The 230,686-nt window shown below is 60.2% G+C and carries 223 protein-coding genes and 2 pseudogenes (1 of these 225 running past the window's edge); 122 read left to right on the forward strand and 103 right to left on the reverse strand.

Translation table 11 applies throughout. The features are described 5' to 3' along the window. From QD357_RS09590 to QD357_RS09605, 4 genes are all read left to right on the forward strand, one after another. Positions 1–888, forward strand: partial view of a D-ribose ABC transporter substrate-binding protein gene (locus QD357_RS09590; RefSeq protein ID WP_183937847.1) — the 3' portion only. 60 nt of this gene lie to the left of the window's left edge; only the last 888 of its 948 coding nucleotides appear in the window; its start codon lies off the left edge, out of view; it ends in the stop codon at positions 886–888. 172 nt (positions 889–1,060) lie between these two features. Next, a complete protein-coding gene (locus QD357_RS09595) occupies positions 1,061–1,903 on the forward strand; it encodes a DeoR/GlpR family DNA-binding transcription regulator (RefSeq protein ID WP_414124167.1) in 843 nt (280 codons plus the stop codon). A gap of 90 nt (positions 1,904–1,993) precedes the next feature. Next, on the forward strand, positions 1,994–3,523 hold the full coding sequence (locus QD357_RS09600; protein WP_183937851.1) for an FGGY-family carbohydrate kinase: 1,530 nt from the start codon (positions 1,994–1,996) through the stop codon (positions 3,521–3,523). Positions 3,524–3,546: 23 nt separating this feature from the next. After that, the gene (locus QD357_RS09605; protein ID WP_414124168.1) at positions 3,547–5,286 is read left to right on the forward strand and encodes a glycerol-3-phosphate dehydrogenase/oxidase; all 1,740 of its coding nucleotides are present in this window, start codon (positions 3,547–3,549) and stop codon (positions 5,284–5,286) included. A 44-nt stretch (positions 5,287–5,330) separates the two neighbouring features. Here the strand turns inward: QD357_RS09605 and QD357_RS09610 are convergent, their stop codons facing one another. Together QD357_RS09610 and QD357_RS09615 are read right to left on the reverse strand one after the other, a co-directional pair. Continuing rightward, positions 5,331–6,092, reverse strand: a complete 762-nt coding sequence (locus tag QD357_RS09610; protein ID WP_414124169.1) for a class II aldolase/adducin family protein — start codon at positions 6,090–6,092, stop codon at positions 5,331–5,333. After that, a complete protein-coding gene (locus tag QD357_RS09615) occupies positions 6,089–7,225 on the reverse strand; it encodes a TauD/TfdA family dioxygenase (protein ID WP_183937857.1) in 1,137 nt (378 codons plus the stop codon). The genes QD357_RS09610 and QD357_RS09615 overlap by 4 nt, the downstream gene beginning before the upstream one ends. A gap of 130 nt (positions 7,226–7,355) precedes the next feature. Between QD357_RS09615 and QD357_RS09620 the strand changes: the two genes are divergently transcribed. Continuing rightward, positions 7,356–8,258: a LysR substrate-binding domain-containing protein gene (locus tag QD357_RS09620; RefSeq protein ID WP_183937859.1), complete on the forward strand. Its 903-nt coding sequence runs from the start codon at positions 7,356–7,358 to the stop codon at positions 8,256–8,258. Between the two features lie 112 nt (positions 8,259–8,370). Here QD357_RS09620 and fba read toward each other — a convergent pair whose 3' ends face one another. Further along, entirely contained in the window at positions 8,371–9,435 is a 1,065-nt protein-coding gene (fba, locus tag QD357_RS09625) for a class II fructose-bisphosphate aldolase (RefSeq protein WP_414124170.1), read from the reverse strand. Positions 9,436–9,819: 384 nt separating this feature from the next. After that, positions 9,820–10,029 carry a hypothetical protein gene (locus QD357_RS09630; protein ID WP_183937863.1) on the reverse strand — a complete coding sequence of 70 codons (210 nt, stop codon included), beginning with the start codon at positions 10,027–10,029 and terminating at the stop codon, positions 9,820–9,822. Between the two features lie 124 nt (positions 10,030–10,153). Here QD357_RS09630 and QD357_RS09635 point away from each other — a divergent pair, with 124 nt between their 5' ends. The 3 genes from QD357_RS09635 to QD357_RS09645 all read left to right on the forward strand — a co-directional run bounded on the left by QD357_RS09635 (position 10,154) and on the right by QD357_RS09645 (position 11,942). Then, positions 10,154–10,897: a LuxR family transcriptional regulator gene (locus QD357_RS09635; RefSeq protein ID WP_183937865.1), complete on the forward strand. Its 744-nt coding sequence runs from the start codon at positions 10,154–10,156 to the stop codon at positions 10,895–10,897. A 78-nt stretch (positions 10,898–10,975) separates the two neighbouring features. After that, the gene (locus tag QD357_RS09640) at positions 10,976–11,641 is read left to right on the forward strand and encodes an acyl-homoserine-lactone synthase (protein WP_183937867.1); all 666 of its coding nucleotides are present in this window, start codon (positions 10,976–10,978) and stop codon (positions 11,639–11,641) included. Between the two features lie 37 nt (positions 11,642–11,678). After that, positions 11,679–11,942 carry a hypothetical protein gene (locus QD357_RS09645; RefSeq protein ID WP_183937869.1) on the forward strand — a complete coding sequence of 88 codons (264 nt, stop codon included), beginning with the start codon at positions 11,679–11,681 and terminating at the stop codon, positions 11,940–11,942. A 192-nt stretch (positions 11,943–12,134) separates the two neighbouring features. On the opposite strand, the gene QD357_RS09650 is transcribed toward QD357_RS09645, so the two are convergent. The 3 genes from QD357_RS09650 to QD357_RS09660 all read right to left on the reverse strand — a co-directional run bounded on the left by QD357_RS09650 (position 12,135) and on the right by QD357_RS09660 (position 13,746). Next, complete coding sequence (locus QD357_RS09650) at positions 12,135–12,341, reverse strand: CsbD family protein (protein WP_183937871.1); 207 nt, start codon at positions 12,339–12,341, stop codon at positions 12,135–12,137. A gap of 548 nt (positions 12,342–12,889) precedes the next feature. Beyond that, positions 12,890–13,054 carry a DUF1328 domain-containing protein gene (locus QD357_RS09655; RefSeq protein WP_183937873.1) on the reverse strand — a complete coding sequence of 55 codons (165 nt, stop codon included), beginning with the start codon at positions 13,052–13,054 and terminating at the stop codon, positions 12,890–12,892. Between the two features lie 167 nt (positions 13,055–13,221). After that, positions 13,222–13,746 carry a hypothetical protein gene (locus QD357_RS09660; RefSeq protein ID WP_183937875.1) on the reverse strand — a complete coding sequence of 175 codons (525 nt, stop codon included), beginning with the start codon at positions 13,744–13,746 and terminating at the stop codon, positions 13,222–13,224. Positions 13,747–13,989: 243 nt separating this feature from the next. Here QD357_RS09660 and QD357_RS09665 point away from each other — a divergent pair, with 243 nt between their 5' ends. After that, entirely contained in the window at positions 13,990–14,268 is a 279-nt protein-coding gene (locus tag QD357_RS09665; protein ID WP_183937877.1) for a hypothetical protein, read from the forward strand. 64 nt (positions 14,269–14,332) lie between these two features. Here the strand turns inward: QD357_RS09665 and QD357_RS09670 are convergent, their stop codons facing one another. After that, positions 14,333–14,674, reverse strand: coding sequence for a DUF2934 domain-containing protein (locus tag QD357_RS09670; RefSeq protein WP_414124171.1), 342 nt, complete (start codon positions 14,672–14,674; stop codon positions 14,333–14,335). A 126-nt stretch (positions 14,675–14,800) separates the two neighbouring features. Further along, positions 14,801–15,610 (reverse strand): mechanosensitive ion channel family protein, encoded by an 810-nt coding sequence (locus QD357_RS09675; RefSeq protein ID WP_183937881.1) that lies wholly within the window; start codon positions 15,608–15,610, stop codon positions 14,801–14,803. 691 nt (positions 15,611–16,301) lie between these two features. Here QD357_RS09675 and QD357_RS09680 point away from each other — a divergent pair. From QD357_RS09680 to QD357_RS09690, 3 genes are all read left to right on the forward strand, one after another. After that, positions 16,302–16,487, forward strand: a complete 186-nt coding sequence (locus QD357_RS09680; RefSeq protein WP_246451192.1) for a hypothetical protein — start codon at positions 16,302–16,304, stop codon at positions 16,485–16,487. A gap of 244 nt (positions 16,488–16,731) precedes the next feature. Continuing rightward, entirely contained in the window at positions 16,732–17,310 is a 579-nt protein-coding gene (locus QD357_RS09685; RefSeq protein ID WP_183937883.1) for an RBBP9/YdeN family alpha/beta hydrolase, read from the forward strand. 112 nt (positions 17,311–17,422) lie between these two features. Next, on the forward strand, positions 17,423–18,082 hold the full coding sequence (locus QD357_RS09690) for a peroxiredoxin (RefSeq protein WP_183937885.1): 660 nt from the start codon (positions 17,423–17,425) through the stop codon (positions 18,080–18,082). A 305-nt stretch (positions 18,083–18,387) separates the two neighbouring features. Here the strand turns inward: QD357_RS09690 and QD357_RS09695 are convergent, their stop codons facing one another. Beyond that, complete coding sequence (locus QD357_RS09695) at positions 18,388–19,140, reverse strand: YoaK family protein (RefSeq protein WP_183937887.1); 753 nt, start codon at positions 19,138–19,140, stop codon at positions 18,388–18,390. Between the two features lie 426 nt (positions 19,141–19,566). On the opposite strand from QD357_RS09695, the gene QD357_RS09700 reads away from it, so the two are divergent. Both QD357_RS09700 and QD357_RS09705 read left to right on the forward strand, forming a co-directional pair. After that, the gene (locus tag QD357_RS09700; protein WP_183937889.1) at positions 19,567–19,842 is read left to right on the forward strand and encodes a DUF982 domain-containing protein; all 276 of its coding nucleotides are present in this window, start codon (positions 19,567–19,569) and stop codon (positions 19,840–19,842) included. A gap of 173 nt (positions 19,843–20,015) precedes the next feature. Beyond that, entirely contained in the window at positions 20,016–20,246 is a 231-nt protein-coding gene (locus QD357_RS09705) for a hypothetical protein (RefSeq protein WP_183937891.1), read from the forward strand. A gap of 3 nt (positions 20,247–20,249) precedes the next feature. Here the strand turns inward: QD357_RS09705 and QD357_RS09710 are convergent, their stop codons facing one another. Then, positions 20,250–20,690, reverse strand: coding sequence for a MarR family winged helix-turn-helix transcriptional regulator (locus tag QD357_RS09710; RefSeq protein ID WP_183937893.1), 441 nt, complete (start codon positions 20,688–20,690; stop codon positions 20,250–20,252). Between the two features lie 285 nt (positions 20,691–20,975). On the opposite strand from QD357_RS09710, the gene QD357_RS09715 reads away from it, so the two are divergent. After that, positions 20,976–21,809: an alpha/beta fold hydrolase gene (locus tag QD357_RS09715; protein WP_210318845.1), complete on the forward strand. Its 834-nt coding sequence runs from the start codon at positions 20,976–20,978 to the stop codon at positions 21,807–21,809. A gap of 76 nt (positions 21,810–21,885) precedes the next feature. Here the strand turns inward: QD357_RS09715 and QD357_RS09720 are convergent, their stop codons facing one another. Continuing rightward, positions 21,886–22,917, reverse strand: a complete 1,032-nt coding sequence (locus QD357_RS09720; RefSeq protein ID WP_414124172.1) for an aldo/keto reductase — start codon at positions 22,915–22,917, stop codon at positions 21,886–21,888. A gap of 375 nt (positions 22,918–23,292) precedes the next feature. Between QD357_RS09720 and recX the strand changes: the two genes are divergently transcribed. Beyond that, positions 23,293–23,829 carry a recombination regulator RecX gene (gene recX, locus QD357_RS09725; protein ID WP_414124173.1) on the forward strand — a complete coding sequence of 179 codons (537 nt, stop codon included), beginning with the start codon at positions 23,293–23,295 and terminating at the stop codon, positions 23,827–23,829. Positions 23,830–23,926: 97 nt separating this feature from the next. After that, a complete protein-coding gene (locus QD357_RS09730; RefSeq protein ID WP_414124174.1) occupies positions 23,927–24,526 on the forward strand; it encodes a DUF922 domain-containing Zn-dependent protease in 600 nt (199 codons plus the stop codon). Positions 24,527–24,540: 14 nt separating this feature from the next. Here the strand turns inward: QD357_RS09730 and QD357_RS09735 are convergent, their stop codons facing one another. Continuing rightward, a complete protein-coding gene (locus QD357_RS09735; RefSeq protein WP_414124175.1) occupies positions 24,541–25,347 on the reverse strand; it encodes an IclR family transcriptional regulator in 807 nt (268 codons plus the stop codon). 152 nt (positions 25,348–25,499) lie between these two features. Between QD357_RS09735 and QD357_RS09740 the strand changes: the two genes are divergently transcribed. The 6 genes from QD357_RS09740 (at position 25,500) to QD357_RS09765 (ending at position 29,346) form a co-directional block, all read left to right on the forward strand. Continuing rightward, complete coding sequence (locus QD357_RS09740; protein WP_414124176.1) at positions 25,500–26,375, forward strand: transporter substrate-binding domain-containing protein; 876 nt, start codon at positions 25,500–25,502, stop codon at positions 26,373–26,375. Between the two features lie 80 nt (positions 26,376–26,455). Further along, positions 26,456–27,121 (forward strand): amino acid ABC transporter permease, encoded by a 666-nt coding sequence (locus tag QD357_RS09745; RefSeq protein WP_183937907.1) that lies wholly within the window; start codon positions 26,456–26,458, stop codon positions 27,119–27,121. 1 nt (position 27,122) lies between these two features. Then, the gene (locus QD357_RS09750; protein ID WP_183937909.1) at positions 27,123–27,770 is read left to right on the forward strand and encodes an amino acid ABC transporter permease; all 648 of its coding nucleotides are present in this window, start codon (positions 27,123–27,125) and stop codon (positions 27,768–27,770) included. A 5-nt stretch (positions 27,771–27,775) separates the two neighbouring features. Next, positions 27,776–28,570 carry an amino acid ABC transporter ATP-binding protein gene (locus tag QD357_RS09755; protein ID WP_183937911.1) on the forward strand — a complete coding sequence of 265 codons (795 nt, stop codon included), beginning with the start codon at positions 27,776–27,778 and terminating at the stop codon, positions 28,568–28,570. A gap of 20 nt (positions 28,571–28,590) precedes the next feature. After that, positions 28,591–29,052 carry a RidA family protein gene (locus QD357_RS09760; protein ID WP_183937913.1) on the forward strand — a complete coding sequence of 154 codons (462 nt, stop codon included), beginning with the start codon at positions 28,591–28,593 and terminating at the stop codon, positions 29,050–29,052. 6 nt (positions 29,053–29,058) lie between these two features. Beyond that, the gene (locus tag QD357_RS09765) at positions 29,059–29,346 is read left to right on the forward strand and encodes a hypothetical protein (protein WP_414124177.1); all 288 of its coding nucleotides are present in this window, start codon (positions 29,059–29,061) and stop codon (positions 29,344–29,346) included. Between the two features lie 13 nt (positions 29,347–29,359). Here the strand turns inward: QD357_RS09765 and QD357_RS09770 are convergent, their stop codons facing one another. The 6 genes from QD357_RS09770 to QD357_RS09795 all read right to left on the reverse strand — a co-directional run bounded on the left by QD357_RS09770 (position 29,360) and on the right by QD357_RS09795 (position 35,375). Further along, positions 29,360–29,779, reverse strand: coding sequence for a GlcG/HbpS family heme-binding protein (locus tag QD357_RS09770; RefSeq protein WP_183937917.1), 420 nt, complete (start codon positions 29,777–29,779; stop codon positions 29,360–29,362). Positions 29,780–30,100: 321 nt separating this feature from the next. Continuing rightward, positions 30,101–30,826 carry a ribonuclease activity regulator RraA gene (locus tag QD357_RS09775; protein ID WP_414124178.1) on the reverse strand — a complete coding sequence of 242 codons (726 nt, stop codon included), beginning with the start codon at positions 30,824–30,826 and terminating at the stop codon, positions 30,101–30,103. Between the two features lie 18 nt (positions 30,827–30,844). After that, positions 30,845–32,581 (reverse strand): L-arabinonate dehydratase, encoded by a 1,737-nt coding sequence (araD, locus tag QD357_RS09780; protein ID WP_414124179.1) that lies wholly within the window; start codon positions 32,579–32,581, stop codon positions 30,845–30,847. 53 nt (positions 32,582–32,634) lie between these two features. Beyond that, entirely contained in the window at positions 32,635–33,498 is an 864-nt protein-coding gene (locus QD357_RS09785; protein ID WP_183937923.1) for an ABC transporter permease, read from the reverse strand. Between the two features lie 3 nt (positions 33,499–33,501). After that, a complete protein-coding gene (locus QD357_RS09790; RefSeq protein ID WP_414124180.1) occupies positions 33,502–34,317 on the reverse strand; it encodes an ABC transporter ATP-binding protein in 816 nt (271 codons plus the stop codon). 53 nt (positions 34,318–34,370) lie between these two features. After that, positions 34,371–35,375, reverse strand: coding sequence for an ABC transporter substrate-binding protein (locus tag QD357_RS09795; RefSeq protein WP_414124181.1), 1,005 nt, complete (start codon positions 35,373–35,375; stop codon positions 34,371–34,373). 129 nt (positions 35,376–35,504) lie between these two features. On the opposite strand from QD357_RS09795, the gene QD357_RS09800 reads away from it, so the two are divergent. Continuing rightward, positions 35,505–36,197, forward strand: coding sequence for an FCD domain-containing protein (locus QD357_RS09800; RefSeq protein ID WP_183937929.1), 693 nt, complete (start codon positions 35,505–35,507; stop codon positions 36,195–36,197). Between the two features lie 17 nt (positions 36,198–36,214). On the opposite strand, the gene QD357_RS09805 is transcribed toward QD357_RS09800, so the two are convergent. Beyond that, a complete protein-coding gene (locus QD357_RS09805) occupies positions 36,215–36,943 on the reverse strand; it encodes an SMP-30/gluconolactonase/LRE family protein (RefSeq protein ID WP_414124182.1) in 729 nt (242 codons plus the stop codon). 386 nt (positions 36,944–37,329) lie between these two features. Here QD357_RS09805 and QD357_RS09810 point away from each other — a divergent pair, with 386 nt between their 5' ends. The 7 genes from QD357_RS09810 (at position 37,330) to QD357_RS09840 (ending at position 44,251) form a co-directional block, all read left to right on the forward strand. Further along, positions 37,330–38,232 (forward strand): NUDIX hydrolase, encoded by a 903-nt coding sequence (locus tag QD357_RS09810; RefSeq protein ID WP_183937932.1) that lies wholly within the window; start codon positions 37,330–37,332, stop codon positions 38,230–38,232. 69 nt (positions 38,233–38,301) lie between these two features. After that, the gene (gene nadA / locus QD357_RS09815) at positions 38,302–39,273 is read left to right on the forward strand and encodes a quinolinate synthase NadA (protein WP_183937934.1); all 972 of its coding nucleotides are present in this window, start codon (positions 38,302–38,304) and stop codon (positions 39,271–39,273) included. Then, the gene (locus QD357_RS09820; protein WP_414124183.1) at positions 39,270–40,811 is read left to right on the forward strand and encodes an L-aspartate oxidase; all 1,542 of its coding nucleotides are present in this window, start codon (positions 39,270–39,272) and stop codon (positions 40,809–40,811) included. The genes nadA and QD357_RS09820 overlap by 4 nt, the downstream gene beginning before the upstream one ends. A gap of 1 nt (position 40,812) precedes the next feature. Further along, positions 40,813–41,670 (forward strand): carboxylating nicotinate-nucleotide diphosphorylase, encoded by an 858-nt coding sequence (gene nadC / locus QD357_RS09825; protein ID WP_183937938.1) that lies wholly within the window; start codon positions 40,813–40,815, stop codon positions 41,668–41,670. Positions 41,671–41,837: 167 nt separating this feature from the next. Further along, entirely contained in the window at positions 41,838–42,434 is a 597-nt protein-coding gene (locus QD357_RS09830) for a 2-hydroxychromene-2-carboxylate isomerase (protein ID WP_414124184.1), read from the forward strand. Positions 42,435–42,511: 77 nt separating this feature from the next. After that, positions 42,512–43,774, forward strand: a complete 1,263-nt coding sequence (locus tag QD357_RS09835) for a flavin monoamine oxidase family protein (RefSeq protein ID WP_183937942.1) — start codon at positions 42,512–42,514, stop codon at positions 43,772–43,774. A gap of 66 nt (positions 43,775–43,840) precedes the next feature. After that, positions 43,841–44,251, forward strand: a complete 411-nt coding sequence (locus tag QD357_RS09840; RefSeq protein WP_414124185.1) for a hypothetical protein — start codon at positions 43,841–43,843, stop codon at positions 44,249–44,251. Positions 44,252–44,260: 9 nt separating this feature from the next. Here the strand turns inward: QD357_RS09840 and QD357_RS09845 are convergent, their stop codons facing one another. Continuing rightward, complete coding sequence (locus tag QD357_RS09845) at positions 44,261–45,121, reverse strand: MurR/RpiR family transcriptional regulator (protein ID WP_183937944.1); 861 nt, start codon at positions 45,119–45,121, stop codon at positions 44,261–44,263. Positions 45,122–45,360: 239 nt separating this feature from the next. On the opposite strand from QD357_RS09845, the gene murA reads away from it, so the two are divergent. From murA to QD357_RS09895, 10 genes are all read left to right on the forward strand, one after another. After that, positions 45,361–46,617, forward strand: a complete 1,257-nt coding sequence (gene murA / locus QD357_RS09850) for a UDP-N-acetylglucosamine 1-carboxyvinyltransferase (RefSeq protein ID WP_414124186.1) — start codon at positions 45,361–45,363, stop codon at positions 46,615–46,617. Continuing rightward, on the forward strand, positions 46,614–47,504 hold the full coding sequence (locus QD357_RS09855) for an N-acetylglucosamine kinase (RefSeq protein WP_183937948.1): 891 nt from the start codon (positions 46,614–46,616) through the stop codon (positions 47,502–47,504). Before murA ends, QD357_RS09855 begins: the two co-directional genes overlap by 4 nt. A 275-nt stretch (positions 47,505–47,779) precedes the next feature. Beyond that, positions 47,780–48,703: an N-acetylmuramic acid 6-phosphate etherase gene (murQ, locus tag QD357_RS09860; RefSeq protein WP_183937950.1), complete on the forward strand. Its 924-nt coding sequence runs from the start codon at positions 47,780–47,782 to the stop codon at positions 48,701–48,703. An 81-nt stretch (positions 48,704–48,784) separates the two neighbouring features. Beyond that, positions 48,785–50,305: an ABC transporter substrate-binding protein gene (locus QD357_RS09865; protein ID WP_414124187.1), complete on the forward strand. Its 1,521-nt coding sequence runs from the start codon at positions 48,785–48,787 to the stop codon at positions 50,303–50,305. A gap of 126 nt (positions 50,306–50,431) precedes the next feature. Continuing rightward, positions 50,432–51,391, forward strand: coding sequence for an ABC transporter permease (locus QD357_RS09870; RefSeq protein ID WP_183937954.1), 960 nt, complete (start codon positions 50,432–50,434; stop codon positions 51,389–51,391). After that, a complete protein-coding gene (locus QD357_RS09875) occupies positions 51,391–52,230 on the forward strand; it encodes an ABC transporter permease (protein WP_183937956.1) in 840 nt (279 codons plus the stop codon). Before QD357_RS09870 ends, QD357_RS09875 begins: the two co-directional genes overlap by 1 nt. Then, positions 52,227–53,969, forward strand: a complete 1,743-nt coding sequence (locus QD357_RS09880; RefSeq protein ID WP_414124188.1) for a dipeptide ABC transporter ATP-binding protein — start codon at positions 52,227–52,229, stop codon at positions 53,967–53,969. The genes QD357_RS09875 and QD357_RS09880 overlap by 4 nt, the downstream gene beginning before the upstream one ends. A 19-nt stretch (positions 53,970–53,988) precedes the next feature. Next, positions 53,989–55,008, forward strand: coding sequence for a serine hydrolase domain-containing protein (locus QD357_RS09885; RefSeq protein ID WP_414124189.1), 1,020 nt, complete (start codon positions 53,989–53,991; stop codon positions 55,006–55,008). A gap of 10 nt (positions 55,009–55,018) precedes the next feature. Then, on the forward strand, positions 55,019–56,134 hold the full coding sequence (locus QD357_RS09890; protein ID WP_183937962.1) for an anhydro-N-acetylmuramic acid kinase: 1,116 nt from the start codon (positions 55,019–55,021) through the stop codon (positions 56,132–56,134). A 106-nt stretch (positions 56,135–56,240) separates the two neighbouring features. Further along, the gene (locus QD357_RS09895; RefSeq protein WP_183937964.1) at positions 56,241–56,846 is read left to right on the forward strand and encodes a flavin reductase family protein; all 606 of its coding nucleotides are present in this window, start codon (positions 56,241–56,243) and stop codon (positions 56,844–56,846) included. Positions 56,847–56,904: 58 nt separating this feature from the next. Here the strand turns inward: QD357_RS09895 and QD357_RS09900 are convergent, their stop codons facing one another. Then, positions 56,905–58,206, reverse strand: coding sequence for an MFS transporter (locus QD357_RS09900; RefSeq protein WP_343069937.1), 1,302 nt, complete (start codon positions 58,204–58,206; stop codon positions 56,905–56,907). A gap of 189 nt (positions 58,207–58,395) precedes the next feature. On the opposite strand from QD357_RS09900, the gene QD357_RS09905 reads away from it, so the two are divergent. The 3 genes from QD357_RS09905 to QD357_RS09915 all read left to right on the forward strand — a co-directional run bounded on the left by QD357_RS09905 (position 58,396) and on the right by QD357_RS09915 (position 62,781). Further along, positions 58,396–59,289, forward strand: coding sequence for a LysR family transcriptional regulator (locus QD357_RS09905; RefSeq protein WP_414124190.1), 894 nt, complete (start codon positions 58,396–58,398; stop codon positions 59,287–59,289). 121 nt (positions 59,290–59,410) lie between these two features. Then, positions 59,411–60,364 (forward strand): lytic transglycosylase domain-containing protein, encoded by a 954-nt coding sequence (locus QD357_RS09910; protein WP_414124191.1) that lies wholly within the window; start codon positions 59,411–59,413, stop codon positions 60,362–60,364. 146 nt (positions 60,365–60,510) lie between these two features. Beyond that, positions 60,511–62,781, forward strand: a complete 2,271-nt coding sequence (locus QD357_RS09915; RefSeq protein WP_414124192.1) for an FdhF/YdeP family oxidoreductase — start codon at positions 60,511–60,513, stop codon at positions 62,779–62,781. Between the two features lie 11 nt (positions 62,782–62,792). Here the strand turns inward: QD357_RS09915 and guaD are convergent, their stop codons facing one another. Continuing rightward, positions 62,793–64,151, reverse strand: a complete 1,359-nt coding sequence (gene guaD, locus QD357_RS09920; RefSeq protein WP_414124193.1) for a guanine deaminase — start codon at positions 64,149–64,151, stop codon at positions 62,793–62,795. A gap of 335 nt (positions 64,152–64,486) precedes the next feature. On the opposite strand from guaD, the gene QD357_RS09925 reads away from it, so the two are divergent. Next, on the forward strand, positions 64,487–64,735 hold the full coding sequence (locus tag QD357_RS09925; RefSeq protein WP_414124194.1) for a plasmid stabilization protein: 249 nt from the start codon (positions 64,487–64,489) through the stop codon (positions 64,733–64,735). Continuing rightward, positions 64,732–65,145 carry a type II toxin-antitoxin system VapC family toxin gene (locus tag QD357_RS09930; protein WP_414124195.1) on the forward strand — a complete coding sequence of 138 codons (414 nt, stop codon included), beginning with the start codon at positions 64,732–64,734 and terminating at the stop codon, positions 65,143–65,145. The genes QD357_RS09925 and QD357_RS09930 overlap by 4 nt, the downstream gene beginning before the upstream one ends. A 14-nt stretch (positions 65,146–65,159) precedes the next feature. Here the strand turns inward: QD357_RS09930 and QD357_RS09935 are convergent, their stop codons facing one another. The 9 genes from QD357_RS09935 to QD357_RS09975 form a co-directional block, all read right to left on the reverse strand. Next, the gene (locus QD357_RS09935) at positions 65,160–66,776 is read right to left on the reverse strand and encodes a GMC family oxidoreductase (RefSeq protein ID WP_414124196.1); all 1,617 of its coding nucleotides are present in this window, start codon (positions 66,774–66,776) and stop codon (positions 65,160–65,162) included. Positions 66,777–66,819: 43 nt separating this feature from the next. After that, on the reverse strand, positions 66,820–67,752 hold the full coding sequence (locus QD357_RS09940; RefSeq protein WP_414124197.1) for a dihydrodipicolinate synthase family protein: 933 nt from the start codon (positions 67,750–67,752) through the stop codon (positions 66,820–66,822). A gap of 113 nt (positions 67,753–67,865) precedes the next feature. Beyond that, positions 67,866–68,939 (reverse strand): ABC transporter ATP-binding protein, encoded by a 1,074-nt coding sequence (locus QD357_RS09945; RefSeq protein WP_414124198.1) that lies wholly within the window; start codon positions 68,937–68,939, stop codon positions 67,866–67,868. Between the two features lies 1 nt (position 68,940). Then, positions 68,941–70,872, reverse strand: coding sequence for a glycoside hydrolase family 127 protein (locus QD357_RS09950; protein ID WP_414124199.1), 1,932 nt, complete (start codon positions 70,870–70,872; stop codon positions 68,941–68,943). Positions 70,873–70,897: 25 nt separating this feature from the next. Continuing rightward, the gene (locus QD357_RS09955; RefSeq protein ID WP_414124200.1) at positions 70,898–71,791 is read right to left on the reverse strand and encodes a carbohydrate ABC transporter permease; all 894 of its coding nucleotides are present in this window, start codon (positions 71,789–71,791) and stop codon (positions 70,898–70,900) included. Further along, positions 71,788–72,705 (reverse strand): carbohydrate ABC transporter permease, encoded by a 918-nt coding sequence (locus QD357_RS09960; protein WP_183937988.1) that lies wholly within the window; start codon positions 72,703–72,705, stop codon positions 71,788–71,790. Before QD357_RS09960 ends, QD357_RS09955 begins: the two co-directional genes overlap by 4 nt. A 65-nt stretch (positions 72,706–72,770) precedes the next feature. Continuing rightward, positions 72,771–74,012 carry an ABC transporter substrate-binding protein gene (locus QD357_RS09965; RefSeq protein ID WP_183937990.1) on the reverse strand — a complete coding sequence of 414 codons (1,242 nt, stop codon included), beginning with the start codon at positions 74,010–74,012 and terminating at the stop codon, positions 72,771–72,773. Positions 74,013–74,056: 44 nt separating this feature from the next. Further along, a complete protein-coding gene (locus QD357_RS09970; RefSeq protein WP_414124335.1) occupies positions 74,057–75,076 on the reverse strand; it encodes a LacI family DNA-binding transcriptional regulator in 1,020 nt (339 codons plus the stop codon). A gap of 144 nt (positions 75,077–75,220) precedes the next feature. After that, positions 75,221–76,051, reverse strand: coding sequence for an AraC family transcriptional regulator (locus QD357_RS09975; RefSeq protein WP_414124201.1), 831 nt, complete (start codon positions 76,049–76,051; stop codon positions 75,221–75,223). Between the two features lie 119 nt (positions 76,052–76,170). Between QD357_RS09975 and QD357_RS09980 the strand changes: the two genes are divergently transcribed. Then, the gene (locus tag QD357_RS09980) at positions 76,171–77,367 is read left to right on the forward strand and encodes an MFS transporter (RefSeq protein ID WP_414124202.1); all 1,197 of its coding nucleotides are present in this window, start codon (positions 76,171–76,173) and stop codon (positions 77,365–77,367) included. Between the two features lie 119 nt (positions 77,368–77,486). Here QD357_RS09980 and QD357_RS09985 read toward each other — a convergent pair whose 3' ends face one another. After that, a complete protein-coding gene (locus QD357_RS09985) occupies positions 77,487–77,705 on the reverse strand; it encodes a hypothetical protein (RefSeq protein ID WP_414124203.1) in 219 nt (72 codons plus the stop codon). A 3-nt stretch (positions 77,706–77,708) separates the two neighbouring features. Here QD357_RS09985 and QD357_RS09990 point away from each other — a divergent pair, with 3 nt between their 5' ends. Beyond that, the gene (locus QD357_RS09990) at positions 77,709–80,735 is read left to right on the forward strand and encodes an alpha-mannosidase (RefSeq protein WP_414124205.1); all 3,027 of its coding nucleotides are present in this window, start codon (positions 77,709–77,711) and stop codon (positions 80,733–80,735) included. 57 nt (positions 80,736–80,792) lie between these two features. Here QD357_RS09990 and QD357_RS09995 read toward each other — a convergent pair whose 3' ends face one another. Both QD357_RS09995 and QD357_RS10000 read right to left on the reverse strand, forming a co-directional pair. Continuing rightward, positions 80,793–81,977: a DUF1501 domain-containing protein gene (locus tag QD357_RS09995; RefSeq protein ID WP_183938000.1), complete on the reverse strand. Its 1,185-nt coding sequence runs from the start codon at positions 81,975–81,977 to the stop codon at positions 80,793–80,795. Positions 81,978–81,993: 16 nt separating this feature from the next. Further along, the gene (locus QD357_RS10000) at positions 81,994–83,523 is read right to left on the reverse strand and encodes a DUF1800 domain-containing protein (protein ID WP_183938002.1); all 1,530 of its coding nucleotides are present in this window, start codon (positions 83,521–83,523) and stop codon (positions 81,994–81,996) included. 261 nt (positions 83,524–83,784) lie between these two features. On the opposite strand from QD357_RS10000, the gene QD357_RS10005 reads away from it, so the two are divergent. Beyond that, on the forward strand, positions 83,785–83,997 hold the full coding sequence (locus QD357_RS10005; protein ID WP_183938005.1) for a hypothetical protein: 213 nt from the start codon (positions 83,785–83,787) through the stop codon (positions 83,995–83,997). A 189-nt stretch (positions 83,998–84,186) separates the two neighbouring features. Here QD357_RS10005 and QD357_RS10010 read toward each other — a convergent pair whose 3' ends face one another. After that, positions 84,187–85,089 (reverse strand): dihydrodipicolinate synthase family protein, encoded by a 903-nt coding sequence (locus QD357_RS10010; protein ID WP_414124206.1) that lies wholly within the window; start codon positions 85,087–85,089, stop codon positions 84,187–84,189. Between the two features lie 151 nt (positions 85,090–85,240). Between QD357_RS10010 and QD357_RS10015 the strand changes: the two genes are divergently transcribed. The 3 genes and pseudogenes from QD357_RS10015 to QD357_RS10025 form a co-directional block, all read left to right on the forward strand. After that, positions 85,241–85,945 (forward strand): GntR family transcriptional regulator, encoded by a 705-nt coding sequence (locus tag QD357_RS10015; RefSeq protein WP_183938009.1) that lies wholly within the window; start codon positions 85,241–85,243, stop codon positions 85,943–85,945. Between the two features lie 99 nt (positions 85,946–86,044). After that, positions 86,045–87,187: a M24 family metallopeptidase gene (locus QD357_RS10020; RefSeq protein WP_183938011.1), complete on the forward strand. Its 1,143-nt coding sequence runs from the start codon at positions 86,045–86,047 to the stop codon at positions 87,185–87,187. A 128-nt stretch (positions 87,188–87,315) separates the two neighbouring features. Next, positions 87,316–88,967, forward strand: a pseudogene (locus QD357_RS10025) (PAS domain S-box protein); the annotation flags it as partial. Between the two features lie 25 nt (positions 88,968–88,992). On the opposite strand, the gene QD357_RS10030 reads toward QD357_RS10025, so the two are convergent. Continuing rightward, positions 88,993–89,706: a DUF899 family protein gene (locus QD357_RS10030; RefSeq protein WP_183938015.1), complete on the reverse strand. Its 714-nt coding sequence runs from the start codon at positions 89,704–89,706 to the stop codon at positions 88,993–88,995. A gap of 132 nt (positions 89,707–89,838) precedes the next feature. Next, positions 89,839–90,474 carry a DnaJ domain-containing protein gene (locus QD357_RS10035; protein WP_183938017.1) on the reverse strand — a complete coding sequence of 212 codons (636 nt, stop codon included), beginning with the start codon at positions 90,472–90,474 and terminating at the stop codon, positions 89,839–89,841. On the opposite strand from QD357_RS10035, the gene QD357_RS10040 reads away from it, so the two are divergent. Then, positions 90,462–90,704: a hypothetical protein gene (locus tag QD357_RS10040; protein WP_183938019.1), complete on the forward strand. Its 243-nt coding sequence runs from the start codon at positions 90,462–90,464 to the stop codon at positions 90,702–90,704. The genes QD357_RS10035 and QD357_RS10040 overlap by 13 nt on opposite strands. 52 nt (positions 90,705–90,756) lie before the next feature. On the opposite strand, the gene QD357_RS10045 is transcribed toward QD357_RS10040, so the two are convergent. The 4 genes from QD357_RS10045 to QD357_RS10060 form a co-directional block, all read right to left on the reverse strand. Further along, positions 90,757–92,910, reverse strand: a complete 2,154-nt coding sequence (locus QD357_RS10045; RefSeq protein ID WP_183938020.1) for a putative bifunctional diguanylate cyclase/phosphodiesterase — start codon at positions 92,908–92,910, stop codon at positions 90,757–90,759. Positions 92,911–93,190: 280 nt separating this feature from the next. Then, the gene (locus QD357_RS10050; protein WP_414124207.1) at positions 93,191–94,693 is read right to left on the reverse strand and encodes a DegQ family serine endoprotease; all 1,503 of its coding nucleotides are present in this window, start codon (positions 94,691–94,693) and stop codon (positions 93,191–93,193) included. 276 nt (positions 94,694–94,969) lie between these two features. Continuing rightward, entirely contained in the window at positions 94,970–95,629 is a 660-nt protein-coding gene (locus QD357_RS10055; RefSeq protein WP_414124208.1) for a DUF2161 domain-containing phosphodiesterase, read from the reverse strand. Between the two features lie 33 nt (positions 95,630–95,662). Further along, on the reverse strand, positions 95,663–96,559 hold the full coding sequence (locus tag QD357_RS10060; protein ID WP_183938026.1) for a LysR substrate-binding domain-containing protein: 897 nt from the start codon (positions 96,557–96,559) through the stop codon (positions 95,663–95,665). A gap of 144 nt (positions 96,560–96,703) precedes the next feature. Here QD357_RS10060 and QD357_RS10065 point away from each other — a divergent pair, with 144 nt between their 5' ends. Both QD357_RS10065 and QD357_RS10070 read left to right on the forward strand, forming a co-directional pair. Next, positions 96,704–97,897 (forward strand): MFS transporter, encoded by a 1,194-nt coding sequence (locus QD357_RS10065; RefSeq protein WP_414124209.1) that lies wholly within the window; start codon positions 96,704–96,706, stop codon positions 97,895–97,897. A gap of 231 nt (positions 97,898–98,128) precedes the next feature. Next, positions 98,129–98,506 (forward strand): hypothetical protein, encoded by a 378-nt coding sequence (locus tag QD357_RS10070; protein ID WP_183938030.1) that lies wholly within the window; start codon positions 98,129–98,131, stop codon positions 98,504–98,506. 180 nt (positions 98,507–98,686) lie between these two features. Here the strand turns inward: QD357_RS10070 and QD357_RS10075 are convergent, their stop codons facing one another. The 3 genes from QD357_RS10075 to QD357_RS10085 all read right to left on the reverse strand — a co-directional run bounded on the left by QD357_RS10075 (position 98,687) and on the right by QD357_RS10085 (position 105,292). Further along, a complete protein-coding gene (locus tag QD357_RS10075; protein ID WP_183938032.1) occupies positions 98,687–101,947 on the reverse strand; it encodes a GH36-type glycosyl hydrolase domain-containing protein in 3,261 nt (1,086 codons plus the stop codon). Between the two features lie 130 nt (positions 101,948–102,077). Beyond that, positions 102,078–104,549: a glycoside hydrolase family 2 protein gene (locus tag QD357_RS10080; RefSeq protein WP_183938034.1), complete on the reverse strand. Its 2,472-nt coding sequence runs from the start codon at positions 104,547–104,549 to the stop codon at positions 102,078–102,080. A gap of 29 nt (positions 104,550–104,578) precedes the next feature. Beyond that, positions 104,579–105,292 carry a FadR/GntR family transcriptional regulator gene (locus QD357_RS10085; protein WP_414124210.1) on the reverse strand — a complete coding sequence of 238 codons (714 nt, stop codon included), beginning with the start codon at positions 105,290–105,292 and terminating at the stop codon, positions 104,579–104,581. A 115-nt stretch (positions 105,293–105,407) separates the two neighbouring features. On the opposite strand from QD357_RS10085, the gene uxuA reads away from it, so the two are divergent. Continuing rightward, entirely contained in the window at positions 105,408–106,610 is a 1,203-nt protein-coding gene (uxuA, locus tag QD357_RS10090) for a mannonate dehydratase (protein WP_414124211.1), read from the forward strand. 19 nt (positions 106,611–106,629) lie between these two features. Here uxuA and QD357_RS10095 read toward each other — a convergent pair whose 3' ends face one another. Then, positions 106,630–106,944 (reverse strand): hypothetical protein, encoded by a 315-nt coding sequence (locus QD357_RS10095; RefSeq protein WP_246451199.1) that lies wholly within the window; start codon positions 106,942–106,944, stop codon positions 106,630–106,632. Between the two features lie 219 nt (positions 106,945–107,163). Here QD357_RS10095 and QD357_RS10100 point away from each other — a divergent pair, with 219 nt between their 5' ends. Further along, positions 107,164–107,595: a VOC family protein gene (locus QD357_RS10100; RefSeq protein ID WP_183938039.1), complete on the forward strand. Its 432-nt coding sequence runs from the start codon at positions 107,164–107,166 to the stop codon at positions 107,593–107,595. A 173-nt stretch (positions 107,596–107,768) separates the two neighbouring features. Beyond that, positions 107,769–108,434 carry a YiiX/YebB-like N1pC/P60 family cysteine hydrolase gene (locus tag QD357_RS10105; protein WP_183938041.1) on the forward strand — a complete coding sequence of 222 codons (666 nt, stop codon included), beginning with the start codon at positions 107,769–107,771 and terminating at the stop codon, positions 108,432–108,434. A gap of 33 nt (positions 108,435–108,467) precedes the next feature. Here QD357_RS10105 and QD357_RS10110 read toward each other — a convergent pair whose 3' ends face one another. The 5 genes from QD357_RS10110 to QD357_RS10130 form a co-directional block, all read right to left on the reverse strand. Further along, positions 108,468–109,298 (reverse strand): alpha/beta hydrolase, encoded by an 831-nt coding sequence (locus tag QD357_RS10110; RefSeq protein WP_183938042.1) that lies wholly within the window; start codon positions 109,296–109,298, stop codon positions 108,468–108,470. A gap of 37 nt (positions 109,299–109,335) precedes the next feature. After that, on the reverse strand, positions 109,336–110,583 hold the full coding sequence (gene kynU / locus QD357_RS10115) for a kynureninase (protein WP_183938043.1): 1,248 nt from the start codon (positions 110,581–110,583) through the stop codon (positions 109,336–109,338). A 16-nt stretch (positions 110,584–110,599) separates the two neighbouring features. Further along, positions 110,600–111,523, reverse strand: a complete 924-nt coding sequence (locus tag QD357_RS10120; RefSeq protein WP_183938296.1) for an ABC transporter permease — start codon at positions 111,521–111,523, stop codon at positions 110,600–110,602. Between the two features lie 7 nt (positions 111,524–111,530). After that, complete coding sequence (locus QD357_RS10125) at positions 111,531–112,310, reverse strand: ABC transporter ATP-binding protein (protein ID WP_183938044.1); 780 nt, start codon at positions 112,308–112,310, stop codon at positions 111,531–111,533. 88 nt (positions 112,311–112,398) lie between these two features. Continuing rightward, positions 112,399–113,385 carry an ABC transporter substrate-binding protein gene (locus QD357_RS10130; protein ID WP_183938045.1) on the reverse strand — a complete coding sequence of 329 codons (987 nt, stop codon included), beginning with the start codon at positions 113,383–113,385 and terminating at the stop codon, positions 112,399–112,401. A gap of 181 nt (positions 113,386–113,566) precedes the next feature. On the opposite strand from QD357_RS10130, the gene QD357_RS10135 reads away from it, so the two are divergent. Both QD357_RS10135 and QD357_RS10140 read left to right on the forward strand, forming a co-directional pair. Then, a complete protein-coding gene (locus QD357_RS10135) occupies positions 113,567–114,328 on the forward strand; it encodes a GntR family transcriptional regulator (protein WP_183938046.1) in 762 nt (253 codons plus the stop codon). A 124-nt stretch (positions 114,329–114,452) separates the two neighbouring features. Beyond that, positions 114,453–115,406 carry an NAD-dependent epimerase/dehydratase family protein gene (locus QD357_RS10140; RefSeq protein WP_414124212.1) on the forward strand — a complete coding sequence of 318 codons (954 nt, stop codon included), beginning with the start codon at positions 114,453–114,455 and terminating at the stop codon, positions 115,404–115,406. Positions 115,407–115,440: 34 nt separating this feature from the next. On the opposite strand, the gene QD357_RS10145 is transcribed toward QD357_RS10140, so the two are convergent. Beyond that, positions 115,441–116,646, reverse strand: a complete 1,206-nt coding sequence (locus QD357_RS10145; RefSeq protein ID WP_183938048.1) for a TIGR03862 family flavoprotein — start codon at positions 116,644–116,646, stop codon at positions 115,441–115,443. A 239-nt stretch (positions 116,647–116,885) separates the two neighbouring features. Between QD357_RS10145 and QD357_RS10150 the strand changes: the two genes are divergently transcribed. The 5 genes from QD357_RS10150 to QD357_RS10170 all read left to right on the forward strand — a co-directional run bounded on the left by QD357_RS10150 (position 116,886) and on the right by QD357_RS10170 (position 121,810). Then, complete coding sequence (locus QD357_RS10150) at positions 116,886–117,515, forward strand: VOC family protein (protein WP_414124213.1); 630 nt, start codon at positions 116,886–116,888, stop codon at positions 117,513–117,515. A 252-nt stretch (positions 117,516–117,767) separates the two neighbouring features. Then, positions 117,768–118,487 carry a TetR/AcrR family transcriptional regulator gene (locus QD357_RS10155; protein WP_183938050.1) on the forward strand — a complete coding sequence of 240 codons (720 nt, stop codon included), beginning with the start codon at positions 117,768–117,770 and terminating at the stop codon, positions 118,485–118,487. Between the two features lie 121 nt (positions 118,488–118,608). Continuing rightward, positions 118,609–119,766: a Gfo/Idh/MocA family protein gene (locus QD357_RS10160; protein WP_183938051.1), complete on the forward strand. Its 1,158-nt coding sequence runs from the start codon at positions 118,609–118,611 to the stop codon at positions 119,764–119,766. A gap of 13 nt (positions 119,767–119,779) precedes the next feature. Continuing rightward, on the forward strand, positions 119,780–120,955 hold the full coding sequence (locus QD357_RS10165; RefSeq protein WP_183938052.1) for a dihydrodipicolinate synthase family protein: 1,176 nt from the start codon (positions 119,780–119,782) through the stop codon (positions 120,953–120,955). Between the two features lie 30 nt (positions 120,956–120,985). Further along, positions 120,986–121,810 carry a sugar phosphate isomerase/epimerase family protein gene (locus QD357_RS10170; RefSeq protein ID WP_183938053.1) on the forward strand — a complete coding sequence of 275 codons (825 nt, stop codon included), beginning with the start codon at positions 120,986–120,988 and terminating at the stop codon, positions 121,808–121,810. 86 nt (positions 121,811–121,896) lie between these two features. Here the strand turns inward: QD357_RS10170 and QD357_RS10175 are convergent, their stop codons facing one another. The 3 genes from QD357_RS10175 to QD357_RS10185 all read right to left on the reverse strand — a co-directional run bounded on the left by QD357_RS10175 (position 121,897) and on the right by QD357_RS10185 (position 124,927). Beyond that, positions 121,897–123,003 (reverse strand): branched-chain amino acid ABC transporter substrate-binding protein, encoded by a 1,107-nt coding sequence (locus QD357_RS10175; protein ID WP_414124214.1) that lies wholly within the window; start codon positions 123,001–123,003, stop codon positions 121,897–121,899. A 268-nt stretch (positions 123,004–123,271) separates the two neighbouring features. Beyond that, on the reverse strand, positions 123,272–124,288 hold the full coding sequence (locus QD357_RS10180) for a pyridoxamine 5'-phosphate oxidase family protein (protein WP_414124215.1): 1,017 nt from the start codon (positions 124,286–124,288) through the stop codon (positions 123,272–123,274). A gap of 21 nt (positions 124,289–124,309) precedes the next feature. Beyond that, positions 124,310–124,927: a glutathione S-transferase family protein gene (locus tag QD357_RS10185; protein WP_183938297.1), complete on the reverse strand. Its 618-nt coding sequence runs from the start codon at positions 124,925–124,927 to the stop codon at positions 124,310–124,312. Positions 124,928–125,049: 122 nt separating this feature from the next. Here QD357_RS10185 and QD357_RS10190 point away from each other — a divergent pair, with 122 nt between their 5' ends. Then, entirely contained in the window at positions 125,050–125,976 is a 927-nt protein-coding gene (locus QD357_RS10190; RefSeq protein WP_183938056.1) for a LysR family transcriptional regulator, read from the forward strand. A 27-nt stretch (positions 125,977–126,003) separates the two neighbouring features. On the opposite strand, the gene QD357_RS10195 is transcribed toward QD357_RS10190, so the two are convergent. The 7 genes from QD357_RS10195 to QD357_RS10225 form a co-directional block, all read right to left on the reverse strand. Continuing rightward, positions 126,004–127,386 carry an FGGY-family carbohydrate kinase gene (locus QD357_RS10195; protein ID WP_183938057.1) on the reverse strand — a complete coding sequence of 461 codons (1,383 nt, stop codon included), beginning with the start codon at positions 127,384–127,386 and terminating at the stop codon, positions 126,004–126,006. Next, positions 127,383–127,709, reverse strand: a complete 327-nt coding sequence (gene rhaM / locus QD357_RS10200; protein ID WP_183938058.1) for an L-rhamnose mutarotase — start codon at positions 127,707–127,709, stop codon at positions 127,383–127,385. The genes QD357_RS10195 and rhaM overlap by 4 nt, the downstream gene beginning before the upstream one ends. Then, on the reverse strand, positions 127,706–128,719 hold the full coding sequence (locus tag QD357_RS10205) for an ABC transporter permease (RefSeq protein WP_183938059.1): 1,014 nt from the start codon (positions 128,717–128,719) through the stop codon (positions 127,706–127,708). Before QD357_RS10205 ends, rhaM begins: the two co-directional genes overlap by 4 nt. Then, entirely contained in the window at positions 128,716–129,720 is a 1,005-nt protein-coding gene (locus QD357_RS10210; RefSeq protein ID WP_183938060.1) for an ABC transporter permease, read from the reverse strand. Before QD357_RS10210 ends, QD357_RS10205 begins: the two co-directional genes overlap by 4 nt. A 10-nt stretch (positions 129,721–129,730) precedes the next feature. After that, on the reverse strand, positions 129,731–131,266 hold the full coding sequence (locus tag QD357_RS10215) for a sugar ABC transporter ATP-binding protein (protein ID WP_183938061.1): 1,536 nt from the start codon (positions 131,264–131,266) through the stop codon (positions 129,731–129,733). Between the two features lie 72 nt (positions 131,267–131,338). After that, positions 131,339–132,334, reverse strand: coding sequence for a rhamnose ABC transporter substrate-binding protein (rhaS, locus tag QD357_RS10220; protein WP_414124216.1), 996 nt, complete (start codon positions 132,332–132,334; stop codon positions 131,339–131,341). Positions 132,335–132,388: 54 nt separating this feature from the next. Then, complete coding sequence (locus QD357_RS10225) at positions 132,389–133,201, reverse strand: DeoR/GlpR family DNA-binding transcription regulator (protein WP_414124217.1); 813 nt, start codon at positions 133,199–133,201, stop codon at positions 132,389–132,391. A 205-nt stretch (positions 133,202–133,406) separates the two neighbouring features. On the opposite strand from QD357_RS10225, the gene QD357_RS10230 reads away from it, so the two are divergent. Continuing rightward, positions 133,407–135,503: a bifunctional rhamnulose-1-phosphate aldolase/short-chain dehydrogenase gene (locus tag QD357_RS10230; protein WP_414124218.1), complete on the forward strand. Its 2,097-nt coding sequence runs from the start codon at positions 133,407–133,409 to the stop codon at positions 135,501–135,503. Positions 135,504–135,740: 237 nt separating this feature from the next. Further along, positions 135,741–137,033 carry an L-rhamnose catabolism isomerase gene (rhaI, locus tag QD357_RS10235; RefSeq protein ID WP_183938065.1) on the forward strand — a complete coding sequence of 431 codons (1,293 nt, stop codon included), beginning with the start codon at positions 135,741–135,743 and terminating at the stop codon, positions 137,031–137,033. 4 nt (positions 137,034–137,037) lie between these two features. Here the strand turns inward: rhaI and QD357_RS10240 are convergent, their stop codons facing one another. The 4 genes from QD357_RS10240 to QD357_RS10255 form a co-directional block, all read right to left on the reverse strand. Then, positions 137,038–137,484, reverse strand: a complete 447-nt coding sequence (locus QD357_RS10240; RefSeq protein ID WP_183938066.1) for a type II toxin-antitoxin system VapC family toxin — start codon at positions 137,482–137,484, stop codon at positions 137,038–137,040. Then, positions 137,484–137,729, reverse strand: a complete 246-nt coding sequence (locus tag QD357_RS10245; protein ID WP_183938067.1) for a type II toxin-antitoxin system Phd/YefM family antitoxin — start codon at positions 137,727–137,729, stop codon at positions 137,484–137,486. The genes QD357_RS10240 and QD357_RS10245 overlap by 1 nt, the downstream gene beginning before the upstream one ends. 150 nt (positions 137,730–137,879) lie before the next feature. Continuing rightward, on the reverse strand, positions 137,880–139,469 hold the full coding sequence (gene ggt / locus QD357_RS10250; protein WP_414124219.1) for a gamma-glutamyltransferase: 1,590 nt from the start codon (positions 139,467–139,469) through the stop codon (positions 137,880–137,882). A gap of 78 nt (positions 139,470–139,547) precedes the next feature. Then, on the reverse strand, positions 139,548–140,195 hold the full coding sequence (locus QD357_RS10255; protein ID WP_414124220.1) for a TetR/AcrR family transcriptional regulator: 648 nt from the start codon (positions 140,193–140,195) through the stop codon (positions 139,548–139,550). A gap of 201 nt (positions 140,196–140,396) precedes the next feature. On the opposite strand from QD357_RS10255, the gene QD357_RS10260 reads away from it, so the two are divergent. From QD357_RS10260 to QD357_RS10270, 3 genes are all read left to right on the forward strand, one after another. Further along, entirely contained in the window at positions 140,397–141,500 is a 1,104-nt protein-coding gene (locus QD357_RS10260) for an HlyD family secretion protein (protein WP_414124336.1), read from the forward strand. Positions 141,501–141,527: 27 nt separating this feature from the next. After that, positions 141,528–143,111 carry a DHA2 family efflux MFS transporter permease subunit gene (locus QD357_RS10265; RefSeq protein ID WP_414124221.1) on the forward strand — a complete coding sequence of 528 codons (1,584 nt, stop codon included), beginning with the start codon at positions 141,528–141,530 and terminating at the stop codon, positions 143,109–143,111. A 239-nt stretch (positions 143,112–143,350) separates the two neighbouring features. Next, the gene (locus tag QD357_RS10270; RefSeq protein ID WP_414124222.1) at positions 143,351–144,142 is read left to right on the forward strand and encodes an HpcH/HpaI aldolase family protein; all 792 of its coding nucleotides are present in this window, start codon (positions 143,351–143,353) and stop codon (positions 144,140–144,142) included. 472 nt (positions 144,143–144,614) lie between these two features. On the opposite strand, the gene QD357_RS10275 is transcribed toward QD357_RS10270, so the two are convergent. Beyond that, on the reverse strand, positions 144,615–145,808 hold the full coding sequence (locus tag QD357_RS10275) for a Gfo/Idh/MocA family protein (RefSeq protein WP_183938072.1): 1,194 nt from the start codon (positions 145,806–145,808) through the stop codon (positions 144,615–144,617). Positions 145,809–146,042: 234 nt separating this feature from the next. On the opposite strand from QD357_RS10275, the gene QD357_RS10280 reads away from it, so the two are divergent. The 7 genes from QD357_RS10280 (at position 146,043) to QD357_RS10310 (ending at position 153,857) form a co-directional block, all read left to right on the forward strand. Continuing rightward, positions 146,043–147,077 carry a LacI family transcriptional regulator gene (locus QD357_RS10280; RefSeq protein ID WP_414124223.1) on the forward strand — a complete coding sequence of 345 codons (1,035 nt, stop codon included), beginning with the start codon at positions 146,043–146,045 and terminating at the stop codon, positions 147,075–147,077. Between the two features lie 246 nt (positions 147,078–147,323). After that, positions 147,324–148,253: a sugar phosphate isomerase/epimerase family protein gene (locus tag QD357_RS10285; protein WP_414124224.1), complete on the forward strand. Its 930-nt coding sequence runs from the start codon at positions 147,324–147,326 to the stop codon at positions 148,251–148,253. 11 nt (positions 148,254–148,264) lie between these two features. Beyond that, a complete protein-coding gene (locus QD357_RS10290) occupies positions 148,265–149,386 on the forward strand; it encodes a Gfo/Idh/MocA family protein (RefSeq protein ID WP_183938075.1) in 1,122 nt (373 codons plus the stop codon). A gap of 214 nt (positions 149,387–149,600) precedes the next feature. After that, complete coding sequence (locus tag QD357_RS10295; protein WP_414124225.1) at positions 149,601–150,848, forward strand: ABC transporter substrate-binding protein; 1,248 nt, start codon at positions 149,601–149,603, stop codon at positions 150,846–150,848. 73 nt (positions 150,849–150,921) lie between these two features. Further along, positions 150,922–151,860: a carbohydrate ABC transporter permease gene (locus QD357_RS10300; RefSeq protein ID WP_414124226.1), complete on the forward strand. Its 939-nt coding sequence runs from the start codon at positions 150,922–150,924 to the stop codon at positions 151,858–151,860. Further along, positions 151,860–152,768, forward strand: a complete 909-nt coding sequence (locus QD357_RS10305; protein WP_183938078.1) for a carbohydrate ABC transporter permease — start codon at positions 151,860–151,862, stop codon at positions 152,766–152,768. Before QD357_RS10300 ends, QD357_RS10305 begins: the two co-directional genes overlap by 1 nt. A 3-nt stretch (positions 152,769–152,771) precedes the next feature. Next, complete coding sequence (locus tag QD357_RS10310) at positions 152,772–153,857, forward strand: ABC transporter ATP-binding protein (RefSeq protein ID WP_414124227.1); 1,086 nt, start codon at positions 152,772–152,774, stop codon at positions 153,855–153,857. Positions 153,858–153,900: 43 nt separating this feature from the next. Here the strand turns inward: QD357_RS10310 and QD357_RS10315 are convergent, their stop codons facing one another. The 4 genes from QD357_RS10315 to QD357_RS10330 form a co-directional block, all read right to left on the reverse strand. After that, on the reverse strand, positions 153,901–154,962 hold the full coding sequence (locus QD357_RS10315; protein WP_414124228.1) for a class I SAM-dependent methyltransferase: 1,062 nt from the start codon (positions 154,960–154,962) through the stop codon (positions 153,901–153,903). 182 nt (positions 154,963–155,144) lie between these two features. Continuing rightward, on the reverse strand, positions 155,145–155,696 hold the full coding sequence (locus QD357_RS10320; RefSeq protein WP_414124229.1) for a glutathione peroxidase: 552 nt from the start codon (positions 155,694–155,696) through the stop codon (positions 155,145–155,147). Positions 155,697–155,794: 98 nt separating this feature from the next. After that, entirely contained in the window at positions 155,795–157,240 is a 1,446-nt protein-coding gene (locus tag QD357_RS10325; RefSeq protein WP_414124230.1) for a M81 family metallopeptidase, read from the reverse strand. Between the two features lie 8 nt (positions 157,241–157,248). Beyond that, on the reverse strand, positions 157,249–158,382 hold the full coding sequence (locus QD357_RS10330; RefSeq protein WP_414124231.1) for an ROK family protein: 1,134 nt from the start codon (positions 158,380–158,382) through the stop codon (positions 157,249–157,251). Between the two features lie 365 nt (positions 158,383–158,747). Between QD357_RS10330 and QD357_RS10335 the strand changes: the two genes are divergently transcribed. Further along, positions 158,748–160,244, forward strand: coding sequence for an MDR family MFS transporter (locus tag QD357_RS10335; protein WP_414124232.1), 1,497 nt, complete (start codon positions 158,748–158,750; stop codon positions 160,242–160,244). Between the two features lie 19 nt (positions 160,245–160,263). Here the strand turns inward: QD357_RS10335 and QD357_RS10340 are convergent, their stop codons facing one another. Further along, on the reverse strand, positions 160,264–161,061 hold the full coding sequence (locus QD357_RS10340) for a FadR/GntR family transcriptional regulator (protein ID WP_414124233.1): 798 nt from the start codon (positions 161,059–161,061) through the stop codon (positions 160,264–160,266). Between the two features lie 453 nt (positions 161,062–161,514). On the opposite strand from QD357_RS10340, the gene QD357_RS10345 reads away from it, so the two are divergent. From QD357_RS10345 to QD357_RS10355, 3 genes are all read left to right on the forward strand, one after another. Next, a complete protein-coding gene (locus QD357_RS10345; RefSeq protein WP_414124234.1) occupies positions 161,515–162,978 on the forward strand; it encodes an MFS transporter in 1,464 nt (487 codons plus the stop codon). A 444-nt stretch (positions 162,979–163,422) separates the two neighbouring features. Then, a complete protein-coding gene (locus QD357_RS10350) occupies positions 163,423–164,469 on the forward strand; it encodes an NAD(P)-dependent alcohol dehydrogenase (protein WP_414124235.1) in 1,047 nt (348 codons plus the stop codon). A 194-nt stretch (positions 164,470–164,663) separates the two neighbouring features. After that, positions 164,664–166,406 (forward strand): cation:proton antiporter, encoded by a 1,743-nt coding sequence (locus QD357_RS10355; protein WP_414124236.1) that lies wholly within the window; start codon positions 164,664–164,666, stop codon positions 166,404–166,406. A 33-nt stretch (positions 166,407–166,439) separates the two neighbouring features. Here QD357_RS10355 and QD357_RS10360 read toward each other — a convergent pair whose 3' ends face one another. Further along, positions 166,440–167,348: an acetamidase/formamidase family protein gene (locus QD357_RS10360; RefSeq protein WP_414124237.1), complete on the reverse strand. Its 909-nt coding sequence runs from the start codon at positions 167,346–167,348 to the stop codon at positions 166,440–166,442. Positions 167,349–167,628: 280 nt separating this feature from the next. Between QD357_RS10360 and QD357_RS10365 the strand changes: the two genes are divergently transcribed. Beyond that, a complete protein-coding gene (locus tag QD357_RS10365; RefSeq protein ID WP_414124238.1) occupies positions 167,629–169,404 on the forward strand; it encodes an adenylate/guanylate cyclase domain-containing protein in 1,776 nt (591 codons plus the stop codon). 367 nt (positions 169,405–169,771) lie between these two features. Here QD357_RS10365 and QD357_RS10370 read toward each other — a convergent pair whose 3' ends face one another. The 4 genes and pseudogenes from QD357_RS10370 to QD357_RS10385 form a co-directional block, all read right to left on the reverse strand. Beyond that, on the reverse strand, positions 169,772–170,773 hold the full coding sequence (locus tag QD357_RS10370; protein WP_414124239.1) for an ABC transporter substrate-binding protein: 1,002 nt from the start codon (positions 170,771–170,773) through the stop codon (positions 169,772–169,774). A 69-nt stretch (positions 170,774–170,842) separates the two neighbouring features. Continuing rightward, positions 170,843–170,992, reverse strand: a pseudogene (locus QD357_RS10375) (aldehyde dehydrogenase family protein); the annotation flags it as partial. A 132-nt stretch (positions 170,993–171,124) separates the two neighbouring features. Next, positions 171,125–171,442, reverse strand: coding sequence for a hypothetical protein (locus tag QD357_RS10380; protein ID WP_414124240.1), 318 nt, complete (start codon positions 171,440–171,442; stop codon positions 171,125–171,127). After that, complete coding sequence (locus QD357_RS10385) at positions 171,420–173,108, reverse strand: choline dehydrogenase (RefSeq protein WP_414124241.1); 1,689 nt, start codon at positions 173,106–173,108, stop codon at positions 171,420–171,422. The genes QD357_RS10380 and QD357_RS10385 overlap by 23 nt, the downstream gene beginning before the upstream one ends. A 138-nt stretch (positions 173,109–173,246) precedes the next feature. Between QD357_RS10385 and QD357_RS10390 the strand changes: the two genes are divergently transcribed. Then, positions 173,247–174,107: a LysR family transcriptional regulator gene (locus tag QD357_RS10390; RefSeq protein WP_414124242.1), complete on the forward strand. Its 861-nt coding sequence runs from the start codon at positions 173,247–173,249 to the stop codon at positions 174,105–174,107. A 309-nt stretch (positions 174,108–174,416) separates the two neighbouring features. Here the strand turns inward: QD357_RS10390 and QD357_RS10395 are convergent, their stop codons facing one another. The 5 genes from QD357_RS10395 to QD357_RS10415 form a co-directional block, all read right to left on the reverse strand. Continuing rightward, a complete protein-coding gene (locus QD357_RS10395) occupies positions 174,417–175,316 on the reverse strand; it encodes a TniQ family protein (protein ID WP_414124243.1) in 900 nt (299 codons plus the stop codon). Next, positions 175,313–176,230 (reverse strand): AAA family ATPase, encoded by a 918-nt coding sequence (locus QD357_RS10400; protein WP_414124244.1) that lies wholly within the window; start codon positions 176,228–176,230, stop codon positions 175,313–175,315. The genes QD357_RS10395 and QD357_RS10400 overlap by 4 nt, the downstream gene beginning before the upstream one ends. Positions 176,231–176,259: 29 nt before the next feature. Beyond that, the gene (locus QD357_RS10405; protein WP_414124245.1) at positions 176,260–178,485 is read right to left on the reverse strand and encodes a hypothetical protein; all 2,226 of its coding nucleotides are present in this window, start codon (positions 178,483–178,485) and stop codon (positions 176,260–176,262) included. 57 nt (positions 178,486–178,542) lie between these two features. Further along, positions 178,543–179,349, reverse strand: a complete 807-nt coding sequence (locus QD357_RS10410; RefSeq protein WP_414124246.1) for a hypothetical protein — start codon at positions 179,347–179,349, stop codon at positions 178,543–178,545. Positions 179,350–180,213: 864 nt separating this feature from the next. Then, positions 180,214–180,723, reverse strand: coding sequence for a DUF6428 family protein (locus QD357_RS10415; protein ID WP_414124248.1), 510 nt, complete (start codon positions 180,721–180,723; stop codon positions 180,214–180,216). A gap of 42 nt (positions 180,724–180,765) precedes the next feature. On the opposite strand from QD357_RS10415, the gene QD357_RS10420 reads away from it, so the two are divergent. Together QD357_RS10420 and arsK are read left to right on the forward strand one after the other, a co-directional pair. After that, positions 180,766–181,128, forward strand: coding sequence for an ArsR/SmtB family transcription factor (locus QD357_RS10420; protein ID WP_414124249.1), 363 nt, complete (start codon positions 180,766–180,768; stop codon positions 181,126–181,128). After that, positions 181,121–182,332 carry an arsenite efflux MFS transporter ArsK gene (gene arsK / locus QD357_RS10425; RefSeq protein WP_414124250.1) on the forward strand — a complete coding sequence of 404 codons (1,212 nt, stop codon included), beginning with the start codon at positions 181,121–181,123 and terminating at the stop codon, positions 182,330–182,332. Before QD357_RS10420 ends, arsK begins: the two co-directional genes overlap by 8 nt. 9 nt (positions 182,333–182,341) lie before the next feature. Here arsK and arsH read toward each other — a convergent pair whose 3' ends face one another. Genes arsH through QD357_RS10455 form a run of 6 tightly spaced genes read right to left on the reverse strand, consistent with a single transcriptional unit; the run spans position 182,342 to position 185,859 of the window. Further along, on the reverse strand, positions 182,342–183,070 hold the full coding sequence (arsH, locus tag QD357_RS10430) for an arsenical resistance protein ArsH (protein ID WP_414124251.1): 729 nt from the start codon (positions 183,068–183,070) through the stop codon (positions 182,342–182,344). Further along, positions 183,045–183,467, reverse strand: a complete 423-nt coding sequence (gene arsC, locus QD357_RS10435; protein ID WP_414124252.1) for an arsenate reductase (glutaredoxin) — start codon at positions 183,465–183,467, stop codon at positions 183,045–183,047. The genes arsH and arsC overlap by 26 nt, the downstream gene beginning before the upstream one ends. 2 nt (positions 183,468–183,469) lie before the next feature. Beyond that, the gene (gene arsB / locus QD357_RS10440; RefSeq protein ID WP_414124253.1) at positions 183,470–184,528 is read right to left on the reverse strand and encodes an ACR3 family arsenite efflux transporter; all 1,059 of its coding nucleotides are present in this window, start codon (positions 184,526–184,528) and stop codon (positions 183,470–183,472) included. Position 184,529: 1 nt separating this feature from the next. Beyond that, positions 184,530–185,057, reverse strand: coding sequence for an arsenate reductase ArsC (locus QD357_RS10445; protein WP_414124254.1), 528 nt, complete (start codon positions 185,055–185,057; stop codon positions 184,530–184,532). A gap of 14 nt (positions 185,058–185,071) precedes the next feature. Beyond that, positions 185,072–185,512, reverse strand: coding sequence for a GNAT family N-acetyltransferase (locus QD357_RS10450; protein ID WP_414124255.1), 441 nt, complete (start codon positions 185,510–185,512; stop codon positions 185,072–185,074). After that, positions 185,500–185,859 (reverse strand): ArsR/SmtB family transcription factor, encoded by a 360-nt coding sequence (locus tag QD357_RS10455; protein ID WP_414124256.1) that lies wholly within the window; start codon positions 185,857–185,859, stop codon positions 185,500–185,502. Before QD357_RS10455 ends, QD357_RS10450 begins: the two co-directional genes overlap by 13 nt. 151 nt (positions 185,860–186,010) lie before the next feature. Here QD357_RS10455 and QD357_RS10460 point away from each other — a divergent pair, with 151 nt between their 5' ends. Both QD357_RS10460 and QD357_RS10465 read left to right on the forward strand, forming a co-directional pair. Then, positions 186,011–187,465, forward strand: coding sequence for a hypothetical protein (locus QD357_RS10460; RefSeq protein ID WP_414124257.1), 1,455 nt, complete (start codon positions 186,011–186,013; stop codon positions 187,463–187,465). Between the two features lie 185 nt (positions 187,466–187,650). Beyond that, positions 187,651–188,373 (forward strand): hypothetical protein, encoded by a 723-nt coding sequence (locus QD357_RS10465; RefSeq protein ID WP_414124258.1) that lies wholly within the window; start codon positions 187,651–187,653, stop codon positions 188,371–188,373. Between the two features lie 294 nt (positions 188,374–188,667). Here QD357_RS10465 and QD357_RS10470 read toward each other — a convergent pair whose 3' ends face one another. Further along, positions 188,668–188,949 carry a hypothetical protein gene (locus tag QD357_RS10470; RefSeq protein ID WP_414124259.1) on the reverse strand — a complete coding sequence of 94 codons (282 nt, stop codon included), beginning with the start codon at positions 188,947–188,949 and terminating at the stop codon, positions 188,668–188,670. A 164-nt stretch (positions 188,950–189,113) separates the two neighbouring features. Here QD357_RS10470 and QD357_RS10475 point away from each other — a divergent pair, with 164 nt between their 5' ends. Then, positions 189,114–189,284, forward strand: coding sequence for a hypothetical protein (locus tag QD357_RS10475; protein WP_414124340.1), 171 nt, complete (start codon positions 189,114–189,116; stop codon positions 189,282–189,284). Here QD357_RS10475 and QD357_RS10480 read toward each other — a convergent pair. Then, entirely contained in the window at positions 189,207–189,494 is a 288-nt protein-coding gene (locus QD357_RS10480; protein WP_414124260.1) for a helix-turn-helix domain-containing protein, read from the reverse strand. The genes QD357_RS10475 and QD357_RS10480 overlap by 78 nt on opposite strands. 26 nt (positions 189,495–189,520) lie before the next feature. Here QD357_RS10480 and QD357_RS10485 point away from each other — a divergent pair, with 26 nt between their 5' ends. Then, the gene (locus QD357_RS10485) at positions 189,521–189,970 is read left to right on the forward strand and encodes a hypothetical protein (RefSeq protein ID WP_414124261.1); all 450 of its coding nucleotides are present in this window, start codon (positions 189,521–189,523) and stop codon (positions 189,968–189,970) included. Between the two features lie 19 nt (positions 189,971–189,989). Here the strand turns inward: QD357_RS10485 and QD357_RS10490 are convergent, their stop codons facing one another. Beyond that, positions 189,990–190,388 (reverse strand): hypothetical protein, encoded by a 399-nt coding sequence (locus QD357_RS10490; protein WP_414124262.1) that lies wholly within the window; start codon positions 190,386–190,388, stop codon positions 189,990–189,992. Positions 190,389–190,601: 213 nt separating this feature from the next. Here QD357_RS10490 and QD357_RS10495 point away from each other — a divergent pair, with 213 nt between their 5' ends. The 6 genes from QD357_RS10495 (at position 190,602) to QD357_RS10520 (ending at position 196,219) form a co-directional block, all read left to right on the forward strand. Beyond that, positions 190,602–191,219 carry a hypothetical protein gene (locus QD357_RS10495; protein ID WP_414124263.1) on the forward strand — a complete coding sequence of 206 codons (618 nt, stop codon included), beginning with the start codon at positions 190,602–190,604 and terminating at the stop codon, positions 191,217–191,219. Between the two features lie 42 nt (positions 191,220–191,261). Beyond that, positions 191,262–193,190: an AAA family ATPase gene (locus tag QD357_RS10500; protein WP_414124264.1), complete on the forward strand. Its 1,929-nt coding sequence runs from the start codon at positions 191,262–191,264 to the stop codon at positions 193,188–193,190. Positions 193,191–193,202: 12 nt separating this feature from the next. Next, positions 193,203–193,709 carry a hypothetical protein gene (locus QD357_RS10505; protein WP_414124265.1) on the forward strand — a complete coding sequence of 169 codons (507 nt, stop codon included), beginning with the start codon at positions 193,203–193,205 and terminating at the stop codon, positions 193,707–193,709. 99 nt (positions 193,710–193,808) lie between these two features. After that, positions 193,809–194,450, forward strand: coding sequence for a hypothetical protein (locus QD357_RS10510; protein WP_414124266.1), 642 nt, complete (start codon positions 193,809–193,811; stop codon positions 194,448–194,450). Positions 194,451–194,544: 94 nt separating this feature from the next. Further along, positions 194,545–195,099, forward strand: coding sequence for a DUF4365 domain-containing protein (locus QD357_RS10515; RefSeq protein ID WP_414124267.1), 555 nt, complete (start codon positions 194,545–194,547; stop codon positions 195,097–195,099). A 4-nt stretch (positions 195,100–195,103) separates the two neighbouring features. Continuing rightward, entirely contained in the window at positions 195,104–196,219 is a 1,116-nt protein-coding gene (locus tag QD357_RS10520; protein ID WP_414124268.1) for a hypothetical protein, read from the forward strand. An 86-nt stretch (positions 196,220–196,305) separates the two neighbouring features. On the opposite strand, the gene QD357_RS10525 is transcribed toward QD357_RS10520, so the two are convergent. The 6 genes from QD357_RS10525 to QD357_RS10550 form a co-directional block, all read right to left on the reverse strand. Further along, positions 196,306–196,635, reverse strand: a complete 330-nt coding sequence (locus QD357_RS10525) for a hypothetical protein (protein WP_414124269.1) — start codon at positions 196,633–196,635, stop codon at positions 196,306–196,308. 511 nt (positions 196,636–197,146) lie between these two features. Continuing rightward, complete coding sequence (locus QD357_RS10530; RefSeq protein WP_183938089.1) at positions 197,147–197,635, reverse strand: ribonuclease H family protein; 489 nt, start codon at positions 197,633–197,635, stop codon at positions 197,147–197,149. A gap of 147 nt (positions 197,636–197,782) precedes the next feature. Beyond that, positions 197,783–198,205 carry a hypothetical protein gene (locus QD357_RS10535; protein WP_183938090.1) on the reverse strand — a complete coding sequence of 141 codons (423 nt, stop codon included), beginning with the start codon at positions 198,203–198,205 and terminating at the stop codon, positions 197,783–197,785. Positions 198,206–198,208: 3 nt separating this feature from the next. Then, on the reverse strand, positions 198,209–198,607 hold the full coding sequence (locus QD357_RS10540; protein ID WP_183938091.1) for a hypothetical protein: 399 nt from the start codon (positions 198,605–198,607) through the stop codon (positions 198,209–198,211). 218 nt (positions 198,608–198,825) lie between these two features. Beyond that, positions 198,826–199,041 (reverse strand): hypothetical protein, encoded by a 216-nt coding sequence (locus QD357_RS10545; protein WP_183938092.1) that lies wholly within the window; start codon positions 199,039–199,041, stop codon positions 198,826–198,828. After that, positions 199,038–199,250, reverse strand: a complete 213-nt coding sequence (locus QD357_RS10550) for a hypothetical protein (protein ID WP_183938093.1) — start codon at positions 199,248–199,250, stop codon at positions 199,038–199,040. Before QD357_RS10550 ends, QD357_RS10545 begins: the two co-directional genes overlap by 4 nt. An 84-nt stretch (positions 199,251–199,334) precedes the next feature. Between QD357_RS10550 and QD357_RS10555 the strand changes: the two genes are divergently transcribed. Continuing rightward, the gene (locus tag QD357_RS10555; RefSeq protein WP_414124337.1) at positions 199,335–199,973 is read left to right on the forward strand and encodes a hypothetical protein; all 639 of its coding nucleotides are present in this window, start codon (positions 199,335–199,337) and stop codon (positions 199,971–199,973) included. Positions 199,974–200,205: 232 nt separating this feature from the next. On the opposite strand, the gene cynR is transcribed toward QD357_RS10555, so the two are convergent. Then, on the reverse strand, positions 200,206–201,102 hold the full coding sequence (gene cynR / locus QD357_RS10560; RefSeq protein WP_183938094.1) for a transcriptional regulator CynR: 897 nt from the start codon (positions 201,100–201,102) through the stop codon (positions 200,206–200,208). Between the two features lie 111 nt (positions 201,103–201,213). On the opposite strand from cynR, the gene QD357_RS10565 reads away from it, so the two are divergent. From QD357_RS10565 to QD357_RS10580, 4 genes are all read left to right on the forward strand, one after another. Beyond that, positions 201,214–201,873, forward strand: a complete 660-nt coding sequence (locus QD357_RS10565) for a carbonic anhydrase (RefSeq protein WP_183938095.1) — start codon at positions 201,214–201,216, stop codon at positions 201,871–201,873. 31 nt (positions 201,874–201,904) lie between these two features. After that, entirely contained in the window at positions 201,905–202,375 is a 471-nt protein-coding gene (gene cynS, locus QD357_RS10570; protein ID WP_183938096.1) for a cyanase, read from the forward strand. 220 nt (positions 202,376–202,595) lie between these two features. Further along, on the forward strand, positions 202,596–203,060 hold the full coding sequence (locus QD357_RS10575; RefSeq protein ID WP_183938097.1) for a DUF1348 family protein: 465 nt from the start codon (positions 202,596–202,598) through the stop codon (positions 203,058–203,060). 865 nt (positions 203,061–203,925) lie between these two features. Next, positions 203,926–204,516 carry an IMPACT family protein gene (locus tag QD357_RS10580; protein WP_183938098.1) on the forward strand — a complete coding sequence of 197 codons (591 nt, stop codon included), beginning with the start codon at positions 203,926–203,928 and terminating at the stop codon, positions 204,514–204,516. 77 nt (positions 204,517–204,593) lie between these two features. On the opposite strand, the gene QD357_RS10585 is transcribed toward QD357_RS10580, so the two are convergent. Beyond that, positions 204,594–205,349: an SDR family NAD(P)-dependent oxidoreductase gene (locus QD357_RS10585; RefSeq protein ID WP_183938099.1), complete on the reverse strand. Its 756-nt coding sequence runs from the start codon at positions 205,347–205,349 to the stop codon at positions 204,594–204,596. Positions 205,350–205,660: 311 nt separating this feature from the next. On the opposite strand from QD357_RS10585, the gene QD357_RS10590 reads away from it, so the two are divergent. The 17 genes from QD357_RS10590 to QD357_RS10670 all read left to right on the forward strand — a co-directional run bounded on the left by QD357_RS10590 (position 205,661) and on the right by QD357_RS10670 (position 222,779). Then, positions 205,661–206,257, forward strand: coding sequence for a L,D-transpeptidase (locus tag QD357_RS10590; protein ID WP_183938302.1), 597 nt, complete (start codon positions 205,661–205,663; stop codon positions 206,255–206,257). Between the two features lie 182 nt (positions 206,258–206,439). Then, the gene (locus QD357_RS10595) at positions 206,440–206,559 is read left to right on the forward strand and encodes an ABC transporter (RefSeq protein ID WP_246451204.1); all 120 of its coding nucleotides are present in this window, start codon (positions 206,440–206,442) and stop codon (positions 206,557–206,559) included. 141 nt (positions 206,560–206,700) lie between these two features. Then, positions 206,701–207,279, forward strand: coding sequence for a hypothetical protein (locus QD357_RS10600; RefSeq protein WP_414124270.1), 579 nt, complete (start codon positions 206,701–206,703; stop codon positions 207,277–207,279). 142 nt (positions 207,280–207,421) lie between these two features. Further along, the gene (locus tag QD357_RS10605) at positions 207,422–208,015 is read left to right on the forward strand and encodes a protein-S-isoprenylcysteine O-methyltransferase (RefSeq protein WP_414124338.1); all 594 of its coding nucleotides are present in this window, start codon (positions 207,422–207,424) and stop codon (positions 208,013–208,015) included. 10 nt (positions 208,016–208,025) lie between these two features. Continuing rightward, entirely contained in the window at positions 208,026–208,817 is a 792-nt protein-coding gene (locus QD357_RS10610; RefSeq protein ID WP_183938101.1) for a hypothetical protein, read from the forward strand. Next, positions 208,814–209,689 carry an SDR family NAD(P)-dependent oxidoreductase gene (locus QD357_RS10615; RefSeq protein ID WP_183938102.1) on the forward strand — a complete coding sequence of 292 codons (876 nt, stop codon included), beginning with the start codon at positions 208,814–208,816 and terminating at the stop codon, positions 209,687–209,689. The genes QD357_RS10610 and QD357_RS10615 overlap by 4 nt, the downstream gene beginning before the upstream one ends. Before the next feature lie 350 nt (positions 209,690–210,039). Next, entirely contained in the window at positions 210,040–210,129 is a 90-nt protein-coding gene (gene kdpF, locus QD357_RS10620) for a K(+)-transporting ATPase subunit F (protein ID WP_034509905.1), read from the forward strand. Positions 210,130–210,161: 32 nt separating this feature from the next. Next, the gene (gene kdpA / locus QD357_RS10625) at positions 210,162–211,865 is read left to right on the forward strand and encodes a potassium-transporting ATPase subunit KdpA (protein ID WP_414124271.1); all 1,704 of its coding nucleotides are present in this window, start codon (positions 210,162–210,164) and stop codon (positions 211,863–211,865) included. A 223-nt stretch (positions 211,866–212,088) separates the two neighbouring features. Then, positions 212,089–214,179 (forward strand): potassium-transporting ATPase subunit KdpB, encoded by a 2,091-nt coding sequence (gene kdpB / locus QD357_RS10630; RefSeq protein ID WP_183938104.1) that lies wholly within the window; start codon positions 212,089–212,091, stop codon positions 214,177–214,179. Between the two features lie 12 nt (positions 214,180–214,191). Next, positions 214,192–214,797, forward strand: coding sequence for a K(+)-transporting ATPase subunit C (locus QD357_RS10635; RefSeq protein ID WP_414124272.1), 606 nt, complete (start codon positions 214,192–214,194; stop codon positions 214,795–214,797). Positions 214,798–214,856: 59 nt separating this feature from the next. After that, positions 214,857–217,568 carry a DUF4118 domain-containing protein gene (locus QD357_RS10640; RefSeq protein ID WP_414124273.1) on the forward strand — a complete coding sequence of 904 codons (2,712 nt, stop codon included), beginning with the start codon at positions 214,857–214,859 and terminating at the stop codon, positions 217,566–217,568. Further along, positions 217,565–218,257: a response regulator transcription factor gene (locus QD357_RS10645; RefSeq protein WP_183938107.1), complete on the forward strand. Its 693-nt coding sequence runs from the start codon at positions 217,565–217,567 to the stop codon at positions 218,255–218,257. Before QD357_RS10640 ends, QD357_RS10645 begins: the two co-directional genes overlap by 4 nt. Positions 218,258–218,353: 96 nt before the next feature. Continuing rightward, positions 218,354–218,809: a PTS sugar transporter subunit IIA gene (locus tag QD357_RS10650; protein ID WP_183938108.1), complete on the forward strand. Its 456-nt coding sequence runs from the start codon at positions 218,354–218,356 to the stop codon at positions 218,807–218,809. Between the two features lie 157 nt (positions 218,810–218,966). Beyond that, positions 218,967–219,995 carry a sulfate ABC transporter substrate-binding protein gene (locus QD357_RS10655; RefSeq protein ID WP_183938109.1) on the forward strand — a complete coding sequence of 343 codons (1,029 nt, stop codon included), beginning with the start codon at positions 218,967–218,969 and terminating at the stop codon, positions 219,993–219,995. Between the two features lie 6 nt (positions 219,996–220,001). After that, positions 220,002–220,859, forward strand: a complete 858-nt coding sequence (gene cysT, locus QD357_RS10660) for a sulfate ABC transporter permease subunit CysT (RefSeq protein WP_183938110.1) — start codon at positions 220,002–220,004, stop codon at positions 220,857–220,859. Beyond that, a complete protein-coding gene (gene cysW, locus QD357_RS10665) occupies positions 220,849–221,721 on the forward strand; it encodes a sulfate ABC transporter permease subunit CysW (RefSeq protein ID WP_414124274.1) in 873 nt (290 codons plus the stop codon). The genes cysT and cysW overlap by 11 nt, the downstream gene beginning before the upstream one ends. Positions 221,722–221,732: 11 nt before the next feature. Further along, entirely contained in the window at positions 221,733–222,779 is a 1,047-nt protein-coding gene (locus tag QD357_RS10670; protein ID WP_183938112.1) for a sulfate/molybdate ABC transporter ATP-binding protein, read from the forward strand. 49 nt (positions 222,780–222,828) lie between these two features. On the opposite strand, the gene QD357_RS10675 is transcribed toward QD357_RS10670, so the two are convergent. After that, positions 222,829–223,626: an NAD-dependent epimerase/dehydratase family protein gene (locus QD357_RS10675; protein ID WP_183938113.1), complete on the reverse strand. Its 798-nt coding sequence runs from the start codon at positions 223,624–223,626 to the stop codon at positions 222,829–222,831. A gap of 104 nt (positions 223,627–223,730) precedes the next feature. Between QD357_RS10675 and QD357_RS10680 the strand changes: the two genes are divergently transcribed. The 3 genes from QD357_RS10680 (at position 223,731) to QD357_RS10690 (ending at position 226,604) form a co-directional block, all read left to right on the forward strand. Next, the gene (locus QD357_RS10680) at positions 223,731–224,480 is read left to right on the forward strand and encodes a FadR/GntR family transcriptional regulator (RefSeq protein ID WP_183938114.1); all 750 of its coding nucleotides are present in this window, start codon (positions 223,731–223,733) and stop codon (positions 224,478–224,480) included. Positions 224,481–224,568: 88 nt separating this feature from the next. Then, entirely contained in the window at positions 224,569–225,474 is a 906-nt protein-coding gene (gene kdgD, locus QD357_RS10685; RefSeq protein WP_414124275.1) for a 5-dehydro-4-deoxyglucarate dehydratase, read from the forward strand. Continuing rightward, positions 225,471–226,604: a mandelate racemase/muconate lactonizing enzyme family protein gene (locus QD357_RS10690; RefSeq protein WP_414124276.1), complete on the forward strand. Its 1,134-nt coding sequence runs from the start codon at positions 225,471–225,473 to the stop codon at positions 226,602–226,604. The genes kdgD and QD357_RS10690 overlap by 4 nt, the downstream gene beginning before the upstream one ends. A gap of 101 nt (positions 226,605–226,705) precedes the next feature. Here the strand turns inward: QD357_RS10690 and QD357_RS10695 are convergent, their stop codons facing one another. The 3 genes from QD357_RS10695 to QD357_RS10705 form a co-directional block, all read right to left on the reverse strand. After that, complete coding sequence (locus QD357_RS10695) at positions 226,706–227,452, reverse strand: histidine phosphatase family protein (protein ID WP_183938117.1); 747 nt, start codon at positions 227,450–227,452, stop codon at positions 226,706–226,708. A 106-nt stretch (positions 227,453–227,558) separates the two neighbouring features. Continuing rightward, positions 227,559–228,398, reverse strand: coding sequence for an endonuclease/exonuclease/phosphatase family protein (locus tag QD357_RS10700; RefSeq protein WP_183938118.1), 840 nt, complete (start codon positions 228,396–228,398; stop codon positions 227,559–227,561). Between the two features lie 124 nt (positions 228,399–228,522). Continuing rightward, positions 228,523–229,986, reverse strand: coding sequence for a phospholipase D-like domain-containing protein (locus tag QD357_RS10705; protein WP_183938119.1), 1,464 nt, complete (start codon positions 229,984–229,986; stop codon positions 228,523–228,525). 332 nt (positions 229,987–230,318) lie between these two features. On the opposite strand from QD357_RS10705, the gene QD357_RS10710 reads away from it, so the two are divergent. Beyond that, positions 230,319–230,630: a DUF2934 domain-containing protein gene (locus QD357_RS10710; protein WP_183938120.1), complete on the forward strand. Its 312-nt coding sequence runs from the start codon at positions 230,319–230,321 to the stop codon at positions 230,628–230,630. The last annotated feature ends 56 nt before the right edge of the window (positions 230,631–230,686 follow it).

Genomic DNA, 230,686 nt, shown 5'->3' on the forward strand with positions numbered 1-230,686 from the left:
GGAGCGGCATGGGCCGCTGGTCAGATGACGATCATCGTCAACGATCCGGCCAACCCTTACTGGCTGACGGAAGGCAATGTCGCAAAAGCGACGGCCGAAAAGCTGGGCTATACGGCAACCGTCAGTGCCCACAAAGGCGACACCAATACTGAAAGCAATTTGATCGACACGGCAATCACCAACAAATCCGTCGCCATCATCCTCGACCCGGCCAATGCCGACGGCTCGGTCGGCGCGGTGAAGAAGGCTGTGGCTGCCGGCATTCCGGTCTTGCTGGTCAACGCTGAAATCAACCAGGAAGGTCTCGCCAAGGCTCAGCTCGTCTCCAACAATGCGCAGGGTGCAGCACTTGGCGCCCAGCAATGGGTCGAAAGCGTCGGTGACAAGGGCAAGTATGCCGAACTGCTCGGCGCTCCGTCTGACAACAATGCCGCAACCCGCTCCAATGGTTACGAAACGGTGCTGACGCAGTATCCGGACCTGCAGAAGGTCGCGAAGGAAGTCGCCAACTGGGATCGCACCCAGGGCCATGACAAGATGCAATCCATGCTGCAGGCCAATCCCGACATTGTCGGCGTCATTTCCGGTAACGACGAAATGGCGCTCGGCGCGATCGCCGCGCTGAAGGAAGCCGGCAAGCTTGCCAAGATCAAGGTCGGCGGTTTCGACGGTTCGCCGGATGCGGTGGCCGCGATCAAGGCTGGCGAACTGCAGTACACCGTGCTGCAGCCGGTTGCGACCTTCTCTGCGGAAGCTGTCAAGCAGGCTGACAGCGTCATCAAGACGGGTAAGACCGGCGCCAAGAGCGAGAAGCAGCTTTTCGATTGCATCCTGATCACCAAGGACAACGTCGACAAGTACACGGCTCCGTTCGTTCTGTCGCAGTGACGACGACAGGGGGACGCCGGCAGCGGCGTCTCCCTCATCCGGCCGCCGGCGGTTCGCCGGGGGCAGCCAAGACATGCGCAATGCAAAGGGTTGTTCCATCTCCTCTTTTTGCCTTCGCACTGCATTCGCTGTACGAAACCGACATCGACGAGATTCAGCGGCAGGGGCCAAAGTGACACAGAAGACAAGCCTGGGAGCATCCCTTTTGGACGAATTGCCAAGCGACAGCCGGCACACCCGCCAGCTCGTTCGCCGGCAGATGATTGCCGAGGCCGTGATGACGGAAGGTTCCATGCGTATCGAGGATCTCACCGAGAGATTCGGCATCAGCCTGATKACCGCTCATCGGGATGTCGACGAACTCGTAAGCCGCGGTCTTTTCCGCAAGACGCGCGGCATCGTCACTGCCGCCGCGACCAGTCTCATTGAATCGAGCGATGTCTATCGTTCAAACCGGCAGGCGGCTGAAAAGAAAGCGATTGCGGCCGCGGCGATGCAGTTTGTCGAGCCGGGTCAGGCGATTTTCTTCGATGACTCGACGACCGTGCTGCAGATGGCAACCCATCTCTCCGCCAAGGTCCCGCTGACGGCCATCACCAACTCGCTGACCTTGATGAATACGCTCAAGGGAATGCATGACGTGACGCTTCTGGCGCTTGGCGGCCAGTATTATAGTTGGTGCAATGCCTTCATGGGCCGCATGACGATCAACGAAATCACCCGGTTGCGGGCCGATATCGCTTTCATTTCGATGTCGGCAATCACCGACGACATCGCTTTCCACCAGTCGCCGGAAATAGTCGATACGAAACGGGCGATGTTTGACTGCGCCGTCAAGCGCATCCTGCTTGCCGATCACACGAAATTCGAGCGGCGTGCGTTGCACAGCTTCGCGGCACTGAGCGAGTTTGATGCCGTGGTCGTCGATGACAAGACGCCTGCCATCCACATCGACCGCATGCGGTCCAAAGATATCAATGTCGTCATCGCCAAGGGCGATGGGGGCCGGTCATGAGGGTGGCGATGGCAGAAAGGCCCAAAAGCGGCCCGTCTGTTCGTAGACCGGATCATGCGTGCGGCCTTTCCACCATCCGGAGTCATAAGCATGCCGAGTCTGCTCGGAATTGACAGCGGTCTGACGGTCACGAAAGCCGTCATCTTCGACATCGACGGAACGCCGATTGCCGTGGCGCGCCGGCGCGTCACACAGTTCATACCGAAGGCCCGGCATATCGAACGCGATATGGATGAGCTCTGGACGGCGACGGCGGATGCAATCGCCGAGGCGATCAGTCTCAGCAAACGTCCCGCCTCCGATATCCAGGCGATCGCGGCAACCGCTCATGGCGACGGCATCTATATGCTCGATCGCGCCTGCAAGCCGTTGGGGCATGCGATCCTGTCGCTCGACAGCCGGGCGGGAGCTGTCGTCGATCGCTGGCTGGAAAGTCCGATTGCTGATGAAGCGATAGAGCTTACCGGGCAGTTGCCGCATGTCTCGGCACCGTCGGCACTGCTTGCCTGGATCAAGGAGAAGGAGCCGGCCCGTTTTGCGGAGATCGGCCATATCATGAGCTGCAAAGACTGGCTGTGCTTCTGCCTGACCGAGGTGATCGGTACGGATAGGACGGAAGCAAGTACCTCCTTTACCAATGTCCGAAGCCAGGAATATTCGCTGGACGCACTCGGGCTTTTCGGACTGGAAGCGTTGGCCGATGCCTTGCCGCCAGCTTCGCGTTCGGACGAGATCGTCGGTCATGTAACGCGAGCCGCAGCGGCGCGCACGGGGCTTGCCGAGGGAACGCCTGTCGTCGCCGGTCTGCACGATGTCACCGCATCGGCGCTCGGCGCGGGCGGTTACGCCTCCGGCGTGGTTGCGGTGATCGCCGGCACATATTCGATCAACGAAACCCTTTCCTCCGAGCCACGCGTCGACAGGCGCTGGTTCTGCCGCAATGCCATTGCGCCCGGTCAATGGAACAACATGTCGATCTCCCCGGCTTCGACGGCGAATTACGACTGGTTTCTCGACCGGCTTTGCGCCAGCGAACGCGCAGGCTGCGAAGCGTCTGGCGGATCGATCCATGCATTGCTGGCACCCGAGATAGAGGCGGCGTTCGGCCGCTCCTCGACGGCGCTTTTCCACCCCTATCTGTTCGGCTCACCCTATGGCGCCTCGGCAAGCGCCGGCTTCTTCGGTCTCGGCGGCTGGCATGATCGCGGCGACATGCTCCGGGCCGTGCTGGAGGGAATCGCCTTCAACCACAAAATCCACGTCGATGCGCTGAGTGACCGTTTCGCCTTCGGGGAGGCAAGGCTTGCGGGCGGCATTTCCCGCAATCCGAGGGTCGTCCAGATGTTCGCCGATGTTCTTGGAATGCCGGTGACGGTGACGGAAACTGACGAGGCGGCAGCGTGGGGAGCGGCCCTCTGCGCCGGCGCGGGTGTCGGGCTTTATGACGGCCCGCAGAACGATCCGCGCAATGTCGGCGCGATTGCCAGGACTTGTTATCCCGATGCGGGCCGCAGCGCCGACTATCGCGTGCGCTACGATCTTTTCAAGGAGATCGCCGAGGCCATGGCGCCGCTCTGGCCGAAGATCGGCGGCCTCGTGCCGGCGGATGCCGCAAACTAGAGTTTCAGCAGGACCATGACGTCATGACCGATACCGCCGCCGATCTGGACCAACGCTTTTCGAGACTGCAGGATGGCGACATCGATGTCGTCATCCTCGGGGCGGGCGTGAACGGCGCCGGACTGTTTCGCGATCTTGCAATCCAGGGCATCGACTGCCTCATCGTCGACAAGTCCGATTTTGGTTCCGGCACCAGTGCCGCCCCGTCGCGGCTCATTCATGGCGGATTGAAATATCTGGAGACCGGCGAATTCGGATTGGTCGCGCAGTCGACGCTTGAACGCAATCTGCTCTTGAGGAATGCGCCGCATTGCGTCGAGGCGCTGCCGACCTTCGTTCCGATCTTTTCCTGGACCCGCGGCATATGGGCGGCGTTGCGCACGCTCACCGGCTCGACCACCGCGCCGAGGAGCCGCGGCGCGGTCCTCATCAAGATCGGGCTCGCGCTCTATGATTTCTTCGGGTCGCGCGGCCGCGTCATGCCCCGCCACAGGTTCGTCTTCAAGGGTCGGGCGCTGAAGGAGATGCCGCATGTCACGCCGAAAATCGTCGCCGGCGGCATTTATTACGACGCCAAGATCAGCAGGCCGGAGCGGCTCGTCTATGAGCTCGTGAAGGATGGGCTGGAGGCCAACGGTAATGCGCTCGCCGCCAATTCCACGACGCTGATCTCGTCACCGAACGGGACGCTCACCTTCCGCCGACCGGACGACAGCGCGTTCTCCGTCAGGCCGAAGCTTGTGATCAACGCTGCCGGCCCCTGGATCGATCGTGTCAACGAAACGCTCGGCGCGTCCTCGCATCTGATCGGCGGCACAAAAGGCTCGCACATCCTGCTCGACCATCCGGAGCTGGTGCGTAGCCTGAACGGCCATATGATCTATTTCGAAGCCGACGACGGCCGCATTTGCCTGGTCTATGGCTATCTCGGTCTTGCCCTTGTCGGCTCCACCGATATTCCAAGCGCCGATCCGGACAATGTGCGCTGCGAGGAGCCGGAGCTCGATTATTTCCTAGAAAGCTTGAGGTCGCTGCTGCCAGGGCTGCAGTTCGATGAGAAGCAGGTCGTCTATACCTATAGCGGCATCCGCCCGCTGCCAGCTTCGGATGCGTCGTCGCCTGGGCTGATCAGCCGTGACCATTCCGCCCCGGTGCTGGAGCCGCAGGCAGGACGCCCGTTCGCGATCATCTCGCTTGTGGGCGGAAAGTGGACCACCTTCCGCGGCTTTGCCGAAGAAGTCGCCGATACCGTGCTCAGCCGTTTCAAGCGGACACGACGCGTTTCCACCCAGCAGCTTGCAATCGGCGGCGGCAAGGATTTTCCTGCCAATCCCGGTGCAAGGAAGGAATGGGTGCGCACGGTTGCCGCCAGGACCGGTATCGATCCGAAGCGGGTCGGCGCGCTTCTGGCCCGCTACGGCACCACGGCCTCGGCAATCCTTGAGCATGGTTCTGCCTATAGCGACGCCGAGCGGCTTCCCGGCGCTTCGCATTACAGCTTTCTCGAAATCGACTGGATCGCGCGCCGCGAGCTTGTCGTGCATCTGTCTGACATTGTCTTCCGCCGCACCACGCTGGCCATCGAGGGCGCGCTGACGATGGAGGGGCTGCGCGCGGTCGGCACGATCGCCGCCGGCGCATTCGGATGGAGCGGGCAAAGATTGCAAGCCGAGATCGACGATGTGGTGAATTCGCTGGCGAAGTTCCATGGCCGCCGGCTGACCGATACGTCCGGCCAGCAGCCGGCGGAAGCACGGATATAAACCAATCCGGCCTCTTCGCGCGCGCCATGATGGAATTTCGCGCCCTACTCCCTGTAGGACGCATCCTTCCGGTCGAGCGTCKATTTGAGGTAATCGAAATGTGCGAATGCCATGCCCTTATAGGCATGCCAGCCTTCCGCGGTCTTGCGGGCGACATCGTCTGACAGGATGTTCAATGCCTGGCCGCTGGAATAGGCCAGCATCAGGGTTTTCGCAGCCTTTTCGAAGAAATAGAGATCCTCGAACGCTTCCGCGACGGTATCGCCGGTGCAGGTCACACCATGGTTGCCCATCATCAGGGTCTTGTTGCTGCCGAGAGACCGGGCCAGTCTTGCGCCTTCCTCGGCATCGTCGGCGATCCCTCCGAAACCGAGATCGATGCCAAGCGTGCCGAAAAAGCGCGCCGTATTGTTGTCGATCGGTTTCATTGACGGGTCCTTGAGCGTGGAAAGCGCCGTCGCATAGGGCGGATGGCAATGGAGCAGCACACGGACTTCGGGGCATTCTCGGTGGATTGTGCCATGAACAGTCCATGCAGATGGGTCTGGCGCATTATCACGATTCATAACCGTCCGATCATCCGCATCGAGCAACAAGAGATCGCTTGCCCGGATCGCCCCGAAGTGTTTCCATTTCGGGTTCATCAGGAACTGTTTGCCATCCGCCGATACGGCCGCGCTGAAGTGGTTGCCGACGGACTCGCTCCAGCCGAATTCGACGCAGAGACGAAAGGCGGCCGCCAGATCGATCCGCAATTGCGCGAGATCGTGACCGGCAATATCGGTGAGGGAGTTTCGTTCGTTCATTTGAACCGTCCTTCCGATGTCAGCGCGCGATAGGTGCTGCGCATCTCGCCGCGATCGGCGTAGCAGCCGCGCAGATAGCGGTCGCCGCTGGTTGCCGAATAGGCTGCCCGCCCATGCACGATGCGGTGATTGTCAAAGACGATGCATTCCGTGGCTTTGAGCGTGAAACGCATGAGATATTTGTCGGACTGCAGCATGCGGCCGAAACGGCAGAAGGCCGGATAATACCGATCCAGAAAAGTCTGCGGCAGGTCGAATATATCGGCCATGTGCTGGCTGATGGTGACTCCCGATACCTCGCCGTGCTCGTCCAGTTCGATGACCCTCTGCCGAGAGCGGACATCGTAGGTGTCATGTTCGCAATAATAGGGGATTTCCGTTTCCGTCAGGAGCTTGAAGTCCTCGGGAAACTCCGTCTTCAGATCGTTGGCGACGGCGGCGCCGTCGAGGAAGAGGTTCCTGCCACCTTCGACGCTATTGGCCCGGCAATGCAGGAATTGCATGCCCGGAGCCATTTCCTCCGCAGGCGTGTCGGTATGCAGTTCCAGAGCCTTTGCCGTATAGGCAAGGTTTGTCGGTTTGATATGCGTGCGGACGTCGAAATAATCGCCGAAGAATGTCGGGCGCATATGTCCCATCAGGCGCACCAGTTCTGTCAGTCCCTCGTTGCTGTCGGGCATGTCCGTCACGATCGCGACGCCCTCGACGATCAATGCCTCCAACCATTTGGCGACGGTCGACTGGTTGGCCAGAAGCTCCGGCTGCGAGAATCTGGCAATGGCGGCATAGTGATCCGAATACCATGGCCGTCGCGGAAGGTCCGCGGGATCGTGCCGGGGCTTGCCGCCGCTATATTGCTCCAGCAGACTCAGCGGATAACGGCTCTTGTGTCCGTCACCTTTCCAGACGATCTCCAGCGCATCGTCGACCACCGCGGCCTGCTCCGGTGCGGGCGCGCTGTCCAGATGGAAGATGTCGAACACGCGCTCGCGGGTCTGGCTGTCGAAGGATGTCGGGCAATTGTCCCGCAGCCAGTAATAGTTGAAGTAGCTTGCCGCCCCACCTGCCAGGCCGAGATGCAGGCCCTTATCGCCCAGTTTCACCGGTGACGTCTCCAAAAGGCCCGTGTCCATCTTACCCTCCTGCCTCCTTATGTTAATAATCGGCTTTCATCCCCAAAAGCCGTTGTTTATGGACAATAGAGCGGGTAGTCGCTAATCTGAAGATGGAAAAAAATGCAGATAACATAACTCAGAGATTATATTGGAAACTCGCCTGCCACCCCTCCGATTGCTGACGGTCTTCGAGATCGTGCTGCGGACAGGCGGCGCCCAGAAAGCTGCGTCGGAGCTGAATGTCACGCAACCGGCCGTGAGCCAGGCGCTCAAGGCCCTGGAAGATTATGTCGGCACACGCCTGCTTGATCGCAGCAAGCGCCCAGCAACGCTCACGGAAGCCGGAAGGATCCTGCAGGCAGGCGTTTCGGAGGGGCTTGGGCGCATTGCGGAGGCTTTCGTACAGATACGGTCGCTTCAGAATGCCGCCGAGCAATCCGTCACTGTTGCCTGCAGCGTCGGCACGGCGACTTACTGGCTCATGCCGCGGCTTGCAGATTTTTACAGTGAGCACCAGAACATTGCCGTGAACGTGCTGACAACAGCCGGCGCGCCGGAGTTCCAGCCTGGGGTGGATCTCGTCATCCGATACGGCACGGGCGATTGGAAGGACGGTCTAAGCGTCAAGCTCTTTGACGAAAGGGTCGTTCCCGTCTGCAGTCCGGTCGTTGCTGAACGGATCGAGGCCGAAGGTGGCCTGTCGGCCGCGACCTTGCTGCATGTTAGAAGCGACGATGATAGCTGGCTGACCTGGAAGGATTATCTCAGCCTCAACGGATTGCCGGAAAACCGCGCGCTCGGCCGTTATTTCACCAATTATGTCCAGGCGACGCAGGCGGCCTTGTCGGGGCAGGGCGTTCTGCTCGGATGGGAATCGAATGCGGGAGATCTCGTTCGCGAGGGGAGGCTCGTCGTGTTTGGCGCAACTGCCTATCATCCCAAGGAAGCCTTCTTCCTCGTTTCTCCCGCGGTGCCGCAGCGCAGGGCGGCGGTGCGGCTTCTGACGGAGTGGATCATCGGTCACGGAAACGGCGCGACCACTTTGAGCTGAGCGGCGGCCTTCCGCAGACGCACAAAAACACTGTCCGCAAAACCTCTGCGAAGGCGCTGCGGACAGATAGTTCGCGTTCTTGCCGAAGCCGGATTGTCGCCCGGCGTTGGCTTTACGAAAAGACCGGATCGAGCGCGCCGGACTTGTAGCGCTTTGCCATTTCCGAGACCGATAGCGGCTGGATGCGCGTCGCATGACCTGCCGTCCCAAACTGCTCGAACCGCTCCCTACAAAGCTTCGTMAGCGCGGCCATGGCGGGCTTCATGTACTTGCGCGGGTCGAATTCGCTCGGGTCTTCCTGCAACACGCGGCGAATCTGGCCGGTCATCGCCATGCGGCCATCGGTGTCGATGTTGATCTTGCGCACACCGTTCTTGATGCCGCGTTGGATTTCTTCGACCGGCACGCMCCAAGTGGGCTTCATCTGGCCGCCGTACTTGTTGATGATCTCCTGCAGTTCTTCCGGAACTGAAGAAGAGCCGTGCATCACCAGATGTGTATTTGGCAATTTGCGGTGGATCTCTTCGATCACATTCATCGCCAGCACTTTGCCGTCGGGCTTGCGGGAGAACTTGTAGGCGCCGTGCGAGGTGCCCATGGCGATCGCCAAGGCATCGACCCTCGTTTCCCGCACGAATTTGACCGCCTCGTCCGGGTTGGTGAGAAGCTGGTCATGCGAGAGCTTGCCTTCGGCGCCATGGCCGTCCTCTGCTTCGCCCATGCCGGTCTCCAGCGAGCCGAGCACGCCGAGCTCTCCTTCCACCGAGATGCCGCCAAGGTGGGCCATATCGGTGACGGTCTTCGTTACACCGACGTTATAGTCCCAATCGGCCGGCGTCTTGGCGTCGGCCTTCAGGGAGCCGTCCATCATCACCGACGTGAAACCGGCCTGAATGGCGGTCATGCAACTGGACGGATCGTTGCCATGATCCAGATGGACGCAAAGCGGGATGTGAGGATAGATCTCGGCGACGGCATCCATCATGTGTTTCAGCATGATGTCGTTGGCATAGGCTCTGGCACCGCGCGATGCCTGCATGATGACGGGTGCGTTGACGGCATCGGCCGCCTCCATGATGGCGAGCGCCTGTTCCATGTTGTTGATATTAAAAGCGGGGACGCCATAGCCATGTTCTGCTGCGTCATCGAGCAACTGTCTCAACGTGATGCGTGCCATTCAAGCTCTCTCCCTTTAGCATTGCGAGCGACTGCGATCATTTTGATACTTATGGGGATGTCATTTCGATTGCACCGGAGGGTGGCTACAGGTCGTAGCCGGATGCGTGGATCAAAGATGACAGAAACCTCCCGAAAACGTCATGGAAAGCCCATAACATCCCATCAAAATTCATAACAGCATAAACTAACAAGATCACATGGTTTGTGACGTTTTGCGTCGTGTTCGTGAGAAATCGCGGCGAATTCGGTCGTTTACATTGAAAGCGGACGGCGGAATGATGGAAAGCGCAAACTTGCGAGGGAGGGTGGATGTCGGAAAGGTTGCGCCAGCCCCTGGGCAGGCGGCGCTGCTGATCGCGCAGATCCCGGCGGGACAGCGGTTCTATCGGAAAAAAGAGGGGATGGGATCGATCGTCTCGGGGGATAGAGCACGATAGACCCGAACCCAAAACAGCGCTTCGCTTGTCCTTTGGTTTCGTTCGGCGATCAGAGCCCGTATCAACGCTTCCGAGCCGGCCATATCGTGCCAGCTCATTTTCAATCCACTGGCGGCTTGGCTCACCGCCTCCTCAGCTTCGTCGGCTTGGCCCATCTCGCTCTCCTAACGTGAGGATATACGGGCGCCTTTGCGAACGTCATTCCCCTCATATGTGGGGATGCCCTTGTTTGTGGAAGCAATCTCGCGGTAGGATGGTATCAAAGGTAGGTGATGCGTCATGCGGGGAACCTCCGACAACCCAAGATTCGAGCACGCCTTCAATGAGATCAAAGCGGCGCCCAATGTGGACACCGCCATTCGGTCTCTGCAGGCGGCATATCACGTCGACTACGTGACCTACCATCTCGCGCAGACAATTATGGATACGATCGACGCACCGTTTGTTCGTACCACCTATCCCGATGCCTGGGTTTCCCGATATCTCCTGCACGGTTATGTTAGGATTGATCCGGTCGTCAGGGAAGGTTTTCTCCGTCAACTTCCGTTCGACTGGAGCGAGGTCGAGCCGACGCCAGAGGCCTACGCGCTATTGGTCGACGCGCAGAAACATGGCCTTGGCGGCAACGGTTACTCCATTCCCGTCGTCGACAAGGCCAGGCGCCGGTCGTTGCTTTCCATCAATTCAGCTTTGCCGGCCGATGAATGGCAGGAACTGGTCACGAGTTCTCAAGAGGCGTGGACAGAACTTGCGCATCTCATCCATACCAAAGCTGTGCTGGAACTCTATGGCGAACATGATCCGGTGCCATCCTTGAGCCCGAGGGAAATCGAGTGCCTGCATTGGACAGCGCTTGGCAAGGACTACAAGGACATCGCGCTGATTCTCGACATTTCCGAGCATACGACGCGCGACTATCTGAAGACGGCGCGGTTCAAGCTGGGCTGCGCCACGCTCTCGGCCGCCACGACCAAAGCCGTCCAGCTTCGCATCATTACACCGCTCACAAATCCCCTCAAATGAGGGGCTCCATTTGCGGGATTTCCGACCCTGGCTTTCAGGCTCATTCTTGCCTTACGACAGCAACTGTTGGAGGCGAAAATGTTCATAGTTATTCAAGCTCATGAATATCATAAATACGCGAACATCCTCGATCAGATGTTCCGCCTTCGTAAGACGATCTTTGCGGATACGCTTGGCTGGGACGTAACCGTCATCGGCCCCTACGAACGCGATAGCTACGATGCTCTCGGCCCCGCCTATCTTGTTTGGTGCGATGAGCGGCGTGTGCGGTTCTACGGCGGGATAAGGCTCATGCCGACGACGGGACCGACACTTCTCTACGATGTCTTCAGAGAGACGTTTCCGGCCGCAACCGACCTCGTTGCGCCGGGGATCTGGGAAGGAACCCGCATGTGCATCGACGAGGCCGCGATCGCAAGCGAGTTTCCCGACATCGATGCCGGCCGGGCATTCAGTCTGTTGTTGCTCGCACTTTGCGAATGCGCCCTCGACCACGGCATCCACACGATGATTTCCAACTACGAACCCTATCTTAAGCGGGTGTACAAGCGGGCGGGTGCTGAAGTCGACGAACTTGGCCGCTGCGACGGATATGGGAAATATCCTGTTTGCTGTGGTGCTTTCGAGGTCTCGCAGCGTGTCCTGGCGAATATGCGGCGCATGCTGAACGTCTCGGCTCCGCTTTACGTTCGCCCCAAGCCAATACGATCCGTTACCACACGACTGTTGGAGATGGCGGCGTGAGCAACGTGACCTTCGTGTTTCGAATTAGGAGGCGCCCATGCCCAGCGACGATAGTCTGAGAGTGCGTGAATTTGTCAGAATGTTCAGACTGATTTCCTCGGCGAAGGATGCAGCCGAAGCACTGCAGCTTCGCAACCTAGTCCACCTGACGAATATGGCATTGCTGCAGGTGGCACTGGACTGGGATGGTCTGGACCCGGAACGAGATCCCGATATCGACCTGGGAGGGCTCGTTCGCGAGAAAGCGCGGATCGCGATGAGGAACGGCAGAGAGAACCTGCTTGTTCTACCCCATTCGTGAATAACCGAGCTAGAGCGTCCTCCGCTTTCAGGCGGGACTACCTGGAAGCGGATAAGATCCTCTAGCGCCGGGATATCCATGAACTTCCATTCGGTCGATCGGCGTCTGCGTCAACCCGATCCAGCATTCGAACTCGGTGTTTGAGATCGAAAGAAGCCCCGCAGAAGCGGGGCAATTGCTGAATGCGACCTGTTAGTGCCAGGTCTGTCGATTATACCAGGAGTCAATGTCGCGCCGTGCGCGATCTCTTTGCAAACCATAGCGTTCCTGGAGTTTGCCTTCGAGCTGATCCAGGCGACCGTCGATTTGATCGAGGTCGTCATCGGTGAGCTTACCCCACTGCTCCTTGACCTTGCCTTTAACCTGTTTCCAGTTTCCTTCGACTCTGTTCCAATCCATAATTTCCGCCTCGCTATCTTGGTTGCGTTATGGGAAGATAACGCAGCTTGGCTATCTTTGTTCGGTAGGGAGACCTGCTGTAAACGGCGAAAATGACCGGTTAGACAGACTTACGAAAATCCGACGAGTGTGCCGCACCCGATTGGTATGGGTCAAATAACGTATAGAAGTTGTCATAAAAATATGCTTTAAATCAACCGTCGGACGTGCCCGCGCCCGACTGCTGGACTATCTTTTGCCCTATCCCTGAGCGGATAGGGCTTTTTCTTTTTTGTGAGAGTGAACCTCTTCGCACGAAGCGATCATCGAATGGCTTCTCGTCCGCCAATCTTTAGGCCCGCCGCGGTGCTGGGCAAGCACGCGACGGGCCAGGGCATCGCTGCTTGGTTCATGCGACACCCGGTGGCGCCCCCCTGCCACCTGCGTCCAAACCGATATGATGTGGGGAAGTTCCAGTGAGTTTTAGAAAGCTCCGCTAAAGAACTACACCCTATACAAAAGGCGTAGTTCCCTAGCCGAGCCATGACGTGGCCGCTTCTTTCTTGGTCTTATGGTCTCCGCACGACCCGCATAACCAGCGAGACGATAAACAAGACCAAGAAGATGAAGAATAGAAACTGTGCTATCGAAGCAGAGGCGCCTGCGATGCCTCCGAATCCGAGAATGCCGGCAATCAGCGCCACAACAAAAAACACCAGAGCATAGTAAAGCATCGTGCTCTCCTTTCGATTGATGTAGGAGATAACGGAGCGCTTCGGTATTGGTTCCGAAACGTCATGCCCGGGCCAAGCTGACCTTTCGGCTTGGTCAAGGTATCGATCGTTCAGGTGACGCACATAGATGCCGGCGATGAACAGGGCCGACGGCAACCGTTCATTGGCTATCCAAAATTCAGCGCGTGCTGGAATGATCTGTCGCCCTCATTGGGCTCTGGTGGTTCCGCTGCCTGAAGGTAGAATTTGACAGGCGCGGTCAGAACGAACCAAATATTTGCTCCGAACAAGAAATACGCGCCCACGGAGTCGCCGGCGCCGGCGAAAAAGGGCAGACTGGCGGACATGAACAAGACGGTCATTCTCACCGACCATTCCGCTTCTCGTCTCGCGAAGGCATGTGTCCTAAGGCGCGCATATTCCCGCCGGCCATACGTATCGGTTTTTCTCATCGAAAAAAGGAGCTTCCAAAGGGAGGGAAGCGCCAGCATGATGAGAGCTGAAATGCTGAGGAGGAGCCCGGAGCCGTGAAGAAAATGTTCAGCGGCAATCAGAAGAAACAGGAGCACGGCAAGGTGCCAGGTCGGCTCGAGCCGCTCTGGAGGCTGACCAGAATAAACATGCCACGCTCGAAGCCAATTGGCTGCGCCATCGAGCAGCGGCTGATCGATGTAACGATTGATCCATTCCATTTGTAAGCGGTCCCATTGCCGGAGGAGAAGGGAACAACACGCAAATCGGTCATCATCGTGGCAATGCCATCGATAACCGGCGAATGGCTGCTGCGGCAGGAACTGCTGGTGGCCGGAACTACATGAATAGTCTATCGTTATAGCCATCTCTCATCGAAGGGAGATCATGCAATTCACCGACGGAGGCGTCGCGTTAAACGACGTCGTTGCTCCAGTGGAATTCATCGGCGAAGGAGTCGAACCTTGAACACTGCCAATCTCCAACTTGAAGGTCTTCTCACCGCAGTCGCTTCAATCAATGCCCTTCTCGTCGACAGCGGCATCGTTTCTCGCAGCGATATGCAGCAGGCGTTGGAACGTGCACAGCAAGGCGTCAACGGCGAGGCCCGCGGCCTATCGGAAGCCAATCGAAAGGCCATGCTCTTTCCCATTCGTCTGCTGCTGCTCGCCAACGAGGAGTCGAGCCTGGGGAGAGCCAGGACATTTGCCGAATATGCAGAAGCGGTCGGCAAATCATCCTGAAATGCTCGCGCTCAAAGAGCCATGAAGCTGCGGTCGAGCTAAAGATGATTGCGGCGGTGTCGCTTTAAGGCTGTTCCCGCGTACCTGGCGCAGCGGTCCGTTCGTTCGCGTCTTCAAGATCGCCTTTTACCAGAAATGCGTCCGTATGTTCGGCGGCTGCTTCCCTTGGCGCATCCAATTTTGGCACGTCGTCGCCCTCGATCTCGGTCTTATMGAGATGAAACTCACCATTGATCTGTTTTTCTGCACGTTCCCAATGCTCGAGGTGTCGACCTTCTGGTCTGCCTTCGTTTTCCCATATGGAGTAGGCCCGCTCTCTGATTTCCTTTTCGAGATCTCTTGTTGGTGCTTCCGCCGTTTGTGATTCATCGGCTGCTGGCGAATTGGTCGGTCTGTCATCTGCCATCGGTCATCTCCTTTTCGCCTATCAATCGACGTGGGGAGAGTATGTTCCTTGACCGGCCCGCCTTTTGTTCATTCGCCACAAAATTCCTAACACGGCACGTCGTCGGCTGATGCAACGCTCGGTGCTTTACTTGAGCATGATGCCCTTGTCTGCAAGGCCTCGTCTCAGCCGGTCGATCACGGCATGGCGCGTCTCCGACCATTCCCTCGTTTTCGCCCAGTATTCGATCATCAATACCGTCTTGTCGGCGGTGAGATCGTCCGAATAGACGCGGGAGGGTGGATCGTTTCGCACCCGTTCGTCCGATCTGACGAGCTCGAGTATCGCCTGCATCACCACGTCGATATCGACATCGTTGCCGACAGCGACCGACAATTGCTGGCGCCGGCTGACCTCGCGGCTGTGATTTTTGATCGGCGTATTCCACAGCGTTGAATTCGGAGCCATCAGGTAGAGGCCGTCGGCTGTCTTCATCACAGTCGCGAACAAGCCTATTTCGAGAATGCGTCCCTCGACATTGGTCGTCTCGATATATTCACCAACACGCAGCGGCCTGAGCACCAGAAGCATGATACCGGCTGCAATGTTTTGAAGCGTGCCTTGCAGCGCCAAGCCGATCGCCAAGCCTGCAGCGCCGAGAGCGGCAACGATCGACGCGGTCTGAATGCCGAATTGCGCCAGTACGGCGACAAAAACAAAGATGAGAATACTGTAATGCAGGACGTTTTCGAAAAAGCGGGCAAGCGTCTCGTCGATCCCATGGATTCTCGACAGACCTTGATAGGCCCACCGGCTGAAAACTCCGGACAGAATCCAGCCGACGATGAGAAGAATGACGGCGCCGGCGATGGAGAAGCTATATTGTACAGCCAGGGCCGCTGCTTGGCTGAAGGCGGCGCGCGCGGCAAGAATAAGGTTGACCGGCTGATTTTCCATTGAAAAAGCATCCTTCCAAGACGGTAGCAACGATGATTTGGTCTGAAATAGTCCGTTGAACCCGTTTTCAACCGCGCGGTTGCGGTTTCTGCCGAGAGGAAGTGGCGCCCGGATGGATATCGAGGGCGGCGATGTCCTGGTTGAGTTCTGATGAGATCTTCTTCGTCATCACGCCCCCTCTGGGTGGCGAGACAAGTGGCGGGCGTATCCGAAAAAAGCGCCGCCGTTCCAGCAACGCCTGCTCCACAACCAATGCAGAATATGAAAAAGAACTCGCTGCCCTCTGGCGGATAGCGGCGAGTTCTCTTCATTCAGTCCGCCGCAAAGCAATCATCTGTCCGCTTTGCCGCTGCGCGAAATTCTTCGACTCAGCACCGCCCCGAATTCCACTGAATACTTGCCACATGGCGGGGCATCCAAATAGTCGCTAATATGTATTAGCGCCTTCGGTTCGATCGGGTGATCCGGCGGATAGATCTAGTCTGCGCGGCGCGAACACCGAAGCCCTGCATCGCACACCCCCCGAATGTGACGCTGTTCGAGAACAGATTTCCCCTTTTCCTTGCAAGGAAAGATGGTCGTTCCTTTTTATCTACTATTTTTATGGGGAATATAGGCTGGCAGCTTCCGGATGGCCGGCAGGCGGAAGGCTTTGGCCGACGAGGCGTGGATCAACGAGATGGAGGATCGCATGAAATTCGATTTCATCAGCCGCCTGAAGGCAATCTTCAGCCGTCTTGCGCTTCATCGGATGGGCAAGCCGGGCGTTCAGAGAGCATCTGTCGAAAGACCGATCACGTTGGATGACGGCCGTTATCCATCGGCGAGCGATTACGAACTCTATTACTGGTGCTCCGCACCGGCGCCCTGGTATTGAGAGGAGGCACTTATGGCACTGGCCTTCGATCTGCGACGACCGGTCGTAAGACGGTTTCCGGACGACATTCGATCCCATCTCGTTTACGGCCTCGAAGTTTGCTCCGTTGCCTCGTCCTTCATATTTTTATTCGCGTTTGTGATGGGAGTATTCTGATGCTCTCTCCGCTGTATTTCAGACCCTTCGCGCGGGACAGTCAGTATGTCCTCCGCCGGTTTCCCCAAAGCACTTTGATGGGCATACGATGAGCAGAGTGTTGATCTTGCCGGGCTTGTTCGGATCGGGAGAGGGACATTGGCAGCACTATTGGCTACAGGATCAGCCGGACGGGCGCCTGGTGGATCAGGACGATTGGGATCATGCGAACCTTCGCGACTGGATGGCAAAGCTTGACGCAGCGCTGGAGGAGGCGGGAGAGGCCTACATCGTTGCCCACAGCCTCGGCTGCCTGCTGACCGCGCGGCTGGCGGATCGGCCGACGGCGCGCCGTGTCAAGGGAGCGCTGCTCGTCGCGCCCTGCGATCTTCCGGCGACCGAGGCGCTTCATGCGGGGCATATTTCTTTCGGAGCCATGCCCACCGCGACCTTGCCTTTTCCCAGCCTGACGATCGGCAGCCTGAACGACATATACATGACGCTTGACCGTCTTACGATGTTCGGGCACCTCTGGAATTCCGATATCCGGAATATCGGCCTTGCGGGACATATCAATGTTGCGAGCGGCTTCGGACGCTGGCCGAGTGGGTACGGGCTGCTGGAGATGCTGAAGGCGCGGGCTAGACACCGGAGACCGCGAAGGTCCATGTCTGTGGCTACCGCCTAAAGGAGGACTTTTCTTCGAATGCATTAGGCGGCATCCTGCGGTACATTTTTTAACTCGACGTTCGTCGCCAGCAATTTTGCCGGGACGACGAGCCACTATGGGGAGGACCACCATGAGCCTGCGTATCAACGATATCGCACCCGACTTTACCGCCGACACCACCCGCGGACCGATCCGGTTTCATGACTGGCTTGGCGACGGCTGGGCAGTCCTGTTCTCGCATCCCAAGAATTTCACGCCGGTCTGCACGACCGAGCTGGGGGCAATGGCAGGCCTTGAGCAGGATTTCGCCAAGCGCGGCGTCAAGATCATCGGCATTTCCGTCGATCCGGTCGAAAGCCACAGCAAGTGGAAGAGCGACATCAAGACGGCGACCGGCTTCGATGTCGAATATCCGCTGATCGGCGATAAGGATCTCAACGTCGCCAAGCTCTATGACATGCTGCCAGCCGGTGCCGGCGAAAGCTCGGAAGGCCGCACGCCTGCCGATAATGCCACCGTGCGCTCGGTCTTCATCATCGGACCAGACAAGAAGATCAAGCTGATCCTCACCTATCCGATGACGACGGGCCGCAACTTCAACGAAATCCTGCGCGCCATCGACTCCATTCAGTTGACGGCAAAGCATCAGGTCGCCACGCCGGCGAACTGGCAGCAGGGCGAAGATGTCATCATCACGGCCGCCGTATCCAACGAAGACGCCATCACGCGCTTCGGCTCGTTCGATACGGTTCTGCCCTACCTTCGCAAAACGAAACAGCCGTCGGCCTAAGTGGGCAGCATATGGGAACGTCGGCCGGGCTACGAGCCGCGTTCCCTTTCCGTCGGCTGATGGCCTGCCATCGGCTCATCTCCTGTTCAACGTGTTGACAGGCTGAAAACTGTCAGCGCGTTGATGCCATTTTATCCCTGTGAGTAGGAGAGCTTGTTAAACTCAATCTGCGCTTTCCTAAAGTTATTGTTTAAGATCAATAACTTTGCATATTGTATTGTTCTTAAAGATTTTTTTATACCAATATGGCTGGGTGCCAGTTTTGGCCGTCTCCCCGGACCACGGCATTGGAAGAGATTGCGGACTCACCGATGTATGTCAGACGGGAAGGTGCCCACAGCCGACGCAGCTCCTTTTGCCCGCCGAATTGCATCCAACGCGATCACCGTCAACAAGGTCGCGGCTAGAATGAGAAGGTAGCCGCCGACGGCGCGGTAGATGAGGACGCCCAGAATGCCGCCGATCAGGAAGGCGGCTATTGTGTAGAAATGCAGCCGGAGCTTGCTCAGATTGTGCCGCGCCTCGGCCTCGGGCTCGCGCCCACGCAGAATGTCGAAGGCGATCCCAAGTTCGATACCGAGATCGGTGGCCATGCCGGATACGTGCGTAGTGCGCACGCGCGCATCGGAGATGCGGGTGACAACGGCATTCTGCACGCCCATTAGGAATGCGAGACCGAGAACGAGAACCGGCACACGCCAGACAGCCAGCAGCCAGAGATCCGCGCAGCCGAGAAGGCCAAGCAGTGCAGCCTCCGTCAGGATGCTATAGGCGTAAATGGCATGGACGTTGCGGCGGCGGCCTTCGTTGATGATCAGCGTCGACACTGCTGCACCAACTATGAACGCCACCACGATCCCGGCATAGAACAGCGCCGAGAGCCAATGGCCAATGGCCAGATCATCCGAGAGCGCCGAGACATTGCCCGTCATGTTGGCGGAGAAGAAGCCGACGGCATAGAAAGCCGATGCGTTCAACGCGCCAGCGATGGCGGCAAGCGAGCCCGCAAGGCCGCGGTCGATCTTTTCGTTACGATGAGAACCTTGTCTTACGAGCATGTGGTGCGAACTATCGGTGTGACGGCGTTGGAATAGCCGTGAGGGATGAGGTTTAATTCAAGCGGTTTTTTCATCGTCGTGCTGAAATATCTTATTGGCTTAATGACGGCGAAGCATTCCCTTGCAGCCGCGCTTGGGCGGCCTCCTTCGTCATCCTCAGCGGTAGCGGCTGACTCCATATGATGGAGCTCGTCGGCCACGAATGGCTCCTTTGGTGCGTGAAACGATCGCAGCTTACTCCGAGGCTTTGAGTCTTTACAAGCGGGGGTTTCTATCCGTGCTGCAAAGTCTGCAGGACGCGCACTTACGAGGTCCTCGGAAGAGGTGGATCAGCCAAATGCCGCCAGTCTCCCTTGAACATGGGTGAGACCAGGCAATATTCACAGATCAGAGCGATGTGGGACGGCATTCGACGGGAGGAAGAAAATGTTGAACAACAATGTTCCCTGGATACGGCCTGTCATCATTCGATTGCAATGCGGTCTGGAGCGCAGTTTTTCCGGCGCATACGATGCCCTGGATTTCCTCGAACATGAGTGGCCGGTTCGGCACGGAAAGCAGTATGACCGCGCAGGCAAAACCTGCCGCGGGGCATTGAGTGGCGTAATCCCCTCGATCGTCGCGCGTGAAGCCTTTCTTGCTGCGTGCCTAGAGGCAGACATGCCGGCGCTCACTTTGCCTCGCAAGGCCATACCGCACTAAGCCTTCGGATTTTCGCGGACGACGCGCTGTAGTAGAATTTGAGCGGACGGCTCCGTCTGAGGGCGGAGCTACTGGCGGCGGTATAGGTGACACCGTCAAACGCCCAACGAGCGGAGCAAATCTCTCCGGTTGGCGGCGTCCGATATCATCAACGTTTCAGGTTGGAGAAGACAATGCCTCCCGAAGAGATGAACGACGTGCTGACGAAGCTGCCGCTCCGGATTGGTGCCTATGTGCCCGAAGACCTGCTTGAAGACTGGTTTGCGCCAGGGACCGGGATGAACCCGGTCAGCAAGGCAGCCCTCGACAATGCCGAGGCCTATGGCCGACGCTTCGAATGCGAATTCAAATATTATCCCGAACGCTATGAGGGCGTGTTTTGGAAGTTCGTACCGGCCATGTAGGGTTTATTGCTCTCCGCCGAGCATCTCGCGCAATTCCCGAACTTGCCGATTCAATGCATCCAACTGGGCGGGCGTCATGCCCGAGCGTTCCGTCAGGGTCTCGCCAAGACAGCGGCTCCGGGCAAACAGCGCGCGGCCGGCTTCCGTCAGCCAAACATGGACCTGACGTTCGTCGATTTTGCTGCGTCGGCGTTCGACATAACCAGCTTGTTCCAGCCGCTGCACCGGGGGCGTAATCGTGCTCGATTCCAGTGCGAGCCGATCGGCGATTGCGCCGACCGTCAGCCCATCATTCTCCCCCAACGTACATAAGACCAGATATTGCGGATAGGTGATGCCCATTGAATCCAGCATCGGTTTGTACGTGCGGTTGATAGCGATGCTGGCCGCATAGAGCGAAAAACAAAGCTGATTGTCCAAGGGGACGGGTTTGGGTTCCGACATGGGTATCTTCCAATTGTGCTCGTCATTCCTATATCACGAAAAAAGATATCGCGATAAATTTTTGTAGACAGCGGCTCGAAACGGCTCTAAGTAGATAGATATCGCAATAACAAATAGCGCGATATTAAATTAATGGAGATTGAAATGAGCCAGTCGATCAATCAAGCTACGCGCCGAGGTGTCATGACGGCCGGACTCGGCCTGGCCGCTACGGCGGCTATCATGCCCTTCGCTCAAACCGCACAAGCCTCTCCCGTAAAACAGTCTACGAAAGGTAAGGACACTATGAGCAGCAGCACGATTACGACCAAGGATGGAACGCAGATCTTCTACAAGGACTGGGGCACAGGTCAGCCGATCGTCTTTCATCACGGCTGGCCGCTGAGCGCCGACGACTGGGACGCGCAGATGCTGTTTTTCCTGAACCAGGGCTTCCGCGTTATCGCCCATGATCGCCGTGGTCATGGCCGCTCGAGCCAGACGGCAACCGGCAATGAAATGGACACCTATGCCGCCGATGTCGCAGCGCTGGCGGCTCACCTCGATCTGAAGGGCGCCATCCATGTCGGTCACTCGACTGGCGGCGGTGAAGTTGCTCGCTATGTGGCCCAATATGGCGGCAACGGCAGGGTCTCCAAAGCGGTGCTGATCGGTGCGGTTCCGCCGATCATGGTCAAGTCCGAGAAAAATCCCGGTGGCTTGCCGATCGAAGTGTTTGACGGCTTCCGCGCCGCGCTTGCCGCAAATCGCGCCCAGTTCTTCCATGATATTCCGGCCGGCCCGTTCTACGGTTTCAATCGTCCGGGTGCGACCGTCTCGGAAGGCGTCATCGATAACTGGTGGCGTCAGGGTATGATGGGCGGCGCCAAGGCTCACTATGATTGCATCAAGGCTTTCTCGGAAACTGATTTCACCGAGGACCTGAAGAAGATCGATGTGCCCGTACTGGTGATGCATGGCGACGACGACCAGATCGTGCCGATCGCGGATTCGGCGCTTCTGTCTTCCAAGCTGCTCAAGGACGCGACGTTGAAGGTCTACAAGGGCCTCCCGCATGGCATGGCCACCACCCATGCCGATGTCATCAACGCCGACCTGCTCGCCTTCTTCAAGGCGTAACGATCCCTACAAAAATAGAGCGCCCGCCGGAAGGCGGGCGCTTTGCGCGCAACGTCGTAAGCCCTCACACTAAATCTTACCGGCCACCTTCGATCTTGCGGTGACGCTGGTTGGTGCCGCCTTTGCCGTAGGGGTAATCCGCCGACTGCGGTGCGCTGACGTCGTTGAGCCTGTCCATCTCTTCTTTTGACAGCGTCAGTTCCGCAGCGCCGAGATTGTCGGCAAGCTGTGCGGGCGTGCGGGCGCCGAGGATGACGGAGGTCACGGCGGGGCGCGCCGCCGTCCAGGCGAGGGCTACCTGCGCCATGCTGACGCCGCGTGCCTTGGCGATCTCCTCAACGGTGGTGATGATCGCCCAGGTTCGCTCCAGTGCATTGCGTGCCGCATAGGATTCGCTGCCGCGATTGGGATTTTCGCCGAGACGGGTTGCGCCAGTCGGCATCTGGTCGCGCCTGTATTTGCCGGTCAGCCAGCCGCCGCCGAGCGGCGACCACGGCAGCAGGCCCATGCCCGCATCCTGGCAGGCCGCGACGATTTCAAGCTCGATATCGCGGGCAAGCAGGTTGTATTGCGGTTGAAGCGTAACCGGCCGCGTATAGCCGTGCGCCTTGGCGATTTCGACGGCCTTGGCGATATGCCAGCCGACATAGTTGGAGAAGCCATAATAGCCGATCTTGCCGGCAGAGACGGCGTCATCAAGGAAACGCAGCGTCTCTTCGATCGGCGTCAGCGCGTCCCAGGCGTGCATCTGGTAGAGGTCGATATGTTCGACATCGAGGCGCCGCAGGGAGTCATCCAGAGCCTGATTGAGATGCCGGCGTGACAGACCGATATCGTTCGGCCCGGTGCCCATGGGGAAGCGTCCCTTGGTGGCGATGATTGCCTGCCGCGCCTCGGTCGGCCGCACTTTCAGCCAGCGCCCGATGATCTCCTCCGACTTGCCGGCGCTGTAGACATCGGCGGTGTCGATGAAATTGCCGCCCCAGGCGAAATAATCGTCCAGCAAACTGTGAGATGCGGCTTCGTCGGCTTCCGCGCCGAAGGTCATGGTGCCAAGGCAATATGCAGTGACGACAGCCCCGCTGGGACCGAGCTTGCGATAATCCATTCCTGCCTCCTCTGGTGGAGCACCTGCACCCGATCCGCAAAGCGGCCAGCAGAGCGAGAGCCCCGTGATCTGTAGCGATGTTGTGCTTGAGACGGCCTCCGGCCATCGAATGACGTTCGGCGCTCCACGCTTCAGCATGGGGCCGCAATGCAACCATAGCCAATCACACCGCTGTGACCAAGTGGGTTTGCGAAATAAGCTGCACTGCTCCTGGTGAGATGGATTTAATTGGCTGGAGATGATCTTCCGTCAACACGAGGGGTTGGTCTGATGCGTCGTTACGGGGAAAGCGAATTCATTGCGAAAGCGGGGTGCGTGACGTAAAGACCCTTAACCCCGAATCTCCTTTTCGCCGATTCTGAACATCTTCCGCCCATGGACGAAACTCCCACGACCCGAATGCTGGCCTGGGCACGCAATTCGACGGTCTATCGTCTTGAACGCAAGATGATGACCGAGAAGCAGTTGTTCGATGCCATTGCGAGAAAAGCGAAACAGAAGTTCGAAGGCATCAGCGATGCGCAGATCAGGGCCGTCGCTGACTTCGCCATCAAATTCGCCTACGACCAGAACGCTCTTAACGACGTCGCCTATGCCGAGATCAGCACGCGGTCCGCGGTCCGCTCCGGCAAGTCAAGGAAGGCCATCGCCTACAAGCTCGCTTCGAAAGGCATAGAGAACGATACGGTGGCGGCGGCTTTGGATGCTACGAACGATTTGGTCGCGGCCGTCATCTTTGCCCGTAAACGCGCCTTCGGACCTTTTCGGAGAGGTGAACTCGATGAAAAGCGAAAGACGAAAGAATTATCAGCATTCGCCCGCAACGGATTCGGTTTCGAGATCGGCAAGGCGGTTTTTCATATGAGCCGGCAGGAGGCCGAAGAACTGCTGCATTCGTCCTTGGTTTTCTGAACGGTGCAAGTTGGTCTGAATTCTCATAGCCCGATTGAAAGCGGAACCTGCAGCCGGTAGTTTCACCCGCATTGAGGCGCGGTTCGCGAGGATTTGCATGAAGGCAGGCGTTCGATCTTGTGTGCTGGCGGTCTGTTTTGCGTCATTGCCGATCGTGGCGCATGCGCAATGGCAGGCCATCGAAACGGTGAAGACCTATGCCGTTGCCGGGAAATCGGGCGCGGAACTCTACGAATCGATCGGCGGGCGAGGCCCAGAGGTTGGAAGCAAAGTTCGCGCTATCGCATACACGGGTTTCAAACTGACGTGGACGAGGAAGTACGAGCCGCAGGGAGATGCCTGCGTCCTGGTTTCCGCACAACCGAAGCTGATCATCACCTACACGTTGCCCAAACCGGCAGAGCAATTGCCGGTCTCGACAAGAAAAAGTTGGGATACCTTCATCGCCGGCGTGCACAAGCATGAACTCGTGCATGGCGATATGATCAAGGACATGGTGAAGGAGATCGAGGCCATGAGCGTTGGCCTGACTGCCACCGATGATCCCGATTGCCGCAAGATCAGGAACGATCTGACGAAGCGCTTGTCCGAGATTTCGAACAAGCAACGGCAGCGAGCCCGGGATTTCGACAAAACCGAACTCAGCGACGGCGGCAATCTCCAGCAGCTCGTCCTCAAATTGGTGAGGGAGCAGTAGATCCCGCCGGGAGCCTATTGCGCGGCAGCCAAATGGCTGTTGCCGATCGAAAGAGCTTCGGCAGTACGAACAAGTTCTGCGCCCAAAGCCGTCTTGTGATCTCCGGAAACATCGATCGGCAGGACGAAACAGATCGTCGCTTCGACGATGCCGTTCGAGTTCCAGATCGGAGCGGCCATGCATTGCGTGAAGCTATTGATCAGTCCCGTCGTGACGATCAGTTTCTTTTTCCTGGCCTCGCTGCATTCGCGAGCGAAATCCTCAAGCTCGACTGCACGCCCGTCGGGAAGGGTCAAGTCGCCTTCCTCCAGCAACTTACCGATTTCGTCCTGGGACATATGTGACAGCAGCAATCGTCCCGATGCCGTCCAAGGGATCGGCACCTGCGATCCGATCTCCGAGCTGATGCGGAGGGGACGGGAACCTGGGGAGGCGTGGACGATCGCCTGCTTGTTCCTATGGCGCACGCAGAGCTCGCTCGTCTCGCCCGTCTGTTTCGACAGCCGCTCGACGGCTTCTCTGCCGCGAATGACGATGTCATTCTCCTGCAGGTAGCGCGTACCGTAGAGATAGAGCAGCTTGCCGAAATAGACCCTATTGTCGCTGCCGTTGGTCTCCAGAATACCCGCATCCGAGAGAATGCCGACGAGATCGTAGATGGTCGATCGCGGTGCGTCGATGGCCTTCGGCAGGTCGGCAAGCCGTACCGGTTGCCCGGCCTTGTTCAGATAAGCGAGCAATTTCAAGACCCTATCGATGCCGCGCTCACGAGGTCCGTGGGATTCCCGGGTCTTTCGCGCACCTTCGTCGTTCGAAACCATGGCAAAAATGCTCCATTGCTGCCGCTCTGGCATTGCGCCAGCGCCGAAATCGGTATATCGTCCTAAATATAAGAAACGAGTCTTATATATAAGACAAAAGCTTGAGAAACAAGCTTGCATGCGGGAACTCTATCTCAAACGCGGAGGCTAACATGAACGATATTTCGCAGCGTCGTGATTTTTTGAAGCTGGGCCTGGGTGGCCTGGCAGTCGGTACAGCCGTTGGCCTGATGGCCAGCAGCGAAGAGGCGGCGGCTCAGGCGGCCAGCGATAGTCTGCTGCGCACGGTCCTGGATCGCGGTCATCTGATTGTCGGCACGGGCAGCACCAATGCTCCCTGGCATTTCGAGAACGACGCCGGCGAACTGGTCGGCATGGATATCACCATGGGCCGTATTCTTGCCAAGGGCCTGTTCGACGATGAAACCAAGGTCGAATTCGTCAAGCAGGATGCGCAGCAGCGCATTCCGAACATCGTCACCGGCAAGGTCGACATTACCATCCAGTTCATGACGATGACGGCGCAGCGCGCGCAGCTCATCAACTTTTCCCGGCCTTACTATGTCGAAGGTGTTGCCCTACTGACCCGTCCGGACGCAGACAACAAGACCTTTGACAAGCTCCTGGCCGGCGGCAGTAACACGCGCATTTCCATCCTCCAGAACGTGGACGCGGAACAGACCGTTCACCTCGTTCTGCCGGATGCGCAGGTCATGCAGATCGACACGCAGGCTAACGTCATTCAGGCATTGGAGGCCAAGCGCGCAGATGCCGCCGCAGTCGATTTGTCGACGGTACGCTGGCTCGCATCGCGAACGCCCGATCGTTATTTCGACGCCGGCAAGCAGTGGAATGCCATGCTTTACGGCGCCGCCGTACGTCAGGGCGATCTCGACTGGTTGTATTTCGTCAACACGGCGTTCAACACCGCCATGTTCGGCCATGAATCGGCACTCTACGACGCTGCCTTCAAGCAGTATTTCGGCTTGGATGCGCCGGTGCGCAAGCCGGGTTTCCCGACCATCTGATCTGAACGGAGCCAGCGCGGCCTCGGCTGGCGCTGGCTCCGCAGCAGACATCGATCGCATAGCAAGAGACGGCGGCCGGTATGGGCTATCACCTGAATTTCAATCTTATCTGGCGACACATTGACAAGCTGTGGGGCGGGCTACTGCTCAGTCTTGAGCTTGCGATCATTTCCATCGCCATCGGCGCCCTGATAGGGCTGATCCTCGCCATTTGGTACGTGTCGGCGGGCAAAATCGCACGCAGATTTATCGCCGCCTATGTCGAGTTCATCCGCAATGTGCCGCTGATCCTGCTCGTCTATCTTGTCTTTTATGGCCTGCCGACAGCGGTGAATATCGCCTATAGCGCGACGACGTCGTTCATCATCACCCTGTCGGTCTATGCCGGTGCCTATCTTGTCGAGGTATTCCGATCCGGCCTGGAGGCCGTGCCGCGCGGACAGATCGATGCCGGCAAGGCGATCGGGCTCACGCCCTTGCAGCGTCTTCTCTATGTCCGTTTGCCGACGATGACGCGCATTACTTTGCCTGCGCTGTCCAACACCTTCATCTCCTTGTTCAAGGATACATCGGTCGCCTCGGTCATTGCCGTGCCTGAGCTGACATACGGAGCGCAATGGATCAATTTCAATACGTTCCGCATCGTCGAGGTCTACATCATCGCGACCCTGATGTATCTCGTCACGGGCTATCTCATCCTGTTCGGCCTGCGGCGGCTGGAAGGTCATTTCAGGGTGGAGCGCTAGAATGGCTGCGATCCTCTATGCTCTGCCGTTTCTGCTGAAAGGCCTGCTGATCACGCTTTGGGTCTCCGCGATCGTCGTCGCGCTGTCGCTTTGCATCGGCATCGTCTTTGGCGTCGGGCTGATCTATGGCCCCTGGCCAGTCAAGCTCGTCGTGCGCTTCTTCAGCGATTGCATCCGCGGCATTCCGATCCTCGTCCTCATCTTCATCGTCTACTATGGCTTCCCGGCGCTCGGTCTGCACATCGTCGCCTTTTGGGCCGGTGTTGTGGCGCTGACATTGTTCAAATCGGCGCAGGTGGTCGAATATGTGCGCGGCGCTGTCCTCTCCATTCCCAAGGGACAGATGGAAGCCGGCATGTCCATCGGCCTTACCTTTGTGCAGCGCCTGCGCTACGTGATCTTTCCGCAGGCCACCCGCCGCTTTCTGCCGCCGTGGATCAATGGCGTGACCGATGCGGTGAAAGGAAGTGCTCTGATCTCGCTGCTCGGCATCGTCGACCTCATGCAGTCGATCAATGAAGTGATCGGCCGAACCTATGAGGCCATGCCGCTCTATCTTCTCGGGGCCTTCATCTATTTCGCGATCAACTACAGTCTCTCCAGCCTGAGCCGGAGAATGGAGCGCCGATACTCCTACATCAGGGATTGACCGTCATGAACAATACGCAATCAACCACGCCGCTCCTTAGAATACGCAATGTCGCGAAGGCATTCGGACCCGTCAAGGTTCTGCATTCCATCGATATGGATGTTGCCAAAGGCGAGGTGGTCTCGGTCATCGGCCCTTCGGGCAGCGGCAAGACGACGCTCTTGCGCTGTGTGAATTTTCTCGAAAGCTACGACAGCGGCTCGATCCAGATTGATGGAGCCGAAGTCGGCTATCGGGACGGCACCAATCAGCAGCGCCGCGGTGAGAGAGATCTGGCACGCATGCGCGCCGAAACGGGCATGGTCTTTCAAGGCTTCAACCTCTTTCCGCATCTGACTGCCGCTGAAAATGTGATGCTGGGCCTTCAGAAGGTCCGGGGCAAGTCGAAGCAGGAGGCGCGGGAAATAGCCGAACATTGGCTCAATCGCGTTGGCCTCGGACACCGCATCAATAATCTCCCGTCGGAACTCTCTGGTGGTCAGCAGCAGCGCGTCGGCATCGCGCGCGCCGTGGCCATGGACCCCAAGATCCTGCTGCTCGACGAAATAACCTCGGCGCTCGATCCGGAGCTGGTGAACGAAGTTCTCGATGTGGTCAGGCAGTTGGCGGAGGAGGGGATGACGATGCTCATGGTCACCCACGAGATCGCCTTCGCCAGGGATGCCAGTGACCGCATCGTCTTCATGGCCGACGGAAAAGTGTCCGCCCAGGGCGCCCCGAAGGACCTTCCGGCCCTTGTGGCCGAGAATGAACGGTTGAAGGCTTTCCTATCCCGCTTCCATGCGGCCCCGGCCGTCTGAGATCGAACTGGAGCAAGGAGATGACGCCTCATGAACGGTTGAGGGCTCTCGGCCTGGAGCTCTTCACACCGCCGACCCCAATCGGCAATTTTCGCAATTTCGTCCGCTGTGGTTCGCTGCTGTTCATGTCGGGGCAGGGACCTCTGGATGCCGACGGTACGCTCCGCACGGGCAAGGTCGGACAGGATGTGGATGTCGCAACCGCTTACCAGCATGCGCGGCTGACGGGTCTCAATCTCCTATCGGCGTTGACGGCCAGCATCGGCGATCTCGGCCAGGTCAAGCAGATCGTGAAACTATTGGGATTCGTCAACGCGACGCCGGAATTCAGCGAACACCCGAAGGTCATCAACGGCTGTTCGGATCTATTCGTCGACGTCTTCGGCGATATCGGCATGCATGCACGCTCGGCGATCGGCGTCGGTTCGCTGCCGAACAATATCACTGTCGAAATCGAAGCGATTATCGAAATTCATAGCTAGAAGCCCATGGTTGCGACCGCCAAAGGCTCTGGACAGCCGATCAGGAAGCGCCTCAATCTCCGGCCGAACGGTGGCAGGGCTTGCCACCGCCCTGCCCGGGTGCAGATACCGATCATCGTCCGCAATCAGGAGGTCGAACGCGGACAACTCTTCCTTGACCCCTGCAATCTTCCGGGAGAGGCCGAGACTGTTGCCCGCGAATTTTCTTCGCTATTGTCGGCCAAGCAAAGGCCGGCCGACGAGATATTGGTGCCGGAGAAATCGACACGCACCGTTCGCAAGCGGCCGGACTGAGGGGAAGCTTATCTTAAACGGCATCGGCCCCAATGGCAGCAAGCGCGGCGCGAGCAACTTCGAAATCCTGATCACCCGTGCCCGATCCTATGCCGATCGCGCCGGCAAGCCGGCCGCCGAAGCGGATGGGCAGGCCGCCCGGCAGATGCGTGACGCCGCCCTGCGAGGCGATGCCGGCAGCCGTAGCGGATTCGAAGGAGATGGCGCCGGTCGGCGCGTTGATCGAGGCGGCCGTGCGGGCCTTCGCGCGAGCCGTGTGCATGCTCAGATATTTTGCGCCATCCATCCGGATGCTGGCGATGGTCTCACCGCTGGCATCGACGATGAATACGCATTGCGGAATACCCATCTTCTCGGCATGGGCGATCGCCGCCACAAGAGCCTGCATTGCGCCGGCATGGGACAGAACCAGGGTTTCGCGTGTCACGGACATGGGCTTATGGCTCCTGTAGAATCGAATTCTGATGGCAAAGACAGGCCGTGGAGTCTGAATAGACCGGCGTTCTCATAGTTGGCAACGTCAAGACTGAGGTTGATAAAGCACCGCCGATTTCCTTGTCGGCTTCGGGTCTGGAAAGGGCACGACCTACGGCGGCCAAAGCGCTGAATTTTTCAGCCGATGCCGATGAAAGCTGCCTCCGGAACCGGATGAGCTTGGCCGGATAAGCTATTACTATCCAATAATTTTATTGGAATACTATCCCGTCGCTGTAGGTGACGGGATTTCGGTTCGGCGTGTTGGCATAGACACCAATCAGCGGCCTCTCTGCTTTCGCCACTCGGCGAACTTGATCTTCGGCGCGTCGCTGGTTGCCGGATAAAGTCCGATGATGGTCGCGCCGTTCAAAACCTCATCGGTGACGAAGTCCTCGTAAGCGGTCATCTCGACAGTCTCATCAGCGATTTCATCGGCAAGGTGGGCGGGGATGACGATCACGCCCTCATTGTCGCCGACGAGAACATCACCGGGGAAAACCGCGACATCGCCGCAGCCGATCGGTCCATTTATTTCGATGGCCTGGTGTAGCGTCAGGTTTGTCGGCGCGGACGGGCGGTGATKATAGGCGGGAATATCGAGATTGGCGATTTCCGGGCTGTCGCGAAAACCGCCATCGGTCACGACGCCGGCGACGCCCCGCACCTGCAGCCGCGATATCAGGATCGAACCCGCCGAAGCCGCGCGTGCATCCTTGCGGCTATCCATGACGAGGACGGCGCCGGGTGGGCATTTTTCGACTGCCGCGCGCTGCGGATGCTCAGGGTTGCGGAAAACTTCGAGCGTGTTCAGGTCTTCACGCGCGGGGATGTAGCGTAGCGTGAAGGCCTGGCCGACCATGTTCGCCTTCTTCGGCGACAGTGGGCGGACATCCTGAATGAATTGATTGCGAAGGCCGCGCTTGAAGAGTGCCGTGGCGATCGTCGGCGTGGCAACGCCCATCAGCTTGTTGCGGGTCTCGCTGCTCAGCACGTAATTGCTCATGATAGATGTCCTTTGCGGTCAATAAATATCGGGTTCGCCCGGCGTGGGGCCGAAACCGGTTTCCAGGAAATCAAAATCGCAGCCCGTGTCGGCCTGTGCCACGTGGCGGGCGAACATCCAGCCGTAGCCGCGGCCGAATTTTTCGGCAGGCTTGACCCAGGCTTCGCGCCGGCGCTGCAATTCGTCCGCATCCACCAGCATGTCGATCCGCCTTGCTTCGAGATCGAGGCGAATAATGTCGCCGTTCTTCAGCAGCGCCAGCGGGCCGCCGACATGCGACTCCGGCGAGATGTGCAGGATGCAGGCTCCATAGCTAGTGCCGCTCATGCGGGCGTCGGACAGGCGCAGCATGTCGCGATGGCCTTGCTTCAGCAGTGCCTTCGGTATCGGCAGCATGCCCCATTCCGGCATGCCGGGGCCGCCCTGCGGCCCAGCACCACGCAGCACCATGACGTGGTCGGGCGTGATGGCGAGATTTTCGTCGTCCACCGCCGCTTTCATCTCCGGATAGCTGTCGAACACCAGGGCTGGTCCCTGATGCTTGTGGAAGCGCGGATCGCAGGCGGCCGGCTTGATGACGGCTCCCGTGGGTGCAAGATTACCTTTCACGACGGCGAGGGAGCCTTCGTGATAGACGGGATTGTCGAGCGAGCGGATGACGTCGTCATTGTAGCACTTCGCTCCCTCCAGGGTCTCGCCGAGGGTGACGCCGGAGACGGTCAGCGCAGAGAGATCGAGCTTGGAGGCGAGCTTTGCCATCAGCGCGCGCAGGCCGCCGGCGTAATAGAAATCCTCCATGAGATAGGTCTTGCCGGTCGGCCGGATATTGGCAAGCACCGGTGTCGTGCGGCCTGCCTTGTCGAGATCGTCCAGTGTAAGGTCGACGCCGGCGCGCCGGGCCATTGCGATCAGATGCACGACTGCGTTGGTGGAGCAGCCGGTCGCCATTGCCACGGTGACGGCGTTGCCGACGGCGGCGGCCGTGACGATCTTCGAGGGGATAAGGTCTTCCCAGACCATCTCGACAATGCGGCGGCCGACGGCGGAAGACATACGGATGTGATTGGAGTCGGCGGCCGGGATCGAACTCGCTCCCTGCAAGGTCAGACCCAGCGCCTCGGCTATCGCCGTCATCGTGCTCGCCGTGCCCATCGTCATGCAATGGCCGTAGGACCGGGCAATGCCGGCCTCGACTTCGACCCATTCTTTCTCCGAAATAGCGCCCACGCGGCGTTCGTCCCAGAATTTCCAGGCATCGGAGCCAGAGCCCAGATATTCGCCGCGAAAATTGCCGCGCAGCATCGGGCCGGCGGGCAGGTAGATCATCGGCAGGCCCATGCTGAGCGCGCCCATGACAAGACCGGGCGTGGTCTTGTCGCAGCCGCCCATGAGCACAGCACCATCGACCGGATGCGAGCGCAGCAGTTCTTCCGCCTCCATCGCCAGCATATTGCGATAGAGCATGGTCGTCGGTTTGACATAGCTTTCGGATAGCGATAGCGCCGGCAGTTCGAGAGGAAAGCCACCAGCCTGAAGGATGCCGCGTTTCACGTCTTCGACCCGGTGCTTGAAATGCGCGTGGCAGGGATTTGCGTCGGACCAGGTGTTGAGAATGGCGATGACAGGCTTGCCCGCCCATTCCTCCGGCGCATAGCCCATCTGCATGGTGCGCGAGCGATGTCCGGAACTTCTGAGGTCGTCGGGCGCGAACCATCTGGCGCTGCGCAATTCAGCCGATTTCCTTTTGGCATTCATTGTCTTATGACCTTATATTCAACTATTAGAAGAGATGAATTCGCGTGAGCGCATCATTCCTTCATGCCCCATTTCTGGAGGGTTCGACGCTCGATCGTTTGGAAAACCAGGTTCTCGACGATAAGGCCGATGACGATGACCGTCAGCAGGCCGGCGAAGACCGAGGGGATATCGAGGAGGTTGCGGTTTTCGAAGATGAACCATCCAAGCCCGCCTTGGCCGGAGGAAACGCCGAAGACCAATTCGGCGGCGATCAATGTACGCCAGGAGAAGGCCCAGCCGATCTTCAGGCCGGTCAGGATGGAGGGGAAGGCGGCGGGAATGAGGATGCGAAACACGTAGGAAAGTCCGGTCAGTCCGTAGTTTGCCCCCACCATGCGCAGCGTGCGCGAAACGCCGAGAAAGCCGGCATGCGTGTTGAGGGCAACTGCCCAGAGCACGGAATGCACGAGCACGAAGACGAGGCTTGCAGGTCCGAGACCGAACCAGATGAGCGCCAGCGGTAGCAGCGAGATCGCCGGCAGCGGATTGAACATCGCCGTCATCGTCTCGAGGAAATCGGTGCCGATGCGCGTGTTGATCGCAACGACGGTCAGGATGGCGGCGAGCACTGTCCCCGTCACATAGCCGGTGACCAAAATCTTCAAGGTGGTCCAGATGCGTTCGGGCAGCACGCCATCGGCAAAGCGATCGTAGAGCGCCGTCAGCGTGTCGCTGAGCGTCGGAAAAAGCAGCGGATTGTCGAGGTGCCGCGCATAGGTCTCCCAGATAATGGCCAAGATGACGATCAACAGCGATTTTCGGAAAAGGCTCGATTGCCAAAGAAGTTCGGCGGCGCCGAGCTTCTGCTCGACTGCAGCGATGTGGCCTGCCGGTTCGGCCCTTTCGGCCGCGAGGATGATCTGCGGTGCGCTCATGGCCTATTCCCTATGTCCTGCTTCGGCAAACAGCATGTGATGGATTTCCTGCTCCAGCTTGGCGGCGGCCGCGGTGTCGTGGCGGACTGCTTCGACATTGCGGATCTCGGCCTTGACACGGCCTGGATGCGGCGAAAGCAGCAGGATGCGGTTGGAGATCTTGATCGCCTCGGCGATCGAATGCGTGACGAAGATGACGGTGAAGCGCGTATCTTCCCAAAGCTGCAGAAGCTCGTCCTGCATCTGTCGGCGCGTCAGCGCATCGAGTGCCGCAAAGGGTTCGTCCATCAGCAGGATATCGGGCTGCATGGCCATGCCACGGGCGATCGCCACACGTTGCTTCATGCCGCCTGAAAGCATGTGCGGATAGGTGTCGACGGCGCGGGTGAGCTTGACCTTCTCGATATAGTCGCGCGCAATTGCTTCGGCTTCCGCGCGGGGTAGGCGCCGGGCTGTCGTTAGCGGAAACATGACGTTTTCAAGGACGGTCTTCCACGGCAGGAGCTGGTCGAACTCCTGGAAGACCATCATGCGATCGGCGCCCGGCTTCTTGACCGGTTGCCCCTTGATTTCGATGCGGCCGGCCGTCGGCGCCAGATAGCCGCCGATGGCCTTCAGCAATGTCGATTTGCCGCAGCCGGAGGGTCCGAGGAGCACGAAGCGATCGGACTGGGCGACCGAAAAGCTGACCTCTTCAGTGGCGGTGATCAAAAGGTTTGGCGTCTTGTAGCGCAGCGTTACCTTGTCGACGTTCAAGAGTGATTTGGCCGCGGCCGTTTCAGTTGGCAGGCCATCGGCTGCAATTTTTGCCTGAAGCATAAGACTCCTCCAAGAGAGATAGCTGAAAGCGGCATTGGCGCCGCCAACAGGCTTCAATTGCCGTTCAGATCCGCCGCTTCGGGCAGATAGTAGTCGGTCCAGGCCTTGGGCATCGTCTTCAAGGTCCCGATCTTGTAGAGGTGCGCCGCAAATTTCATGGTTCCCTGCGGGTCCATGCGGAACTCCATCATGTGCGGCTGATTGAGGATCGCCAGGAGATCGTCGACGCTGGTCTTGTCGCCGCTGACCGTCTTGTAAGCCTCTACCGCTGTCTTCGGGTCTTTCTTGATCACATCGATGGCGTCGGCCGTTGCTTCGCGTATGGCCTTAATGATCGTCGGGTTGGCGCTGGCGAATTGCGTCGTCGTGAAGAAGGTGCCCTGCGTCAGCTCACCGCCAATGATGTCGCGCGAATTGACGACTTCATGAACGTCCGGCTGCTTGAGTTCCAGATATTGGAAAGGCGGGGCCGAGAAATGGCTCTTCACCTCATGGTTCTGGTTGGCAAGCGCTGCCATGGCGTCGGGATGGCCAAGCTGCACTGTGTTGGCATCGAACTTATGGACCTGATCGTCACCATACATCTGAGCGGCGGCCATCTGCAGCAGGATCGCCTGCGTCGAAACGCCKACCGTCGGCACGGCGATCTTGTCGCCCGGCTGGATGTCCTTCAGCGATTTGATGCGCGGATCGCGCGAGACCATGAGAACCGGCTGCGCAGAATTGGTGACAATGCCCTTGACCTTGCCTTTGGTGCGATCCCAGAGCAGCAGCAGATTGCCGGTGCCGGTGTTGACGATGTCGACGCTGCCGGCAAGCAGCGCATCGGTTTGCGCGCCGCCGCCGCTAAAGGTGCGCCATTCGACCTTGACGCTCGGCAGGCCGTCAGCCTCGGCGCGTTTCTCGATAAGCTTCTGCGTCTCCATGACGTGGCTGACGAGATAAAGAATGCCTGGCTGGCGCGTGATCGAAATATCGGTTTTTTCGGCAGCGGCCGTCGAAAAAGCGCCGGCCAGCATCACCGCGACCGCGGTCATGCCGCGAAGAAATCCTCTCATTATGTCCTCCCAAACGACGCAAACCCGTGAAATCGCGTTTACACAAACCAACTAAAGCACTAATGTATCAGTGCATCAAGTCATAAATTGTGCTTTATGAACTGACGCTCTCGATCAGGAAGGTAGCCAGTGAAAGTAAACCCGAAAGAATTCGCCTTGGATCGGTCCCGCCAGGTCGCGCCGCAGATTCTGGAAATCCTGAGATCGCGTATTCTTTCAATGAGTTTGCCGCCGACCACGGTTTTGTCGCGTATCTCGCTTCAGAGCGAGTTCAATGTCAGCCAGACACCGGTTCGCGATGCCTTGATCAGGCTGGAAGAAGAGGGGCTCGTCGAGGTTTACCCGCAATACGCCACTGTCGTCGCGAGAATCGATATCGACAACGCCGTCGAGGCGCACTTCCTGCGTTTGTCGATTGAGCTGGAGGCCGTCCGCCGGCTGACGGCCGAATCTCCGGAGGAAACGGCGGCGGCCTTGCGGCAAGTTCTGGTCCGGCAGGAGCATGTGATGTCGCCGGAGACCTACGATCTCTTCGATGGTCTCGACAAGGATTTCCACCGTGTTCTCTTCGAGAGGGCCGGCATATTGGGGCTTTGGGCAACCGTCCGGCGCCAGAGTGTTCATCTCGATCGGCTGCGCATGCTGAACTTGCCAATGCCAGGCAAACAACAGCAGGTCATCGCCGATCATCATGCTATCGTCGATGCTGTTCAGTCAGGAAAGGCTGAAGAGGCGGTTGCAGCGCTTCGTAAGCATCTTTCCGGCACGCTGTCGATCATCGATCTCATTTGCGAGAAATACCCGGATTACGTCAGCCGGTAGGCAGCCTCCAGTCGCGGCTATAGCAAAGTCGCGCGCAGCACATGCCCGGAAGCGTGCGTTTCATCCTCTGGGACAGTCCGTCTTGTGGTTACGAAAACGGAGCGCGGATTGGCTCTGTCCATGATGATCTTGGTCGGGTGGGTCACGGGAAAGGGGATCGGTTGCAGCGCTTCGCCTGACGGTGCGAAGCGGAGGAGCTGCGATCCGCCGACGCCAGCAATCCAGTAGATGCCGTCCTCATCGATGAACGCGCCGTCAGGCCGGCCTGCGAAATCATGCGTCGTCGCAAAGACCCGGCGATCCCTCGGCGTTCCCGTCGCGCGATCATAGTCGCAGACCCAGATCGTTTGCACGGTGGGATGAGAATCCGAGAAATACATGCGGTGACGGACGGGATCGAAGGCGAGCCCGTTAGGTACCCAAAGGCCGTCGAAGATGCGGCGGTGGCTAAGATCGGCTTCGACACAGAAAATGGCTCCGGCGGGTTCGATCAGGTTGAGGTGCATGGTACCTGCCCAGAAGCGGCCCGCTGGATCGATGGCACCGTCGTTGAAGCGAACATCCCAGCGGCTTTCCGGCGAGCAGGCAAGCTCGAAACGCCCGTTTGCCGGATCGAAGAGAAAAACGCCGCTGGCGAGGCCTGCCAGCAGCATCCCGTCCGGCCGCATGGCGATACAGCCGACAGCCTCCGGCGCATCCCAGGCCTCGGTTCTGCCCGATGCCGCATCGGTTCGCAGCAGCGGCAACCTTCGGTATCGACCCACCACAGAGACTTGCCGTCCCCCGACCAGACCGGGCTTTCGCCGAGGAAGCCCCATCGGTCCGAGAATACGTCGAATTCTGATATCATCTTGCCTCTTGCTTATGCCTGATGTCGGGAGGCGTCCACACTATCGCCTGACGTCACGCTGTCCATCAGATATTCCCCCGTCGGAGGCGCGGCGGTCGATAAACTAAAGCACTAATACATCAATAAGCGCTTGCAATGTACTTGATGGATGCAAGTCCCGGTATGCCCAGAAGTTTGAGGGCATTTGCGACGTTGAGAAATGTGGAGGCGCCGAACGGCTGCATTGGCTTCGGCAAAGCTTCGTGCGAGAAAAGTAAAGCTCGAACAAGATAGGGAGTTTCCTTGACCATCGGACTTGCGCACGCCGAACTGATCGCGGTTCTGACAGCCGTCACCGGCAACGATCCACGGGTTATGACGGTGCGGTCCGGCGATGCCTTGCCGTCGGGACCATTCGAGCTCGGGCACCGCACTTTGCAAAGCGGTCTTCGCGAATGGGTGCGGGAGCAGACGGCGCATCCCGTCGGCTATCTTGAGCAGCTTTATACGTTTGCCGATCGTGACAGGAACAACGAGATCCTCGGCGGTCGGACGATTTCGATCAGCTATCTCGGCCTGGTGCGGGAGCAAGCGGCGCCCGGCGGCGGCCGTCCGGGCTGGCATGGTTGGTACGAATATTTCCCTTGGGAAGACCATCGCCACGGCCGTCCGTCCGTGCTGGACGACATTGTTGAGCGGCTGGATGTGTGGATCGCCGGCGATCCGGCCAGGCGTGATCAACGCCGGCGCCGCGCCGATTTCGCCTTTGGTTTGAATGATGCCTCGTGGAACGAAGATCTCGTTCTGCAGCGCTATGAGCTGCTTTACGAGGCCGGTCTTGTCTTGGAAGCGGGCTTTACTCAGCAGGGCAATTCCGGCCGGCCAATGTTTGCCGATCACAGGCGGATTCTTGCGACCGGTATGGCGCGGTTACGCGCGAAGATCAAATATCGCCCTGTCGTGTTCGAGCTGATGCCCGAGAGTTTTACGCTCCTTCAACTGCAGCGCACTGTCGAGGCCCTGGCGGGCCTGACGCTGCACAAGCAGAACTTCCGCCGCTTGATCGAGCAGCAGGAGCTGGTCGAGGAGACGGGCGCAACCGAAAGCGAGACGGGCGGCCGCCCGGCAAAGCTCTTCCGCTTCCGTCGCGCCATTCTCGAAGAACGCGAACTCGCCGGAACAAAATTACCGCTCTCCCGCAATTGACATATGCTCATAACGAGAATATCTATTTGCGCATAATATGCTCAAACTGAGTATAATAAGGAGCCGGTCATGAACTATCCCGTATCCGCATCCTCCCTCTATGATCGTGTCAGCCGCGTCATCCCCAAAGCCGAATGGATGATGTTTCAGGATGATGTCGAGGCGATCCTCGAGCTGAAACGCCGCCGCAACGCCGTCATCCTCGCGCACAACTATCAGACCCCGGAAATCTTCCACGGCGTCGCTGATATCGTTGGCGACAGCTTGGCGCTTGCTCGCAAGGCGATCGACGTGGACGCCGACATTATCGTGCTCGCCGGTGTGCATTTCATGGCCGAGACCGCCAAGCTGCTCAACCCAGAAAAGACCGTGCTGATCCCCGATACGGCCGCCGGTTGCTCTTTGGCGGAATCAATCACGCCGGAAGATATTGCCCTGCTGCGCCAAGCGCATCCCGGTGTTCCCGTTGTCACCTATGTCAATACGTCCGCGGCGGTGAAGGCGGCATCCGATATCTGCTGCACATCGGGCAATGCCAAGCAGGTGGTGGAATCGCTCGGCGTTCCCAAGGTGCTGATGATCCCCGACGAATATCTGGCGCAGAACGTCGCGCGCGAGACCAATGTCGAAATCATCTCCTGGCATGGGCATTGCGAGGTGCATGAGCTTTTCACCGCCGACGATGTACGCCAGCTTCGCGAAAACTACCCCGGCGTGACGGTGCTCGCGCATCCTGAGTGCCCGCCCGAGGTCGTCAGGGAAGCGGATTTTGCCGGCTCTACCGCCGTCATGTCCGATTATGTCGGCGAGAAGCGGCCGGCGCGCGTCGTGCTGCTGACCGAATGCTCGATGAGCGACAATGTCGCCGTTCATCATCCGGATGTCGATTTCATCCGGCCGTGCAATCTCTGCCCGCACATGAAGCGCATCACGCTTGGCAATATCCGCAGGGCGCTTGAGGAAAACCAGCATGAAGTGACCGTCGATCCCGCGATTGCCGTTGCCGCGCGTCGCGCGGTGGAAAGGATGCTGGCGATATGACCGAGGTTCTTCACGATCTTGCCGGCCATGTCGCGATCGTCGGCAGTGGTCTCGCCGGGCTGATGGCGGCATTGACGCTGGCGCCGCAGCCGACCGTCATCGTCACCCGCGCGGCACTCGGCGCCGAGACGTCGAGTGCCTGGGCACAAGGCGGCATCGCCGCCAGCATGGGTGCGGATGACAGCGCAGAACTGCATCTTGCCGACACGCTCGCTGCCGGCGATGGGCTCTGCGACCCGGTAGTCGCGGCCAGCATCATTGCCGAGGCGCCTGCAGCGATTGCCGCTCTGGAGCGCGCCGGCGTCCGCTTCGACCGAAATGGTGCCGGTGCCCTGTCGCTCGGCCTTGAAGCTGCCCATTCGCGGCGGCGCATCGTTCATGCCGAAGGCGATGGCTCCGGCGCGGCGATCGTCCGCGCGCTGGTGCAGGCCGTTGCCAATACGCTATCCATTACAGTGCTGGAAGGATATGAAGCGCGGCGGTTGCTCCTGGATGGCGAGCGGATCAGCGGCCTCCTATGTGCGACGCCGAAGGGAACGGCCGTTCTGCCTACCTCTCGCATCCTCCTTGCGACCGGCGGCATTGGTGGTCTCTTCGATGCGACGACCAATCCCATCGGCAATTTCGGCCAGGGAGTAGCACTCGCCGCGAGTGCTGGGGCGCTTCTTGCCGATATGGAGTTCGTGCAATTCCACCCGACAGCGCTCGATTCTCGCCGCCGGCCGCTAGCGCTGGTCAGCGAAGCTGTGCGCGGCGAAGGTGCCTTGCTTGTCAACGAGAGAGGCGAGCGTTTCATGGCTGAGGTTTCCGGCGCGGAACTCGCCCCGCGCGATGTCGTTGCGCGGGCKATCAGTGCGGAAATCGCACGCGGCGGCCGTGTCTTTCTCGATGCGCGCAAAGCGCTTGGCAATCGCTTTGCCGCGCGCTTCCCCGTCATCGATGCGCTCTGCCGGGAGGCCGGCATCGATCCGTCGAGCGAACTTATCCCGGTGCGTCCTGCCGTTCACTATCACATGGGCGGGGTTGCAACGGATGTATACAGCCGTAGCTCCGTCTCCGGCCTCTGGGTGGCCGGGGAGGTGGCATCATCAGGCCTTCACGGAGCAAATMGGCTCGCCAGCAACTCGTTGCTGGAGGCCGCAGTCATGGGCATGCGCGCCGCGCGGGATATTGCCGGCGTCTCCTGTAGCGCTGCGAACGTGCCGTCCACACTTGCACGCGCGATTGCCCCAGATGCTTCGCTTGTCCGGCCGATCGTCTCGCGCCATCTCGGCGTGCTTCGCAATGCCGGCGCCATTCATGGAGCGATCGCCGCGCTTCTGCCGCTCGTCGAAAGCGAAGGTCCGGCCGCCGATCCCGCCATCGTGGCGCTGTTGATTGCTGTTTTCGCCAGCCTGCGGACGGAGTCGCGCGGTGCTCACGCCCGCACGGATTTTCCGTTGAAACTAAAGAATACGCAGCGCCGGACGATGCGCCTGTCCGACGCATTGGACATCGCCAGATCCACCATCCCCTATTCCTTCGCCCGGAGCGCCTGACATGACCCTCGTCCCCCTTCCGCGCCTCATCGTCGAGCCGCTGGTGCGCAACGCCCTGTTGGAAGACCTTGGCCTTGCCGGCGATATCACGTCCGCCGCCGTCATCCCGGAGGATCATCGCTCCACTGTTGCCATGGTGGCCCGCCAGCCGGGCGTGGTCGCCGGGCTCGACGCTTCGGAACTCGCCTTCCAGCTTGTCGATCCCAGGACCACCATGACCCGCCATGTTCAGGATGGCGCAAAGGTTGGCCCCGGCGATGTGATCGCAATGATCGAAGGTCCCTCGCGTGGTTTGTTAACGGCAGAGCGGACTGCATTGAATTTCCTCGGTCATCTCTCCGGCATTGCGACCGTGACGGCCGGTATCGTTGAGGCAATCAGCGGCACGAAGGCCTCGATTGTCTGCACCCGCAAGACGACGCCGGGATTGCGGGCGCTGGAGAAATATGCGGTCCGGGCGGGCGGCGGCATGAACCATCGTTTTGCGCTCTATGACGCGGTACTGATCAAGGACAATCATGTCGCGATCGCCGGTGGAGTCGCTGAGGCGATCCGTCGCGCCAAGGCCGGCGTCGGCCACATGGTCAAGATCGAGGTCGAAGTCGATACGCTCGACCAGCTCCGCGAAGCCATGACGGAGGGCATCGACGCCGTGCTGCTCGACAATATGACGCCTGATCAGTTGCGCGAAGCCGTGGACATTGTCGCCGGCCGGGCAATCACCGAGGCATCAGGTCGTGTCCTGCCCTCGACTGCCGGGGCAATCGCCGCTTCGGGCGTCGATCTGATCTCCGTCGGCTGGGTGACACACAGCGCGCCGACGCTCGATGTCGGGCTCGATTGGAAAGCGGTCGCATAGAGCAGAGCTTGAGCGGCCGGTTTCAAGGCGTGGTCGGAATTGGCGCCCACCACGTCACGATATCGTTATGGAAATTGTGCCGCAGCATCCGGTTGGCGCTTGCGAACTTGCCATCTTGCTGATCAAACTCCGTGAGTTTTCATCATCATGCATGGATGCGGCAGGCAGTGACCAAGATCATAGATTACGTTTTTTCCATCGGCTCGCCCTGGTCCTATATCGGCTTGGCGCCGTTTCTCGATCTCGTCGAAAAGACGGGTGCGGAAATCCGGCCTTATCTCACCGTTGTCCTCGAGGAGAATGGCGGCATTTTCTCGCGCAATCGGCCGGAGGCTCGCAGGCAATATTGGCTGCGGGATCTCAAGCGTTGGGCCGGCCTTCGCGGCAAGACGCTACTTCTGGAAAACCGCCCGCCGCTCGCGGATCCGGCACCCGCCGCCTTTATGGTCATCGCCGCCTATCTCGACGGCAAGCCCTGGCTCGAACTGACGAAGATCCTGCAGGAAGCGTTCTGGGGTCGTGCCGAGGATATCGGCAATCCCGAGGTACGCAGGGCGATCGCCAATGCGGCCGGTTTCKACGGCGATGTGCTCTCGAAGCGGGAGGGCGATGCAGACGTGCAGGGCAAGTGGGCGGCCGATCGCGAGTTCGCCCTCAAGAACGGCGTCTTCGGTTTTCCGTCGTTCCTTTATGATGGCGAACTCTATTGGGGGCAGGATAATCTGCACTTCCTCGAAAGCCATCTGAACGGCGTGAAGCCATAAGTCGTCCATAGGCGGTTCACGAAAATCACGAGGCCGGATCCAGCGGGACGCCGGTCTACCAGAAAGGTGAGGGGCGTTTGAGCAATCCTTGGTCCGCGGGCCAGACAGTCGATGTCGCCATCATCGGCGCCGGTGCGGCAGGTGTCGCAGCGGCGAGGCGGCTGCAGTCTCTCCGTCCCGATGCTTCGGTGTTGATCCTTGAGGCGAAGGACCGCGTGGGAGGCCGCGCCTGGACCGTTCGGTTGCCGTCGTTTGAGAATGAGCCTGTCGATCTCGGCTGCGGATGGCTCCATGGCGCGAGGACGAATGGGTGGACCGATATCGCCCGCCAGATTGGGTTGACCGTGGAAACGACGCCTGCTCCCTGGAGCGAGGGCGGACGGACGGTCGAGGGAGCGCAAGGCAGAGCGGCCGTCAGCGCCTTTTTTGCGCGCGCGGAAGAACGGGGGGATTCCGGCGAGGATGGATCGCTTGCCGAACTGCTGGAGCCTGGAAATCCCCGGAATGGTCTCGTTGAAGCAATCGGGACATTTCTAAACGGGGTCGAACTCGCTGCCGCTTCCATTCATGATTATGTCCATTATGATCCGGGACCCGGCCCGGACTGGCGCGTCCGTGAGGGTTACGGGACGCTGATTTCGACCTACGCGCAGCCGGTCCCCGCGATGCTTTCGACGCCGGTCAAAACCATCGATCACCGTGGCGCCGGGGAAATCCTTTTGCAGACGGAACGCGGAACGCTGCGTGCGCGCATAGTCCTGGTAACGGTCGCGACAAATGTGATTGCGGAGGATCAGATCAAATTCGATCCGCCGCTGCCGAGAAAGCGGGAAGCGGCCGATCGTTTGCCGCTGGGGCTTGCCAACAAGCTGTTCCTCAGCGTGACATCGCCGGACGATCTGCCGATCGACACAAGGCTGACGGGCTCCCTGGATCAGGCGCGAACGGGTTCCTACCAGCTACGCCCCTTCGGCACCGCCTTGATCGAGGCCTATTACGGTGGCTCGTTGGCAAGGGATCTGGAGGCCGCCGGAGAGCAGGCGGCGCTCGCCTTCGCCAAAGAAGAGCTGGCCCAGCATTTCGGAAGCGCTTTCGGTCGTCGCATCGAGGCCGTGGCCATGTCGGCTTGGCACAGCGAGCCGCATATTGGCGGATCCTATTCCTATGCTGAGCCAGGTGCCTCTGCTGAACGCATCGTGCTTGGCGAAGCCGTCGACGGCAGGCTCTTCTTCGCCGGTGAAGCCTGTTCGCCAACGCGCTTTTCGACTGCCCATGGCGCTCTCGAAACCGGCTTTGCTGCCGCTGAAGCGATCGCCGTGGCTTTGAAGCCGAGGAGCTGATGAAAGACTGGTCGTCTTGATCATCCCGGGGCGATCTCTGTCGTGAGTGACGAATGATCGCCGCCCTTGTATTGCGTTTTGCACTACATTGACCTATCTTCCTTCCCGAAGTTTGCGCTCGATGACGATGTCGTCGTTGGCTATTATGGCCTTGCTCCGTCCGTCATCGAGCCTAATGCTACCCCACGTAAGATTCGCACCGGCCGTCCACCTGATCCCATTCCTTGCCTGCTGATCGGTCAGCTCGCGGTTGACCGTCGTTACCCCGGCATCGGCTCGGCTCTGGTGAAGGACGCGTTGACGCGCTGCGTCGCCGGCGCGGATATCGTGGCAGGACGTGCCCTGGTGGTTCGCGCTATAGACACCGAGGCGGAGACATTCTGGCAGAGCTGGGGTTTTATTCCGGCCCGCGACAATCCCTCGATCTTGATGCGCTCATTGGACGATATCAGGCATTGGGTTGCAGAATGTGCTTGATAGGCCCGGCTACGACAGTTGCTTCGCTTTCAGCACCGAGACAGCCGCTTCGCTGTTGTGAACATAGTCGTTCGCGTCTGGCTGCCTCTGCACAAGCAGGATGAACAGCAGGTCGGTGAGCATCAATTGCGCGTCGCGTGCGGTGATCGCCGAGGAGCGGACGCGGTCTTCGTCGCCGACGGTATAAAGGCGGATATCGGCGACATGGGCCAGCGGATTGTCCTGTAGGCCGGTTACGGCGATGACGATCGCATTTCGCTGGCTGGCGAGTTCGGCGATCCTGAGAGTCTCGATGCTGGTGCCGGAATAGGAGAGGGCGAACAGCAGGTCGTCGGGGCCGAGTGTGGAGGCGTTGGCCATCTGCACATGGCTGTCGCTGTCGTGCAGGACATTGCGCCCGAGCTTCATCAGCTTGTAGGAAAAGTCGCGGGCGACCAGCGAAGATGCGCCGACGCCGGCGAGATGAATGCGGCGGGCTTCGTAGAGCGCTTTCAGCGCCTTGCCGATATCCAGTTCGTTGTTGACGGCGATCGTCTGCTGCATCGCCTGCAGCTTGCTGCCGAGTAATTTCTGCAGGATGGTCAGGTAGCCGTCATCGACTTCGATCGTACCGTGGATCATGCCGGCCGGGGCCTGCCATTCCTGCGCCTTGGCCTCGCTGACGGCGAGTTTCAGTTCCTGATAGCCGGCGTAGCCGAGTTTCTGGCTGAACTTGACGACGCTCGATTGGCTGCGACCGGTCTCGGCGGCGAGGGCGGCGGATGAGAGCCGCAGCATCTGGTCGGGATTTTCGACGATGAATTGCCCGATCTGGCGATCGGCCGGCGCCATGCCTTCAAGCTTCGCGCTGATTTTCTTTAAGATAGACATCCGCCCCTTCAGGCCGTGGAGGCCGGTTCACGCGTCGACACAATCGAGCCACAAGATATCACCCGGCCGACGGCGGGCAACCACGCTTTCGGTCCGTCAGCCGCCGACCTTACCACAAAGAAACTGGAATAAAAAATTCCAACCCACATTGACAGGACGGAATGGACGAATAATCTTGAGGCAGAAGCAGAGGAAATGACGTCTGCTCTTTCGCCCCTCTCTTTGACGGGTTTCATATCATGGACAGACTGCGGATATCCGGCGGAAACAGGCTGCAGGGTGCTGTGACGATTTCCGGCGCCAAGAATGCCGCCTTGCCGCAGATCGCTGCGGCGCTGCTCAGCCCACATCCTTTGGAACTGACGAACGTGCCGGCCGTGACCGATGTCGAGAACATGCTCGGCGTCGTCGCCCTTCATGGAGCGATCGTCACCCGCGCGGCGCACGGAACCACCATCGATGCCAGCGCCATCGTCTCGACGGAAACCTCTTACGACACCGTGAGGCGGATGCGGGCGACGGTGTTGGTGCTTGCGCCACTGCTGGTGCGCTTCGGGCACGCCCGTGTCTCTCTGCCCGGCGGCTGCGCCATCGGCGCCCGGCCGGTCGACATGCACATCAAGGCGCTGGCGACGCTTGGAGCCGATATCGCGATCGAGAACGGTCTGATCGTCGCATCGGCCCCCGGCGGGCTGAAGGGCGCGCGTATTGTCCTGAGTTCCCCATCTGTCGGCGCGACCGAGACGGCGATGATGGCGGCATGTGCTGCCAAGGGCGAGACGGAGATATTGAACGCGGCGCGCGAGCCGGAGGTGGCCGATCTCGCCGCCTGTCTTAGTGTCATGGGCGCGCGGATTGAGGGTGCGGGTACGCATCGCATCCTGATAGAAGGCAACACGAATTGGCAGCCTGCCAGGCATCACGGCATATCCGACCGGATCGAGGCCGGCACCTACGCCGTCGCAGCCGCCATCACCGGCGGGCAGCTTGAGCTGATCCACGCCCGGCTGGAGAATCTCGCTTCCGTCGTGCAGGCATTGGAAGCCATGGGCGTCAGCGTTTGGCCGAGCGATCGGGGCTTGGTCGTTTCGAGGGACGGTTCACTCAAGGGCGCCGACATCACCACGGAACCCTATCCGGGCTTTCCGACGGACCTGCAGGCGCAGTTCATGGCGCTTGCCTGCTGTGCCGAAGGCGCCTCGCTGATCCGCGAGACGGTGTTCGAAAACCGCTTCATGCATCTACCGGAATTGATGCGCCTCGGCGCCAACATCACGCTGCAGGGCACCACGGCGCTGGTCCGCGGTGGCGCACCTCTTCGGGGCGCGCAGGTCATGGCGACCGATCTGCGCGCCTCAGTCTCGCTGGTGTTGGCGGCGCTGGTGTCGAAGGGCGAAACCATCGTCAACCGCGTCTACCATCTCGATCGCGGCTACGAGCAGTTGGATCGCAAGCTCCGCCTTTGCGGCGCTGATATCGAGCGGCTGACGTCATGAGCAGCGAAACAGAAGGTGAGCATTACTTTCTCGGCATTGACGGCGGAGGCACCGGTTGTCGCGCGAGGATCGAGGATGCCGCAGGCACCCTATTGGGCCAGGGATTATCCGGCCCCGCGACCACGCGGCTCGGCATTGACGAAGCCTGGGCTTCCATTGCGAGGGCATTCGGAGCCGCGATCGAAGAGGCGGGTCTCGGCCCATCCGAGATCGCGCGCGTCCATACCGGTGTCGGCCTTGCCGGGATCGGGCGGAAGGGCGCGCTTGAGGCCTTGCGTTCCATAAAGCATCCCTTCGCCAGCATCGATTTCGTCAGCGATGGCGAGGGCGCCTGCCTCGGCGCCCATTCGGGCCGCGACGGTGCGATCGTCATTGCGGGAACGGGATCGATCGGCCTTGGTTTCGTCGAGGGCCGCCATTTGCGGGTCGGAGGATACGGATTTCCGATCTCGGATGAAGGAAGCGGCGCGGATCTCGGACTGAAAGCTGTGCAGCTTGCACTGCGCGCGCAAGACGGCCGCTACGAGAAGACTGCGCTGCTCGCCGAGATTTTGCAGCGGTTTCAAAACGATGCCATGGAAGCGGTCGCCTGGATGGACCGCGCCTCCGCAACCGACTATGCCGCTCTTGCGCCGATGGTGATGCGCCATGCGGATCAGGGTGATGCCGCCGGGCGGCGTATTGTCCAGAGTGCGGCAGAGCATATCGACACGCTGATCCGCTCGCTGTTCGACAAGGGCGCTCCGCGTGTCTCCTTGCTCGGTGGCCTCTCCAGCCCGCTTGAGCCATGGCTGGCGCCGGATGTCCGCCGCCGCCTCAAACCCATCGACGGCGATGCCGTTTCGGGCGCCATCATTCTTGCCAGAAAGTCGGTCTGCGGGCGCTGAAAGGATGACTCGACCATCCCTGACTTTATGCTGCCCGTGATGGAATATTTTATTCCTAATGCGATTGACGAACGGAATAAATGGACATAATGTTAACGAAGGTAAACAGGGAAACGGCGGCGAACGAAGCCATAAAGGCCGGCCGCTTGTGCTGATGACCAGCTTTCTGTTGCGTTCAAAAATCTAAGGCTGCTGCGGCTGGCCCGATCCTTGTCGATCGAGCTCGCCATCCCTGATCTATTGATATCGAAGAGCATTCTTCCGAGAGCAGGCACATGACGGAGCAAAGATTGATATCCGAACTGGAGCAGTTGGTTTCCGAGGGTCGCAATCCGAACACGATGCATATCGATCTGTTGTCGACCTTCGATATCCTGCGCGAAATCAATTATGAGGACCAAACCGTCCCCACCGCGGTCGAGAAGGTCATTCCCGCGATCGCCGCTGCCGTGAACCAGATCGTTGCGGCCTTTCAGAAGGGCGGCCGGCTGATCTATATGGGCGCCGGCACCAGCGGCAGGCTTGGCGTTCTCGACGCCTCCGAATGCCCGCCGACGTTCAGCGTGCCGCGGAGCATGGTGATCGGCCTGATCGCCGGCGGCCCCGACGCACTGCAACGCTCGATCGAAGGCGCCGAGGACGATCCGGAAGAGGGTCGCCAAGCCTTGCAGGATGTCAAGCTGACGGCTGCAGACGTTGTCGTCGGTATAGCCGTCAGCGGCCGCACGCCCTACGTCATCGGCGGGCTGAACTATGCGAAGAGCGTCGGCGCGGCCACGGTTGCCCTGTCCTGCAATCCCAATTCCGTCATCGCGGGTATTGCCGATCTTGCGATTTCTCCCGTCGTCGGTCCGGAAATCCTGACGGGATCGACCCGGCTGAAGTCGGGAACGGCGCAGAAACTCATACTCAACATGCTGACGACGGCGAGCATGATCCGGATCGGCAAGAGCTATCAGAACCTGATGGTCGACGTGAATGCGAGCAACAAGAAGCTGGTCGCGCGTGCCTCCAGGATCGTCATGCAGGCGACCGGCTGCACGCAGGAAGAAGCACGCCGCGTGCTCGATCAGACGGGCAATGATGTCAAACTTGCCATTCTCATGGAAATTACCGGGATGGGCATTGAAGAAGCCCGAGCGGCGTTGCAAAACGCTGGTGGATTCCTGCGAAAGGCCATCAGCGCAAAGACAGTATGAACTGAGACCGCAGCAGCGATAGCTTTGATGAAAGGGCCAAAATCGGCTGGGGAAGCGCCAAAGCGCTCGAGGGAGAAAAGAATGAAAAGGCATTTTGCAAGGAAGCTGATTTCGTGCGTCGCGGTGGCGGCGGGTCTCGGCATGGCAGCCATTTCGACGGAAGCCTATGCGGCGACCCTGCGCATGGCATGGGCGCAGGATGCKACCGGCCTCGATCCGCACAAGCAGACAGCCTTTTCCTCGATCCGCCTGCTGGAGCTGATCTATGAGCCGCTCGTCCGGCTCGACAGCAATCTGCAGATCGTTCCCGCCATCGCCGAGAACTGGCAGTTTTCGTCCGACGGCAAGGAGCTGACGTTCAAGCTCAATCCGAATGCGAAATTCCAGAACGGTGCGGCCGTGACATCGGCCGACGTGAAGGCGTCGTTCCAGCGCATTCTCGATCAAGCAACCGGTGCGGCTGCTCGCGCCAATTTTCTGTCGATCGCCAGCATCGATACGCCCGATGCGACGACCGTCATCTTCCATCTGTCGCAGCCTGATGTTCCTATTCTGACCTCAATGACCAGCCTCAACGCCGCCATCGTTCCGGCGAGCGAAATCGCCGCCGGCTCGATCGGCACGAAGGCGATCGGTTCCGGTCCCTTCAAGCTCGACAATTGGGTCCCGAATTCCAAGGAAGTGCTGAGCGCCAACAAGGCATGGGCCGGCGGCACGGTCGGTGTCGATGGCATCGACGTCAGCGTCCTTCCGGACGAAACAGCGATCCTGGCATCGCTTCGCACGGGCCAGATCGATTTCGCGCTTCTGAACGACCCGCTCGTGGCGACACTGGTTCCCAAGGAGCCGAAGCTGCAACTGACCCGCACGCCGGTGCTTTCCTATAACGTCCTGCAGCTCAACCCCTCACATAAGCCGATGGACCAGCTTGCCGTGCGTCAGGCGATCTCCTGCGCGATTGACCGGAAGGATGTGCTGGATACGGCAGCGCTCGGCGAAGGTAAGGTGACGGGACCGTTGACCATGCCTCTCTACGCGACCGATCCGAGTCAGCTCTTCTGCTACACGCGCGATGTCGAGAAAGCGAAGAAGCTGATGGCCGACGCAGGCTTTGCCAACGGCTTTTCCGCAACCGTGATCGCCGCCACCGGCGAGCCGCCGACCGCGACTGCCGAAGCGCAAATCATCCAGTCGCAGCTCGCCGAAATTGGCATCAAGCTCGACATCAAGGTGATGGAACTCAACGTCTATGTCGGCGCCTGGCTGAAGGGCAATTTCGACATGGCGGTTGCGCTGAACGGCGGCAGTGCTGATCCCTATTCGATGTATAACCGCTACTGGACGAAGACCGGCAACCTGCAGAAGGTCGCAAACTATATCGACGACACGCTGGACAGCCAGATGCAAAAGGGGCGTGTCGAAACTGATCCGGCCAAACGCAAGGTGATTTTCGCCGACTTCGAGAAACACATTGCCGAGGTCTCGCCCTGGATCTGGCTCTATACGTCTTACGGCTACACGGCCGAGCAGAAGAACGTTGAGGGCTTCGTGCCGACGCCGACGGGCTCTCTCTTCGGTCTCAGCAAGGTATCTATCAAGTGATGGGTACCGGGTTTCAGAGCGGTTTAGCGTTTCACGGAATCGCTTTCCCGCTCTGTCCCTTTGTTTTACGCATTCCGGACGGAAACCGCTTCGCACTTTTCCTGGAAGTGCTCTAAAGGACGTTCCATGGGCTACCTGACGCGCCGGCTGATGACATTCCCGCTGATCATGTTGGGAGTGTCCATTCTCGTGTTCGTCGCCATCCGGCTGGTGCCGGGCGACGCGATCACGGCGATGCTCGGAACCAATGCCGGCCTGCTGACGCCGGAGCAGCGGCAGGCCTTGGCAGCCTATTTCGGCATCGACCAATCTTGGTTCGTGCAGTACTGGCATTGGCTGTTCGGCGTGCTGCAGGGCAATCTCGGCATTTCCGTCACCTACGGCAAACCGGTGCTCGACATCATCCTCGAGCGGTTTCCGCTGACGCTCGAGCTTGCACTGCTCTCCATGGCGATCGCGCTGCTGATCGGCCTGCCGGCGGGCGTCTTCGCGGCGACCCGGAACGAAAGATTGTCCGATCTCGCGGTCCGCATCGTCGCCATGGTCGGGCAGTCCACCCCGAATTTCGTTCTCGGCCTTCTCATCATCTACGCCCTTTCGGCAGGCTTCGGTGTCCTGCCGGCCATGGGCGCGTTCACGCCGTTCCTGCAGGATCCGCTCGGCAATCTCGGCCAGATGATCCTGCCAGCGCTGACGCTCGGCTTCGCCTTCGCCGCCTCTGTCACGCGCGTGGTGCGCTCGGCCATGCTCGATGTTCTAAGCGATGATTATGTCCGTACCGCCCGCAGCCGCGGCGTGCCGGCCCGCGGCGTCATTTGGCGCCATGCGCTGCCCAACGCGCTCATTCCGGTGGTGACGCTGAGCGGCGTGGAGTTCGGCTATCTCCTCGGGGGCGCCGTGCTGGTCGAGCAGATCTACGCGCTGCCCGGCCTCGGGCGACTGGTGCTCGATGCGATCCAGCAACGCGACTACGCGCTTGTGCAGGGCTGCGTCCTGTTCATTGCCTTCAACTTCATGATCGTCAATCTGCTTGTCGATCTCGCCTATGTCGCGCTCGACCCGCGCGTTCGCCTGGGGGAAGGCTGATGCGCATTGTMAAAGCCATTTTCGGGCACACGAGCGGCCGCATTGGCGGCGCCATTGTTTTCATCTATCTCATCCTTGCCGTTCTCGGCACGCTGGGGCTCACCCCCTATGATCCGGTGACGCGGAGCCCGTTGAACCGATTGCACGCCCCGAGTGGCGCCTTCTGGATGGGGACGGACCTGCTCGGTCGCGACGTGGCTAGCCGGCTAATGAACGGCATTGGCGAGTCCTTCACCGTCGCCTTCCTTTCGGTTGCTCTCGCAAGCCTGGTCGGCACCGTACTCGGTTTGACCGCTGCCTGGTTCGGCAAGCGCTGGGACGGTCTGATCATGCGCACGATGGATGTGCTGCTGGCATTCCCGGCCATCCTTCTCGCGCTGCTGATTATCGCTATCGTCGGCCCCGGCACTTGGACCAGCGTCGCCGCGATCGCCATCGTCTATACGCCGATCTTCACTCGCGTCGTGCGCGGGCCGGCCCTCTCGCTGAAAACGCGTGATTTCGTCGATGCCGCTCGCACCTTCGGCAGCAGCAAACCCTATATACTGACGCGGCATCTGCTCTTGAACCTCGTCGCGCCACTAACGGTGCAGATCACACTGGCGCTGGCATGGTCGCTGCTCACCGAAGCCGGCTTGAGCTTCCTTGGCCTCGGCACACAGCCGCCGGCCTCTTCGCTCGGCTTGATGCTGAGCGACAGCCGCAACTTGATGGAAACGGCGCCCTGGCTGCTGATCTTCCCCGGCGTCACCATCATGATCAGCATCCTCGGTTTCAATCTGCTCGGCGATGCCCTGCGTGATATCCTCGATCCGAAAATGCGGAGGTCCATTCCGTGAGCCCTCTGCTTTCCGTMTCCGATCTGCAAGTCGGCTTCGGCCGCACGCCCGAGGCCAACAAGATCGTTCGCGGCGTCAGCTTCGATCTCGCAGCCGGCGAGACGCTGGCGATCGTCGGCGAGAGCGGCTCGGGGAAATCCGTCACCGCGCTCTCGATCAATCGTCTCGTCGACTTCGGCGGCGGTCGCATCATCGGCGGCTCGATTAGGCTGAAGCGGCCCGATAACAGCATTCTCGACCTGACATCTGCGACGGAAGCTGAACTCACGAAAATCCGCGGCGCCGAGATCGGCATGATCTTCCAGGAGCCGATGACCTCGCTCAATCCGGTACTGACCATCGGCACGCAGATCGAAGAGTCTTTCCGCCTGCATCGCGGCTTGACCGGCCGTCAGGCAACCGCCGCCGCAAAGGATGCGCTGGATCGCGTCCGCATCCCGGATGCCGCGCGGCGGCTGAAATATTGCCCGAACCAACTCTCCGGCGGCATGCTGCAGCGTGTGATGATCGCGACGGCGCTCGCCTGCAACCCGCGCCTGCTGATCGCCGACGAGCCGACGACGGCGCTGGATGTGACGGTACAGGCGCAGATCATGGCGCTTCTCGCCGAGCTGAAGCGCGAGACTGGCATGGCGATGATCTTCATCACCCATGATATCGGCCTCGTCGCCGGCATCGCCGACAAGGTGATGGTGATGCAGGCTGGTCAGGCGGTTGAACAGGGCGAGTTGAACCAGATCCTCGACAAACCCAGCCATCCCTATACCCAGCATCTCCTTCATTCAGTGCCGCATTTTTCGGCCGGCCGCGCAACCCGGTCGGATTTCAGCCGCGACGACACCGCAAAAGCCGCGCCAGCGCTGAAGGTCGATGGGCTGACGGTGCGTTTCCCGGTGTCGGGCAGCTTCTTTCGCCGCCCGACCGGCGCCGTGCATGCGGTCGAAGGCGTCGGTTTCGATCTGCTGCCCGGCGAAACACTGGCGATCGTCGGTGAAAGCGGCTCGGGCAAATCCACCACCGCGCGGGCAATTCTCGGTCTGGTGAAGTCGACGCGGGGCACATTCACGGCGAATGCCGGCAAGGCTGCGAACCGGACGAGCGCGGTACAGATGGTGTTCCAAAATCCCTATGCCTCGCTCAACCCCAGGCTTCGCATCGACAGCATTCTGGCCGAACCCGTCATCGCCGCCGGCGGCCGTGCCTCAGGGGAAACACGCGACAGGATGGCGATGCTGCTGAAGCGTGTCGGCCTGCCCGAAAACAGTCTCGAACGCTATCCGCATGAATTTTCAGGCGGTCAGCGCCAGAGATTGTGTATCGCCCGGGCATTGATGTTGAACCCTTCGGTTCTCGTGCTGGACGAGGCCGTCTCGGCGCTGGATGTTTCCGTCCAGGCTCAGGTTCTGGATCTCTTGATCGAATTGCAGCGCGAGTACCGCCTTGCCTACCTTTTTATCTCGCATGACATGGCGGTGGTCGAGCGGATCGCACACAGGATCGCAGTGATCTATGCCGGCCAGATCATCGAGATCGGCGATGCCGTATCGGTACTGTCGCAGCCGAAGCATTCCTATACTAGGCGGCTCATATCGGCCGTTCCGGCCGTCGACCGTCGGCGGGAGAATTTTGCGCTGGATACGCGCCAGGTCCCCTCTCTGGTACGCCCGCTCGGTTTCGAGCCGGCCGCTCCCGAATGGCGACAGTTTGCTCCGGATCATATAGCACAGGCGGAAGCCTGACAGAAAGGCGCGGTGGAGCATGGCGGCGATAGGGAATACGGAATTCGCGCAACGCTTCGATCGGGCATTCCAGCCCGTTGATGCCGCCGTTGCGGCCGGGCGCATTCCCGGCGGCGTGCTCGGCATGATCGACCGCGATGGCAATCGGATGGTTCGTGCGGTCGGTTCCGCACAGAAGGTTCCGGTCACGCGGCCAATGCTTGCCGATACCTGGTTCGATCTGGCCTCGTTGACCAAGGTCATCTTCACCACGCCGCGCATCCTGGCCTTGGCGGAAGCCGGCACGATCGATCTCGATGCGCCGCTCATTATGTTGCTGCCGGACCTGCACCAATATGATGCGGCGGCCTGGGAGCGGAAGGTGACCTTCCGCCAATGCCTTGGCCATCAGACACCCTTTCCGGCTGTCGAGCCGCTTTATACCTACGGTCGCGACCCCGACCTGCTCCGCGCCTTCATTCTGCAGCGTGAGTGGCAGGCCGGTCCGCCTGTCTATTCCGACATCAACTTCATTTTGCTTGGGCTTGCGCTGGAACGCCTAACGGGTCAAACGATCCGCGACATGGATGCCGGGCCGGGCTTTGCCTTCTCCGCTGCACCCGATGAGGCTGCCGCGACGGAGGATTGCACCTGGCGTCATCGCGTTCTCTCAGGCGAAGTCCATGATGACAATTGCTCCGCCCTGCAGGGCGCCGGTCATGCCGGCTTGTTTGGAACAGCAGGCTCGGTCCTCGATTTTGCCTTGGGTCTGCTCACCGGTTCCGGCGCGTCCGAGCGCTCCATTGCGTTGATGCGCACGCCATTGTCCGCCACGCGTACGCATGGATGGGAGCGGCCCTATGACGGCTGGTCCGGCGGCGGCTTGTGCTCTCCGGACACGATCGGCCATACCGGCTTCACCGGCACCGGTCTCTGGATCGATTTCGACAAGGGCAGGGCGTGGACCTTGCTCACCAACCGTATTCACCCGACACGCCATTTCGACAGCGGCATCGTGGCGCTTCGCCAGTCCGTCGGCGATCTCGTCAATAGAGTTTAGGAGCTTGATCATGGAACCAATCTGGGCCGTCGGTCTGATGACCGGAACCGTTCTCGACGGCAATATCGATGTCGCTCTGCTMAAGACGGATGGTGAACGGATCGAGGAGTTCGGTCCCTATGTGCTGGCGCCCTATCCGGATTGGATCAGGACATTGCTGGAAGAGACGTTGGCGCAGGCCCGGGTCTGGAATTTCAACGGGCCGGAGCCGGAAATCTTTAAGCAAACCGAGGAAGCCTTGACACGGGCGCAGTCGTCCGCTGTCCGGGAACTCGTCGAAGGCTACGGGCTGACCATGGCCGATATCGGCGTCGTCGGTTTCCACGGCCAGACCGTATTGCATCGCGCACCGCAAAAGGAACGCCAAGGCGATACGCGCCAGCTCGGTGATGGCGAGCTGATGCGTTCCATCCTTGGTACTAGGGTCGCCTACGATTTCCGTTCCGCCGACGTGCGCGCCGGCGGTCAAGGCGCGCCCCTTGCGGCCGCCTATCATACCGCCCTGTTGCGGCGGGCCGGCGCCGGAGACGATACTGCCATCCTCAATCTCGGCGGCGTCGCCAACATTACCTGGTCGGACGGGGAGGGCAATTTCGTTGCCTTCGACACCGGGCCGGCCAACGCGCCGCTCAATGATTTCGTTAGATCTCATGGAGCCGGCGAGATGGACAGGGACGGCGCGCTCGGTCGGGCTGGCACGGTGGATGAAGGGCGGCTTGCGAAGCTGCTGGAACACCCCTATCTCAGCGCCCCCTATCCGAAATCACTGGATCGCTTCGACTTTGGTGCCTCCATGGCCGATGGGCTAGGCCTTAAGGACGGCGCAGCGACGCTGTCCGCCTTTACCGCAGCCGCCGTCGGCAAGGCCTTGGATCTGCTGCCACGCCGCCCGAAGAAGCTGGTGGTCAGCGGCGGCGGCCGCCGCAATCCGACGATCATGTCGATGCTCAGAACCCGTGCTGGCGTCGAGCCGATTTCAGCGGAAACACTCGGTTGGCGCGGTGACGCCGTCGAGGCCGAATGCTTCGCTTTTCTAGCCGTCCGCGTCTTGCGCGGACTGCCGATCAGCTTCCCCGGCACGACGGGCGTACCGACGCCGATGCGCGGTGGCCGCCTTGCGGAATAGGCGGGCTTGAGCATCCCGCATTCCACCACACTTCGATCATAACCGAAGCATCCTCGCTGAAATTCGTCTATTGATGATCTGAACCTATCCGGCTCAGGAGGATGAAATGAGAAACGTTGAGCCAAAGATCCTGTATTTCGGGACGCCGGTCGCATTGATCAGTAGCTTGAATGAGGATGGTTCGACAAATTTGTCGCCGATCTCATCATTTTGGGCGCTTGGTTGGACGATGGCGCTGGGTCTGCTGAATGATGCCAAGCTCGCGGAGAATCTCGCACGGCACCCGGAATGCGTCGTAAACCTTCCTTCTCCCTCCATGTGGCAGATGGTCGAGAAGCTTGCGCCGCTGACAGGCAAAGACCCTGTCCCCGAACTGAAATCCAAACAATTCAAGACAGAGAAAGACAAATTTGCAGCAGCCGGATTTTCCAGGCTCGACAGTGAGTTGGTTCGCCCGGTGTGCGCTGCAGAATGCCCGATCCAAATGGAAGCCCGTGTCTTGTCACGTCATGAAATGGGCGGAACGAAACTGGCTGAACTTGGCGGCGGCCTCGTGGCTGTCGTCGAGATTTTGCGCGTGCATGCCAGCGAAGAATTCTTGAAAGACGAGAGTGACCATATCGACCCGAAGAAGTGGTCTCCCTTGGTCTATAATTTTCGTCACTATTACGACCTGTCCGACACTGAACTCGGGAAAACATTCCGCGCGTGACATGCCGTTTGACGGCCTCAGGTGCCGTTTTGGGCACCGGAGGCTGTATCAAAGACCTCTATCCGACGGTCTCATAGCGCGCCCGGTTGAGGCTGACGCAGCTCGCGACTGCTGCGCAGATACCGGCCAAAACAAGCGCAAAGCCAGGCGCGCTTGCCTGCGGCACGATTTCGAAAATGATCGACATACAAATGGCACCGAAGGTTTGGCCGAGAAGGCGTGCCGTGCCTTGCATGGCTCCCGCCGCGCCGCTGCGTGCTTTCGGTGCCGAGAGAAGGAGAATGCGGTTGTTCGGAGTCTGGAAAAGACCGAACCCGATACCGGCAATCACCGTCCCGACCAGGAATCCAATTCCTCTCGGATCGACCGGGCAGAGGCCGGCTATGAAAAGACCTGCGGCCAGGAGCGCGCCTCCGGAGGTGCACAGCCACGCCGTCTTGATGCGACCGGCCAGCCGTCCCGAAATCGGGGCCACGATAATCGTCGCAGCGGGCCAGGGCATCATATAGAGCCCGGTCAGAACCGGCGGCATATGCAAGGTGTGCTGAAGGTAGAACGGCAGCGCGACATAGCTGAGCATCTGACCGGTAAAGCACGCGATTGACGCGATGACGGCAACCCGAAAAGCAGGTTCGGCCAGGAGGTCCGTCGGGACAATCGGCGCAGCGCTCTTGCGCTCAAGGCGCAGCAGCGCGACGAGGGCCAAAATAGAGCCGCCAATCAGGATGGAGCCGCTGATCGGCGCAGTGGCTATCCGGTCTGCGCCTGAGAAGAACAGAATGAACATCAGCGTATTGGCCAGTAGTGCTGCGACATTCAACGGTCGCTTCACGCCTGGCAAAGGACCGAGAAGCCCGCCGGACAAGAGGACGATTGCGCCAAGCGGTATGTTGACGGCAAACAGCCAAGGCCAACTGGCCACGGAGAGGATTGCCCCGGCAACACCTGGGCCAGCGGCCGAAGAAATTGCGATGACCATCGCATTGATGCCGATGATGGTTCCTAACAGCCGCTGCGGCACCGCAAAGCGCAGGTTCATTATTCCCAGTGCCATGATCGCGCCTGCGCCCAGCCCTTGAGCAAATCGCGCTGCGATCAGAACGGGAAGATTTTCGGCGAAGGCACATGCCGCCGAAGCAGCCGTGAAAAGAGCGACACCCATCAGGAAGACACGTCGCGGCCCGTGAATTTCACCCAACGCGCCGCAGGGCAGGAGAGCGACGAGCACGGCAAGCTGGTAGCTGGACACGACCCAGACGGTGTCGCTGGCATCGGCACCAAGCGAGGCTGCGATCGATGGCAGCGCAACATTCGCAATGGCGCCGTCCAACACGACGAGAACGAGCGTCACAAGAAGCACGCCGACGGCCAGGTATCGCCGCGGATAGGGTAGGCCGTCATAAGTAGGGGCAGCGAGTGATGTTACGGACATTGGGCTCACCTTGTACGTTTGTTTGAGCCATGGATATCCTGGAGCCATAGTTTGCACCAGACGCAACGTAGGAAACTGACCGTTGCATTCAACGCCTTGCGTTGTTAAGCTCAACCCATGCCCGATATAGACTTGAACCTGCTGCCAGCTTTGGACGTTTTGCTTCGTGAACGGAGCGTATCGGCCGCCGCCCGAAAGCTCGGGCTAAGTACCTCCGCCATGAGCCGGACTTTGTCGAGGCTGCGGATTGCGTTGCGCGATCCCATTCTGGTTCCGGCGGGTCGGGCGATGGTCGCGACACCGCATGCGGAGGCGATCGCCGATCAAGTGCGTTCGCTGACCGCGGCCGTGCAGACCGTGCTAAGCCCGCCGCCGGCGATCGATATTCGCGAGTTGCAGCGCGATTTCACGATCCGTGCCAACGAGGCATTCGTGCTTTTGCATGCTGCGCGTCTAAGCGTCGCCGCCACGAATGCTGCGCCTGGCGTGCGGCTGCGTTTTGCACCCAAGCCAAACAAGGAAATTCAGCCGCTAAGAGATGCAACGCTTGACCTGGACATCGGGGTTATCTCGGGGGATGGCGCGGAGTTGCGTGGCCAGACACTGTTTGAAGACTCTTTTGTCGGCGTCGCGCGGGCAGGGCATCCTCTTTTGAAGGCAGAGTCCATAACGCCCGAGTTATACGCAGCGTGCGGACATGTCATTTCCTCCAGGCGAGGACATATCAAGGGGCCGGTTGACGAAGCCCTTGCCGAACTCGGTCTCTCGCGAAAAGTCAACCTCGTGGTGCCGAGCTATCCGGCAGTGATGGCCGTTGCGGCAGCATCCGATCTTATCGGATTGCTACCGCGTTCATATTGCCAAGCGGGTGCCGCGAAGCAGATCGAGATGTTTGAGCTGCCCGTGGCCACACCCGGCTTCGTCATTGCGCAAACCTGGCATCCTCGCATGGATGCCGATCCTGCCCATCGATGGCTACGGGCATTGATCTTCGACGCATTCAGGTCATAGACCTTCAATCGAACGGAGGCTATCCGGAAGCCTCTTGCAGCTTCCCGGTTTTCGTCATCGCGCATCGATGCTATCAAGAAATAATCTAGCGATTTGACGGTTTCCAACGGGTTTCGCGGGGATGGCAGGCAACCAGAATCGGCCCGGCTTTGTCGGAAGGGCCATAGGTTTCTTTATTGCGTCCGGCTTGGTCGCGTCGGCCGCTTGCCCCGCGAAGGCCCAATCTGAATGGAGCGTCGCGCCGCCACCGGCCTGCATTTCAGGGCCTTTGATCACTGACACCGGCGAAACACTTTGCATCCGCAAGGAAAGCTACAATCACGACCTCTGCGACGCGATCGACTATTTTGCCCACGTCAATCATCTGCCGTCGGATTATCTGGCCAGGCTCATCTGGCGCGAAAGCACGTTCCGCCCCGATGCCGTCAGCCCGAAGGGTGCGCAAGGCATTGCGCAATTCATGCCGGGAACGGCAAGATTGCGCGGTGTTCAGGACAGCTACGACCTACTGGAGGCGCTGAGCAAGGCGGCGGCATATCTGGATGAATTGCGCAACCGTTTCGGCAATCTCGGCTTGGCGGCAGCGGCCTACAATGCCGGCGAAAACGGCCTCGCAAATTTTCTCAATTCCGGCAATTTGCCCAATGAGACGCGCAGCTACGTGATTGCGATTACGGCGCACACCGTCGAGCAATGGAAGGATGATCCGCCGGATACGGTCGCGCCGGAACTCGATAAGGGCAAGCCTTTCGCGCAGGCTTGCATGGCGCTTGCCGGCAGCCGCCGGCTAAAGCAGGTTGCTTTGGAGCAGGAGCGGCCCTGGGCGCCCTGGGGTGCTCAGCTCGCGGAGCATATCCAGCTCGATACCGTTCGGCGGCTTTTTTCCGAAGACGTCAGCAAGCTTCCATCGCCGTTGAATGAAGAAAAGCCGCTCATCGTGCGCCAGCGCAACGCCGACTTCGGCTTTCGCATCCGATATGCCGCCCGCATCGGTCGGCAGACGCGTGATGAGGCGGATGCGGTTTGCGCCCAGGTCCACCAAAAGGGCGGCGTTTGCTTCGTTTTCAAGAATTGAAGGTCTTGCCTCGATCAGGCCTCAACGCTTGCGGGATGCAGTGCGCAACGATTCCGTCACCCATTGCCGCTTAGTGAATGGAAAATATCCACCAATCGGCTAGCTTTACTCCGGGAGTGTGAGGAGACGAACCAAAGGAGCGTGCTATGGCGCAGAAGCGTGAAGTTCCGGGAATCCGTGCTTACAGCAATCCCGCCGGTGGCTGGGGCGCGTTGAGGGCGACCGCCAAGGCCGTGCGCGAGCAGATGGATGTCACCGAGGCGCCGCTGCTGCTTCTGCGCACCAACAAGCCCGATGGCTTCGATTGCCCCGGCTGCGCCTGGCCCGACAAGGAACACACATCGACCTTTCAGTTCTGCGAAAACGGCGCAAAAGCCGTCACCTGGGAAGCCACCAACAAGCGCGTGACGCCCGAGTTCTTCGCCAAGCATACCGTGACCGAGCTGCTGCAATGGAGCGATTACGAGTTGGAGAACGAAGGCCGGCTCACGCATCCGCTGGAGTATGATCGCACAACCGATACTTATCGACCGATCGAATGGGATGCGGCCTTTGCCCGTATCGGCGAGGTCATGCGCAGCCTGCCGGATCCAAACATGGCGGAGTTTTACACCTCCGGCCGCGCCTCCAACGAAGCGGCTTTTCTGTTCCAGATTTTCGCGCGGGAATACGGCACCAACAATTTCCCCGATTGCTCCAACATGTGCCATGAGGCGACCAGTGTCGGCCTGCCGCAATCGATCGGCATCGGCAAGGGCACGGTATCGCTGGACGATTTCGACCGTTGCGAACTGATCATCTCTATGGGTCATAACCCCGGCACCAATCACCCGCGCATGATGGGCACGCTGCATGAATGCTCGCGGCGCGGCGTACCGATCATCGTTTTCAATCCGCTGAAGGAACGGGCGCTTGAGCGTTTTGCCGATCCGCAGAACGCGATCGAGATGAGCACTTTCGGCTCGACGCGGATTGCTTCCTCCTACTATCAGGTCAAGATCGGCGGCGATGCGGCTGCCCTTAAGGGTATCATGAAGGCGGTATTGGAGGCGGCCGAAACGTCGGAAGACGTGTTCGACCGTGCCTTCATCGCCGAACACACCAACGGCTTCGATATCTTCGCCGCCGATCTCAGGCAAACCGCATGGGCCGATATCGAAAGAGCATCCGGCCTGATGCGGGCGGACTTGGAACGGGTCGCCGCGGCCTATGTCAAATCGAATGCCACGATCGTCACCTACGGCATGGGCATTACCCAGCACGCCAAGGGTACCGCGAATGTCCAGCAGATCGCCAACCTGTTGCTGCTGCGCGGCAATTTCGGCAAGCCTGGCGCCGGCATCTGTCCGTTGCGCGGCCATTCCAACGTGCAGGGCAATCGTACGGTCGGGATCAGCGAGAGGCCGAATCCGGCGATGTTTGCCGGCATCGAGCGCGCTTTTGGCTTCAAATCGCCCGAACATCACGGCCACGATGCGGTCGCGGCAATGCAGGCGATGGCGGAAGGACAGTCGAGGGTGCTGATCTGCCTGGGCGGCAATTTTTCGATCGCGCTGCCGGATCCGGAACTTTGCGCCGACGGCATGCGCAAACTCGAGCTCGCTGTCCACATGAATACCAAGCTCAACCGCTCGCAACTGCTGATCGGCAGGGAATCCATCATTCTGCCGGTGCTTGGGCGCACCGAGCAGGATATCCAGTCCTCCGGACCGCAATCGGTGACGATCGAAGATTCGATGTCGATGGTGCATGCCTCGCGCGGTAAGCTGAAGCCGGCCTCGGAACATCTGCGTTCGGAACCGGCKATCGTTGCCGGCATGGCGCAGGCGACGTTGCCGGACAGCAAGGTCGCCTGGATGGAGCTCGTTGCCGATTATGACCGCATCCGCGACAAGATCGAAATCGTCTTTCCCGATTTCGAAGGTTACAACCAGCGCATCCGCGTGCCAGGCGGCTTCCGTCTGCCTTTGGGGCCGACCGAACGCGTCTGGAAGACGCCGTCGGCAAAGGCGGAGTTCCTGCTGTTCCGGGGTCTCAACGAGGATATCGCGGTGGCCGAGGCCGGCATTCTCAAACTCGCAACGATCCGCAGCCACGACCAATACAACACGACGATTTATGGCCTCGACGATCGCTACCGCGGCGTCTTCGGCCGCCGCGACGTCTTGTTCATGAATGATCGTGATCTGGCGGCGAAGGGGCTGGAGCATGGCGATCTCGTGGAAATCGAGACCGCGCTGCCTTCGGGTGGCAAGCGGCTGTTGAAGCTGACAGCGATTTCCTACGACATCGCGCCGGGCTCCGTCGCCGCCTATTACCCGGAGGCAAACTGCCTGATCCCGATCGACTATCAGGACAAGGAAAGCGGCACGCCGTCTTACAAGTCGGTTCCGGTGCATATCAGCAAAGCGGCGTAGCGCTGCTGCTTCTAAACCTTGCGGCCGCTAACCCAGGTGGCCGCGATGTTTGGCCTCGACGCGGTGTAGATGATTTTCTGCAGGATGTGCTCGCCCTTGTCGCGGTCTTCGAACAGCCGCACCGTGCCTTTCTCGGCATCGGCGTGGATGAGCACTGCGTCGAACTGATAGCCGGGCGTGAATTGCCCGACGGGGAGATCGAGCGCGATGCCGCCGCCCGCCGTCGCGATATGGAAGGCATCGCGAAAATCGATCTGGGCTGGGCCAAACGTCGAGCGGGCTGATGGCGGCAAGTTCGGGTCGACGCCGCTTTGCAGCATCCGCGATGCCAGGATCGCGCCACGGGCATTCTCGAACATCGAAGCACTCGGGCCACCGGAAATGTCCGTGCCGAGACCGACATGCAGCCCCTTTTCGAGCGCGGCGCGCAATGGAAAGACGGCATTGGCGAAATAGGCATTCGAAAGCGGGCAATGAGCGACGGCGGCTTCCCGCGCGCGAACCGTCTCCATATCCTTCGCCGTCAGGAAATTCGCATGCGCCAGGACCGTATTGCGGCCAAGCAGGCCGAAGCGATCGAGGCTATCCGTATCCGTCATGCCATGTCTTGCAAGAACATAGCCATGGGCCCAATCGCTCTCCGAGCAATGTGTCTGCACATGGCAGCCGCATTCCCTAGCAATGGCGCCGAGGCCTTCGAGTGTCGCGTCTGTACAGGAGGGGATAAAGCGCGGCGTCACAACCGGCAAAACGCGTCCTTCGCGATTGTCGGGATGGCCACGCACGTAGTCGATCAATGCCCGCGTGCCGTCGAGTGCCTCTTGCGCAGAGAGGTCGCGATAATAGTCTGGACACTCGTCGGCATTGTCCATCGCCACCTTGCCGATCAGGGCGCGCTGACCCTTTTCCAGGCAGATATCCACCAGTGCCCGCGTCGCCTCCTGATGGATGGTGGCAAAATAGAGGGCTGTCGTGATGCCGTTGGTCAGCAGGTCATCGACTAGCAAACCGTAGATACGGCGCGCGAAGGCGGCGTCCTGATAGCGTGCCTCCAGCGGGAAAGTGTATTTCTGCAGCCAGACTTCCAATGGCACATCGAGCGCATCGCCGAGCTGCGGATATTGCGGTGCGTGCACATGCAGATCGACAAAGCCGGGCAAGATGTAAAAGCCGGCCGGCAGGGTCACGAGTTCGCCGGACGCATCGCGCGCGTCGCGAATGCTCCGGTAATTCGGATCACCGTGACGATGAACGGCGGTAATCGCACCATCGGCATCAATTTCGATCAGCGCATCGTCCAGAACGTCGATGATGCCGCGCTCCGGCGAATGAAATCCCGACGCGCTGAGCGTCTTGTTGCGCAAATTCATCTGTGTGCTCTTTTCAGGCKGCCATAACCGTCATGCCGTGGGTGATGCCCATCTCCTTCAGCCAGCAATTGAAGTGGCATCGGCAGCAGGACTAGTCTCTGATTCTCGAAAATGATGCGGTCTTGCTGGAAGATCAACTGTTGGAAATGCATAGGTTCTTTTGTCATCKAGCATGGCAATGGACAGCGTTACGAAAGAACGCTGAATTTCGCTATTTCGAGTGCCGGAGAGGCAATGCAAATTATCCCGAATATCTCATTTTTGCCAGCTAGCCATCATCTGCCATCTTGATGGCTTAGCGATGGAGGCTTATCTTTCATGCATAGGAGAACCAAATGGCTGAACCACAACTGTCCGTCCGCAGTGCTAAGGCGCGTGATCTMGCTTATCGACTTGCCCGACGCGAGAACCGAACCATTGCCGATATCGTTGAACGCGCGCTAGAATCCTATGAAATTCGCGAGGCCGGCCGCGAGCCTGCTGCGTCCTTCTATGCTCGAATGTCCATGACCGAGGACGAGGATATTGATCTGGAGGCCGTCATTCGAGAGAGGCGCCAAGTCAATCACGGAGTTGATCTGTGATATTTCTTGATACCAACGTCATATCTGAAACCCTGCGCAAGCAGCCCGAGCCAGCCGTCATTGCCTGGTTAGGCCGGCATGATGCAGAGATTGCACTGCCTACTATCACGATTGCCGAGATTGCTTTCGGTATCCATAAAATTATGCCGGACCAACGAGCAGCACGTTTGGAGCAACGATTATCTGAATGGCGGCGTCGATTTGCCGATCGGATTTTCGGCTTCACCGAAGAGGCGGCTCTCGCCTATGGTGAGATTATGGGCCTTGCGGAGCGACAAGGGCGGCCAATGTCGGCTCCTGATGGCATGATTGCTGCTATTACCCGCATCAATGGCGGCCGTCTGGCGACGCGCAATTTATCAGACTTTCGAAAAACGGGCCTCGATCTCATATCGCCCTGGGAATTCTAGCGGCAAGGTAGGCTTTAGTAACTCTTCCCAATCATTTCCGCCGCCTTTGAGCCGATCGCCATTGCCGGCGCATTGGTATTTCCTGAGGGGATGAAGGGGATGATGGAGCAGTCGATGACCCGAAGGCCGTCGATGCCGCGTACGCGCAGCTTTCCGTCGACCACCGACATTGGATCATTGTCCGGCCCCATGCGCAGGCTGCCGGAAGGGTGGTAGTTCGTCTTGACGGTCTGGCCGGCGAATTTGGCGAGGGCCTCATCGTCCTGCAGCGCCCGGCCTGGCAGAACCTCGTCCGCTATCTTCGATTTGAACGGTTCCGTCTCCAGCAGTTGCCGCGCGACCTTCAATGAGGCGAGCGTCAGGCGCAGGTCGTCTGGATCGCCAAAGAAGTTGCAGTCGACCAACGGCTGATCCGCAGGGTTGGCCGAGCGGAGCTTGACGCTGCCCCGTGCTTTCGGGCGTAGGAGACAGGAAGTGAAGGTGACGCCATAGGTTGGCTTGGTGGAGGAGACGTCACGGTCGAGATAGACGATCGGGGCGCAATAGAGCTGGATCGATGGGCGTTCGCTGCCATCCGGATCGTAGAACAGGCAGGATTCGATGCCGGTCGTGGTGACCGGACCCGAGTTGAAGAGCAGATATTGCAGCCCGTTGCGGAGCATGGGCCAACCCTTGTCCTCGCCGAAATAGCCGGATTTGGCTTTGGTCGTGGCGATGACCGGGACTTCATGATGGTCCTGCAGATTGGCACCGACGCCGGGAAGATCGAGAGTAACGGCAATATCATGTTCGCGCAGATGATCGGCCGGGCCGATGCCGGATAGCATCATCAGTTTGGCGCTGTTGTAGGTGCCCGCGGCGACAAGGATTTCTCGTTCGGCACGGACCGTGTGGTTTTCTCCATTGCGCGCGTAGGTGACACCGGTCGCGCGGCCATTTTCGATGATGATGCGGTCGACGCGGGCATCGGTGATGATCTCTAGCCTTTTGTCGCCGGCAAGCGGATCGAGAAAGGCCTTCTTGGCATCGGAGCGTTCCATCTTGCCGTTCCACTGGCCGAACGTGTGCTGCATGATGCCGACGCCGTTTTGCCTGACGCCGTTGAAGTCATGATTATAGGGATGGCCGAGCCCCTGCGCGGCTAAAAGGAAATCCTCTGTCGTCCCGGAAATATGCCCCGGCTCGGAGATGCGTAGGTTGCCGGATATGCCGTGATATCGGTTGTTGAAGCGCGTATTGGCTTCGATCCCTTTGAAGTGCGGCAGCATGTTGGCATAGGACCATTCGATCCCATGGCCGAGATGGGTGGCCCAGCCGTCATAATCTTCTTTCTGGCCGCGCATATAGACCATGGCATTGACGGCGCTGCCGCCGCCAAGCGCCTTGGCGACCGGAACGATCGGTCCGCGACCGCCGAGTTGCGGCTGCGGAACCGTATGGTGCATTTCAAGAAAATCGTCGCGGGCGAGGTATTTCATGTAGCCGGCGGGAAAGGCCATCAGCTTCGCGGTCTTGCGCGGCCCGCGCTCGATGACCAGCACGGAAAAGCCGAAATCCCGCACCAGCCGCATGGCGGCGACGCAAGCTGCCGAGCCACCGCCGGCAATGATGAAATCATAGGTCTTCGCCACCAAAGCCCCCCTGGCCGATATTCATTATCTTAAATTGATCGGATCATGCGCCAATCTCCTGAAGCCGCAGCGCCTGCCGAGCCAGCAGACGCTCCACGTCCTTCACATCGAGCGGTGAAAGCTTGGCGCCGGGCTTGCGCAGGGCGGCGGATTTGATGACGCCGCGTTTGGCGAGAACATATTTGCGGGCGGCAAGGCCAATGCCTTGTTGCTGTTCGTAGCGCGCCAGCGGCAGATAGGCGTCGAAGATGTCATGCGCCCGGTCGACATTTCCGGTCGTATAGGCTCGCACGACACCCACCATCATTTCCGGATAGCAGAAGCCGGTCATCGCGCCATCGGCGCCGCGGCCCATTTCTTCGGGAAGGAAAAGCCCACCATTGCCGCAGAGAATGGAGATACGCCGCGTTTCGCCCTTGTCGCCGGAGGCTCGCAACGCGGTAATCTTCGACAGGCCCGGCCAATCCTCATGCTTGAGCATGACGCAGTTCGGCACTTCCTTGATGATCCGGTCGATGACCTTGGGCGCGAGGGTGACATTGGTCGTCAGCGGATAGTCCTGCAGCACGAAGGGCGTATCGCCCAGCGCTTCGCCGACCGATTGATAGAAGGCAAAGGCCTGATCGTCGGTCCGGATTGTCCAGGGCGGCGCGACCATCACGCCCGCAGCACCCTGGTCCATAACAGCTTCGGCCAGTTCCTGTATCGGTGCAAGTCCAGGCGCCGAAACGCCAACKACAACAGGCAGGCGGCCATCGAGGCGCTGCAGCACGCGTTCGACGACGGCACGCGATTCCTCCGCCGTCAGTTTCGGCGCCTCGCCGAGTTGACCGAGAACCGTCAGCCCGGTCACCCCGACGCTCTCGTAGAAATCCACCATGCTGTCGATGCTGGCAAAATCGAGCGCGCCTTCGTCGGTGAAGGGTGTAACGGCGATCACATAGACGCCTTTGGCGTTCTCGGTCAGTCTTGCCATCCAGCCGCCTCCCAATTTATTCGCCGAACAGATGCTCCGGTGCTAGCCGCAAACATCGTCATAATTTTAGTTGTTCGTCAAATGATTAGGCAGTACCGCCTTGAGTTGATGCCTCAACGGAGCCGGTTTCCCTGTCCGTCGAAATAGCGGCGCCTTTCCGGCGCGCAGCGCAGATAGAGCGTATCGCCGCGCTGAATATCCGGACCTTCGCGATATTCGGCAATCAAGCTCTGACCGTCCTCTGTCTGGCAATAGAGATAGCGTGTGCCGCCGAGATATTCGTCGAAATCGACGGTGACGCGGATGGCATCATCGCTATCGGAGACGACGATCAGATGTTCCGGGCGCATGCCCAGCATCAGCTTGTCGCCCGACGTCATGCCGGCCGGCCCGATATCGGTTTTGATGGAGCCGCCGGGAGTTTTGGCGGAGCCATCGGCGGCCCATTCGGCTTCGATCATGTTCATGCGCGGCGAACCGATGAAGCCGGCGACGAAGATATTGGCCGGATCTTCATAGACCTCGCGGGGGCTGCCGGCCTGCTCGATCTTGCCGTCTCTCAGCACGACGATCTTGTCGGCAAGCGTCATCGCCTCGGTTTGGTCGTGCGTCACATAGATCATCGTGTTGCCAAGCTCACGGTGCAGCCTGGCGATTTCGATGCGCATGGAGACGCGCAGTTCCGCGTCGAGGTTGGACAGCGGCTCGTCGAAGAGAAAGACGTCCGGCTTTCGCACGATCGCCCGGCCGATGGCAACGCGCTGCCGCTGGCCGCCGGAAAGCTGGCCAGGACGGCGGTCCAGCAAATGGTCGATCTTGAGGATCGCCGAAGCGGCCTTGACGCGCGCTTCGATCTCGCCGGTATCGGTCCGGGCCATTTTCAGCCCGAAACCGAGATTTTCACGCACGCTCATATGCGGATAGAGCGCATAGGACTGGAAGACCATGGCGATGCCTCGCTCGGATGGGTCGAGATCGGTGACATCCCGGCCCTTGATGGCGATTTCGCCGTCGGTCACTTCCTCCAGTCCTGCGATCATCCGGAGCAGGGTCGACTTGCCGCAGCCGGACGGACCGACGAAGACGACGAATGCACCTTCCTGCACTTCAAGATCGATACCGTGAATGACCTCTAGTCCGCCGTAATTCTTGCGGACGCCGGTCAATCTCATGCTGTTCTTGCCCATGTCAGGCTCCGTGTTGCGTCTGGCCGGCGCGGACCCAGACCAGCATCTCACCCGGCTCGCGATTATCCCACAGATGATAGGGAACGAAACGGGCGGTGGCGGAACGGCTCTTTGGCGGTGCTGTTCGATAGAGGACCGATCCCCAATCTGCATCATCGCGGTTCACCGGGATATCGAGTGCGACTGCGCCCTCCAGTGCGGCAATTTCCGTCGTCTGCGCCGTAGCAGGGTTGCCGGCAAGCGAGATGCCGTTGAGGTCACGGCCATTATCGGTCGTCTCGACGCAATAGACCAGCGGCCCGCGCATCAGCGCCGCACGACCGGCGTCCTGGCGCACTTTGGGATTGGCGAACAGCGTGCGCGGGATCAGCGGAATATTGAGATCGACCTTATCGGCGCTCTGCCACTCCCGCTCGATGCGAGCATAGCCATCGACAGTGATCGAGGAAAGATCGACGGAGGCGCCGTTGATGGCAAGCGTCGCGCCTTCTGCCCATTCGGGGATGCGCAGCGACAGTGCGAAGCATGCGCCGCGGTCCGGATTGACTCCGAAATGGATCGCGCCGTCCCAAGGATAATTCGTTTCCTGAGACAGTTCGACTGTCACACCGCTTGCAAGCGGAACGCGGGCCTTGCTCTCGCCATAGAGATGGACGGCAATTTMGTTGTCGGCAGCCGCATACATGTAGGAACCGACCGAAGCGAGCAGGCGGGCGATATTCGGCGGGCAGCAGGGGCAATTGTGCCAGGTCCAGCGGTGGTGCTTGCCGGCGCTTTCCAGTGGGTTCTCGTAGAAGAAGGTCTTTCCGTCGAGCGACAGCCCGGCCATCGCACCATTATAAAGCGCTTGTTCCATGATATCGGCATAGCGCCGGTTCGGCCCGCGGCCGAGCATGCGGTTCGCCCAGAAGACGAGGCCGACCGAGGCGCAGGTTTCGGCATAGGCGCTTTCGTTCGGCAGGTCGTAATAGTCGGTGAAGCCTTCGTTGGAAGCGGCCGGTCCGATGCCGCCGGTGACATACATCTGCTTGGTGGTCAGATCGTCCCACAAGGTCTCCAGCGCCGACGTCAGGCTGTCGTCATTATATTCGGTCGCGATATCGGCCATGCCGGAATAGAGATACATGGCGCGCACGGCATGGCCGACCACCTTCTTCTGCTCCCGAACCGGCTGGTGGGCCTGATTGTATTCATAGGTCTTCTGCACGAATTTTGCCGGATCGCGACCATCACGCAGCGCTTCGTCCGTGAAGAAATGCGGCTCCTGGCCACGCTCGTCGATGAAATATTTGGCAAGGTCGAGATATTTCTTCTCGCCGGTGACGCGACCGAGCTTCACCAGCGCCAGCTCGACCTCTTCATGGCCGCAATAGCCGCGCAATTGTCCCTCGCCATGGCCGAAAACGGTGATCATGTAATCGGCAAAGCGGCTCATGATGTCGAGCAGTTTGCGTTTTCCCGTCGCCTGGTAATAGGCGACCGCAGCTTCGATCAGGTGTCCGGCGCAGTAAAGCTCGTGATGGTCGCGTAGGTTGGTCCAGCGGCGGCCCGGCTGAACGCGCTGGAACCAGGCGTTCAGATAGCCATCCTCCTGCTGCAACTTCTCATACATGTCGATGATCGCGTCGGCGCGGGCCTCGAGTTCCGGATTCGGGCGGCGATAGAGCGAATAGGCGATGGTCTCGATCGACTTGCCGAGATCGCTGTCCCAGAACATTTGCGTCGAACCTGACCAGGTCTGCAGCGGAAGGATAATGCCGGGGCTCGGCTTGTCGACGTCGATTGCCCTGACCATGCCGGCCTCGACGCAGCGGTCGAGCAGGGTGGCGGCCGTGGAGTTGCAGATCGCGTCCTGCCGTGCGCCGAAGAGGCCGTGAAGTTCGACATTCGGAACGGGCAGGGGGCGGAATTGGCGATTTTGCTTGTCTGACATGGCTTTCATCCGTTTCGTTTGAGGTTCATTTCACCGCGCCGGCCATCAGACCGCGCATGTAATAGCGTTGCAGAAGCAGGAAGACGATGACGCAGGGTATGGTCATGACGGCGATGCCGGCCTGAACCGCGCCCCAATTGACCGCGCCGAGCCGCCCGGTCCGAACTGCGATCATCAGTACGGGCAGCGTGAATTTTTCATTGCTCGAAAGCAGCACCAGTGCTGCCAGGAATTCGTTCCAGGCATTGAGGAAGGCGAAGATCGCAACGGTCGCCACACCCGGCAGCACCAGCGGCAGCAGCACCCGGAACAACAGCTTCAGGTCGCGTGCGCCATCGATACGAGCGGCTTCCTCGATCTCCTTCGGCACCGCGTCGAAGGCATTGCGCATCATGAACACCGAGAAGGGTAGCTGCAGTGTGACATAGACCAGTGTCAACCCGATCAGCGAGTTGTTGAGGCCGAGCCTTGCCAGGATGATGAAGAGCGGCGTCAGGATCGACTGGAACGGGATCATCAGCGTTGCGATGATCAGGATGAAGAAGGCGCCCTTGAACGGGAACTGGTAGCGCGAAAAGCCGTAGCCGGCGAGTAGGCTAACCATGACCGTCAAGATGACCGTCGTCACGGAAACGAAGAGCGAGTTCAGCGTATGCTGCACGACCCCGGCGCCGAAACCGTCGAGGGCACGATAGGCATCGAAGGTGAAGCCCGATGTCGGCCAGGGCGGCAGAGGTGGAAGACTCGCCTCCGTACCATGCCGGAACGATGACAGCAGCGCGATCGCAAAGGGCGCGAAGAAGAAGATGACGATGATGACGCCGACACCATGATAGCTGACGGCACTCCACATTTTCCGCCTGGCGCGGCGCTCTTTTACGGTTCTGACGTTCGTGGTGCTCATGTTGGTGATGCTCATGGGCGATCCTCCCCGACGCGCAGCAGCCAGAGCTGGACGATGCTGATCAATACGAGAATGACGAGAAGGGCGATCGATAGTGCCGCACCATAGCCGAGATTGAAGGACACGAAGGACTGGTTGAAGATGTAGTAGACCACGGAGATCATCTGGTTCTGAGGTCCGCCGCTGGTCATGATGTAGAACTGGTCAAAGGCAAGCACGGAGCCCGTGATGGAGATGATCAGGGCAAGCGCAATCGTCCGGCGCATCAGCGGCAGGGTCAGGAAGCGGAAGCGCTGCCAGCGCCTGGCGCCATCGATGCGAGCGGCCTCCGTCAGCTCCGAAGGGATCGCCTGCAGGCCGGTAAGTAGGATGATCATGGTGAAGCCGGCGATCTTCCAGACCACCATCACGACGATCGTGGCAAAGGCGGTGTCGAAATCGGCAAGCAGGTTCGGCCTGCGGCCGATGAGGCCAAGTGCCTGAGCTGCCGGTACAAAAAAGCCGCTGTCGACATTGACGAGCCAGACCCAGAGAAGCGAGGCTGTCGCCAGCCCGACGACGACCGGCAGGAAGATGATGGTGCGGTAAAAACCGACGAGGCGCCGCTGCTTTTCGACGTAGAGCGCCAGGGGGAAGGCAACAGCGAAGATGACGATGGTGACGATCACCGTATAGTAGGCGGTGAAACGCAAGGCCGACATGAAGCGAACGTCCGACACCATCCTTGTATAATTGCCGAAACCGATCCAGCGCGGATTGCCGAGCAACGGCCAGTTATGCAGGCTCATCCAGCCGGTAAAGAGCACGGGCAGGACAAAGAAGACCAGGACCAGCGCCATGGCCGGCGCGATGTAGAGAAATCCGTGCCAACCGGCATGTCGCCGCCGCTTTCGACGACGCAGTGCTCCGATAGCTTCGGGACCAGCCATGGAATGCTCCTGATGTTTTGGTGGGGAGGACCGGGAGGCCAGGCCTCCCGGTCTGTGATGGTTTATTACTGCTGTGCGTTGTCGATGATCGACTGCATTTCCGACTGCGCATTGGAGAAGGCCGAGTCGACGTTGTCTCCAAAGATTGCGGCGTTGGTGAAGCCGGCCCATGGGCCGTTGGCGCTGTTGATCAGGTCGTTGAACTGCAGCGTATAGGGCGTCTTGGCGATGGAGATGGCTTTCAGGCCCACCTGCATGCGCGGATCGAGACCTTGAAGCACTTGGTCGGCGATATCGCCGCGCGTCGGCAGGCTGCCATATTTCGCCATGATCTTCTGGCCGTCCAGCGAATAGGTATATTCGAGGAACTTCTTCACGGCATCGAGCTTCTTCGTGCCCTTGGAGATGACGAAGTTGTCGCCGCCGGCAAAGGAGGACGTCTTGCCGTCGACACTTGGGATCAGCGTTACACCGAAATGGATATCGGGATATTGCGTGATCAGCGTGCCGATCGAGAAGGCGCCGATGCTCTGCTGGCCGATCTTGCCGTTGCTGATGCTCAGGAAATTGGCGCCAGTGTCACTGGCAGCACCTGCCGGCACCAGATCCTTCTTGACCATGTTGCGGTAGATATCKACGGCCTTGCGCATCTGCGGCGTGTCGAGCGTCGCCTTCTTGCCGTCGGCCGAAAGAATGTCGGCGCCTGCACCCCAGGTGAGCGGAGTGAAGGTGAAGATCATGCAGCCGCCGCAGCCGCCGCCGGAGAAATAGAAGCCGTAGGTATCCCCGCCGAGCGCGCGGATCTTCTCGGCATTGCTGGTGATCTCGTCCCAGGTCGTCGGTGCTTTATCCGGGTCGAGACCTGCTTTCTTATAGAGGTCCTTGTTCCAGGCGAAGACGGAGGTCTCGACGGAGAGCGGCAGGCCATAGATATGGTCCTGATAGGTGCCGAGCTTCACATGCGACGGCGAGAGCGAGTTGAAATAGGGCAGGCTTTTGGCCCAGTCGGTCAGATCTTCCAACTGGCCGGCAGCGGCGAAGGCTGGCGTGTAGATCAGGTCCATCGACAGGGCATCGGGGGCCTGTCCGCCGGCGATCGCGGTTGCGTATTTCTGCACGAGTTCCGAGAAGGGCACCTCGGTCATGGTGACCTTGTCGTCGTGGCTGGCGTTATAAGCCTCGACGACCTTCTTGAAGGAATCACCGATGCCGGAGCGCACCCACATCGTGATGTTTTCGGCGGCAGACGCGCCGGACATAAGGCATAAGGATATGAGGCCAGTCGCGGCCAGAAGTCGCTTCATCATGTTTCTCCTCCCATGGGGCATTTCCTTCTGCCCCTCTTCCTCAACTAATGCTCGGGGTTTCCCCCACACGACTGCCGCACGACCAATTCGCACGGCAATGTCCTGATTCCCGGTTCGACGGCGCGGCCTTCCGCCAGTGCCAGCACCGTCAGCCCGGCCTCTCGACCGAGAGCCTTGAGATTCATATCGACCGTCGTCAGCGGCGGCCGTGTTTGAGCGGCGACGATCTCCCAATTGTCGAAACCAACCACGGAGACCTCCTCCGGCACGCGTACGTCGCGCTCACGCAAGGCGTCGACAACCGCACGGGCGATCTGGTCGTTGCCGCAGAAAATTCCGTCCGGCTTCGGTCCGGGCGCATCCCAGATTTTCGCGACGGCCTCATGTCCCCAGGCCTCGGACCATGTGCCGTACATCACTGGCAGCGCGTCGCCGACCAAGTCGTGGTAAGCCCTGGTGCGCTCACGCACCGAAACGAAGCTATCCGGGCCGGTAACATGGGCGATCCGGCGGCGGCCGAGACCCAGCAGCCATTCGACGGCAAGCGTGGCACCCTGAAAATCGTCGGCGCAGAAGGTAACACTATCGGATGTCCCCTCCGTGAAGGCGTAGACGACGGGCACGGGCAGGTTGGACAAATCCACCGGCAGCCGGCGGTCGATCCTCTTTCCCGAAGCGATGATGCCATCGACGCTCTTGTCCAGCATGGCGTCCACATGAACCTTTGCGAGCGCAGGATCGTCTTCGATCGTGCAGAGAAATACCGAGACGCCGTGGTCGACGAGCGCCTCGGTAATCCCGGCCATCACAGGGAGAGTGAAACGGCCGTAGGTATCGTTGGTCAAAAGACCGATGGTGAAACTCCGATTGCTGAGCAGGCCCTTGGCCAAGGCATTCGGCCGGAACCCGATCTCGGTCGCGACACGCTTGACCCGTTCCCGCGTATCGCCGCCCATTCGCCCGGTATTGTTCAGCGCTTTCGATGCGGTCGAAATGCTGACACCGGCGGCAGCGGCAACATCGTGAATCGTTACCCGACCGTTTCTGATCCGCTGGTTTTCCAGATGTCCTCTCCCAAACTTATTTGCGCTGAGAAAACCTTTTCTCAAAGCGAGAGTCAAGATGAGAAAAGCTTTTCTCAATTTTTTTTGATCATGCCCGCGGATGGATGTCTTTCGCGGTAAGCGGGCCGGATGTCTGTGCGATTTTTACGGTCGGTMGAAAGACCAGCGGTTCACCATATAGGTGCGCGGCGAGGTTCCKAGCATGCGGCGGAACATGGTGGTGAAAGCGGCGACGCTCTCATAGCCGGCCTCCAAAGCAACGTTGGTTACCGGCTGTCCTTCCTCAAGCTGGGGCAGGCATGCGAAGACGCTCGCCTGCTGGCGCCAGGTGGTAAAGCTGATGCCGGTCTCCTTGCGAAATTGCCGGGTAAAGGTCCGGCGGCTTGTCGCCAGTTTCTCGGCCCAATCGTCCAGCCGGGCATTCGGCGTCGGGTTTGCCAGATAGTCGCGGCAGAGCGCCGCCAGCCGCCGGTCGGACGGAAAGGGGAGGCCGAGCGGGCGTTCCTCGAGCGTCGAAATTTCCTCGATGAGAAGGGAGAGGACGAGTTCGGCCTTGCGATTGCCGAGGGGCGCCTCCCGCAGCCGAATGGCCTCAAGCAGCAGGCTGCGCGCGAGATCCGTCACCTCGACGACACGGGGCGCTTCTTCCGGCGGGGTCGGATCGTTCGGCATAACGTAGACCGATTTTATGCTGACATCGCTCAGCATCTCGACGGAATGTTCCAGGCCAACGGGGATGAACAAGGCATGCCCGGGCGGCACCATCCAACGGCCGCGGGTCGTCAGGATCAGGACGACGCCGGCGAAAACGCAGAGCAATTGTGTGCGGCGATGACGATGCCAGGGAACAGTGTAGCCCTGCGGCGGCTCCGAGCTGTGGACGAGTACGCCGGCGTTCGATCCCTCCATCCAGAGCATATTTTGCTCATGGTCCTTATCGAGGGTTGCCAGCAGCTTTTGAGAGAGCTTTTCCATTTTGGCCCGATCGCGAAAGAACTGGACCAAAACACGAAAGAAGGTCACCTGCAAGCCGTGTACAAGGCTGATCAATGGCATGGCTGAAAAGAATCGGCCGGCGCAGGAAGGAATCCTCAATGGTTGCGGCATTTTCGGGCCCGCAAGCCCGATTTGAGAAGACGACAATTTCAATCGTCGTGGCGGTCAGCGTCTGCCACCTTCTGAACGACATCATGCAATCACTGCTGACGTCGCTCTACCCGATGTTCCGGGAAAACTACGCGCTCGATTTCGTTCAGATCGGTCTTCTGACGATGACGTTTCAGATTACGGCGTCGCTGTTGCAGCCGGTGGTCGGCATCGTCACCGACAAATGGCCCATGCCTTATTCCCTGCCGGTCGGCATGGTCAGCACGTTTTCAGGGCTGGTGCTGCTCGGTTATGCCAACAGCTTCGCGATGCTGATGGTCGCAGCAAGCCTCATCGGTTTCGGGTCCGCCGTGTTCCATCCGGAAGCCTCGCGCGTTGCGCGGCTGGCCTCCGGCGGGCGTCATGGCCTGGCGCAATCGCTCTTCCAGCTCGGCGGCAATGCCGGCTCTGCTATCGGGCCGCTGATCGCCGCCTTCTTCGTGCTCCAGCACGGCCAATCGAGCGTCGCTTGGCTTGCGGTTCTGGCGGTGATCGGTTTCATCGTCCTGAGCTGGGTCGGCACCTGGTATGTCAGCCATCGCCGACAGCATGCCGCGCGTCCGGCTCCGAGCCGCGCCTTGCCGATAGCCCGAAACAAGGCCGTGTGGGCGCTTGCGATCCTCATTCTGCTGACGGCAACGAAGAACGTCTATATGGCAAGCATATCGAGCTATTTCACCTTCTACGTCATCGATAAGTTCCATCTCGACGTTCGCGATGCGCAATTGATGCTGTTTCTTTTTCTCGGTTCGGTCGCGGTCGGAACGATCATGGGTGGTCCGGTCGGCGACCGTTTCGGTGCACGCTTCGTGATATGGTTCTCGATCCTCGGCGTTATTCCCTTCGCGCTGATGATGCCCTATGCGAACCTGTTCTGGACCTGCGTACTCACGGTGGTGATCGGACTGGTGTTTGCCTCGGCCTTCCCGGCGATCGTGGTCTTCGCACAGGAATTGATCCCCGGCCGCGTCGGGCTGATCGGCGGCATCTTCTTCGGCTTCGCCTTCGGGGCAGGGGGACTTGGTGCGGCGTTCCTCGGCGATTTTGCCGATACGCACGGCATTTCGTTCGTCTACACGGTCTGCTCGTATCTGCCTCTGCTCGGTCTGTTCACGATCTTCTTGCCTCGTATACCGAGGCGTTGAGCAATGGCGGCGGGGTTGTTTACAGCCCCGCCTGCCCGTCTCGCCGGCTGCGCGGAGAGACAAGCCCTAAAAATAGCTGCCTTTTTGAGGCTGGTCATCGGCCTCTTCTTCGCCGTAGTCTATGTCTGCTTCACGCAGGAGGAGGAGACCGTCGAGTGAGCACCAGCATCAAAGTCCCGGCCGAGGAACCTTTCTCTGGCCGCCTTGCCTTCGAGCTTTTGCCGGTCGTGCTCGCCTGATCCCGTCAAACCGTCATCATCCTTCTTGCTTCGCAATGCCTCATTCTCGACGCCACGACCGCCATTCCGGTCCGGCCTGACATCAACCATGTAGGACATGCCATGCAGCTCACCATCGCCCAGCGCTTAGACCGCCTTAAGGTACGCACCGCAGAGCTCAGCCATTGGCGCGAGCGCGCTGTACTTGCGATCGACAACTGGACATTCGAAGGCGAGGATATCGCCATCGGTGAGGCTTGGCCGCATCGCAAAGGTGTGGTGCATTTTGCCTCGCAAGCGAAGGTGCCTGGCGATTGGCCGCTCGAAGAAACCCGCCTGCAGCTCGATCTTGGCGGTGAGAGCCTGATCACGCTCGCGTATGAAGGAGGCGAGAGCGAGAGCTTCGGCCTCGACCCCTTCCACCAGGAATTTCCGCTTAGGGATCGCAATCTCTCGATCGCCACGGACAGCGTTGCGCGCTTCCCGTTCGGCGAACCGAACCGCCAGCCGAAGCTAAACCGGGCGCGGCTCGCCTGGCTGGATATCCCCGTGCACCGGCTGCACCTTTTGTTGCGGCAGATAGTCGAGGCGATCGAAGCGCTTGATAGCCATGAGGTGGTGCCGCATCTCCTCGATGCCGCCGAGATGGCGCTGCGCAGTTTGGACTGGCCCTCCGCCACGGCTTCTTATGTCTCCCGTACGGCCAACGCCGAATGGCAGCAAAAGATCTGGGAATTGCCCGAGTTGGTCGAAAACCCGCCGGGCCTGTCCGAGGATGAGCGCGCGACTGTCGTTACGGCCTATGATGGCCTGATTGTCCGGCTGAGGACCCTGCAGGAGCGCTATCCGCAAAATGGCGAATTGCTGTTGACCGGCCATGCCCACATCGATCTCGCCTGGCTGTGGCCCTATGACGAAACGCGCCGCAAGATGCGCCGGACCTTTCATACGGCGCTGTCCTTGATGAACCGCTCGCCTGATTTCCGCTTCAACCAGTCGACGGCGCATTATTATGCGCAGATGGAGGCTGACGATCCGCAACTGCTTGCGCGCATCAAGGAAAAGGTGGCCGATGGCTCCTGGGAAGTGATCGGCGGCATGTGGGTGGAGCCGGATACGAACATGCCGACGGGCGAAAGCCTGGTGCGGCAGATCCTGTACGGCCAGCGCTATTTCGAAAAGACTTTCGGCGCCCGTCACACGGTCTGCTGGCTGCMGGATTGCTTCGGCTTTTCCGGCGCCTTGCCGCAATTGCTGCGTCAGGGGGGCATCGACAGCTTCTTCACCATCAAGGTCAATTGGAGCGAAACCAACCGCTTCCCCTATGATCTCTTCTGGTGGGAAGGTCTGGATGGCAGCCGGGTGCTGGCGCATACTTTCGACAATCCGATGCAGGGCTATAACGGCTTTGTTCAGCCGGATTGCCTCATGCCGACCTGGAAGAACTTCCGGGCGAAAACCTTGCGCGATACCTCGCTGCTTGCAGTCGGCTATGGTGATGGCGGCGGCGGCGTGACGCCGGAGATGGTCGAGCGGGAAGTGCAGCTACGCGATTTCCCTGCCATTCCGAAGGCCCGTTGGGGCAAGGTCGCCGATTTCTTTGCGAGCGCCCATCGAACCGCTAAGGAAAAGCGCTTTCCGACCTGGTCCGGCGAAATCTATCTCGAGCTGCATCGTGCAACGCTTACCAGCCAGAGCAGCGTCAAGCGACTGCACCGCAGGGCGGAGCGAGCGCTGATCACCGCCGAAACCCTGGCCTCGGTCGCCCATATGATCGGGGGACCCGCGCCGCAGAGCCTGGAAGCCGACTGGCGTGTCACCTTGAAGAACGAGTTTCACGATATCCTGCCGGGATCGAGTATCAACGAGGTCTATCAGGACGCCGAGCGCGAACTTTCCGGCGTCATCGATAACGCCAAGATCGCTCAAAAGGACGCTGTGGATGCCATCGTTTCGGCCCTGCCGAGGGGCGGCATTGCGGACGCCCTCGTTGTCGTCAATCCATCGCTGGATACCCGGCCGTTGCATGCGGTCCTCGCCGACGGCACGGTTCTTTCCACCAGCGATATAATCTCGCCGCTTGCCATCCATGTCTTCGACCGAGCCACATTGAAGCCGGTTAGTGGTTTGTGCGCCGAAGCGGGGCGGCTGGAGAATGAGCATCTCGCCGTCATCATCGGTGCGGATGGGGCGGTGCGGAGCCTTCTGCACAAGGCGACCGGCCGCGAGGCGCTGGCGGAACCCGCCAATCAGCTCTGGGTCTATCCGGTCGACAAGCCGCGCAATTGGGATGCTTGGGATATCGACGCCGATTATCCTGCAAAGGGTATCCGTCTCTCGCAGCCGGAAAGCATCGAGCTTGTCGAAAACGGTCCAGGTCGGGCCGCGATCAAGGTCGTGCATCGGTATCGCGACTCCCGCATCGTGCAGCACTACGTGCTGACGGCCAACGCGCGGCGGCTGGACATCGAGACCGAAATCGACTGGCATGATCGCCGCACCCTGCTGCGGTCATTGAGCCCGGTCGCGACGCGGGCACGCACCGCCACGTTCGAATGCGCTTATGGCGTCGTCAGCCGTCCGACGCACACCAATACGAGCTGGGATGCCGCGATGTTCGAGGCGGTCGCCCATCGCTTCATCGATCTCAGCGAGCCGGATTTCGGCGTTGCTTTGCTCAACGACGCGAAATACGGCCACAGCGCCCGCGGCAACGTGCTCGGCATCAGCCTCGTGCGTGGCCCCATCTATCCCGATCCGCTGGCGGATGAGGGAATGCAACGCTTCACCTACGCGTTGTTGCCGCACACCGGCGAATGGCATTCCGGTGGCGTGCGTGAGGAGGCCGATGACCTGAACCAGCCTTTGATCGTTGCGGCGGCCACCAATCTTGCGGAGGCGACGCTCACTCCGATTGCCGTAACAGGCACACCGGTCGCGCTTTCGGCCATCAAGCCGGCTGAGGATGGCGATGGTCTCGTGCTGCGCGTCTACGAACCGGCCGGCCGGCGCGGCGGACTTGCCGTCATGCCGACAAACGGCTGGGCGGTTAGCGAGGCTGTCAATCTGATGGAGGAACCAGCCCAACGCGATGCCGGTCCGGACATCCTGCCCTTCGAGGTCAGAAGCTGGAAGGTGAAACGGCCGTGACGGCTGCGCCGACCTGGATGGTCGAATGAAGTGCAGCCGGCGCTCCGCGACGACGAATTACACCTTCAGGAATTGCGAAGACTTATCGAAGCTCAGGCCTGGGAAGATCTTCGAGCTGAGGTCGTCGGCGCCGACATCGAACTGTCGATAGAGCATCGCGGCGGCGATCTCACGCACATCTGCGGTGGGCATCAGGTCGCGGTCCTCGAAGAGCTGTTCGTCTTTAATTCCCGGCCATTTGCCAAGCACGCGGCCGCCATTGATGGCCCCGCCCGCCAGCAGGCAGCAACCGCCCGTGCCATGATCCGTGCCGCCGGAGCCGTTCTGGCGGACGGTGCGGCCGAATTCGGTCATCGCCAGAACCACAGTCGTCTTCCATGCATCCGGGCCGAGCGTATTCTTCAATGTCAACACCGCTTGCGTCAGGTCACTGGCCGCTTTCCGAAACTGCGCTGCCTGCTGCACATGGGTGTCCCAACCGTTGATGGAGAAGCTGGCGATGCGGTATTCGCGCAGCAGCATCTTGGCGGCAAGCGCTGCAACATCGGCTATCTGCTCGCCGCGTTTGGTGCCCGGTGCCTCGCCCATCTTAGCCGATTGATCGGCACGTCTTGCCTCGTCCATCGCCTTGGCGAAAGCGGGATCGTTCGCATAAAGGCGTGTCAGGAACTGCATCTCATCCGCACCCATGGCCAGGCCGGAATCCGAGGCCCAGACGTCGACCATATTGGGGCCGGACAGGATTAATTCGGTCGAGGTGTTGATGTCGATCGCCTTGTGCGCCGTCGAGCGCGCGATGCTTCCGAGTGCGCGGTTCAACCATCCCGTCCTTTCCTCGGCGACGTGACCGCCGCCCGATTCCAGCATGTCCTGGCCGTCGAAATGGCTGCGGGCGTCGCGATAGGGCGTCGAAACGGCATGGACGAAGGCTAACTCCTTGGCCTTCCACAGCGGCAGCAGATCCGCGGCCGCCGGATGCAGACCGAAAAACCCGTCGAGATCGAGAAGCCCCTTGTCGGGAGCAAGAGCGATGTCCGGCCGCAAGCCGGCGAAGGATGCTTCCCCATAGGGCTGCACCAGATCGAGCCCATCCATGGCGCCACGCAAGACGATGGTCACGAAGCGGTTGTCTGCGGGCATGGCCGCGAAGGTCACCGGCGTAAAGATCGGCGCAGCCGCGAGACAACAGGCGGAAGCGAGGAAACCGCGGCGGGAAAGCGAGAAGGGCTTGTCGTCTGCCATGAGAATGCTCCTCGCTCTAGCGACGATTGAATTCGGGCGAAGCAAACGCGAGCGTCAGGCCCGTCATCTTGTTCGGCGCTTGCGACACAACCCGGATCGTGTCGTCGCGAGCCGCATCCGCCAGCGTCTCCTTGAGAAATTGCCTCGGATCATACTGCTTGCCATAACGACCGATCGCGCGCCGCGCCCAGGAAATCCGTTCGGAAAGTTCGCCGGCATTGATCCAGGCATCAAAACCCTCGGGAAAGCCGGCCGGGCTCGGTGGCCGCCAGACCGGCTGCCCCATGCGCTGCAACGCGTAGACGCCGAGACCGCGCGGCGCGTAGAAAGTCGCGTCGATTGCGGCCTGCCGACGCTTTGCTTCCTGCGGATCCGGCGGATCAGTTGTCTTGCCGGGTATGGCAGAGCTATTGCTCGGCATGGGCGGATTGTCGTCGGCCGTCGCCTGGCCGGCACCCTCGTCATCGGCGAGCGGATCGACGACTGCACCTGCCGCCGCATTCCTCGGAAGATCGAGTGCCCGCAGCCCGGCCACGACAAAGTCGAAAGGTTGCCGGGCCTTGCTTCCTTCATTCGTCCAGGCGGTCGGATGATCGAGCATCGCGCCATAGACCGCCATCAGGTCGCCATCCGTCTTGCGCCACGCCTGGGTCATCGCGTCGATCATCGCTTGCGGCGGCGTGTCGGAAATAAAATGGAGTGCAAGCTTGCGGCTGATATGCGCCGCCGTTTTCGGGTTCAGCGCCAGATCGTCCAGCATCTGCAGACAATCCCGCTCCGACCGCTGCGTTCGGCCATAATTGACACCCAGCACCTGATGGCTGCCGGGTTCGGCAACTGCCTTGCGGAAATCCACCTCGACCGACTGCCGATCAACAGTGATGCCCGTCAGTACCATCGCGGCGGATCGCACATCGTCCTGCGTATAGCCGCTGCCTGCGCCGAGGGTATGCAACTCCAGCAACTCGCGGGCGAGATTCTCGTTGAGTCCCTTGCCGCGTTTGATGCCGGCGGGAGAATTAGGTCCGAGCGATTGCGTCTGATCGAGATAGATCAGCATCGCCGGATGTTGGGTGGCGCTGCGCAGCAAATCCGGAAATGTCCCGCCGATACGGGGTCGGATCGCCTCTGCCTCGAAGAGGGGAACGATAAGCTTCATCGGCTGAGCCTTGTCGACGCTCACCGAGAAATGGTTCGTCCAGAAGACGGCCAGCCGCTCGTAAAAACCGTTCGGCGAGAAGACCGCCTGGGCAATCCGCGCATCGGCATCGCGCTGGTAGCTCTGCTGAAGTTCCTTGAAGATTGCCTTCTGTTCATCGCGCTTGGCGTCATCATCGATGTCGCTGCTGCGGATGTCGCGGAGACGGTCGGCGACGTTGCGGATCGCCTGGCGGCGCGCCTCGATGCCGCCCACCGGAAAGAGGCAATTGCCGTCGCCGATCCGCATCGGATCGAGCAACGCGTCCTTGTTGGCGGGCGGCGTTTCACCGGGGCGAAAACCGTAACCGAACCGTAGTGCCGCCATGGTCTGGAATGAAAGGCTCATCGCTTGTCACCGCATCACCGCTGAGGTGATACGCTCGCAGGCAATTGTGTCAGGAAAGTTCGGAAATTATGGCGTTTTTCTGACATGGACAATTTGTAATCCCCCTTGAAGGGAGCCTCGTCATAGGGCTATCGTCCAGGTGTCAACTGCTTCAACGGGCTGTCGGCGAGTGGGTTGGATCAGATTTGTCGCAGGCGTCCGATCTGTCCTAATTCCTCCCTAATTTCTCCTCTATGAGGCGAAGCGGAAAAGAGGTGAGCGATGGTCAAATTTATTCATCGGAACATGGCGCTTTTGCTGGCAACGGTCATGACCGCGCTCGCCATCGCCGTGTACAATACGATTTCCCTGCTGGTGAGACATCACCATGCAGCGCTACACGACATCCGTCATGCGATCTCCGTGCTTGTTATCTTTGGGATTTTTTATCTTGTCGTGCGCTATATCCAGGCAATACCGGAAGACGCTGACTAGAATTCCGCAGAAGCTTCAAAGGCCAAAACTGGCAATGCGACGCGTGTCCGGCGTCTAAGCTCTCGACCTCAATCGTCGCCCGCAGAACCCACGCGCCACGAAACTTCTCTTTGCGACGGGCCTGGAATGGCAAAGTCGGCAACCGCATCTCTGCGATTGCCGTCCATAACATGTTCGTGATCAGGCGGCTTAGCGAGCCTTCGAGGGACGCGTAGCGGCTGCCTTCTCGACCATGGCGGTGACTTCGGCGCGGCGGGCGCCGGACAAAGGCAGGCGCGGCATGCGGACGCGCTCGGAGCCACGGCCCATGATCTGCTCGGCGAGCTTGATCGACTGGACGAGATCATGCTCGGCATCCAGATGCAGGAGCGGCATGAACCAACGATAGATGCGGCGCGCTTCTTCCCAATMGCCACGCTMGGCAGCGGCAACGAGCTGTACGGATTCCTCCGGGAAGGCGCTGGTGAGGCCGGAAACCCAGCCCTTGGCACCGAGCATCAGCCCTTCGAGCGCAACGTCGTCAAGGCCGGCGAAAATGTCGAAGCGGTCGCCGAAGGCGTTGATGAGGTCGGTGAAGCGGCGCGGGTCCGGCGCGCTTTCCTTGACGGCCTTGATGTTCGGCACCTCGGCGAGGGCCTCTAACACGTCGGCGCCGATATTGACGCGATAGGCTGGCGGATTGTTGTAGAGCATGATCGGCAGCGAAGTCGCTTCCGCCACCGTGCGGAAATGCGCGATCAGCTCCTCCGGCTTCGGAACATAGACCATGGCGGGCAGGAGCATCAGGCCATCGGCGCCGAGCTTCTCGGCATCGCGCGCATAGGCGGCAGCGCGGCGCGTATCGAATTCTGAAACGCCGGTGACGACCGGAACGCGGCCGTTCACCACCTCAACCGCCGCCTTCAGGATCATGCGCTTCTCTTCCGGGTCCAGTGAATTGTTCTCGCCGCAGGTTCCCATGACGATCAGGCCGTTGACGCCGTCATTGACGAGCGCGTCCTGGACGCGCTGCGTCGCCGCGAGGTCCACGGAAAGATCTTCGTTGAATTGGGTCGTTACGGCGGGGAATACGCCCTTCCATCCTGTCGTCATTTTGGATCCTCGATTGAAAGTGCTTGCGTTATATACAAACTGTCGACAAGATTCAAGAATGACCAGACKACGAAGATGGGTCGATTGCCCGCTGTTGCTGAAAGCCGGCAAAACGAAATAGAAAAACCTTTCTTTCGAAGAAGGATATCGGATGCGGAACGAGGCGGAGAATGTGCGGGTACGGGGCTCGGGCACGCAGAGCGTCTATGCGGCCCTGCGCCGCGAAATCCTGTCGATGGCGCTGGAGCCGGGAAGCCCGCTCGACGAAGTCCGGCTTTCCGAACGCTTTAAGATGTCGAGAACGCCGATCCGCGAGGCGCTGCTTCGGCTTGCCGCAGAAGGGCTGGTGACGACGCTGCCCAACCGCAACACCATCGTTGCGACGATCGATTTTGCCAGCCTGCCCACCTATTTCGAGGCGTTGACGCTGATGTACCGCGTGACAGCGCGCGGGGCGGCGGGGCGGAAGGATGCCGAACTCATGCAGCGCGTGCGCGCCCGGCAGAAGGAATTCGCCGATGCGGTGACCGCCCGCGATGCTTTCGGCATGATCGAGGCGAACCGTGATTTTCATGTCGCCATCGCCGAACTTGCCGGCAATTCCTACTACACCACGTTCTTTGCGCGGCTGCTGGACGAGGGCCGGCGCATCCTGCGTCTCTACTATTCGACCTTCGACGATCGCCTGCCGCGTCAATATGTGGACGAACACGAGGAGATGATCGCCGCCATCGAGGCTGGCGATGTCGAGCGCGCCGACCGGCTGGCGATCGATCATGCGGCGCAGATCGTGCGCCAGATTCAGGAATACATCGCACGTGACCTCGAACGTCCCCTTGCGATTGAGATTTCGTGAGGCGGTTCGCTGTCAACGTATTGCCCACAACCGCATTAGTGTCGATTCAACAGGTATCAGCCGCATAAGAGCCCGGCGTAACAGGAACTGGCAAGCAAGATGACATGGTCCCATCCTATCCCCCGCATCACCGATGACGAGAGGCAGCTCCGGCTGAAACGCCTGAGAGAGGCGCTGGAGACGAACGGAATTGCCGGCATGCTGCTCGGCTCCACGGAGAGCCTGCGCTATTTTACCGGTCTCGTCTGGCATCCAAGCGAACGCTTCCTCGGCGCGCTCGTCACGCCAGCTACACTTTATTACGTCGTTCCGGGTTTCGAGCGCAGCCGCGTGGAAACGCTACCGCATCTGCCTGGCGAAATCCTGGTGTGGGAAGAGGAAGAGAACAGTGCCGGGCTCGTAGTGCGTCAACTGGGTCGAGCCGGTACGCTCGCACTCGACGACGAGCTGCCGCTTTTCTTCTACCATAGGCTCGTCGCCGAGTTCGGCTCCGAAAGATTGCAGGACGGTGGTCAAATCATCCGGAGCCTGCGGCGCATCAAATCTCCAGCCGAGATCGTGCTCATTCAATACGCCATGAACCTGACGCTCGACATTCAGAAGCAGGCGCATGCGATGATGAAGCCAGGTATCAAGGCTTCGGAGGTCGTCGATTTCATCGACCGAGGGCATCGCCAGGTCGGGGCAGACGGCGGCTCGACCTTCTGTATCGTTTCCTTCGGGACGGCAACCTCCCTGCCGCACGGCGCTGACGGCGATCAGACACTTGGCGCAGGCGACGTCGTGCTTGTCGATACCGGCTGCCAGATCGACGGCTATCATTCCGATCTCACCCGGACCTATGTGCTCGAAAGCGGCAACCGCGAATTCGAAGCGGCTTGGGCGATCGAGCGGGAAGCCCAGCAAGCGGTCTTCGACGCAGCGAAGCTCGACGCACCCTGTTCCAGCCTCGACGATGCCGCGCGCAAAGTGCTTTCAAAACACAGTCTTGGCCCCGACTACGGCCTGCCAGGCCTGCCCCACCGCGCCGGCCACGGCCTCGGTCTGCAGATCCACGAGGAGCCCTATATCGTGCGCGGCAACATCACGCCGCTTGCCGCCGGCATGTGCTTCTCCAACGAGCCTATGATCGTCTTTCCCGACAAATTCGGTATTCGGCTGGAGGATCATATCTACATGACGGCGGAAGGGCCGCGCTGGTTCACCAATCCAGCCAAAGGGCCGACCGAGCCGTTCTCGTAAGTGACGAACCGCACTCGCTGACAGGAAACAATGCGCCCCTCCGCGGAACCAAATCACGTTTCCGTAGTTTAACGGCGACTCGAAGACCAAAAGCAGACAGCGGAAGCATGCTTCCGCGATGTCGAATGCATTTGGTCATCGATGCAGTCAGAAATGCGGAGGCGACTTGTTGGGATTTGAGAAGATTGCGCGTGATTTTTCTGGGCGGAAAAAGGTGGAAACCGAGCTCAGGCGGAGTGAAGAGCAGTTTCGCATCCTCGTTCAAGGTGTCGCAGACTACGCCATCTATATGCTCAATCCCCAAGGTTACGTCTCCAGTTGGAACCTCGGCGCACAGCGCATCAAGGGCTACACCCAGCAAGAGATTCTAGGCCAGCATTTTTCCCGGTTCTATACGGAGGAAGACCGCGCGACGCAGCTTCCCTGGCGAGCGCTCGATATTGCCGCCAGAGAGGGCCGGTTCGAAAACGAAGGCTGGAGGGTCCGAAAGGATGGATCCCGGTTCTGGGCAAGCGTCGTCATCGATGCTCTTCGTGATGGCGATGGATCGCTTCTGGGATTTGCGAAGGTCACGCGCGATATCACCGAGAAGAGAGAGGCCCAGCGCAAGCTGGAAGAGGTGCGGGAAGAACTGTTCCAGGCACAAAAGATGGAAGCCGTCGGCCAATTGACGGGCGGAATGGCTCACGATTTCAACAATTTACTGATGGCCGTTCTCGGAAGTTTGGAAATTCTGCGCAAGCGGACCGCTGACAATCCCGATATCACTCCATTGATCGACAATGCCATGCAAGGCGCACAACGCGGTGCCGCGCTGACGCAGCGCATGCTTGCCTTCTCGCGGCGTCAGGAACTCAAGATCGAGCCGCTCGACGTAACCGCGCTGGTTCGCAATATGGCTGACCTGCTGCAGCGCACCATCAATCCGTCGATGACGATCGAGACACGTTTCCCCCTCGGCCTTCCGAGAGTGACCTCCGATCCGAACCAACTTGAGAACGCTCTCTTGAATTTGGTCGCGAATGCACGCGATGCGATGTCAAAGGGTGGACCGCTCGTCATTGCCGCGGAACCCCGGGAGATCGCGAGGGATGAACCCGACGGACCGAAAGCAGGAGCCTATGTGTGCCTCTCCGTCAAGGATGCGGGAGAGGGGATGGACAGCGCGACGCTTGCCAATGCGACCACGCCCTTCTTCACGACCAAGGGTGTCGGCAAGGGAACGGGTCTCGGGCTGCCTATGATAGAGGGATTGATGGCGCAGTCTGGTGGCAAGCTGATCCTGAAATCGCGGAAGGGCGAGGGAACCACGGCCGAGCTTTGGCTTCCTGTCGCAGCGAAAACGGAGGCGAGGAAGGAAGAGCCGGCGATGGAAGCCGCGCCCGCAGGCGGAGGCTTCTTCAATATCCTGGCGGTCGACGACGACGTACTCGTCCTGATGAACACGGCAATTATGCTGGAAGATCTCGGCCATACCGTGCTGCAGGCTCATTCCGCAGAGGAAGCGCTGAAGCTGCTGGACGATCACAATGACATCCATATCGTCATCACCGATCACGCCATGCCAAGGATGACGGGTTCTCAGCTCGCCGCGGCGCTCGCCGAGCGGCGGCCGGGTTTGCCGGTCATTCTCGCGACCGGCTATGCCGAGCTTCCGGCTGGCAGCAACAACGATCTACTCCGCCTGCCGAAACCATTCAATCAGGACCAGCTTGCCGCAGTAATTGCAAAAGCCGTGATGGAGGCGCCGCTTGCCGGCACTGCTGCTGGCGAGGCGTAGGCATCGCTGGGCAATGTTAGTCCGTTCAGGCATGTCCGTAGGTGAGCTTCGGATACCAGTCCCTTGCCCGTCCCTCGGGCGTCATGTCGAGGATTGTCCAGAGCGGCATAAGATCGGGTGCACCGCGCGGATCCTGGCCGGGATCGGCGGTCACGGGACCCATCTCCTCGCTCCAGAAATGCCGGATCGTCCCATCCCTGCGGGTAAAGACATTCACCGCGGCATTGTCGTTGCCATTGGCGCCAAGCGCGCGGTAGTCGCGGCTATATTCGCCCGTCGGGTCGGAATAGAGCGGCAAATTCTGCCAGTGGCGTTCCGTCTTGAAATCGAGCAGTTTTTCGATCGGTGATCGTGCCACGACGGCAATCGCCATTCGCTGTTCGATATCGAGCACTTCGCCCTCCAGCGCCGAAAGAAACGAGGTGCACATCGGGCAGGGCCGTGTCCGCTCCGGGCCGAACATATAGCTGTAGATCAGCAGGGTTTCCTTATCGTCGAACAAATTCTCGAAATCGACCGGACCGTCTGGGCTGATGAACTGATACCGCTTCTTCACAATGCCGCCCGGCGGCAGCGCACGCCGTTGCGCGGCGACGCGCTCTATATGGCGCCGAAGTTCGATCTCTTCCGCCAGCAGGGCGTTGCGTGCCTGCCGATATTCATTGGTCTCGTTGGGAAATCTGGCACCGTTTTTCTGCGCCAGTTCTGCCGCAGGTGTATATCCATCTTCGTTGATCATGATGTTCTCCCTTGCGATTCCATGGGCCGATACCTAGTCGTATGGCACTGTCGGAATTCGACCTGACGCCGGAGAAAACCCGATTGCCGATCGAAAGTTCCAGCATTCGACCGGGCATTGGACAGACGGGAATCACTGGGCGGCGGAGCGGACCCCGGCGGTGTCACCCCATTCGACTTCCGATGTCTGTTCCTCGTTCTCGAGCATCGGTGCGTCCATGACATAAAGATAGCCGTCGAGCATGTCGCACGCGCGCTCGGTGGCGTCGATCTTTGCCTCCGTTTCGCTGATTGCGGTCGCGATGGCCTTGATGCGGGCGCGCAGCATGTGGCCGACGACATCCTTGCCGGGGCGCTTTCCCAGGCGATCCAGATGAAGGCGAATGCGGTCGGAATGACGCTCCAGTTCGCTTTTGCTGAAGTGTGCCTTGCGGATTTCTTCCAAGAGGCTGGCGCGCATATGGGCGACCGGATCGAAGGTTCCAGGCTCGCGCTCGTCCAGAACCATATCGGTGATGAGCTTCTCGATGGCGACCAGCGCCTGCAGATCGACGGCGTCGGTCAGTTCGACGTCATAGCCAGTATCGTCGAACACCTTTCGGCGTACCGGGTCCAGAAGCAGCTCGTAGGCCTTCTGCAGCCGCCCGAACGCCTCGACGTCGCCGCCGGAATCCGGATGCGTCGACTTTGCCCGCTTGCGATAGGCGGTCTTGATCTGCTCTTCGCTCGCATCGCGTCCGATGCGGAGAATCTCGTATGGATCGGTCACTCCAACTCCTGCTGCCGCTCAGCACCGTCCAAAGTCCTGAAGCCCTGATGCCGTCGATGATCTCGGCAGGACGCGGTGCCTGCCGAGGGACGCTTCGTATCCGTCCCCGTTTCTTCTCTATCATCACCTGGGCAGAGTTTGGACAAAAACCGTCAGCACTGGGCGCAGAAACATTCCTTCTGTTGAAAGCCACAGGTCTTTTGAGGATTTTTGCATGGGGTTTCTCGTGACCCCAAACCATGCGTGTCGTTCCTGTCAGATTAGATCAGGCAGACAAAGACTTTAAGGCTGCTTGCGCATTATGCGCGTGACCTCTTCCGCCGGAATGGGTCTGCTGAACAGGTATCCCTGGATGGCATGGCATCCGGCCCGCGATAGAAAGCGGGCCTGTTCTTCCGTTTCCACGCCTTCAGCGATCACATCGAGTTCCAGCGATCGCGCCAGCGAGACGATCGCGGATGTGATCGCCATGTCGTCGGCATCGTCCGGAATATCGGCGATAAACGACCGGTCGATCTTGAGGCGCGACAACGGGAAGCGTTTCAGCGTGCTCAGGCTGGAATAACCCGTGCCGAAATCGTCGATCGCGAGACTGACGCCCAAGGCGTTGAGTTCGTGCATTTTCATGATCGCTCCCTGCACGTCACGCATCAGAAGGCTCTCGGTAACCTCGATTTCGAGCCACTGCGGTTCAAGACCACTCTCGGCGAGGGCCGCGGCCACCTGCCGGGTCATGCCATGTTCCTGGAACTGCCGGGCGGACATGTTGACGCCGATCTTCACAGGAGGGAGCCCCTGTTCCTGCCATTTTTTCGCCTGGCTGCAGGCTTTCCGCAGGACGGCCTCTCCGATCGGAACGATGAGGCCAGACTCCTCGGCGAGCGGAATGAAGTCTCCGGGGAAGACGAGCCCGTCGGTCGGATGGTTCCAGCGCACGAGCGCCTCTACGCCGATAATCTCGCCGGAGATCATATCTTTTTGCGGCTGGAAGTGCAGGACGAACTCATCCCGTTCCACTGCGCGCCTAAGCTCCTCGGAACGTCCGAGTTTCTGCCGTGCACTCTCCGCCATTGCCGGATCGAACACCTCGATGCTGTTCCGGCCGTTCTCCTTGGCGCGATACATTGCCATATCTGCGTTGGCGAACAGTTCCGTGGCCGTTTTGCCATGCATGTCAAAGCAGGCCATTCCAATGCTGCAGGTGAGCTGCAGGTTCATTCCCGCCAAAGTAAGTGGCCTTGCGACGGCTTCGCGAATCCGCGCCAGCCACGAGACGAAGTCTTCCTCGGTCTGCTCCAGCGCCAGAATGAACTCGTCGCCACCAATGCGCGATATCATATTGCCGTGTCCGATCTCCGCGGAGATCCGGTTCGCCACGATCTTGAGCAACTCGTCGCCGGCCGCATGGCCGAGGCTGTCGTTCACGAGTTTGAAATTGTCGATGTCGAGGAAGACGACCGCGACTTTCCGCGACGTTTTATTGGCCCGCCGCAGCATATCATCGAGCTTTCGGTCGAGCAGCGTACGGTTCGGCAATCCGGTCAGGGCATCGTGCTCCGCAAGGAAGGTGATGCGCTCGGCGTCATAGTGACGGTCGATCGCGATACCGACCGTCTGTGCGACGCCCGTCAGGAACTCCCACAGGCTTGCTTCATGGCAGGATATTCGGAGGGCGAGTACGCCGTGCTGTCCGCCGTCACCCGACGAGATTGCAAGGCGGCGCCATGATGCCGGATTGTCGAGGATGTCTGCCGGCAAGACCGAAGCGGTGCGTGCGGATGGGGAAGCCGCCGCGATATGGAGTTCCTGGGCGCCTTCATCGTGCAGGAGAATAACGGTGGCCGTACCGGGGATGACCTCTTCGAGCAGATCGGCGACGTCGCTGAGGAATGGGTCAAGGCGTACTCCCTTTGCKACCGCTTTGAGGAGCTGCGCCTGGGCCTTCATCAGGGCTTCCCCGCGTTTACGGGCCGAGATGTCCCGCGATGCGCCAACGACGCCGATCACTTTTCCGGTTTTATCCCTGAGCGGAACGCGCGACATCATCAGCCAGCCTTCGCCTCTCAGGCGGCGCTCCTCGAATCCAAGATCGGGTTCGCCGGTCTCCATGACGCGTCGCTCGATGACAGCTATGGCATCAGCCGCCGCCGAAGGATGGATATCGGATTCAGTCAGCCCGACCATATCCTCTATGCGCTCAAGTCCGTTGTTCAGGACAATGGCCCTATTGGCGAAGAGGAATCGGCCTTCCAGATCCTTTGCGTAGATGTAGTCGGGCACATGGTTGATCATGGCCTCGAGCCAGTCGTAACGCTCGGCAAGACTGGGCTCGCTGGACTGCGGAAGCTCATCCGCCAAGTGCGCGTGCGCAACCGGTTCTTCGGCATCCGCCGGTACCGTAGCCGCAACCTGTTGTCCACTTGCCGCCTTGTACATCTGTCCCTCACAATCCACGCTTTGCTACAGTGTGAGCAAATCGTTATGTATCAGTGAAAGTCCCGTTGCGGGACTGTGGTATCTCGGTCTTCTGTGGCGACATCGTAAATCAGTCGTTGACGACAATATTCCCGTTCAAAAATTCCCTCGCTGCGCCGTCGCTTAAAACGCGATGTCTGGAGAATTGCCGCCGCTATCACGCCAAATAAACACGCCGGCGCCCCGCCTCCGATGACGGAGACGAGGCGCGGGTCCTACAGCAGTTGTCCTTTAAAGGTGCTTATGCTGCTGCGAACGGCACAGCCACGAAGGTCTTGTTGCCGTCGCGCTGGATCAKGAGCAGGACGGATTTGCGGCCTGCCTTGCCGGCTTCAGCGACCGCGCTCTGGACTTCATGGGCATTATGGACCGCTTTGTCGTTGACCGAGACGATGATGTCGCCCTGCTGGATGCCGGCTGCTGCTGCCGGCTTGTCCGGATTGACGCTGGCGACAACGGCGCCCTCGACATTCTGCGGCAGGTTTAGCTGTTGCTTGACATCAGGGGTCAGGTTGGCGAGACCGACGCCGATGCTCGGCTGGTTGGACGGCTGAACTTTACCGTCACCCTTGTCGTTGGCCGCCTGCTTACTGTCGTCGTTGCCGCCGACAGTGACGTTCACATCGATGCTCTTGCCATTGCGCCACACAGTGAGCGACCGCTTGTCACCCGGAGAAAGATCGGCRACCAGGCGCGACAGATCCTTGGGCGTCTTGACGGTTTCGCTGCCGACGGCCGTGACGATGTCGCCGCTCTTGAGACCGGCATCAGCGGCCGGCGTTCCATCGCTGACATTCGCGACCAAGGCGCCCTGCGGCTGCGAAAGGCCAACGGCAGCGGCGACATCGGCCGTGACCGGCTGAATGGCGACGCCGAGATAGCCGTGATCGATCGAGCCGTTCTTTTCAAGCTTGGCGACGATCGCCTTGGCTTCATCCGAGGGAATGGCGAAGCCGACGCCGACGCTGCCGCCATTGGGCGAGTAGATGGCGGTGTTGATGCCGACGACATTGCCATCGCGGTCAACCAGCGGGCCGCCGGAATTGCCGTGATTGATCGGAGCGTCGATCTGGATGAAATCGTCATAGGGGCCGCTGTGCAGGTCGCGGCCGCGGGCCGAAACAATGCCGGCGGTGACGGTCGTACCGATACCGAAGGGATTGCCGATCGCCAGGATCTGGTCGCCGAGCTTCAACTTGTCGGAATCACCCCAGGCAACGGTGGCGAGTGGCTTCGGCGCCTTGATCTTCAATACAGCCAGATCGGACTTGGCGTCGGCGCCGAGGAGCTTGGCCGGCAGCTCGGTGCCGTCATCGAGCGTCACCTTGATGTCGGTGGCATTTTCAATGACGTGGTTGTTGGTGACGATGACGCCGTCCGCGCTGATGATGAAGCCGGAGCCGAGTGCCATGGGGCGCTGCGATGGACGATGTTGCGGCGCTTGTTGCTGCGGGAAGGGGATGCCCTGGTTCTCGAAGAACTGGCGGAATTGCTCATCCATCGGGGAGTCGCCGACATCCGCGCTGGTGTCGGTGGCCTTCATCGTCGTGGTGACGGTGACGACTGCCGGCTTGTCGGCGTCGACGATCGACGCGAAGGAACCGCTTGGCGCAATGATACCGCTGGGTTCGGCGGCGGCTATGGCAGCGGGTGTGCTGAAGGCGAAGGGCAGGGCGCCTGCGCCGACGATGATGGCCGCTCCGACGATGGCTGCGGCGCGATGCTTGCGAAGTAGATTTGACATGGCAAATGTCCCTTACGAGATCGTTGCGATATGGCGACTTGGGCCCATGCCGGGAACCAGGCGTCGAACGGAGTGCCGTTTCTAGTCCTTCTGGAGAACTGCGATTATTCGAAGTTACTGCGGAATTTGCAGTAGAAAGAAGAAATGGCGCTGGATGTTTATATGATCCGCCCGATGAGATTTACAAATTAAATATTGATCATGTTTATATTACAATTTTGCAAGACATTACTAGAATTTAATGTTGAAATGCCCGAATTTCTTCACGTTTATTGTTTATGCGCCGTCCGCCTGAGGCCAGCGCTTCAACGCTTCCGAACCGAGTTCGGTCAGAGCGTAAATGCCGCGGTCGACGCGTTCAAACCAGCCATAGACATTGTGCTGCAGGATCTTTGCGGCTTCGGGAGCGTTGGCGCGAATATCTCTAGGACGCTGTTGTCCGTTCTGGATTGCCATCGCACAGGCAAGCGCCTGCTGGCGATAGGCGGTCATGATCGGTGCGCGCGTGCTGCCGCCGAGCGCGGGGTCGCCCTTGCGCCGCTTATGTTCCTCGACAAGACGTGACCGCCGGCGGACATTCTTGCGCGGCATCGGCGAGACGGGGCTCACGATGACGTCAACCGTGCCGTTGTCGGAGACGGCCAGCATGCCGAAACCGAGGCGGCGGCAGAGATCGCGAAAACGGCGGTCGCTTTCTCGCCCCTTGCCCTTCGCCGAGACGCGAGCAGCAATCCACACTTCATCGCTTGCCGCCGCCCGATCGACCGCCTGCAGCACGAGTTCGAGATTAAAGACCAGCTTCAATTCGCAGATCACGACGACAGGCGGCTCGTCGCCACTTAGGCCGACAAGATCGCAACTGCCGATTTCGCCCTTTGCCGTGTAGCCGGCCGCTTCCAGGAAATTCTTGATCGGAAGATAAAGCGCCGTCTCCAAATCCTGCCCTCTGCATATCTTATAGTCAGCGTTCTACGTGATTCGCGATGCCAGAAAGTCAATAAAGGCGCGGATGCGGGCGGCAAGATAGTCATGGCCGGCATAAACGGCGTGGATCAGCTCGACATCTCCCGCATTGAAATCGTCCAGCACTGGCACCAGCACGCCGGCCTCGATATCCGGCTGCACATGAAAATATCCGACGCGGGCAAGGCCAAGACCGGCGAGACAGAGGCTGCGCACCGTCGGTCCATTGTTGGCTTGCAGATTGCCATAGACCGGTTTCACGAATTCCGATCCGGTGGCCGGATCGCGAAAGGGCCAGCCTTCGACGGTCGGGCGGAAATTAAAGGTCAGGCAATTGTGGTGGTCGAGATCGTCCGGTGTCGCCGGCATGCCGTGTTTTGCCACATAGGCCGGTGACGCAACGATGACGCGTCGTCTTTCAAGCAGCTTGCGGGCTTTCAGCGAACTGTCGCGCAATGGTCCGGAGCGAATGGCGACATCGGCCCGTTCGCCGACGATATCGATGATGTTGTCGCTGAGCGAAATATCGAGTTCGACCTCCGGGTAGAGCGCCAGGAAATCCGGGATGAGCGGCACGATGCAGCGCACCCCGATGGCAACGGAGGCGCTGACGCGCAGACGCCCGCGCGGGACCGCGGCACCTCCGGCAGTCACCATGCGCTCCGTCTCCTGTATTTCGGCGAGGATACGTTGAGCCCGCTCGAGATAGACCTCTCCCTCCGGCGTCAATTGCAGCGAGCGCGTGGTGCGTACGAGCAGGCGCGTCCCGAGCCGGTCCTCCAGGCGCGTGACGAGCTTGCTGACGGCAGACGGCGACAGGCGCAATTTCCGTCCCGCCGCCGAGAAGCTGCGAAGCTCGGCAACCTGCGCGAAGACGTCCATTTCACCGGCTCGATTATCCACGCTTCCCTCTATCTTTGAATTCAATTCACAAGTGTTGAGTTTATGTAGCTAATTATCGATCGAATGTCTTGGGGCCATATTCTGTCCGAACAAGAACCAGTGCCGCCGGATATTGCCGACTGCCTTTTTCGATCGGGTCATCCCATGCCATCAGCTCTCTTTGCCTTGACGATCGCGGCCTATGCGATCGGCACAACCGAATTCGTCATCGTCGGTCTGCTGCCGACGGTCGCGACCGATCTTCATATTACCCTGCCGCTTGCCGGCCTCATCGTCAGCGTCTACGCGCTTGGCGTCACCTTCKGCGCGCCGATCCTGACGGCGCTTACCGGCCGCATCGAGCGCAAGCCGCTGCTGCTCGGCCTGATGGCGCTGTTTGTCGCCGGCAACGGCATGGCGGCTTTGAGCCCCGGTTACGAGCCGCTGCTTGTCGCCCGCGTGCTTTCGGCCTTCGCACATGGCGTCTTCTTTTCCGTCGGATCGACCATCGCGGCCGATCTCGTGCCGGAAAACCGCCGAGCCTCGGCGATTGCCATGATGTTCATGGGGCTGACGGTCGCAATCGTCACCGGCGTGCCGCTCGGCACATTCATCGGCCAGACCTTCGGCTGGCGGGCTACCTTTGCCGCCGTCGCCGTCCTCGGCGTCATCGCTTTTGCCGGCATTGCCTTGCTGCTGCCGTCAAATCTGAAGAAGGCGCCGCCGGCCGGTATMGGCGAGCAGATCCGCGTTCTCGGAAGCGGCCGGCTGCTGATCGTCTTCGCCATGACGGCGCTGGGCTATGGCGGCACCTTCGTCGCCTTTACGTTCTTGGCCTCGATACTGCAGGAAGTGACAGGCTTTGCGGCCTCCGCCGTCAGCCTGATCCTGGTGCTCTACGGCGTTGCCATCGCGATCGGCAATGTCGTCGGCGGCCGCCTTGCCAACGGCAATCCGGTCAAGGCGCTGACGGGACTCTTCATCGCTCAGGCGATCGTACTCGTGCTTTTCAGCTTCACGGCCGTTTCGCCGTGGCTGACAATTCCGACACTGGCGGCTCTCGGCTTCCTGTCCTTCGCAAATGTGCCGGGCTTGCAGCTCTATGTCGTCCAGCTTGCCCGTCAGGTGCGTCCAGCCGCGGTCGATGTTGCCTCGGCGCTGAACATTGCCGCCTTCAATCTCGGTATCGCCGCCGGCGCCTGGATCGGCGGCCTGGTGGTGGAATCCTCGCTTGGCCTCGGCGCCACGCCCTGGGTCGGTGCGATCCTGGTCGCCGCTGCCCTTGGCCTCACCCTCTGGAGCGGCGCGCTCGACCGCCGCTCTGCCTCTGTGGCGCAGCCTATCTCCTGCGCCGCCTGATGGCTCAGTCACAGCGACCGTTAAATTTCGTAACAAATAAGAACACAACGCAAAATACCAGTGAGCATAGTGGGCGAGTTGGATGCAGCGCGCGAGCCGGAAGGCCATGTCTGCTGCCAAGCCAACTCCAAGCGCCTCATCGCAAGAGGCCTGCACATAAGCTGAAGGGACCAGTGCCGGGAGCGCGTTAGATCGCTCTCCTATTGGAAAGAAACGACAGAGGAAATGCCAATGAGGGTTACCTTCATCGCCTTGAGTGTGGCGGCTGCAATTACGATGGGCCTTGTCAGTCCCGCTATTGCTCAAGTTGTCGTTCACGAGGATCAATCGTCGAGCGACGACTACTCTGATCGGGACCAAACGGAGTCCGATTTTCTTCATGCCTGGAACCGACATCACGATGCAGCCAACAGATGGGGCGAGCGTCGCGACAATTTCGGTCCGGATGATGTTATACGCCTCCTGGAACGGCGCGGTTATCAAGTCAGAAATTTAAAGGACGTCGGGGTCCGTTATCTGGTTGAGGCGACGCGCGGCGACGATAATCTCCTCGTGAGCGTATCTCGAGGAGGCGAAATTATGGGCGTAGTGCACGATAGCGGCTATTGAGAGGTCGGTGGGGCTATCGCCTAGAGCAGTTCCGCGCTTCACGGAATCGCGGAACTGCTCTATCTCTTTGTTTTCACGCAATTCCGGACGGAAAACCGCTACGCACTTTTCCTGGAATTGCTCTAAGACTGCCCTACCGCAAAATTCGAAGGGAGCCGCAACAAGCGGCTCCTTTCGCGATTACGCTTCGAAATCTAGTTCGACCTTGGAAACGGCAATTGACGACGGCAATAGCGGCTGGCGGTTACGTTTGCCGAAGTGCCGTTTGAAGCCGAAGACATTGTTGATCAGGCTTTTCGTATAGAGACCGGGGCCGCTCGAATAGATGCGCCAGCCGCCATCGACGGCGATGTCGCCGGCCTTGACGCGACCCCAATCATCGGACGCGTGATAGCGATCAGCGAACGCGGCGTCGCTGCTGCTGAAATAGGTGTTGCGCTGGCGCAGCGATGCATGGTCGAGCCGGCCGCTGACCGCGATCGGATTGGCGAGTGCCAGCGCGTTCCAGACGCCTTCGGCATCCCCGTCGATAGCCAGCGCCTCGCAATAGCGCAGATGCGCATGCACATACATCAGCCCGATCTCGCGTCCGAAGAAGGACGAGGATTCGGCGCGGCGGAACAAAGTCTCGGGGCCGCCGGCATAGGTCGCCGGCTTTTCCATCAGTCTCACGCCATCCGGGAAAAGGAGATTGTCCTCGATCAGCTTCATGTGCGCATGCCGCTGTTCCGGCGTAAAGAGGCCACCCAGCATCGGCTGCGTCATTGCGATCAGCGAATAATGCAGGCCGGTGCGCGTATCCTGCGGATGCAGCAGCAGCTCGACGCCATCATGGCTCGGATCGAAGACGCCGTAGCCCGCGACGACGCCGTCGCGCATCAGGAGGCGGTTGAAATCGCTGCGCATGGCGGCGGCCGTTTCCTCGAGCGCCTCCGCTTCTCCGCTGCGGCTGCACAGCGTCAGGATCGCGGCGTACCGCACCACTTGCTCGTAAAGCAGAGAGACGGTCCAACTGCTGACCATCCAATCGCGCAAATGCGGATCAGCCGGTTGCAGGCTGTCGTTCCAATCGCCTTCGCCATAACGGATCAGGCTGGTGCCGGGCACGAAACGGCTGCGCACGGTGTCGAGCAGCTTATCGATATGCGCGGAAATCGTCGCTGTCTCTTCGGTCCGTTGCATCGTGTCGTCGGCGCGCCACGGCACGGTTTCGGCCAGGAAGGCAAGATCGCCGGTCGTCTCGATATAATCGCAGAGCGCCTTCAGCGGCCAGACGACGATATCGCCATGGCTCTCGCCGGCGCGGATATTGGCATAGGGCTCCAGCATGAACCATTGCGGCCAGTCGCCCCGGTCGCGATATTGCTCGGAAAAGACGGTGCTCAGAACCTGCTTCACCTCGACATCGTGTTCATAGGCGAGCAGGAATTCCACCGGTCCCTGGCAGACGTCGCGCGTCCCCCAGGCGGCACCCGTATATTGTTCGAGGCCGTGCGGCACGCTCAGATGTACGATCGCATCATGCGCAAGCCAGGGCAGCATCACCGCCTGCGCGGTAAGGTCCGGCCCATCGCCGTCGATGCGGGCGCCCCGCGTCACATGGTTCCAGAAGCGCTGTGCAGGAGCGAGCATCTCTTCACTGCTGACGCCAGCCTTATACCGTGCGGCAAGACGCTCACCCGCCGCCGTGTCGGTCATCGATCCGGTGACGGCAAAGCTGAAGCTTTGGGTCGGGCGCGACTTGAGCGCGATGAAGGGGCCATTACGAGACGTGCCGTCGCTGTAGAGAAGCTCATCCCCGCCGATCGCCTCGAAAACATCCGGCGTCGAGGTGACGAGGTGGTATGCGGCTTGCGGATAGCGATCCCAAAGCCAGGACGGCTGGGGCCGGAACGAGATCTGCTTGGCCGCAGCGTCGATCTCGATGTTTGCAACGGCTTCATAGTCGCGTTCGCCGAGCACGATATGGCCGAATACCAGGAAACGGCAGGCCGCGCCTTCGACCGCAACATTCCACTGCATGGACGGGTCGTCGCCGCAAGCAATTGCAGTCACCGTGATGGTCCGGCCGGCGAGCCGGTAGATCCAGCGGACATCACTCAACCCGATGTCGAAAGCAGCGGGAACGCTGAGGAGGCGCCAGCCTTCGCCGAAATCCACGAGGATACGCAGGCCGCTCGCCCGCGTCAGATTATAGGGGTCGCGGGAGACCGAGAAGAGCTTGTGGAAGGAGGTATTGCCGATCGTCAATTGAGCGGCAAAGATGCCCTGCATCCAGCAGGTCGCGGCCAGCGTCTGGTCATCCAGCAGCATGTTCTGGCCGCTGCGGACGATGGCGCCGTGACGGCGTGCGACGACACGCTCTTTCTCACGCAGTACGATATGGCGGTTCAGCGTGCCTTCCGGCACGAAGAAGGAATAAAGCTGGCCATCGATGCGTTCTTCCAGCATCCGCTTGGGATAAAGCCGCTCGATCGTCGCTTCGTCCAAAGGCTCGGTCACGAACAGCGGCGCGTCCTGCACGAGGCTGCGAACCGGCGTTTCGCCGGCAATATCGGTCTTTACCAGTTCGCTCGGGGCCTGCGGTAGGACATCAAGCCTTGCAAGGTCGGCATCGCTGGAAGCTGCGGGATGATCGGCAACGAACAGGCCGAAGAATGTTGTGGTTGCCGCAGTCTTTGGCGTGAGCGTGAGCGGCTTCGACTGGATTGCCGGGCACGCGACCTCGTGCTGTCGGCGCGTGCTCGGCAGGCTTTCACCAAAGCCTGGCACCATCTGCGCATCGCCGCTTGGGGCAGGCACCACCAACTGGATCGCGTCCGTGGCATAGGCGGCCGCGCCATCGAGGCAGCCTTGCGCCAGCCAAGGATTGCGCCCGCCGCCCTGCTTGAGATTTTGTCGGTTCATCACGACCGGGCCGAAGGCGGAATGCTCGGCAATATGATGGTCGATATATTGCGAAGCATAGGCCTCGCTGTTCATCAGGAAACCGCGATCGCCGAGGCCGACGTCCTGCACCAACACGAGATCGGCCGAAAGCGCGTCGCCGGTCGTATTTTCAAGCGAAACCTGCCAGAACCAGGCGCTTTCGTTGGAATGGAGCTGCAACCGCACCGTATGCCTGATGCCAGCGGTTTCGCCGCCCCAGCAAAAGCTCGCCTCGTCCTGGCCGAAACGCACCGCAGCTTTCGGACCAACGATTTCGGCGACCTCGGGCTGCGAGCCGCCGACGCGCAGATAGAGGCGCCCGATGCCGCCATAGACAGGCGACCCCAGCACCTGGTTGATCATCACGCCACCCTGCTTGTCAGCGAAGTCGATGGCAAACAGCGTGCCGTTCGGCAGCGCCGATACCGACAGGCCGGCAGTATTGGAAAGCGTGGAAAGACCGAGTTCTTCGCGCCGTGGCGTCTGAAAGCTGCGATTGGATTCCAAGGACATAACCGGTGTCTCGCTGATTCATGGGTCGGGTGAGCGACACTAGATCATAAGCCGCCGCTCGATCATAGGAGGCAATTTGCCGTTTCCGATCGCAATGTTTCGCAACGCCCTTTTCGGTCCGTGACCGGCATCATCGAGGCCGGGCTGTACCTGCAACCTGATTGGCCGTGCGAACAACAGAGGAAAGATCGGCATCGTCCCAAGCCTCTTTCGACACGCCCTTGATGCGAAACGTCTTACTCTCGCCGGGCATCAAGTTGACCAGCATATCGTCGACCTCGGCATTCGGACTGATGCGGTCGGCAAATAGGCAGAGATCGCGCAGGAAGGATTGCGCCGTGATCGTGACGGCGATGCCGTCGGCGATCTGTTCGGCCTGAAGCTCGAAGCGAGGCTCCGGATATTGCAGCTTCATATCCTTTTCGAAGAACCACCAGGCTTCAGTATCGCCGAGGCGGGCACGCAGGAACTCGCGCTCAGGATTGCCGGGCGTCGCAACATCCTTGGGAATCGGGATTTCGGCATTTTCGAAGCGGTCGCAGAGGATGCGCCAGACGGAGTGGCGGGCGAGAAGCGTGCCGTTGAAATCGAAGCGCTCGATGGCGAAGGGGACGCGCCAGAACAGGGTCGCATCATTGACGGCGATCGCGGCGAGACCATCGCCGCGCGGCTGGATCGTCAGGAGATGCGGCGCATAGCTGTTACGCAGGGCGTACCAGAGCGGCTTCTTGCGACCCGCACCGTCAATCGCCGCCCAGGAGGTCACCGGCCAGCAATCGTTGAGCTGCCAGACGATCGCTCCCATGCAGGCGGGGCGATGCGAACGCATATGGTCGACACCGACGCTGATGGCTCGCGCCTGGTTGAGCTGGGTGACGAAAAGCCAGTCGTCGAAGTTTCCCGGGGCAGGAAACCAACCTTCCAATCCCTTGATCAGCTTGTCGTTGCCGCTGGTCGCCTTCTGGTGATGCAGGACGCCGGGCGATGCGGGCGCTCGATTTTTCTCCCGCACGGATTCGGTAAGTGTCGCGTAGGTCGGCGGTGCCTGCCAGCCGAACTCTGAGCAGAAGCGCGGAATATAGTTGCGGTAGGTCTCGTATCCGACCTCGTTCCAGACATCCCAGATATGCTTGCAGCCATGCTCGTCGGCATTCGGCGCAATATCCATCGAGCCGGAATAGGGGCTCCCGGGCCAATAGGGCCGCGTCGGATCGATCTCAGCGACCAGTTTCGGCAGCAGGTCGAGATAGTAGCCGGCGCCCCAGGGGCGATTGGCGAGCACATCCTGCCAACCCCAGTCGAAATAGCCCCAGATGTTTTCGTTGTTGCCGTTCCAGAGCACCAGCGAGGGATACGGCATCAGCCGGGTGATCGCCTCGCGCGCCTCCGCCTCGATCTCGCCATAGACCGGTTCCTCCTCCGGATAGGCGGCGCAGGCGAAGAGGAAATCCTGCCAGACCATGATACCCGCGGCATCGCACTCTTCGTAGAAGATATCGGTCTCGTAAATGCCGCCGCCCCAGACGCGAAGAATATTCATATTGGCGTCGCGTGCCTGGGCGATCCGCACGCGATAGCGCTCGCGCGTCACGCGCGGCAGGAAGCAATCCTCCGGAATCCAATTGGCGCCACGGGCAAAGATCGGCACGTCGTTGATGACGAGGGTAAAGGCGGAGCCGATGTCATCAGGCGCGGTGTCGAGCCGCACGGAGCGAAAGCCGACGCGGCGTTGCCAGCGATCCAGCGTCGCTCCGTCGGAGCCCAGAAGCTGAAGATCGAGATCGTAAAGCGGCTGATCGCCGAGCCCATGCGGCCACCAGATTTCCGGATTGTCGATGCGGCATTCCACGAGGGCATGTGTCTCGCCCTGCGCTATTCGGACCTCGGATCGCTTGCCGCGGATCGACATCACGAGAGCGGCGCTATCCGTGCCTTCGGCGGCCCATTCGATCTCGATGCGCAGGCGCGCGACACCGTCACTGCCTTGCAAAGCGATTTCCGGACGGACAACGGCGAGACGCGCCTTCGACCAGCTCTCGATGGCGATCGGCTTCCATATGCCTGAGGTGACGACGCTCGGCCCCCAATCCCAGCCGAAATTGCAGGCCATCTTGCGAATGAGGTTGCCGGGTCCGGGATAGTTGGCCGGAATATCGGCGGCCGAACCGAGCGCGCTGCGGACTGCCTCGCCATGAGCATAGGCGGAATCGAAGTCGACGATCAGCTCGTTCCGGCCCTCTTTGAGATGCTCGAGAATATCGAACCGATAGCCGCGGTGCATATTGCTGGTCTCGCCGAGCAATGTGCCGTTCAGCTCCAGACGCGCCGCCGTATCGAGCCCGAGACAGGAGAGATCGACGCGATCCGCCTCTTCGTCGTCCCAGTCGAAAGCTACCCGATAGCGCCAGGCCGAGCGGCCGATCCAGTCCTGGGAGATCTCGTTGACATCCAGATAAGGGTCGGTGATGAGCCGGGCCGACAGCAAATCGAGATGTACATTTCCAGGCACGGCGGCCGGGATCGTCGCGGGCAGGGAGGGGGCCGTGGACGGTGCGCGAAGGCGGGAAACGGTCCAGCCCGTGTCGAGTGCCAGTTTCTTCATGCTTGCGGTCCGTCATGAAATGGATTGTGTCAAATCTGCCGTGGCTCTTTGGGAGGCTGGATGAACTGCAGCCCGGCATGAAGATGACGATTCATATGATAGGCATAGGCGATGCGATCCCGCTCTTTCAAGGCAGCGATGATATCGCAATGTTCGTCATGGGCGCTTTCCACAGCGGCGCGGGAGCGCTTGCCGGCCTCCATCAGTCGCTGCAGCAGCGGCTGCAGAATACCATAGACCTGTGACAGCGTGCGGTTGTCGGCAAAGCTGATCAGCTCGGCGTGGAACTTGAAATCGAATTCCGCCGCTTCCGACAGTTCCGGTGCAAGTCTCATGGCGTCGTTGATGGCTTCCAGCCGCGCAATGGCGGCTTCGTCGATGGTCTGAAACAGAAGATCGGAGAGATTGACCTCGATCAGCCGACGAAACCCCTGGATGTCCAAAAAGCTTTCGGCGGACATGTCGATGGCGAAGGAGAACAGTTCCATCAGCGCCTGTTGGCGGCGGTCGGTGATGACGGCGCCGACCTTCTGCCGGCTTTCGACGATGCCATAGGCCTTCAGGATGCGTATCGCTTCGCGCACGGTATTGCGGCTGCTGTTGAACATCGCCGCCAGCTCGATTTCCGAGGGCAGGGCGTCGCCGAGCCCGAGATTGCGCTCGCGCATCAGCCGCCGGATCGCGTCGACCACCTGGTCTACCGCCGATCCCTTATCCTCGATCTCAGCGGTTTCMATTGCCATGCGTCCTCCAACTGCCGAAAGGATATTGTTGGTCAATAAAGGATGTCAAGCACGGGAGATAATAGACTTTCGCGGGTTTATGGATATGTTGACCAACAAATAAGGGAGACATGGCATGGAGAGCTGTTGGCGTTGGTTCGGGCCGAAGGATTTCGTTCCACTCGTTCACGCGCGTCAGGCCGGCGCCACGGGTATTGTCACGGCACTCCACGAAATCTCCCATTCCCGCGTGTGGACGCCCGAGGAGATCGAGGCGCGCAAGACCCTCGTGGAGGCGGCAGGCATGCGGTGGAGCGTCTGCGAATCGATCCCTGTCCCGAGCGCCATCAAGCTCGGTGGTGCCGGCGCTACTCAGGCGATCGGCGTCTGGAAGGACACGCTGGTCAATCTCGCCCGAGCCGGCATCAAGACGATCTGCTACAACTTCATGCCGGTGGTTGATTGGACGCGCACGGACCTGCGCTTCGAGATGCCGACAACGGCGCTTGCCCTGCGTTTCGACATGGTGGAGTTCGTCGCTTATGACATTTTCGTCCTACGCAGAAAAGGTGCCGAGACGAGCTATGGGCCAGAGCTTTTGCAGCGTGCCGAAGAGCGGCTGAAGGGGCTTTCGGAGGAGGCGGTTCGCCGGCTGGAGAGCAATATCATTGCCGGACTTCCGGGCGGCGAGGACAGCTACGGGCGAGAGGCGATCCGTGCCGCCATCGAATCCTTTGAGGGACTGACGGCGGAGGATCTGCAGGCGAACCTCGACAATTTTCTGCGCGAGGTCGTGCCGGTCGCCGCCGAAGTTGGAGCGCGGCTCGCCATCCATCCCKACGATCCGCCGATTTCGCTCTTCGGCCTGCCACGGGTGGTTTCGACGGCGGCGGATCTCCGCCGTATCGTCAGCAGCGTCGATCATCCCGCCAACGGCCTGACGCTATGCGTCGGCTCCCTCGGTTCGCGCGCCGACAATGATGTGCTCGCCATCGCCCGCGAATTTGCGCCGCGCATCAATTTCGCCCATCTGCGCGATGTGGCGATTGAGCCGGACGGTTCCTTTGTCGAGGCCGCCCATCTGGAGGGGCGCAGCGATATGTACGCGATCCTTCGCACGCTTCTGGCGGAGGAGGCTCGTCGCCGCGCCGATGGCCGGCCGGACCAACTGATTCCGATGCGCCCGGACCACGGGCACCTGATCGGCGACGATGTCGATAAGCCGACCAATCCCGGCTATTCGCTCATCGGGCGGCTCAAAGGCCTGGCGGAACTGCATGGCGTCATCCACGCGATTGGCAAAACCGACGAATTATCAAAGCATTGGAAGAACTTTTAGAAGTTGGGTGAAGCGGCTTTCATCGCTTTGAACTGACGGGAACAAAGACATCCCAATGTCTTTCGGAACTGCCGTCGATCGTCCTGCTGCAGGTCACGGCGACATTCGGCGCGGACAGGCCGTAGGTTTTGGGAACCCATTTGGCCGTCAACGGGACGGCGCATCTCGGCACCTGAATCTTCAGATTCGGGTCAAGCACCTCCCAATGGGTGCCGCCAGACATATTTTCGCTGGCGATGAATTGCCTCGCTTTTTCCCTTATCTCGAAAAGACCGTGTTTCACGCCGTTCGTCCTGTCGTCTTCTATACCGTGATAGCTGGTGCCGGAAGCCAAACAATTCGGCGCGGCTCCAGCCAACAGGTATAGGAAGAGAAACGGTGTTCGCCATCGGTTCATGAGCCTCTTGTCCTTGTGAGAATGCCAGGTGCGTTTGCCACAAAATGATCTATCGAAAAATCCTCATATCGCATGTCGGAAAGTTGGATCGACGACCGTCCTTGGAACAGCCCGTCCTTTTGGGCCAACCCGCAAATCCGTTCCGAGGAGACGATCATGACCGATGCAGCAGAACAAACGCAATCACAGCAGCCCAAGGTGCCGGTACTCGGCGGCCTGGTGCCTTATTTGACCGTGGGCGGCGCCGTGAAGGCGGCCGAGTTCTACAAGCGCGCCTTCGGTGCCGAACAGGCCTTCATGTATCCGGCCGACGAGCAGGACCGGACGATGCATATCCATCTCTATATCAACGGCAGTTCCTTGATGCTCTGCGACGCCTATCCGGAACATGGTCACGCGCTGGAAAAACCGCAGGCTTTTACTCTGCAATTGCTTGTCGATGACATCGATGCCTGGTGGAAACGCGCCGCCGATGCTGGCGCCGAGGTCGTCATGCCGCTTGAGGTGATGTTCTGGGGCGACCGCTGGGGCCAGCTTCGCGATCCCTTTGGCGTCATCTGGTCCATGAACGCGCCGGTTAAGAAATAAACTCTGCAGAGCAAGGCCCGGGTTCGAAGAGCGCGAACCCTGGTCTTCTCGAAGACGTGCCGCGATAGCGACCGTGAGTTTTATGATCGGCCTTCTGGGTGCCATCTTTCAGCGCAAAAGACGTTTGATAAAGACAACTTGAACGAAGTTTTTCATACGGTTCTGGAGATGGCGTGAAGAAGCTGATGGCTATTGCGATCTTGTGCGTTTGTCTTGTCGTAGGAACGCTCTATGCCATTGCGGGCGGCGATTATCCGCCGCTCAAAGACGGCGATCTKATTTTTCAGACATCGACCAGCAAGCAATCAAGCGCGATCATATTCGCCACTGGCTCCGCCTTTTCACATATGGGCATCATCAAAAACGACAATGGCGTAGTCACGGTCATCGAGGCCGCGGCAAAGGTCAAGGAAACACCGCTGAAAACCTGGGTCAATCGCGGCTTGTTGGGACGGGTAGCGATCTATCGCGATCCACGCCTCACGCCCGAAACCGCACGGCAGCTTCTGTCCCACGCCCAGGCACTCTACGGCAAACCCTACGACCTCTTTTTCTCGTTCAATAACGATGCGATTTACTGCAGCGAACTGCCCTATCTCGCGTACAAAGCTATGGGCATTGAGATTGGCAAAGTGCAGAAAATATCTGAGCTACACATCGACAACATGCTTGTCAGAAACCTGGTGCAATCACGATGGCAGCGCGACAGCGAATGTACTGGGCGCGGTTACGATTTCGATCAGTGCTATCAATACATCCTCAATCAGAACCTCGTGACACCCGTGAGCATCGCCGATGATCCGAATCTCAGGATGATCTATTCGAACTACCCGCTGTGATGGCTATGTCCAGTCCGCGTTGTCGACGTCAGCCTAATCAGAGAGCAGGGTTCGCGTCAGCGGGTGTATGGGGTCGGTTAGGCCGTCCAATATTGTGAAGTGATTTTGATCCGGCTCGACGATAGCGGCGGTTGCAGCTCCGAGGCCGGTCCAGATATTGGCAAGCAGAGCATTCTGGCGGATGAATTCGGCGCGTTCGGCGCCGCCGACCCAGCAGGTGAGGCGGACATTTTCCGCGGGCTCCAGTAGGGCCGGGCTTTCCGCCATGGCTTCGGCGGCGTCGATGCGCAGATATTCGTTCATGGCCCTCTTCATGATCGGGCGCAGGTCGTGCAGCCCGGAGATGGAGACCACATGGCGAATGCGGGCCTGGATGGAGGCCGCGAGCGGAGAGGTCGCGGTGACCATGCGGGTTGCGAGCTGGCCGCCGGCCGAATGTCCGGCGAGCATCATGGGGCCATCGACCATATCGGCGGCAGCGCCGATCGCCGCCGCAACCTCCTTGGCGATGACCGTGAGGCGATTTTCAGGACACAGCGTGTAGGAGGGGATGGCGACCGCGTAACCATTAGTGATCGGGCCGGCGGCGAGATGCGACCAATAGCTCTTGTCGAGTTCCAGCCAATAGCCGCCATGGATGAAGACCACCAATCCCTTCGGGCTCCTAGCGGGCAGGAAGAGATCGAAGCGATTGCGCTCGCCAAGCCCATAGGCGAGGTCGAGTTTGGCGCGACCGGTCGTGGCCAGGCTATCGCGGAAGGCCTGTGCTGGCTCCACCCAGGCTGCCGGCCAGCGGTCACCGCCGACCACATAGGCGTCGCTGGTATAGGCACTTTCCCAGTCGGTAATGCTGAAATAGCTCATCGCCCCATCTCCCAGCTTTGCGAGCGCCAATCCGATATCAGGTCACAGTCGACCGCACAGCGAAACGCGCATCCTTCCATGAACCGCTGCGCAGAATATCCTCCAGCACCTCCACCGCCCGCCAGACATCGCGATAGCCGACATAAAGCGGCGTAAAGCCGAAACGCAGGGTGGCGGGCGCGCGGAAATCGCCGATCACGCCGCGTTCGATCAAGGCCTGCATCACTTCGTAGCTGTTGCTGTGCATGAAGGAGACCTGGCTTCCGCGTTTTTCGCTGTCGCGCGTGGTTTCCAAGACGACGCCATGTTGGCCGCATTTGGCCTCGACCAACTGGATGAAGAGATCGGTCAGCGCGATGCTCTTCTTGCGAAGCGCGCCCATGTCAACCTCATCCCAAACGCCGAGCACGCCCTTCAGCGCCCGCAGCGACAGGATCGGCTGCGTGCCGCAGAGAAAGCGTTTGATGCCCTCGCCACCGGCAAAATTCTGCTCAAAGGCGAAGGGGCGGGCATGACCCCACCAGCCGCTGAGCGGTTGGGTGATCGCATCATGGTGACGGCGGGCGGCGTAGATAAAGGCTGGCGAGCCGGGGCCGCCATTCAAGTATTTATAGGTGCAGCCGACGGCGAAATCGGCATTGGCGCCGTCGAGATCGACCGGCAATGCGCCGGCGCTGTGGCAGAGATCCCAGATCACTAGCGCACCCGCCTCGTGGATCCGGCGCGTCAGCGCTGCCATATCGCGCAGCTCGGCACTCTTGTAGTTGACATGATTGACCAGGACGACCGCGACCTGATCGTCGATCAGGTCTTCGATGGTGTCCGCATCCCGGCCTTCGAGGCGAAGGGTAACGCCTGGCCGCGTCGAGGCCACACCTTCGGCCATGTAGAGATCGGTCGGGAAGCTGTCGCCTTCCGCGACGATGACGCTGCGGCCCGGACGCATGGCGAGCGCGGCATGCAGGGTCTTGTAAATGTTGATCGAGGTCGAGTCGGTGACCACGGTCTGCCCGGGTGCGGCGCCGATCAGCCGGCCGATGCTGTCGCCGAGGTCGAGCGGCAGATGAAACCAGCCGGCGCTGTTCCAGCTACGGATCAGACCATTGCCCCATTCTTCCGTCGCCGCCTGCTGCAATTCGGCGAAAACGTCATGCGAGGCGGCGCCGAGCGAATTGCCATCGAGGTAGATGACACCTTCGGGCAGGGCGAAGCGGCTGCGGAAGGAACGCAGCGGATCGGCCGCATCCATGGCCTCGACAGCAGCGAGATCGGGAAGGCTGGTCATGACGTCGGCTCTCACTTTATTCGCGGATGGTTTCCCGGGCTGGCGCGCCGCCGCGGCTGCGCTTGATGCTTGGCAGGGCCAGCATCAGGAGGACGAACAGGCCGGTAGCGAGCTTCAGGTTCGGCGGCGGCATGCCGGCCGCGAGGCAGAGCGAGACGAGCTGGTAATAGATGATCGAGCCGACGAAGGGCGCGAGTAACTGCCTGAGCACGGTCTGCTTGCCGGTGAAGGCCTCGCCGATCATCAGCGCCGCGAGACCGTTGATCAAAATGCCGATGCCCATATTCACATCGGCAAAGCCTTGCGATTGCACCATTAGGGCGCCGCTGGAGGCGGAAAAGGCACTGGCCAGGCCGACACCGCCGATGGTCGCAGCCCAGACATTGATGCCCTGTGCTTCGGCCATATCCGGGTTGGAGCCGACGGCGCGCATGGCCGTGCCCTTTTCCGTCTTGAAATAGAGATTGAGGGCGATCAACACGATAACAGCGAGAATGCCGGCGATGACGATCTTGCTGGCCGGAAAGCCCGGCTGGGTCAGAGGCACCCAATCGAACACCGTCGGCGAGCCGAAGACCGAAAGGTTCGATTTGCCCATGATGCCGAGATTGATGCTGTAGAGCATCGTCGACATCAAGATGCCGGCGAGCAGCGTATGGATGCGGAAGCGCAGGTGGATGAAAGCCGTGCAGCAACCGGCGGCAAGACCAACGACGAAAGCCGAGATGATCGCCAGCGGCGGTGCGATGCCCGCGGCCAAGAGGATGCCGCAGACGCAGCCGCCCAGCGGAAATGCGCCTTCGCTGGTCAGGTCCGGAAAGCTCAGCATGCGGAAGGGGACCATGATCCCCAGCACGACGAAGCTCAGGATGAAGCTCTGCGCCAGGGTGACCGGGATGAGCGAGACGAAGCTCGAAACGGTTGTCTGAATGAAATCCATCATGATGTCAGCTCACCAGCAGCATGCGGTCGGTCTTGACGGCGAAGTGGCCGATCAGTTCGGGCACTGTGATGCGCCGCTTTCCGTCGCCGGTAATTTCAAGATGCACGCGGCCGGCATCAAGCATGATGATGCTGTCACCGAAATCGACGGCGTGCTGCATGTTATGCGTGACCATCAGGGTCGTCAGCTTCAGCGCCTCGACGGTCCGCACCGTCGCCTGCATCACGATGTCGGCCGTGCGCGGATCGAGGGCGGCGGTATGCTCATCGAGCAGCAGCACGTCGGGCGAACCGCCGACCGCCATGATAAGGGATAGCGATTGACGCTGGCCGCCCGAAAGAAGCTCCACCTTGGTATCCAGCCGGTTTTCGAGGCCGAGCCCGAGAACGGCGAGGCGTTCCTTATAGGCGGCGAGACGTGCGGCATTCAGGCCGGGGCGAAATCCACGGCTCTTGCCGCGCAGCTCCGCCAGGAGCATGTTTTCGCCGACGGTCATGCTGGCGGCGGTGCCCTTCATCGGATCCTGGAACACGCGGGCGAGGCGCGCGGCGCGTTTGTGGACCGGCATGTTCGTAACGTCATTGCCATTGATGAGGATCTGACCGGAATCGAGGCTGAGAGCACCGGAAATCGCATTCAGCATGCTGCTCTTGCCAGCGCCGTTCGAACCGATGACGACGCCGAATTCGCCGCTGTTGAGGGAGAGTGTCAGGCCGTTGAGCGCGATCTTTTCGTCGGGCTGGCCTCTATAGAAAACCTTGCGCGCGGATTTGATGTCCAGCATCCGTGCCTCCCCTGTACTGTAGGGTTATGAAATGGCGGCGCTTTGAACGCCGCCATGGATCAGATTGATCCTTCGAAGATGCCGCCTATTACTTCGTGAAGCAATTGCAATCGGCAAGCGAGGCCGGAACGTCGGCCCCGAAAGCCTTCAGGACCGTCTTGTTGATCAACGGAGCATGGTCCTCATAGGCAGGACGCGACGGCGCGATGGTCTTGGGATCGCCACCCTTGAGGATCTTTGCCGCGATCCTGCCTGCGTTTTCACCGACCTGCTCATAGTTGACCGCGAAGCTTGCCGGGACGACGCCGCTGCGAACGGCTGCATCGTCGGAATTGACGATCGGGATCTGAGCTTGACGAGCGGCCGCGGCAACGGCGGTGATTGCCGGCTGCAACAGGTTCGAAGCGGGCGTGTAGATCACGTCGGCCTTGCCGGCGAGCGATGCGATGCGCTGTTGGATATCGTTGACGTTGTCGACGCCGACGGGGACCACTTCGAATCCGGCGGCCGGAGCAGCCTGCTTGACCTTTTCGATCAGGGCGGCGTCGTTGGCCTCGCCCGGATTGTAGGGCACGCCGATGCGCTTGGCATTCGGCAGCAGCTTCTTGGTGAAGGTCAAGATGGCAGCGATGTCCTGCAGGTCGCTTGCACCGGTGATGCCCTCATCGCCGGCGTCCCAGGAAGGCACGAGCTTGGCGGCGACCGGATCGGTCACGGCCGAGAATACGATCGGAATGCCGGAGCCGGCGAGCGCCTTCTTGGCGATTTGCGAGACCGGCGTCGTGATGGTGTACATCAGTTTCGGATGGTCCGACTGCAGCTTGGCGATCATCTGCGGCACCAGCGACGCATCGAAGCTGGTGTTGCTCTCGGTATAGACCACATCCTTGCCTTCGACGAAGCCATTGTCGGCCAGCGCCTTCTTGAAGCCGGCGATCGAAGCATTGAGCTGCGGATGTTCGCCGAAATTGGCGATCGCGATCTTGATCGGCTCGGCGCTTGCCGTGACGACGCTCGCCATGAACGCGCCGGCGACAACCAGCCCCGACAACCATCTGGATGTGGACTTCCTCATGATTTCCTCCCGGATTTTATAGAGAGCCTAGCTCTCTCAGCTTTGTTACCAGGGATCATAGCGGCTACGGTGTCCCTGTCAATTTGCGATATATGATATGCCCCATCAACGCGTTTGATATATAATTTGGCGTAGAGCGCGATTTATATATAATCCTACCGCGGAGACCGGGAACGACGCGATGCAGGACAAGGAACCCCTTACGAAGACGGAAGCGGCCTATTGGCTGCTGCGGCGGGATATTCTCAACACGAAGCTCCGGCCGGGTGCCGCGTTGAAGCTCAGCGCCTTGCGGGATGCCTATGGGGTCGGCTGGACTCCGCTGCGCGAAGCCTTGTCGCGGCTGGAGGCCGAAAAGCTGGTAACGGCCATCAGCAATCGCGGCTTTGCCGTCGCGCCGGTTTCCCGCACGGAGTTGGAAGACCTGATGCGGGCGCGGATGGTTGTCGAGCTGCCGCTGCTGCTGGAATCGATCGAGAAAGGCGGACCGGTCTGGGAATCCGCTGTGGTMACCGCGCATTACCGCCTCTCCCGCTGCAAGATCGTACCCGATGCCGCCTCCGAGGAGATGGCGGACGAATGGGATGAAAAGCATGCGGCGTTTCATGCCGCTCTCTTGAGTGCTGCGACATCGAGCTGGCTCCTGCGCTTTCAGAGCACGATTTCCGACCAGCTCCGCCGTCATCACCGCTTTCTCGGTCTGGCGCCAACGCAGCGCGCCGCCGCCGGCCTGACCATCGGCTACGAGACGGCGGTCGCCGCCTTGCGCGACGCGATGGCGATCGAGCATCACACGGAGCTGATGGAAGCGGCCCTCGACCGCGATATCGAGCGTGCCAGAGCGCTGATGACCGAGCACATAGGCTATACGCTGCAGGTCTATATCAAGTCCGAGGATGAGGACGGCGAGCTTGAACCGTTAAGGCTGCGCAGCGGCGCCTAGCAGCGAGAAAGTTCCTTCCCGTAGGGATGACAAGGCGACGTATGCGCCTATTCTTTGGGGGATCATTCTCTTCGTTCCAGATTCCGACATCACCCGATTTTGAAAATATCCTTGGGAGGACATCATGACGCGCGTATTGGTMATAGGAGCAACCGGCCATGTCGGCACGTATCTCGTGCCGCGGCTGGTGGAGGCCGGGCATGAGGTGGTGACGGTGAGCCGCGGCCAGGCAAAACCCTATTCGCCGAACCGGACATGGGATGCCGTCGAGCAATTGACGATGGATCGCGCGGCGATGGAAAAGGACGGCGGTTTCGGGCCGGCGATCCGGGCGCTGAAAGTCGATATCGTCATCGACATGATCTGTTTCACCCTGGAAAGCGCCAGACATCTGACTGAGGCTCTCTCCGGCCATGTCGGCCACTTCCTGCATACGGGCACGATCTGGACGCATGGCTTTCCGACCGTCGTGCCGACGCTGGAGGCGGCGCCGAAGCGTCCGTTCKGCGAATACGGAACGCAGAAAGCCGCTATTGAAAGCTATCTGCTCGGAGAAGCGCGCACAAAAGGTTTCCCTGCGACATTGATCCACCCCGGCCATATCGTCGGCCCCGGTTGGGCGCCGCTCAATCCGGCCGGCCATTTCAACCTCGCTGCGTTTTCGACGTTGGCGCGGGGTGAAACGCTCGTACTGCCGAATTTCGGCCTGGAAACGGTCCATCATGTGCATGCGGACGATGTCGCCCAGATGTTCATGGGCGCAATTGCCAATTGGCGTGCCTCGACCGGCGAGAGTTTCCATGCCGTATCGAGCGGCGCACTGACGCTCAGAGGCTATGCCGAGGCAATGTCGCGCTGGTTCGGCCATGAGCCGAAACTGGAATTTCTTCCCTATGACAAATGGGCCGAAAGCCAGACGCCGGAGGATGCGGAGGCGACATGGGAGCATATCGCCCGCAGCCCGAATTGCTCGATCGCCAAGGCCGAACGGCTTCTCGGCTATGCACCGCGCTACACTTCGCTGCAGGCTGTGCAGGAGTCGGTGACCTGGCTGATGGCGAACGGGCGGATTGGGTGACCGGCCTTCACTTCAACAGAGGCCGAAATCCTCATCACTGCAGCCAAGCCTCCATTCCTCTCGCTGCCGCGCGTCCGGTGGCGAAGCAGGCGGAGAGAAGATAACCGCCGGTTGGCGCCTCCCAATCGATCATTTCTCCGGCGACGAACACGCCGGGGAGGGCTCTTAGCATATATCCATTGTCGATGCCGCTCCAGCGAATGCCGCCGGCCGACGAGATGGCCTCCGTGATCGGCCGAGGTCTCAGGAGCGGGATTGGCAAGGCCTTGATCAGCCGCGATAGTTGCTCCGGGTCTGCCAGATTGGCAGGCGACGCGAGTTCTCGCAGTAGCGCCGTCTTGACGCCATCGATCCCCGCGCCTTTGCGCAGGCGATTGGAAAAGCTGGCTTTGACATCTTGCCGCGCCAGATCGCGCGATAGCCGTTCTACTGTCCTGCCGGGAGCGAGGTCGACTGTGAGCGCGGCTTTGCCGTTGCTCGCAAGCCGGTCGCGCAGGCTGGCGGCATGGGCATAGACGAGGCTGCCTTCGATACCGTGCCGGGAGATGACGAATTCGCCGGGAAAGGTGCCGGCATCGGACGTCGCCGTCACCGCCTTCAGCGGCTCGCCGGCGAAGCGCTCTCTAAAAACCGCGCGCCAGGCAACGTCGAAGCCGCAATTGGCGGGCTCGAAGTCGCCGATATCGACGCCCTTATCGCGAAGCCGGGTAGTCCAGGCTGCGTCCGAGCCAAGCCGGGGGTAACTCGCACCGCCGAGCGCGAGCAGGGCGGCGTCGCATTGAACGATCGTCCGTCCCTCCGGCGTCTCGAAGGCAAAGCCGCCTTCGGCAAAACCGGACCAACGATGCCGTGTCAGAACTTTTACGCCTTGCGCCTCCAGCCTGCCGAGCCAAGCGCGCAACAGCGGCGAGGCCTTCATGACCTTTGGAAAGACGCGGCCCGAGGAGCCGGTGAATGTCTCCGTGCCAAGCCCAGAGGCCCACGTCCTGATATCGTCAGGGGTGAAAGCGTCGAGCGCCGAACGCAGCCGATTGGAGCTTTGGCCAAAGCGACCGGCGAAGCGGGTGTATTCTTCCGAATGCGTGATGTTGAGGCCGGATTTCCCTGCCAGCAGAAATTTGCGCGCGACCGTCGGCATGCTGTCGTAGACGGTGACCTGATGGCCGGAGAGCGATAGCACTTCGGCCGCCATCAGGCCCGTTGGGCCGCCACCGATGATCGCGATTTGCTTTCCTGTCATGAAGCTGCCCGGTGTTGAATTGTTTTCGTTCTCTTGAGCCGAGCCGGCGTTGAAAGCAAGGTGTCTGACGCGTGTCCGATCATCAACTATGGAGTGGCTGCCTCTCTAGCCAAGGCCGCCATGCCGCCTAGATCACTGATTGGCTATCTATCAGCCGAACGATTGTTCTAAGTCATCGCTACTCGTGCAGTTTCATAATCCCCGACCTCGTCTTAAACCTCTAAACTAGGGAGCCCAGCATGAGCAACATTCAGGCACAAAGCACAACGGCGAGGGAGGCCTCGACAACACCGACGGTCGCGCTGAAGCTTGAGGTCGCCGTCCTTCCCGTCGCGGACGTCGAGCGTGCCAAACGTTTTTATGGAGACCTCGGCTGGCGGCTGGATGCAGACTTTGTTCGAAAGGATGGATCTCGCGCCGTCCAATTCACGCCTCCCGGCTCGCCATGTTCGATCCATTTGGGAGAGAAACCGGCCCTTTTTCTCGTCGTATCCGATATCGAAATGGCCCATGCCGAGCTCGCCAGACACGGCGTCGAGGTCAGCKAGATATTCCATCGCGGCGAAGGGCCGGGCCGTGTGAGCGGGACGGATCCCGAGCGCCGCAGCTACGCTTCGCTCGCCGCATTCAACGATCCGGACGGCAACACCTGGCTGCTGCAGGAGGTGACCGCGCGATTGCCCGGCCGTGTGGACACGAATGTCACGTCATTCACCTCGCCAACGGAGCTTGCGGCTGCGCTCCGACGGGCGGCGGAGGCGCATGGCGAACACGAGAGGCGAACCGGGGGCCAACGCGATGAGAATTGGCCGGACTGGTACGCCGAGTACATGGTCCGGGAACAAGCCGGCGAGGCACTACCGATGTAAGTGCGGGCTGCGAGCGGAGCTGCCGAAAATCCGCCGCTCCGCTCGCCCATGTTCCACGAAAGCATGATCGGTGACCGTCGCGGCGCTTCAAGCTTGCGCGTTAAACTCGTATTGCCATTGTCGTGGTTTTATATAACCATATAGTTACTATCGCCTTCGATTTTCGAAGGACTGTCAACTTGTGCCATGATCGAGTAATTGTCGGCGGTTAAGAGGCCGCACAGGCCTTGCCAGATGCAATCGGGGGCGGCGATGAGCGAAGCCAAAATCACAAAGGGCCGATCAAAGAGCCCGGAGGCTGAAACTGTGGTCGAGCCCACCGGTCAGCCGGCATCGGGTTCACCCACTGAGCGACCGCGCCTCAGGGATGCGGAACGCACGAGCAAGGCGATTCTGGCTGCGGCGACTAAGGAATTTGCCGAGCGCGGTTATGGCGGAGCCCGCGTCGACGCCATAGCCGAGCGCGCCAAGATCAATAAGCGCATGCTCTATCACTATTTCGGTGGCAAGGACGCGCTCTATGTCGCTGTTCTGGAAGGCAGTTACGTTGCCATCCGCTCAGCGGAGGCAAGGCTTGATCTCTCGCACCGCAGCTCTAGCGAAGGGATGCGGGAGCTTGTTGTTTTTACATGGAAATATTTTCTGGATCACCCTGAGTTTCTCGGCATTCTCAACACGGAAAACCTGCATAAGGCCCGTTTTCTGAAGCGATCGGCGCGGATTTTCGAGCTGCACTCGCCCCTGGTTTCAGAGATTTCCGGTTTGCTCGATCGTGGCGCTGCGGCCGGTGATTTCCGCCCCGGCTGCGATCCGGTCAAGATCTATATGAGCATCGCGGCCCTCGGTTCCTTTTTCCTGACAAACCGATGGACGCTGTCGACGATCTTCCGGCGGAACCTCTCCGACAAGTCGGAGATCGATGCCTGGGGCGAGCATATCGTCGACGTGATCTTCGCCTACCTCCGTCCTTAGTACCTMGCAACTCCGCCGAATCCGCGCAATTGCCGCTGCGGCTGTCGATGATGGCCGTTGACAGTGTCGCTTCGTCGTGTCAGTCATGTAACTATATAGTTATTTACGGGAGGAGTGGGATATGGTGACGAAGCCGATCGGCATCATCATGCACGGCATCACTGGCCGTATGGGCTACAATCAGCATCTCGTGCGATCGATTCTGGCGATCCGCGAGCAGGGGGGCGTGCTGCTTGCCAATGGCGACAGGTTGATGCCGGACCCGATCCTGGTCGGCCGCAACGCCGAAAAGATCGCGGACGTCGCCCGCAAGCACGGTCTTACGAAAACGACCACCGATCTCGACAGCGCCCTCGCCGATCCCCACAACACGATCTTCTTCGACGCCGGCTCGACGCAGATGCGCGTCTCGCTGCTGGAGAGGGCCATTGCGGCCGGCAAGCACGTCTATTGCGAAAAGCCGATTTCCGAGACGCTGGACGAAGCGCTTTCGGTCGCAGACTCGGCGGAGCGCCGCGGCGTCAAGAATGGCGTCGTTCAAGACAAGCTTTATCTGCCGGGTCTGCGCAAGATCGCCATGCTCCGCGACAGCGGCTTTTTCGGCAAGATCCTCTCCGTTCGCGGCGAGTTCGGCTATTGGGTCTTCGAAGGCGATTGGGGTGTAAAGGCACAGCGTCCCTCCTGGAACTACCGCAAGGCCGAGGGTGGCGGGATGATCCTCGATATGCTGCCGCACTGGCGCTATGTGCTCGACAATCTCTTCGGCGAGGTCAAAGCCGTGAGCTGCTACGGCGCGACGCATATTCCGAGCCGCGTCGATGAGAACGGCAAGACCTATGTCGCTGACGCTGACGATGCGGCCTATGCCACGTTCGAACTCGACGGCGGCGTGGTCGCGCAGATCAATTCCTCCTGGGCCGTGCGCGTCCGCCGCGACGATCTCGTCACCTTCCAGGTGGACGGAACGCATGGGTCTGCGGTCTGCGGGCTGATGCGCTGCTGGACGCAACATCGCGTCAATACGCCGAAGCCGGTCTGGAATCCGGACCAGCCGCAGCCGATCAACTTCTTCGAGACCTGGGATGAGGTGCCGGACACGCAGGCCTTCGACAATGGTTTCAAGGCGCAGTGGGAAGATTTCCTGCGCCACGTCGTTGACGATACGCCGTGGAAATTCACCTTGCGCGAGGGCGCCAAGGGCGTTCAACTCGCCGAACTCGCCCAAAAGAGCTGGGCGGAGCGCCGCTGGGTCGACGTTCCCTCGCTTTCCGCTCGCTAGGAGATATAGGATCATGACAAAGACCCTTCGTTTGCCCGGCGCCGATGGCAAGCTTACCGAATTCACGGTCGTCAATTCGCCGCTTAGCCCTCCGGAGCGCCCGGCAGGTGGCCATCGCTTCAATCGCGTCGCCTATGCCGCGGCGCATGTCGTCGTCGATCCCCTGGCCGACAACGATCCATGGCTCGACCGCAACATCGATTGGGAGCGGACGATCGCTTTCCGCGAATATCTCTGGGATCTCGGCTTTGGCGTCGCGGAAGCCATGGACACGGCGCAGCGCGGCATGGGCCTCGACTGGACCGGCGCCAAGGAGCTGATCACGCATGCACAATCGGCCGCCCGCAATCGCTCGGACTCGCTGATCGCCTACGGTGCCGGCACCGATCAACTGGCACCCGGTCCCGACGTCACCATTGATGATGTCATCCGCGCCTATGAGGAGCAGGTTGCTTTCGTGGAAAGCCAGGGCGGGCGCATCATTTTGATGGCAAGCCGCGCACTTGCCGCCGCCGCCAAAGGCCCGGACGACTATATTCGCGTCTATAACCGCATCCTCGGGCAAGTCCGGCAACCGGTGATCATCCACTGGCTCGGCTCGATGTTCGATCCGGCGCTGGCTGGCTATTGGGGCTCGTCGGACGACATGCGCGCGATGGAGACGGCGGTTGCGATCATCAACGACAACGCCGCGAAGGTCGACGGCGTCAAGATCTCGCTGCTGTCGGCGGAAAAAGAGATCGTCATGCGCCGCCGCCTCGATCCAGTGGTGAAGATGTATACCGGCGACGATTTCAACTATGCCGAACTGATCGCCGGGGATAGCCAGGGCTATTCGCATGCGCTGCTCGGCATTTTCGACGCGATTGCGCCGGCGGCGAGCGCGGCTCTCGCGAAGCTTGCCGAAAACGATCTCGACGCCTTCCACCAGATGATGGCGCCGACCGTTCCGCTCTCGCGCCACATCTTCAAGGCGCCGACACGCTTCTATAAGACCGGCGTGGTTTTCCTCGCCTATCTCAACGGCTTCCAGGACCACTTCCAGATGCTCGGCGGCCAGCAAAGCACGCGATCCATCGTGCATCTGTCGGAGCTGTTCCGTCTGGCCGATACGGCGCGTGTGCTCAGAGACCCCGATCTTGCCGTGCAGCGGATGAAGACGATCCTTGCGACGGTCGGCGTCGCTTAATCGGAAACAGGGTCTGGGAGGATCATCAGAATGGCTGTGTCCGGCCTTTCCATCAATCTTGCGACCGTGCGCCAGCAATATGATATGCGCCAGGCGGTCGAGGCCTGCTTGAAGCAGGATATCGTCGCGATCGCGCCATGGCGTGATCAGGTGCATGCGATTGGCCTGGCGGAAGCGGCAAGGATCGTTGCCGATAACAGGTTGAAGGTCACGGGATTATGCCGTGGCGGCATGTTCCCGGCGGCGGATCCGGAGGGCTTGAGGGCGGCAATCGATGACAACAGACGGGCGATCGACGAAGCGGCGGCGCTGAATGCCGATTGTCTTGTTCTCGTCGTCGGCGGTCTGCCCAAGGGTTCCAAGGATATCGTTCGCGCTCGCGAAATGGTGGCGGATGGCATTGCGGCGATCCTGCCGCATGCGCGTAGCGCCGGCATCCCATTGGCGATCGAGCCGCTGCACCCGATGTATGCCGCCGACCGTGCCTGCGTGAATACGCTCGAACAGGCGCTCGATATCTGCGATCTACTAGGCGAGGGTATCGGCGTCGCCGTCGATGTCTATCATGTCTGGTGGGACCCGAAGCTTTACGAGCAGATCGCCCGTGCCGGCGCCAATGGCCAGATCCTCGCCCACCATATCTGCGATTGGCTGGTGCCGACCAAGGACCTGCTGCTCGATCGCGGCATGATGGGCGACGGCATCATCGATCTGAAGCGCATCCGCGCCGCGATCGAGAAGGCCGGCTTTCTCGGTCCGCAGGAAGTGGAGATCTTTTCAGAAGCGAATTGGTGGAAAAGGCCCGGTGACGAGGTGCTGTCCACCTGCGTCGAGCGCTTCCACACTGTTTGCTGATAGGTATCATGGGGCCAATCAAGCTAGGCATAAAAATGCCGGGCCACGAATGGCCCGGCGAAGTTTGAAGACGTGAACCAAGCGGCTTATTCGACCGGGACGATCTTGCCGGCATCCCACTTGTAGAGCGAGAAGCTCTGCGAGGTGAGGTCGCCGGTTTCGCCGTAGGTGACCTTGCCGATGGCGGTTTGGATCGGCTCGCCGCTCTTCAGTGCGGTTGCGACGGCTTGCGCGTCGTCGGCGCCGCCAGCCTTCTCAATGCCAGCCTTCAGAACCTGCACGGCAGCGTAGGCATTCAGCGTGAAGGCTTCAGCTGGGATGTTGCGCTCCTTCAGTGCGGCTGCGGCAGTCTGGGAATCCGGGTTCTTCAGAGCGTCGGAGGCGTTGGTGAAGATCGTGCCTGCGGCGGCTTCATTGCCGATTGCCCAATATTCGGTGTTCGACAGGCCGTCGCCGCCGATGAGCTGCGCCTTGACAGAGATGTCATGCAACTGACGAGCGAGAAGACCGCCTTCCGGGTGATAGCCGCCGAAATAGACGACATCGGCGCCGGCCGACTTGAGCTTCGCCGTCAGCGCGCTGTAATCCTTTTCACCAGGAGTCAGGGAGTCGTTCAGCACTTCAGTGACGCCGCCGGCATTGAGCGTCGCCTTGAAAGCATCGGCCAGGCCTTTGCCGTAGGCGGCCTTGTCGTTGAGAATGGCGATCTTCTTGTCTTTGAAGTTCTTCAGCACGTATTTCGCGGCGACATCGGCCTGCTGGTCGTCACGGCCGCAGGTGCGCAGGATATTGGTCAGGCCACGCTTGGTGAGATCCGGCGAAGTCGCGGTCGGCGTGACCATCAGGATGCCGTTTTCGGCGAGCGCATCCGATACCGGGATGGCAACGCCCGAGGTTACCGGACCAACGACGAAACGAATGCTCTGGCCGACGAAATCGTTGGCGACGGATACGCCCTGCTTCGGATCGCCAGCATCATCGCCAAGCTTCAGGACTACTTTCTGACCGAGAATACCGCCGCTCTTGTTGATCTCATCGATGGCGGTCTGGGCGCCGTTCTTGACCTGATCGCCGTAAGCGGCCACGGGGCCGGTTAGCGGTGCGATCAGCCCGATCACGATATCCGCATGCGCAAGCGGCGCGAAGGCCAGCGAGGCGACGAACGTCGCAGCCGTCAATGTCTTCAGACTCATTTTTTCTCTCCTTGGATGGGCGCGGCAGCGCCCTTTGAACCCGCCGCAATGGTCTGTCGTTAAGCGCGAACTGCCGTAAGGCGCCTTGAAATGGAGACAGGAAGTGACATCGAGGCCGATGATCGCTTTCGGACATTTTTGACCTCAAAAGCGCTCATAAGGGTAGTTTCTGTAGAAATACTACCGCGATTCCGCAAGAAAATAACCGTCGTGGAGACAATTTTGGCGATTTTTCGGAGATTTGCGCCCGTCGCTCGCCCCGCAGATTTCAGGGGTTATGATCGCTTCCGGCCTCGCCCACGCCGCCGCTGACATCGCCCCAGCGTCCGGTCGCCAGCAAATGGGGCGACCAGCCATCCTCGCGGAATTTCCAGCGCAGCGGCAGCGCGCCGGGGCGGCGCATGATCTTGCGCGGCGTGAAGCGCCACAGCCGCTCTGCTCCGTCGAAGGACGCAATCTCTGGCGATTCCAGAATGACTTCGGCATCGCCGGTCAGTTGCAGTAGCGCGCCGCTCTCGAAATCAGCAAAGACAAGCCCGGTCTTCGGATTGAGGACGAAGTTGCCGAGCGTATTGAAGAACAGATTGCCGGCGAAATCCGGAATGGTCAGCACGCCGTCTTCGCCAACGCGGACGAAACCTGGTCTGCCGCCACGATGCGACACGTCCACCTGTCTGCGTCCGTCTTCGCGGTCCTCCACATAGGAGGCAACGAAGAAGGTATCGGCACCAGCGATGACAGCCTGCGCCCGGTCATCCAGCGCAGCAAGAGGTTGCGTCGGCCGATCCGCTGGTGCTGCGGGATCGCGGGTAAATTCGAAATCTCGCAATTGGATATATTTCGGACAGTTGCCGAAGGATTGGTCGACGGCAACGTCGAACACTTTGTCCGAATGTCGGCGGATCGTGCCGTTTAGGCGGTTTCGGCGGCGGGTGTGAAGCTCGATGCCGAGCAAAGCGATGGCTTTGCCGTCCTCCATACCTGCGTCAGCGGGATCGGCCGGGTCGCGACCGAGTTCGACTCTGAGCGTATGGATATCGGGGCTGAGCAGAAAGCCAGGGCGGTTKGCGCGCAGCGTTGCCCAGGCATTACCATCCGCATCGACGCTGCCGAKGACGATGAAAGGCAGTTGCGGATAGAAGTTACGATGCTGCTCGATCAGGTGGTCGCGCAATACGCGCTGGCCGAGCTCGGCCATGCGATCCGCTACCCCGGCTTTCGTCTGCAGCGCAATTTCCCCGTCATGCCAGGCAGATACTTTCTTGATGTCAGTGGCGATGAACATGATACGACCTTTCGAAGGACTTCAAGCCACGTCTGCAAGTCCGACCGGCGTTTTCTGAAAGGGATGGAAGCCCGGAAGCGCCTCGATGCGGGCAAGCCATGCGGTGACGTTGCGGTACTGGAAGCGGTCGACATTGCCCTCTGGGGCGCGGGCGATATAGCCGTAGAGTGAGACATCGGCGATGGTCGGGCGATCCGCAGCGATCCATTGGCGGCCGACAAGTTCTGCATCGATCCGCGCCAGGATGATATGGGCGCGTGCAATGACTTCCGCGGCGTTGAATTTGGCGCCAAAGACGGTGATGAGGCGGGCGGCGCAGGGGCCGTAAGCGATTTCGCCAGATGTGACCGAGAGCCAGCGCTGTACGGCTGCGGCGCCGACCGCATCCTCGGGCAACCAGCTCTTTGGCGCATAGGTCTTGGCGAGATAGACGAGGATCGCAGTGGAATCGGCAATCACCGTGCCGCCATCATCCAGCACGGGAACCTGCCCGAAGGGATTGAGCGCCAGGAACTGGGGGGTCTTATGCTCTTTCTTGGCAAGGTCAACCTCGACGATATCGGCATCGAGGCCGATGAGGGAGATGAACAGTCGGGCGCGATGGGCATGACCGGACAGGGGATGGAAATAGAGTTTCATCATCAGGGTCTCCAGAGAGAAATCGAGCTGGACATAAATTGATTGTTTCCGCCCGAAGACGGAAGTGCGATAGATGGCAAGATACTATTCCGATATATGGAATAATTGCCTTTTAGGTGCCCATGGACAGACTGCAATGCATGAAAGTGCTGGTGAAGGTCGCCGATGCCGGCAGTTTTGCCGATGCCGCGCGAGCCCTGCATATGAGCCCGCCAGCCGTCACCCGAGCCGTGGCCTTCCTTGAGGAAGTCACTGGCGCACGCCTCTTTTTACGCTCGACGCGCTCCGTGAAACTCACCGCGCAGGGCCGCCACTATGTCGAGGACTGCCGGCGTATTCTCAGCGATATCGAAGAGGCGGAGGCTTCGGCCGGCGGCTCCTATGCAACGCCATCCGGCATGCTGACGGTTACCGCGCCGGTGCTGTTCGGGCAATATCACGTCATGCCGATCATGACAGAGTTTTTGGGCTTGCATCCGGCGGTTACCGGCCGAGTGCTGCTGTTCGACCGTAATGTCAATCTAGTGGAGGAGGGAATAGACGTCGCCATACGCATCGGGCATCTGCCGGATTCCAGCTACAATGCCATCAAGGTTGGCACTGTGCGTCGCGTCGTCTGCGCAGCGCCGGCCTATCTCGATCGCTATGGCCTGCCGCGAACGCCAACGGATCTTTCCCACTATACGCTCATCGCCAATACGGGATCATCCACGCCCCTGGAGTGGCGTTTCGGCGCGAATTCCAAGCCGCTTGCGGTTTTCGAGCCGCGCCTGTTCTGCAATACGGTCGCCGCCGCGATTTCGGCGGCGGTCAGCGGCTGGGGCCTCGTACGCGCGCTTTCCTACCAGATCGTCGAGCCGGTCGCCGACGGCCAACTGCGCGTCATTTTGGAGGATTACGAGGAAGCTCCGCTACCGGTTCACGTCATGCATCCCGAGGGCCGACATGTCTCCGCCAAGACGCGCGCTTTCGTCGATTTTGCCGTGGAACGATTGCGGCAAACCCCGATCCTTCATGCCGGTTCGGCCTTGGGCCTGAAAGGCGTTTGATCCCGCGATCGGCCTGGGCGATGGCTATCACTCCAGGGCGGTCCGCCAGGCCTGCCGGTAATCTTGCAGCGCGGGAAGGGAGACGCGAACGGGTAGACTTTCCGCTACAGCCGTCGGCCTAATTCCAGTCAGCAGCGCGGCGCCTTGACTGGTTCCGGTCGAGCCCGGCAGGGCGACAACGTTAGATTCCGTCAGCGAAGACAGGGCGGCAAGATAGGCGCGATTGAGCGCGAACGGGCCTTCGACGAAAATCGGACCTTTGGCGCCGATCAAGCCCAGGCAGGCATCCGTCATGAGTGCCAGATAGAGGCTGGCAGCGGCGAGGCGTTCCGCAGGGTTCGCGTCTGCCTGCCCGATCCAGCGCATCTTCCTGCCGGGGAAGGGGCCTGAGCCTTCGACCACGTTCGGCAGCAGCATAATGCCCTTTTCGATAACGGCCGCCAGCGTCTCCTCAGTCGTTTCTTGCGATATGGGTCCGATTTCACTCGCCAGGATTTCGAACTCCCGTCCGCCCATGAAACGCGACGAAGGCACGGCGCGGCCATAGGCGTCGACATTGGCGAGCGCATCGCGCGCCGGGTCGAGATGGTTGAGGTCGCCGCCGACGGCGAAATTGATCACCCAGGTTCCGGTCGAGACGACGGCGAAGGGCGCTTCATTCTCCACCAGATGCGGCAGCAGCGAGGCGTTGGAATCATGGATGCCGCAATAGACGGGAACGGGATTATCGAGACTGATCTCCGTTACGATCGCTGGCAACAGAGGGCCTAGCGCATCGAAGGCAGAGTGGATAGGGGCCATCAAGGCACGAATGCCGAGCGTGTCGACCAGCGAGGAATAAGCGCCGGTGGTCGGGTTCCAGAGATCGGTGTGGCAGCCAAGCGAGGTCACCTCGTTGGCGGCAACGCCGGTCAGCCGCAGGGCCCAATATTGCGGATAGGTCAGGATCGTGCTGACGCGTGCGAATTCGCCGGGAAATACGCTCTTCTGATAATGGATCTGCGCGCCGACATTCAGGCCGCCGGAAAGTCTCGGTGAAAAGGTCTCACTGAACGGCGGGCGCAGGCGTTCATAGGCTTCCTGCACGGCTTCGGGATAGCGATGCTCGTAATCGAGCACCGGCAAAGCGAGGCTGCCATCTTCAGCAAGAAGAACCGCAGAGGCGCCATGGGTGGTAATCGATATGGCGTCGAATCCGGGCGCGGCAGCAAAATCCTTCAGCGCGCCGATGGCGAAATCCCATAACCGCTCGATATCGTAGTGAGGATACGGGCCGGTCTTCAGCGTCGTATTGGACGTCCGCACGGCGGCAATCTCTGCGCCGCTCTGTGCGTCGAGCACCACGACTTTGGCATTGGTCTTGCCAATATCGAGGACGGCGATGCGGCGATAGGTCGTCACTATAGTCATGGCAGATGGAAGACCGTGACGAGATCGCTTTGAACCGGCGAATTGTCGGGATTGGTTGCCATGATATCGGCCATATGCGCCCACCATTTCTTCATGACGGGATGGTCGGGAAGGCTGGCCATCGTGTGATCCTTCGGTCGCGTCAGAACACCAAACAGCGTGTTCGTCTCGCGGTCGAGATGGATGGAATAGTCGCTGACCCCGGCCTGATGCAGCAGCTCCACCAGTTCCGGCCATATCTCGTCATGGCGCTTCCGGTATTCGGCCTCCTTACCGGGATTGAGCGTCATCTTGAAGGCGTGGCGTTCGAGAGGAGCGGTCATTTCGAGCTCATGGCTTTGATGCGCCGTGCGACGATCGGCAGCGCGATGGTGATGATCAGGAGCAGGCCGATGAAGATCGACATGACGATGCCCGGCACATTGAGAAGGCCAAGACCGAACGTGACCAGACCCATGACGAAGGCGGCAATGACGACGCCGCCGATCGTGCCGGAGCCGCCGAGGATCGACACGCCGCCGAGCACCACCATGGTCACCACTTCCAGCTCCCAGCCGAGCGCGATGGATGGACGGGTAGATCCGAGACGCGAGGTCAGGCAGACGGCGGCGATGCCGCTCATGACGCCTGTCAGAAGGAACAGGATGAATTTGACCCGTTCGACCGGGATGCCGGAGAAACGCGCCGCAAAGTCATTGTTGCCGATCGTATAGACCTGCCGGCCGAAATTCGTCGCATGCAGCAGGACGGCGAAGGCGATCGCCAGCACGACGAAGAGCACGAATTCGAAAGAGAAGACCCAGAAGACATAGCCCTGGCCGAAATAGGCGAAACTATCCGGATAGTTGCCATAGGCCTGGTCGCCGAGGACGATATAGGAAATGCCGCGGAACAGACTCATCGTGCCGATGGTCACGACGATCGATGGCAGTTTCAGCACCGAGACGAGGAAGCCGTTGAAAAGGCCGCAGACCAGCCCGACACCCAGCCCGATCGCCACCAGCCCAACCGTATCGACACCCACCTGCGCGGCGGCACCCATGGCGGTCGAGGCGAGCGCGATGATGGCGGCGACGGACAGATCGATTTCGCCGGCGATGACCAGCAGCGCCATCGCAAAGGCGATCATCGCCTTTTCGGTGAAATTGAAGGTCGCGTCCGAGAGGTTATATGGGTCGAGGAAATAAGGCGAAGCCAGTGAATTAAAAATGAAAATGGCAATCGCTACGGCGAGAAGCAGGACTTCCCAGCTCGCCATGACGCGCTTGAACGGCGTGCCGAGACGGTCTGGAATGCTGCGCTTTTCCGGCACGGTTTCGGATACGGTGCTCATGCAGTGACCTCCTTGCCCGAGGTTTCCTTCGCCGCCTGATCCCTGAGGATGATGCGGCCGCGGTTGCGCTCGCGCCGAGCGTTGAAGGCGACGGCGAGGATGATGACGGTGCCGGAGATCGCCATCTGCGTGAACGGCGAAATACCGATGACGGGCAGGGCATTCTTGATAACGCCGAGAAACAGCGCGCCGAGCAGGGTGCCGGCGACCGAGCCGACACCGCCGGCAATAGAAATGCCGCCGATGACGCAAGCCGCGACGCTGTCGAGTTCAAAACCATTCGCGATGTCGACATAGGCGACCGCATAGCGCGATACCCAGAGATAGCTGCTGAGGCCGGCGAGGGCACCCGACAACACGAAGGCGAGGAAGCGCGTCCAGCCGACATCGATGCCGGCATAAACCGCCGCAACCGGATTGCCGCCGCTGGCATAGGTGGAGCGGCCGAACCGCGTATAGCGCAGCACGAAATACATCATTAGCACGATGGCGATGGCAATCCAGGAGAGCACCGGCAGGCCGAGGAGCGGCGTGCGCGGCACATTGAGGAAGATCGGCGTGAACTGATGTGCATTCACCCAGGCACCGCCGGACAAGACGAAGGCCATGCCGCGATAGATGGTCAGCGTACCGAGAGTAACGACGATTGGTGGGATTTCCAGAGCCCAGACGAGATAACCGTTGATGGCGCCGAGCACCGCGCCCATGACGACAGCCGTGACGACGAGCACGATCAGCGGCAGATCGGGATAGGCGGCATTCAGCATGGCGATCGCCATGCCAGTGAAGGCGAGATTGGCGGCGACGGAAAGATCGATCGATTTCGTCAAGATCACCGTCATCTGCGCCAGCGCCAGGATGATCAGGATCGACGTATCGTTGAAGATATTGGCAAGATTGGCTGGCTCAGCAAAGCCGGCCGCACGCGTTGCGAAGCCGGCGATCATCACGGCGATGATGACGAAGAGCAGCGTCTCGCGTCTTTTGAGGATACGTAGCATCCGGCTCTCCCTATGCATTGCCCGTGGCGGCGCGCACCAGCGTTTCCGGCGTCAAGCCTTCACGGTCGAAGAGACCCGCTGAAAGTCCTTCCTTCATCACCAGCACCCGGTCCGACATGCCAAGAATTTCAGGCAGTTCGGAGGAGATCATGATGATGCTGAGGCCCTCTGCAGCCAGCTCGCTGATGAAGCCGTGGACGGCTGCCTTGGAGCCGATATCGATACCCTTGGTCGGCTCGTCGAGGATGATGATCTTCGGCTGCGTCGCCAGCCATTTGCCGATCACAACCTTCTGCTGGTTGCCACCCGACAGCGTGCCGACAGGCACGGAAAGGGCGGCAGCGCGCAGATCCAGCCGTTCGGCATATTTGCGGGCCAATGCGAATTCGTCGGCTGCCTTGAGAAAGCCCTTGCGCGAAGTCCGGCCCAGTGAAGGCAGCGACATGTTCTGGTAGATCGGCATTGGCAGCGCCAGCCCGTGGCGACCGCGCTCCTCCGGCACATAGACGATGCCGGCACGGATCGCGTCATGCGGCGAATGAATGTGGACCTCCTGGCCGTTCAGCGTCAGCCGGCCAGAGAGCGGCCTGGTGATACCGAACAGCGATTGGCAAAGTTCGGAACGGCCGGCGCCGATCAGGCCATAGACGCCAAGGATTTCGCCGCGCCGGAGCTTGAAGGAGATGTCGCGGAATTCGGTGCGGTGGCAATAGTTTTCGACCTCGAGCACGACGTTGCCGATCGTGACCGGCACTTTCGGGAAGGCATCCTTGACGTCGCGGCCGACCATCATGCGGACGATCTCGTCCTGCGGCGTTTCCTTCAGACGGCCGTGTCCAACGGCGCGCCCATCGCGGAAGACCACGAAATTATCGGCGATTTCATAGAGTTCGTCGAACTTGTGGCTGATGAACAAGATGGCCTTGCCCTTGGCCTTCAGACCTTCGACGATACGAAAGAGGTCATCGATTTCCTTGCGGGACAAGGCGGCGGTCGGCTCATCCATGATGACGATGCGGGCATCGATCGAGAGCGCGCGGGCAATCGCCACAAGATGGCGCTGCGCGATGGAGAGGTCCTTCAGGCGGATCGACGGATCGATGGTGCTTTCCAGCGATTCCAGCAGCAGCCTTGAGCGGCTGTTCATCGTCTTCCAGTCGATCGTGCGGAATTTCGTGCGCGGCGCATGGCCGAGAAAGATGTTTTCGGCAACCGTCAGCTCGTCGAAGAGCACGGTCTCCTGGTGAATGGCGGTGACGCCGGCGTCAATCGCGGCCTGGGCATTGTGGAACGTGGTCGGCTTGCCGTCGACGAGAATTTCGCCCTCGTTCGGACGATAGATGCCGGTCAGAATCTTGACGAGGGTCGATTTGCCAGCGCCGTTTTCACCAATGAGGGCGGTGACCTTGCCGGGATAAAGCGAGATACTGACGCCGTCGAGCGCCTTCACGCCGGGAAAGATCTGCGAAATGCCGCGCATTTCCAGAATGGCGGTATTGCCCAAGCTTGGCATGCCCGTGGCGGGTCGTTGAAGGACTGTGGTCATCAGCAATGCACCGGATGAGTTAACCAAGTCCGGCGGCCGAAGCCGCCGGAAAGCTGCGAATGGATCGGTCGATCAGAAGACCTTGGAGAACTGATCGATGTTCGAAGCATTGTAGACAAAGGGATCGGCCATGGCGGCTTCGCCATTGTCTCCGACCTTGATCTTGCCCATGCGGCCGGCATTGATTTCGCTACCCGGCTTGCCGTCGGTTTCACCCTTCACGAGACGGTAGGAGATCTGCGTTGCGGAATAGCCGAGGTCGATCGGGTTCCAGATTGCAAATTCCTTCGTCGCGCCCGACTTGATGGCGCCAGCCATTTCGGACGGCAGGCCGAGACCGGTCACATAGACCTGGCCGATCTTGCCGGCATCCTTGACGGCCTGCGAAGCGGCAAGCACGCCGACGGTCGTCGGAGCAACGATAACCTTGACTTCCGGATGCGAGGTCAGGAGGCCCTGGGCTTCGCGGTAGCTCTTGTCCGAAAGGTCGTCGCCATAGACGGTCGTGACCAGGTTGAGGCCTGGGAAGTCCTTGAGCTGCTTCTTCATCTCGCCGATCCAGATGTTCTGGTTCGTGGCGGTCGAAGTCGCCGACAGGATGGCGAAGTTGCCCTTACCGCCGTCAAGATGATCCTTGGCGAGCGTCAAGCACATCTTGCCGATGAGCTCGTTCGAAGACGGATTGAGCTGCAGGATGCKGCCGGCCGGAGCCACGCCGGAATCCCAGGAGATAACCTTGATGCCGCGCTGCGCTGCCTTCTTCAAGGCAGGTACCACAGCATCCTTGTCGTTGGCGGAGATAGCAATGGCGTCGACGCCCTGTGCGATCAGCGAGTTGATCACTTCGATCTGGGCTTCGGCGGTCGGCTGCGTCGGACCGGTGTAGATGACCTGGACGCCGCCAAGCTCCTTGGCGGCTTCCTGAGCGCCCTTGTTGGCCGCTTCGAAGAAGCCGTTGCCAAGCGACTTCACGACGAGGCCGATCTTGATGTCTTTCGCACTTGCCGTGCCGGCCATCATTGCGACGGCCAGCGCAACGCCGATCGCCAATTTCTTTGCAATATTCATGTCTCTTCCTCCCAAAGTTGATAGTCTATGCTCACCCCGCCTGAGCCGCGCATCTCATGCGACGGACGGGGAATCCTCCCTCTCGGCCTGCGCCGTGACGCTCGCGATAATCAGCGACACGCCGGCATCCTCGATCATGCGTACAGTCTCCGCCGAAACGCTGTCATCGGTGATGATGGTCGTCACCTGCTCCAGCGGGCAGAGGATCAGGCTGGAGCGCTGACGGAACTTGCTGGAATCGACCATCACGACCAATTCGTCGGCCTGGCGCATCAGCTTCTGCTCGCTCTGGATTACCAGTGCATCGGCTTCCATGATGCCGAGCGGACCGACGCCTTGCGCGCCGACGAACATGCGCCGCGCGTAGAAGTTCCGGGTCGTGTCGTTGTCGAAGGGCGACAGGATCAGGCTCTGCTCGCGATAGATCGCGCCGCCCGGAACCGTCACCGTGTTTTTGGAATGCTTGACCAGATGCTCGGCAATGGCGAAGGAATTGGTCATCACCTGCAGCCGATAGGCCGAGATATAATGCACGAGCTGGAAGGTCGTGGTGCCGCCATTGATGATGATGGCGTCGCCCGGGCCGCATAGTTCGGCCGCCTTGCGCGCAATTGCTCGTTTCTTATCGATATTGACGCCTTCCGAAACCCGGAAGGGACGTCCGGCCAAATTGCCGAGCTGCGGAGGGTGGATCGATTCCGCGCCGCCACGTACACGCCGGATCTTTCCCTGCACATGCAGGGCCGCGATATCACGGCGGATCGTCGCTTCGGAGGCCTCGGTMAATTCGGAAATATCCTGAATTGTCACCACAGGCTTTTCCTGTACGGCGCTCAAAATAATGCGATGGCGTTCACGTTCGTGCATCGGCTCCTCCTTCTCGGGTTATTTCGCAAATGTGACAAAGTGTCAATCATAAACGCTCAAAAACTTTCATATTGCATCGCAGCATTATCAAATTTGATCGTTTTCGATTGACAAAGCGACTATGCGTGAGCGATATCGTGATTAACAAGGGCGGTTTGAGCATGTTTCGGACCGTCCGCAAGACATGATCTTATGGGAGGATGACATGGCGGCTGGCGTTCAGCTTCTGGAAAACCGTTGGGATGATGCATATGCGGCCGGCCTCGATGAGCCGGGCAAGCTTCTCTACCGGTCGAATCTGCTCGGTGCTGACAAGCGTATCACCAATTACGGTGGCGGCAACACATCGGCCAAGGTCATGGAAACCGATCCGCTGAGCGGCGAAAAGGTTAAAGTGCTGTGGGTCAAGGGCTCCGGCGGCGATGTCGGCACCATCAAGCTCGACGGTTTCGCCACGCTTTATCAGGAAAAGCTCGAAAGCCTGAAGAGTATCTACAAGGGCGTTGCAGACGAGGACCGCATGGTCGGCTTCCTGCCGCATTGCACCTTCAACCTCAATGCCCGCGCCGCTTCCATCGACACGCCGTTGCACGGCTTCGTGCCCTTTACCCATGTCGACCACATGCATCCCGACGCGATCATCGCGATCGCGGCTTCGAAGAATTCCCGCGAGCTGACCCGCGAAATCTTCGGTGACGACATCGGCTGGCTGCCCTGGCGGCGCCCCGGTTTTCAGCTTGGCCTCGATCTCGAAGCCTTCGTCAAGGCGCATCCGAATGCCAAGGGCGTTGTTCTCGAAAGCCATGGCCTCTTCACCTGGGCCAATGACGCAAAGAGCTGCTACGAACTGACGCTTGCGATCATCAACAAGGCAATTCAATGGTTTGCGGCGAAGACTGAAGGTAAAACCATCTTCGGTGGAGCGTCGGTCCAGAGCCTGCCGCAGGCAGAACGCCGCGCGATTGCTGCCAAGCTGATGCCGGAAATCCGCGGCCGCATCGGCAAGGCCGAGCGCAAGCTTGGTCATTTCGATGATCAGGATGCAGTGCTCGAATTCGTCAATTCCAACGACCTCCGTCCGCTCGGCGCGCTCGGCACGAGTTGCCCGGACCATTTCCTGCGCACCAAGATCCGTCCGCTGATCGTCGATTTCGATCCCGCAAAGCCTGACGCCGATGCCGTCATTGCCGGTCTCGACCAGGCGCTGGAAGACTACCGCGCCGACTACGCCCGTTATTACAACGACTGCAAGCACGACAATTCACCGGCTATGCGCGATCCGAATCCGGTGATCTTCCTGGTTCCGGGCGTGGGCCTGCTCTCCTTTGCCCGCGACAAGGCGACGGCGCGCATTGCCGGCGAGTTCTACGTCAATGCCATCAACGTCATGCGCGGCGCCTCGACCGTTTCCGAATATCAGGGCCTGCCGGAGCAGGAAGCCTTCGACATCGAATATTGGCTGCTGGAAGAGGCGAAGCTGCAGCGCATGCCGAAGCCAAAGAGCCTTGCCGGCCGCGTTGCTTTCGTCACGGGCGGCGCCGGCGGCATCGGTCGCGCGACGGCGGCGCGTCTGGTGAGCGAGGGCGCCTGCGTGGTGCTGGCCGACATCGACCAGGCAGCACTAGAGAACACGCAAGAAGATTTTGCCAAGAAATTCGGTGCGGACTCGGTGCGCAGCGTCAAACTTGACGTGACCAAGGAAGACGGCGTGATCTCCTCCTTCGCGGAAGCCTGCGTCGAATTCGGCGGCATCGACATCCTCGTGTCCAACGCCGGTATTGCCTCTTCCGCGCCGATCGAAAGCACGGAGCTTTCGATGTGGAATCGCAATATCGATATTCTCGCTACCGGCTATTTCCTCGTCTCGCGCGAAGCCTTCCGGCTTTTCCGCCGCCAGAATCTCGGCGGCAACATCGTCTTCGTCGCCTCCAAGAATGGCCTTGCTTCGTCGCCGAATGCGGCCGCCTATTGCACGGCCAAGGCCGGCGAAATCCATCTGGCGCGTTGCCTGGCACTCGAGGGCGCGGATGCGGGCGTTCGCGTCAACACGGTCAATCCCGACGCCGTCCTGCGCGGTTCCAAGATCTGGAATGGCGAATGGCGAGAACAGCGCGCCGCCTCGTCGAAGATCGAGGTGGACGAGCTGGAGGAACATTACCGCAAGCGTTCGATGTTGAAGCTCAACGTTTTCCCGGAAGATATTGCCGAGGCTATCTATTTCCTCGCTTCCGACCTCTCCGCCAAGTCGACCGGCAACATCATCAATGTTGATGCCGGAAACGCGCAGAGCTTTACGCGCTAGTTGATAAGGAAGTGGCAGCCTCAGGGCCACCCTCGTGGTTCGAGGCCTTGCCGCACTCGCTTCGCTCCTGCGGCAGTGCACCTCACCACGAGGATGGAGTAGCGATTGCGCCAACTGACGGGAAGATCAGCCCTCACCCTGAGGTGGCCCCATAGGGCCCTCGAAGGGCGAGGGCGGGTGATGGCTTGCAGGGTGATCGCACCGTAATATTTCGAATGACATACCTGGGAGGAAAGAATGGCCGAGTTCAGAATTGCGCCGGATCTGGTCGCTGCGGAAAACGACAAGCGCGCCGATGCGCTGAAATCCGATTATGAGGCGCTCGGCGCGACACTTGCGCGCCGGGGCGTCGATATCGAGGCGGTGACGAAAAAGGTCTCCGAATTCTTCGTMGCCGTGCCCTCGTGGGGTGTCGGCACCGGCGGTACGCGCTTTGCCCGCTTTCCGGGCACCGGCGAGCCACGCGGCATTTTCGACAAGCTCGACGATTGCGCCGTCATTCATCAGTTGACGCGGGCGACACCGACCGTTTCGCTGCATATTCCTTGGGACAAGGCCGACGCAAAGGAATTGAAGGCTAAGGGCGATGCGCTCGGCCTCGGTTTCGATGCCATGAATTCCAACACCTTCTCCGACGCTCCCGGCCAGGCGCATTCCTATAAGTACGGCTCGCTCAGCCATGTTGACGCCGCAACCCGCGCCCAGGCAGTCGAGCACAATCTGGAATGCATCGAGATCGGCAAGGCGATCGGTTCGAAGGCGCTCACGGTCTGGATCGGCGACGGTTCCAACTTTCCCGGTCAGAGCAATTTCACCAAGGCATTCGAGCGTTACCTTGCCGCTATGGCGGAAATCTACAAGGCCTTGCCGGACGACTGGCGGCTATTTTCCGAGCACAAGATGTACGAGCCGGCCTTCTATTCGACCGTCGTGCAGGATTGGGGAACGAACTACCTGATAGCCCAAACCCTCGGGCCAAAGGCCTTCTGCCTCGTCGATCTCGGCCACCATGCCCCGAACACCAATATCGAGATGATCGTCGCCCGCCTCATCCAGTTCGGCAAGCTCGGCGGCTTCCACTTCAACGATTCGAAATATGGCGACGACGATCTTGATGCTGGCGCGATCGAGCCCTATCGCCTGTTCCTCGTCTTCAACGAATTGGTTGAGGCAGAGCATCGCGGCGTAAAAGGCTTCCATCCGGCCCACATGATCGACCAGTCGCACAATGTCACCGACCCGATCGAAAGCCTGATTTCCAGTGCTAACGAAATCCGCCGCGCCTATGCGCAGGCATTGATCGTCGACCGCAAGGCGCTGGCGGACTACCAAGACTCCAACGACGCCCTGATGGCCTCCGAAACCCTGAAGCGTGCCTACCGCGCCGACGTCGAACCCATACTCGCGGAAGCCCGCCGCAGCACCGGCGGGGCCATCGATCCGGTGGCAGCTTATCGGGCAAGCGGCTACCGCAGACAAGTTGCCGGCGAGCGTCCTGCCTCGGCAGCAGGCAGTGGCGGAATTATCTGAGGAGCTATAGTTCCGGTGGATTCGCGAACGGATCGAGCGAACGCGCATCCATCAGCCGGAAATGCCTTAGGTTTCGGGTGAGGACCGTGTAATCGTATCGCAGCGCCGTTGCGGCAATCGCAGCATCTTCGAAACCTGGATCTCCACCCCGTCCGACCGCTTGGTCGAATAGTCGCCCCGCGATGCGGGCAGTTGCGATATCGAGCGGCAGGATGCGGTCGCCATAAAGATGGAGAGTGAGTTCAAGCCACTCGCCAAGCAACTCAGCTTTCTTGGAGGCGCCTGTCCGATGGGCTTTCGCAATCCCGGTTTCTATTTCGGCAACAGTCACGGTGGAGACATAAAACTGATGGGCATGGGCTGCAATCCATGCCCGAACCGCCTGCGATAGCAGATCTTGCGCGCGCAGTGGCGATGTAGCCGAGATGATATTCGTATCCAGAAGATACATTAGATATCATCATCGCGTAGCAGTCGGCCCGGTTTGCGCGCTGGCAGGTCGTCATCTTCAAGCGGTGCATTGGTAAGCAACCAACCAAATGACGGAACCTGCTTCAATTTTTGATATTCGTCATAAGAAATGATGACAGCGGTCCGTTCGCCATGGCGAGTAATGATAGCTGCATTGCCGTTGAGAGCTTCATCTACAACGGCGGAAAGCGTTGCCTTCGCATCCTTGAGCTGAATTTCCTTCATGGGGTCACCTATATGACTACTATAGTCCTATAGTAGGGGTGACTGAAAGTTTCGTCAATGCGTCGCTGGATCTCCATTACGCACGCAGCAATCCCGCGCCTCGGATGCTGCGGGGCGTTGAGCAATTGCCTTTACTTTACAATGCTGAACTCAATACCCCAGCGCGATGCCGTCCTTGCGGTGGTCGGAGGCGCCGAGCAGGACGCCGCGCTCGTGATCGATCCAAATCGCCTGTGCGCCGCCGATCGGCGCATCTGCCCATTCGGTGACATGGCCGCGGCGCTCAAGGTCCCGCTTGATGTCTTCCGAAATCGTCGGTTCGAGCGAGAGCTTGCCGTCGTAGCAGAAGGTGCGGGGTTGATCGCTTGCCTGTTGCGGATCGAGATCGCGGTMAAGCATCTGGCTCAGCATATGGGCGTGGCCGGCAGCTTGGTATTGCCCGCCCATGACGCCGAAGCTCATGCGCGTCTTGCCGTTTTCCATCAGCATGGCCGGGATGATGGTGTGGAAAGGCAGCTTGCCCGGGCCGATGGCGTTCGGGTGGCCTTCCTTGACCACGAAACCCGCACCACGGTTCTGCAGCAGCACGCCGGCATGCGGCGCATAGATGCCGCTGCCGAAAGCGAAGAAGATCGAATTGATCAGCGAAATCGCATTGCCATCACGATCGACGACGGAGACATAAACCGTGTCCTTGTGCGTCGGCCCATCCCAGATCGAGACGTCAGCGGCGCGTTCGAGGCTGATTTGCGAGCGCATGGCGGCAATCGATCGATCGGACAATAGTTCGTCGATGCTGAATGTCAGGTGGTCCGGATCGCTGATAAGCTGATCGCGCTTGGCATAACCGGCCTTGGTTGCTTCGGCGAGCAGGTGGATGCGATCTGCTTCGGTGAGCTTGGGGTCGCGAAGGTCGAAACCGTCGAGAATGCGAGTGATCAGCAGCGCGGCGAGGCCCTGGCCATTCGGCGGGCACTCCAATAGATCGCGGCCGCGGTATTTGCCGGAGATCGGCACGGTCTCAAACGCCTTGTAGTCAGCGAAATCACTTTCTTCATGCAATCCGCCAAGCGATTGTAGAAGCTGCGTAATCTCTTCGGCGACCTTGCCGCGATAGAAGGCATCGCGGCCGTCCTTGACGATGGCTTTCAGCGTGGCGGCTAGGGCAGGGTTAGCTACGCGTTCGCCGATGCGCGGCGCGCGGCCATGCGGCAGGAAATAGGCGGCGGAAGCCGGGTACTTTGCGACCCGGTCGCTATAGCGGCTCCAGTCGAGTTCGACGCGCGGCGTAACGCAATAGCCGTCTTCGGCGGCTGCGATTGCCGGTGCAAGCACACGGCCCATATCGAAGCGGCCATAGGAGCCGATCAGCCGGCACCAGGCATCGACTGCGCCCGGAATGGTGACGGCATGCGGACTATCGTCAGGAATAGCGGTAAAGCCCTTCTCAAGGAAGTAATCGAGCTTCGCCTTTTGCGGAGCGCGGCCGGAGCCGTTAAGCGCGATCGGCGTGCCGCCAGCCGGGCTATAGAGAGCGAAGCAGTCGCCGCCGATACCCGTCATATGCGGATCGACGACCGACTGCAGCGCCACCGCCGCTACGGCCGCATCGACCGCGCTGCCGCCGGCCCGCAGGATATCGACAGCCGCGAGCGTCGCCCGCGGATGCGAGGTCGCCGCCATGCCTCTGTCGGAAACTGCGACCGAACGGCCCGGCTTGAAAAAATCGCGCTGCTGCATGTCTTTCAACGTCCTCTATTGCCAAATTGCTGTGTACCGCCTGGAGACGCGTTCGATCTGTGCCACGATTGATGCCAATCAAACCTGGCAGCCTTTCAGGAAGAGTTCGGTGCAGATTCGCGCCCGGCGGCTGATCTCCGCGATGTTCGGCGGTTGGAGCTGGCGCAGGATGGCGGCGCGCTGCGGCTCCATGATCATCATTCCGCGCAGCATGCCGGAGGCCATATGTGGGTCTTCCAGACGGATGAGCCCACGCTCGCATTGCGTCGTCAGCCATTTTTCCATGATGGCGTTCGAGCCGACGATMGCCGTCTCGTAGAAGGACGTGGCGATTTCCGGAAAGCGGTCCGATTCGGCGATGACGAGACGCATGATGTCGACGGTGTCATCCGACATCGCCAGCATGCCATAGGCTGTCAGCAGCCGCTCCAAGCCCTGCCGCAAATCCATCGTCGCCAGTGTCGATTGGTCCAGCGCCAGGAAAAACCGGCTTATGCGGTCGGAGACAATGCTTGAGAACAGGTCCGCCTTGGTCGGAAACAGCCGATAGAGCGTCTTGGTCGAGACACCAGCGGATTKGGCGATCGCATTGACGCTCGCGGCCGCATAGCCGCTTTCCCGAAATTGAGTGTCGGCAGCCTCGATGATCAGACTTTTCGTATCGTCGTCGCAGCGAAGTTGCGGTCGGCCGCGTGCGCGCTTCTCAATTAATTGATTTTCGACCATGGTAATTTTCCAAAATCCTGTTGACTTCCATTCTACAGTGCATATTTTGGAAAACAACACGTTTCCTAAATGCGCGGCCAAGAATTTTTAGCGGGCCTTCCGCCCTACCAAGACAATCGGCCATCAGGAGAGACGACAGTGGAAAATAAGGTTCATGTATTGAATGCCAGCAAGCAGGCGCCGGTCGCCGAGGCACCGGCCATGGACGCCGGCAAGCCGGATGTATCGGTCGAACTGGTACGTATTGCCGCCGAGGAAAAGCCGGCGGCGAAAAAGCGGGGCAAGTCGTTCCTGCTCGCCGTCATCGCTGCTGCTGCCTACTACGGTCATAACTACTGGACGGTTGGCCGCTTCCAGGTACCGACCGACGATGCCTATGTTCAGGCCGACAACAGCGCCATCGCACCGAAGATTTCCGGCTATATCACCGATGTCGTCGTCAACGACAATCAGACGGTCAGGGCAGGGCAGGTGCTTGCCCGCGTCGACGACCGCGACTTCAAGACGGCGCTCGATCAAGCCAAGGCCGACGTTGCCGCCGCCGAGGCCGATGTCGAGGCCAAACAGGCCTCTATCGACATGCAGCAATCGTTAATCGCGGCCGCCCGGGCGACCGTCGATGTCGACAAGGCCAATGAGACCTTCGCCGAGCAGAATGACAAGCGCTATGCAAGCCTCTCAGTCAACGGCTATGCGCCTGTGCAGACCGCACAGCAGGCCTCGCAGATCGCTGCCACCCGCGCGGCGATCGACCGCGATACCGCTTCGCTCGCCGGGACGATCAAGCAGGTCGATCTGTTGAAGGCGCAACTGGCGCAGGCCAGGGCGACGCTCGCTCACGACCAGGCCGTCCAGAGCCAGGCGGAGCTCAATCTGTCCTACACGGCGATCGTCGCGCCGCTCGATGGTGTCATCGGCAACCGCACGCTCCGCGTCGGCCAGTATGTGCAGGCAGGCACGCAGTTGATGTCGGTGGTGCCGACGTCGGCCGCCTATATCGTCGCGAACTATAAAGAGACGCAGTTGACCCATGTCCATGCTGGCCAGCCGGTCGACATCGAAGTCGATATGTTCCCCGGTCGCGTCTATCACGGCCATGTCGATAGCTTAGCACCCGCAAGCGGCCAGGAATTCGCGCTGCTGCCGCCGGACAACGCTACCGGCAATTTCACCAAGGTCGTACAGCGCATCCCGGTCAAGATCGTCCTTGATGGCGACACAGCCACATCGGGCGATCTGCGCCCCGGCATGTCGGTACAGCCGAGCATCGACATCAAGACGGCCAATCAGAGCCACGGCGCGTGAACGGTGAAGGATGAGGAGTATTGAGCCATGTCCACCATCACAACCACCGCCATCCAGCAGCCAAGCGTGAAGGCCAGCACAAGAGAATGGATCGCCGTACTCGCCGGCATGATCGGCGCCTTCATGGCGATCCTCAATATCCAGATTACCAATGCCTCGCTTCTTGATATCGAAGGCGGAATTGGCACGGGCGTCGACAACGGCGCCTGGATATCGACGTCCTATCTGATCGGCGAAATCGTCGTCATCCCGTTGACGGCCTTCTTCAGCAACGTCTTCTCGTTCCGCCGCTATATACTCGTAAATTCGATCCTGTTTCCGTTGTTCTCGATTGCCTGTGCCTTTGCGCATGACCTCGGGACAATGATCGTGCTGCGCGGGCTGCAGGGCTTTGCCGGCGGCGTGCTCATCCCGATGGCCTTCACGATGATCCTCACCAAGCTGCCCAAAGTGCAGCAGCCGACCGGGCTTGCGATCTTCGCGCTTTCGGTCACGGTCGCCCCTGCCATCGGCCCCACCATCGGCGGCTATCTGACCGAGAATTACGGCTGGCAGACGATCTTCTTCATCAATGCCCTGCCGAGCGCCATCATGGCGATCGCGCTTGCACTGACGCTCGAGAAGGGGCCGATGCGTCTTGGCCTCCTGAAGGAGGGCGATTGGGCCGGTATTGTGACGATGGCAATCGGGCTTTCAGCGCTTCAGACCGTGCTCGAGGAGGGCAATAAGGATGACTGGTTCTCCTCGCCCTTCATCTTGAAACTCAGCGCTATCGCCGTCGTTTCGCTGAGCGCCTTCATATGGATAGAGCTAACCGTTGAAAGCCCGCTGGTGAAACTGCGGCTTTTGAAGCAACGCAATTTCGGCATCGGCGTTCTCGTCAACGTGCTGGTCGGTTTCGCGCTCTTCGGCTCGGTCTATATCCTGCCGCAATATCTCGGCCAGGTGCAGCGCTACAATGCCGAGCAGATCGGCAACGTGCTGGCCTGGACCGGCCTGCCGCAACTCATCCTCATTCCGCTGGTTCCGATGATGATGAAGCGTTTTGACGTCCGTTATATCGGCTTCCTTGGTATCGGCATCTTTGCCATAAGCTGCTTCATGAACGTGACGCTGTCTGCCGACACCGCCGGTGATCAGTTCTGGATTCCGAATATCGTGCGCGCCATCGGCCAGGCCATGGTCATCACCCCGATCACCGCCATCACCACGGCCGGTATCGCACCCGCCGATGCCGCCGCCGCGTCCGGCCTGACCAACATGCTGCGAAATCTCGGCGGTGCAGTCGGCACGGCGACGCTCGGCACCGTGCTCACCAAGCGCGAGCAGTTCCACTCCAATATCATCGGCCAGTCGGTGACGCTGGCACGCGACGAGGTGAGGGAGCGGTTGACGCAGACGACCAACTATTTCCTGGCGCATGGCGTCTCGGATCACGCACTTGCCGCGCAGAAGGCAACGGTCGCTCTTGGCAGCGTCATCAAGCGGCAGGCCCTGATCATGGGCTTCAGCGACACCTTCGCTGTCATCGGCATCCTGCTGGCGACCGCGGCGATCGCTACCCTTTTTGCCCGCAAGCCGCAGGCCGGCGGCGGGGCAGGGGCTCATTGATACTGCATCTATCCTTCCTTCGAAGGCTTGAGTTGGACCGCGGCAAGCTCCCTCAGCTTGTCGCGGTCGCCGTCGTCGGATAGCCGATACCCATCGGCCGTATCTTTCGGGTAGCCGAGGCGCTGGAATTCGCTATTGTCGGCAGCGACGAAAATCTTATTTCCAGGGCCGTCGCCCCTTCGGCGGCATGAAGCAATTCGGCCTCCCCTTGGCGGGCTTGGCAATCGAGGAAAATCACTATGACCACTGATATCGACGGTTTCGCGGGCCGCCTGAAGCGCCGGGAAAATGGAGGCATGATCTCAGCCTGGATCGGCACGCCCGATCCGCTTCTGGTGAATCACCTGTCGCAGGAGGCTTTCGACGCGATCGTCCTCGATATGCAGCATGGCATGTGGGACATGGCCTCTGCGGCGAACGGCATTTCGCAGGTGCGCCTCGCCGGCAAGCCGGCCATCGCGCGCATCCCCGTCGGCGATTTCGCGTCGGCTTCGCGGCTGCTCGATGCCGGGGCCTCCGCCATTATCGCGCCAATKATCAATTCTGCCGATGACGCCCGCGCTTTGGTGAAAGCAACGAAATATCCGCCGCTCGGTGAACGCAGTTGGGGGCCGTCGCTCGCGCTCAATCATTTCGGCATCGCCGCTGACGAGTATCTGCAGGGTGCCAATGGACTGACCGTCACCATCGCCATGGTCGAGACCCGGGCCGCGCTCGATGCCATCGACGAAATCCTCGCGGTTGACGGCATTGACGGCATTTTCATCGGCCCATCCGATCTCTCCATCGCGCTCTCGAATGGTGCGCGTCTCGCGCCCGACAGCGCTGCGATCGATCAGACATTGGCACATGCCGTGGCGCGTTGCCGCGCCCATGGCAAGTTGATCTGCGCTTTCGGCACTGACGGCGAACGCGCCGGTCAATTCCTGAAGCTCGGCCTGGATCTCGTCATTGCCGGCGCCGAAACAGCTCAGCTCCGCGCCGGTGCTCGCACCGCAATCGCAGCCGCCCGGAAGGTTGCTGCTTCCTGACATATCGACGGAATTGAAGCCAAATCAGGCGCAGCCTCATTTGCGGTCGGGCACTGCACGACCTACGCGAATGGGCTGCCGGTCTTGGCTTCAATGCACTGTAGGTGCCGACTCTCTTTCCTGGTACTGAGGAAGACGCCAGACGGAAAAGACTGGCCGAGATTTCCGATGCCGGCGCCCCTTAAGGGGCGGTTTTGACATAGCAGGGATTATACATGTTGAAGCCGCAGCCATTTCCGACGGCTTGGGCGGGCGTAGTAAAATTCTGCAACGCGATGGCTACCAGTGCAGCCGCTATTACAGGCAAAATCGTCTTCGTATACTTATCCATGAAAGCCGCCAATATACAACCTATGCGGATATATCTAGTCCGATTCTTGTGCGGTTGCGAGAGGTGATATGGATGCGTATCGAAATCTGCGGTGTGCCGAGCTGACGAAGAAATTTGACGCCCAGACTTGCTGTCCGGAAATCAGAACCGATCGTGCTCGTAGACCACTTCAGCCCAGGTTCCTGTCGCCGTCGACTCCAGGCAAGCATCGATGAAGGCCAGACCGTCGACGCCGGTCCAGGCATTGGGCGTTAGGTGGGCCAGCGGATCGGGCTCGGCGCCGGCAATGCGGGCGGCTACCAGCTCGGCGAAATCTGTGTAGATATTGGCGAAGGCTTCGAAGAAGGCTTCAGGATGGCCGGTGGGGAGGCGGGTGCCTCGCTGGGCGTGCGGGTGCAGGCTCGGCAGGCCGCGTGTGCGTAGCTCGTCGGCGCGGTTCAGCCGCATGACACGCAGATCGTTGGCCTCGGCCTGGTTCCAGGAGATGCCGCCGTCTTCGCCATAAGCCTCGATGCTGACGACATTCTGCGCGCCGGTTGCCACCTTGCTCACCAGCATCTGGCCCCGCGTGCCGTCATCGAACTTCAGGATCACTTGCGCGGTGTCATGTGCCATGCGGCCGGGCAGCGATGGGCCGACATCCGCAAGAACAGCGGCAATGCGGCGCCCGCAAACAAAGCTCATCAATTGATGCGCATGCACGCCGATATCACCAAGCACATGGCTCTTGCCGCCTTTGGCCGCATCGAGCCGCCATTTGGTGCGTGGCGCCATCTTATCCGGCTCGGCCTCGACGGGTCGGCTAAGCGAGCCTTGCACGTAGCGGACATTGACGAGACGGAGAGCGCCGATTTCGCCACTGGTGACGGTGGCGCGCGCCTCGCGCACCATGGGATAGCCGGAGTAGTTATGGGTGAGCGACAGGATACGGCCGCGGTCATGCGCCTTGCGGGCGAGCGCCAGCGCGCTGTCGTAGTCGTTGGTCAGCGGCTTGTCGCAGATGACGTCAAGACCGGCGTCGAGCGCGGCCGCAGCGTATTCATAATGGCTGTCGTTCGGCGTCATGATGGCGACGGCGTCGATGCCGTCGGCCCGCACGGTTTCGGCTTCGATCATGCTTGCGACGTCTACATAACCGCGCTTGATGCCGAAGGCATGGGCGGAGTTGAGCGACCGCTCCGGATCGGAGGAAAAGACGCCGGCAACGAGATCGAAGCAATCGTCGAGGCGGGCGGCCGTGCGATGTACCGGACCAATAAGCGAGCCCTGTGCGCCGCCGATCAGGCCGAGCCGCACTCGCCTGCCGAGAAGTTTGAAAACCACAGCCTGCGACATGTAACCCGCCTTTCGTACTGACCGATGAGAGAAATGAAATAGCGCGATCCTAACACCAGCACAGCGCCACGCTCGACATTTCGCATATGGCGCGCAAAGGAAATGCATTGAGATTAGTGCCTAACCGACGACCCAAGAGTGCTTGCACGCGCATTCGGCAGCGGGCATTGTCGCGCGGACGATATAAAGCGAAGGGATTTGTCCAGCATGCAGGGATCGGCGATAGGGCGTGGCTTGCGGCGTGATGCAGGTCAGCGGGTGACGTTGCGCACGGTCGCAACCGCACTTGGCCTGTCGATCACCACGGTCAGCCGCGCCTTGAAGGAAGGCCCTGAAGTCAATCGCGAAACGATCGAGCTGGTGAAACGGGTCGCCGGCGAACTCGGCTATCGCCCAAATCTCGGCGGCCTCAATCTTCGGACCGGCAAGACCCATGCGATCGGCATCGTGCTGCCTTTTGAGCGCGAAGGCGAGATGAACATCGTCGTCGCATCGCTTGTGGAAGGCGTGTCGCGCCATATGAAGAGCTGCGGCTACCGGACCACCGTGGTGCCGCAGCTACAGGCGGATGACCCTTTGGCGACGGTTCGCGATCTCGTCGAAGAGGGCTCCGTCGACGGCATCATCATCACCCATACGAGACCGCAGGACGACCGCGTCAAATATTTGCTGGAGGTCAGCACGCCCTTCGTCACCTTTGGGCGCACCGAGCTCCTAAGCGTCCACCCGAGCGTCGACCTCGATCATGAGACGATCGGTGCGGAAGCGGCGCGGTTGCTTCTTGATGCCGGCCATCGCCGGCCCCTCTTGATCGCGCCGTCCAGCCAGTTCACCTACAGCCTGCAATTCGTCAAAGGCTGGAGCAAAACGTTTACGTCGCGCAATCTCCCCGTTCCTGATGAACTCATCCATTTTGCCGCAACGACGCCGGACAGCGGCGAGGAGCTGGCCAAAAATATCGCCGCCTGGCATCCGGAGGCGACCGGCGCCTTCGTCGCCAGTGAAGAAGCCGCTCTCGGTTTCCTCGCCGGGCTGCGCAAGGCCGGCCGGCATACGGGCAAGGATTTCGGATTGGTCACCTATGGCGGTACGCGATTGCACGATTTCTTCAATCCGCCGCTCAGTGCCTTTTTTTATTCCAATTATATCATCGGGGAGCGCCTGGCCTCCCTCTTGCTCCGCGCGATTGGCGGCGACGATCCTAGCGACCTGCGCGAACTCGTCCGTGCCGAATTCGTAGATCACGACAGTCAGGCGCTCTCTTCGTAATTTCAATTCGCTTCGCAACGTCAAGTTATCCGTCGAAGCTATTCGTAACGTTATTATTTCAGATAATGCCGCAAAATCCCAAGGTAATGCCTTGAAAGTGGCTGCTTGACAGGATTGCGCTTATCTATCATTCGTAACGTTACGTATTGCCGATCGGAGGGGTTTGAGGCTCTGTGCGGCAGGCAATGTCAGCAGAGAACGGGAGCCTCGTATCTCGCAGGCGACCGCATTCCATGGGAGGATGCCGTGGGCACAGGCTCGCTTTTCTTCGGATCACCAATCTGGACGTTCAACTGGAACCCGCCTTATGAGGCGCCGCTGAGGCGGCTGGCGCGGACCGGCTGCAAGGGTTTCGAGCTCACTTCCTGGTCGGTCGATATGCTGGACTATTATAGCCCGGCGACGATCCGGGGTCTGAAGGCGATCGCTGAGGGCGAGGGACTGACGCTCACCAATTTCTTCTTCAATCTGCCCTTTAGCCGTCAGGCGGGCGCCGCCTTTTCCACCGTCAATCTCGACGGCTACAAGCGCGGGGTCGAAGTCGTGGCCGAGATCGGCGCGCCGATCATGACCAGCATGACGCCCTATCCATTCCAATCCGACGTCAAGCCGATCCTGCAGCGGCCGATCTCGCAGGAGTGGACGGCCGCCGTCGAGCCGCAATGGAACTGGTCGGCGGAATATAACGTCGTCGTCGATGGTTTCGCCAAGGCATGCGAAATTGCGGGCTCGGCCGGGTTGCGCGTCGCCATCGAGCCCCATCCCTATCGCTGGGTCAGCTCCGGCCAGGGCATGCTCCGGCTGATCGAGCGCACCGGTGCTTCGAACCTGGGCCTGAACTTCGACCCCAGCCATCTCTTCCCGGCCGGCGATATGCCGCATTATGTCGTGCTGGCGCTTGGCGACCGCATCTTCAACACGCATTTCTCCGACAATGAAGGCCACACCAACGCCCACTGGCGTCCGGGCCGCGGCAAGATCGACTGGAAGGCGATCTTCTCCGCTCTGCGGGCGATCGGCTATTCCGGCCCGATCACGCTGGAGCTGGAAGATGCGCCAGGCGCGTCGCACTGGACGCACTTCCGCGAGGCGACGCCCGAATTCGATCAGGAGATGCGGCGTGGCATGAGCTATCTGCGCGACGCCGCTGCTGAACTCAACATCATCATCTCTTAGAGGCCATATTCATGAGCACCGCACCCATGAAAGTCGGCATCGTCGGCGCCGGCAATATCAGCGCCACCTATGTCGCTACCCTGCACATGTTCGATTTCATCCGCGTCAAGTCGATCTATGACCTCTATGAGGAGCCGGCAAAAAAGCTCGCCGCCCAATTCGGCATCGCGGTCGTCTCGCTGGATACCATGCTTGCCGACCCGGAAATCGGTTTGATCATCAACTTGACGACACCGGTTTCGCATTATTCGATCAGCAAGAAGGCGCTTCTCGCCGGCAAGCATGTCTATTCGGAAAAGCCGCTTGGCATCAGCATGGCGGAGGCCGAAGACCTGATGTCGGTCGCTCGTGCCGGCGACCTGCGTCTCGGCTGCGCGCCCGACACGTTCCTCGGCGGCGGGCATCAATTGGCGCGCCGGCTATATGATGAAGGCCGTATCGGCAAGGCGGTGTCGGCCACGGCCATGTTGCTTCTCCCCGGCCACGAGCACTGGCATCCGAACCCGGCCTTCTTTTATGGCCGTGGCGGCGGCCCCATGCTCGATGTTGGTCCCTATTACGTCACCAATCTCATCGCGTTGCTTGGTCCCGTGCGCGAAGTCTTCGGCACCGCCAAGATCACCCGCATCGAACGCACGGTGAAGACCGATCCGCGCCGAGGTGAGACGATCAAGGTGATGGTGCCGACGCATCTGACTGGCGTTATGGAGTTTCACAACGGTGCGACGATCACCATTGCCACGAGCTTCGATGTCATCAAGCATAAGCACAATCAGATCGAGATTTACGGCTCCGAAGGAAGCATGGTAACACCGGACCCGAACAACTTTGCCGGCAAAGTTGAAATATTCCGCGATGGCGGTGAGGATTGGGAAGAAATCCCGGTCGATCATCCCTACACGGAAGGTGTGCCGGGCCATCTGGGCCTGCGTGGTTTGGGCGCGGCCGAAATGGTAGATTCCCTTCGCGCAGGGCGCCAGCATCGCGTATCCTCGGAGCTCGCCTTCCACGCGCTGGAGGTGATGATGGCCTTCGAACGTTCGGCACAGTCGCGCAAGGCGGTTGCAATTCGCAGCAGTTGTGGCCGGCCAGATCCGATCCCGCGCACAATTAATGAGGGACGTTTCGCATAGGCTGCGTTATAGAGAGTTAGGAGAATTGGCAGTCCTTCCAGACTGCATGCTTGACGAAGGGGCGATGTCGAGGAAGCATTGCCCGTTCGCCGCAGGGAATGGAGGCCCGGCGGCGCAATCTTGGAGGACGACAGCATTCGGCAGCCGATGTCTTCGGACGGCGGCGGCTGAAATACAGGTGTTCAGAAGAACGCCATCAAAAGAGGAGGAGCATATGCGTGGATTGTTAATGGCATTGGTTGGCGCCACGGCGCTGATCGCAGTCGGCGTTACCGGCGCTCAGGCTGAGGGGAAGAGAGCCGAGGTCCTGCACTGGTGGACGTCCGGTGGCGAAGCTGCCGCCGTGCGCGAACTGGCCAATGCATTCAACGCCGCCGGTGGCCAATGGGTGGACACCGCGATCGCAGGGTCCGGCTCGACCGCACGTCCGATCGGCATCAATCGCATCATCGGCGGCAACCCGCCGACAGCTATGCAGTTCAACACCGGCACGCAAATGAACGATCTGGCTCAGCAGGGCCTGCTGCGTCCGCTCGACGATCTCGCCAAGGAACAGGACTGGAAATCGGCACTGACGCCGGCCTTCTACAATGCTATCCAGTATCAAGGTCATATTTACGGCGCACCGATCAACGACCATGGCCAGAACTGGATCTTCTATTCCAAGGCCGTCTTCCAGAAAGCCGGTGTGACCGAAGAGCCGAAAACCTGGGATGAGATGTTTGCCGCTCTCGACAAGATCAAAGCCGCTGGCCTGATCCCTGTCGCCGTCGGCGGTCAGCCCTGGCAGCTTCAGTCGATGTTCAACTCCATCCTGCTCGGGGAGGGCGGTAAGGAGCTTTACAGCAAGGTCTGGAAGGATCTCGATACCGACGCCGTCAAGTCCGACAAGTTCAAGCACGTAGCGGAAGTCTTCGCCAAGCTGCGCAACTATCAGGACCCGGGCAGCCCGAACCGCGACTGGAACGTGGCGACCGGCATGCTGATCGACGGCAAGGCCGGCATCCAGTTCATGGGCGACTGGGCGAAGGGTGAATTCATCCATGCCAACATGGTCGCCGACAAGGATTTCGGCTGCATCCTCGGACCGGGTGAATCCAACTTCATGATGGGCGGCGATATCTTCGTCTTCCCGGTCCTGAAGGACAAGACGGCGACCGATGCACAGACGCTGCTGGCAACGGTMATCATGTCCAAGGAAGGCCAGCTCGCCTTCAATTCCAAGAAGGGCTCCGTGCCGGTCCGCCTCGACGTTGATACGTCGAAGCTTGACGCCTGCGCCCAGAAGGGCCTGACCGCGCTCAAGGATCCGACCCGTCAGATCCTTGCGCCGGACGTGCTCACGGCTCAGGACATCGTTCAGACCGAACAGGACCTCGTTGCCCAGTATTGGACGACCCCGAGCATGACAGCCGACCAGTTCGCAACCCAGTTCGCACAGGTCATCGAGCAGGCGAAGTAAGCCTCATCCGACATCCATGCGGCGGCAGGGCCTACCTGCCGCCGGTTTCCATGAATGAGGAGGAGCTGACGCCATGAGTATCCCCGAAACTGCTGCCGGAGCCATTGCTGGGGCCGGCGCCGGGACGACTGCCACTAGGAAGAAGCGGCATCTTTCCGCCTATGTTGCCCTGTTTCCAGCCTTTATCATCGTCCTGCTCGCCTATGTCGTGACGGTTGTCTGGAACATCTGGATATCGTTCACCGACAGCAAGGTGCTGCCGGTCAACATCTTTGTCGGCACCAAGCAGTACKAACGACTGTTCACGACGGCGCGCTGGCTGCTATCCCTGCAGAACGTTGTCGTCTTCGGCGTACTCTTCATCGCCGGCTGCCTGATCCTTGGCTTTCTTCTGGCCGTCGCGCTCGATCAGAAAGTCCGGTTCGAAAATACGTTCCGAACGATCTTTCTCTATCCCTTCGCAATGTCCTTCATCGTTACCGGGCTTGTCTGGCAGTGGATCATGAACCCGACGCTCGGCCTGCAGAAGGTCGCCGACAGCATCGGGTTCACCTGGATTCGTTTCGACTGGATCGTCCAAAGCGATCTCGCGCTCTACGTCATCGTGCTTGCCGGCATTTGGCAGTCGTCCGGACTGGTGATGGCGATCATGCTGGCGGGATTGCGCGGCGTCGATCGCGAGCTCTGGAAGGCAACACGCATCGACGGCGTGCCGGCATGGCGCGTCTATCTCCACATCGTCATTCCGATCCTGAGGCCGACCATCATCACCGCCAGCGTGCTTCTGGCGATCGCCGTGGTCAGGGTCTACGAGCTGGTGCTGGCGACCACCGGCGGCGGGCCTGGGATATCGACCGAGGTGCCGGGAAAATTCATCATGGATTACCTCTTCGGCCGCGGCAATATCGGTCTCGCGACCGGGGCCTCGACCGTGATGTTCATCACCGTGGTCATCCTGGTCACGCCGTGGCTCTACTACGAATATTTCCGTGAAAAACCGAGGGGGAACTGATGACAATGCCTTCTTCCGTCGCAGTCGCTGCGGGTGGGCCGACCGGGCGTAAGCCGCAGCATCTATCTCCGGCGCGCATCGGCCTTTACGCTTTCCTCGTCATCGCGGCTCTGTTCTTCCTGCTGCCGCTTTATGTGATGATCGTCACCTCCCTGAAATCCATGCCGGAAATCCGCCAAGGCAATATCTTCGCCTTTCCGCAGGTCTGGACAGGCGAAGCCTGGGTGCAGGCGTGGAGCACGGCTTGCACCGGTCTCGAATGCGGCGGCATCAGCGTCGGTTTCTGGAATTCGGTGAAGATCCTGATCCCGAGCATGATACTCTCCATTTTCATCTCGTCGCTGACCGGCTATGCGCTGTCCTTCTGGCGGGTGAAGGGGGCCAATGTTCTCTTCGCCGTCCTGCTGCTCGGCGCCTTCATTCCCTATCAGGTGTTCATCTATCCGCTGGTGCTCATCTACCGCGGCGTCGGTATCTATTCGACGCTGCCCTGCATCATCATCACCCACACGGTCTTCGGCCTGCCGGTGCTGACGCTGCTGTTCCGCAATTATTATTCCAGCCTGCCGATGGAGTTGTTCAAGGCAGCACGCGTCGACGGCGCCGGATTGTGGCAGATCTTCTTCCGGCTGATGATCCCCATGTCGATCCCGATCCTGGTGGTGGCGGCCATCCTGCAGGTGACCGGCATCTGGAACGACTTCCTCTTCGGCGTGGTCTTCGCCGGGCGGGAAAACTTCCCGATGACGGTTCAGCTCAACAACATCGTCAACTCCACCCAAGGCGAGAAGCTCTACAACGTCAACATGGCGGCAACCATCCTTACGGCCCTGGTTCCGCTGATCGTCTATTTCGGTTCGGGTCGCTGGTTCGTGCGCGGCATTACCGCCGGCGCAGTCAAGGGATAATCCATGGCCAATGTTTCCATTCGCGAACTTGCAATCGATTTCGGCAGCGTCAGCGTTCTGAAATCGTTGAATCTTGAAATCCAGTCGGGCGAGTTCATCGTTCTCCTCGGGCCGTCCGGCTGCGGCAAGTCTACATTGCTCAACGCCATCGCCGGCCTTACCGACATCAGCGGCGGCCAGATCTGGATTGGCGACCGGAACGTCACCTGGGAGGAGCCAAAGGACCGCGGCATCGGCATGGTGTTCCAGTCCTATGCGCTCTATCCGACGATGACGGTCGAGGGGAATCTTTCCTTCGGGTTGCGCATCGCCGGCATGCCCAAGGACCAGATCGCCGAGCGCGTTAATCGCGCCGTGCAGATCCTGCAGATCGATCCGCTGCGCAAACGACGGCCGGGCGAACTTTCGGGCGGCCAACGCCAGCGCGTCGCCATCGGCCGCGCCCTGGTGCGCGATGTCGATGTTTTCCTGTTCGATGAACCGCTCTCCAACCTCGACGCCAAACTCCGCACCGAGCTGCGTGTCGAGCTGAAGCGTCTGCATGCTGGGCTCGGCTCGACCATGATCTACGTCACACACGACCAGATCGAAGCGCTGACGCTCGCCGATCGCATCGCTGTCATGAGCGGCGGCGTTATCCAGCAGTTTGCCGCGCCGAAGGAAATCTATCGTCGCCCGGTCAACCGTTTTGTCGCCGGTTTCGTCGGCTCGCCGTCCATGAACTTCCTGTCGGGGCAGGTGGCGAGTAATGGCGGGACACCCGCGTTCATATTGCCCGATGGACGCAAGATCGACCTGAATGGCTATGAATTCTCGGGCACCCCGGGCGACGGCCGGCCCGCAACGCTCGGTGTGCGGCCGGAACAGATTCAATTCACCGCTGCTAACGGTCGCATGTCCAGCTTGCCGGCAACCTTCAGCATCGTCGAACCCATGGGCTCGGACAATCTGGTCTGGGGTCAGATCGGCAAGGAAACCATGTCGGTACGCATCGATGCCGATGAGGAGGTTGCGCTGGAGAGCGAGCAGCCGGTTTACTTCCAGCCGGCGCTCGCGTCCCTGTTTGGCGAGGATGGTCAGCGTCTATGAGATCAAACCGCGCCGCGCGTTCGATGAAGGCGCAGCGCGGTTTTCATGCCCTGACTTCGAAGACCATGTTGAACGGCGTTTCGGTCGCCTTGCGGAAATGCGAATAGCCCGCATCCATGGCAACTTTGCGCAGCTTCAACTCGCCGGCTTGCGCCCCCAAACCCAGCCCGACTTCCTGCGACAATGAAGCCGGTGTGCAGATCATCGTCGAGGCGCCGTAGAAGACACGGCCGACCGGATTGAGATTGTCCTTCAGGCAATCATGCGCAAAAGGCTCGACGATCATCCAGGTGCCGTCGTCCGCAAGACTTTCCCTGACATGCTTGCCGGCGCCGACGGGATCGCCCATGTCGTGCAGGCAATCGAACATCGCCACGAGATCATAGCCGGCAGCCGGGAAATCCTTGGCTGACGCCTGCTCGAAGGTGATGCGGCCGGCAACGCCTGCCTCCTGCGCCGCAGCTTTCGCCCGCTCAATGGAGGGGAGGTGGTAGTCGAAGCCGAAGAAGGTCGAGTTTGGATAGGCCTGAGCCATCAGGATGGTCGAGGCGCCATGACCGCAACCGACGTCGGCAACAGCCGCACCGGCTTGAAGCTTTTCATGCATCCCCTCCAGCGCTGGTATCCATTCCGAAATGAGATGGCTGTTATAACCAGGGCGGAAGAACCGCTCCGTGCCGCGGAACAGACAGGCGCTGTGTTCATGCCAGCCCAGCCCGCCTCCTGTCTTGAAAGCATTGGCAATTTTCGGCTCGTCCATCCACATGGATTGCACGACATCGAAGGCACCGTTGAAGAAGGCGGGGCTGTTTTCTTCGGCAAACACCATGGCCTGCTCGGGCGTCAGGTAGAAGCGTTCGGTCTTGTCGTCATAGCTGACGTATTCGGCCGCGGCCTGTGCCGACAGCCATTCGCGCACATAACGCTCTTTTACGCCAACCTTGTCGGCCAGTTCCGTCGACGTCATCGGCGTCCCGTCCGCCATGGCCTTGAACAGACCCAAATGGTCTCCGAGCGTCACCAACACACCCGAGACCGCCGCGCCGACATCGCCGACAAGGCGTCCAACAAGGGCGTCGAGTTTTTGCATATCAGGTTCGCGCATGACATCTTCCTCCCATCGGAACCGATGCAGCGTTCCGTTCCGATATATTCGAAAGCCGGAAGATACTCCCGGCCGTAGGGGGAGGCAATGATACGACCGGGCTAAGCATGCTTCATGCTGCGCCCGGAAGAAAGCGTAACCTATTGAGATAAAGCTGTATTTTCTAGAATCTATGTCACGCCTCAGCCGGCGCTGGCGAGCTCTTTTTCCAGAACCGAGAGCAAGCGCGGATCGTCTGCCGTAACGTCAGGTGCGAAGCGGGCGGCAACCTTGCCATCCCGGCCGATCAGGAATTTTTCGAAGTTCCAGACGATGCCGCCACCCTGTCCGGTTTCGAGGCCGTGTTTTGCCAGGCGTTCCCGCATCGGCCCGTCACCGGTCGTCTCGACGCCGGAGGCGATCAGGCTGTTGTAGAGCGGATGCCGCTCTTCGCCGGTCACCGCAATCTTGGAGAACATCGGGAACTGCACGTCATAGGTCAAAGTGCAGAAGTTCAGGATTTCGTCATTCGTGCCCGGCTCCTGGCCCTTGAAATCATTGGCAGGAAAGCCGGCAATGACGAGACCGTCGTCGCGCTTGTCTTCGTAGAGCTTTTCCAGCCCTTCATATTGCACCGTCAGGCCGCATTTGGAGGCGACGTTGACGACCATGATGACCTTGCCGCGATAGTCGGCAAGCGTCGTCTCGCTGCCATCGATCCGCTTTACGGGAATATCGAGCACGGTGTCAGTCATCACAATCACTCCAAATCATCTTGAAAACAGGTCGCCGATATCAACGTGCGAAGCGGTTGAAGTCAACCGCACGATTGCGTGACGCGGCTTCGCGACAATCAGCAGCGGCGTACCGAACGGGCTGAAATCGCGACCTCGGGTGTGAAAGCAAAATCCTTATCGAAGGGATAGGTCGGCTTCTGTTTGCGCAGACGCGGTAGGCGCTCGACGAACTGGTCGACGACCCCCGGCGACAGCGCCATCAGGTTCGGATTGGCGATTGGAGCAAGTTCCGGAGAAAGATAGCCGGACTTCACGACAATGATCTTGGCGCGATGCGGATCGAGGCCGAGACGCGTGAAATCGGCGATGTTGTGATAAGGGCGGCGTTTTGCCGACAGCACGAGATCGATGCCGCCAATTGAGACGACCGCCTGTTTGTCCGTGACGTCGTCGGTCTGCAACAGGAACTTGACGGTGAAGGCAGCGGTCACGGGGTTGCTGCCTTTGGTGTCCAGCGATGCGCCGACGGTAAGGTCGAGTCTGGCGCCGACGCCGGCTGCATAGCAGGCTTCGGTCGCGTCCTTATCGGCGATGCCGGCGAAAACGACGCCGGTGGCGCCTTTGGCGATCAGTTCCGCCAGCACATCGGCGCGGTCGCCGACACCGCCGCCGGTCGGGTTGTCGCCGGATTCCGCAAGCACCACAGGGGCCGTCGGGCTGGCGATCGCCTTGGCAACGCATTCCTCGATCGAGCCGGTCTCGCAGCCGAAAACAAAATCCTTGCGGACATCCCAATAGACTTGCGCCAGCCGTTTTGCCTCACGTTCGAGAACGGCGCGGTCCGTGCCTGTCATGATGGCGGCGGCCGTGGCGCGCGGCTCGTCGGCCCAGACATAGCCGACCATCAGCGAGGCATCCCACACGCCCTCGATCGCGTCGATGCCGGGCAGCAGGTCGTAAAGGCTCTTTGCGGGCTCATCGACCGTGCTGGTGCGCTCGCCGGGCAGCACGACGGGGATCGGCGCCCAGAGCAGGATCGGCTTCACGCCGGTCTCCAGGCTGTGGGTGAGCATCGTCACCGCGCGGCGCATGGTTTCCTCGACGTCGATATGCGGCGCGGTGCGATAGGTGGAATACATGTCCAGAGCGTCGATGATGCGCTGGGTGACATTGCCATGCAGATCGTAGCTGGCCGAAAGCGTGCAATCGTCTCCGACGAGATCGCGGGCCGCGCTGATCCAATCGCCCTCCGCATCCTCCATGCCCTCGACATACATCGCCCCATGCATGGCAAGGTAGAGACCATCGAGCGGCAGAAGTKGCTTCAGCCGTTCCAGGAACTCCGCCTTGAAAGCTTCATAGGTGTGGCGGGCGACCGGACCACCGGCGATGGCCCTGGCGTGGATCGTCGGCAGGAATTCGGCATCATAGTCTTTGAGAAATGCGAAATAGGGTGCGGCCGTCAGCTCCTCGCCACGTACGACGCGGAAATCCTTTTCTTCGTTGAGGACCGKATTGTACGTGCTGCATTCGATGTGAATGCCACCAACGGCGATGCGCATGGAAAACCTCAATTCGGATTGGGACCAATCAGGAAATTATGGGCGGCGATGCTGGCCGCACCCCGCGCCCAGATGTCGCCGTCGACGCGTTGCGTGCGGATCGGCGTGTGGCCGGCATAGCGTGGCAACACGTTGGCTTCGATCGCCTGCTGCACGACCGTACCGAACAATCCGTCGAAACTACCTTCGACATGGGTTATCAGGATCATGCCGGGATCGTTGAACTGGATGAGATGAGCGATCGCCAGGCCAAGGGCGCCGCCGGCCCGATGCAGGATGCGGATCGCKACCGCGTTGCCGACGGATGCCTCTTCCTCCAGCTCGGTGAGCGAGGTGCAGGAAAGCCCTTCGGCCTTGGACATTTCCTTGATCGCCTTTATCGAGGCGATGGTATCGAGGCAGCCGCGCTTGCCGCAGCGGCAGGGCGAGCCGTTGGGCTCGATGGTGCAATGGGCGATTTCACCAGCACCGCCGTGATTGCCGCGATAGAGCTTGCCGCGAATGAAATGGGCGCAGCCAATACCGTCGCCAAAGGAGACGACGCTGAAATTCCGGATGTCGCGGGCGATGCCGAACAGCTTTTCGCTGACGGCCACGGCCTTGGCGTCGTTTTCGATGAAGGTCTCGATGCCGGTCTTTTGCCGGATGATCTTGGCAAGCGGCACGTCCTGCCAGCCGAGCAGGGTGGATTGCACGCAATTGGCCTGCTTCTCGTCGACAAAACCGGAGAGCGCTACGCCTAAGCCGGACAATTTCTTCGCCACCTCCGGCCGCCCGGCGAGTAGTTTAGGAAGCGCCTCTGCAATCAGGCTCGCTATGATCTCCGGATCGCGCGACAGCGGCATGTTCTCGCGGGCGATGATCTTGCCGTTGAGATCACTGAGCACCATCGGCGCCGGATCTTCAAGCAATGATATGCCGACAAAGAAGGCACCTTCGGGATGCAGATCAAGCAATATTGACGGCCGGCCCTGGCCATAGACCATTTCGGTTTCGTGCAGGATGCCAAGCGTGATAAGGTCGCGGGCGATACCGCTCATCGCCGCCTTGCTGAGCCCCATCGACGCGGCAAGAACCGTCCGGCTAAGCGGGCCGGATTCGCTGATGACGCGCAGAAGCTGTCGCTGCGAAGAGCTGAGCAATTGATGTTCCGCCTGGGTATTTGCTTCTTATTTTTTCTTGACGATAAGTTTAGCGATTAAACAAATCAACTGCAGTAAATTAGAAAAATGACCTAAGTCCTTTGGCGGATATGGCAGAGCGCAATGACGGGTCGAACGGCACGGTGGCTTGCAAACCGGAGCAATCGAGGAACGAGGCATGCCTTGTTAAACAGTTGACACATGCTGGCATAAGTATGCAATGCTTACTATAATGATTCAGCAGGCCAACGCCCCTGTAGTTGTTTGATCCTTCGACGTTGATCCCAAAATTTATCGTTCGCCCATGGCCGTCTTGACGGTCCGCGTGCGTTTGCTGCCGGGCGGAACAGTCAGAAAGGAATGTCATGTCCAGTACGGCCGATCGCTCAAGACGTCCGTTGGTCATTGTCTCGATCATGCTCGCGACCTTCATGGTAGCGGTCGAGGCAACGATCGTTGCTACCGCCATGCCCCGTATCGTCGGTCAACTCGGCGGTTTTACCTATTATAGCTGGGTTTTCTCCGCATTCCTCCTGGCACAGTCCACGACGACCGTGATCTACGGCAAGCTGTCGGACATCTTCGGCCGCAAGCCGATCCTGATCGGTGGCATTCTGATCTTCCTCGTCGGTTCGGCGCTGGCGGGCCTCGCCTGGTCGATGGCCTCGCTGATCGCCTTTCGGCTGCTGCAGGGCCTTGGTGCCGGCGCCATTCAGCCGGTAACGATGACCGTGGTCGGCGATCTCTATAAGCTAGAGGAGCGCGCCAAGGTGCAAGGCGTGCTCGCCAGCGTCTGGGCGGTGTCGGCCGTTATCGGCCCGCTTGCCGGCGGCATCATCGTCGACAACGTCTCCTGGGCCTGGATTTTCTGGATCAATCTGCCGTTCGGCGTGCTGACCATCATCGGCTTCACGCTCTTCCTGCATGAACAGATCACGCCGCGCGAGGCGAAGATCGACTATCTCGGCACGATTCTGTTTTCGATATCGATCATCTCATTGCTGGTGATCCTCACCGAAACCAATTCCGGCTTCGGCATCCTTGGCCCGCTCGCAATCGTCTTCGTCGTCACCGGCGTACTCTTCCTCCTGCAAGAGCGACGTGCGCCGGAGCCGATCATCTCGATCGAACTCTGGGGCCGGCGGCTGGTGGCAACCAGCAATGCGGCCACACTTCTGGCCGGCATGGCGTTGATCGGTCTGACGACCATCCTGCCGATCTATGTACAGGGCGTGCTCGGCCGCTCGCCGTTGGTGGCCGGTTTCACACTGACGATGCTGATCGTCGGCTGGCCGTTGGCGGTGATGCTGTCGAGCCGGTTTTTCCGCACTTTCGGTATTCGCAGAACGCTGCGCGTCGGCAGCTTCATGTTCCCCTTCGGCTCGGCCTTCCTTTTATTCCTGACGCCGGAGAGCAGCCCGGTTCTGGCCGGCATCGGCTCTTTCCTAATGGGTTTCGGCATGGGGCTCATCAGCCTCACCAGCATCGTGCTTGTGCAGGAAAGCGTGGAATGGTCGATGCGCGGCAGCGCCACGGCGTCGATCATCTTTTCGCGCAGCCTCGGCAATACGCTCGGCGCGACCGCCCTGGGCGCCGTGCTGAATATCGGTATCCTCCATTTCGGCAGCGGCGATCTGGCCGCGAAGCTGCATGACGTCCTGAACCAGCCGACGGGACTTTCCGATCTTGCCAGCGACCCGGCGATCCGCGGCGTCTTCGATGCGGCTCTGCACTGGAGCTTCTGGGGCGTCGTCGTGGTCGCGATCCTGACATTTGCGACCACCTGGCTCATTCCAGTGGCCCATGATGCGGGCCGCAGGCAGATGCCCAAGACGGAGGCGCAGGAGGCGATGACACACTAGCTTCTGCCGTCTTGCCGCCTCAGAAATCGTAGCGATCGATGCGCCAGGCATCGAGCAGGCGGTGCGACGCCTTGAGCGCCGCATCGGGATCGCGGGCGACGATCGCGTCCAGGACGTCCTTGTGATAGGGCAGGGAACGCTTCTGGCCTTCCGCCACTTCGTCATGGCTCTCAAGAGCGCGGTTGGCATAGATCGCGACGGCGATGAGATCGATGAGCTGCGCATAGACCATATTGCGGGTAGCGGCGAAGATCGCGGTATGGAAGCGCAGGTCGGCATCGGCATTGGTGTTGACGTCGCCGATGGTGGAAACCATGTCGTCATAGGCCGAGGCGATGGCGGCGAGATCCTCGTCGGTACCGCGCACGGCGGCTCGCGCCGTCGCTTCCGGCTCCACCACCCGCCGGAGATCCTTGATCGAGCGCATGATCTCCACCGAAGGGCCGGTCTCGTAGTGCCAGACCATGACGTCAGTATCGAGATGATGCCAGTTGGAGCGTTCCTTGACGCGCGTGCCGACGCGGGTCTTGATCTCCACCAATCCCTTGCCGGCCAGGCATTTCATCGCCTCGCGGATCACGGTGCGGCTGATGCCGAACTGCTCCACCAGGTCCGGTTCGTTCGGAAGTGTCKAGCCGACGGGATAATTGCCGCCAACGATGCGGCGGCCGAGTTCATGCACGAAATAGCCGAAGACGCCCCGCCGCGGGATCGTACCGTATTTGCGCACATAGGCATCGAATGGCGACTGCGTCACGATCAGTTTCGTTTCCGGGCTCAGCCGAGAGGCAGTCGTTGCGCCAATGCCATATTTCATTATCCGGGACTCTCATTCCTGTTGAGGGGCCGATACGAGTGAAATCTTCAGCCTATGACGGGCTCTTGAAGGCTTCATGCTGATATTTTTGGTTTACTCGTAGCGGGTCCATAATTGGTCGGTGTCGATTCAGTCGTTCTTATCGCGCCATATCTCGACCGGATAACTCTACCATGTCTTGTGTGCGCATGCCTACTAGAGCCAAATCGAGCGGTTTGTTCGGTAAAAACGAACTGAAATCAGGCTCTGGATAGAGTGGGAAGCTTTGCTCGGGCTGACCGCCTATGCCCAGTGTCGAACTGCCGGGCAAGCAGATCCAGATCAAGTTCTGATCGGGTCGTTAAGCGAAACGTGATCACTTCCTCGAATGGTAGGACGATTTCCGTCTATCGGAAATGGTTCCGAACCGTTTAGATGGCGAGGATTGAAAGGCGGATTCGGAGCAATTTGTGAATGACTGATATTTCCGCGCGCAAACGAGGGCAGGGGGCGCAGGCTTCCAGCTCGCGGCCGCTGCAGATTGCGCTGCTCGTGGCCGGCGCTTTTTTCATGGAAAACCTGGATGGCACCGTCATCGCCACCGCCTTGCCGCAGATGGCCGTTTCCTTCGGCGCCCGCCCTGTGGATCTCAATATCGGCATGAGCGCCTATCTGCTGACGCTCGGCGTCTTCATCCCAATCAGCGGCTGGATCAGCGACCGGTTCGGCGCTCGTCTGGTTTTCACCACCGCCGTCGTCGTCTTCACGTTGGCTTCCGTTCTCTGCGGCTTTGCCAATGGTGTCGGCTCTTTTGTCGCCATGCGCATCCTGCAAGGCATCGGCGGGGCAATGATGGTGCCGGTCGGCCGCCTCCTGGTTCTCAACAATACGCCGAAGGATCGGTTGATCTCCGCAATCGCGACCATCACTTGGCCGGCGCTCGTAGCACCCATTCTGGGGCCGCCGCTCGGCGGTTTCATCACCGATCATGCGAGCTGGCGCTGGATCTTCTTCCTCAATCTGCCGCTCGGCATCGTGGCGTTCATCTTTGCCCTCATGCTGATCCCGGAAACCAAGGCTGCCGCCCGGCCTCCCTTCGATTGGACGGGCTTCGTCATCAGCGGCTTCGGGCTCGCAAGCCTCATGTATGGTCTGGAGCTGGTCGGCCGTCCCGATCCGGTTTGGCTGGAAGCCTGGGGTTACGTTGCCGTTGGCTGCGTGTTGCTTGCGGGCGCCACCTTCCATTTTCTACGAACCGATCATCCGCTGATCGATCTCGTGGGACTGAAACAACAGACTTTCGCCATCACCATTTCAGGCGGCTCACTGTTTMGCATCGCCATCGGCGCCGTGCCTTTCCTGCTGCCACTGATGTTCCAGGTCGGCTTCGGGCTCAGCGCCTTTCATGCCGGCATGCTGACCCTGGCGGTCTTTGCCGGCAATCTGGCGATGAAACCGGGCACGACGCCGATCCTCCGACGCTTCGGCTTCAAGCCGGTGTTGGTGGTCAACGGCATCCTCAATGCTATTTTCATTGCCGCCTGTGCGCTATTTTCGGCCGATACGCCGCTCTGGTTCATCATCCCAGTGCTGTTCATCGGCGGCATGTGCCGCTCGATGCATTTCACGGCGCTGAACACCATTGCCTTTGCCGATATCCCGCCGCAGCAGATGACAGGTGCGAACACGCTGTTCAGCACGGCCTTTCAGGTGACCATGGGGATGGGGATTGCAGTCGGCGCCATCGGCATCCGCATCGGCCAGGCCGTCAGCGCGCCGCTCGGCATAGACGGGATCACCGCCATCGAATTTCGCCTGGCTTTCGTCATACTCGGTATTATCGCGCTACTTGCCGTTCTCGACTGCCTGCCACTCGATGCGAAGGCCGGCGACAATGTCTCGCGCAAGCCGAAACCGGACACGAAAAAGGCGGCCTGAACGGTCGCCTTGGCAGAAGAGTGCAGGTGGAATGCATCGCCGCTCGGCGGCTCAATACGGATAGTGGATAAGGTTATAGCGCAAGAGTACGGCAGGCACTGCGATCAAAAGGAGAAGAAACACTGCTATGCTTGCGGCACGCAACATTTTCAAGCGGCGCGTGCGCTGACCGGTCCAGTCATATACCATTTACACGTCCTCCCGTTCCGTGCGTGCTAAAAGGCAATAAAATCAAACTCTAGTCAATACTCATAATAGAATGACCTTTAACAAGTACCAGCTAATGCATTGGATTGGTGAGGAGTTCGCGCTGTGTGGAGCGGTCTGCTCCTTGTTTTGTAGAAACATCGTTTTGCGACGGAGGGCATGGCTATATAACGGGTGAGGGTGTCCCCGCGGCTGTGCGGGGACGGGAATTTGCTGTCCGAATAGAGGAAAGACGTGATGAGCAAGGTGCGTGCCCTGGTACTGGAGCGTCAGCATGAGCTGGCGTTGCGCGATATCGACCTGCCGCAAGAGGTCGGGCAGGGGGAAGTGAAGATCAAGATTCATACGGTCGGCGTCTGTGGCTCGGACGTGCATTATTATACGCATGGGCGCATCGGCCCTTTTATCGTGGATGCGCCGATAGTGCTCGGTCATGAGGCGGCCGGTACGGTGGTCCAAGTCGGTGCCGGTGTCACGCATTTGAAGGTCGGCGATCGCGTTTGCATGGAACCCGGTATTCCCGACCCCAATTCCAAGGCGAGCCGCCTTGGCACGTACAATATCGATCCCGCCGTGACCTTCTGGGCGACGCCGCCGATCCATGGCGTGCTGACGCCCTTTGTCGTGCATCCGGCCAATTACACCTTCAAACTGCCGGACAATGTCAGCTTTGCCGAAGGCGCGATGGTCGAGCCTTTCGCAGTCGGCATGCAGGCGGCCACGAAGGCGAAGATCACGCCGGGCGATACCGCTGTCGTGCTTGGCGCCGGCCCGATCGGCACCATGGTCGCCATCGCCGCMCTTGCTGGCGGCTGCGCCCGCGCCATCGTTGCCGACCTTGCCCAGCCGAAGCTCGATATCGCCGCTCAGTATCAGGGCGTGATCCCGGTCAATATCCGCGAGAAGAACCTGATCGAAGAGGTCAAGCGTCTGACGGATGGCTGGGGCGCCGATGTCGTGTTCGAATGCTCCGGCTCGTMGAAGGCTTGGGAAACGGTGATGGAACTGCCGCGTCCCGGCGGGGTCATCGTCGCCGTCGGCCTGCCGGTGGCGCCTGTCGGTTTCGATGTCTCGACGGCATCGACCAAGGAAATCCGCATCGAGACCGTCTTCCGTTACGCGCATCAATACGAGCGCTCCATCGCGCTGATCGCTTCCGGCCGTGTCGATCTGAAGCCGCTGATCTCCGAAACTTTCAAGTTCGAGCAGTCGATCGAAGCCTTCGACCGGGCCGTGGAGGCGCGGCCGAGCGACGTCAAGCTGCAGATCGTCTTGGATCAGTAAGCATCTGCTCCCGCCGCCGCGCCCTCTAAACGGCGCGGCGGGTTGCTTTTCTAGCGTCGCATGATCTTGTCTGAAAACACCATCCGCCTTTCGGGATCGTGTCCGGATCGGTAGACGTTCCCGCAAAAGCAATGGTAGCTTAGCATCGATCTGAGGGAACGAGGCGGTAACGCCGGAAAACGGGAAGGGCCGCCGTGCCGCACGACGTCGCATTGATAGCACTGATTGCCGCCGGTTTCGTGTTTGCGGCCATTTTCGGCTATCTCGCCGACAGGCTGCATCTGCCGCCGCTGGTCGGGTACCTCGTTGCCGGTGTCATGATCGGCTCGTCGACGCCGGGTTTTGTCGCCGACACCGCGCTTGCGTMGCAGCTTGCCGAGATCGGCGTCATCCTCCTGATGTTCGGCGTCGGCCTGCATTTTTCGGCGGCTGATCTGCTTGCGGTGCGCGGGGTCGCTATTCCCGGCGCCATCGGGCAAATCGCCATCGCGACCCTCTTGGGAGTTGCCCTGACCTCGCTATGGGGCTGGGGCATCGGGGCCGGCCTGGTCTTCGGCTTGAGCCTTGCCGTTGCGAGTACCGTGGTGCTGCTAAAGGCGTTGGAAGAGCGCAATCTGGTCAGCTCCGCCAATGGCCGCGTCGCTGTCGGCTGGCTGATCGTCGAGGATTTGGCGATGGTGCTGGCGCTCGTGTTGTTGCCGGCCTTTGCCGGCGTTCTCGGCGGCCATGATGGTGTGGGCACCCACGCAAGCAGCGGGCCGATCGGGCTGACCATCGCCATTACCCTCGTCAAGGTGGCCGCTTTTGCCGCCGTCGCCATCTTTATCGGCCCGAAGGTCGTGCCCTGGCTGCTGACCTCCGTCGCCCGGACGGGCTCACGCGAGCTTTTTACCCTTTCCGTTCTGGCCATCGCGCTCGGCATCGCCTTCGGCGCAGCGGAGATATTCGGCGTTTCCTTCGCGCTCGGCGCCTTCTTCGCCGGCCTGATCATGAGCGAGTCCCATCTCAGCCATCGGGCTGCGGCCGATTCCCTGCCGTTGCAGAATGCCTTTTCGGTCTTGTTCTTCGTTTCCGTCGGCATGCTCTTCGATCCGTCGGTGCTGATACATAAACCGCTGATGGTCTTCGGGGTGCTTGCGCTCATCATTCTTGGCAAGGCGCTGATCGCGTTCTGCGTCGTGCTGCTTCTGCGTTATCCCGCCAGGATGGGTTTTGCCGTCGCCGCGGGACTTGCGCAGATCGGCGAGTTTTCCTTCATCCTGGCCGGCCTCGGTGTCTCGCTGGGCCTCTTGCCGCGTGAAGGGCAGGATCTGATCCTTGCCGGCGCCATTTTGTCGATCACAGTCAACCCGCTGGTTTTTATCGGCGTCGAGCGGTTGGAGAAATTGGCCTTTTCACGGTGGCCGGTGCGCATGGCCGGCTATGGTGCGGCCAAGCACGATCGCCTTTGCCGCGACCTGGCTGTCATCAGCCTGCAGCGCGAGGAGAGGGACCGTCAGCATCACCTGGAGATCGAGCAATTGATCGACACGTTTCCGATGTTTGCCGAGCTCGATGAGAGCGCCCAAGAGGAACTTCTGCTGCTCTTCCGGCCAAGATCGGCATCGCCGGGCGATCGCGTCATCCGCACCGGCGACCGGGGCGACAGCATGTATTTCATCGCATCCGGTGCTGTCGAGGTGCAGCTTGAAGACGACGAGATTCCGCTCGGCGCCGGCGCTTTCTTCGGCGAAATAGCCGTGTTGACGGGCGCGCGCCGCACCGCCGACGTGGTGGCTGTCGATTTCTGTCAGTTCCTGGTTCTGGAGCGCCGCGACTTCAATCTCTTCATGTCCCGCCATCCTACTCTACGCGCCGCGGTCAGCAGCATGGCGCAGGAGCGGCAGGAGATGAACGTATCCCGCCAAAGGCGGGACCAATCACTCGACGCGAGTTGATCCCTTTCGGCGGTTGAAAAGCGGGCTTCGGCGTTATCGCCGCGGCAGCCAGGCTTTCGCGACGCGGCAGGCCATCGTATAGGCGGGATCGAACACATTGCCGACGTCATAACGCACGACTTGGCCAAGCAGATGACTGGCGGCGGTCTTGTCGAGGCCGTAGTCGGAGGTCAGCCAGCGGAGCATTTCGCTGGTCGCATGCTGTAGCGCCTGGTCGAGCGGCCGGGCATTACCAACAGTGAAAATATCCTCCGCCGTTTCGCCGCGCGGCCAGATGATCTTCTTCTTTTCGACGCTGAGCCGCACCGTTACCTCGAAGGTGGTCTCGATGCCGGTCCCAACGATTTCGCCGTCGCCCTGCACGGCATGGCAATCGCCAAGGAAGAGGAGGGCGCCCGGGGCCGAGACCGGGAACCAGATCGTGGTGCMGGGTCCGAGCAGCCGGTAATCCATATTGCCGCCGAATTCGCCGCTGGTGGCGGTGGATATGGCCTGGCCGAGGGAAGGGGCGACGCCGAAGCAGCCGATCATCGGCGACAGTGGCAACACGAAAGCCTCAAGGCCCGCGACKGGCTCGGCAAGCCGGGCGGTCAACGCCTGGCGATCGATCTGCCAGATGACCTTGTTGCTTGGCGGCAGGGTCCGCACGTCTTCCGGTTCGACGACATTGCCGGCAACGACGCTTCGGGTAAAGCCCGTGTCGCGCGTCGGAACCATGCCGAGGATTTCGACCTTCAGTGAATCGCCCCGTTCCGCGCCTTCGACAAAAATCGGGCCGTTCATCGGATTCGGGCCTGATGCCMGTTGGATGCCTTCCTTGTCATAGCCGGCGGCATCGAGCGTTTCGGTGACGACCGTGTCGCCATCGGCGATGTGCAAAGCCGGAGGAAGAGAGCCGATAACATTGTGATAGGCCGTTGGGGTAAAGCGGTGTGTTGCCATGGAGCGTCAGCCTTGTCTGAAATTCGGTCCGCCCAGCCTATGCCGGCTTTGGTCGTGACGGAAAGAGCGGAATGGCCGCAGCACGCGAATTGTCACCATGAACCTGCCGCCGGACAACCGGCGGGACGAGATCTCTACCGTCCTCAGGACCCAATAAAAGTATGCCCAAAATATCGCCGGGGCTGGTAGCCCCGAGGTTCGCCTTCAACCATAGGCAGCTTTATGCTACGACAATCGAGGCGGGATAGAGTGTGCGTATCAGGGGGAAAAGACATATCAAATGTTCTCACTCTTCCAGAACTTAAGGAAGCTTTCCGGCTCGATGATCAAGCAGTCGATCAGGAGGCGGATCGTCTCGATTGCTGCCGGCTTGATCATCCTCATGATGGCAACTTCCGTGCTGTCGATGGTGATGGTTGGGCGGCTTGGCCATCTGCTCGATGAGCTGACAGCAAGGTATGATCCGGCGAACGAGCATTTGACGCGGATACATATTCTGTCGCTTGAAAGAGCGCTTACGCTGCGCCGCATGGTGATCGCAAAGATGCAGGATCCGCCTGATGAGGCGGGGTATACGGCTCGCAAACAACTATACGACGCCAAAGGCGCCGAAGTCGACCGCGAGGCGCAGGCTGCGCGCGATCTCATCAACGCGATCATTGCAGATACCAATACACCCTCGGACAATGCGGCGCTGGCGCGCATCGAGAGCCAGATCGGCAGCCTGTTGAGCGACGGTCGCCGTCTTCTGCGTCAGGAAAGTGGGGAACTGATTTCGTCCCTCGCAGCTCGCGACCTTGCGGCCGCGAAAGACCGCCTTCCGCGTGTCGACGCGCTCCGTGACGAGCTCGATCAAAGGATCGACGACCTTCGGGAGGAGATGCTGAAAGTGAGCCATGGCGCCATCACGACGATTAGGGGACAGCAGTCCCAAGCGGTGCTTATCTCTGCGATCGCCACGCTGCTTGCCGCAGTCCTCGGATTGATTTTCGCCAACCTCGTAAGCGGCGGCATCATTCGCTCGGTCCGGCAACTGCTGGAGGGTACGCGGGCGGTTGAGGCTGGCCATCTCGATCAATCCATCGATATCACGACGCGCGACGAAATTGGAGAACTGGCCGCCGCGTTCAACCGCATGGTCGTGCAGTTGCGCGACAACCAGCGCGTCAGGGAAACTTTTGGCAAATACATTGATCCCCGCGTCGTGGAAGGTCTTATCGATCGCCCAAACCTGACGGCAGCCGAAGGTCAGCGCAGGTTCATGACGGTGCTGTTCTGCGATCTCAGGGGATTTACGAGCCTGAGCGAAGGCTTGGTACCCCAGGGTCTGGTTCGCATCATGAACCGCTACTTTTCGCTCATGTCCGAACCTATCCGGACCAACCGTGGAATTATCGACAAATATGTCGGCGATGGCATCATGGCCTATTGGGGTCCTCCGTTCGTCGACGAGGCCGATCACGCGCGATTTGCATGTCTGGCTGCGCTGGAAATGATTGAACGCATCGAGACATTGCGTCGCGAAATTCCCGATCTGCTGGGTGTGCGCGGCACTCCAATGGAGAAATGCGATTTGCGGGTTGGCGTCGCGACGGGGGAAGCATTGGTCGGAAGTATCGGCTCCGATATCATGATGAGTTATACGGTGATGGGCGATGTCGTGAATCTCGCCTCGCGCTTGGAAGGCGCAAATAAGGTTTACGGCACCCGCAATCTGGTCAGCGAGAGAACAATCGCCGCGGCGGGCAGCGCACTCGAGTTCAGGGAAGTCGATCGGATCATCGTCGCGGGCCAAACCCGTGCGGAGGTCATTTTTGAAGTGCTCGGACGCAATGGCGAACTGACGCCAGAACGGTTGGCATCACGAGACCTATATCGGGAAGGACTCGCAGCATACCACGAACGTCGATGGGACGATGCACTCCGCGCATTCAAGGCGTCGCTAGAGGTTGTACCCGATGACGGACCTTCCTTGGCTCTGCTTGCTCGTATCGAAAACCTGAAGGCAAACCCGCCATCCGAAGATTGGGACGGATCTTGGCGTATTGAAAAATAGGCATCGATGTGTGCCTCGAGGAAAAGTTCGGGTTCGGCGGTTTGATGAGAGCGCTGCCTTCCAACGATCATCTCGGTCACGATGGCAGTCGGGCGATCGGCGCATCGAGACACAAAAAACCTCCCGGGTTTCGCCCGAGATGTTGGATGACACGGGGTTCATGAAGAGCGCGCTCAGCGCAACAAGGCGCCAGCAGATGCGCCAGCGGGCACGCGACAGGGGTCTTGAAGCGATGTAGCCAGCCGGCAAAGACCCGCGCAGGAATACAAACGGCCGCGTCGATCAGGACGCGGCCGTTGTCGCTCGGGAGGGGAGCGCACGGCTATTAAGGATCGGGGTAGCCAATCCTCCATGCCTCGGGGTAATGTCAAAGCGACGCCTTGATCTTTTTGGCGGCCTCGGGCGAGACCCACTTGGTCCAGACGTCCTCGTTTTCCTTCAGGAAGTGCTTGGCACCATCTACACCGGTCGCCTGATTGTCAGTCATCCAGGCCATGAGCTTATTGACGGTGTCGTTGCTCCACGACCGCTTCTTCAGGTAGTCCATGACTTCCGGTCCGGCGCGATCGGAGAATGGCTTTGCCACCAACGTGACGATGTGGTCGATCGGCCAGTCATTTTCCTTTGGGTTCGCACAATCGGCCACAGTGTTGCACCGCTTCCATTCGGCTGCATCAAAGGGAACGCCATGGGCGAGCTTGACCATCTCATATTTGCCGAGAAGGGAGGTCGGTGACCAGTAGTAGGCGAGGAAGCCCTCCTTGCGTTCATAGCCCTTCGCAATCGCACCATCGAGACCCGCTGCCGAGCCGCTGTCGACGAGCTTGAAGCCAGCTTTTTCGGCTCCGTATGCCTTGAAGAGGTTTGTGGTGACGATCGTTCCACCCCAGCCTTGCGGACCGTTGATCACAGCCCCCTTGCTGGGTTCTTCAGCATCGGGGAAAAGCTCTGGATGCTTGAGGGCGTCAGCGATCGTCTTGATGTCCGGATGGGCATCGGCGATGTATTTCGGGATCCACCAGCCCTGAATCCCTCCATCGGGCAGTGGCGAACCGACCTTGATGACTTTTCCCGCTTCCTCGCCATGCTTGATAACTTCCGGGAGGAGATCCACCCAGGCTTCCGGTGCGATGTCGGGTTGACCCTTTTCCGACATGGACGTCATCGTCGGAACGGCGTCGCCGACGGTTATTTCCGCGTCACAACCATATCCTTCCTCCAGAATGACTTTGTCGAGATTGGAAAGCACTTCCGCGCTCTGCCAGGACATACTGGCAATGGTAACGCTCCCGCATCCAGCCGCGTGCGACACTGATGCGCCGGCGAGGAGGCCGAAGGCAAGCGTGGTTGAGGCTAGTAGTTTATTCATTTCTGTTCCCTTTTATTAGCGGCGGTGTTTACGGATTGGGGGAGCCGCGGTCGCCCGTCCGTATGAAGATCAGTAAGGCGACTGGACGCTGCCCATCCCCACATAGACGGTCTTCAGTTCGGAATAATGCTCGAGCGCGGCCAGCGAATTTTCGCGGCCGAAGCCGGATTGCTTGGAGCCGCCGAAGGGGATTTCGACCGGGGCAAGGTTGTACGAGTTTCGATGGTGGTGCCCTCGGTATCCTCGACATATTCCCCATCGATGAAATGCGAGGCTTTCGGCTGGGCTTCCAACTTCATCGGCGCTGCTTCTTCCATTGATCCGTCCGCGATGACTGCCGTCAGGGACAGGTCAAATCCCGCTCTTGGTGTCGTGGTACATGTAGAGGTTCGTGATCGGCTCGATGACGTTCCAAACACCCCTGATGTCCGGAGTGATTGTGACGAAGTCGTCGGACTGGATGTCGAGCTTCGTGCCGTCGCTGAAGTCGATCCAGGCACGTCCGCCTGCGACGAAGAATGACACGGGACGATCATAATGAATCTCGAACGGCTCAGGCCCGACCGCCTCCCATGTGGTCCACGACGCGGTCTGCCGTTTCGTTTCCTGAGACGCGCCCTCCCGGCGGATTCGATCGGTGGAGAAGTTACGATCCGACTGCGCGGTCATGGTGGGCCTCCGTGTGGGCTTTGAAATAGGGAACATCGAGAGGCGCCAGCGGCCTGCGGCCGCGGATGATGTCGGACGCCTTCTCCGCGATCATGAAGGTCGCCGCGTTGATGTTCGCACTGGGAATGGAAGGAATGACCGACGCGTCTACGATACGCAGGCCTTCCGCGCCGATGAGACGGAGCTCAAGGTCGACAACTGACTGTGGATCGCTTGTACGGCCCATGCGCGCCGTTCCGCAGGGATGGAAGGAACTGGAGACATCCTGCCGGATAAATGCTTCGAGATCGGCATCGGTGACGCATTGAGCGCCTGGAGCGTCCTCCCGCTTGCGGTATGGAGCGAAGGCCGGCTGCGCGAGTATTTCGCGGCCCATCTTCAATCCCCGCAGCGTCTCACGCCTGTCGCGTTCGGTTGCCAGGTAGTTCGGATCGATGAGCGGCGGCTGCGAAGGGTCGGCCGATTGCAGCCGGACCGATCCGCGGCTCTCTGGACGCATCGGGCCGACGCCGAGCCGATAGCCACCAACGCGGGGATCGGGAATCCAGTTCGGGCCGAAAAATACCGGGAAGAAGTGGATCTGAAGATTGGGATGGCTGATCCCGCTATCGCTCCGAAGGAAGGCTCCGACATGACACTGGTTGACGGCTGCCGGTCCCTTCTTGAAGGCGAACCACTGGATCCCGGCCGACACCATCTTGTCGAGCCGCAGATACTGGTTGAGGCTGTACTTGAGGTCGGACTCGACCTGGATATGAGTCTCGAAATGGTCCTGCAGGTTTTGTCCAAGCATGGGCACATCAAGGACCGGTTCGATCCCCAAGCGGCTAAGATCGTCTGCAGGTCCGACGCCCGAGAGCATCAGAGTCTGGGGGCTGCCGAAAGAACCGGAACTCAGGATGACTTCCTGCGAAGCGAATACGTCAGTGACTTCCGAGCCGCGCTTTACACGAACGCCGATCGCGCGGTTGCCCTGGAAGAGAACCTTCAGAACCTGGCATCCGGTCTGCACCTGGAGGTTCTTTCGCGCCGGCTGCGAATGGAGGTATGAGTTTGACGAGCTTGACCTGACGCCAGCGCCCACGCTCATCTCGAACTTGCCGACGCCTTCCTGGCGGAAGCCATTAAAGTCCGCAACTTCCTCGTGACCCGCCTGACGGCCAGCATCGAGAAAAGCCTGGTTCAGAGCGCCAAGATGCTGCTGACGCTTCACCCGCACCATTCCTTCGGACGAACGGAACGGACCCTCGGCGCCTTCGAGCCGCTCGAAACGCTTGAAGTAGGGAAGGCAGTCCCGGTAGCCCCAGCCGTCGCAACCGTGCCGGTCGCGCCAGTCATCGAAGTCCCGAGGATTTCCCCGCAGGAAAGTCATGCCGTTGATCGAGGAGGAGCCGCCAAGGACCCGACCGCGTGGCTGGTCGATCTCGCGGTTGTCGAGGTTCGCCTGGGGCGTGGTCTTGAACCAGTAGTTATAGGTGCTGGTCGGCTTGAAAGCGGACCGAAGGCCAGCAGGCATGCGCAGGATCCAGCTCTTGTCCGACGGGCCGGCTTCGAGCAGGAGCACGGAAGCGCGATCGTCTTCGCTGAGCCTGCTGGCGAGAACACACCCCGCTGTGCCCGCGCCAACTATGATGAAATCGTATCCTTCGGCGCGGAAGGTTCTCAATGCAGTTCTCCAATATCGAAGGATAGCAGCGTCGTGCTCTCCGTCAGTGGCAATCCTGTGCGACTGACGGAGACTAGACTGATGTTTTGGAATTGGTAAAATGAGAAGTTTCTATGAATAGAATTGGGAATCTTAATAGTGATCGACCTGGACATCAGATTGCTGAGATCTTTCCTCACAGTGGCCTCCGAGCGGAGCTTCTCCAGGGCGGGTGAAAAGCTTGCCTGTTCGCAGGCCACCGTGTCACTCCGGATCAAGGCGCTGGAGGACGGCATTGGTCGCAAGCTCTTCGAACGGAGCTACCATCTTGTGGAGCTGAGCGCGGCGGGCAGGGAGCTCCTGCCTCATGTCCAGGGGCTTCTGGATCGCCACGATGCACTCATCGACCATCTTCGAAATGGCAAGCTGGCAGGCACCGTGAATTTCGGCGTCGCCGAGGACTACGGCGAGGCTTTCCTTTCGAGACTGATGAGGGTGATGGACGAGTCGTTCCCGGCGATCGAGTTGAACGTGACGTGCTTGATGAGCGTCAAACTCGAGAAGCTGCTGGAGACGCGCAAGCTCGACCTCGCCATCGTGACGCTGCCGAACACGAAGAGCCATTCCATGATCCTCAGTCGGCCGAAGCTCGTCTGGGTCTCCTCCAACGAGTACGTGCATGACAAGAAGAGGCCGCTACCMATGGCGTTCTATGCCGAAGGATGCGCGTTCAGGGCGGCTACTATCAAGTTGCTGAAGGAGGAAGGGTTGCCATATCGCGAGGTGGTGACAACCGGGAGCGGGGAGGTCATCAAGAGCGCTGTCAGTTCCGGGACCGCGATCACCGTGATGGCCGAGGGAACCGTTCCGACAGGGTTCTCTGTTCTGCCGAAAGACACCGGACTTCCGGACCTTCCGAAGAGCTGCATCCAGCTCGTCGAGAGAGAGGACGGCCTGTCGAAGGCCGCCCAGCAGGTCAAGACGTCGGTGATGAAGCTGTTGGGCGTTCAGGCGGCGTAGCTGGAAAATCCCGAATCGAAGGTGAAAATAGGAGTCGCTGTGTGGGTGTGCATAACAACATTGTAACTTAGCAGAAACAGGTGAGCGTCGCCGGATAATCTTGGATTCGGAACTATTGATTTCGTTACCGGAATCTTCCCGTCCAAACGGGCGCTCTTAGACAGCAGCACGCAAAAACCTGGATGGAGCGACGGGTGCCAGCATAATGTTGGACTGGATTCCAAGGGTGGAATCGCGTCGGCACAGTGCTGCACACGATGAGACAACACCCTTTCGGATAGGTCAATGGCTTGGGAAATGCAGGACTGTTCAGCGGCCCAGCACGTGGCGGCATTCGGCTCTGATGATAGCCGAAATCTGGACATGCATCGGGTTGGGCAGGTCATCCAGCTCGGGGTCGAACGGCCCCGCCTGATCGGAAAGATATTCGGCCGCCCACCCGACCAGATCGCGGTCCTGATAAGCGTTCCGCGTCGGCGCATTCACGCGGAGCCATGATCGGAGCTGATCCTCGAAGAGGGACAGCCCGCCCTTCAAGGCGTGATAGCCGACTTCCCAGTCCTTGGCCGAGAACGGCGGGACCGATGGGCTTCTTTCGTTGCCGAGCAGACGCCCGGCGAACTGCGCGCATTCGATGTAGTCGGTCAGGTGCCGGGGCGACGCCTGGCACGAAGGATTGAGAAGGGTCCGAATGATATGGGATTCGAAGGTGTCCGCGCCGTCTCCCAACTCGACGTTGGCGACGCGTTCCTGCAAGACGCGATCAAAGCGCGGCCACCGGCGCCCCGACGTAGTCCGCGCGTAGGCGAGGGGTTCGAGCACGCAATGATGAACCGGACAGGTCCTGAAACATTCGAGCTGCCACCATACGCKGTGGTAGGGTGTCTCGGCTACGCATTCTCGGCACTGAAGATTCCGGGCCCAACGAAACTGGCCTCGTGCGAATATCTGGCCTGCCAGGCGAACGCTTCCTTTCGCCTCGACAGGCGTCCACCACCGAAGCCGCTCCTTGTACTCTTCGGAGATAGGCAGAAGGAAGATCCGCTCGAGCAGCTCGTCTGACCGGAAGATTCGATTGATCCCGATCTCGGAGGCGTAGTTTTCTGGAAGATAGGAGCACTCGTCCATCACCAGGCGGCTGAAGTAGCTGCTCGCCGGTTCGCCGGGCAGAGGGAGAACCCGCCAGAACGTAAATGGGCGCGCACTCATTGTAGCGTTGCCTTGTAGCCAAAATAGTCGAAATCGTCTCCGGGACGGATCCTCGTGCGCACCGCCTCCCGCAAGTGCTCGACCAGAATGCATGCGGAACGATCATTAAGCGCAAGGTAGCCGGCCTCCTCGACGAGGTTCATCACCCGGCCGATCTGGCCGGCGCTGTGCTTATGGAAATCGGTGACGTATTCATCCAGACGGCTGGGGAGAGCGAATGGAAGACGCCTGTCGATGCTTTTGAGAAGGTCGGCGAAGAGCTTGAGGCCGGCCGGAGTGGCCGATAACGGATCTAGGAACTCCGATCGATAACCTCGCCTCTCGAAAGACGGGATGTCATACACGAACTTGTCGACATCAGGCTCGCCAACAAGCAGCACGCTGACCATACGCGTGTCGATGACGTCCTTGACGAAACCATACATCTCGGCAGCCACGTGCGAAGACCTGTGATTGAAGAACATGAATTGGGCGTCGTCCAGGATCAGCAGTTCCGTCCTGCACTTCAGCACCCGGTCGACGGACCAGTCGATGGGATCTTCACGGCTAAGAATTCGATGGGGCGAGGCCGTCGCGCGCTGGAACTTGTTCCCCAGCCGTTGGCGAGACATCCCGAGCGATGCGCTAACGTAAAGGACGGGATATTCCATCCCCATCTCGCCCTCGCGTGCCGTATAAAGCTCCGCGTAGGCCTCGCTAATCACGGTCTTGCCGGCGCCGGATTCCCCCAGCAGCCCGCCGACCACTCCCAGGTTCGGCAAGCCGCCGTCGACTGGACGATGAAGCCTGGCGATCATCGCCAGGCCCCGGTTATAGGTGTGATACGGCACTCTCAGGAACTTGATGATGTGCTGACGTTTCGAAACCGGAAGGCGGCTTGCGACGGCCCGAGCCTCTGGTGTGTCGAAGATCATATCCGAGTGTCCGGGCATCTCGTCGCCTCCTAAACCAGCCATCCGCCGAACTCGTCGAAGCCGATGTCGGGCGAGCCGGCGTCAGCCTCGTCGGTCAGCGGCGAGTCCGGAAAGACCTTTGGTTCGTGGTTCTTCCGGTCTKGCATTTCGAAAGGCGTCACGAGACCGGCGCGGCTGCTKAGGACGGGCGGGGCCTCCTGGATCGCGGGGTTGGCCATATCGATGTGGTTCTCGCCGTATTCGGTACTGGCCAGTTTGTAGCGCCGCGACATGGCGAACTTGCCGACCGCACGTTCGTAAAGCGAAGCCAGCGTACGACCGGTCTTGATCGTCCCGTGCGCCTGATGGGCCTTGATCACGGCCTTGGCGAGTTCGGTCTTCGCGAAGAGCAGGTTCGCGGCGTTCACCGCTTTCTTCATCTTCTCGCGCAGGAACTTGCGGATCCACTTGTGCTCGTAGTATCGCAGACCGTTCGCATAGGGCTGGTCGGCGGGCGCCGCAGGGACCTCGAGCCATCGCTCGGTCTTCGCGTAAGGGTCCTGAATCCATGCGACGCCGAGATTCCATGGAGAGCGACGCGCCTTGAACTTCCTCCCCTTGCTCGCACGCTGGGTGGAGAGAAACAGGAGTTCGGGAGAGACGTAGGTGATGTGATCCCAGACGAAGCCCTTCTTCGGGTTCAGCGACACCTCGGCGTACTGACCTGCGATACGAACGAAGATTTCCGGATCGATCAGGGGAGGCGAGGGCGCCCGCTTGATGCCAGCCCGCCAGACTTCGTCAGGAATTCCCTGAAAGGTGGCCAGTTCGCCCAGACCCTGCGTCGGCTTCAGGTGGTGGATGTAGGCGAGGTAGTAGGTGAGGAAACCTCGGATCTGCGGCAGGGTCATCTTCGGCATCGCCTTCTGCATCTCCTCGTCGTATTTCATCCGCTCGGCGACGGAGTGACCCGTAGCGCCCGGCAGCCGATTGACGACGGCCCGGTCGAGGATGTGAAAGAGATGCTCCTCGGCGCCCTTCTCCCAGCCTCTGGCGGGGCGATAGGCGACTGTCTGAATGCCGAGTTCCTTCAAGGATTCGGTGATGTTGAGGCCGACAAGGTGCTTGGCGTTGTCGGTTCCGAGCCGCAGCGGACGGCCCCACCACGGGTACATCGCACCTGAGAGTGGATCGATCGACTTCTCGAAGAGCATGTGCTGGAGCCCTTCGAAGAAGCTCTCGTAGGACGGCGGCTGGAAGGAGATCGAGAACCCGACCACGATCCCGCTGCAGCGGTCACGGAAGGTGAGGACGTGCGGGCGGCCATAGGCGATGGCGAGCTCCGGATCGATGCCGATGATATTCATCACGGCATGGTCGACATCGACGATCTCGAGCGGCGCCTCCGGCCGCAATTGACGCAGCGAGGTCATGTGCCTGATTTCGGCATAGTCTCGTCCGCTCTCCAGAACGTCGCGCTCGTAGTCGTTCAGATCGTGCAGCCGGCGCTGGATCGTCCTATCGCTGTGGCGGCAGGTGCCGTCTTCGTTCAGCAGGAGTTCCCGGATATGGTGGAAGTCGCCGTCGGGCTGCGCGAGCGCCATGAGGATGGCCTGCACCATCCCCCACTGGCCGCCCGCCTGGACGGCGAGATGGACGGCCTCTTGCATGGCGCGGACGACCTCGCTGCCCTCGCGGGGACCGTAGTTGCCGGAATTGCCCTGGCGGACGAAGTTGATGAGACGGTCGAAGCGGCCGCCGTTCTTGTCGCGGTCGTGCCAGTTGTAGACCGTGTTGACGCACGGTGGCTTTGGATCCTTGATCTCCTTCGCCACCTCCTCAATGACGTCGCCTCGCTGCTTTCTAGTGAGCGTGCGCGTCCGCAGTTCGATCATCCTGAGATGGCACGCGTCGACGTAGGCCATTCGCCGGTGAGCGCTCTTTCGCTCCGCCTCGGTGACCGACGCCGCGGCACCTGGCAGGTTTCTCCCTGCGGCCCCTTTGGCAGACATCGGCCTGATGCGTTTTTGGCGGTTCAGTTCGCCGATCTGCCAGATGGAAAGGGTGATGCTGTCGTTGGTGACGAGCTGCTGGAACTGGGCGATCGCCGGAAATTCCGGCGACGGTTGAAACCAGTTCACGAAGCGAAACATCGCGTAACGCGTCTTCTCCGCGTTAAAGAGCGTGAAGGCGTCCCCGACACGGAGGTCGGGGCACTGCATGTCGAACCCGCGGCCCGGATCGGGCGGGACGTCGAGTTCGTAGAAGGTCTTCACGGGCTGCAGATAGCGCCCGTCGGTATATTCAAAGGACATCGCAGATCCTCCGGTTCGTCATGCCGCTCGTTCGAAGCGCAGTTCGGTTGTTGGGGACGCCGCAAACGCAGGCGGCGGCGGCGTGATATGCGTGAACTGCGAAAACGGGACCCGGACATCGACCCCGATCCTGCCTTCCATCGCCAACTGCATGATCGCGGAGAAGGCCGGATTGACCTCGCCTACCGTCTTCCACTCGTCTTCGTCGGCCCATCGTCCCATCAGCGTGTTCCGCGTGATCGAGCGCATGACCGTGCCGATCCGGGTCGGCAGGGGAAGCGTGAGGATCTCCGCGGCGGCCTCGTCGATCCAGGGCTGCTGGGCGGCGATCCTCTTGTGCCGCCACATGGTGCGCAGGTTGTCGATMAACGGCCGCATGTGCAGCGTGCGCTCGTCCAGGAGGCGATACTGCGCGCCCAGATCGGCGAAGATCTCGCACATGGCCTGCGTCCGATGGGCCGGCCACCCGAGATGGCGCTGGACGTAGAAGCCCATCACGTCGATCACGACGACGGAACCGTCGCGGCGTCGGATGGCCAGATCGGGAACATGCTCCCTCCATTTCCCGGACGAGGGGCGATACCCGACGGAGACGGGGAACTCTGCGACCGCCATGTTGAAGGGGTTCGTATCGACGTGGATCATCGCGTCGGCCATCAACGGCTCGCGCGTCCGGACGACGCCGCGGACGGACTTCGCCGTCGGATGCCATCCGGGCAGGGTGACGTATCGGCTTCCCGGCTTGATCTCTTTCTTGGGGGTGTTTCCCTTGCCGAAGACCTCGTCCCAGTAGACCTGGTTCTTCAGTCGCTCATGAAGCTGCATCGGGGGCCTCGCTCGTCTTGACATGATATGCGGACGGCTGAAAGACCGAGCGCCTGCGGAGCGCTTCGGCCGGGTAGGGCGCAAGCTCCGCCAGCCGGCGGACGATCTCGACGGAGACTCCCAGATCGACAAGATCCGCGGCGTCTACGGGGGCGGGAACCCTTTGAATTCGTAAAAGGTCACTCAAGACAAAACCTCTCCATTCACGATCCGCGAAGGCGGAGCGCGTCGGGCACGACGTCGGTTTTAATGGTGCGCGGCTGATCGGCCGGGCGAGCGGACCGTGCTTTATGAACGCCGAAGAATCAAGCGCGCCGCCAGTTGTACCACTTAGCGGAAAACGACGATGAAACAGCAGCTTGCGAGACTACGTCGCTAAAGAACGAAGTCTTCCTCGGCACGGTTTGGCGAAATCATGTGGTACGGCGTGGTACACGAAGTATCGATCAAGTAGTTCCGAATCCGCCCCGCACCACGCGCCGCGCATGCCGTTCCAACGGCACGAACTGTCGAATGTATGAAAATGGAGGCTGGTCGAAAGATCCCCGGCGATACGCGGTGCGTGGAGGCGCGGGACTCCCGCGCGCTGTCCAGGCCGCACCTAGTGGCGTATTCGTAAATCGATCCGGGTCATGTCATGTCTCCGCGTGAGGAAACTGTCTGGCGTTGCAGCGATCATTGCTGCAGGCATCTATGCCGACGCGCATATGTTCTCATTTTGTTCGGACTGTCAAGCGGTGTCGGCATTTAGCCCGCCTGGTCGCCCCACCTGCGTGGGCCGCCGGGCTATTCGTGGCTGACCAGCAGTATGAGGACGGCTTGGACCCAGACCAGTCCGCCGCATTTTCATAGTCGACGGCCCGGTCACGCGCAGCAGGTCGACGCCGGGCCGCAACACGAGGAAGACGTCCGCGTCTGTTCCTCCAGCCACCGGTCGCGCGGCTTGCAGCTCGCCGGGCGCGGCGACAGGTCGATGCGGACGACCGCGTCTCGCACTTGGGGCGTCGATGCGCAGTAGAGCGCCATCGGCGCGACGCCGTCGCTCACCTCGAACGTCAGCTTGGCACTCATGGGTAGGCCGACGTGTTCGGATACCTTGCGGATGATGGCGGCGAACTTGCCGGCCGGCATGTGCATGCGCGCGTCCTCGTCGACGTCCCATAGCTGGATGAAGATTTCCGTCCATGATTCCGGATTGCCGCCGCAGTCCAGCGCGTCGAAGCGCCCGCTCTTCACCTCGGTGACGTGGTAGCCCGTCCTGACGTCGCGGTCATCGTAGCGGAAGACGAGCGGGACGCCGGCGTTGGCGTCGAGCGCCGACAGAAGGGCGCCCAGATCGATGTCGCTCGATTGGGTCTTGTCGATGACGTTCATATCGGTTATCCCTGATTTCAACGTTTCAAGGATTGTTGAAATATGGAAGAACGTCAAGCCCTCATGTCGTTCGCGGCGCTGTCGCAGGAGACCCGTCTCGCCGTCGTGCGCACCCTCGTGGTGGCCGGTCCCGCCGGAATGGCGGCCGGAGCGATCGCCGAGAAGATGGGCGTCTCCCCGTCCAACATCTCCTTCCATCTGAAGGAGCTCGAGCGGTCCGGACTGGTCGCGCAGCGCAGGGAATCGCGCTCGATCGTATATAGCGCCGACTACGACGCGCTTTCCGGTCTCGTGCGGTTCCTGATGCTCGACTGCTGCGCCGGACACCCTCGGATCACCGGGGAACCGGAGAATGCTGATGCCTGCTGCGCCAGCGAACCGGAAAAAGACGTCGCAAATGTCTGATGCAATGGGGACGACGTCGGTCGCGACGATATCGGCTCTCGGGCTAACGCAGATCATCGGCTACGGCACGCTCTACTATTCCTTCTCGATCCTCGCGCCTGGAATGGCGAAGGATCTCGACATCTCCCTCCAACAGGTCTTCGGCGTATTCTCGGCCTCGCTATTCGTCGGCGGCCTTTCCGCACCGATCATCGGAAAGCAGATGGATCGGATCGGCGCGGCGACGGTCCTCACCATCGGCTCTGTGCTTTCAGCCCTGACGCTCGGGCTCTGCGCCTGGTCTCCGTCCATCGTCGTGTTTGCGATCGCCGTGGTCCTGATCGAGATCGCGTCCGGCATGGTTCAGTACCAGGCCGCGTTCGCGGCACTGGTCGAAAGCGATCCAAAGACCGCGTCGCGCAGCATCACTTATCTGACGCTGATCGGCGGCTTCGCGTCGACGATCTTCTGGCCGATCTCCGCCACGCTGATGGGCTATCTCACATGGCGCGAGATCTATGTAACCTTCGCGGTCCTCAACCTGTTGGTCTGCATGCCGCTGCACCTGTGGATGGCGAGGAGGGGCCGGGCCGCCGTTGCGGCCGGGGTCGTCCGCGCGCGTGAGCACGTCGTCGGGGCGGTGCCGCCGGAAAGGGTCCGTGGCGCGATGATCGTCGTGTCGACCGCCTTCGCGATCCTTGGCTTCACGCTGGCGTCCATTCTCGCTCACATGGTTCCGATKCTCGACGATCTCGGCCTGGGCGCGGCGGCGGTCGTCGTCGGTTCCCTGTTCGGCCCGGCGCAGGTTCTGAGCCGCCTGATCAACATGATCTTCGGGACGCGGTTGTCCCCGCCCGTCCTCGCGGTGATCTCGGCGGCGCTGATGGTCGTCGGCATCGTCATCCTGGGCGTGAGCGGAAGCTGGCTGCCGGGATCGGTCGCCTTCGCGATCTGCCTGGGGCTGGKATCGGGCATCAACTCCATCGCTCAGGGCAGTCTTCCCCTCTACCTGTTCGGCAGCGACGGCTACGGAGCGATTACGGGCAAGATGGCGGCCGCTAGGCTGGCGCTTGGGGCCGCAGCGCCCTTTGCCTTCGCGGCCGCGATGCAGAGCCTCGGGATCGGCCTGTCGCTGTTCGCTACCGCCGCGCTCGGCGTCGTGGGAATGGCTGCATTCGCCAGCGTCGCGATGACGACGAGACGGGATCTCGTCGCCGCGGAATAGCCCACGCTTTCAGATTGACTTCAACTGCACCCGCTGCTCCAGCTTGGCGGCGTCTTCCTTGCGCTCGCTGTAGCGGTCGGTGAGGTACGACGAGGCGTCGCGGGTCAGCAGCGTGAACTTCACCAGCTCCTCGCAGACGTCGACGACGCGGTCGTAGTAGGACGACGGCTTCATACGCCCGTCGGCGTCGAATTCCTGAAACGCCTTGGCGACGCTGCTCTGGTTGGGGATGGTGATCATGCGCATCCAGCGACCGAGGATTCGGAGCTGGCCCAGAGCGTTGAACGACTGCGATCCGCCAGACACCTGCATGACCGCGAGCGTCTTGCCCTGCGTGGGCCGTACGGAACCTACGGCCAGAGGAATCCAGTCGATCTGAGACTTCATAACCCCCGTCATCGCGCCATGGCGCTCCGGGCTGATCCAGATCTGGCCCTCGGACCATTCCGACACCTCCCGGAGCTCCTGGACTTTTGGATGGCTGACCGGCGCATCGTCGGGCAGCGGCAGCCCCCTGGGATCGAAGATCCTCACCTCGCAACCGAGACGCTCCAGCAGACGCCGGGATTCATGGGCGAGCAGACGGCTGTACGAGACCTCCCGGATCGAGCCGTAGAGGATCAGGATGCGTGGCTTGTGCGCCGAGAACGCGGGCCGCAAGGCATCGAGATCGGGCTGGCGAAGATGGCTTTCATCAAGAGCGGGGAATCCTTCAGACAATGCGCTTTCCCTCCGCATCGAGAACGCGTTCGCCGTCCTCCTTGGTGAAGGCGCCCTTGTGCGTGTCGGGCAGGACGTCGAGCACGACCTCGGAGGGACGGCACAGGCGGGTGCCAAGCGGCGTAACGACGAACGGACGGTTGATTAGGATCGGGTCCTTCAACATGGCGTCGAGCAACTGGTCGTCGGTCAGATCGATATCGTCGAGACCGAGTTCGGCGTAGGGCGTTCCCTTCTCGCGGATGGCCTGCCGGACGGTCAGGCCGGCGTCGGCGATCATCCTCGCCAGCTCGGCCCGCGACGGCGGCGTCTTCAGGTATTCGATCACGGTCGGCTCGATGCCGGCGTTGCGGATCATCTCCAGCGTGTTGCGCGACGTGCCGCATGCGGGGTTGTGGTAGATGGTGACGTCCATGGTCAGTTCCTTTCGGTGACGGCGTTTCGGGAGACGGCGGGCGCGGCTTCGTACCAGCCCTTGGAACGGTTCACGATCCAGACGACGGACAGCATGACCGGGACCTCGATGAGGACGCCGACKACCGTCGCCAGCGCCGCGCCCGACTGAAAGCCGAACAGGCTGATCGCGGCGGCCACGGCCAGCTCGAAGAAGTTGCTCGCCCCGATCAGCGCCGACGGTCCGGCGACGCAGTGCTGTTCGCCCGACATGCGGTTCAGCAGGTATGCCAGGCCCGAGTTGAAGTAGACCTGGATCAGGATCGGAACGGCGAGGAGGCCGATGACGGCCGGCTGAGCGATGATCTGCTCCCCCTGGAAGCCGAACAGAAGGACGAGGGTGGCGAGGAGCGCGACGAGCGACAGCGGCTGCAGTCTCGTCAGCAGCGCGTCGAGGGATCGAGTCGTGCCGTCGGCAGTCAGGCGTCTCCGCAGGACCTGCGAGATCGCGACCGGGATCAGGATGTAGAGGACGACCGAGATCGTCAGGGTGTCCCAGGGAACGGTGATGGCCGACAGGCCCAGCAGCAGTCCGACGATCGGCGCGAAGGCGACGATCATGATCGCATCGTTGAGCGCGACCTGCGACAGCGTGAAGTGCGGCTCGCCGCGGGTCAGGTTCGACCACACGAAGACCATCGCAGTGCAGGGGGCGGCGGCAAGAATGATCAGACCTGCGATGTAGGAGTCGATCTGGTCTACGGGCAGGTACGGCCGGAACAGCCAGCCGACGAACAGCCATCCCAGCAGCGCCATCGAGAACGGCTTGACCGCCCAGTTGACGAAGAGCGTCACCCCGATGCCGCGCCAGTAGCCGCCGACCTTGGCCAGAGAGCCGAAGTCGATCTTCAGGAGCATCGGGATCACCATCAGCCAGATGAGGACGGCGACCGGGATGTTCACCTTCGCGACCTCGGCAGCGCCGATGACGTGGAAGACGCCGGGCATGCCATGACCAAGGGCGACGCCGACGACGATGCAGAGGAAGACCCAGACGGTCAGGTATCGTTCGAACTTCGACATCTCATTTTGCCTTTGCGGATTTGACGGACGCTCCTTCGAGCGAGCCGATCTGGCGAAGACGCTGCTGGAGCGCGAGGCGGTCGATCGAGGCGAGCGGCAGGTTGACGAAGGCGGAGATGCGGTTCTTCAGGAAGCGGGCCGCCTGCGCGAAGGCGCGCTGGATCTCGATTTCCGTGCCGACGACTGCCGCGGGATCTTCGACGCCCCAGTGCGCCGTCATGGGGTGGCCGATCCAGACGGGGCAGGCCTCTCCGGCCGCGCTGTCGCAGACAGTGAAGATGAAGTCCATCTCGGGAGCGCCCGGTTCGGCGAAGACGTCCCAGCTCTTCGACGAAAAACCGGTCGACGGATAGCCCAGCGCCTCCAGCTCCTTCAGCGCGTGCGGGTTCACTTCGCCTTTCGGCTGGCTGCCCGCCGAGAACGCCTTGAAGCGTCCGCCACCATCCATTTCGAGGATGGATTCGGCGAGGATGGAGCGTGCGGAATTGCCCGTGCAGAGAAACAGCACGTTGTATGTCTTGTCGGTCATGGTCTTCGTCCGTGTTAGGTCGGTGGCCTGTTGAGTTTCATGATCGTCGCCGACGCCGGGCAGAGGCMCGATAGCTGGCGGGTCGAAAGGATCGCCGGCGGTGCGGACCCGCGTTCGATGCGCGCGAAGCCGATGGATTCGAAGAAGGGCGCGGCATCGGTCGTGGCGAGGTAGACGTCCATGGCGCTCGGCGCCTTGGCGATGGTCAGCTCGACGAGCGGACGGCCGAATCCTTGTCCACGGAACTCCGGAACGATCACTACGGAGCGAAGAAGGACGGCGTCGTCGCCGCAGGACTCGATGCCGGAATATCCCAGAATGCGACGGTCGCCGTCGAAGAGGGCGAAGTAGCCGCGAGCCGGTCCGTCGAGATCGTCGACCAGCAGTCCGGCGGACGTCAGAGCCGCCTTCAGTGTGTCGGAGACTGGTATCCGTTCGAGGCTCAGTTCACGCATCGCTGGGTCTCCGGCGCGCAGCAGGGGGTGAGATCGGCGATGAGCGGCGCGCAGAGTTCGGCGTTGCCACCGCAGCAGTCCTTGAGCAGGAACAGGGTCAGGGCACGGAACCCTTCGAGGTCGGCGCGGTAGATGATCGACCGGCTCTGCCGCTCGCTCTTGACGATGCCCGCGCGCTGCAGCGTCGCGAGGTGGGCGGACATGGTGTTCTGCGGCACGTCCAGCATCCGGGCGAGTTCGCCTGCGGGCACGCCGTCCGGCTCCGCCTTCACGAGCGCGCGAAACGTCTCAAGACGTGTCGACTGGGCGAGGGCGGCCAACGCCGCGATAGCTACCTTTGATTCCATATATCCAGAATGATGGATATATTGTCGTGTGTCAACGGATTTTGTGCGCGGCCGAGCATGGCACGGTCCGACCTCCGTCCACGCAGGAGCGGCGATTGGATCTTGCACGGCCAGACGCCATCCTGGAGCGAATACAAACCGGATCCGTTCAATGACCGTAATCCTCGACAAATCCGTAGAATTCCTCGGCTTTCCCGCCTCGAAGCTTCAGACGGTGCTAGGCGCGTGGGTCCGCGCCGGTGCATGGCCGAACACCGTGTCGGACAACAAGAAGGCCGAGCTTCGTGGGGGCGTGGTCAGCGCGATGCTCGGAGAAGCCTGGCTGCGCGGCCTGATTTCGACCGTCGGCCACGAGCGGAAGGAAGCGGCGGACGGTCGCCTGAGTCTCACGGAAGCGGGAGCCACCCTGGTCACCGCGCAGAAGCGCGGACGGACGGCGAAGGAAAAGGCCGGCAAGGTCCTGAAAGGGCTCCTCGACCGCGCGCAGAAGCTTTCGCAGGACGCGGAGGCGCCGGCTGCGGCGGACCGCATCTGGGTGTTCGGCAGCTACGTGAATCCTGAGAAGACGGAGGTCGGCGATCTGGACGTCGCCATCGAGTGCGGCCGCACAGGCGTCGTGCCGTATGGCGGCGCTATCGGCGAGTACATCAAGAAGCACTATCCCGGCATCGTTCCGGAGGACAGCGGCGACTGGAAGCGCGGCCGGTTCGAGAGCAGCTTCCTCTCGAAGATGCTCTATGGCGCGCGCAGGCATCCTCTCATTTCCGAAACTGACATCGGCATCCTGAAAGACCTTCACTGCCCCTGTGCGCTGGTGTTCGACCGCGAGAGGGGCGGCATCATCGAGCCGGAATACTTCGAGCATCATCCGGATTCCAAGCGGCGCGGCGACAACATCTACGAGCGACAGGTGATGCCCGACCTCGGCGTCGCCGGGACGGCCTTCGAACCGACGCCGCATTTCGTGGTGCTCCCTCAGTTCGCCAACGGCGCTTCGGCGAAGGCGATCGAGGCGGCCGTGTCCGCGCACGACGAGAATCCGAACAGGTTCACGATCAAGTCCATAAGCGGGCCGTCTCTGACCGTGGAGCGGCGAATGGAATTCGGACATCGCCGATGGGAGCTTACCTACTGGATCGTGGACGGCGGCGGCGACAACTCGGCACAATGGGAAGGAGGCGCGGCGAGGAGACTTGCAGCGCTCGCCCACGCCGACCTCGTCAGGCTTGCGGAGCATCGCGCACAGTCGCTCGGAATGGAGGAGATCGTGGTCAACGTCGAGCCGGCGCTCCACGGGCCGGACAGCGCGCTGGCGAGAGAAATCCGTGCTTCGCTGTTCGACTGTCTGAGCGACGAGGACGAACCAGCAGGCATCGCGCCGTCGCGCGCCTACGGCGTCCATCTCCATTGCTGCGGCGGCGGGATCGGCTTCAGCGCGCCGCACGCCTACGACGACGAAGCCTGGGAGGCCGCGGGCGACACCGTGCCGTTTTCCCGCGAAGAATACGAGCAGTGGGCGGAGCCGCTGGAACACGAGCTCGACTGGCCGCCGCAATGGGGTTTCGAGGGCGAAGAGAGCGACGCGTCTCATCAGGCTTCGATGTGACACTGTTGCGGGTGCTCGGGGAAGGCGGCAACAGCAATGGCTCCTTTGAGAAGGCACAGGAAAGTTGATAAAAGCCTTACCGAACCCCATCATTCCATGGTGTGGCGGAGAGCAGGATGACTTCGAAATTTCGAAACTGGCATGATTTGGACACGTTCATTGAGGATGTCGACTTCGCCTTCCCTGTGACCCAGGAGATCGTCGATTGGTGGGGATCCAAGTTCGACAGGTTCGACCTCCTTCCCAAAGACATTTGCTCGCGATTGGTGGATGGCTTGCCGTTCGCAAGGAACTGCACGATCACCGAAATCAGCATTGACCAGGAAATTGTTCGAGCCGAAATCGAGGGATATGATCGGCAAGGCGAAGTTTTCTTCACCGGTCGATCGGTCGAATTTGTCGAGCGACAGGTTCATCTCAACACCACCGGCGTCGTCCCGCGCGCCCAAGGTCAGGGGTACGGGCGCCTCCTGGCACGGAATTGCTATCGTCTCGCCCGTGAACTCGATTTGGATCGACTAGGTGTCACGGCGATCGACGCGGGCGCCTACACATGGGCTCGCGCGGGGTTCCTGCCAACCTTCGAGTCTTGGAACTTCGGCCGGTGCAAGGAGCGCATCGTCACGCATATGGTCGAAATTCCCGAAATCGACTGGGAAACCCGCAACAACATATATCGACTTCTGGGCTCGGACGAGCAGCGGAACCTATGGGATGTCGCCGATCTTGAGATGCCGGTGATGTCCGCCAAACTTCCCGAGACAGAAATCCCACTCGGTCGAGCGCTGCTGGCAGAAAGCAATGCGTCATGGAAAGGAACGGTCGAGTTCTACCGCGAGGACGATGGCCTGCTGGAAGATCAACTTGATCGGGCGAGAGACTATCTCGGACTCGGTCCAGAGGAGTGAAACTCGGCTATTTCCTGTTCGACGTCTTCAGTATTCAAATTAAGCTGACGTGCGATCCATTCGGGTGAAAAGCCGTGAACTTCAGACATCCGCCGTATCGAAGCCCTTTTGCGCGCAGTCACCTCGCCACGCTCGGAGTCGTCACGCCGCTCAATGTCGTGAAGCATGTCATCTGCGTCAGAAATGTAATGTGCTCGTGCCATTTCGGTCTCCTGCTCAAGCTTTACACTACCCCGGTGCAAAAGTCATTCTGTTACGTTTCTCGCCCTCATCCAAGTTAAGCAGGCTCCCGGTTCAGTATCCGCAACCTCCTGATCTGGCTCGCCACGCCAGCAGCGCCTTCGAGACGATCTCGTCCGACATCTCATCGATGTGCGCGCGATATCCTCGATTAACCGATCGGCGACTTCGTCCACCGGTGCGATATTTCCGGTCTCTGGTGAGCAAACCGCGCAACGCGCCCGACGCCGTTACGCCCCGCCCGAGCAGGTGTCGTCTTTCCGCGCGCGCAAGCTTCTGCACGCAGTTCGCCGCCTCGACGGCCGAAGCCGCGACCACGGCGAAGGCTCCGTCCATGGCTTCCTGGCATCGTAGGGAACGGTCGGGATGTCCGTCGAAGGAAGGGGAGGAATCTCTGCTCATGCCATTGAGATGTCGTCCGCTATCGAACCGTCAAGGCGCCGATCTTGACTGAAGTGCCGGCATCACCATCTCAGAATGAATGCCCCCGGAGCCTCGACATGAACAACCTCGTCCTCACGACCGTCTTCGATGACGACATGATGGAAATCCTGCCACCCGAGCAGAACACGCTCGGCGCGGGGGAGGCATCCCTATGCGACTGTTGCGGACGTCGGGCGCTCATGGACGAGGATTGCTGCGGCATCTGCGAAGAGTGCCTGTCGCCATGAGCGATGTCGCTGCCGGCATCGGGGTTTTTTCAAAGCATGCTTGATCCGTTCGACATGGTTCCCCGGCACTTCATCACCGCGCTCGAACGCCGCGATCTCGGCGGTCGTCAGGCCGGTGGTGATCGCCAGTTCCTCCAGACTGTAGCCATTCTCGAGCCGTGCTTCTCGCAAGGCGTTGCTCGCCCCGAAATTCTTCGACACGTGATCCATTGAGTTCTCCTGGTTGGATTACTTTTGTGAGCGAACCAGCCTTCGCGACGAAGGCGTTCGCTTACTACTGCTTCCGCTCTCCGGTCGCTGCGAGCCTCAGCTTCCGCAGTCGTTCGGTTTTCTCCTCGCGGCGCCGACGTTCTTCATCGGCCGCCTCCTGCGCGAATGTGTTGGTGCGCTCGACCGCGGCCGCGCGCTGGCCGACGGTCAAGGTTCGTCTGATCCTTGAAACCATGATGTCCATCTATGTGAGTGGTTCACGATATATGGTGATCCGCGCCCGAAATCGCAACGCATGGCTGCCCTTCGCCGCACGCGTGGATCACACCATTGAAGTGACCGCCATCTCTTATCATTTACTGGTCACACCCCGTTTCGATGACCGCTGGCGCGACACCCCTCTCCGTCGAGCCGCGGTCGTCCGGGATGGACGAGGGCGCTCCCCGGCGACGGGTCGAGCGCCCTTTGCGTATTGAATTGATGGCCCGCGGCCGCTCAGGACTCCAGCAAACGCGAGTATAGAGGGTGCTCGGCTTCTTCATTTGCAGTGACTTCTATCGTGGTTACCTCGAGGGCCATCTGCGCCCCTATCTCACTTTTTGCTCTAAGTTGTAAGAACGTGACGAGATCAACACCGGCGCGGACAGTGTCGGATGCAACCGATGCGAGTTTCTGCTCGAACATGTCTTCCGCACGCCGCAGACAGTCGACGACCTCAGCCGCATTCACACCGGCGAAGACCAGCCTGTGCCGCACTTGCTCAACAAATTCGTCTCTAAATCTATTCGGGGTCCACCAGGGAAAGACCAAAGATCTCCACACATAGAAACCAACAAACATTTCCAGTTCTGGGAATCGAAGCGGTGAAAGATAGTCGGTTGGCGCAATGGTCACGTGCTTACTCCTGGTTCCAGGAATAATAGATGCCGGCGAGTTTGACACAAATGCCCAAGCCGCGAAGAAGATCCTTGACGCCCGTTCGGCTGTTCTCTAAACGTTCTCCCCATCATGTTTTACATCGCTCGCTACGCCTCGGCACGAATACGTTGACCGACTGCCGGACCCAGTCCGGCGTCCGCCTTTCCGTATTGTGTTCACGAGGGTGCCATGAAGAGCAGTCCCTTCGAGAGGCCGCCGGGCGATGTCGTCCCGCGAAACGAGCCTCCTCGCTTTTATTACCCGCTTGCCACCGTCAAATGCGCTGGACTCGCCGTCTTCCGCAGCCAGGAAGCCCGCGACTTCGCATGCCTGCTCGACGTCGATCGGGATGTCACCCGATGGTCGTGCGACGGCATCGATCTGATCTATGGCGGGGAGACCTACCGCGTCGACTTCGTCGTCACCGGGACGGATGACCGAACCTTCGTCGTCGACGTCGCCGAGGACGCGCCAAGACCGCCCGACTGGATCGAGCTGGCCGTCGCGCGGGCAGGGCACGCATACCGCCCGGTCGCCATGCGCGACTTCATCTATACCAATCGCCTTCTCAACGCCAAAGATCTACTCCGTTACGGCTTCTATCGATGCCCGCTCGGCGATCGCGTGCGTATTCTTGCCGCGCTCGACGAGATGGGATCGCTCACCGTCGCCGAGGCGCTTTCCGACTTCCGGGAGGGCCGGCCGATGGCCTGCCTTGCCGCGCTGATCCTGCAAGGTTTCCTGGAGGTCGATCTGGACGACGCCCTGATCGGCCCCGAGACGGTCGTCCGCCGGATACGCGACTGAGGACTGCACATGCATCTTCAGAAACCTATCCTGGACACGATCATGAGAAACCCGAAAATCTTGAGGGAGGGCCAAGGCCTTCCCGAATACGTCGCCTACGCCAATCTTAGGCAGGGCATCCGTCCATTCCTGAGGGCCAGCCGCTACTCCGTTGCGGTCGTCCGGCCGCCCGGTACCGACGCCGCGGCCTACCAGTCGGCCGCTCGCAACTACATCGGCAACCGTCGCTTCGAACGCGGTCATGTCGTCGACTTCTCGAAGGAGAAGCCGCGCCTMGTCGATGCGCTCGCCATCGAGGCGATGCGGCACCCGAAGTCGATCCTGCTGTTTGCCGACATGGCCTCGGTGCCGGACGTCGTCCGGGCGTCGGTCGACCTGCTCGTCGAACTGCGGCCGCCGACGATCGCCTTGATGAAGGGCGTCTTCCAGTGGCGCAGCAAGGTTGCGATCACCGACCGGCAGGCGGAAATCTTCCTGCTGCTCGACGACGACATGAAGCGGGCGATCGCCCGTCCAGGCCGGAACGTCGGCCGCATGCTGGCCCAGCTCGTCATGCGTCCGCGCKACCAGCAGCCCCAGCCGCGGCCGCGGCCTGCCGCGCCGGGCAACGACGACGCCGAGTATCGTCTGGAGTCCATGCCGGGATACGGCGAGGCGAAGGATTGGGGCATGCAACTCTCCGACGATCTCGCGGATTGGAAGGCTGGCCGAATCCCGTGGAGCGATGTCGACACGGGTCTGCTGCTGTCCGGGCCGTCCGGCGTCGGAAAGACGATCTACGCACGGGCGCTCGCAAACACCTGCGACGTCGATCTGGTCGTCGCCTCCGCGGCCCGCTGGCAATCGAGGGGCCATCTCGGCGACATGCAGAAGGCGATGTTTGCTTCCTTCGAGGAGGCGAGGAAGAAGGCGCCGGCAATCCTGTTCATCGACGAGGTCGATTCCTTTACGGACCGCGACCGCGAGCAGAGCCACAACGCGAGTTACGTCCGGCAAGTGATCAACAGTTTCCTCGAATGCCTTGACGGCACGGCCGGCCGAGAAGGGGTGGTCGTCGTCGGCGCCTGCAACAATCCGTCGGTCATGGATCCTGCAATCCTTCGTCCCGGTCGCCTCGACCATCACATCCGGCTCGGTTATCCCGATGCCGAGGCGCGCGTGGGAATCCTTCGGCTCCATCTCCGTKGCGACCTGCCGGAGGCGGACTTCTCCMAGTTCGCCGACGACAGCTTCGGCCTTACCGGGGCGGACATCGCGCGGCTTGTCCGGCTCGCCCGTCGCGTGGCCCGACGCMATCGCCGGTCGGTCACCGTCGAGGACGTAATGGCGAGCCTGCCGGGCAGGGTCGTGCTCTCGGAGAAGTTCCGCTGGGCGCTTGCGATCCACGAGCTGGGGCACGCCGCCGTCGCCGTCGCGACCGGTGCCCGGAAGATCTGGGCCGTTTCCATCGAGAGCAAGGCCTCCGCAACAGTGGAGCGGCAGATCCTCGGTGGAGCAGTCATGGAGGCCAGTGAGTTCGAGAACCGCGGCAAGCAGTTCTATCTCGACAACATCGCTATCCATCTGGGCGGCATGGCCGCCGAGCAGGTCTTCCTTGGCGAACACGGGGACGGCGTCGCTTCCGATCTCGACGGGGCAACCCGGCTTGCCATCATCCTCGACCGCCACCTCGGCATGAACGGCGTCCTAAACGCCTGGCCGGCGGGCGTCGACGAGCGGCTGATCGACAGCGTCCGCAGGGTCGACGGGCCGCTTCTTGAGAGGATCGAACCCGTTCTGCAGGAGCAGCTCGGTCGCGCCAAGATCATTATCGAGGCCCATCGGACGTCGCTCGAGGGCCTGTGGCTCGAGCTTATCGGCGGCGGCCATCTTACGGGCAAGCAGATCGTCGACGGCCTGAAACCTGACGACACCACGAACCTTCCGACGCCGAAGACACGCCGGAAGATCAGACAGCGACTTCACGGATAAAGGAGAAACAGCATGACCATTGAATCCATGACGACGACCCCGCCGCCGAAGGTCACCGGCTGGAAGGGCCTGAGCGACGCCGCCCATTTCGAGCGGCTGAAGACCGCCCTGTTCCGGACGCGGGATCGCACCCGGTTMAACCGGGCCGCAGCCGATCGAATCCTGGACGATCTCCGGCACGTCGCCTACAGGCGTGGCTTCGAGGCAGCGAGGGTTTTCCAGTTCCTCGATCAGGCTTACATCGACATGGACGAAGACCTGTCGTCGGCGCAGGACGACCTGAACCGGATGTCGCGAAACCTGCCGCTCCTGCGCGAGGTCGCGGCGGTTGTCGAAGAGATCGAATCCATACGGGATGAGATGTCCGACGAGGCGCGGCTGTTCTTCGGATGGCGGCCGTACGCGGAGAAGTGGGCGTGGCCGAACCCTGTCTGGAACGAGCTGCGGATGGCGTTTCAGGAGGGCAGGGACGATGCCGCAGGGATGCCGACGAGTGCGCGTTGCCCGATTTTTCTATGATGATCGACCACTGCGTCGTCGGCGATCGTCCGATGGTTGAAGGTTTCGCTTTGGACGAAAGGCCTTTCGTCCTAGCGTGCGCCCAAAAGGAGATTCGACATGGATGAGTTTGAGAAAAAGCGGATGGAATACCAGCGACACCTCGACGCCCTCTGGAACGATGCGATCCGCGCCGCCTTCGGGTCGACGCCGCCGACGTCGAGGTCATGGACGGATCCTTACGATTGCGCGGAAGTCCTTCGGCCATTCATGGCCGGAAACTATTCGTTTCTGCCGCCGAACGGCCACCTGCCTCTCGATGGCGTCGAGGTCCATGACGACGGCAGCAAGCTGATGTTCGATCTGAGCAAGACCGGCCTGCTGGAGACGGCGCCAAGGGCCCTGCGGTTCGAGTACATCGAGAGGGCACCCATCGAGTCCTTCTTCCTCCTTGAGCTGCGGCAGATGCAGCCGACCGGCATCTACGAAACCGTCGACGAGTATTCCGAGCAGATCGCGCGGATCGACGGCGAAGACTACGACTACGGCTTGATGGAGCATGGGGTCTGGCGGCATGACGAGGATGGCAACGAGGTGCCCGTCCCTGAAGACGCCAAGACAGTCCTGCGGCTGCTTTCCGGAAAGCTGCTGATCGTCTCCCAGGGGAGCATGTGGAACCATACCAACGAAAACTGGAACGGGAGACACAACGCCATGACCGCGGACGAGATCAGGTCGCTGATCGAGCGGAGCCTTCAGTAGGGTCGAAAGCGGTGCAATCCAGGATTCTCGAGGAACGAAGTTTCAACCATTTCGACGCAACATGCCGGCGACGATTTCGCGGGACGGGGACATCTTGCTAACGAAGAACCATGCGCAGGAAGGATTGAGCCGCGCCTACGTGCAGGCACTGTCGTCCGCCGCTCGGGTCTGGCTCAGCATGAAGGACGAGTTCGACTATGGATTCGACGGTCAGCTAGACCTCATCGCGAGGGTCGAGACCGATCCCACGACCGGAAAGCAGAACCTGGTGAAGGCGGGCTACACGATCGACTTCCAGCTAAAATGCTCGAAGGATTGGAAGGTGGCCGGCGACGACGTCCAATGGAGCATGAAGTCCAAGGCGTACAACAAGCTCGCGGGCCGCGGCCCCGGCGCCGTTCCAGCGATCCTGATCTTGATGTGTCTMCCGGATAACGAGGACSAGTGGATGGAATTTTCCGAAGACTCGCTTCTTCTCCGCAAGTGCTGCTACTTCACGACCGTGACAGGGCCTCGGATCGAGAATGAGAACACGACGCGGCAGATCAGCTTCCCTCGTCGCAACCTGCTGAACGTGTCGTCGTTGACGACCATCCTCGACGACAATCGAAAGCGACTCGAAGCCGCCTTCTCAGCGTTCGGGGAGTGACGCCATGGACGCGACCAAGCAATCCATCATGCGCTACCTCGTTCGGCAGGGATGGAAGCAGCAGACGAGCAGGGACGGCGCGCTCACCCGGTTCGTGCGCGCCGAAGACGACGGACGTCCTGCCGTGAACATATTCTTCTCGACGGAGAGTGCCGGCGACGATGCAGACCATGCCGAACTGGCGGCGGCGCTGGAGACCATCCGGCAGGTTTACGAGCTAACGGAATCGGGCCTGCGCGCCATGCTCGTCTCGCTGAGCTTCGACAAGATACTCGCCACGGTGCCGGACGACTATCTGAGGCACGACTCCATCGAACTGAGGGCCGCAAGGTCCTATTTGAACGGCATGAAAGGCGTCATCGCCGCATCGGCGACGACCGTGATAACCGGCGCCCGCTCGTTCCGCCGCACGGTGAAGGAAGCCAAGGAATTCGCGGACGGATGCCGCTTCGCCCACACATTCAAGGGCAGTTTCGGTCTCGCCATCGAATCTCCGGTGGGGTTGAACAACCAGACGCTGATGCCCTTCGCGGAACCGGAATTGCCGCTCGGCAGGAAGACCCTCAGACGAATTGCCGTTGGCCTTGAATCCTTGAAGACGGCCTATGCCCAAGATGATCTCGAACCCATTCTGTCTGCGCCCGATGGCCTGAACGCCAACATGTGCAACGAGCTAGTCGGGATCATTGAAGGAACAGGAATCCCTCGGATCGAGCTTTCCTTCGTCCTTTCCCCAGAGTGGGAGCCCGAGGCGCCGCTGCCTGCGCCGTTCAAGATCGAGACCCGCTACCGCGACATTCTAAAGGACGCCGCGGCCCGCCTTGCAAAGGACGACACCGAAGCCGAAGTGTCGATCTTCGGCCGGATCGTAAACCTGCATGCGGCCGGGAATCCTTCAGACCTTATGGACGACGACGCCGACCGGGTCATTCAGGTGAACTGGGACAGTCCCAACCTGGGAATGGTCAAGGTCTCCATCAGTCTCGACCCAACCCGCTATCTGGTCGCCGTGGAAGCCCATCGGCAAGGGCAGCCCATCACCATCCAGGGAAAGCTTCGGCGGAAGGGCCGCCTGTGGTCTCTCCACGATCCAGGCGATCTCACGGTCCTGTCGATTTGATCCGGCCATCCGCGGGGGCGGGGAATGGACTCGCGACGGCGTGACGCAAGCCTCGCGCAAGCTTCGCCGTGTAGCCATATCGCTGACTAGGGTCCGACCGGCGCAATGTGGTACAGATCGATGTACCACATTGCTTTCGCGCGCCCGTCTGGTGGTACAAAGACGCCGCCAAACGCGGCCGCTATTCTGAGCAAGCTGCGCCAACCGCTTGAATAAACGCGTTTATCACTCTCGCAGAGCCGGCTCAAAATGTGGTACAGCATGCGGAAGATGTGGTACAGCAGGTGGTACAGCAACCCAAATTCACGCCCGTTTCGGTCGCTTTTCCGACCGTTGAAGAGCTTGTCTGAAGTAGTTTTTTGAAGCTGAACTGTCGGCCGCAATCGCAATACACGGCAATCGCCGACGATACTCAAGAATATTTCGAGTAGACTATTGCCTCGGCTGTACCACATTTTCTGTTACTCAGAAAAAAAGTTCGCCGATCTCAAAAAAGGTTGCCGGGCCAGCCACTGGGATTCGCCGCTGCTGAGATGACGTGTCGGCGCCGGTTTGAACAACCGCAATTTCGAGCCTTCGAGGAGGGCTCCGCAGGAGTCCAAAATTATGGGTGCTCAGTCCAAAAATACGTGACCGCAGTCCAAAATTATATGGCGACGCTCAAACAGGACATTCTAACTTTGCGGCTACAGTCCAAAGTCAGATAATATGTATTATGGAACAGCAGAGCGGTTTTCGTTCTGTTGCTTTTTGCCGTGTAATGACGTTTTAGGCATTGGTGTGGAAACTGTGTAAAAGGTCATTTCGTGCGCCTCTCTCTCCTCCTGGGACAGCTCGTTCCAATCCGAGCGGTCCAGTTTCTCCTGGGCATAGAGTTCCTGGCGACGTTCGCGGATCTCGTGGTCGATTTCCTGCTTTTTCTCCTTTCTAAGCTTGAAATCGATTGCGATAACCGCCGAGCGCGGTGTTGCGCGCCAGGGTGTCGGCAAGTTCGTTGCCGCCAGCCCCAGAATGTCCTTTGCACCATTTCACGACTACATTCGGACGCTGATCCAGAAGGCGGTCGAGTTGTTGCCAGATCTCCATGTCGTTGATCGGTCGTCGTCGCGCGTGCGGGTTCGGAGTGATCCGCTTCCAGCCGTTGGTGCGCCAAATGGCCCTCCATCGACAGCAGCCTTCGATGACGTGGACAGCGTCCGTCCAGAGCGTGACCGACCGTGCCGGAGCCTCGGCGGCGATCCAGGCCATCGCGTTCAGAACGGCGAGGACCTCGAATGTGTTGTTCGATGTGCCAATCCCGTTGCCGTAATCCGCATATAACTGGCGGTCACGTTCATAAACAACGAAAGCCCATCCTCCGGAGCGGGAGGCGGCATCGAAGGAGCCGTCGGTGTAGGTGTGGAGCGCGTCAGTCATTCGGAGGCCATGGTATCGAAAGGGAGAGATCCTCGAGGATGATAGGGGAAAACAGTGCCCGATAGCCTCCGCCCGAAAATGACAGGATCTGGAACGGCGCTACGCCGGGAGATACGCCTCCGGTTCGGCGGTATCGCCTTACTGCCTTCATCGATATGGATCCTCGACACGGAGACCGTCGATCTGCCCATGGTAGGGCTGCGATCCTTCGATCAGGACGAGATTGCGGTCGATGGCCGTGGCCACGACCATGCGGGACATGTCGCCCAGATCCTCGTCGCCATCGACCTGGAGATCGCGCGGGGCGATCCGGGAGAAGACGGCCCCCGCCCCTTCATCGAAGAGCTCGAGAGCATTGTTCCTGCGTGCGAAGGACACAAACGCTCTGAGCGCCAGATCCATCACCTCCCGACCTTCTTCAAGCGGGGTCGCGAGGATCTCAGCCTGGACATGGGCGACCGAAACAACGCTTGCATGAATGTTCTGCGCCGGAACCGGGCGGATCCATCCGGTCACGTCCGGGTTTTCGCAGATGATGTCCATCAGCGCCTGCGTTGAGAGCAAGAACATGCGTCAGAGGGCCATCTTCGCGCCAGACGCATTGTCGCTKCGCTGCAGGCGCTCGCGCTTGCGGCCCTGACCGACGATGATGCGGCCGCTGGAGTACGGCTTGAAACCGATGGCGTCGAGCGCTTCTCCGAAGGTTTCCTGCTGCCGCGCGGCGGTGACGAGTTCGGCGAGATCCTTGACGGAGATCACGACCGCCATGTCGTCGGCCTTCTTCATGTTGCCGATGACCTGAGGAATGCCGCTGCGGGCCCTTCCAAGCACCGCACTCAGCTCGTCCATCGCCTTCCTGACGGTCAGCGGATCGCCTCCGATCTGGATGATCGTCTCCACGAGGCCGTCGGTGATGTCCTGCCTGTTGGCGTTGCGGGCCACCTGCACCTTCTTGAGTATCCTCGCGTCCATGTCTTCATCTCCATTCGCTGAATAGGATCATGGGATGCGTGGCCACGTTCGTCAAGAAAGATGGCCACACAGGAGGGGTGGCCGTCAGTCTCGACGAGTTTGCTCGACCAAATCGGCCCTGCCGTGAACATCGCCAATCGCTACCGCGCCCGCAGGCCCCTGCGCTAAACCGACAGCTCCGGGCCTACGCGCGCTGACCCTATGCAACCAAGGCGTGGTCAGCCTTGGGAAGCGGGCCAGTCGTTTGAAGGTTCCTCGACCACGTCGCCGGGATCGTCGGTGGGATCAGGGTCGCGGTCGTACGCGGCTCTAAGGAAGTCGAGTTCCTTCTGAATAGCGTTGTAGACGTCGACCTGTTTGGCGCCATTGATTACGAACGTGTCGACGAAATCTTCGAGTTTAAGCCGCAAGTCGTCGCGCCAATTGGTGGTCAATGCCTCTCCTCCTGCTGAAGACGAACACCCCGACAAAGAAGGCCCCAGGTCGGGCAATGGACAGAAGCACGCACGCTTGGAGAGGCGCCCTGGTCGGGTTCGGGATCGGGAAGCGGTTCCTCGCCGGGTGCGCGGTCGGGATCGCGCGGAGGCGTGTCGACGGGCGGCGGTGATGGCGGCGGCACAATGGGCTCGTTTGGCACAGACATCTGGGTTCCTCCTCGCTGCGAGAACGTGGGAAATCACCCGGAGTTCCGTTGACGCTCGGCCCCTTCGACACCATCTGCTGCGACATGCCTAAGATGAAGACGAAAAAGACGGAAAGCGACGATCCCGAACTGATCAGGGAGTGGCCGCTTCCCGTGGTTGCGACCCTCGGATCCGGTGTCAGAGTGAAGGGAATCCTGCAGGAAATCCGTTCCCGGCTACCATCTCCGGTCCGGAAGTCGCTGGATATGCAGGCAGGCGGGCTCATCCTCGTCATGCCAGAGACTTCGAAGACAGCATTCAGAGCAGCGGCATTGGCCGTTTCCAGTGCGCTCGACGACATCGCAGACCTTCCGATCATTCCTCGTGAGATCGAGGATATTCTGACGATCACCGCATCGGAGCGGAAGCGCTGGCTTGAAGACGGTCGCCTGCCCAGCGCCGGAACGCGAACGGTCAGGTTGCAAGGGCGCGCAAGGAGAATTACCTTTCACGTATTCGACCCCCGAGTTGTTGAGGATCTGCTCGATCGCGGCGCCGTGGATGAATGGAGGGAGGAAGACGCTGCGGCGAAAGCGGAAAATCGCAGGCGGGCCGCGTATCAGGCGAAGCTGACGCGTTCGCTGAAGAAAAAGGAAAAAGCCGAACAAACTGAACGCGCGGAGGAAGCCGCGACCAGGTTAAGTGGATGGGACGAGTTCGGGCGCGACGGCCTCCTTCGGTAGGATTGGCGTCTCTCTCCGGATTGCCGCGGCACGCCCCCGATCAGCGCAGTCTTGCCAACAAAGTCATATTCGGATCCGATACGCCAGCTAGAGACGCATCACTTACGTCCGATAGCTTGGGGTTCTCTTGGTCGACGATGGCCCGGTGGGATCCGCTGCGACCTGCGTTCGCGCGGCTGCGGCACTGGCTTTGGCCTGTAGTGCAGTGGCTACCCAATTCCGCATAAGTAGATCAAATCAATGATCCGCCTAATTCAGAAGCTACCTCCTTCGCAAGCTCGATAAAGACCCGCGCCGCCGCGCTTCTGTATGCATCTTTACGCTGCATCAGAACGGCCGTGCGCTGCAAGCGCACCGGATCGAGTGCAATAGCGACCAGATCCTGATGTGCGAACGCGATCTTTGCAGGCAGGAGTGTCGAGAGCCGCGTCCTACGGACGATTTCAATCACCGCGCTGATGGAGTTGGCCTCTATCCGCACATGCGGCTGAATGCTGTGCTGACGGCAGAAGCGATCGATCTGTTCGCGCGTGGCGAACTCCGCGCTGAGTAGCACCAATGACTCGGTGCTCAGGGCCTCAAGCCCTATCGACATTTCACCTGCCAGAGGATGCCCGGTTCTGACGACCAGCGCGAGGGTTTCCACCAACAGGGGGTACAGATCGAGGTCTGGTGTCAGGGTGCCGGAAAACGCGATCCCGACATCGATCTCATCAGCGAGAAGCAATTCCTCCATATGCTCCTGGGAAATCTCCCGCACGTTGAGGGAGATATTCGGATAGCGACTGTAGAACGCCTCAACGAGGGGTCCGACCAGGTAGGTCGTGAAGGTCGGTGTCACTGCAACGCGCAGCGCACCACGGCTGAGGTCGTTCACATCGTGGATGGCGCGCTTGGCTTCCCGGAACTCCTGCGATGCGCGGCGCACGTATTGCAGATAGACCTCCCCGGAATCCGTCAATCGGGTCGTACGCCCCGATCGGTCGAACAATTGCACGCCGAGGCTTTCCTCCATCAACCTGACTTGCTGCGAAAGCGCCGGCTGGGAGACGTGCAGGGCGTCTGCGGCCCGTGTGAAGCTCTGATGCTCCGCCACTGCGAGAAAATAACGAACCTGTCGGGCGAGCATGTCAAAACCTATAAGATTATCTAATCCACCTCATAATAAACGAGACTTTTACATTATGCCACGCCTTCCCTAGCCTTCATCTCAACAGATCGAGAAACGGAGATTGCAGCGATGAAAGACATTATTGACGGATTTCTGAAGTTCCAGAGGGAGGCCTTTCCTGAACGGGTTAAGCTGTTCAAGGATCTGGCAAATCAGCAGAACCCGCGGGCTCTGTTCATTTCCTGCTCGGACAGCCGCCTGGTGCCTGAACTGGTTACCCAGCGCGAGCCGGGCGACCTCTTCGTCATCCGAAACGCAGGCAACATCGTCCCGTCCTACGGCCCCGAGCCGGGTGGCATTTCCGCCTCGGTCGAATACGCCGTCGCGGCGTTGCAGGTCTCCGACATCGTGATCTGCGGCCACTCCGACTGCGGCGCGATGACCGCCATCGCGACGTGCAAGTGCCTCGACCACATGCCCGCCGTGGCCAGTTGGTTGCGCTATGCAGACTCCGCTCGGGTCGTGAACGAAGCCCGTCAGCACCAGGACCAGCCTTCCAAGGTCGCATCTATGGTGCGCGAGAACGTCATCGCGCAGCTCGCCAATATCCAGACCCACCCGTCGGTGCGGTTGGCCCTCGAAGAGGGACGCGTGACTCTGCACGGCTGGATTTACGACATCGCGAGCGGCCTTATCGAAGCTTTCGATGGCAGCAGGGGCGCCTTCGTTCCCCTTGCGGACAATCCCGACGTCCAGGCCATCAAATACCAAGCCAGGCGCGTTGCCTGAACCCTGCATCCCAACCAAGGAGAGAATACCAATGCTACAGTCACAAGCCACAGAGACCACTCGCCAGGACCTGACGGAAGTCATCCTCGCATCAAAGCTCAAGAAAGACCTGACCTACGCCCAGATCACTAAGGGCACCGGTCTGTCGGAGGCCTTCGTCACCGCCGCCCTGCTCGGCCAGCACCCGCTTCCGGCGGACGCCGCCAAAGCCGTGGGCAAGAAACTCGACCTTGACGACGACGCCATCGCCCTGCTGCAGACAGTTCCGGTCCGCGGCAGCATCGGGAACGGTCTGCCGACCGATCCGACCATCTACCGCTTCTACGAAATCGTGCAGGTCTATGGGACCACGCTGAAGGCCCTGGTCCACGAAAAATTCGGCGATGGCATCATCAGCGCCATCAACTTCAAGCTGAACATCGAGAAGGTTGAAGATCCGGAAGGCGGTTCGCGCGCTGTGATCACGCTGGACGGCAAGTACCTTCCGACCAAGCCGTTTTGACCGCGCTATGAGGCAGCCCGGCGCCTTAGAGCGTCTGGGCTACCCTTCAAATTCTCGAAGCCATACGCCCCAACCCACCCCTTCTGTACCAATCGGTACGGATCGATTGTTTGACAGGCAGACTCGTATGAACCGCCGCACTTTCATTGCCGCCCTCCCCGCTGTGGCCCTTGCGGGCTCAGCGCTTGCCGAAACCACTCAAATCACGAAAGGAAAAGCCATGACACGTCCCCCTCTCCCCCCGTTCACCCGCGAGACTGCCATCGAAAAGGTCCGCTTGGCCGAAGATGGCTGGAACACGCGCGATGCGGCGAAGGTCGCTCTGGCCTACACGCTCGATACGCGCTGGCGTAACCGCGTCGAATTCGCCACCAATCGGGAAGAAGCTCAGGCCTTCCTGACCCGCAAGTGGAACAAGGAACACGAATATCGGCTCATCAAGGAATTGTGGGCCTTTACGGACAATCGCATCGCCGTGCGCTATGCCTACGAATATTGCGACGACGGTGGGCAGTGGTTTCGCGCCTACGGCAACGAAAACTGGCTTTTTGCCGAAGACGGACTGATGTCGCATCGCCACGCCAGCATCAACGAGATGCCAATCGCTGAGCCGGACCGCAAATTCCATTGGCCGCTCGGCCGGCGGCCGGACGATTATCCGTCGCTGAGCGATTTCGGCTTCTAAGCGCTACACCCGTTCTGATCTATCGCGTCAGTGCCCGCCCGCACTGGCGCGATCTGTCGTTAGGAAAGCTGGCCCCCCGTCGATGACCACAGGGCATGACATTCCGCTGCGGTCACAGTCGCGCATCGCCGCGATAGACGTTTGGCCTCGCGCCCGTCAACCGGCCAAAGACCTTGCGGAATGCTGTCGGATCCGTATAGCCGACCAAAGGCAACCTCGAAACGGCACACTGCGACGCACACTTTTGAATCGTGCCTCCCGGAATGCGAGACCCGTGATCCGCTGGTCACGTCTTCCAGTCAGGCTTCGTACGCCGAGCCCTCCGATGACTACGATGTTGCCAAAGCAGCGGTTGAGCCTCATAGGACGATCGTGGGGTCGATTGTGGATGGTGGTGAAGTCTTTTTTTGCCAATGCGGGTGCTGCCTCGCTGGGAGCATATCGGAAAGGTGAGTCGGCGCTGAAAGTGGTGGTGACCCTCTGCGATAGCATGATAGCCCGCTGCCATGGGCCGGGTGGGAACGACGAGCGTGCCCCTTTCTAGCCATCGGCTCCGGGCGCGCGACCTGGCGCCAACCATTATCGTGCGATGTACAGTAACGCGCTGACAATAGAGACGCCGCCAATTGGTGCTAGGAATAGGAGCAGGAGCTCAATTCCAAGCGCCCACATCAGCAATTTCTGCTGACCTGCAGTCAATCGCGGAGGCCTCTTCTGGGGCTCCCGAGGGCTCCCTCCTCTTTCATAGAACCCGTTTAAATCGCGATACATTTTCGGCTCCATCATTTATGGAGAAACTACGGTTGCTGCACATGGTTCCTGCGATTTGCAGCGAACGCGGCACCTTATATCGCGTGGGATCAAGATGTTTCGCCTTGAAGAACAGTGCAGTTTCGAACAGGTCATCAAGAAGAGCACGTTTCGCGCGGTTGCAATTCCTGTCGATAGTGAGGAGACGGCGAAGCTCGCTCTTCAAATCATCGCTACAGCGACAGGCGCCAATCACAATTGTTGGGCTTGGCGCATCGGACAAGTCTATCGTTTCTCGGACGATGGTGAGCCGAGCGGCACGGCCGGGAAGCCGATATTGGCGGCAATCGACGGCCAATCCGTCGATTGTGTGCTTGTGGTCGTTTCAAGGTGGTTCGGCGGCGTACTGCTCGGAACGGGAGGTCTCGTGCGAGCATATGGCGGTACCGCCGCAGCCTGCCTGAGAGCAGCGAGGTTAACTGCTTTCACTCCAATGATCGCCGCACAGGTGAAAATTCAGTTTGGCGATTTGGCCCTGGTCAAGGCACGCCTCGCCTCCCTCGATCAGGTTCGTATTGTCGAACAAGACTTCAGCGACGACGGCTGCGATGCGACGATCCAGTTGCCTCAAAAGGCTGTCCAAACCGTCGCACAACTCATAAATGACCTTACCAATGGGCGTTCGGCGCTTCGCACGAATGATTGATCCGGCACCAATCCGGCCAGGAAAGCGCGTGCCGATTCCACCTTATGCAGCTTTAACCTTATGCGGGACCGTGTTGTTCAGTGGGCTGTGTAAGCTCCGTCCACCAGATGGCAGCTCCCGGTGATGAAGCTTGCCTGTTCGGACAGAAGAAAACATACGAGAGCTGCCACTTCCTCAGGGTTTCCGCGCCTGCCCATGGGCTGGAGTGCTTCCATACGTCGGCTGCTCGTTGCTTCCAAATGCTCTGACAAAAGCGGTGTTTGGATCCAACCAGGGCCGACAGCATTGATTCGGATGCCCATTCTTGCATATTCGATTGCGGCAGCCTTCGTCAGTCCGACAACGCCATGTTTGGCTGCCGTGTATGCCGATGCAAAGGGCAATGCAACCGAACCGAGAATGGAAGATACGTTGACGATAGCGCCGCCGCCGCCCGACAGCATGGCGGCGATCTCGTATTTCATGCAATAGAAGGCGCCGTCCAGATTGACGCTCATCAACTTCCGCCACTGGTCGACCGGGTAGTCCGCGGTTGCCTTTCGCACACCGTCGAGTCCCGCATTGTTCACCGCCAAATGCAGACCACCATGGGTTTGCACGGCGAAGTCGACCAACCTCTTTACGGCTTCTGCATCAGAAACATCGACTGCGAAAGCACTGGCCTTGCCCCCTTGACCGCAGATCTCGCCGGCGACGCGACGCGCTCCATCAGCATCAATATCTGCGACAACAACCGTAGCTCCCTCGCTCGCGAGTTGAAGGGAAATCGCGGCGCCGATCCCAGAGGCCGCTCCCGTGACAACCGCGATTTTTCCGTCGAGGCCAAGCTTCATAGTTCCCCCTTTTTAGTTTCTGCTAATCGAGCAGAGGCCGATGGTTGATGCAAGTGGTTTCATCGGCAATACACAACCACACATTTTGCTGCGGCCGGAAGCCGCTGCCGATTCCCGAACCCCTCCCCGATCCGACTGCCTGGTACATGCCCCACGTTTGTACCAGGCCACGCACTCAACATAATATCAGATACAGCTCTCAGTTTTCGATGTTTTTCAAACTCAATCAGAATCAGCTAATGTATTATAGCCTTGAAAGCGTAGCGATGTTAAACACGAGCGCAGGGCTGATCTTTACTGGGCAGGTGGAAATGGAAGAAAGCCGCGTTACGCGCCGGGGGCTGGTGCTCGGTAGTTTGAGTTTAATGATTTCTGGATGCGTGTCGGGGTCGGAGGATGGGCCACCACTTGGGTATAACGTCTTTGGGAGGGATCCAGATGAAAATCCTAACCTTCGGCGGCAAGAGGTAGCCTATGACGGAGGCGAACCGCCGGGAACGATTGTTGTCAATACGTCGGAGCGCTATCTCTACTTCGTCGAGCAAGGTGGCCGGGCAACGCGCTATGGCGTCGCTGTTGGCCAAGAAGGGTTGAGCTTCAAAGGCGAAGCCACCGTCGGACGTAAGGCGGAGTGGCCATCCTGGAAGCCCACCGATGACATGATGCAACGTAAGCCTCGCCTAATGCAATATGCGGATGGTGTGCCGGGCGGACCGCTCAATCCGCTGGGCGCGGCCGCCCTTTACCTCTACCAGGACGGACATGACACCATGTTCCGCCTGCATGGAACAAACGCCCCCTGGTCGATAGGTCATGCCGTATCGAACGGATGCATCCGTCTGACAAACTCAAACATTGTTGACCTCTATAGCCGCGCCCCGGTGGGGACGCGGGTGTTGGTCATCTGATCGAGTGTTCGCTCATCGAACTCGACAGTTTGATCATGGTCAACTTACGAATGTTCGAAAAAGCGCAGATAATCCGTCACAAGTGTGTTTTTTCTGCACTAGGCTAATATGTTAGTTGTGACTACTATTTGATTCGTTGCTTAGATGAATCTTATGCAATCCTGAGGAGAGAGGACTTCTTGATGATCAGAATTCTAATGGTAATCATCTCTGTTTTGGCCGTTGCCAATCTGAGCGCTTGCGGATCGATTGGCAAAGGAAAGGGCAAGGCCCCTCCGCCGGCAGCGGCAGTCTACAAGTAAGCCTAATCTTCGATAAATGGGGGGCCGCACTAGGCCCCCCTCCCTACCTGTCAGATGATCCTGCTTTCAATCACCATGGCGAAGAATTGATCGCTAACTTCGAGCCGTCGGCTTGTTAGCGTTATCTAATGGAGCGTGCAGATGATGCGTGGAATGGGTGGCCTTTCGGTTGCAATCCTGCTGGCGATGGCGACGGCGTCGTGCCAGACGGAAGACAAAAGCCCCCAACCCCGGTTCACTTCCAACCGCCACGGCCCGGCAACAACCTCCGCTCAAAACAAAGCTGGTCACTTTATCGAATTTCGTTCGCGTTATGCGCTCACCTATGGCCATACCTACGTGGTCTTTGGACGCGCCGACGAAAATGGAAAGATGATCGATCCTGAAGTCGCGGGCCTTGCGCCGGCCTCGCCAGATGCTGGGCCTTACGTCTTGGGCCATTTCGTGCCAGTGCCGGCCACGACCGGAGCAACCGACGGTGACCTGGAGGAACAGTACAGGTCGGCTAGCTGGCGAGTCATGCTCAGCGATGCCGAATACGCTGATGTTGTTGCCTTCATACGCAAGCAGCAGGCCTCTTCCCATCTGTGGCAAGCAACTGTCGACAACTGCAACGCCTGGGTGGGAAACATCGCAAAACACATGGGATATAAGGTCCCCGGTATCTGGCTGAGGCCGCAACAGTTCATTACTGAACTCCGAGAGATAAATGCTGCTTGAGGCGTTATTGCACGGCGTTGGCGCGCGACTCTGGTACTATTCGATTCTTCCGCTAAATTGTCGATGAAAGCTGAGGGGCGAGCGTGGTCATATCGCCGCGCGTTGCAGKATCACAAATCGCAGAAGGGTTTGGGTGAACAATTTGATCGTATCGGCATCTGGGGCCGGCGAAGTCATCTGGGTGCTCGGGGTCGTCGCCTGGTACGTTATTCGATATCCTTTCGCGCGGCGTGCCAAGCGCTTGCGGGTTGTCCGCGATCAACGCTCACACATTGAGAGAATCGGGCTTGCTGCGGCTCTTCTGGGCCTTGCGGTTGTGCCCGGAATCTACGTCGCGACAGGCATTCCCCGGATGGCCGATTATCCTGCCCACGCATGGACAATCGTCGTCGGGACGATTTTGTACTTGGCGGCAATGTGGCTTTTCCGAAGGACCCACAAGGAACTCGGCAAGAACTGGTCGATAACGCTGGAAATTCGCGAAAAGCACCAGCTCGTTAGCAGCGGCCCATACGCCCTCGTCCGCCACCCCATGTACACGTCTTTCCTGCTCATGGGGCTTGGACAAGCCTTTTTGCTATCGAATTGGGTTGTCGGATTGGCAGGTTTGTTGGGCTTTGCCGTCCTTTATTTCCTGCGTGTAGACAAGGAAGAGCGTATGATGTCGGAATATTTCGGCCCCGAGTACCGCGCCTATATGGATCGCACGAAGCGAATTATCCCTTATCTCTATTAGAGGTGGCACTATGCGAGGGCGAACCGTCAAGTTATCGGCATCACGGCGTCTTGTCGGAGATTTGATGAGATTCTCGATCGGTGTGCCGCGTGTTACCGTGCAACGGCAGATGAATATTGGCCCCCTGCTGGACGCCAGGACGACGCAGACGCAGGCAATGAGGCCGTCCTGGACCGTCCTTTTCCTGAAGGGATACGCGCTTCTCGCGAGCGAGATTCCAGAACTGCGGCGCGCCTACGTCAAATTGCCCAGAGCGCAGCTTTATGAATACCCGGAAAGCGTGGCCTCAATTGCCCACGAGCGCGAATATGAGGGTGAGAGGGTTGTCTTGCTCAGCCTCATAAAGCGCCCCGAGAAGAGATCCATCGTCGAGCTCGAAGCGCTCACCATGGCGGCTCGCTCACGCCCGGTTCTCGAGGTAAAGGAATTCCGGCGGATGCTGAAGTTTGCACGCCTGCCGGGCCCCCTTAGATGGCTAATGATGTGGTTGGGGTTGAACATCGGCAGACAAAGGCCGCGCTTTTTTGGCACTTTTCAACTGTCGGTCTATTCGGGCCTCGGAGCAGAGTCTCTCAACCCGCTTACGCCGCTGACGACGCTGTTGAACTACGGCACGATCAGCAACAACGGAGCGGTTACCGTGCGCATCCACTACGACCACAGAGTGATGGATGGAGCCAATGTGGCGCGAGCCTTGGAGCGGTTCGAAGAGATATTGAACAACGACGTTGCCTTTGAAGTGAAAAGCCTTGCTCAGAGTCAAGTCGTGCCCAGCGCGGCCGCCTTGGGAACCGCGAGATGAGCCTTCAGGAAGAAGCTCGTTTTGCGGTCGTCGTCGTCGGTGCGTCGCGTGGCATCGGGCGGGCAATGGCCAAAATCGTTGCCCGCGAAAAAGCTGTCGTCGTACTGGTTGCGCGGTCGTCGGAAGGTCTGGCAGCGGCCGCGACTGACGTGCGGGAGGCCGGCGGCGAGGCGCACACACTGGAGTTGGATATCGTAGCATCCGATGCATCGACGCGTCTCGGTGATTTCTTGTCCGAAAACGGTTTGGTCTGTGACATCCTCATCAACAGTGCCGGATATGGCTTGCGCGGCGCGGCGACCATTCTTCCTGTCGGAGATCAGCTCGGGATCGTTGATCTCAATATACGCGCCCTCACCGATCTGACCCTTCGCTTTTTGCCGGAAATGGCGGCGCGGCGCCGCGGCGGCGTGATCAATCTCGGCTCCATAGCCGGCTTCCTTCCGGGGCCGAATATGGCGTTGTATTATGCCAGCAAAAGCTTCGTGCGTTCCTTTTCGGAAGCGCTTCATCAGGAGCTGCGCGCCACCGGGGTGACTGTCACATGCGTCGCTCCAGGCCCGGTGTCCACGGAGTTCCTCGAAAAATCAGGTGCCGGCCGGGTGACGCTATTCAAGATCCTGCCAAAGCTGGATTCGGCTTATGTGGCCGAACGCGCGTGGCGCGGGTTCAAATCCGGCCGCCGTCTCGTCGTGCCCGGCATCTCGGCCAAACTGGTCGCCGTTACGGCGAGGTTGTTGCCTTCGGTTGTCCTGCTTCCTTTGGTCGGTCGATTGCAACGTCGCAGCGGCGATCCATGTCCCTGCGGGTCAGGCAAAAAGTTCAATGAATGTTGCGGCGCCGGCCGTCGCCAGAGTGCCGGAAGTCGCTGACGGGCTTTATACTTGGTCGTTGGGCCCGGTGTCCTACTGGAGTTTCGCTCCAATCGCTCCGGTCGGCATTTATAAGATTTTTATATCTTTCTCCCTCCCGCCGTCTCGAACCTTAATGCTGTTCGGCCGCATATTGATCTCCGAGATATCCGCAAGATGATCTCCTCGCCAAGGAGAAACGAGGGCGCCTTCTTCGAGGATGCCGTCAATCTATTTTGGCGTTCAACAAGAACAATTAAGGATCAACGATCGATGATGGACATTCTTCTTATCGGGATCGGTGTTTTATTTTTCATCCTGTGCATCGCTTACACCAAAGCCTGCGATAGCCTTTAGTCGGAGAGACACCAATGCTCCTGGATTACATTCTCGGTGGCGGCGTAACCCTCTTTCTCACCGCCTATCTCATCTACGCTCTCATTCGCCCTGAGCGCTTCTAATCCCATAGCGCCGGGTAGGGAAAGTTACCACCATGACCTTCAATGGATGGCTTCAGATCCTGATCTATATCGGGATCCTCCTTCTGCTCGTCAAACCGCTCGGCGGTTATATGACGCGTGTCTTCACTGGCGAGCGCACGATCCTCTCTTATGTCCTCGGTCCCTTGGAACGGGGGCTTTATCGAATTGCGGGAACGGATGAACGCGAGGAGCAGCACTGGACGACCTATTCGATCTCCATGTTGCTGTTCAACCTCGCCGGTTTTTTTGTCTTGTATTTCCTGCAGCGATTTCAGGCGAGCCTGCCCTATAACCCCGCCGGCATGGCCGCGATCGGCCCCGAACTTTCGTTCAACACCGCCACCAGTTTCGTAACCAACACGAACTGGCAGAACTACGGCGGCGAAAGCACGATGTCCTATCTCGTGCAGATGGCCGGCCTCACCGTCCAGAACTTCGTCTCCGCGGCAACCGGTATTGCAATCGCCATTGCGCTCATCCGCGCCTTCTCGCGCGCGTCCGGCAAGGCGATCGGCAATTTCTGGGTCGATCTGACCAGGGCAACGCTCTACATCCTGCTTCCCGCCTGCATCGTCATGACGCTAGTCTTCGTCTATCTCGGCGTGCCGCAAACGCTTGGCTCCTATGTCAATGCCACGACGCTGGAAKGCGCGCAGCAGACGATCGCCGTCGGTCCGGTCGCTTCGCAGCTTGCGATCAAGATGCTCGGCACCAATGGCGGCGGCTTCTTCAATGCCAACTCCGCCCACCCCTTCGAAAATCCGGATGCAATCTCCAACCTCATCCAGATGCTGGCGATCTTGGCGATCGGCGCGGCACTCACCAACGTCTTCGGACGCATGGTCGGCAACCAGCGCCAGGGCTGGGCCATCCTCGGCGCGATGGGCGTGCTGTTMATCGCCGGCGTCATCGTCACCTATTGGGCTGAAGCTGCCGGCAATCCGCTGGTGCATGCGCTCGGCGTCCAGGGCGGCAATATGGAAGGCAAGGAAGTCCGCTTCGGCATCACGCTGTCGTCGCTGTTCGCGGTCATAACCACCGCGGCGTCCTGCGGCGCGGTCAATGCCATGCATGACAGCTTCACGGCGATCGGCGGCATGATCCCCTTGATCAACCTGCAGCTCGGCGAAGTCATCGTCGGTGGCGTCGGCGCCGGTTTCTACGGCATCCTGATGTTCGTCATCATCGCCATCTTCGTGGCCGGCCTGATGGTCGGACGCACGCCGGAATATCTCGGTAAGAAGATCGAAGCCAAGGAAGTGAAGATGGCGATGCTCGCCGTGCTTTGCCTGCCCGCCGGCATGTTGATCTTCACCGCGATTGCCTCCGTTCTGCCGACCGCCGTCGCCTCCATCGGTAATCCCGGTCCGCACGGCTTTTCGGAAATCCTCTATGCCTACAGCTCGGCAGCCGCCAATAACGGCTCGGCCTTCGGCGGTCTTTCCGGCAACACGCCCTGGTACAACATCACGCTTGGCATCGTCATGCTGATCGGCCGCTTCCTGGTCATCATTCCGGCGCTCGCCATCGCCGGCTCGCTGATCGCCAAGAAGACGGTCCCGGCCTCAGCCGGCACCTTCCCCACGGACGGGCCGCTGTTCGTCGGTCTGCTGGTCGGTACGATCCTGATTGTCGGCGGGCTGACCTTCTTCCCGGCGCTTGCCCTTGGCCCGATTGTCGAACATCTGGCGATGATCAGCGGCCAGGCCTTCTAAGGAGATGGCATGTGATGTCGCAGCCCAAACTCATCAGGCTTCGAAAGCCCATCGATCCACGCCCCTTTGACCGGGGGGCGTGGCCCGGCCCGGATGGCCTGCGCTTCCGACGCCATCCTGGTTGCGATGGTCGCACTGATCCTCGGCCTTGTCGTCTTCAGATTTTTACTGGGTTGATCGGGCGATCCCGATCCGCCGTTCCCTCTTCACGCTGGAGTCTCTTATGAGCCAGTTAAAATCCGCGAGTATTTTGGATTCTCGCATCCTCGTCCCGGCCGTGGGCGCCGCTTTCAAGAAGCTGAACCCACGGACCCTTGCCAAGAACCCCGTCATGTTCGTGGTGGCCGTCGTATCGATGCTCACCACCGTCCTCTTCCTGCGCGATCTTTTGACCAGTGGCGGCAATCTCGGTTTCTCCCTCCAGATCAACATCTGGCTCTGGTTTACCGTGCTGTTTGCCAATTTCGCCGAAGCCGTCGCGGAAGGTCGCGGCAAGGCGCAGGCCGAGTCGCTGCGCAAATCGCGCACCGAAACCCAGGCCAAGCTTCTGACCGGCAACAGCCGGACCGATTACAAGATGGTGCCTGGCACCAGCCTGAAGGTCGGCGATGTCGTGCTGGTCGAAGCCGGCGACATCATCCCTTCCGATGGTGAAGTGATCGAGGGCGTCGCTTCGGTCAACGAAGCGGCAATCACCGGTGAATCGGCCCCGGTCATCCGCGAATCCGGCGGCGACCGCTCCGCCGTCACCGGCGGCACGCAGGTGCTGTCGGATGAAATCCGCGTCCGCATCACGGCGGCCGCCGGCTCGACCTTCATCGACCGCATGATCGCGCTTGTCGAAGGTGCGGAACGTCAGAAAACGCCGAACGAGATCGCCCTMAACATCCTGCTTGCCGGAATGACGCTGATCTTCGTGCTGGCCACGGTGACGATCCCGAGCTTTGCAGCCTATGCCGGCGGCTCGATCCCGACAGTGGTTCTCGTCGCACTGTTCGTAACGCTGATCCCGACCACGATCGGCGCGTTGCTCTCGGCGATCGGCATTGCCGGCATGGACCGTCTGGTGCGCTTCAACGTGCTCGCCATGTCCGGCCGCGCCGTCGAGGCCGCAGGCGACGTCGACACGCTGCTGCTCGATAAGACCGGCACGATTACACTCGGCAACCGCCAGGCTACCTCCTTCCGCCCGGTCAGGGGTGTCACGGAGCAGGATCTTGCCGATGCTGCGCAGCTCGCTTCGCTTGCCGACGAGACGCCAGAGGGACGCTCGATCGTCGTGCTTGCCAAGGAGAAATATGCGATCCGTGGCCGCGACATGACCAGCCTGAAGGCCACTTTCGTGCCCTTCACCGCGCAGACGCGCATGAGCGGCGTCGATCTTGAAGGCTCTTCCATCCGCAAGGGCGCGGTGGATGCAGTGCTGGCCTATGTCAACGGCAGCGCAGCTCCAGCCTCCGACGCGGGTGCGACCGTCATGTCGCGCACCAGCAGCGAGACGATCCGCGACCTGCAGACGATATCGGACGAAATCTCCAAGGCCGGCGGCACGCCGCTTGCGGTTGCCCGCGACGGCCGCCTGCTCGGCGTCATCCAGCTCAAGGACATCGTTAAGGGCGGCATCCGCGAGCGCTTTGCGGAACTGCGCCGCATGGGCATCCGCACCGTCATGATCACCGGCGACAATCCGCTGACGGCCGCCGCCATTGCCGCCGAAGCCGGCGTGGACGACTTCCTCGCCCAGGCAACGCCGGAAATGAAGCTGGCGCTGATGCGCGAGGAGCAGTCGAAGGGCAAGCTAGTCGCCATGTGCGGCGACGGCACCAATGATGCCCCAGCGCTTGCCCAGGCCGATGTCGGCGTCGCCATGAATACCGGCACGGTCGCCGCCCGCGAGGCCGGCAACATGGTCGACCTCGACAGCGACCCGACGAAGCTCATCGAAATCGTGGAGATCGGCAAGCAGTTGCTGATGACCCGCGGTGCGCTGACGACCTTCTCGATCGCCAACGACATCGCCAAATACTTCGCCATTATCCCTGCGATGTTCATCGCCTTCTACCCGCAACTGAAGATGCTGAACGTCATGGGGCTGGCGACGCCGCAAAGCGCCATTCTGTCGGCGATCATCTTCAATGCGCTGATCATCATCGCCTTGATCCCGCTGTCGCTGAAGGGCGTTCGCTATCGCCCGATCGGTGCGGGCGCCCTGCTCAGCCGCAACCTTTTGATCTACGGCCTCGGCGGCATCATCGTTCCTTTCATCGGCATCAAGGCCATCGACATGGCGGTTACCGCCATGGGCCTCGCCTAAGGAGTTCTTGTCATGCTCAAACAAATCAGACCGGCCATCGTCATGATCGTCGTCACCACCGCCGTCACCGGACTCCTTTATCCGATCGCCATGACTGGCGCTGCCCAGGCGCTCTTCCCTCATCAGGCAAATGGCAGCCTGGTGGAAAAGGACGGTAAGGTGATCGGCTCGACGCTCATCGGCCAGAATTTCACCTCCGACCGCTATTTCCACGGCCGCCCCTCGGCGACAACTGCCGCAGACCCGAATGATGCAACCAAAACGGTATCCGCACCCTATAATGCGGCCAATTCCGCGGGCTCCAATCTTGGTCCGACCAATTCGAGCCTGATCACCCGCATCAAGGGCGATGTCGCGACGTTGCAGGCGCAGAACCCGAATATGCCCGTTCCGATCGATATGGTCACCACATCGGGCAGTGGTCTTGACCCGGACATCTCGCCTGACGATGCCTACTTCCAGATCCCGCGCGTCGCCAAAGCGCGGGGCATGGATGAGGCCAAGGTCAAGTCGCTCGTCGACGCGGCCATCGAGCCGCGGGAGCTTGGAGTTCTTGGCGAGCCTGTGGTCAACATGCTGGCATTGAACCAAGCGCTTGATGCTTCTATGACTCAATAAGTTGAAGAGGTTGAGGCAGTTGCCTCCGTCTCAACCTCATCAGGAAAGACGACCTACGAATGGTAGACGACAGCCGCGATATGTTGAGCAGGCCTTCTCCCGATGCGCTTCTCGAAAAGGCGCGGGCCGAGACACGCGGACGGTTGAAGATTTTTCTAGGTGCCGCGCCAGGCGTCGGCAAGACCTATGAAATGTTGATGTCCGGCAGGGCGAAGATCGCAGACGGCGTCGATGTCGTGGTCGGCGTCGTGGAGACCCACGGTCGCCGCGAGACGCAAGCCTTGCTTGACGGGTTCGAGATCATTCCGCGCGTCAATGTCGATTACAAGGGGCGCGCGCTCGATGAGATGGACCTCGATGCCATCCTGAAGCGCCAACCTCGCCTTGTGCTGGTCGACGAACTCGCCCACACCAATGCGCACGGCAGCCGCCATCCAAAGCGCTATCTGGACGTCAAGGAGCTGCTGGATCGGGGCATCGACGTCTATACGACGCTGAATATCCAGCACGTCGAAAGCCTGAACGACGTGGTCTCGCAGATCACCCGCGTGCGTGTACGCGAAACCGTTCCGGATTCGATCATAGACATGGCCGACGATGTGGAAATCATCGATCTCACGCCCGACGATCTCATCAAGCGCCTGCATGACGGCAAGGTCTATGTGTCGAAAACGGCAGAGCGGGCGTTGACCAATTATTTCACCCCCGGCAATCTGACGGCACTGCGCGAACTGGCGTTGAGGCGTACGGCGCAGCGGGTCGACGACCAGCTTTTGACCCACATGCAGGCGCATGCGATCGCCGGCCCTTGGGCGGCCGGTGAGCGCGTGCTGGTCTCCATCGATCATCATCCGCGCTCCACATCGCTGGTGCGTTACGCCGCCCGCATGGCCTCGCGGCTGCGCGCGCCCTGGGCTGCCGTTTATGTTGAGACCAGCCGGTCGATCAGTCTGACGGAAGCGCAGCGCGACAGCATTGCCGCGACGCTCCGGCTTGCCGAACAACTCGGCGGCGAGGCGATCACCATTCCCGGCCGCGAAGTTGCCGAGGAACTGCTTCGCCATTCGGCCAGCAACAATGTCACCCACATCGTCATCGGCTCGCCGAAGATCGGCTCCTGGCGGGATTGGTCCAGGCGTTCGGTTTCCTACGAACTGATCCGCAAGGCCGGCGACATCAGCGTTCACGTCATTTCCGGCAGCGACACGGAAGGTTCGGCGGCAAGCCGCGGCGTTAGGGCAGCGCCCTCGCCTGCCCCGTTCCAGTGGCGCGGCTATGTCCTGGCGACGCTCTACGTCGCCGTCGCCCTTGGCTTCTGCGTCATTCTCGACCAGGTGCTTGACGTTCGCAATCTGGCGCTGGTGTTCCTGATGGCGGTGCTGGCTTCCGCCGTGACGCAAGGCTTGCGGCCGGCGCTTTATTCCTGCCTTCTCGGTGCGCTCTGTTTCAACTTCTTTTTCCTGACGCCGCGCTACACGCTGACAATCAGCGATCCGGAAAGCGTGCTTGCCTTCTTCTTCTTCCTCGGCGTCGCCATCGTCGCCAGCAATCTGACCGCAACCGTGCAACGGCAGGCCGCCGCCGCACGCCAGCKGGCGCGCACGACCGAAGATCTCTATCTTTTCTCGAAGAAGCTCGCCGGCACCGGCACGCTGGATGACGTGCTCTGGGCGACGGCCTTCCAGCTCGCATCAATGCTGAAGGTGCGCGTGGTCCTGCTGCTGCCGGAGGATGGCACGATTGCGGTGAAGGCAGGCTATCCGCCGGACGATACGCTCGACGATGCCGATATTGCCGCTGCACGCTGGGCCTGGGAACATAACCATGCCGCCGGCCGTGGCGCCGATACACTGCCGGGCGCCAAGCGCCTTTACGTGCCCTTGCGCACCGGCCGCACAGCCGTTGGTGTCATCGGCCTCGACAGCGACCGCCGCGACGGTCCGCTCTTGACGCCGGAACAGCAGCGACTTCTCGACGCGCTGGCCGATCAGGCAGCGCTTGCCATCGAGCGCGTGCAACTGGTCGCCGACGTCGACCGTGCCAAGTTAGCCGTCGAAGCCGACCGGCTGCGCTCCGCCTTGCTGACCTCGATCTCGCACGATCTCAAGACGCCGCTCGCCGCGATCCTCGGGGCCGCGGGCACCCTGCGCGACTACCTGGAATCCCTGCCGCATGAGGACCGCGTCGATCTTCTGTCGACCGTGGTCGATGAATCCGAGCGGCTGAACCGCTTCATCGCCAATCTGCTCGATATGACCAAGATCGAATCCGGCGCGATGGAGCCGAATTTCGCGTTGCATTATGCTGGGGATATTACCGGCAGCGCGCTTCGACGCGGGGCGAAGATACTCGCTCATCATCGTGTCGATGTGCAAATTCCAGCCGATCTGCCGATGGTGCGGGTCGACCCCGTGCTCTTCGAGCAGGTGCTGTTCAATCTGCTCGACAATGCTGCCAAATATGCGCCCGAGGAGTCCGCGATCCGCCTGGAGGCGTGGGCCGATGTCGACAACCTCATCTTCCGCGTCATGGATGAAGGCTCGGGCATTCCGCCCGCCGATCTCGAACGGGTCTTCGATATTTTCTATCGCGTCCGCAAGGGCGATCAGGTGCGGGCCGGCACCGGCCTCGGCCTTTCTATCTGCCGCGGCTTCATCGAGGCCATGGGTGGCACGATCACGGCAGGCAACCGGACGGACCGCCAAGGCGCGGTCTTCACCATTCGCCTGCCGAAACCAACGGATGTTCCCAAGCTGGATGAACTGAAATGAACACGACCGCCGTCAAGATACTCGTTGTCGATGACGAGCCGCCGATCCGCAAATTGCTGCGCGTCGGCCTGAGCGCCCAAGGCTATGCCGTCAACGAAGCCCAGAACGCTGCGGCGGCCCGGCTCTCCGTGGAGGAAGATCAGCCCGATCTGATCGTGCTCGACCTCGGCCTGCCCGACAAGCCAGGCCATGACCTGCTACAGGAATGGCGCGAGGACGGATTGCAGGTGCCGGTCGTCATTCTTTCGAGCCGCACCGACGAAGCGGGCATCGTCAAGGCGCTGGAAACCGGCGCCGACGACTATGTCACCAAGCCTTTCGGGATCAACGAGCTGGGGGCACGCATCCGCGTCGCGCTTCGCCACCGTCTGCAGCAGCAGGGTGAAAAAGCGATCTTCCAAACCGGCGGCCTGTCGATCGATCTCGTCAAGCGCATCGTCAAGGTCGACGGCAAGGACGTGAAACTTTCGCCGAAGGAATACGATATTCTGCGGGTGCTGGCGCAGCATGCCGGCAAGGTGCTGACGCATCAATTCTTATTGAAGCAGGTCTGGGGTCCGGCGGCAGATGTGCAATATCTGCGCGTCTATGTCCGTCAGCTCCGGCAGAAGGTCGAACAGATTCCGGATCAGCCGCAATACATCACCACGGAAACCGGCGTCGGCTATCGTTTGCGGGAGCCGGAATGAAGCCGTGACCCATGGTTTGCGCGATCGCCGGCCTATCGAGAACCCGGCGATGCGAAGCCATGCCGAAATCATCGATATCCGACCAAAAGAGCGACCATGGACCTTTCCCCCATCATCCTGCCTGAGCATGTCTTTGTCGGCCTTTCCGCGCCKACCAAGTGGCGGGCCTTGCAGATATTGTCTTCGAAAGCGGCTTATTGCCTCGGTCTGGATGAAGGCGCGGTTCTGCGGGCGCTGGAGGCGCGGGAAAAACTCGGAACGACCGGAATCGGCAATGGCATCGCGGTTCCGCATGCGGCAATCGTAGGGATGACAAGACCGCGCGGGCTGATGGTTCGTTTCGGCCATCCCGTCGATTTCGAAGCGATCGACGACGTTCCGACGGACATTGCCTTCGTCCTGCTCTTCGCGGAAAATGGTCGTAGCGAATATCTGAACGTGCTCTCCGCTATCGCCCGGCGGCTCAGAACGGAAGGCGTGTTGACCGCCATGCGCCAGGCAAAAAGTGCCGACGAACTCTATTCCGTTTTCATGTCTGAATCGATCTGCTGACACGCTACCGGAGTGTGGCGACCAAAGTACGAGAATGCGATTTCACTTTCCTTGATTCTATGGGATGATGTTCTATGTAATCGCCTCCAGCAGGAACAATCTTCGTTACTTTATACGACCAAGTTGATAGAGTTTAGGAACAACGAAGGAGGTCACCATGCAGACGATCAAGCTTTCGCGGCTTCTCGCCGCCGCAGTTCTCATCGGCAGTTTTTCGCTCGCTGCGGTAGCGCCGACATGGGCCGCGGATACGACGCTTCTCAACGTTTCTTACGATCCGACGCGCGAATTATACAAGGATTTCAACGAAGCCTTTGCCGCAAAGTGGAAGAAGGACACGGGTGAAAGCGTCAAGATCAAGGCTTCGCATGGGGGCTCCGGCGCCCAAGCCCGCTCGGTCATCGACGGCCTGGGCGCCGATGTGGTGACGCTGGCACTGGAAGGCGATATCGACGCCATCGCCAAGGCGACAAAGAAGATTCCCGCCGACTGGAAGACCAAATTCCCGAACAACAGCGTTCCCTACACCTCGACCATTGTCTTCCTGGTGCGCAAGGGCAACCCCAAGGGCATCAAGGACTGGTCGGACCTGATCAAGAGCGATGTCCAGGTGATCACCCCGAACCCGAAGACTTCAGGCGGCGCTCGCTGGAACTTCCTGGCAGCCTGGGCCTGGGCCAAGCAGGCAAATGGCGGTGACGACGCCAAGGCGCAGGAATACGTCACGCAGTTGCTGAAGCACGTACCGGTCCTTGATACCGGTGCTCGCGGCGCCACCACGACATTTGTTCAGCGTGGTCTCGGCGACGTTCTGCTTGCCTGGGAAAACGAAGCTTATCTTTCGCTCGAGGAACTCGGCCCCGATAAATTCGAGATCGTGACTCCGACGGTTTCAATCCGCGCCGATCCCCCGGTCGCGGTCGTCGATGGCAATGTCGACGCGAAGGGCACGCGCAAGGTTGCCGAAGCCTATCTGAACTACCTCTATTCCGACGAAGGTCAGAAGATCGCCGCCAAGCACTATTACCGGCCGATCAAGCCGGAAGCGGCCGACCCCAAGGATATTGCGCGCTTCCCAAGTTTGAAGCTGGCAACGATTGACGATTTCGGCGGATGGTCCCAAGCTCAGCCGAAGTTCTTCGATGATGGTGGCGTCTTCGACCAGATATACAAGCCGGGACAGTAATTCTGAATGCATATAATAACCCGCAAACGGTGGCGGTTTAGGCAGCCGAGTGTCATTCCGGGCTTCGGATTGGCGCTCGGCGTTACCTTGACTTGGCTCATCCTGATCGTTCTCATCCCGCTCTCGGGCTTGGTGTGGAAGAGCAGCTCTCTTGGCTGGTCGAAGTTTTGGGCTCTCGCGCTCGATGTCCGCACGCTTTACGCACTCCGCATGAGCTTTGGCGGCGCATTCATCGCCGCCATCGTGAATGCGGTGTTCGGCTTGATCCTCGCCTGGGTGCTGGTGCGCTACCGCTTTCCCGGCAAGCGCATCATCGACGCCATGGTCGACCTGCCCTTCGCCCTGCCGACGGCCGTCGCCGGCATCGCGCTGACGACGCTCTATGCGCCGAACGGCTGGATCGGGCAGTTCCTGGAGCCGCTCGGAATCAAGATCGCTTTCACGCCCGCCGGTATCATCATCGCGCTGATCTTCGTCGGTCTGCCCTTCGTCGTACGTACGGCGCAGCCAGTGATGGAAGAGATCGACCGTGAGGTGGAAGAAGCCGCGGCGACGCTTGGCGCAAATCGTTTCCAAACGATCACCCGCGTCCTGTTGCCCGGCCTAGCGCCGGCGGCCTTAACCGGCTTTGCTCTGGCTTTCGCACGCGCGGCCGGCGAATATGGCTCGGTGATCTTCATCGCCGGCAATAAGCCCTATGTCTCCGAAATCGCACCATTGCTCATCGTCATTCGGCTTGAGGAATATAATTATGCTGCCGCGACAGCGATCGCGACCATGATGCTGATCATCTCCTTCATCATGTTGCTGGTCATCAATCTCATTCAAGCCTGGAGCAGAAGGAGATACGGCTATGGCGCATGATGCCGCTTCCTCCTCCGACACGGTTCATTCCGTGATCACCGAGAGCAGGTTTGCGCGACTGATTTTCGTCGCCATCTCGCTCGTCTTCCTGGCATTGATGGTGCTGATGCCGTTGGCCGCCGTCTTCGTTGAAGCATTCCGCAAAGGTGTTGAAGAGTTTTTCAGCGCGTTGGTGGATGAGGAGACCTTCGCGGCGATCCGACTGACGTTGATCGTCGCCGGTATCAGCGTGCMGCTGAACCTCGTCTGCGGTGTCGCGGCTGCCTGGGCGATCGCCAAATTCGAGTTCAAGGGGAAGGCGTTCCTGACGACGTTGATCGATTTGCCATTCTCCGTGTCGCCGGTCATATCGGGCCTAGTCTTCGTGCTGTTGTTCAGCTCGAATAGCGTGCTCGGCCCTTGGCTGCAAAGCCACGGTGTCCAGATCCTCTTCGCGGTTCCGGGCCTTGTGCTGGCGACGATGTTCGTCACCTTCCCATTCGTTGCCCGTGAATTGGTTCCGCTGATGCAGGAACAGGGAAATGCGGACGAGGAAGCGGCGTTGTCGCTCGGCGCCAATGGCTGGCAGACCTTCTGGCACGTCACGTTACCGAACATCAAATGGGGCCTGCTTTACGGCGTTCTCCTCTGTAATGCCCGCGCCATGGGTGAGTTCGGCGCCGTGTCTGTCGTCTCCGGCCATATTCGCGGCGAGACCAACACCATGCCGTTGCAGGTCGAGATTCTCTACAACGAATATAATTTCTCGGGCGCATTCGCAGTTGCCACGCTTCTCGCTTTGCTCGCCTTGGTAACACTTGCACTGAAGACCCTGCTGGAAATGCGCTATAGCGAAGAGATCGCCGCCAGCCGGCGTCACTGAAGGAATTGTTGATGGAAGTTCGCGTTCAAAACCTGCGCAAGGAATTCGGCCGCTTTCCCGCGCTGCATAATGTCTCTCTGGATATCCGCTCCAGTGAACTTATTGCACTCCTCGGCCCCTCCGGCTCAGGCAAGACGACGCTGTTGCGCTTGATCGCCGGATTGGAGTCGCCGACTGACGGTCGGATTTTCTTCGGTGATGAAGATGCGTCGAAGAAGACGGTACAGCAGCGCAATATCGGCTTCGTATTTCAGCACTATGCGCTGTTCCGCCATATGACGGTGCTGGATAATATCGGCTTCGGACTGAAAGTACGGACGGCGTCGCGTCGCCCCCCCCGCGCCGAAATCCATCGCCGCGCCCTCGAGCTGCTGGAACTGGTACAGCTTAACGGCCTCGAAAAGCGCTATCCGGCACAGTTATCCGGCGGTCAGCGGCAGCGCGTGGCGCTTGCGCGCGCCATGGCGGTCGAGCCGAACGTGTTGCTCTTGGACGAACCTTTCGGAGCACTCGACGCGCAGGTCCGCAAAGATCTGCGCAAGTGGCTGCGCGAAATCCATGATCGCACCGGCCACACCACCGTTTTCGTCACCCACGATCAGGAAGAGGCGCTGGAGTTGGCCGACCGCGTCGTCGTGCTCAACAAGGGCGCGATCGAGCAGGTCGGGACACCGGATGAGATCTACGATACGCCGAACTCGCCCTTCGTCTACGGCTTCATCGGCCAGTCCAACCGCGTGCAGGTACGCATTTCCAATGGCGAAATTTGGTTCGATGACCGACCTCTCGGACTCAGCGCATCGCGCGAGCCTGATGGCATGGCGCACCTCCATTTCCGGCCCCACGATATCGAGCTTCGTGACGGCGATGGTGGCTGCATCGCCGGATTGTTGACTGCCAGCCGCCGCGTTGCCGGCACCCGTCATCTCGAATTGAACATCGGCGCCCAGCACGAGACCATCGAAATCGAGCTGCCGCCGGACAAAGCCGGCGCGCTTGATCGCAACCGCATCGCTTTCAGGCCGACGCGTTGGAGATTGTTTCGGAACGGCGACTGAGGCTTTGCGAAGGGATCGCCGTCCGCGCCATTGCTGACCTCTTCAGTCCTTAATCTTCCGGATGGCCGGCTGCTGCAAAGCCGCCTCCCTGATAGATGACGGCCGGATCATTCGGGTCGTCCGGCGCGGCGTTTGCCAGAACTTCGGCGCGCCAGGGCGAGGAACTATCCTGCGGCTTCCAGCCAAGGAAGGCGGCGTTGCGGTTGTCCCACCATTGTTCGTCGTTATCGGAGGCGCCATAAACGATCGTGTGTCCGAGCCGAGGAGTCTCGAAGGCCCGGCCGCAGAGCATCATCAGATCGCGGGCGCTGAACCATGTCGCCAGCATGCGCGGATTGCGCGGCTCAGGGAAGCAGGAGCCGATGCGCACCGACAAGGTTTCCTGCCCGAACTTATCGAAATAGAGGCTCGCCAAGGCTTCGCCATAGACCTTCGAAACACCATAGAGCGAATCCGGGCGGGTCGGTACGGTGTTGTCGATGCGCTCGTCACGGCGATAATAGCCGATCGTATGATTGGAACTGGCAAAGATGATGCGCGGCTTGCCGGCGGCGCGAGCGGCTTCATAGAGATTGTAGAGGCCGACGATATTGCCCTGCAGGATCAAGTCGAAGGGCTTTTCCACGGAGATGCCGCCAAGATGGATAATGCCGTCGACGCCTTTGACCAAGGCCTCGACGCCGCCGCGGTCAGCGAGATCGCAGGCAATGAAGCGCTCGTTCGGACGCAAATCGTCGATCGGCGCAATATCCGAGAGCACGACAACCTCGGCGATCTGCGAAAGAAGCGGCCTCAATGCCTGGCCGACGCCGCCGGCAGCACCGGTCATCAACAGAGTTTTCAGCATAGTTTTCTCCCATATCGGTATCATCGACGCGGAACTTATAATATGGGCTTTCGTTCGTCATCATATATCTGTAGTCTCGATACTGGAAACTTGGGGACGTTGGAATGCCGCGGAATGCAGCGATCAAGGCATGGGAGCGTAGCGAACGGCCAGCGGGCCGGCGCAATCTCGTTGATATTGTCGGTCAGCAATTGCGCCAGGAGATCCTTGGCGGGGTCTTGAAACCTGGCGAAAAATTGCCAAGCGAAAGCGGCCTCACGGACCGATACAAAGTCAGCCGAACCGTTATCCGCGAAGCGATTGCCTCGATGCGTGCCGACGGTATGGTCGAGGTGCACCACGGCGTCGGCGTCTTCGTCCGTCACGCAATGCCCTTCCCGATCGCAGGCGTGCGCGACACCGATTCAGGCCGGATTTCCTCCATCATCGAAATGCTGGAATTGCGCGCCGCCGTGGAGACAGAAGCCGCCGGCCTTGCCGCCGCCCGGCGTTCGCCGGCACAGGACGAGGCGATCATGGAGCGTTTCGAGGATATCGATCGCGCCATGGAGCGCGGCATCGCGACATCGGAAGCCGATTTCGAATTTCATCTCGCCATTGCCGACGCCACCAACAATCCGCGCTTTCGCGAGTTTCTGGAATTGACCGGCAAGAGGGCGATCCCCCGCTCCTTCCTGCAGGATCAACCGGACGAAATCGCATCCGCCGATTATCTGGCCCGGATCCAGGCAGAGCATCGGCGCATCGCGGAAGCCATATCGGATCGCGACGAACACGGCGCGCGCGAGGCCATGCGATTGCATTTGAAGGGCAGTCAGCAGCGGTATCGCAGCCTTATCCGAAAAGGATCTTGAATACAGATATATGATAAGAGATTGACTGTTATCATATGTCCTCTATGTTCCCATCAATTCATACGGATTTTGGAGGATCCTCGTGTCCATGGACCCGTTAGCTCTCAAGGCGGCACTTGGCGCCGGGCTCTTGTCTTTTCCCGTGACGCCGTTCGACAAGGACGGCAGCTTCAACCGGGCTGCCTATAGCGATCATGTCGGCTGGCTTTCGGGCTTCAAGGCAAGCGTGCTTTTCGCCGCCGGCGGTACCGGCGAGTTCTTCTCGCTGGCGCCGGATGAAATCCCGACCATTGTCAGCGCCGCAAAGGCCGCCGCAGGCGATACGCCTATCGTCGCGGGTTGCGGTTACGGCACGCGCATCGCCGTCCAGATCGCCCAGTCGGCGGAGAAAGCCGGTGCCGACGGTATCCTGCTCCTGCCGCATTACCTGATCGATGCGCCGCAGGACGGCCTGTTCCAGCATATTGAGGCGGTCTGCGATGCCGTTTCGATCGGCGTCATGGTCTATAACCGCGACAATTCCATCCTGACCGCCGAAACCCTTGCGCGGCTCTGCGATGCCTGCCCGAACCTCGTCGGTTTCAAGGACGGCTCCGGCGATATCGGCCTAGTGCGCAAGATTACCGCGACAATGGGCGAGCGACTGACCTATCTCGGCGGCATGCCGACGGCCGAGCTTTTCGCCGACGCCTATCTCGGTGCAGGCGTCACAACCTATTCCTCGGCGGTCTTCAACTTCGTGCCGGCCCTGGCGCAGAATTTCTACAAGGCGCTGCGCGCCGGCGACACGGCGACGACCAACATGCTGCTGGTCGATTTCTTCTATCCTTTCATGAACATCCGCAACCGTCAGAAGGGCTATGCAGTATCGGCCATCAAGGCCGGCGTCCGGTTGCTCGGTTTCGACGCCGGCTCGGTCCGTCCGCCGCTGACCGACCTGACCGAACAGGAGGTCGCCATGCTCGATGATCTGATCAGGCCGTACCGCCCATGAAAATCTCCGCTGTCCACACCCATCTGCTCGACCATAAGCTGGATCACGCCTTCGAAAGCGCCTCCATGCGCTTCGACCGTCGCCAACATTGCCTCGTCGAAATCGTCTGCGACGACGGCACCATCGGCTGGGGCGAATGCCTCGGCCCAGCCGGGCCTAACGCCGCCGTCGTGAAAGCCTACACCCCTCGCCTTCTCGGCCGCGATCCGCGTGATACGGAGGTGATCTGGCTCGAACTCTACAATCTGCTGCGCGATCAGGGCCAGCGTGGCCTGACGGTGACAGCGCTCAGCGGCATCGACATTGCGCTCTGGGATATCAAGGGCAAGCATCACGGCACCTCGGTATCGCGCCTGCTCGGCGGCCGCTTCCGCGAGGATGTGAAGGCCTACGCCACCGGCTCCTTCCGCAAGGACGGCGTCGACCCGGTTTCCGATATCGCCGCCGAAACCGCCGCCTATGTCGCGCATGGGTTCCATGCGGTGAAGATCAAGATCGGCTTCGATGTCGAAGAGGATATCGCCGTCATCCGCGCCGTGCGCGAAGCGATCGGCCCGAATATCCGGCTGATGATCGATGCCAATCACGGCTATGATGCGCTGGAAGCCTGCACGGTCGGCAATGCCGTTGCGAAATACGGTGTCGATTGGTTCGAGGAGCCGGTCATTCCGGAACAACTCAGCGCCTACCGCGCGGTACGCGCCGGCCAGCCAATCCCGGTCGCCGGTGGAGAGACCTGGCATGGCCGCTTCGGCATGCGCGAACCGCTGGAAACCCGGGCCGTCGATATCATCCAGCCCGATATTTGCGGCACCGGCGGCTTCAGCGAAATGCGCAGGATCGCCGACATGGCCGCCATCAACGGCGTTCGACTCGTCCCGCATGTCTGGGGAACTGGCGTTGCTATCGCTGCCGGCCTGCAGTTCATCGCCGCCCTACCCCCGGACCCGCCGCGCCGCAATGGCCGGCCGCCGATCCTGGAGTTCGACCGCACGCACAATCCCTTCCGCCAAGCTGTGCTGACAAAACCGCTGGATCATGTGAACGGCGTTGTCACCATTCCCGATGGTCCGGGTCTCGGTATCGAGATCAACCGCGATGCGCTGGAGCAATATCGGCTGAAGGATTGAACGGCTGAAAGCTCGGCATTGTTGTGGCCTCAAATCGACTGTTTTGGGCCACTCCAGGCCGAACTCGCATCAGCGCTGACGTTCGGCTACGAAATGCGTGATCATCCAGTCTTGGCGGTAACCGCCAGCTCCGAACCATAGGCGTCCTGCAATTCGCCGTCCTGCTCCTTTGCCCGGTCGACGGCCTTGTGGATCAGGGTTGACGTATAACCTTCCGCAGCAGAGCCTTCGATCAAAGTGACATCCGCATTTCCTGGATTGTCCGAGCGTTCGAACCAATCGACGGAATGGTGCAGGAAATTCATTTCGAACGCCCGGTTGGTAACGCCGTGGCCAACGATGATMACGTTGTTTCTGCCATGCCTGGCCTCGTGCATGACGGTCAGGAGGAACAGGCGAACCCGCTGCGCCACATCCGCCCTGCTCTCGCCATCGGGAGGCCTCGCGTAGAATTTCCCATTGTTATTGCGCAGCCTAGCCCATTTTTCGAATTCCTCGGGAAACTTCCGCTTCTGTTCGGCATGGTCGTAGATTTCGGTGAAGAGGCCGAAATCCTGTTCCCGCAACAGATAGTCCTCGCGAACGTCGGCGATCAACTCGCTCGGCAAAACTTCGAGCAAGGCGTCCTTGCTCTGCTGCGTCCTGAGATAGGGCGAGTACCAAATGCTCAGTTTCGGTAATTCAGCGCTTGGCCGGCCTTCGAAATGGGATGCGATCACGCGCCCGGCTTCCAGCACCTGCCGATAGCCCCACTTCGTCAACGGAACATTGTGATCACCGAACTGCCGGTAAGCCTGCTCGCTGATGTTGCCAAGGGATTCGCCGTGCCGAACGAGAAAGATATGCATCAACAGTCCGCATTGTCCGATCTGAAATCGAAGCCATCATGAAGGGGAAGCGCAGAGCCTGCAACGCTATAGCACAACCGCAGCCAAATAACGTGCCATGTCCCAGTCAAGCGGACTCGGCTCGTGCCTCCGTTTCGGCCCTCAGCGTTTCCGGATTGATAACTGCCTTGATCGGCAGGTGATCCGAGGCAACACGCGCCAATGGCGAGTCATGAACCTCCACCGTTGAGATCAGCCCGCGGCGATTGGCCATGATGCGGTCCAGCGCCAGAAGCGGCAGGGTGGAGGGAAAGCTCGGCACCGCCGGGGGCAGCGGGCCAAAGGCAGCCTGGAAGGTGTTGAGCGACGAGCGGTCGCCGAGCCGCCATTCGTTGAGGTCGCCGAGAAGGATGGTCGGCGTGTCGTTCTCKGTGCTCATCAGGTCGACGATCAAACGCGCCTGCTGGGCACGCGAGCTATGCAGCAGCCCGAGATGGGCGGCGATGATCCTGAGCGCGCCGCCGCGGGCCAGTTCGATTTCGGCGAGCAGCGCGCCGCGGGGCTCGAGCCCCGGCAGGTTAATCTGGTGCACATCGCGTACCGTACCCTGCTTGAACAGCACGACATTGCCATGCCAGCCATGCGCTTTAGTCGTGCCCGCAACGGGTACGGGAATAAGGCCGGTTTCACGCTCGAGCCGCCGCAGGTCGAGTAGGCCGGTACGCTCACCGAACCGCGTGTCGGCCTCCTGCAGGCCGATGACGTCGGCATCGATTTCATGGATGACCCGGCTGATCCGCTCCGGATCGAAGCGGCGATCGGCGCCGACGCATTTGTGGACATTGTAGGAGGCGATCAAGGTGCCTTCCGGACGGGCTCGTTCACCTGCATGCGCCGTCCGCAACTTCTTTCTGTTCTTCAAGGTCTCGAAAATGCTTGTACGGAGACTTTCGTTTTTTTTCCGCATCTGTCCGTCGACCATTTCCGTTGTCAAAGCCTGCCGAGCTGCATCTTCAGGAGTATACGGAGTGATTGCCGGGCTTGTCATGTGAAAAGGCTTGTCTGTAGAAAGACGGCCAGCGCCGTTTTGTTCAGAGATAGGGTGAACCGAGCCACAGAACCTTTTCAATCAAGCGGACGATGAAGGGGCGTGCGCGGAGCTTGCCGAGTTCGACCGGGATGGCCGTTTCAAGGATCGCGGCGATGCGCGCATCGACCGCGCCCGCGAAACCGCGATCCATCACCTCGAGGTCGACTTCGAAATTCAGCCGCAGAGAGCGCGGATCGAGATTGGACGAGCCGACATAGGCCCAGGTGCCATCGATCGTCAGCAACTTCGAATGATTGAAAGGGCCGTCGGCGCGCCAGATGCGGCAATAATCTTTCAGCATCTGATCGAACTGCGCGGTCATTGCCCGGTCGACAAGCACGAGATTGTTGGCGGCCGGCACGATGACATCGACTTCGACGCCGCGTCTCGCCGCCGTCACTAGCGCGCTGATCAACTCGCGATCTGGCAGGAAATAAGGCGACATGATGCGGATCGAGGTGCGAGCGACCGAGAATGCGCCGATCAGCATCTTATGGTTCGTCTCAACGCTGCGGTCGGGTCCGGAAGCGACGACGCGCATGAAGACCGGCGCGCCGGGCTCGTTCGCGGGCGTTGCAATCCGCCAATGATCACCGCTCAGCACTTCGCCGGTGGCAAAACGCCAGTCTTCGGCGGCGGTGTTGAAGAGATCGGCGACGGCGGGACCGGTGACGCAGAAGTGGGTGTCGCGGGCGCAATGATCGCTTGCGAATTCCCGGGTGAAACCCTGACGGATATTCATCCCGCCGGTAAAGGCGATACGACCATCGATCGCGAGGATTTTGCGGTGGGTGCGCAGATTAGCATAGGGCAGCCTAAGCCCCATGATCACATTGCCGTTGAAGACGTCCATCTGCACGCCGCCTTCCTTCAGATAGCCCATGATGCTCGGCACCGAATAGCGGGCGCCTACGGCGTCGATCAGCACGCGCACGCTGACGTCGCGTTTGACGGCCTCGATCAGCGAGCCGGCGATACGCAGCCCGATCGGATCGCGGTCGAAAATATAAGTTTCCAACAGGATGCTGCGTTCGGCGCCATCGATGGCAGCTTTCATCGCAGCATAGGCGACATCGCCGCTCTCCAACATCTCGATGGTGTTACCAGTGCTCATCGGATAGCGCGCCACGCGGTCGCCAAGAGTCTTCATGGAACCGAAGCGCTCGCCAAAAAGCCTCCGCACGATATCGCCCTGCGCGTCGAAACTGGCGAGTACGCCCGAGGCGTTCTTCTGGAATAGGACATTGCGCTGCGAACTAAGCGATGCACGGCGGATGCGGTTGATGCCGGCCACCGCATAGAGCAGAGCCCCGACGATGGGCGAGAGGATGATGACGCCGACCCAGCCGATCGCCGCGCGAACCTCCTCCTTCGTCATCGCCGCATGGATGGCGGCTGCCGCCCCCATGGCGATGGACAGGACAGCGAGGATTTGGCCCCAATGGGCAATCAGCAAGTCAAACATKGGGCGAGTATAACTTTGCCCGTGAAAGCTGCAATCGATCGCAGGCTCTATTTCCGGTCCCCTCGATAGAAGACCTTGTGAAAAGGCTGTGTATTAGAAGTTTTAAATTGAATGACGCGCCGGCTGTCGCCATATTGACGGTTCGGTCGCTTCGCCGTCGTCTACCACGGTACACCTGCTTTTTGTGCGAAGCACCTGCCGCAGCCTGAGCGTTGGGACAGGGAGAGTTTCTCCATGGCCCCTCAGAGCCTGCTCGGGAAGGCATGAAGCCCGCGGTTCCAAAACGGGCATTTTCATCAACCATGTTCAATGATGCAAAACGGAGAACGGCAATGTTGGAATCCCGAGACGAATGGATCAAGAAGCGCGCCTACGCCATATGGGAGGAAGAAGGATATCCTTCCGGCCGTGATACGGTTCATTGGGAGCAGGCGAGCAGCGAGCGTATCGCGCTTGAGAAAAAGGCAAGCAAGAAAGAGAAGGTCGACGCTAAGCCCAAGACGGACGCTAAGCCTAAGGCAGATGCCAAACCCAAGATAAAGGGTAAGGCGGCGACCACTGTCATGGCTGCGGCAGTCAACGGCGGTTCGACTAAGGTCTCGCCGAAACGGCCGTCGAAAAAGACCGGTGACGCGAAGATTTGACGTATACTTTACGGCTGATMATACGGCCGATGACACTAACGGCCCGGCCTATAGCA

It is taken from the genome of Rhizobium sp. BR 317, assembly GCF_047445835.1.
Classification (GTDB): domain Bacteria; phylum Pseudomonadota; class Alphaproteobacteria; order Rhizobiales; family Rhizobiaceae; genus Rhizobium; species Rhizobium paranaense.

Coding starts and splice junctions, on each gene's coding strand:
- QD357_RS09600 (WP_183937851.1), top strand. CDS start 1,994: ATGCCGAGTCTGCTCGGAATTGACAGCGGTCTGACGGTCACGAAAGCC.
- QD357_RS09605 (WP_414124168.1), top strand. CDS start 3,547: ATGACCGATACCGCCGCCGATCTGGACCAACGCTTTTCGAGACTGCAG.
- QD357_RS09615 (WP_183937857.1), bottom strand. CDS start 7,225: ATGGACACGGGCCTTTTGGAGACGTCACCGGTGAAACTGGGCGATAAG.
- QD357_RS09630 (WP_183937863.1), bottom strand. CDS start 10,029: ATGGGCCAAGCCGACGAAGCTGAGGAGGCGGTGAGCCAAGCCGCCAGT.
- QD357_RS09635 (WP_183937865.1), top strand. CDS start 10,154: ATGCGGGGAACCTCCGACAACCCAAGATTCGAGCACGCCTTCAATGAG.
- QD357_RS09640 (WP_183937867.1), top strand. CDS start 10,976: ATGTTCATAGTTATTCAAGCTCATGAATATCATAAATACGCGAACATC.
- QD357_RS09645 (WP_183937869.1), top strand. CDS start 11,679: ATGCCCAGCGACGATAGTCTGAGAGTGCGTGAATTTGTCAGAATGTTC.
- QD357_RS09650 (WP_183937871.1), bottom strand. CDS start 12,341: ATGGATTGGAACAGAGTCGAAGGAAACTGGAAACAGGTTAAAGGCAAG.
- QD357_RS09655 (WP_183937873.1), bottom strand. CDS start 13,054: ATGCTTTACTATGCTCTGGTGTTTTTTGTTGTGGCGCTGATTGCCGGC.
- QD357_RS09660 (WP_183937875.1), bottom strand. CDS start 13,746: ATGGAATGGATCAATCGTTACATCGATCAGCCGCTGCTCGATGGCGCA.
- QD357_RS09675 (WP_183937881.1), bottom strand. CDS start 15,610: ATGGAAAATCAGCCGGTCAACCTTATTCTTGCCGCGCGCGCCGCCTTC.
- QD357_RS09680 (WP_246451192.1), top strand. CDS start 16,302: ATGAAATTCGATTTCATCAGCCGCCTGAAGGCAATCTTCAGCCGTCTT.
- QD357_RS09685 (WP_183937883.1), top strand. CDS start 16,732: ATGAGCAGAGTGTTGATCTTGCCGGGCTTGTTCGGATCGGGAGAGGGA.
- QD357_RS09690 (WP_183937885.1), top strand. CDS start 17,423: ATGAGCCTGCGTATCAACGATATCGCACCCGACTTTACCGCCGACACC.
- QD357_RS09695 (WP_183937887.1), bottom strand. CDS start 19,140: ATGCTCGTAAGACAAGGTTCTCATCGTAACGAAAAGATCGACCGCGGC.
- QD357_RS09700 (WP_183937889.1), top strand. CDS start 19,567: ATGTTGAACAACAATGTTCCCTGGATACGGCCTGTCATCATTCGATTG.
- QD357_RS09705 (WP_183937891.1), top strand. CDS start 20,016: ATGCCTCCCGAAGAGATGAACGACGTGCTGACGAAGCTGCCGCTCCGG.
- QD357_RS09710 (WP_183937893.1), bottom strand. CDS start 20,690: ATGTCGGAACCCAAACCCGTCCCCTTGGACAATCAGCTTTGTTTTTCG.
- QD357_RS09715 (WP_210318845.1), top strand. CDS start 20,976: ATGAGCAGCAGCACGATTACGACCAAGGATGGAACGCAGATCTTCTAC.
- QD357_RS09720 (WP_414124172.1), bottom strand. CDS start 22,917: ATGGATTATCGCAAGCTCGGTCCCAGCGGGGCTGTCGTCACTGCATAT.
- recX (WP_414124173.1), top strand. CDS start 23,293: ATGGACGAAACTCCCACGACCCGAATGCTGGCCTGGGCACGCAATTCG.
- QD357_RS09730 (WP_414124174.1), top strand. CDS start 23,927: ATGAAGGCAGGCGTTCGATCTTGTGTGCTGGCGGTCTGTTTTGCGTCA.
- QD357_RS09735 (WP_414124175.1), bottom strand. CDS start 25,347: ATGGTTTCGAACGACGAAGGTGCGCGAAAGACCCGGGAATCCCACGGA.
- QD357_RS09740 (WP_414124176.1), top strand. CDS start 25,500: ATGAACGATATTTCGCAGCGTCGTGATTTTTTGAAGCTGGGCCTGGGT.
- QD357_RS09745 (WP_183937907.1), top strand. CDS start 26,456: ATGGGCTATCACCTGAATTTCAATCTTATCTGGCGACACATTGACAAG.
- QD357_RS09750 (WP_183937909.1), top strand. CDS start 27,123: ATGGCTGCGATCCTCTATGCTCTGCCGTTTCTGCTGAAAGGCCTGCTG.
- QD357_RS09755 (WP_183937911.1), top strand. CDS start 27,776: ATGAACAATACGCAATCAACCACGCCGCTCCTTAGAATACGCAATGTC.
- QD357_RS09760 (WP_183937913.1), top strand. CDS start 28,591: ATGACGCCTCATGAACGGTTGAGGGCTCTCGGCCTGGAGCTCTTCACA.
- QD357_RS09765 (WP_414124177.1), top strand. CDS start 29,059: ATGGTTGCGACCGCCAAAGGCTCTGGACAGCCGATCAGGAAGCGCCTC.
- QD357_RS09770 (WP_183937917.1), bottom strand. CDS start 29,779: ATGTCCGTGACACGCGAAACCCTGGTTCTGTCCCATGCCGGCGCAATG.
- araD (WP_414124179.1), bottom strand. CDS start 32,581: ATGAATGCCAAAAGGAAATCGGCTGAATTGCGCAGCGCCAGATGGTTC.
- QD357_RS09785 (WP_183937923.1), bottom strand. CDS start 33,498: ATGAGCGCACCGCAGATCATCCTCGCGGCCGAAAGGGCCGAACCGGCA.
- QD357_RS09790 (WP_414124180.1), bottom strand. CDS start 34,317: ATGCTTCAGGCAAAAATTGCAGCCGATGGCCTGCCAACTGAAACGGCC.
- nadA (WP_183937934.1), top strand. CDS start 38,302: ATGAACTATCCCGTATCCGCATCCTCCCTCTATGATCGTGTCAGCCGC.
- nadC (WP_183937938.1), top strand. CDS start 40,813: ATGACCCTCGTCCCCCTTCCGCGCCTCATCGTCGAGCCGCTGGTGCGC.
- QD357_RS09845 (WP_183937944.1), bottom strand. CDS start 45,121: ATGTCTATCTTAAAGAAAATCAGCGCGAAGCTTGAAGGCATGGCGCCG.
- murA (WP_414124186.1), top strand. CDS start 45,361: ATGGACAGACTGCGGATATCCGGCGGAAACAGGCTGCAGGGTGCTGTG.
- QD357_RS09855 (WP_183937948.1), top strand. CDS start 46,614: ATGAGCAGCGAAACAGAAGGTGAGCATTACTTTCTCGGCATTGACGGC.
- murQ (WP_183937950.1), top strand. CDS start 47,780: ATGACGGAGCAAAGATTGATATCCGAACTGGAGCAGTTGGTTTCCGAG.
- QD357_RS09870 (WP_183937954.1), top strand. CDS start 50,432: ATGGGCTACCTGACGCGCCGGCTGATGACATTCCCGCTGATCATGTTG.
- QD357_RS09885 (WP_414124189.1), top strand. CDS start 53,989: ATGGCGGCGATAGGGAATACGGAATTCGCGCAACGCTTCGATCGGGCA.
- QD357_RS09895 (WP_183937964.1), top strand. CDS start 56,241: ATGAGAAACGTTGAGCCAAAGATCCTGTATTTCGGGACGCCGGTCGCA.
- QD357_RS09905 (WP_414124190.1), top strand. CDS start 58,396: ATGCCCGATATAGACTTGAACCTGCTGCCAGCTTTGGACGTTTTGCTT.
- QD357_RS09910 (WP_414124191.1), top strand. CDS start 59,411: ATGGCAGGCAACCAGAATCGGCCCGGCTTTGTCGGAAGGGCCATAGGT.
- guaD (WP_414124193.1), bottom strand. CDS start 64,151: ATGAATTTGCGCAACAAGACGCTCAGCGCGTCGGGATTTCATTCGCCG.
- QD357_RS09945 (WP_414124198.1), bottom strand. CDS start 68,939: ATGGGCAAGAACAGCATGAGATTGACCGGCGTCCGCAAGAATTACGGC.
- QD357_RS09955 (WP_414124200.1), bottom strand. CDS start 71,791: ATGAGCATCACCAACATGAGCACCACGAACGTCAGAACCGTAAAAGAG.
- QD357_RS09960 (WP_183937988.1), bottom strand. CDS start 72,705: ATGGCTGGTCCCGAAGCTATCGGAGCACTGCGTCGTCGAAAGCGGCGG.
- QD357_RS09980 (WP_414124202.1), top strand. CDS start 76,171: ATGGTTGCGGCATTTTCGGGCCCGCAAGCCCGATTTGAGAAGACGACA.
- QD357_RS09985 (WP_414124203.1), bottom strand. CDS start 77,705: ATGTCCTACATGGTTGATGTCAGGCCGGACCGGAATGGCGGTCGTGGC.
- QD357_RS09995 (WP_183938000.1), bottom strand. CDS start 81,977: ATGGCAGACGACAAGCCCTTCTCGCTTTCCCGCCGCGGTTTCCTCGCT.
- QD357_RS10000 (WP_183938002.1), bottom strand. CDS start 83,523: ATGAGCCTTTCATTCCAGACCATGGCGGCACTACGGTTCGGTTACGGT.
- QD357_RS10005 (WP_183938005.1), top strand. CDS start 83,785: ATGGTCAAATTTATTCATCGGAACATGGCGCTTTTGCTGGCAACGGTC.
- QD357_RS10015 (WP_183938009.1), top strand. CDS start 85,241: ATGCGGAACGAGGCGGAGAATGTGCGGGTACGGGGCTCGGGCACGCAG.
- QD357_RS10020 (WP_183938011.1), top strand. CDS start 86,045: ATGACATGGTCCCATCCTATCCCCCGCATCACCGATGACGAGAGGCAG.
- QD357_RS10030 (WP_183938015.1), bottom strand. CDS start 89,706: ATGATCAACGAAGATGGATATACACCTGCGGCAGAACTGGCGCAGAAA.
- QD357_RS10040 (WP_183938019.1), top strand. CDS start 90,462: ATGGATCGGTCACTCCAACTCCTGCTGCCGCTCAGCACCGTCCAAAGT.
- QD357_RS10070 (WP_183938030.1), top strand. CDS start 98,129: ATGAGGGTTACCTTCATCGCCTTGAGTGTGGCGGCTGCAATTACGATG.
- QD357_RS10075 (WP_183938032.1), bottom strand. CDS start 101,947: ATGTCCTTGGAATCCAATCGCAGCTTTCAGACGCCACGGCGCGAAGAA.
- QD357_RS10080 (WP_183938034.1), bottom strand. CDS start 104,549: ATGAAGAAACTGGCACTCGACACGGGCTGGACCGTTTCCCGCCTTCGC.
- QD357_RS10100 (WP_183938039.1), top strand. CDS start 107,164: ATGACCGATGCAGCAGAACAAACGCAATCACAGCAGCCCAAGGTGCCG.
- QD357_RS10110 (WP_183938042.1), bottom strand. CDS start 109,298: ATGAGCTATTTCAGCATTACCGACTGGGAAAGTGCCTATACCAGCGAC.
- kynU (WP_183938043.1), bottom strand. CDS start 110,583: ATGACCAGCCTTCCCGATCTCGCTGCTGTCGAGGCCATGGATGCGGCC.
- QD357_RS10120 (WP_183938296.1), bottom strand. CDS start 111,523: ATGGATTTCATTCAGACAACCGTTTCGAGCTTCGTCTCGCTCATCCCG.
- QD357_RS10125 (WP_183938044.1), bottom strand. CDS start 112,310: ATGCTGGACATCAAATCCGCGCGCAAGGTTTTCTATAGAGGCCAGCCC.
- QD357_RS10130 (WP_183938045.1), bottom strand. CDS start 113,385: ATGAGGAAGTCCACATCCAGATGGTTGTCGGGGCTGGTTGTCGCCGGC.
- QD357_RS10145 (WP_183938048.1), bottom strand. CDS start 116,646: ATGACAGGAAAGCAAATCGCGATCATCGGTGGCGGCCCAACGGGCCTG.
- QD357_RS10155 (WP_183938050.1), top strand. CDS start 117,768: ATGAGCGAAGCCAAAATCACAAAGGGCCGATCAAAGAGCCCGGAGGCT.
- QD357_RS10160 (WP_183938051.1), top strand. CDS start 118,609: ATGGTGACGAAGCCGATCGGCATCATCATGCACGGCATCACTGGCCGT.
- QD357_RS10165 (WP_183938052.1), top strand. CDS start 119,780: ATGACAAAGACCCTTCGTTTGCCCGGCGCCGATGGCAAGCTTACCGAA.
- QD357_RS10170 (WP_183938053.1), top strand. CDS start 120,986: ATGGCTGTGTCCGGCCTTTCCATCAATCTTGCGACCGTGCGCCAGCAA.
- QD357_RS10175 (WP_414124214.1), bottom strand. CDS start 123,003: ATGAGTCTGAAGACATTGACGGCTGCGACGTTCGTCGCCTCGCTGGCC.
- QD357_RS10185 (WP_183938297.1), bottom strand. CDS start 124,927: ATGAAACTCTATTTCCATCCCCTGTCCGGTCATGCCCATCGCGCCCGA.
- QD357_RS10190 (WP_183938056.1), top strand. CDS start 125,050: ATGGACAGACTGCAATGCATGAAAGTGCTGGTGAAGGTCGCCGATGCC.
- QD357_RS10195 (WP_183938057.1), bottom strand. CDS start 127,386: ATGACTATAGTGACGACCTATCGCCGCATCGCCGTCCTCGATATTGGC.
- rhaM (WP_183938058.1), bottom strand. CDS start 127,709: ATGACCGCTCCTCTCGAACGCCACGCCTTCAAGATGACGCTCAATCCC.
- QD357_RS10205 (WP_183938059.1), bottom strand. CDS start 128,719: ATGAGCACCGTATCCGAAACCGTGCCGGAAAAGCGCAGCATTCCAGAC.
- QD357_RS10210 (WP_183938060.1), bottom strand. CDS start 129,720: ATGCTACGTATCCTCAAAAGACGCGAGACGCTGCTCTTCGTCATCATC.
- QD357_RS10215 (WP_183938061.1), bottom strand. CDS start 131,266: ATGACCACAGTCCTTCAACGACCCGCCACGGGCATGCCAAGCTTGGGC.
- QD357_RS10230 (WP_414124218.1), top strand. CDS start 133,407: ATGGCGGCTGGCGTTCAGCTTCTGGAAAACCGTTGGGATGATGCATAT.
- QD357_RS10240 (WP_183938066.1), bottom strand. CDS start 137,484: ATGTATCTTCTGGATACGAATATCATCTCGGCTACATCGCCACTGCGC.
- QD357_RS10245 (WP_183938067.1), bottom strand. CDS start 137,729: ATGAAGGAAATTCAGCTCAAGGATGCGAAGGCAACGCTTTCCGCCGTT.
- QD357_RS10260 (WP_414124336.1), top strand. CDS start 140,397: ATGGACGCCGGCAAGCCGGATGTATCGGTCGAACTGGTACGTATTGCC.
- QD357_RS10265 (WP_414124221.1), top strand. CDS start 141,528: ATGTCCACCATCACAACCACCGCCATCCAGCAGCCAAGCGTGAAGGCC.
- QD357_RS10275 (WP_183938072.1), bottom strand. CDS start 145,808: ATGTCGCAGGCTGTGGTTTTCAAACTTCTCGGCAGGCGAGTGCGGCTC.
- QD357_RS10290 (WP_183938075.1), top strand. CDS start 148,265: ATGAGCACCGCACCCATGAAAGTCGGCATCGTCGGCGCCGGCAATATC.
- QD357_RS10305 (WP_183938078.1), top strand. CDS start 151,860: ATGACAATGCCTTCTTCCGTCGCAGTCGCTGCGGGTGGGCCGACCGGG.
- QD357_RS10310 (WP_414124227.1), top strand. CDS start 152,772: ATGGCCAATGTTTCCATTCGCGAACTTGCAATCGATTTCGGCAGCGTC.
- QD357_RS10315 (WP_414124228.1), bottom strand. CDS start 154,962: ATGCGCGAACCTGATATGCAAAAACTCGACGCCCTTGTTGGACGCCTT.
- QD357_RS10320 (WP_414124229.1), bottom strand. CDS start 155,696: ATGACTGACACCGTGCTCGATATTCCCGTAAAGCGGATCGATGGCAGC.
- QD357_RS10335 (WP_414124232.1), top strand. CDS start 158,748: ATGTCCAGTACGGCCGATCGCTCAAGACGTCCGTTGGTCATTGTCTCG.
- QD357_RS10365 (WP_414124238.1), top strand. CDS start 167,629: ATGTTCTCACTCTTCCAGAACTTAAGGAAGCTTTCCGGCTCGATGATC.
- QD357_RS10370 (WP_414124239.1), bottom strand. CDS start 170,773: ATGAATAAACTACTAGCCTCAACCACGCTTGCCTTCGGCCTCCTCGCC.
- QD357_RS10380 (WP_414124240.1), bottom strand. CDS start 171,442: ATGACCGCGCAGTCGGATCGTAACTTCTCCACCGATCGAATCCGCCGG.
- QD357_RS10400 (WP_414124244.1), bottom strand. CDS start 176,230: ATGATCTTCGACACACCAGAGGCTCGGGCCGTCGCAAGCCGCCTTCCG.
- QD357_RS10415 (WP_414124248.1), bottom strand. CDS start 180,723: ATGAACGTCATCGACAAGACCCAATCGAGCGACATCGATCTGGGCGCC.
- QD357_RS10420 (WP_414124249.1), top strand. CDS start 180,766: ATGGAAGAACGTCAAGCCCTCATGTCGTTCGCGGCGCTGTCGCAGGAG.
- arsH (WP_414124251.1), bottom strand. CDS start 183,070: ATGCGGAGGGAAAGCGCATTGTCTGAAGGATTCCCCGCTCTTGATGAA.
- arsC (WP_414124252.1), bottom strand. CDS start 183,467: ATGGACGTCACCATCTACCACAACCCCGCATGCGGCACGTCGCGCAAC.
- QD357_RS10445 (WP_414124254.1), bottom strand. CDS start 185,057: ATGACCGACAAGACATACAACGTGCTGTTTCTCTGCACGGGCAATTCC.
- QD357_RS10455 (WP_414124256.1), bottom strand. CDS start 185,859: ATGGAATCAAAGGTAGCTATCGCGGCGTTGGCCGCCCTCGCCCAGTCG.
- QD357_RS10460 (WP_414124257.1), top strand. CDS start 186,011: ATGACCGTAATCCTCGACAAATCCGTAGAATTCCTCGGCTTTCCCGCC.
- QD357_RS10470 (WP_414124259.1), bottom strand. CDS start 188,949: ATGGACGGAGCCTTCGCCGTGGTCGCGGCTTCGGCCGTCGAGGCGGCG.
- QD357_RS10475 (WP_414124340.1), top strand. CDS start 189,114: ATGAACAACCTCGTCCTCACGACCGTCTTCGATGACGACATGATGGAA.
- QD357_RS10480 (WP_414124260.1), bottom strand. CDS start 189,494: ATGGATCACGTGTCGAAGAATTTCGGGGCGAGCAACGCCTTGCGAGAA.
- QD357_RS10495 (WP_414124263.1), top strand. CDS start 190,602: ATGAAGAGCAGTCCCTTCGAGAGGCCGCCGGGCGATGTCGTCCCGCGA.
- QD357_RS10510 (WP_414124266.1), top strand. CDS start 193,809: ATGGATGAGTTTGAGAAAAAGCGGATGGAATACCAGCGACACCTCGAC.
- QD357_RS10520 (WP_414124268.1), top strand. CDS start 195,104: ATGGACGCGACCAAGCAATCCATCATGCGCTACCTCGTTCGGCAGGGA.
- QD357_RS10530 (WP_183938089.1), bottom strand. CDS start 197,635: ATGACTGACGCGCTCCACACCTACACCGACGGCTCCTTCGATGCCGCC.
- QD357_RS10535 (WP_183938090.1), bottom strand. CDS start 198,205: ATGTTCTTGCTCTCAACGCAGGCGCTGATGGACATCATCTGCGAAAAC.
- QD357_RS10550 (WP_183938093.1), bottom strand. CDS start 199,250: ATGTCTGTGCCAAACGAGCCCATTGTGCCGCCGCCATCACCGCCGCCC.
- QD357_RS10555 (WP_414124337.1), top strand. CDS start 199,335: ATGCCTAAGATGAAGACGAAAAAGACGGAAAGCGACGATCCCGAACTG.
- cynR (WP_183938094.1), bottom strand. CDS start 201,102: ATGCTCGCCCGACAGGTTCGTTATTTTCTCGCAGTGGCGGAGCATCAG.
- QD357_RS10565 (WP_183938095.1), top strand. CDS start 201,214: ATGAAAGACATTATTGACGGATTTCTGAAGTTCCAGAGGGAGGCCTTT.
- cynS (WP_183938096.1), top strand. CDS start 201,905: ATGCTACAGTCACAAGCCACAGAGACCACTCGCCAGGACCTGACGGAA.
- QD357_RS10575 (WP_183938097.1), top strand. CDS start 202,596: ATGACACGTCCCCCTCTCCCCCCGTTCACCCGCGAGACTGCCATCGAA.
- QD357_RS10580 (WP_183938098.1), top strand. CDS start 203,926: ATGTTTCGCCTTGAAGAACAGTGCAGTTTCGAACAGGTCATCAAGAAG.
- QD357_RS10585 (WP_183938099.1), bottom strand. CDS start 205,349: ATGAAGCTTGGCCTCGACGGAAAAATCGCGGTTGTCACGGGAGCGGCC.
- QD357_RS10590 (WP_183938302.1), top strand. CDS start 205,661: ATGGAAGAAAGCCGCGTTACGCGCCGGGGGCTGGTGCTCGGTAGTTTG.
- QD357_RS10595 (WP_246451204.1), top strand. CDS start 206,440: ATGATCAGAATTCTAATGGTAATCATCTCTGTTTTGGCCGTTGCCAAT.
- QD357_RS10600 (WP_414124270.1), top strand. CDS start 206,701: ATGATGCGTGGAATGGGTGGCCTTTCGGTTGCAATCCTGCTGGCGATG.
- QD357_RS10610 (WP_183938101.1), top strand. CDS start 208,026: ATGCGAGGGCGAACCGTCAAGTTATCGGCATCACGGCGTCTTGTCGGA.
- QD357_RS10615 (WP_183938102.1), top strand. CDS start 208,814: ATGAGCCTTCAGGAAGAAGCTCGTTTTGCGGTCGTCGTCGTCGGTGCG.
- kdpF (WP_034509905.1), top strand. CDS start 210,040: ATGCTCCTGGATTACATTCTCGGTGGCGGCGTAACCCTCTTTCTCACC.
- QD357_RS10635 (WP_414124272.1), top strand. CDS start 214,192: ATGCTCAAACAAATCAGACCGGCCATCGTCATGATCGTCGTCACCACC.
- QD357_RS10645 (WP_183938107.1), top strand. CDS start 217,565: ATGAACACGACCGCCGTCAAGATACTCGTTGTCGATGACGAGCCGCCG.
- QD357_RS10655 (WP_183938109.1), top strand. CDS start 218,967: ATGCAGACGATCAAGCTTTCGCGGCTTCTCGCCGCCGCAGTTCTCATC.
- cysT (WP_183938110.1), top strand. CDS start 220,002: ATGCATATAATAACCCGCAAACGGTGGCGGTTTAGGCAGCCGAGTGTC.
- QD357_RS10670 (WP_183938112.1), top strand. CDS start 221,733: ATGGAAGTTCGCGTTCAAAACCTGCGCAAGGAATTCGGCCGCTTTCCC.
- QD357_RS10675 (WP_183938113.1), bottom strand. CDS start 223,626: ATGCTGAAAACTCTGTTGATGACCGGTGCTGCCGGCGGCGTCGGCCAG.
- QD357_RS10680 (WP_183938114.1), top strand. CDS start 223,731: ATGCCGCGGAATGCAGCGATCAAGGCATGGGAGCGTAGCGAACGGCCA.
- kdgD (WP_414124275.1), top strand. CDS start 224,569: ATGGACCCGTTAGCTCTCAAGGCGGCACTTGGCGCCGGGCTCTTGTCT.
- QD357_RS10690 (WP_414124276.1), top strand. CDS start 225,471: ATGAAAATCTCCGCTGTCCACACCCATCTGCTCGACCATAAGCTGGAT.
- QD357_RS10705 (WP_183938119.1), bottom strand. CDS start 229,986: ATGTTTGACTTGCTGATTGCCCATTGGGGCCAAATCCTCGCTGTCCTG.
- QD357_RS10710 (WP_183938120.1), top strand. CDS start 230,319: ATGTTGGAATCCCGAGACGAATGGATCAAGAAGCGCGCCTACGCCATA.